This window comes from Nonomuraea sp. NPDC050540, assembly GCF_044457485.1.
Lineage (GTDB): Bacteria > Actinomycetota > Actinomycetes > Streptosporangiales > Streptosporangiaceae > Nonomuraea.
Window position 1 is genome coordinate 136,274 of sequence record NZ_JBITHA010000007.1, and the last position, 220,950, is coordinate 357,223.

Here is a 220,950-nt window from a genome sequence, read left to right on the forward strand (position 1 = left end):
CACTCTCGCTGGAGCCGGTCCAGTTCGGCAGGGTCGAAATCGTCGATGAGCGGGTCGGCCGCTCCGCCCAGTTCCTCGTGCCAGAGATCGGCCAGGCGGCTCACCTCGGCTTCGGTGAGAAGCTCCTGTGCCCAGGTCCACTGCGCGTGCAGCGTGGGGCCTTCACGGAGCACGGCGTTGATCTCCAGGCAGTGCGGGAGCGGGAGCGCGGGGTCGGCGTGGCCGCGTACGACGGCGTCCTGCCCGACGGTCTGCCGGCCCTCCGCCCGGTCGTGGACGCGGCCCCAGTAGTTGAAGCCGATCTGCGCCCGGGGCAGGGCCGCGAGTACCGGTTCTGTGCGGGGGTTGAGGTGGCGCAGCAGGCCGTACCCGACGCCGTGCGCGGGTGACAGGCGCTCGCGCATGGTGGTGACGTCGTCGTGCGGGCCGAGGCGGAGGCTGACCGGGTATTGGCTGGTCAGCCAGCCGACCGTTCGCGAGAGGTCGGCGCCAGACAGCAGTGACTCCTCCCTTCCGTGCCCCTCGACCTCGATCAGGAGCGGCGGCTCGCCGCCGGTGCGCCACCGGGGTACGGCGCGGGCCAGGGCGAGCAGCAACCTCGCCTGGGCGTCGGCGCCCGGGGCGGCGAAGGGCGCGGTGGTGAGCAGGGATCGGGTGCCGCCGACGGTGTCGCGGGCGGGGTCGAGCGGCCGCCCGCCGAGCGGGGCGCCCGCGTCGCGGGCCAGGTCGCGCCAGTGGGCGAGGCCGGTCTCCCCTGCCGCGGCCAGGTCGTGAAGGTGGCGTGCCCAGGCGCGTAGCGTCGTGCCCGGCTCGGGCAGGCTGATCGGCTCGCCGCGTGCACCCTGGTCGCAGGCTGTGGCGAGGTCCTGCAGGAGGATCGGCCAGGAGACCGCGTCCACGGCCAGGTGGTGGATGGCGATCAGCAACCTGCGGGCGTCCAGCCGCGCGAAGGCGGCCAGTTCGCCTGCCAGCGGGTCCGGGGTCGCCGAGACGCGTTCTTCGTCGGTTTCGGAGACCAGGACGTCCGCCGCCCGGACCGCGCCGGGTTCCCTGATCACGTGCCGCCAGCCGCCGGTGCCGCCGGGGGGCAGCAGGCGGGAGCGCAGGGCGTCATGGGTGTCGAGCACGGACTGGACGGCCGCGGTGAGGATGTCCGGGGTGATGCCGGCGGGCAGGTTCACGACTCGGGCCTGTGTGTAGCCGGTCAACGGGCCGCCCCTGGCGAGCAGTTCGGCCAGGATCGGGGTGATCGGCACCTCGCCGGAGCCCGGTTCGCGGGGCGGGGGCTCGCTCCCGGTGGCCTTCACCAGGGCGCGGGCGCTCTGGTGGACGAAGACGTCCCGGGCCGTGAAGCGCAGGCCCGCCGCCCGTGCGCGGCCGACGAGGCGAATGGCCGCGATGCTGTCGCCGCCGAGCGCGAAGAAGCCGTCGTCAGGGCCCACCCGCTCGAGGTCGAGGACCTCGCGGAACAGGCGGCACAACCGCTGTTCCGCCGCGGTCCCGTGGCTCGCCGCCGGGGCTCGCGGTGCCGGTGCGGGAAGGGCGGCGCGGTCGAGCTTGCCGGCGCGGGTGAGCGGGAGGGCGTCCAGCACCACGACGGCCGCGGGCACCATGGCCTGGGGCAGGATCCGGGCGGCGTGGGCGCGTACCTCCTCGGGGTCCAGGACGGCCGAGCGGGAGACCACGTAGGCGATGAGGCGTTCGCGGGCGCCGGGGGCGGCGCGGTGGGCGGCCACCGCGGCCTGGGCGACGTCCTCGTGGGTGGTGAGCGCGGCTTCCACCTCGCCCGGCTCGATGCGGTTGCCGAGGATCTTGAGCTGGTCGTCGGCCCTGCCGAGGTACTCCAGCAGGCCGTCGCCGCGGCGGCGGGCCAGGTCGCCGGATCGGTAGAGGCGCTCGCCGTGGGCGAAGGGGCTGGCGACGAAGCGGGTCGCGGTCAGGCCGGGGTGGCCGAGGTAGCCGCGGGCGAGCTGCTCGCCGCCGAGGTACAGCTCTCCCGGCACGCCCGGAGGCACCGGCCGCAGCGCGTCGTCCAGCACGTACGCGGCGCAGCCGGGGGCCGGGGCGCCGATGGGGACCGTCCCGGCCGGAAGCTCGCCGGCGTCGGTGAGCTCGTGGACGACGCAGCCCACGGTGGCCTCGGTGGGGCCGTACTCGTTCACGACGGCCCGGACGCCGGGCTCCCGGCGGCCCGCGTGCCATTCCCGCAGGTGGGCTCCGGTCAGTGCCTCGCCGCCGACCACGAGCGTGTGCGCGCCGCCCAGGGCGTCGCCACGGGCGCCGTCCAGCAGGGCGAGGTGGCTGGGGGTGCACTTGGCGAAGGTCAGCCCCTCGACCTGTTCGCCGAACTCACCGGCGACCACCCGCCCGCCCGCCGTCAGCGGCCCGAGGGCGCTGGTGATGTTGAGGTCGGAGGTGAGCGGGCCCGACAGCAGCGCCGTCCCGGCCAGCCCCGGGTAGCGCTCACCCGCCCACGACAGGTACGCGGCCAGCGCGGCCCGGCCGACCACGACCCCCTTGGGGCGGCCGGTCGAACCGGAGGTGTAGATCACGTAGGCGGCCTGGCCGGGGTGGGGCAGCGCTCGTGCGGGCCCACCGGGCGCGTCGGGTCCTGGGTGGGGCGGCGCTTGCGCGGGCCCGCCCGACACGTCGTCTTCGAGATGGTCCGCTCTCACGGCTTCGACGCCCGCGGGCAGGGGCGGTGATCCGGCGGCCGTCACCGCGAGGCGGGCCCCGGCGTCGGCGATGACGGCGGCGTTCCTGGCGGGCGGATGGCCGGGGTGGAGCGGCAGGAAGGCGGCACCGGCCTTCAGCGTGGCCAGGACGCCGACCAGGCTCCACTCCCCCGCCGGAAGCGGAAGCGCCACGACGCTCTCGGGTCCGGCGCCGCGTTCGGCCAGCCTGGCGGCCAGGACGCCGGACAGGCGGTCGAGCTCGCCGTAGGTCAGGTGCCCCACGGCGATCCGCTCCGGATGGGCGGCGGCGCGCTCGGCGAAGCGGCGGGTCACCCAGGTCTCCGGCTCGGCGACCCGGTGCGGCGGGCCTTGGGCGAGGGCGAGCTGGTCGCGGTGTTCGGCCGGAGAAAGGAGGTCGACGCGGTGGAGGGGGAGGTCGGGGTCGGCGACGGCGGCCTCGACGAGGCGGACGAGCCGGTCGGCGAGGGTCCGGGCGGCGGCGGGGCTGAAGCGGGCGGCGGCGACGTTCAGCACACCCTCCAGCGACCCGTCTCCGGCGTGGTCGACGAAGGCGAAGGTGAGGTCGAACTTGGCGGTCCGCGCGGGGATGGGGATGACCTGGCCGAGGAGGTCGTCCAGCGGTAACCGGCGCCCGTCGGCCTTCTCGTACACGGTCATGACCTGGAACAGCGGGTTGTGGCCGGGCGAGCGGGCCGGGTTGAGGCCGTCCACGAGGCGGTCGAAGGGGAGGACGTGGTGGCCGTAGGCGCGCAGCCCGCGTTCGCGCACGCGGGCGAGGAGCTCGCGCAGCGTGGGCCGGCCGGACAGGTCGGCGCGCAGGACCGTGGAGTTGACGAGCAGGCCGATGAGGTCGTCCCAGCGCGGCTCGTCCCGGCCGGAGACGGCGACGCCCAGCGGGATGTCGTCGCCCGCGCCGAGCCGGTGCAGCAGCGCGGCGACTGCGGCCTGCAGCACCATGAACGGGCTGGCCCTGCTCTGCCTGGCCAGGGTCCTCAGCGCCGCGGCGGTGGCGGGCGGAAGGACGAATCCCACGTCCATCCCCTCGTCGCCGCTGCCGGAACGGTCGGCGGGCAGGGGGAGGTGTTCGGGCAGACCGTCCAGGGCCTGCCGCCAGTGCGCGATCTCCCGGGCCGTCAACGACCCGGCGTCCTGCTTGTCGCCCAGCCGCTCGTGCTGCCACCGCGCGTACTCGCCGTACTGCGAGGCCCGCGCCGCCCACCACGGCGCTCTCCCGGCCCGGCGCGCGCGGTAGGCCACGTGCAGGTCCCTGGCCAGCACCTGGAACGACCACTGGTCGGCCAGCACGTGGTGCAGCACGAACAGCAGCACCGGAGCCCCGCCGTCCACCCGGAACAGCCACACCCCCCAGGGCGGCTCCTTCTCCAGGTCGTACGGACGTGCCACGGCCGCGCGCACCCGCTCCTCGACCTCCGGCTCCGCGAGGTCCACGACCGCGAGATCGCCCCGCCATCCCGCCTCCACGCGCTGGCACGGCTCGTCGTCGGCGGAGGCGATCACCGTGCGCAGGATGTCGTGCCTGGCCACCACGTCGGCCAGCGCCCGGCGGAGCGCGAGCTCGTCGGGCATGCCGTTCAGGCGCAGTGCGAAGGGCATGTTGTAGGTCGCCGAAGGGCCGTTCCAGCGGTGGAGGAACCAAAGGGCTCGCTGGGCGTAGGACGCCGGTGTGGAATCTGCTGCCATCGCGGGTGGTCCGCCTCCTGAAAGGTCCCCTGACCGTCCCGGACGGGACGAAGCAAACTTAGGTTAGGCTAACCTAAGTTCTCTGACAAGAGCCTCCAAGGAGAACATCCGCCTCCCGGACCGGCGCGTGATCATAGGTGGTTCTGTCCACATTTCAAGCCTTGAAGAGTCTTGTTTATTAGGTTTGCCTAACCTAACTTCATGGCTCGGATCTCTACCCTTTTCCCGGGAGCCGCCCGATGTCGGACCAACCCTCGATCTCCCGGCGCAGCCTGCTCGCCGGCGCCACCACCCTCGGCGTGGCCGGCGGATACGGCCTGCACGCCGTACTCAGTCCGAGCTCCGCGGCCGCGCCCCCGCGCGCCCACACCACGCACGCTCCCGCCTTCGAGGCCGTGACCCGCGAACCGGGCGCCGCGACGGTGTTCGTCCAGACGGCCGCCGCCCCCGGCGACGTGCTGCAGTTACGCCCCTACCGCGACCGCCTGCGCGTCCCGCCCCGCGCCAGAGTGCGGCGCGAACGCGGCCTGTCCACGCTGACCGTCACCATGCGCCCCGTGACCGCCCGCCTGCACGCGGACCTGCCGCCCACCACGCTGTGGGCCTACGACGGCCACTTCCCCGGCCCGACCATCGAGGTCCGCCGCGGCGAACGGCTCCGCGTCACCTGGGCCAACGCCCTGAGCGGCGCCTACCCGGTCACCGCCGTCCAGCTCCGCGCGGCGCCGGGCCCGGTGCCCGTCTGGGACCTGCCGGGCAGGAGCGGCGCGACGCCCAGGGCCGACGTGGCCGCCCTGCCGCCCTGGGCCGTGGTGCACCTGCACGGCGCGCACACCGGCGGCGGCAACGACGGCTGGGCCGAGAACGCGGTCCCGCCCGGCGCCGCGCAGCTCGCCGAGTACGCCAACGAGCAGCGCTCGGCCACCCTCTGGTATCACGACCACGCCATGCACATCACCCGGTTCAACACCATGACCGGGCTGACCGCCGGCCTCTATCTGATCCGCGACGACGAGGAACACGACCTCGGCCTGCCCTCCGGCCCTTACGAGATCCCGCTCGTGCTGTGCGACCGCAACTTCGACACCGACGCCGACGGCAAGGTGAACGGCCGCCTGCTGCACAAGATCACGGAGTACCCGCAGCAGACCGAGACCGTCGTACGCTCCTTCACCGGCCCCTACACGCTGGTCAACGGCACCGTCTGGCCCTACGCGGAGGTCAAGCCGGCGTGGTACCGCTTCAGGATCGTCAACGCCTCCAGCATCCGCCCCTACCTGCTGCGCCTGGTAGACCAGAACGGCCAGCCGGTGCCGGGCAGGGTGTTCCAGATCGGCAGCGACGCCGGGCTGCTGCCCGCGCCCGTGCCGATCGAGGACTGGGTGCTGGTCACACCGGCCGAGCGGGCCGACGTCCTGGTCGACTTCACAGGGCTGGAGGGCCGGTCGCTGCGGTGGGTGGACGCCTCGTTCATCGCCTCGCCGGTGCCCGAGGTGATCAACTTCCGGGTGAGCGGGGACCGGCGCCCGCCGACGTTCACGCTGCCCCCCAAGATCAGCGCGAGCTTCGAGCAGGTCGACCCCGCGGCCCTGCCCCAGCACAAGGAACGGCTCGTTCTCATCACCCCGGCCTTTCCCATCAACGCGGAGATGTGGGAGATGGAACGCGTCGACGCGCCGCCGGGACCGCTGCCCGCCGACGGGATCGTCCAGTTCGAGGACGCGAAGGGGCAGGTCACCACCTATCGCAGGCTGTCCAGGGACTATCCGGACCCGGTCGCCTTCCACGTGGCCGACGGCGACTGGGAGACCTGGCGGTTCGTGTCGCTGGAGGGCAGCGGGGTGCCGCATCCCATGCACGCCCATGGTTTCTCCTTCCAGGCGCAGGAGCGGCTGCGGCTGGACGCGTCCGGGTTCAAGTACTTCACGACCAGCGGTTCCACCCGCCTCGGCGGCGGCACGGAGAAGCCGATCAAGATCCTCGAAGCCGAGCCGCTGCGACCGGAGGAGCGCGGCTGGAAGGACGTGATCGCGGTCGGCTTCCGCGAGATGATCACGACGGTGGGCCGGTTCACGGGCTCGGTCGGGCGCTTCATGCACCACTGCCACATCTACGAGCACGAGGACCACAAGATGATGCGGCCGTTCGTGGTGCTGCCGAAGCAGGTGGCGGCCATGGACCCGCACGGGACGGGCGGTGGCCACTGAAGACTCGGACAGTCTTGACAGATGCTCAGCAAACGTACAAATTAGGTTAGCCTTACCTAACTTCATTCTGACCTACGAGGGGCTTCAGGATTGGATGGCATCGGGGACTCCGTTGCTCTGGTCACCGGCGCGGGCAGGGGCATCGGCGCCGCCGTCGCCGCCACACTCACCCAGGCGGGCGCCAAGGTGGCCGCCGCCGACCTCGACGGCACGCCGTACCGGCTGGACGTACGGGACTCGCGCGCGGTGGACACCCTGGTCGACCGGGTGGAGCGCGAGCTCGGCCCCATCGACATCCTGGTCAACGTCGCCGGAGTGCTCCATCCCGCTCGCGCGCAGGACACCGACGACGAGCGCTGGCGGCAGACGTTCGCGGTCAACGCCGACGGCGTCTTCCACACCTGCCGGGCCGTCGCCCGGCGCATGATCCCCCGGCGGCGGGGATCGATCGTCACCGTGGGCTCCAACGCCGCGACCATCCCCCGCGTCGGCATGGCCGCCTACGCCGCGTCCAAAGCGGCCGCGCGGGCTTTCACCCAATGCCTGGGACTGGAGCTGGCCGGGCACGGGATCCGCTGCAACATTGTCTCGCCCGGCTCCACCGACACGGCCATGCTGCGCGCGCTCCAAGGGGGCGATCCCGTCGCGGGGGACCTGGCCACCTTCCGCACCGGCATCCCCCTCGGCCGCGTGGCGGAACCGCGTGACGTCGCCGAGGCCGTGCTCTTCCTGGTCTCCGCGCGTTCACGGCACATCACCCTGCACGACCTTCTCGTCGACGGCGGCGCCACCCTGCGCGCCTGAGTGATTGGAACTCGATGGAAAGTCTGACCACCGCCGCGGACCCGCTTGCGGGATACGAGCGCACCCGGTCGGTGCTGTTCGCCTCCCCGCGGGGGACGCTGCTCACGCGGGGCAGATCCACGATCGCCGGCGGCGAGCTGGCCACCCTCGCCGACCGGCTGCCCGCGTTACTGGGCCGGTCCGGCGGGCTGGCCGCCGGGGCGATCTCCTTCGACGGGACCGCGCACCTGCTCGTCCCCTCCGAGTCGGCCTGGTCGGCGCCGCTGCCGGCCGCCGCCCCGCCGGTGCCCAGCGGGCGCTGGTGGAGAAGGCAGACCCCGGCGCCGGCCGCGTACATGCGGGCGGTACGGCTGGCCCTGGCCGAGCTGGAGGCGGGCAACCTCGACAAGGTCGTCCTGGCCCGCACCCTGGAACTGCGCTCCGACGAGCCGATCAGCCTGCGGCAGCTGCTGCGTCCCCTGCTCGGCCACGGCTACTCCTTCGCCACACCGCTGCCCGGCGGGAGCACCCTCGCCGGAGCCAGCCCCGAACTGCTCGTCGCCCGCCACGGCAGGCAGGTCATCAGCAACCCGCTGGCGGGCTCGGCCGAGCGCAGCGCCGACCCCGTGGAGGACTCCCGCCGGGCCGCCGCGCTGCTGGAGTCGGCGAAGGACCTGCACGAGCACCGCCTGGTCGTCGAGGCCGTCGCCGAACGGCTGAGCCGATACTGCGACAGCCTGGAGGTGCCGAAGACCCCGCGGCTCACCTCCACCGCGACGATGTGGCACCTGTCCACCAAGATCACCGGCACCCTGCGCGACCCGGCGACGTCGGTGCTGACGCTGGCCGCCGCGCTGCACCCGACCCCGGCCGTGTGCGGCACCCCGCAGGCCGCGGCCCGGCGGGTGATCGGCGAGCTGGAGGCGGTCGAGCGCGGCTTCTACAGCGGCCTGGCCGGATGGTGCGACGCCGCGGGCGACGGCGAGTGGGCGGTCGCCATCCGCTGCTGCGAGGTGCACGAGCACACGGTGCGGCTGTTCGCGGGAGCCGGCATCGTCGCCGGATCCGTCCCGGAACGGGAGCTGGCCGAGACCACGAGCAAGTTCCGCACGGTCCTGGACGCGCTGGGGGCGGGCAACGATGCACTGGACTGACGAGGAGGCGGCCCGCTACCGGGCCGCGGGCTACTGGAGCGGCATCAGCTTCGGCGACCTGCTGCGCGAGCTGGCCGGGCGCCACGGGGAGCGGACGGCGCTGGTCTCGCCGTCGGCCCGGTGGAGCTTTCGCGAGCTGGACGAGCGCGCCGACCGCCTGGCCGCCGGGCTGCGCGCGCGGGGCGTCGGGCCGGGCGACCGGGTCGTGGTGCAGCTGCCGAACGTGCCGCAGTTCCACCAGGTCTGCTTCGCCCTCTACCGGCTCGGGGCGTGGCCGGTCTTCGCGCTGCCCGGCCACCGGTCGGCGGAGATCTCCCATTTCTGCGGCTTCACCGAAGCCGTGGCCTACATCTGCCCGGACGAGGCGCACCGCGCGTACGCCCCGGGCACGCCGTCGATCACTCTGGACGAGCTTCCCGAGGCCGAGCCGGTGGAGCTTCCCGGCCGCGATCCGGGCGAGGTGGCGTTCCTGCAGTTGTCGGGCGGCAGCACGGGACTGCCCAAGCTGATCCCGCGCACCCACGACGACTACATCTACAGCTTCCGCGCCAGCGCGCGCCTCTGCGGGCTGAGCGGGGACAGCGTCTACCTGTGCGCGCTGCCCGCCGCGCACAACTTCCCGATGAGCTCGCCGGGCGTGTTCGGGGCGCTGAGCGCCGGCGCCGCGTCCGTCCTGGCGCCCGACCCCAGCCCGAGCACCTGCTTCCCGCTGATCGAACGCGAACGGGTCACGATCGCGGCGCTGGTGCCGCCGCTGGCGTTGCTGTGGCTGCGCGCCGCCGCCGGCGCCGCGTACGACCTGTCCAGCCTGGACGTCCTGCAAGTGGGCGGCGCCAAGTTCAGCGAGGAGGTGGCAAGGCGGGTGCGCCCGGAGCTCGGCTGCACCCTCCAGCAGGTCTTCGGCATGGCCGAGGGGCTGGTCAGTTACACGCGGCTCGACGACCCCGAGGACGTCATCGTCTCCACGCAGGGCCGCCCCCTGTCCCCCGCCGACGAGGTCGTGGTGGAGGACGACGGGCAACTGCTCACCCGCGGGCCGTACACGATTCGCGGCTATTGGCGCGCCGAGGAGCACAACAAGCACGCCTTCACCGCCGACGGCTTCTACCGCACGGGCGATCTGGTACGGCTCACGCCCACCGGCCACCTCGTGATCGAGGGCCGCGCCAAGGACCAGATCAACCGCGGCGGGGAGAAGATCGCCGCCGAGGAGGTGGAGAACCACCTGCTGGCCCATCCGTCGGTCCACGACGTGAGCGTGGTGGGCCTGCCCGACCCCTACCTCGGCGAACGCGCCTGCGCCTACGTCATCTGCGCCGGCCCGCCCCCGCCCAAGGCCGAGCTGCGCACGTTCCTGCGCGAGCGCGGCATCGCCACCTTCAAGATCCCCGACGTGTTCGAATACGTCGACGCCTTCCCCAGCACGGCCGTCGGCAAGGTGAGCAAGCGACATCTCCGCGAGAGGACCTGACGATCATGGCCATTCCCGAGATCGCCCCCTATCCGATGCCCAGTCAGGTACCCGCCAATCGCGTCGCCTGGCGCCCCGACCCGCGCAGGGCCGTCCTGCTCATCCACGACATGCAGAACTACTTCCTCGACGCCTTCACCCCCGGTCAGTCCCCGTTGATCGAACTGATGGCCAACGTCCTGGCACTGCGCGCCCGGTGCGCGGACCTGGGCGTGCCGATCATCTACTCGGCCCAGCCGGGGGCGCAGAGCACCGAGGACCGCGGCCTGCTGCGCGACTTCTGGGGTGAGGGCGTCGGCGCCGACCCCCGTGAGGCCGAGATCGTGGCCGGGCTCGCGCCGCGCGGCGACGGCCTGGTGATCACCAAGTGGAGGTACAGCGCCTACCAGCGCACCGACCTGGCCGGGCTGACGAAGGACAAGGGGCGCGACCAACTGATCATTTGCGGCGTCTACGCCCACATCGGCGTGCTCATGACGGCGTGCGAGGCGTTCATGCGGGATGTGCAGCCCTTCGTCGTGGCCGACGCGGTGGCCGACTTCTCCTTGGAACACCACGAGATGGCGCTGCGCTACGCCGCCGAGCGCTGCGCGGTCACCGCGACCACCGCGCAGATCAGCCGGGCCCTCAGCAGGGAGGTGGCCGGTGTCTGAGACGGCCCGGCGGCTGCGCGCGCAGGTCGCCGAACTGCTCTACGTCGAGCCGGAGGAGATCGGCCCCGACGACGACCTCCTCGCGGCGGGCATGGACTCCATCCGGCTGATGACCCTGGCCGAGCGGTGGCGGGCAGAGGGCGCGGAGGTGTCCTTCCCCGACCTGGTCGAGCGCCCGACGCTGACGGCCTGGGCGGAGCTGCTGGCATGACCATGCCCCTGACCGGGGCTCAGGCGGGTATCTGGTTCGCCCAGCGCCTGGACCCCGGCAACCCCCTCTACAACGCCGCCGACCGGCTCGACATCCACGGCCCGCTGGACGCCGCCCGCTTCGAGCGGGCACTGCGCCGGTGCCTGGCCGAGGCCGAGCCGCTGCGGCTGCGCTTCACCGAGGAACCGGCCCAGTACGTGCCCGACTGGGACTCCGTCAGCGGCCGCCTGGTCCTGCTCGACCTGCGCGGCGAGCCCGACCCGGAGGCGGCGGCCGAGGAGTGGATGCGCGCCGGCACCCGCTCCCCCGTCGACGTGGTCACCGGGACCCTGCACCACCACGCCCTGCTGCGCCTGTCCGACGAGCACACGGTCTGGTACCTGCGAGCCCACCACATCCTCATCGACGCCTACGCGCTCTCGCTCCTGGTCGGCCGGGTCGCGGAGATCTACTCGGCGCTCACCGACGCGCTCGCGCCGGGGCCCAGCCCGTTCGGCACCCTCGCGCCCGTGCTGGCCCAGGAACGGGACTACCGCCGGTCCCCGCAGTTCGCGGCCGACCGGGCCTACTGGCTGGGACGGCTCGCCGGCCGCCCGGACCCGGTGGGCCTCACCCGCGAGCCGCCGACCCCGGCCCACGAGGTCGTCCGCTGCCGCGCGTCCCTGCCGCCCGCGCGGCACTGGGACGCCCTGGCCCGGCAGGCCCGCGCGACCTGGGCAGACGTGGCCGCCGCCGGGGTCGCCTGCTACGTCGGCAGGGTCACCGGAACCACCGACGTGGTGATCGGGCTGCCGCTGATGAACCGCTCCGGCGCCGGGCTGCGGGTGCCCTGCCTGGCGGTCAACGTGCTGCCGCTGCGGCTGGACGTACGGCAGGGCCGTACCCTGGGCTCGCTCGTGGAGCAGGCGGCGCGGCGCATCGCCGAGGCGCGCGCTCACTGCCGCTACCGCAGCGAGGACCTGCGCCGGGACCTCGGGCTGGCCGGGACCCGGCACCCGCTGTCCGGCCCGATGCTCAACATCAAGCCGTTCCCCACCGAGGTGAAGTTCGCCGGATCCTCCGGCACCGTCACCAACCTCGCCGCCGGACCGGTGGACGACGTCGCCATCACGCTGAGCTTCGACGGCGACCAGCTGATCCTGGACCTCGACGGCAACGCCGCCCGCTACACCCCCGAGTCCCTGGCCGCGCACACCCGCCGCCTCGCCCGCTTCCTCGGCGCGCTCGCCGACGTGCCCGCCGGCACGCCCCTGGGCCGCCTGGACCTGCTGACCGACGAGGACCGCGCCGCCCTGCCCGCGCCGCGCCGCCCGCCCGTCGCGCCGCCGTCCGTCGTCGCCGCCTTCCAGGAGCGGGTACGGCTGGCGCCGGACGACCTCGCCCTCGTCAGCGGCGAGGAGAAGCTGACCTTCGCCGACCTCGGCGCCAGGGTGGACCACATGGCCGGCCAGCTCGTGCTCGAAGGGGCCGGACCCGGCCAGATCGTCGCGCTGGCCCTCCCCCGCTCGGCCGAACTGGTCGTGGCGCTGCTGGCCGTGCTGCGTTGCGGGGCCGCGTTCCTGCCGGTCGACCCCGCCTACCCCGCCGGACGGCGGCGCCTCATGCTCACCGACGCCGCCCCCTCGATCGTGATCACCCCCGGCTGGGCGCAGGCGGGCGAGGTCCCGCGCACCCGCATGGCGGAACCGCACCCCGATGACGCCGCCTACGTCATCTACACCTCCGGCTCCACGGGCAAGCCCAAAGGCGTCGTCGCCACCCACGGCGGCCTGGCCGCGCTCCTGGCCGGCCACCGCGAGCGCCTGGTCCCCCGCGGGGAACGGCTGCGCGTCGCGCACACCGCGTCGTTCTCCTTCGACGCCGCACTCGACCCGCTGCTGTGGATGGTGCTGGGTCACGAGCTCCACCTGATCGGCGAGGACGTCCAGGGCGACGGCGCCGCGCTGACCGCGTACGTGCGCGAGAACGCCATCGGCTGCCTCGACGTCACGCCGTCGCAGCTGAAGGAGCTGCCCGAACTGCTGGCCGGCCCGCCGCGCGTCACCGTGGTCGGCGGCGAGGCCGTGCCGGAGCCGATGTGGCGCGCCCTCCGCGAGCGCACGCGGGCGGTCAACCACTACGGGCCGACCGAGGCGACCGTCGACGCCTACACCTGGTTCGGCGACGGCGGGGAGGGGCCCACCGCGGGAACCGGCGTCCACATCCTCGACGGCGCCCTGCGGCCCGCGCCGCCCGGAGTCGTCGGCGAGCTGTACCTGTCCGGCGCCGGTCTGGCCCGCGGCTACCTCAACCGGCCGGCGCTCACCGCCGGACGGTTCGTGGCCGCGCCGGGAGGGGAACGCCTCTACCGCACCGGCGACCTGGCCCGCTGGGACGCCGAAGGCCGTCTGGAACTGCTCGGCCGCGGCGACGAGCAGATCAAGCTGCGCGGGCTGCGCATCGAGCCGGGCGAGATCGAGGCCGTGCTGGAAAGCCATCCGGACGTCGGCGCCGCCGCGGTGGCCGTGCACGGCGACCGGCTGATCGGCTACGTGACGTCCGCCGCCGACCCGCTGCTCGTGCGCGAGCACGCCGCGGAACACCTGCCCGCCGCGCTCACGCCCGCGGCGATCGTGCCGCTGGCCACGCTGCCCCGCACACCCGGAGGCAAGCTGGAGCGCGCCGCCCTCCCCCCACCCGTCGTCGTCGGCGGGCGTGACCCCGACGCCCGCACGGCCGCGGAACGCGCCCTGTGCGAGCTGTTCACCGAGGTGCTGGGCGTCGCGGCCGGGCCGCGCGACAGCTTCTTCGACCTGGGCGGCCACTCGCTGCTGGCGGGGCGGCTGGCCGGGCGCATCCGGGAGAGCTTCGGCGTGCGGCTGCCGGTCAGGGAGGTCTTCTCCGGCCCCACGCCCGCCGAACTGGCCGCCCGGCTGCCGGCCGACCGGGCCGCGCGGCCCCCGTTGCGGCGCAGGCCCAGGCCGCGGCCGATGCCGCTGTCCTCCGCGCAGTCCCGGCTCTGGTTCCTGCACCGCGCCGACGGGGGCGGGCCCGCCCACAACCTCCCCATCGCGGTACGGCTCAGCGGGCCGATGGACCGCGAGGCCCTGTCCACGGCGCTGGCCGACGTGGTGGCCAGGCACGAGATCCTGCGCACGGTCTTCCCCGACCGGGACGGCGTGCCGTACCAGGAGATCCGGCTGCCGGCGCCGGTGGCGCTGCCCATGTGGCAGCCGGACATGCCGGAGACGGCGATGCGCACCATCGCCCGCCGCGCCTTCGACCTGACCCGCGAGCCGCCCTTCCGCGCGCACCTGCTGCGGCTGGGCGCCCGCGAGCACATCCTCATGCTGGTCCTGCACCACATCGCGGGTGACGGCTGGTCGGTGGGCCCGCTGGTGCGCGACGTCCAGACCGCCTACGCCGCGCGCGCCGCCGGGCACAGTCCCGGGTTCGAGCCCCTGCCGGTGCAGTACGCCGACTACACGCTGTGGCAGCTCGACCTCGGCGAGCCGGGCCGCGAGCACTGGACCAAGGCACTGGCGGGCCTGCCCGAGCGGCTCGACCTGCCCACCGACCGGCCGCGGCCCGCCGTCCCCACCGGCGCGGGCGACACCGTGCCGGTGGCGATCGCGCCCGAGATCTGGACCGGCGCCCTGGACCTGGCCCGCCGCAGCCACGCCACTCCGTTCATGGTGCTGCACGCCGCGCTCGCCGCCCTGCTGACCAGGCTGGGGGCAGGCACCGACATCCCGACCGGCACACCGGTCGCCGGACGCCACGACAGCGCGCTGAGCGGGGCGGTCGGCTCGTTCGCCAACCTGCTCGTGCTGCGCGCGGACACCTCGGGCGACCCCACCTTCGCCGAACTGCTCCATCGGGTGCGCGAGGCCGACCTGGCCGCCTTCGACCACCCGGAGCTGCCCTTCGACCGGCTGGTCGAGGCGCTGAACCCGGTCCGCGCCCGCGACCGGCACCCGCTGTTCCAGGTGATGCTGGTGCTGCGGGAGGCCGCGGAGTCCCGCCTGGTGCACACCGGCACGGCCGCGTTCGACCTGACGCTGCGGCTGGACACCGACGGCAACGGCTTCCTGGAGTACAGCACCGACCTGTTCGACCGCGACGGCGCCCTGTCGCTGGCCGCCCGCTTCACCGGCCTGCTGGGTCAGGCGGTGACCGAGCCGGACCTGCCGATCGGCCGCCTCGACCTGCTCGACGCCGCCGAACGCGCCTGGCTGACCGGCGGCGCCGACCCGGACCCCGTCCTCGTCTGCGCCGCCGGGGACACGGTTCCCGACCGGTTCGAGGCGCTGGCGCGGCGTACCCCGCAGGCGAAGGCCGTCGGCGCGCTCACCTACCGCAGGCTCAACACCCGCGCCAACCAGCTCGCGCACAAGCTGATCGCGCACGGCGCGCGGCCCGAGGCGGTCGTCGCCGTGGACCTGCCGCGCGGGCCCGACCTGGTGGTGGCGATCCTCGCGGTGCTGAAGGCGGGGGCGGCGTGCCTGCCGCTCGACCCGTCCGACTCCCGCGAGCGCGTCGACGCCGTGCTCGCCGACGCCGGCCCGGTCTGCGTGGTGGACGAGAGCTGGCTGGAGGACCTGGGCGAATGGCTCGGCCACAACCCGGAACGTGCGCTGCGGCCCGAGCATCCCGCGTACGTGACGTACTCCTCCGGCCTGACCGGGCTGCTCGTCACCCACCGCAACGTGCTGCGGCTGCTGTCGGAGACCGGGGCCTCGCTCGGGTTCACCCGCCGCGACGTGTGGGCGTCCTTCGACCTTTCGCCCCGGGAGCTGTGGGGCGCGCTGCTGTCCGGAGGCCGCCTCGTCGTGGTGCCGCACCCGGTCGGCCGCTCTCCGCTCCAGTTGCTCGCCCTGCTGCGGCGGGAGAAGGTGACGGTGCTCAACCTGGCCCCTGCCGCCTTCGACCGGCTCATGGCCGACGACGACGGCCGCGAGCTGCCGCTCCGCTACGTGATCTTGAACGGTGCGGTCCTGGACGCCGCGCGTGTGCGCGACTGGCGACCGGACGGACCCCGGACGCTCACCGTGCGCGGCCTCACCGAGACGAGCGCGCACGTCACCGGCCGCCTACACACCACCGGAGGGCCGCACACCACCGGAGGGCCGCGCGACGACGGCCGCGACCCGCGCGTCTACGTGCTCGACGAGCGGCTGCAGCCGGTCCCGCCCGGGGTGACGGGCGAGGTGTACGCGGCGGGCCCCGCCCTGGCCCGCGGCTACCTGGGCAGGCCCGGCCTGACCGCCGAGCGGTTCGTCGCCGACCCGTTCGGCCCGCCCGGCTCGCGCATGTACCGCACCGGCGGCCTGGCCGTCTGGCGGCGCGACGGCACCCTCGCCCACACCGGGCGCCGGGAACCCGGCCGGGCCGGAACGACGGCGCGCGCACCACACGGCCCTGGCACGCCGATCGCGCTGACACGCGCGGCGTTCGATCCCGGCGCGGAGGCCGCGCCGGCGCGGGCGCCCCACGGGCCTCGGGCGGCGATGCTGTGTGAGCTGTTCGCCGAGGTGCTGGGGCTGCCGCGGGCCGGCGTCGACGACGGCTTCTTCGAGCTGGGCGGGCACTCGCTGGCCGCGGTGCGGCTGATCGACCGCATCGGCCAGGTGCTCGGGGCCACGCTCCCGGTCGGCGCGTTGTTCGCGGCGCAGACCCCGGCCGCCCTGCTGAGCCTGATCGACGGCGGCACCCGCGCGGACCCGCTCGGCGTGCTGCTGCCCCTACGCCAGGCGGGCTCACGGCCGCCGCTGTTCGCTGTTCACCCGGCCGGTGGGCTCGGCTGGTGTTACGGCGGGCTGATCAAGCACCTGCCCGGCCGCCCGATCTACGCCCTCCAGGCCCGCCGCCACCCGCTGCCCGCCTCGCTGACGGAGCTGGCCGCCGACTACGCCGCCCAGATCCGGTCGGTACAGCCCGACGGCCCCTACCATCTGCTCGGCTGGTCCACCGGGGGCGTCATCGCGCAGGAACTGGCCGTGCTGCTCGCCGACGTACGGCTGCTGGCGATCCTCGACGCCCGGCCCGCCGAGGCGCTGCGCGAGCTGCCGCCCCCCGACGAGGCGGAGGCGCTGGAGGCGCTGCTGGCCATGGACGGCCACGCCCCCGACGCCGCGCTCACGCTGGAGCGGGTCGCGGAGATCCTGCGCAGGGAGGGCAGTCCGCTGGCCGGACTGCCCGCGGGCGCCCTGGCCGAGCTCAGGGACGTCCACCTCAACACCGACCGGCTGGTACGCGGCCACGGCACGAGGGTGTACCAGGGCGACGCCCTGTACTTCCGGGCCACCGCCGGCACCCTTCACGACCGCCGGCCGGCCGGGGCGTGGCGCCCGCACATCACCGGCGTGATCGACGCGCACGACGTGGCCTGCGACCCCAAGGACCTGACCCGGCCGGGACCGCTCGCCGAGATCGGCGCGGTCCTCTCCGCGCGGCTCCACGACCGCGAGGGCGAACCCCTCGGGTGACCCGCTTGACGACCGCCCTAAGTTAGAGTGCGTAACTTTGACCGATCGGGGAGGCCGTGAACCACATCCAGGGCACGACGGAGTGGGTGCCGACCCGCGACGGCCGCCGCCTGCACGCCATGGTGCTGCCCGGCCCAGAGCCGGCAGCGGCACCCGTTCCAGAGGCGATGACGACGCCCGGCCCAGAGCCGACGACGGCGGCGGGGCCCATGCCGACGGTGGTGTTCGAGGCCGGGGCCGCGGTCGGCCGGTCGTCGTGGGCGCTCGTGCAGCCCGCCGTGGGCGCGTTCGCGCGCGCGATCGTCTATGACCGCGCCGGGCTCGGCCGCTCCCCCGCCGACCCCGTCTCGCGGACGCTGCGCCGGATGGCCGGCGATCTGGGCGATCTGCTTGACCACTTCGGCGCCGGGCCGTACGTGCTGGTGGGGCACAGCGCCGGCGGCCCGATCGTCAGGCTCGCCGCGGCGGCGCGCCCGGAGCGGGTCGCCGGGCTGGTGCTCGTCGACCCGGCCGACGAGGCCGCCGACGTGCTGTTCAGCCCGGCCTTCCGGCGGGTGGAGCGGGTGGTGGTCCGGGTCAACCTCCTGCTGGCCCACCTCGGCCTGCTCGGGTTCGCCTACCGGTCCACGATGCTGACGTTGCCTCGGGACGCGCGGCGGGACATGCGCCGGGAGGCGTTCACCGCGGCCGCCGTGCGCACCCATCGCGCCCAGGTACGCACGTTCCTCGACGAGCTCGCCACCTGGCGGATCGGCCCGCCCCACCTCGGCGGCCTGCCGGTCACGGTGGTCTCCGGCGGCCGGGCGGGGAACGGCATGCCCGCCTCCACCAGAGCCGCGGCCAACGCCGCCCACGCCCACCGGGCGTCCCGGTCACCGGCCGGACGCCATGTGATCGCTCCCCGCTCCGGCCACTACGTCCCGCTCACCGACCCCGAGGTCGTCGTGACCGAGGTCGCCCGCCTCCTCCGGCCCTGACGTCACCGGCACGCGCGCTCCTTCGACCCTGATGTCAGTGGCAGGCGCAGGCGGGCACCGCCGCCGCGCTGCCCTGCTCCTTGGCCGCCGCCTCCACCTCGGCCAGGATGTGGGCGCGTTCCCTCGGCCCGATGAGGCGGCCCCGGGTCATCACCGCGTGGATGCGGCGCGTGTTGCGGATGTCGGCCAGCGGGTCGGCGTCCAGGACCACCAGGTCGGCGGCCTTGCCGGGAGCGAGCGTCCCCATGGTGTCCTCCTGGCCGAGGAAGCGGGCCGCGTCGCGGGTCATGGCCCGCAGCGCGGCCATCGGCGCGAGCCCTGCGCGTACCAGCAGCGACAGCTCGTCGTGGGCGCTGAAGCCGGGGAAGACGTAGGGGTTGTAGCAGTCGGTGCCGCCGAGCACGCCGACGCCGGCCCGGTGCAGGCGTCCGACCAGGCTCAGGAGCCGGTTGAAGAAGTGGCGCTGCTGGGCGATCTGCTCGGGCGTGACCGGAGCGACGATCTTCAGGCTCTCGGCCCAGACGGCGCGGACGGCGGCCGGCATGTACTTCAGTCGCGGATCGTCGGCGTAGGTCTCGGCGGGCTGGGTGACGACGTTGAGCACCGACAGCGTGGGCGAGTGGCGGCTGCCGTCGCGGATGAGCAGCTTGTACAGTTCCCTGGCCTTGGCCGGGTCGTAGGTCTCGGCCGCCAGCCGTTCCATCTCGCGCACCATGGTGTACCAGGCGCGCGGGTCGGCCGGGTCGATCGGCGTGTCCTCCATCCGGCGGCGGAACTGGCGTTCGCGGCTGGAGGTGGCCAGGGTGAGGCCGAGCAGATGCTCGAAGCACCGCTGCCCGGCCCGGCTGGCCTCGGCCATGGGCACCAGGTAGGGGACGTGCCCGTCGACGCGCAGTCCCGCCGCGCGGGCCTCGTCCGCCAGGGCGTGGAAGGCGTCGCGGCCGAGGTAGGAGTAGATCTTGAGGAAGTCGGCCCCGGCGGCCTGTTCCGCGCGTACGGCCCGCCTGGCCTCGGCCGCGTTCGCGACCTTGGTGGGCAGGGGCCCCAGCAGCGAGACGGGGCCGTCGATGATGTTGCTGGCCACGACCATGCGCGGGCCGAGCAGGTCACCGCGTTCGATCCGGTCGCGCAGCGCGTGCAGCGGCGGGGAGCCCCACATCTCCCGGACGCCGAGGACTCCGTTGGCGATGTACAGCGGCGGGGCGATCTTCTCGTCGAGAGTCCCGTGGGTGTGCATGTCCCACAGCCCGGGGATGACGTACCGTCCGCGCAGATCGACCACGTTGGCCGACCGGTGTCCGGGTGCGCCGTGATCGTCGCCGATCCAGGCGATCCGGCCGCCGGTGACCACGATGGTGACGCCTCGCCGTACCGGCGCTCCCGTGCCGTCGATCAGGCTGGCCCGCCGCAGGACCGTGAGGTCCGGTGCGTGCGCGCGGGCGGGTGCCGGCGGCGAACCCGTCGCCAGTACGGCTCCCGCGCCGGCCAGCGAGAGGCCGCGTAAGACGTCGCGGCGGCCGGCGGGCTCACTCGGGATGCTGGGCATGAGTGCTTCCTTCCCCGTATGCAGTGATCCTTCCAGTGTGATCGACAGGCCTGGTCGCCGAAAGGACCGCTATCTCCCCCGCCGCCACCCCCACGCGTCACCGCCGGGGCCCAAGGGCGAGACGGTCTCGTTCGTCGCGCCGATGATCGGGGCGAGGGTCTCCAGCGACGGCGGGTGCTCGGCCACCATCACCGGCCCGTCGGCGAACTCCGCCGCCTTCTGGGGCCTGACCTGCGGGGCGGGCGGCACGACCGTCGTCAACAAGATGAGCCTGGAGGTCGTCGGCGTCACCGGGAAGACCGCGGTCATCCGCATCCGTCCGGCGTGAGGCCGGGCCGACCGGCGCACCACGTGTTGACCAGCGCGGCGAGCTCGTGCGGGCGGCTGAAGAAGGCGCTGTGGCCGCAGTCCAGGTACAGCCGATCGGCCGCCGGGTGGAGCCGGGCCGCGTAGAGCTCCTGGGCGCGGCGGGAGACGGCCCGGTCCCGGGTGGTGTGCACGTAGGCGAGGCGGACGCCGTCGGGGAGGCGGTGCCGTACCGGCGTGTTCAGGACGGAGACCGGCTCGGGCGTGAGGTTGCCCACCAGCGTGCGGGCGTCGTCCGGCGGCAGGTCGTGGCACAGCAGCAGGCGGGCCAGGGCCGCGGGCATCACGATGTCGCCGCGCCTGCCGACGCCGAGCAGCTCACGCAGGCGGTTCAGGGGCGCGGGGAGCGTGCCGAAGTAGGACTGACCGTCGCGCGGGACGACGGCGGCGACGAACATGGCCCCGTGGATCCGGTCCCCGGCGCGGGCCAGCGCTTCGAGCGCCACGATGCCCGCCAGCGAGTGGGCGACGACGACGGCCGCCCGCATGCCGGACGCGGCGCCGGCGACGGTGTCCGCCCACCCGTCCAGGCCGGCGTCGCGGGGCAGGTCGACGGCCACGGCGGGTAACTCCAGCCGGGGCAGCACCCGCGACCAGCACCACGACCCGTGCATGCCGCCGTGCACGAGGACCACGCCGTCCGCCGTCACCGATCCTCCGGTGACGCGTCCATGACCCACATCCGGTGGTCCCACCCGATGTCGCGGGCCGTCCGCACGCGCAGTCCCGCCCGCTCGGCGAGCTCCCCGATACGGCCGGCCGTACGCAGGCCGGAGCCGAAGGCGCACCGCAGCCGCAGGTCGTGCAGCACCACGTCGGGGTCGTCGGGACCCTCCGGCCTGAACTCCTCCACCATGACCAGCGTCCCGCCCGCGGGCAGCCTCTTCGCGGTCTCGGCGAGCACCAGTTCGGCGTCCTCGTCGGACAGCCAGGTCAGCGCGTGCGCCAGCAGGACGGTGTCGTCGCCGCCGGGCGGCACCAGCTCCGCGGCGGGGACCAGCTCCACCCGCGCCAGCACGTCGGCGTCGAGGATCCGCTCACGCAGCACGCCGAGCGCCGACGGCATCGCCGCGATCCGCACGCGCAGTCCCGGGTCGGCCTTGAGCAGGGCGTTGACGATGGTCGCCGCGCCGTTGCCGCCCGCCGTGAGCGACTTCACCGCGGCCCAGTCGTAGGCGCCGAGGACGCCGGGCGCGACCCAGCGGGCGCTCTCCTCGACGGCTTCGCGCGCCGAGCCGCCCAGGCGCGCGTCGGACGGCATCGCGGCCGCCAGCGGCTCGCCCGTCTCGGTCCGGTACCCGGCCCCGCCGGTGCGCAGCGTCCGCACCAGCCCGGACAGCGACAGGTCGAGCGCGGCCCGCGCGCCGCCGAGGTGGTACTCCTCGGCCGAGTGGTCGTCCTCGACGAGTTCCTCGCTGACGGGCGTGAGCCGGTACCGGCCGTCGGGCCCGGCGGCGAACACCTCGATCGAGACCAGGTAGTCCATCAGCGCGGTGAGCCCGGCGGGGTCCGTCGAGGTGCGCTCGGCCAGGGCGGCCAGCTCGCCCACGCCGGAGTGGACCAGGTCGACCAGGCCGAGCGTGACCGCCGCCCTGATGGCGAAGCCCGGCGCCAGGTCGGTGAGCTCGTGCAGCCGTTCGTGCGCGCCGTCGTCCTCCTCCGGTACGGCGTGCGGAGCCTCGCTCAGGCGCCAGTAGCCGGTGATGTGGGTCTGCTCGCGCGGCACCCGGCGCTCGGCGGCGAGGTGGCGGCGCAGTCCCTTGAGGGAGATCGCCTCGCCCGCCGCCCAGGCGAAGACGGTGCCCGGCAGCCAGTCCATCTGCCTGACCGCCCGCTCCAGCAGGTCCGTCGTGCCCGCCGGGGCGCCCTGGCGCGAGAGCCACGTGATGTCGGCGGCGGCCCGGGTCGGCAGGTCCTGGCGGTGCGTGTCGTCGCCGATCTCGATGAAGACCTTGGCCTTGACGCCTTCCGGCATCTCGGCCAGCCACCTGCCGATCGCGGGCAGCGCGGTCTCGTCTCCGGCGATCAGGATCCAGTCGGCGCCCTCGGGGTGGTGGTGGGACATCTTCGGCCCGGCGATCCAGGCGGTCTGTCCTGGCGTGGCCTGTTCGGCCCAGGATGCCGCGGGCCCGTCGCCGTGCCGGACGAAGTCGAAGTCGATCTCCCCGGCGTCGGGGTCGTAGCGGCGCGGGGTGTAGTCCTTGGCGATCGGGCGTTCGCCGGCCGGCCAGTCGAGGCTGCTGATGTTCTGGCGGGGCAGGACGGGACGGTCCCCGCCGTCGGCGGCGAAGAAGAACTTGACGTGGTCGTCGAAGCCCTCCGAGCGCAGCGGCGGCAGGTCGAACCCGTCACGGTGGAAGGCGCGCAGCTGCGCGCCGCCGAGCGTGACGCGCCGCATCCCCGGGGTGACATCCGTGACGCGCAGGACGGTCAGCTCCCTCAGCACGATGGGGAACGTGACGACCGTACGGGGGTTGCGGGTGGGCATCCGCACTGCTCCTTCCTCGGGGCGACCCCGCCAGGCTAGGGCGGGCGGCGGGGGCGCGATCCAACCAGGCGTCCAGCCCGTGCCACTGCCGCGCACGATCGGGCGGCGACTTCGACGGCGTGCGCTCTGCCTTGGAGCCGCGGGCGGGTGCGGTACCTACGGTTTCGGCCGTGACGAATCGGCGAGGACGGCGGCTGCTGCGGCAGTGCCTGGTGCGGGTGCGAGCGGACCTGCTGCGCGCGGTCGCGGCGGCGGTGGTCAGGCAGCTCGCGTTCCTGGCCCTGCCGTGGCTGCTCGGGCGGGCGGTCGATCTGGGGGTGCGGGCCGGTTCGGTGCCCGCCGCGGCCGGCTACGCCGGCGCCTTCGTCGTGGTGGCCGCCGCCGAGTACGCGGGCATGCGGGGCTGGCAGAAGTGGGCCACGCTGGCCGACGTCCGGGCGGGCGCGTGGCTGCGTACCCGGCTGCTGCGGGCGATCCTGGCGGTCGACACCGAGACGATGCGGCGCGACGCGGCCGGGTTCGGCGACCTGAGCACCCGGGCCACGCGTGACGTCGGCGCCGTCCAGGTCTGGGTGCACGGGCTCACCACGTGGGTGGTGATCGGCGCCACCGGGCTGGTGCTGGTCCCGGCGTTGGCGGGTCTCGACCCGCTGCTGCTCCTGATCGCAGCGCTGACCGTGCCGCTGCTGCTGGCGGTCAACCGGGTCTTCCCGCCGCTGTTCGACCGGCGCGCGGAAGAGCTGGCCGTGGCGCACAGCGGGCGCGGGACGGTGGCGGAGCACCTGCTGACGGCCTTGCTCCCCCTGCGCGGCGTGGGCGCCGACCGGCTCATGGTCGAGCGCCATCAGGGCCACAGCGCCGAGGTGAGCCGCCACACGATGCGCCTGGCCTCGGTCGGCTCCGCCTGGGAGGCGGCGGTCTTCGTGGTGCCCCGGCTGGCGGTCGTGGCCGGGCTGTTCGCGGGCGGGTACGCGGCGCTGGAGGGGCGCCTCACCGTGGGCGAACTGACCACGTTCGTGTTGTGGATGGGCACGGTGTCGCTGGCGGTCACCGTCATGACCGCCAGGCTCGGGGACCGGGCCGAGGCGCGTGTCGCGGCCGGGCGGATCGAGGAGATCCTGGCGTTGCCCGGCGTGCCGGAGGGCGGGAGCGCCCTGCCGCGCGCCGGGCTGCTGCGGGTCAGCGGGCTGAGCGTCGAACGGGAGGGCGGGCTCGTGCTCGGCCCGCTGGAGCTGAGCGCCGCGCCCGGCGAGTGGGTCGTGCTCACCGGTGCGACCGGGTCGGGCAAGAGCACGCTGCTGCGGGCCATCGCCCAGCTGGTGCCCTCGACGGGCGAGGCTTCGTTCGGCGGGGTCCCGCTGCGGGGCAGCGACCCCGGCGACCTCTACCGCACGCTCGGGTTCGTCCCGCAGGGGCCGCTGCTGCTGCACGGCACGATCGCGGAGAACCTGCGGCTGAGCGGCGACCACCCCGATCACGAGATCGAGCGGGCCGCGTTCGCGGCCGGGCTCGACCTCGTGCTGAGCGGGCTCGGCGACGGCTGGGACACGCAGGCGGGCGAACGCGGCGGCGCGTTGTCCGGCGGGCAGCGCCAGCTGATCGTGCTGGCCAGGGCGCTGCTGCGCGACTGTCCCGTGCTGCTGCTCGACGACGTCACCTCGGCCCTGGACGCCGGCACCGAGGCCCGCGTGCTGGACCGGCTGCGCCGCGCGACGGCGGGCAAGGCGGTCGTCTTCGCCGGCCACTCACCGGCCGTCCTCGCCCGCGCCGACCGGCGGGTCGCGCTCGCGGGCGGCACACTCACGCAGGAGCCCACCCGTGCCTGACCAGCCCGTCCTCGCCGACCTGCCGGACCAGCGGGCGGTCTTCCGCCGTGCGGCGGTGTTCCTGCGCGGGCACCGGCTCGCGCTCGCGGCCGTCGTGGCGCTCAACCTGACCGGCGCCGCCCTGGCGGTCGGCGTGACCGCCGCGATCGGCCGGGTGATCGACGCGGCCGGCGGCGGGCGGGCGGGCGCGCTGGCCCTGTGGTCGGGGGCGCTGCTCGTCCTGGTCGCGGCCGGGGGCGCGCTCGCGTGGTCGTCGCGGTACTGGCTGGTCAGGGTGGGTGAGCACGCGCTCGCCGGGCTGCGCGAGCGGGCCGTGTCCGCGCTCGGCACGGCACCGCTGCGCTTCGTCGAGGCCAACCGCAGGGGCGAACTGCTGCGCCGGGTGACCGGCGAGATCAACGGGCTGGGCTCGTTCGCCGGGGCCACGCTGCCCGACCTCGTCACCGGCGCCGCGGTCCTGGTGTTCACCGTGGTGATGCTGGCGGCGTACTCGTGGTTGCTGACCGTGGTGATGCTGGTGGCGTTCGTGCCGCCGGCCGTGCTGATCGTGCGCCGGTTCAAGGCTCGGGCCGGCGTGGCGTACGGCGCGGTCGCCGCCGCGGAGGCCACGGTCGCGGCGCGCTTCGCCGAGTCCCTTCCCGCCCAGGAACAGTTGCGCGTCAACGGCGCCGTGCCGCGCTGGCTGGCGCGCTTCGGCGCCGACAACGACCGGCTGCTCGACACGCAGGCGGCGCAGGTGCGCGCCGAGCTGGAGCTCAACCGGCTCGCGCTGCTCCAGGCGGCCTGCGTGGCGGTGGTGCTGGCCCTCAGCGCGTGGCTGGTCGGCCGGGACCTGCTCAGCGTCGGCGTGGCCGTCGTGTTCGTCCTGGCCACCCGGGACATCTTCCACCGCTTCGAGGATCTGGCCGCCTCGATCGGCGAGGCGCGGGAGGCTCACGTACGGCTGGCGCGCGTACTCGACCTGATCGAGGCGAGCGCGCCCACCGGCGGCGCGGACGACGGCGGCGACCTGCCCGCGCGGGGGGAGCTCACGCTGTCCGGCGTCGGCTTCTCCTACGGCGGCGCGCGCCCGGCCGTCGACGGCCTGTCGCTGACCGTCGCCGCCGGTGACCGCCTGGTGATCGCGGGACGGACCGGCTCGGGCAAGTCCACCGTGGGCAAGCTCATGGCCGGGCTGTACACGCCGGGCACCGGTGCCGTCCGCTTCGCCGGGCACGATCTGGCCGCCGTGGACCCCGCCCGGGTGCGGGCGCGCGTCGTGCTGGTCCCGCAGGACGTCCTGCTGGTGGACGGCACGCTCGCGGAGAACCTGGCCATGCTGCCCGTCCCCCCGGACCGCCGCCGCGTCGAGGCGGCGCTGCGCGAGCTCGGGCTGGCCGGATGGGTCGCGGCGCTGCCGGACGGCCTGGACACGAGGGTGGGCACGCACGGCTCCCGCCTGTCGGCCGGGGAGCGGCAGCTGGTGGCGATCGTCAGGGCGGCCCTCGCCGATCCCGCGGTGCTGATCCTGGACGAGGCGACCGCCGAGGTCGACCACGAGACGGCCGCCATGATCGAGGGGGCGCTGTCGGCCGCGGCCGGCGACCGGACGCTGATCGTGATCGCCCACCGGGCGGGCACGATCGCGCGCGGCCGCCGTCTGCTGTCCATGCCCGCGGGCCTGGTGACGGTCCCCGGGGAGGGCGTCAGCCTCCGGCGACCGCCTTGGCCAGGATCGGAGTGAGCTGCTCGACCACCCAGGAGGAACTGAGCGCGTCGGGGTAGGCGATCGCCGAGGAGAGCGTGTTCTCGGCGGGCACCACCGCGACGTGCTTGTTCTTGACCGCCTCAAGCGACTGGAAGAGCTTGTTGCCCGCCAGCTCCGACGCGCTGAGCAGGCCCTCGTCGCCGAACGGGTAGGTGACCAGGACGACGTCGGCGTCAAGCTGGTCGAGGTTCTCCAGGCTGACCCCGTTGTCCTTGGCGGTGTAGCCGGCGGCTTTGTCGGTCTTGCGCAGGCCGAGGTCCTCGAAGATGCCCGGGTCCTGGTCGGCGTAGGACATGAACGTGATCTGCTCGGGGTGGACGACGACGTAGGTGTAGGTCTTGCCGCGGAAGGCGGGGTTGGCGGCGGCGGCGTCCGCGATGGCCTTGCGGTTGGCGCCGATCACCGCCTCCGCCTCGGCGCTCTTGCCCAGCGCCTGGGCCGCGACCTTCAGCCGCTCCTGCCACGGCAGGGTGTCGGCGTCCTTCTTCTGGGCGTAGGTCACCACCGGCGCGATCGGCGCGAGCTTGGCGTAGTCGGTGTCCATCCCCCAGGTGTTGACGCCGAGGATGACGTCCGGCGCCTCGGCGGCGATGGCCTCGTAGTCGGTGCCGTCGGTGTCGTCGTAGGTCTTGAGGCTGGTGACGCCGAGCTTGTCCATGGCCCGCTTCTTGTACTCGGGGATCGCCCCGCCGTCCTCGGTGTCGGGAGTGATCACCGGCACCAGGCCGAGGGCCAGGGCGATGCTGGTGTCGCCGTCGGAGACGGTCGCCACGCGAAGCGGCTTCTTGTCGATGGTGTCCCCGCCCCAGGCGTTGGTGAGCGTCACGGGGTACACGCCCCCCGCCGTGCCTGGGGCGGCGGCCTTCTGCGCGGGCCGGTCCTGTGCCGAGCAGGCGGTGACCAGGGCCAGGCAGGCCGCGGCGGCCGCGACGAGCTTCTTCATCGGTTCCTCCTTGACAGTGGGAAGATCTGTGGCGTCCCGTCGACGGGGTGGGGCACGACCGCGCAGGTCAGGCCGAACACCTCCGCGACGGTCTCCTCGGTGAGCACGTGCTCGGGCGGGCCCTGGCGCACGATCCGGCCCGCGCGCATGGCGACGATGGTCGAGGCGTACAGGGCGGCCTGGTTGAGGTCGTGGGAGACGAGCACGATGGTCTTGCCGGTGCGCTCGTTGAGCTCGGCCAGCAGGTCCATCACCTCGATCTGGTGGGCGATGTCCAGGTAGGTGGTCGGTTCGTCCAGCAACAGCGTCGGCGTGTCCTGGGCCAGGGCGAGCGCGATCCAGACGCGCTGCCGCTGGCCGCCGGAGAGCTGGTCGACCGGCCTGTCGATCAGCTCGGCGGTGCCGGTGGCCAGCAGGGCGTCGGCGATGACCGCCTCGTCCGCGGCGGTACGGCGCCGCCCGAAGCGGCGGTGGGGGTGGCGGCCCCTCCAGACGAGGTCGCCGACGGTGATGCTCTCCGGCGCGACGGGCGACTGCGGCAGGACGCCGAGCCTGCGGGCCACCTCCTTGGTCGGGGTGGCGTGGATGTCGGCGCCGTCGAGCAGGACCGCGCCGGCGGCGAGCGGCAGCAGCCGGGCGATGGACTTGAGCAGAGTCGACTTGCCGCACGCGTTCGGTCCGACCAGGGCGGTGATGCGGCCGGCGGCGATGCCGGCGGACAGCTCCTTGATGATCAGCGACGTGCCGTAGCCGCTGCTGATCGCGCGAGCTTCGAGCTGGTAGGTCATGAGGTGGCTCCGGTTCCGCGGCGAAGGATCAGCCAGAAGAAGTAGGGCGCGCCGAGCAGCGCGGTGAGCACGCCGGTGGGCACGGGGCTGATGACGGGCGCGTGCTGGGCCGCCAGGTCGGCGCCGAGCACGATGACCGCGCCGACGAGCGGCGCCAGGACGAGCGTGTGCCGTCCGCCGGTCAGCCTGACCGCGATCGGGCCGCTGATCAGCGCCACGAAGCCGATCGGCCCGACCACGCCGGTGGCCAGCGCGGCGGCGCCCGCGCCCAGCAGGAGGGTGGCGACGCGGGTTCTGGGCACGGTCGTGCCGAGGCCGGTGGCCAGGTCGTCGCCCAGGACCATGCCGCTCAGCGGTCGGTCCAGCGCCGTGGCGCCCAGCGCGCACAGGACGAGCGCCACCGCCAGGGTGACGACGCCCTCCCAGCTCACGCCGTTGACGCTGCCGACCAGCCAGCGCATCGCGATGGCGATGCTGTGCTGGTCGGCAGCGGTGAGCAGGTAGTTGGTGTACGCGACGCAGACGGCGCTGAGCCCGATGCCGACCAGGACCAGCCGGTAGGTGTCCACGCCCTGGCGCCAGCTGATGGCGTGGATCGCGGCCACCAGCAGGAACGATCCGCACAGCGCCGCCAGCGGGATGCCGAGGGGCAGGGAGGGCGCCAGGACCAGGGCGGTGGTGGCGCCGGCGCCGCCGCCCGCCGAGATGCCCACGATGTCGGGTGTGGCCAGCGGGTTGCGGATGAGCCGCTGGTAGAGGGCGCCCGACAGGCCGAAGAGCGCGCCGGACAGCGAAGCGGCCAGCGCTCTCGGCAGCCGGTTCTGGAAGACCACGTAGTCGGCCAGGCCGGTGCGCAGGCCGAAGGCGGCGGGCAGGATGTCGGCGGGATCGACCCGGCGGGCTCCGCCGAGGAAGATCGCCGCGGTCAGCAGGGCCGCGAGCAGCGCGCAGCACAGGAGGACGAGAGCCGCCAGCCGCCTGACCTGGCCCCGCCGCGTACGCCTGATCGTGGCCAGCACGGCGGCACGGCCGGAAGCGCCCGCGCCCACGCGGGTGTCGAGCGGGTTCATCAGACGCGCACCAGGTTCCCGCGGCGGGCCAGCCACACGAAGAACGGCGTGCCGACGACCGCGGTCATCACCGCGACCTGGATCTCACCGTTGCGCAGGACGAGCCGTCCGGCGATGTCGGCGCCGAGCAGCACCACGGCCCCGCAGGCCATGGACAGCGGGAGCGACCAGCGGTGGTCGGCGCCGACGAGCATCCTGGCGCAGTGCGCGCCGACCAGGCCGACGAAGGCCACGGGGCCGACCGCCGCGGTGGCCGCGGCGCAGAGCAGCACCGCCACGGCCGCGCCGCCCAGCCGCGCCCTGCCGACCTTGACGCCGAGCGCGGCGGCCGCGTCGTCGCCCATGCTGAGCATGTTGAGGGTACGGCCCAGCGGCAACGCCAGCACGAGCCCGGCGAGGACGAACGGCGCGATCTCGTCGAGGATCTCGGCCCGGCCGGTGAGCTGGCCCACCGACCAGAACCGCAGGTGGGCGTAGACGGCTTCGTCGCGGACGACGAGCAGGGTGATGAGCGAGCTCATGACGGCGGCCACCGCGACCCCGGCCAGGACGAGCCCGATCGTGGTGCTGCCGGCGGCGCTGCGGGTTCCGACGGCGTACACGAGCGCGGCGGCCAGCCCCGCCCCGGCCAGCGCCGCCCAGAAGGAGCCGCCCACCCCGGTGATGTCGAAGAACAGGATGCCCAGCACCACGAACATGGCCGCGCCCTGCTCGACGCCGAGGATGCCGGGGTCGGCCAGCGGGTTGGCGGTGAGCGCCTGCATGATCAGGCCGGAGGCGCCGAGCGCGGCGCCGACCGCGAGTCCGAGCAGGGTGCGCGGGATGCGCTCGGTCCACAGGACGTGGCCGTTGTAGCTGTCGCCTCCCGGGTCGGCCAGGACGCGGACGACCTCCAGCGGCGAGATGTCGCGGGCGCCGAGCGCGATGCCCGCGACGGTCACGACGGCCAGGCAGAGGACGGCGAGCAGGGCGACCGCCACGCCACGGGTGAGCACCGGTCTCGGCTGCTGCGGGGTGTCAGTCATCGGTCATCCTGGGCTCCTAACCTGGCGAACGGCAGATTAGGTTACCCTTACCTTACTTGGGCGGGTCCAACGCGGCGGGCGGCCGCTCACACTCAGGGGCCACCCATCCACGAGGAGGTTGTGCGACCGTGACGGAGACAATGGCCGCGCCGGAGGTCCTGGCCGACGACGAGTTCATCGCGGACTGGGGCCATCCGACGCACGCGCACGACTTCCACCAGTTCCTGTACGTTCCGCTCGGGCGGATCACCGTCACCGCGCACGGGTGCGAGCATCGGTTGTCGCCGTCGGTCGGCGTGTGGATCCCGGCGGGGGTGCCGCACAGCGCCAGGTTCGGCCCCGACTCGCTGATCGTCGTGGAGACGTTCGAGACGGACCTGTACCGGCTGCCGCACACCGAGGTCACGACCGTGAACGTCACCGACCAGCAGCGCAGGCTGCTGCTCAGCCGGATGCGCAGATCGGCCCCCGCCGACGACGCGGACGTGTTCGCCGCCCTGTCGGCCGGCCATCGGGCCAGCCTGCCTCTCCCCCGGCCCAGCAGCCGCGTGGCCTCGGCCGTGGCCGAGCAGCTCAGCCGTACGCCCAGCGACCCGCGCACGGCCGCCGAGTGGGCGCGCAGCCTGCACAGCAGCTCGACGAGCCTGCGCAGGGCCTTCAGGGCCGAGACGGGCCTGGCCTTCTCCGAGTGGCGCACGCGGCTGCGTCTCAACCAGTCCCTGGAGTTGCTGGATCGCGGGCACCTGGTCAGCGCGGTGGCCGCCAGAGTCGGCTTCACCAGCGCGAACGGCTACATCCTGGCCTTCCGCCGGCACTTCGGCCAGACGCCGGGGGCGTACGTGAGAATGTCGGTGGCCCGCTCCGCCTGACCGCGCCTCCAGGGTCCAGGAGAAGGCGATGGAGAATCGGCAGAGTGTTTCACCTCGATTCCGGGGACATGGCGGCGTGCTGGTGGTCGGAGAGGTCGCGCAGGCGGCGTACGCGCGAGAAGAGCAGGATCAGCGGCACCGCGGCGGCCACCACCGCGAAGAGCAGCAGGGTGGCCCGGCCGCCGAGGACGCCGGCGACGCCTCCGGCGAGCAGTCCCCCGATCGGGATCGCGCCCCAGGAGACGAAGCGGACCGTCGCCATGACCCGCGGCAGCAGCTCGGGCGGGCTGGCGAGCTGCCGGTAGGTGCGGGTCACCACGCTGAGCACCACCACACCGGCCGCGAAGACGGCGCTGCCGGCGGCGAAGGCGACGAATCCCGGCACGCCCGCGCCCAGGGGCAGGACGAGCGCCCCGGCCACCGAGACGAACCCGGCGGCGATCAGGGCGCGGGCGCTGCCGAACCGGGCGGTGATCCGGGTGGTCAGCGCGGCGCCGATCAGCGTGCCGGCCCCGTCGGCGGCCAGCAGGATCCCGAGGAGGGCGGGTGAGGCGTGCAGCTCGCGCACCAGGTACAGGGCGAAGAGCGCGTGCTGGGCCCCGCAGACCGCGTTCGCCGCGGTGGCGGCCCACATGCAGGGGCCCATCACCGGGTGGTGCGCGACGAAGCGCCAGCCTTCGGCGATCATCGCGCGCATCGGCGGCCACTCGGCGGGGGCTTCGGCCCGCCGTTCCGGCAGTGTGCGCAGCAGCAGCGCGGAGACGAGATAGCTGACCGCGTCGACCAGCAGGGTCGGGACCGCTCCCAGCATCTGGACGACGAGGCCGCCCACGGACGGCCCGCCGAGCTGTGTGACGGCATGGGTGCCCGAGGTCAGGCTGTTGCGCGACTGCAGCTGCTCCTTGCTCACGATGGACGGCAGGAAGGTCGAGTTGGCGACGTCGAAGACGACGTTCGCGAAACTGATCACGAGCGCCACGGCCACCAACTGGGCGACCGTGAGGGCCTGCCACCACCAGGCCAGCGGGATGGAGACGACCGCCGCGGCGCGGGCCAGGTCGGCGGCGATCTGCACGCCGCGCATGGGCAGCCGCTGCACCAGCACCCCGGCGGGAAGGCCGATCACGATCCAGGCGACGTAGCCGGCGGCCACGATCAGGCCCATCTCGAACGCGGAGGCGTCGAGCACCGTCAGGGCGGTCAGCGGCAGCGCCACCCCGCCCACCGCCGAGCCGATCGCGCTGGTGGTGCCGGCGCTCCACCACCGCCAGAAGACGCTCGTCATCCCGGCTTCCTCCTCAGTAAGTTCCATTTTGAAACGCACTATAGTGGGAGCGTGAAGCGCGCTGATCTCCAGGACGCCGACTGCGGCATCGCCCAAGCTCTCGGCGTGATCGGCGACTGGTGGACGTTCCTGGTGGTGCGGGACGTCGCCGGTGGCACGACCCGCTTCGACGACCTGCAGCGCGAGCTCGGCGTCAGCCGGCGCGCGCTGGCCGAGCGCCTGGCAGGGCTCGTCGCGCACGGGGTGCTGGAGAAGCGGCCCTACTCCGAGCGCCCGCCGCGCCACGACTACGTGCTGACCCCGAAGGGCGAGGGCCTGCTGCCTGCGCTGATCGCGTTGCAGGACTGGGGCACCAGGCACGTGATGGGCGACGGCGCGCTGACCGCCGCCGGCGAGCACGGGTCGGCGGAGTCGCGCCGCGTGCACGATCTGGTCGGCCGCAAGCTGCCGGACGTCGTGCTGGAACGCCACGACGGCCGGCCCTTCGCGGTCGGCGCGCCAGGCGATGCCTGGAGCGTGTTCTACCTCTTCCCCGGCGCCTTCGCCCCCGGCGCCCACGCCTATCCGCCCGGCTGGGGCGACATACCGGGCGCGGCCGGTTGCACGCTGGAATCTCTCACGTACGCCGCGCGGCGGGCCGATTTCGCCGCGGCCGGAGCCGGGATCCGGGGCGTCAGCACCCAGCGGCCCGACCAGCTGGCCGCCTTCGCCGAGCACACCGAGCTGCCGTATCCCCTCCTGTCAGACCAGGACAGCAAGCTGGCGGCCGGGCTGCTGCTGCCGACGTTCCGCGCGGCCGGCGTCGACCGTTTCAAGCGGCTCAGCCTGCTCGCCGATCCCGGCGCGGTCATCCGGGCGGTCCAGTTCCCGATCACCGATCCGGCCGGTTCGGTGGCGGAGATGCTCACTCTCATCCATAACGTTCGCAAATAGGCCGATCGTATCGGCTACGATAGTTGCATGAGAGTTAGAACATGGATCGTGCTCTGCGTGCTCGTCCTGGTCGCGGGGACCGGTGTGTGGATCGTCGTGCAGAACGACTTCGCCGTGCGCGAGGTGGAGGTGAGCATCCCGGGACCGAAGCAGCCGTTGACGGCGGTGCTCGCGCTGCCGGAGGAGGGGAAGGGGCCGCACGGGCTGATCGTCTTCGCGCATGGGGACGGCGAGGCGGACGCGAGCCGGGACGGCTTCTACCGCCCGCTCTGGGAGGCGTTCGCGCGCGCCGGGTACGCGTCACTGTCCTGGAACAAGCCGGGCGTCGGCGGCGCGCCGGGCAACTGGCTCGACCAGAGCATGGACGATCGCAGCGCCGAGGTCGAGGCCGCGCTGGACTGGGCGAAGAAGCGGCCGGAGATCGACCCGGGGCGGCTCGGGCTCTGGGGCATCAGCCAGGGCGGCTGGGTGCTGCCCAAGGTCGCCGGTGACCGTGGCGACGTGCGCTTCATGATCCTCGTGGGTGCGGCGGTGAACTGGCTGCGGCAGGGCGAGTACAACCTGCGGGCCGAACTGCGCGGCCAGAGCACGCTCGACGCCGAGCTCAAGCGGCGCGCCGCCCAGATCCGCCTGCTGGAGGCGGGCGTGGGTTACGACCGCTACCTCGCCTCGGGGCTGGACGACCCGCCGATGAGCAAGGACCGCTGGCGGTTCGTGCTCCGCAACTTCCGCGCCGACGTGACCGATCAGCTACCCGGCATACGCGTCCCGACGTATCTCCTGCTCGGCGACCACGACCGCAACGTCGACGTCAAGGAGACCGAGGCCGCCTACCGCGCGGGCGTCCCCCGCGACCTGCTCACCGTCGAGGTCCTGCGCGGCGGCTCCCACAGCGCGGCCAAGCACGAACTGGACCATCCCGACAGCATCTGGGGTGCGGTCACGGCCGTCGCGGCGCCGCGGTCCCTGTACGTCCCCGGCTATCTCGACGCGCTCACGGCGTTCGTGAACAAGCATGGTCACTGACCACCGACACACGGAGGGACCACCATGATCTTCAGGACACTCGTGCCGGCGTTAGGCCTTCTCGTGGGCGGGCTGACCGTGCCCGCCTCGGCCCAGGCGCCGCTCACGACCGCGCTGGACAAGGCGTTCGCCAAGGCGGCGGCGAGCACCGGCGATCCCGGCGCCCAGGCGGTCGCGATGCGCGACGGGAAGGTGATCTGGTCGGCGAAGTCCGGCCGGGCGATCAACGAGCCGTCCGCTCCGGTCACCGGCTCGACGATGTTCAGCCTGGGCAGTTTCGGCAAGACGGTCCTGGCCGCGTACGCCCTGCGCCTGACCGAGAAGAAGGTCCTGGCGCTGGACACCCCGATCTCCGCCTATGTCGGGAAGAAGGTGGCGGGCTCGAACGTCGTCACGCTCCGGATGCTGCTCACGCACACCGCCGGCTATCCGGACATGTACGCCGATCCCGCGACCGCTCCCCTGTTCGCGGGCGGCAAGAAGTACGACCCGGACCGGCCCTACACCTTCGCCATGCTCGCGCCTGGCATCCGCAAACCGGTCAACCCCGGCAAACGGCACGCGTACTCCAACACCGGGTTCATCGTCCTGGCCCACGTGCTGAGCAAGGCCTCCGGCGGCGGCGCGGCCCTCGAACGCGACCTGCGCCGTTTCCTGCGCGGGGCGGGCACGGGCGGCGGCTCCCTCACCGCCGAGCGCTCGGGGCGGGCCCTCTCCCGCTTCGCCCACGGCTACATCGCCGGCGACGGCGGCGCGCTGACCGACTTCTTCACCGCCTACGGCGCCAAGGGCATCCCCACCGACCTGTACGGCCTGCCGTTCGGCGACGGGATGTTCGCCGGCACCGCGACCGGCGGCGCCCGCTTCCTCGACGCCCTGTTCGCCGGCGACCGGCTGCTGCGCCCGGCCACGGTCAAGACGATGACCACGCCGTCACCCCAGTCGCAGGCCGCCGACGGCACGTACGGCATGGCCACGGAACGTACGAAGGTCGGCAGGCGCACCTGGCAGGGGCACGCGGGCGCGTACGGCGGATTCACCTCGATGGGCGCCACCGACCGCACCCGCGGCGTGACGCTGATGGTGGTGACCAACCGGATGGCCGCCTCGGACGTGGCCGGCACGATCTGGACGAAGCTCGCCCAGGCCTACGCCTCCGCCACCCCCTGACGCCACCGGCTGTGGCGCCTGGCAGCATCGGCGGGGTGACGTCCGGGGACGGAGCGGCGCCGTACTTCGCCGTCCACGAGGGGTACGCGCTGTACCGGGGCCCGGTGTCCGACAGCGTCGCGCATCGCCACGCCGCCTTCCAGATCGCCATCGCCGTGGAGGGCGAGGTGTGCATGCTGGACGCCGGCCGGACCCGGCACGGCGCCGCGGCGCTGGTCGTGCCGCCGATGGTGGGGCACCGGATCCTCGCGGTGGAGAAGCTGCTCACGTTCTTCGTCGAACCGCACTGCGCGTTCGCCGACCGGCTGCGGGCGCGCTGCGGCGCCGGGATCACCGCCGCCGCCGACCTGCGCGGCCTGCGCGAGCAGGACGTACGCGGCGGCGGCGCGCACCCGTCCGGCGAGCTCGACCCCCGCCTGGTGGCGGCGATGCGCGCCCTGGCCGGCCGGGATGCGACCTCCGCTCCGGGCGCGGTACTCGCCGCGGCCGGCCGGGACGGATGGCCGCGGGTCGTCGGTTCCATGCCCACGCTGGCCGCCGAGGTCGGGCTGTCGCCGCAGCGGCTGCGGGCGCTCGCGCGGCGGCAGCTGGGCATGCCGCTGTCACGCTGGCGGATCTGGGTGCGCCTGCGCAGGGCGGCCGAGGCGATGCGGGCCGGGCAGTCGCCGGCCGGCGCGGCGATCTCGGGCGGCTTCGCCGACCAGGCGCACTTCACCCGGCGGCTGCGCGAGATGATGGGGCTCACCCCTGCCGTCGTGGCGCCCCTGCTGCGCCGCTCAGCCGCGGCGGGCGACGTACACCGAGATGGAGCCCGTGATCGTTGAGACCACCTCGGCCTCGCGCACATCGCCGAACCCGGCATCGGCCATGAGCGCGGGCAGGATGCCGTCGGCGTTGGGCTGGGTGTCGGCTCTGCCGTCGGCGAGCTGGACGACACGGAAGGCCGTGCGCATCAGGGCCGAGCGCTGCAGCCCGTAGTCGGCGAGCACCAGCCGCCCGCCCGGCCTCAGCACCGCGAACATCGACGCGAGTACGGCCCGCTTCATCGCGACCGGGCACTGGTGCAGCACGAGGCTGGAGACGGCCGTGCTCGCCGAGCCCGCCTCGACGATCTCGGTGAGCGCGTCGCCCATGCCGGCGCGCCACTCCAGCTCGGCGCCCGCGGCGGCGGCCTTGCGGCGGGCCAGCGCCAGCACGTCCGGGTCGGGGTCGACGCCGATGAGGCGGGCGCGCGGCTCGACCCGGTGCAGCAGCAGCGCCAGTGAGCCGGTGCCGCAGCCCACGTCGACGATCACGTCGCCGGGCCGCGGCGCGGCGTGCATCGCGAGCAGGCCGCGCCACAGGCGTTCCCGTGTCAGCGCGGCCACGGCGTCGTACAGGCGGGTGGGGGCGAAGCGGCCCAGGGCGGGAGTGAAGGCTCGTCCGGTCATGCCGGGCAGTCTTCATCCCGCGTCAGGCCCCGGTCTTGAACGAACCGCTCACCTGCCGGCGAAGGCCAGCAGCGCCTGGTTGACCTCGTCGGCGTGCGTCCACAGCAGGCCGTGCGGGGCGCCCTCGACCTCGACGTACTCCGCCTCGGGGAACGCCTGGTGGAAGGGGCGTCCGGTGGCGTCGATCGGCAGGATGTTGTCCTTGGTCCCGTGCAGGATCAGCGACGGCTTGCCGGCCGCGCGTACCGCCTCGACGTCCTCGCGGAAGTCCTCGATCCACGCCGGGACCACCGCGTAGGCGGCGACCGGGGCGGAGGTGGTGGCGGTGTTCCAGTTCGCGGTGACGACCTCCTGGCTGATCCTCGTGCCGAGGTTCTCGTCGAGGTTGTAGAAGTCCTTGTAGAACTGGGTGAACCAGGCGTAGCGGTCGGCTCGGGCCGCGGCGGCGATGCCGTCGAAGACCTTCTGGGGCACGCCGGTGGGGTTGTCGTCGGCCGCCACGAGGAACGGCTCCAGCGAGGCCAGGAACGCGAGCTTGGCGACGCGCTCGTGGCCGTGGTTCTTGACGTAGCGGGCGAGTTCGCCGGTGCCCATGGAGAAGCCGACGAGGATGACCTCGCGCAGGTCGAGGGTCTCCAGCAGCGTGTTGAGGTCGGCGGCGAAGGTGTCGTAGTCGTAGCCGCCGCCCACCTTGCTGGACTGGCCGAAGCCGCGGCGGTCGTAGGTGATGACCCGGTAGCCGGCGGCGAGGAGTTCGCGGGTCTGGAGCTCCCAGCTGTGGCCGTCGAGCGGGTAGCCGTGGATGAGCACGACCGGCCGGCCCGCTCCCTGGTCCTCGTAGTAGAGCTCGACGGCGGTGCTGTTTTCCGTTCCGACCTTGATGTGGCCCATGAGATCTTTCCTCTCTTTTGCCGGAGAACGATCGTTCTCCGCCTATGTGGTCTACAGTAGAGAACGTACGTTCTCCGCGCAACCCGGGAGCTCTCATGAACAACGAGGAAGCGGCGCGCGCCCGCGTCGTGTCCACCGCCGACCGGCTGTTCTACGCCCAGGGAGTCCAGGCCGTCGGCATGGACGCGGTCCGCACCGCGTCGGGCGTGTCGCTGAAGCGCATCTACGCGCTGTACCCCTCCAAGGACGACCTGGTCCTGGCCGTGCTCCGGCACCGGACGGAGCAGTGGAACACCGGCATCGCCAAGGCCGTCGCCGCGGCCGCGACGCCGCGCGACAAGGTGCTGGCCGTCTTCGACTTCCTGGCCGAGTGGTTTCGCGAGGACGACTTCCGCGGCTGCGCCTTCATCAACTTCTTCGGCGAACTGGGCGGCGGCAACACCAAGGTCGCCGCGGCCGTACGCGAGCAGAAGACGTCCTTCCAGCGCCACGTCGCCGGCCTGGTCCGCGACGCGGGCGGCCCCGACCACCTCGCCCCGCAGCTGGCCCTGCTCGCCGAGGGCGCCCAGGCCACGGCCGCGATCACCCGCGACCCCGGCACGGCGGCGCACGCCCGCGCCGCGGCCGAGACCCTCATCCGGTGCGCCCTCGGGTAGGGACTACGCCGCCCGGAACGCCGGGAGCAACGCCTCCGCCACCGACTCCACCGGCGGCAGCAGGCCGGCGGCCAGATCGCCCAGCAGGTAACGGTGCAACGCCCGCTGATGCCCGGCCCCGATCAGCAGCAGCGCGCCGGCCGCCGGGTCCAGTGACGCCCGCATCCGCCCGGCCCGCTGTTCGGACCGCAGCAGCTCGGCCACCGGTTTCAGCGCCAGATGCGGGCCCACCTCGGCCTCGCGTTCGACCAGCAGCTCGCGGAGCCGGCGGTCGGACTGCAGGGCGCCGAGAATCGGCATGATCCGCAGGTAGAACCGCTCCAGGCCGCCGATGACCGCGGCCAGATCCACCTTCAGGTCGCCGCCGCGGCCGGGGCGGCCGAGCACCACCGTGGCGTCGGCGAAGACCGGCAGGTGCAGGTTGATGACGGCCTGCAGCAGGCCGAGGCGGTTGCCGAAGTGGTAGAAGATGCTCGACTCCACGACACCCGCCCGGCGGGCGATCTCCTTGGTCGACAGCGCCAGGCCCGCCTCGCCGAGGACCTGCTCGGTCGCCTTCAGCACCGCCTCGCGCACGCCGGTGGACGGGCGGCCGCGCCTGGGTTCCGTCATCGCTCCACTCCCGATTTATTGAGTAATCGCTCAGGAAAGAGTAGCTTTATTGAGTAATCACTCAGAAATTCCGACAGGAGACCTCGTGAGCATCGAAGCGCGCAAGGACACCGTCAGGCGTCTCTACAAGGCCCTTGAGCTCGGCGACGTCGACATCGCCGACGAACTGTTCACCTCCGACTTCATCACCACCGAAGGCGAGCACCAGCACATCGTCGGGCCCCAGGGCTTCAAGGAGGCCATCCGCGAGGTGCACGCCACGCACGCCGCGCCCAGATTCGAGATCCTCGACATCCTCGGCGAGGGCGACCAGGTCGCCGTGCGCTGGCGCATGACCGCGACCCACAGCGGCGAACTGCTCGGCGTCCCCCCGACCGGCCGGGAGGTGTCCATGGAGGCGTTCGCGCTGTTCCGCTTCGCCGGCGAGCGCATCAGCGAACGCCACGCCGTCATCGACCGGCTCGGGCTGCTCAACCAGTTGCGCGCCGCCTGAGACCGAACCTGTCCGGCGGGAGCCGCGTATCCGGTCATGAGTGCTCCTGAAGGGATCGACCATGACAGGCTCCTGCAAAGCGCGAACCGCGATCGTCGCCCTGTGCCTGGCCGTCCTGGCCTGCGGCTGCGGCCGGGCAGCCGGGGCGCCCATCGCCTCCGGCGCCGGATACAACACCGCCGACCTGGCCTTCTCCCAGCAGATGATCCCCCACCACCTGCAGACCATCCAGGTGGCTCAGCTGGCCGAGAAGAAGTCCGGCGACGCCGGCGTCCGGCGCGTCGCACGTGAGCTGATCAAGAAGGAGCGCGCCGACATCGAGCTCATGTCCTCCTGGCTGCGCTCCTGGGGTACGGCGGTGCCCTCCACCCCGCCGGCCGCCGGTCACGCCATGCCCGGCATGCTCTCCCCCGTCCAGATCACCGAGCTGAAGCGCCGCAGCGGCGCCGAGTTCGACACGTTGTGGGCGTCGTTGCTGGCCACGCACCTGGGCAGCGGGGTGCGGATGGCCGAGACCGTCACCGCGCGGGGCGAGCACGTGCCCACGACCGCGCTGGCCCGCTCCCTGATCCCCGACCAGCGCGCCCTGATCGCCGAACTCGGGGAGCGCGCCGGCAGGGGCTGATCAGCTCCCCGGCGGTGCGCCCGGGGCGGCAGCCGCGCGCCCCGGCGTCATCCCGGTGTGGCAGTGCCCGGGGCGGCCGTCTCTGCCGCCGGGTGTAGCCTCGCGCGCATCGTGCGGCCGATGCGCCGCCTCACGCCGCCGGGGACAGTGGTCGTATGACTCTTGACGTGGCGCTCCTGGGTCCGATGGAGGTACGGCTGGGCCCCGCGCCGATCCGGCTGACCACCGGCCGGCTGCGGACGCTGCTGGCCACGCTGGCGGTGTCGGCCGGTGACACGGTCACCTTCGAACGCCTGGCCCTGGCGTTGTGGGGTGAGGAACTGCCGGCCAACGCGCGGCGCAGCGTGCAGACCTACGTCGCCAGGCTGCGCCGCGTCGTCGGCCGGGCGGCGATCCGCACGATGCCCGACGGCTACCGGCTGGTGGCCGATCCCGAGCGGGTCGACGTGCTGCGCTTTCGCCGGCTGCTGTCCGAGGCGGCACGTGCGCGTGGCACGGCGGCCGAGCCGGCGCTGGTGGAGGAGGCGAACCGGCTGTGGCGGGGCCCGCCGTTCGAGGGCATCGACTCCGACTGGCTGGGCGCGAGCCTGACCCCGTACCTGCAGGAGCTGTATCTGAGCGCGGTGGAGCGGCGGATCGACCTGCGCCTGGCCGGGGGGCGGCACGGCGAGCTGGTCGCGGAGCTGCTCGACCTGGCCTCGCGGCATCCGCTGCGGGAGTCTCTGTGGGAGCGGCTGCTGGTCGTGCTCGACCGGTGCGGACGGCAGGCGGAGGCGCTGGCCCAGTACGAACGGCTGAGGCGGCGGCTGGCCGAGGAACTGGGCACCGATCCGGGCGCCGAGCTGCGCCGCCTCCACGCCCGCCTGCTGCGCGACGACCCGCCCGGGCCCGCGCGCGGACCGCGGGCGCTGGGGGTGTTCGCCGGCCGTACCACGACCCTGGACAGGACCGGCCGGCTGGTGGAGGACGAGGACGGGCAGGTGGCGGGGGTTTTAGTCCTGTCGGGGGCGGACGGCGGGGGCCGGACGTTCCTGGCTCTGGTCTGGTCGCCCGCCTGAGGGCGCGGCCAGCAGGCGCAGCGCCGTCGCGAACAGCTCCGGCGGGCAGTGCCCGGGGGCCAGGAGCGTGAGCAGCCGCATCCCGATGTCGAGAGATTTCAGGACGGCGTCCGCCTGCTCGTACGGCAGGTCGCCCAGCGCGCCGCCCTCGGGCGCCAGCGGATGGCGGCCCTGACCGCCGGGCGGGAACAGCAGGGCGACGAGCTCCTCGCGCACCTCCGGATGACGCGTGGCGTGGATCATGAGCTCGACGGTCACCTGCGCGAACGTGTCCTGCTCGCCCCCGCGCGCCCGCTCGGCCCAGTACCGGCCGTACTCCTCCCCCAGCTCGCCGGCGTCGCGCCCGGAGTGGAGCAGGTGGTCGGCCTGCGCCCGCGCCTCCTGTCCCAGGCGGTGGCGCATGACCGCGAGCAGCAGGTCCTCCTTGCCGTCGAAGTTGGAGTAGACGGCGCCCTTGGTCAGGCCGGCCGCGGCGGCGACCTCGTCGAGGGAACCGCCCTGGATGCCGCGTTCCGCGAACACCTTCTCCGCGGCCTCCAGCAGCCTGAGCCGGTTGCGCTCGCGCTGCTCCTGCCGGGTGAGCCGATCTGCCACCGCACCGATCCCTTCCCCGCTGTTGACATTCTCCAGAGTATACGAATACTGATCGGTATCCAGATACTCATCGGTATTTTAAGGATCGGTCATGACCACTCGCCGTACCCTCCTGAAGTCCGCCGTCGTCGCCGGCCTGGCGGCGGCCACGTCACCGAAAACCCTCGACAGGGCGGACGAGCTGTTCGCCTCCGGCGAGTTCGCCGCCGCCGGCGCGCTCTACCGCAAGGTCCTCGGCGGCGATCCCGACCACGTGCACGCGCTCGCCCGGCACGCCTGCATCACGCTCATGACCGGCCGCCTGCCACTGGCGAAACGCCTGCTCAAGCAGGTGCTGCGCCTCGACCCGGGAAACACGCGCGCGCTGGGCAACCTGGCCGACGCGCTGTGGCGCGCCGACCAGTTCGCGGAGCTGGCCGCGCTGCTGCCCTCGGTGAAGAAGGACGGCCCCACCGCCACGGCGGCGCAGCTGCGGAGCTTCGCCGGGCTACGGCCGTACACGATCTCCGGTCCCGCGACGGCCAGGGTGCCGTTCGCGGCGGCCGACCCGCTGCCCATGATCGAGGCGTCGCTGAACGGCGCCCCGCCCGAACTGTTCTTCCTCGACACCGGCGCCCTGTTCGCCCTCAACCAGGACTACGCCGACCGGCTCGCCATCCCCACCTACGGCCACACCACCGGCCGGACCATGTACGGCGAGCACCAGGCCCACCAGGGCCGCGTCGACACCCTCGGCCTGCCCGGCGGCCTCACCATCGGCAACGTCCCCGTGCACACGATCCCCGACGCCATCCGCCTGACCGCGCCCGACGGCCGGATCACCCAGGGCGCGATCGGCACGAGCGTCCTGGCGCGGTTCCTGCCCACCCTCGACTACCCGGGCCGGGCGCTCGTCCTGCGCCGGGACCGCCGCGCGGCCGTGCGCGCCCGGCACAGCGCGCCCCTGTGGTGGGTGGGCGACCACTACCTGCTCTCCCGCGGCACCGTGAACGACCTGGACCCGATGGTGTTCTTCGTCGACACCGGCGGCGGCGACATCGGGTTCACCGCGCCCCCCTCCACCTTCACCGCCGCCGGGATCGAGATCCCTCCCGGCGCGGGATTCCATCCGGTGACCGTGCGCGAGGTGACGCTCGGCTCGGCCGCGGGCCGCGACGTGTCCGGCCTGACCGGCGCGTTCCCCCCGTGGTTCGAGCACGGCTTCGGCTTCCGCATCGGCGGGCTGCCCACGCACCGGTTCTTCAAGCCGTACGCGATCACCTTCGACTTCCCGCGCGGGCGCATTCTCATGGAACCGGCTGTCCCCCCGGCGCCGGGCCGTTCGTCGTCAGAGGTACGGTGAACCGATCTGGAGGTCGCGATGCAATACGCCCTGGTGATCTATGCCGAGCCCGGCCTGGAGGAGACGGTGTCGGAGGCCGAGCGCGAGGCCATGTACGCCGAGTACTTCGCGCTGGGCGATGATCCGCGCTGCGTCGGCGGCGCCCAGCTGCAGCCGGTCGAGACGGCCACGACCGTACGCGTGTCGGAGGGCAGGACCCTGATGACCGACGGCCCGTTCGCCGACACCAAGGAGGTGCTCGGCGGCTTCTGCCTCGTCGAGGCGGCCAACCTGGACGAGGCGGTCGAGATGGCGGCGCGGATTCCGGCCGCCAGGCTCGGCGGTGTGGTCGAGGTCAGGCCGGTGGTGCGGCGCTGACCGCGCTGGAGGACGTCTTCCGTGACGAGTGGGGCCGGGTGCTGGCCTCGCTGGTCGGCTACCTCGGTGACTTCGACCGGGCCGAGGACGCCGCCCAGGAGGCGTTCGCGATCGCCGCGCGGCGCTGGCCCACGTCGGGCGTACCGGCGAATCCGGGTGCGTGGCTGGTGACGACGGCGCGCAACCGGGCGATCGACCGGATCCGCAGGGACCGCACGCTGGCCGGGAAGATCCACATGCTGCCGGTGCCGGAGGTCGTCATCGACGAGCTTGACGAAACGGTGATCAAGGACGAACGCCTGGAGCTGATCTTCACCTGCTGCCACCCGGCGCTGCCGCCGGAAGCTCAGGTGGCGCTCACGCTGCGCACGCTCGGCGGACTGCGGACGGGCGAGATCGCGCGCGCCTTCCTCGTGCCCGAGGAGACCATGAAGCGGCGGCTGTCGCGCGCCAAGGCCAAGATCAAGGCGACCGGCATCCCGTTCGCCGTGCCCGGCGCGGACCTGCTGGGCGAGCGGCTCGGCGCGGTGCTGGCCGTCCTCTACCTGATCTTCAACGAGGGCTACAGCGGCCGCGTCGACCTGGGCGCCGAGGCGATCCGGCTGGGGCGGGTGCTGGCCGTACTCATGCCGGAGGAGCCGGAGGCGCACGGCCTGCTGGCGCTGATGATGATCCACCACGCGCGGCGGCGCGCCCGCTTCTCCGGCGAGGACCTCGTACTGCTCGACGACCAGGACCGCTCGCTGTGGGACACGGGCCAGATCGCGGCCGGGCGCACGGTACTCGACCGGGCGCTCATGCTGGGCGGGCGCGGACCGTACGTGGTCCAGGCCGTGATCGCCTCGCTGCAGACGCACCGGCGCATCGACTGGGCGCAGGTCGCCGGCCTGTACGGGCGGCTGGCCGAGCTCACCGGCTCGCCGGTCGTCGAGCTCAACCGCGCCGTGGCGCTCGCCCAGGCCGGCGACCCCGCCGAGGCGCTGCACGCCGTCGAGCGCCTGAACCTGGACGACTACCTCTACTTCCACTCCACCCGCGGCGAGCTGCTGCGGCGTCTCGGCCGAGACGCCGAGGCCAGGCAGGCGTACGGCCGCGCCCTCGGCCTGGCCACCTCGACCGCCGAGCGGCGCTTCCTGACGGGGCGGCTCGAACAGCTCTGAGCCGGTGCGTCCCCCCGGCACCGGCCCGTTCGTCGCCCGGGTGTGAACGACCACAACCCGAGGAGAAACCACATGGCCGACACCGCCATCTTCGAGCGCATGTACGACGCCGTCCACAGCCGCGACGTGGAGGTCATCGCCAGGACCGCCGGCGAGGTCGTCCATCCGCAGGCGCGCTTCCACACGCCCGTCCCGACCGACGCGAACGCGGTCCAGGTGATCACGAACGCGTGGACGATGCTGCTGCGCGCGTTCCCCGACATCCGGGTCACCGTCGAGGACGTGGTCGCCGACGGCGACAAGGTCGTCTACCGGAACACGGTCACCGGGACCCACCTGGGCGAGTACCGGGGCATCGCGCCCACCGGCAACGCGATCACCTACGAGGAGATCTTCATCATCCGCTTCGCCGACGGCCTGATCGCCGAGATCTGGGGGGTCGCCGACGTCCACGCGCAGTTGCGGCAGCTCGGCGCCATCCCCGCCATCCCCGGCTGAGCCGCGACACCCGCCGCCGCGGGCCGGCCCGGCCGCCTGGGCAGGAGCCCGGTCGGCGCAGTGCGGAGGGCGGCCCTGCTCACTCCCTGTGCGCGGGCTCCTGGGTGGCCGGTCCGGCGGCCTTCGCGACGACGGCGAGGGTGATCGCGCCGAAGGCGATGAACATGATCGACATCACCTGGCTCCTGGCGTCGAACAGCAGCTCGAAGTCGGACCGCAGGCCGAGGTCAGGCCTCGCGGCGCGCATCGCCCGGCGCGCGGCGGCCTCGCCGTCGAAGGGGATCGGCAGGAAGGATCCCAGCAGGTGCACGGCCCCGGTGGTGATCGCGGACCATGCCCCCACGGCTGTGGCGCGGGACGGGACGCGGCCGGGCGCGGTGTTCATCCGGTGCTCCCGGAGAGATCGGCGCTCCTCGCCGGGCGCCATCCGCGCGCGATGGAGCGGATCATCAGCGGGTAGACCACCTGGTGGCGGATCGGGGCGATGCCCGCCATGTACGCCCGTCCGAGCAGGCCGTGGGGTTTGACCAGGGTGGCCCACCGGCCCCGGTAGGCGCCGGAGCCGTCGGCAACCCAGCCCAGGTGGGCGATCGCGTCCACGCCGCTGGTGGTGGCGTGGGCGGCCCATTCGGTGTCGGTGCGGTACAGGCAGGCGAACGGGCCGAAGTCCGGCCCCGGCCGGCCGCGCAGGTCGCCGGGGATCGGCTCGCCGCGCCAGGGCGCCCGGGCGCCGGCGGCGGGCGGGTTGAGGCCGAGCGGCGCGCCGAGGCGCAGGCGGATCGCCAGCAGGGCGCGCACGATCGGGTTGCCGGGGCCGGCGGTGAACTGTTCCACCAGCCGGGGGAAGTCGTCCGCGCCGCCGGGGGTCGGCAGCGACCACACGTCCTCCACCCGGTAGTCCGGCGCGATCGTGTGGATGCGCCACGGGCGCGAGGTGTGCTCGATGACGGGGAGCCTGCTGGACATGGCCCTGTCTCCTCCGAGTAGGTTATACAGTTGTGTATAAGTCGAAGCTAGACCGGTTATACAGTCCTGCACAACCGATGCGGGCGGTGAGGTGGGCCATATGATGGGCACGTTGCGCACGCCCCGGGAGAAATGGGTCGAGCAGGGCCTGCGGGCGCTGGCCTCAGGCGGCGTGGACGCCGTGCGGGTGGACGTCCTGGCCAAAGAGCTGGGAGTGACCAGAGGCGGGTTCTACGGGTACTTCGCCGGCCGCGGCGCCCTGCTGACGGAGATGCTGGACGCCTGGGAGCGGGAGGCCACCGACGACGTCCTCGACCGGATCGAACAGGAGGGCGGCGACGTCGCGGACAAGGCCCGGCTGGCCGGGCGGCTCACCTTCTCCGACCGCCTGCTCCCCATCGACCTGGCCGTGCGCGACTGGGCCCGCCGCGACGACGATGTCGCCCAGCGCCTGCGCCGCGTGGACAACAAACGCATGCAACTCCTGCGCGAGGCCATCGGCACCGTCTGCGCCGACCCCCACGAAGTCGAGGCTCGCGCCCTGCTGGCCTTCTGCGGAGCCATCGGCAGCCACTTCCTGGCCGCCGACCATCCCGGCCAGACACGCGCCGAGGTCATCGCCCGCGCCGGCGACATCATCCTCAACCGCCCACCGGCCTGAAACCGCTCCAGGAGCTCACCCCGTGATCACGGACGGCGCATCGCGGGCCCCTACGACTTCACGCTGCCGGCGACCGCCGCCACGATCGCCGTCAGGGCGCAGAATATGGTCGCCAGCCCTGCGGCGATGCCGTTGACCTTGTCGAAACCGAACAGGAACGCGAACTGAGCACCGAACGGCGTGCCATGCAGAAGCGGCGCCAGCACGAGGTTCGCCACGACGTAAAGCCCGCACAGCCCGCACAGCGTCCACACGCCGGGAATCCTGCGGGCGAACGTGAACGCCGCCGCGACCACCAGCGCCCCGGCGCCGATGACGCCGGCGATCACGTTCTGCAACACCAGGCTGGACCAGTCATCATGCCTGATGGCGTAGAGGGCGTCGTTGAGCGCGAACCAGACGAGCATCGCGGTGGCGACCAGCGCCAGGATGCCGGCGATCACCGCCGCCGCGGCATTCGCCCTCGGCCTGGGCGGCGCCGCCCACGGGCTCGGCCCGCCACCCCACGGCGCGGGCCCGCCCTGACCATACTGAGAAAACCCTGGCTGCGATGGATCCGGCTGCATCCGCACTCCTCGCGCGTTCCGGCGACACGAACCTGCCGCCCATCATGGTCCGCGATCATCGTAGCGAAGGGCGGGCCGCACCCCGGCGGCCCACAAGTCAGATCCAGCCCGCCCCGCGCAGGACGTCCTCGGCGATGTCGGCCACGGAGCGGTCGTCAGTCGCGACCACGAAGTCGGCGGCGTCGCTCCTGGCCAGGGTCTCGGCGAGTTCGACCGCCCGGCGCGACAACGCCTCCCGCGCGGCCCCGGCCTCCCGCCGCGCCACCCTGCCGCGCAACGTCGGCGCGCCGGCCGCCAGCCGGCACACCACGATCTCGGCATCCGGTACGGCGGCGCGGTAGCCCTCCAGTTCGGCGCGCGACTCCACCACCCGGGCCACGACCAGTCGCTCGACCCCGGCCGCCGCGTAGTTCCGCCAGACAGAGGCCAGGTTGCGCAGGGCCATCCGGTCGTTGAACGGGTCGCCATCGCCGAACGGCCAGCACAAACCGAGGTTGTCCAGGTCGACGACCGCGTGCGAGACGTCCCGGGCGAGCAGCTGATCGAAGATCTCCCCCGCCACCGACGTCTTGCCCACACCCACCGGGCCACTGATGATCAACATGGGAACGGTCATCCAACGATCATGCCGCGCGAAGCCGCGTCCCGGCGACCAGGCGGACAGCGCCGCCTCACGCCAGCAGGTCGCGACGGGCGAACCCGGCCCCGCCCGCGACCACGAGCACCACCGCGGCCAGGGCGAACGCGGCCGGCGCCACGAATCCGGACGAGACGGACGGGTGGACGTAGCCGAACGGGGTGAGCAGGAACGCCGTGTCCCCGATCGTCCCCGCCTCCCACAACGCCACACCACCACCCGACACCACCACCGCCGCCCAGCCGACGGGGACGGCGGCGCGCGGGCGCAACCCGTAGGCGGCGATCGTGACACCCGCGATCGCCCAGGCGGCGGGCACGAAGAGCAGGGCGGCGCCCACCTGGGCCAGGACCGGCGCGAAGCCGCCCGTGCCCAGCGCGTTGCCGGCGCCCGTGCCGAGGCCCACGGCCAGCAGCATGGCGACCGGCGCGGCCAGGGACAGCGCCGTGTGCCCGCCCAGCCAGCGCGTCCGGGTGGTCGGCGTGGCCAGCAGCGGCGCGGCACGGCCCCGGATCTCCTCCGTGTACGGCCGAAGCGTCCCGGCCACCGTCAGGCACGCCACCACCATGCAGAAGACATACGTGAAGATCGCCAGCAGGGTGTGCCCGGTCAACGTGGCCAGCTCGAACGAGGCCGACACCCAGCCCACGCCGGCGCCGGCCGTACCCAGAGCGAACGTCCAGCCGGCCACCTGCCCGCCACGCAGCCGCCACACCAGCGCGAGCGGGCTGCCCAGCCGCCCCCGCGCGGGACCGTCGCCGCCCGCGCGATCGGGAAGCACCCCGGCGCCCAGATCCCGGCGGGCCGACAGCCCGTAGGCGGCCAGAGTGAACACGGCCGCGAACGCCAGCGGCACCAGCGGCACCCACCACCGCTCCGCGCCGTACGCGCGGGCCAGGCGCGGCCACCCCGCCGGGAAGATCCCGATCCAGCTCTCCGGCACCACCACACCCGGCACGAGCCCCGCCACCAGCGCACCCACGGCAGCGCCGCGCGCGGCCGGCGCGCTGCGGCAGACCTGCGCCGCGAGCAGCCCGCAGGCGGCGAACGCCATGCCGCCCGTCCCCACCGTCAGCGCGAACAGCAGCGTGCCACCGGGCGGATAGCCGAACCCGAGCATCAGCGCGACGGCCAGCAGCGCCGCGACGACGAGGTTGACGACGGCGACCAGGACCGTGACGGCGGTGACGACGGCGTGCCTGCCCACCGGACGGGCGGCCACCAGCTCCCCGCGACCCGAATCCTCCTCGGCCCGCGTGTGCCGGACCGCGAACAGCAGCCCGCCCAGCCCGGTGATGAGCAGGCTCTGCACACCCGACCGCCAGGCGACCAGAGACTCGATGGAGGTGCCGTGAACGGGCCCCAGCAAAGCCCTGGTGATCGGATTACCGGCGCTCATCCCGGCGAAGGCCCACCTGGTCTCCTCGGTGGGCAGCAGCGCAGCCAGCGAGTAGGCGTTGAACAGCGGCAGCGCGACGGCCACCCCGATCCACAACGCGATCAGGCCACGGTCGCGCCGGGCGGCGAACCGCACCAGAACCCAGGCCCCGGCCCTCACCGCGCCGCCGCCTCGGGCAGTTGCCGGTAGTGCCGCAGGAACAGCTCCTCCAGCGTCGCGGGCCGCGCCGTCACGTCCACCAGCCCGAACGCGGCCAGGCGCACCAGCACCTCGCCCGCCTGCCCGCCGTCCACGCGGAAGCGCACCAGCGTGCCCCCGTCGATCTCCAGGTCGTGGACACCTTCCAGCCGCTCCAGGGGCCGCTCCAGCCGGGCGGTGACCGACGTCCACGTGAAGTGGCGCAACTCGGCCAGGGTGCCCGACTCGACCAGGCGTCCCCGCCTGACGATGCTCACCCGGTCGCACAGCGCCTCGACCTCGGCCAGGACGTGGCTGGACAGCAAGATCGTGGTGCCCTCCTCGCGCCGCCGCTCCAGGCACCGGCGGAACTCGGCCTCCATCAGCGGGTCGAGCCCTGAGGTGGGCTCATCCAGCACGAGCAGCTCGACGCGCGCCGCCAGCGCGGCGATCAGCGCGACCTTCTGCCGGTTGCCCTTGGAGTAGCCGCGGACCTTCTTGCCCGGATCCAGCGCGAACCGCTCGACCAGCTCGGCCCGGCGGCCCTCGTCGAGGCGGCCGTGCAGCCGTCCCAGCAGGTCGATCGTCTCGCCGCCGGTCAGCTCCTCCCACAGGACGACGTCGCCGGGCACGTACGCCAGGCGCCGGTGCAGGCGTACGGCGTCGCGCCACGGATGCCCGTCCAGCAGCCTGACCTGTCCGGCGTCGGCCCGCAGCATGCCCAGAAGCACCCGCAGCGTGGTCGTCTTCCCCGCCCCGTTGGGACCGAGGAAGCCGTGGATCTCCCCCGCCTCCACCCGCAGGTCGAGCCCGTCCAGCGCCCTGACCCGCCCGTACGACTTGACGAGCCCCGAGACCGAGATCGCAGCGTCCATGCCCGGCACGCTACGGCAAAACTTGCAGACCTGTAAATATGCAGTCGATGTAATATCCTGTCGCCATGGCCTCCTTGCGCGAACGAAAGAAGCTGCAGACCCGGCAGGCCCTCATGGACGCCGCCGCCCGGTTGTTCGACGAGCGCGGATACGAGGCCACGACCGTCGACCAGATCGCCGCGGCCGCCGGGGTCTCCACCCGCACGTTCTTCTCCTACTTCCGGCACAAGGCCGACGTCCTGTACGCCAACAGCGCCGACTGCCTGGAGGCCGGCGTGATCGCGCTCGGCACCCGGCGGCCCGGCGAGCCGCCGGCCGACCTGCTCGCCCGAGCCTTCGACGCGATGCTCGCCGAGAGCTGGGAGATGGGCCTGGTCGCCGGGCTCGTCGGCGAGGCGGTCAAACTGCCCGTCTTCTCCCCGCAGGCCGCCATCGACCGCTCGAACAACCGCGTGGAACGCCTAGCCACCGCACTCGCCGCCGCCTGCGGGCTCGACCGCGTGACCGCGTACGCGATGGTGGGCGCCGCACTCGGCGCCGTCAGCACGACGGCCGCGGCCGCCATGTCCGAAGGCAGAACCGACGACGAAACCATGATCGAGACGGCCCGCGCCTGCCGCCGGGCGCTTGTCGGCTTCGTCCGGGAGTAGTGAAGCCCGCCCGGCGCCTTTACAAAGTAGATTTCTAGGTTTTCGACAAATGTCGTATCGTGGGCGTCCGCCGCCATAGGTTCGTCAGTGGATCCAGCCGGGTCCTGCGGGCAGGCTGACGGCATGAACGCGGACGTGGTGGTCATCGGCGCCGGTGTGATCGGGGCGTCGATCGCGCACGAGCTGGCGGGCTCCGGCCTGAACGTGCTGGTCATCGACAAGGGCGGCGGCGCGGGCCAGGGCTCGACCGGGGCCTCCAGCGCGGTGGTCAGGTTCACCTTCTCCACCTGGGAAGGCGTCGCGCTGGCCTGGGAGGCCAAGCACTGCTGGGAGTCCTGGCGCGACCACCTCGGCGCGCCGCCGGACGAGCCCCTCTCCCGCTACCACCGCACGGGCCTGGTCATGCTGGACGTGCGGGCCGCTCCCCGCGCGCGGATCCTGCCGTTGTTCGACCGGGCCGGCGTGCCGTACGAGGAGTGGGATCCCGACACGCTCGCCGCCCGCGTCCCCGGCATCGACACCGGCCGGCACTGGCCGCCCGCGCGGCTCGACGACGAGCGCTTCTGGAGCGAGCCCGACGGCCGGCTCGGCGCGGTGTTCACCCCGGACGCGGGCTACGTCGACGACCCGCAGCTCGCCGCCGCCGGCCTGGCCGCCGCCGCGAGCCGCCGCGGCGCCTCCTTCCGCTACCGGCAGCAGGTGGTGGAGGTCACCCGCTCACGCGGGCGGGTCTCCGGTGTACGGCTGGCCGACGGAACCCTGCTCGCCGCCCCGATCGTGGTCAACGCGGCCGGTCCCTGGTCGGCGGCGCTCAACCGGCTGGCCGGTGTGACATCCGTGCGGACGCGTCCCCTGCGCCAGGAGGTCCACCACGTGGCCGCCGCTCCCCCGGGCTTCGGGCCCATAGTCGCCGACCTGGACCTCGGCGTCTATCTGCGCGGCGAGCCGGGCGGCGGGCTGCTCGTCGGCGGCACCGAACCGGCCTGCGACCCGCTCGACTGGCTGGACGACCCGGATCAGGCGGCCATGGCGCCGACGGCGTCGTCGTTCGAGACGCAGGTCACCAGGGCCGCGCGCCGCTTTCCCGCACTCACCGTGCCCGCCCGGGCCAAGGGAGTGGTCGGCGTCTACGACGTGACCGACGACTGGACGCCCGTCTACGACAGGACCGAGCTGCCCGGGTTCTACGTGGCGATGGGCACCAGCGGCAACCAGTTCAAGAACGCCCCGGTCGTCGGCCGGATCATGACCGCCCTGATCGAGGCGGTCGAAGGCGGCAGGGACCACGACCGCGAGCCCCTGGACTATCTCGCCCCGCACACCGGGCACCGCATCGCCCTGGCGGCCTTCTCCAGGAAACGGCCCGTCAACACCGTCGGCACCGGCACCGTCATGGGCTAGCCCGGTTCACGCACCACCGACAGACAGGAGTTCTTCGTGACACCCATCGACGTGCGCGGCAGCGCCACCTGGAACCTGGTCGAGGAGCACTTCCGCAGGCTGAACGACCCGGTGCTGGGACGGCCGCACCAGGTGCTGGAGCCGTCCTGCTCCGCCGACGGGTCGCGGATCGCCGTGACCGGCCTGGTGTACGACGAGCTGGCGGGCCTCCCCCGGCAGGCCTGCTACCTGGTCGACGGTACGGAACTGCGGCCGCTGACCGGTTCGTCCGGCTCCTCCAGGCAGCCGTGCTTCTCCCCCGGCGGCGCGACGGTGGCGTTCCTGTCGGACCGCGCGGAGGCGGGCAGGTTCCAGCTGTACCTGTTGCGCGAGGGCCACCTGGGTGAGGCGGAGGCGACCCCGGCCGTGCCCGGGACGGTCGAGTACTGCTCCTGGTCGCCCGACGGCACCCGGGTGCTGCTCGGGGTGGCCGGGCTCGGCGCCGATCTGGCCGGCGGCCAGGGGAGCGGCACGACGTACAAGCCGAAGGAGGAGCTGCCGGACTGGCACCCGCACGTCGAGGTCGGCGCGACGGAGGAGGCGTGGCGCTCGCTGTGGGTCCACGACCTCGCGGCGGGCACGACCACCCGGCTGTCGCCGGACGGCGTCAACGTCTGGGAGGCGGTCTGGTCAGGACCGGACGCCGTCCTCGCGGTCACCAGCGCCGCTCCGGACGAGAGCGCCTGGTACACGGCCGTGCTCTCCCGCCTGGGCCTGGACGGCACGGTCACCGAACGTGCCCGCTCCGGCGTGCAGTTCGGCTGGCCCGCCGCCTCGCCCTCCGGGGAACGGCTGGCGGTGGTCGAGGCGGTGTGCAGCGACCGCTGGGTCGTCGCGGGCGACCTGCTGGTGGGCTCAGGTGACGCGGCCCTGGAGCGGGTCGACGCCGGCGGGGTGGGCGTCACCGCGACCCAGTGGTTCGACGCCGATCGTCTGGGATTCGTGGGGGTACGCGGCCTGGAGACCGTGGCCGCCATGTACGACGCGGTGGCCGGGAAGACGACCGAGCTGTGGTCGAGCACGGACACCAGCTGCGGCACGCGCTACCCGGAGGCGGCCTGGACCGCCGACGGCCGCGCGGTGATCGTCGAGGAGGGCTACGCGCTTCCGCAACGCGTCGTGGTGCTGGGCGAGGACCGGGCCGAGCCGGCCGCGATCTCGCACTCCGGCACCGACCACCAGCTGTCGATCGCGGGCAGGGCCGAGACGGTCACCTGGTCGGCGCCGGACGGTCTCACGCTGGAGGGGATCCTGTGCGTCCCCGGCGGCGAGGGGCCCTTCCCGCTGGTGGTGAACATCCACGGCGGCCCGGTGTGGGGCTTCCGCAACCTGTGGTCGATGCTCTACCCCTGGACTCCGCTGCTGGTATCCCAGGGGTACGCCGTCCTCAATCCCAACCCGCGGGGCAGCTCGGGCCGTGGCCAGGACTTCGCCCGGCTGGTGTTCGGGGAGATGGGCGGCGACGACACGGCGGACTTCACCTCGGCGGTCGACGCGCTGGTCGAGCGCGGGATCGCCGACCCGGCCAGAGTCGGCGTCATCGGCGGCTCGTACGGCGGCTACATGTCCTCCTGGCTGGTCACCCAGGACCGGCGCTGGGCCGCCGCCGTGCCGTTCGCACCCGTGACGAACTGGTACAGCCAGCACTTCACCAGCAACATCCCCTTCTTCGACGCGCTGTTCCTCGACGGGAATCCGGAGGTGCCCGGGGACAAGTTCCACACCAGGAGCCCGGTCGCGCATGCCAGCAAGGTGCGCACCCCCTGCCTGAACGTGGCCGGCGCCCTGGACCGGTGCACTCCCCCGACGCAGGCCAGGGAGTTTCACCAGGCGTTGCTGGAGCACGGGGTCGAGTCGCAGCTCGCGATCTACCCGGGCGAGGGGCACGGTGTCCGCGCCTTCCCCGCGGTGATCGACTTCTGCACGCGGGTCGTGGACTGGTTCCAGAGGCACATGCCGGCCACCCGCGGCTGATCAGGGCGCGGCGTGCGGGTTCGGGCTGACCAGCGCGTCCGGCACCCGCTCGCGGGCCACGGCGGCGTGCACGCGGCAGGCCAGCTCGGACCCTCCCATGCCGGGCAGCTCGACCAGCATCTGGTGCAGGCCGCCGGGGTCGCAGGGCCGGCCGGCGTCGAGCTCGTCGGCCCACTTCTCGGTGGCGCCGCCCCGCAGCAGCTCGCACACCGTGCTGAAGCGGGTGGCGTGGTCGGCGGAGGACCGGGCGTCGCGCAGCGCGTCGCCCAGGCTGTCCAGGTGCCGGCGGGCGGCCGGGTGGAGCAGGCGGTCCTTGTCGGCCGCCAGGTCGGCGACCTCGCGCCGCAGCTCCGCCACCGCCTCCAGCAGCTCCATCAGGTACAGGCCCGCCTCGCCCTCGCGCTCGATGAGCTCGTAGGCGTCCGCGCGGCGCTGGCAAGGATCGGCCGCGCGGGCGACGGGCCCGATCTCGCCTGGGGTGGCGAGCTTGCGCGACTGCAGCATCAGCACCGGCGTGAACAGCAGCGGCTCCTGCCCCTCGGCGTCCGGTTCGCCGGTGGCGATGCGGTCGCCGGGGCCCGCGAGCTCGCCCGCCTCGTTGAGCGGCAGGTGGTCGATCCTGGCCACCACGGCCCAGTCGCGGGGTTCGCGCGGGTCGTGACCGGGCTCGATCTCGTCCACGTCGAGCATGACCGGCGTGCCGTCCGAGCAACCGTCGGCGATGGCGGCCAGTTCGCCGGTGGTGGCGATGATGCGGCGCCGGCCGTACTCCATGCGGACTCTCCTCTTTCCCGGCGAGGCGGGCTGGTCGGACGACGGCCAGCGTAGCGTGGGAAGGCCCCTCACCAGGTGTCTGTCACGCTCAACGGCGCAGGTGCCGGAACGCGGCCCTGAGTTCGGAGACCAGGAGGCCGGGCTGTTCCAGGCCGGGGAAGTGGCCGCCGCGGTCCAGTTCGTTCCAGGACCGCAGGTCGTGGTAGCGGCGCTCGGCCCAGCGGCGGGCGGTCGGCCACGGCTCGGCCGGGAACAGTGAGCAGGCGGTGGGCACCGTCACCGGCTGGGCGTTCTCCGCCTCGGCGCTGCGGGGCACCCATCGCATCGTCTCCCAGTACCAGCGGGAGCTGGAGGCGCCGGTCCCGGTCAGCCAGTACAGGGCGATGGTGTCCGCCTGCTGCGACAGGCTGACGCCGCCGCCGTGCTCCGGGCGGGGGTCGGAGTAGGCGGCGAACTTCTCGCCGAGCCACGCGGCCAGGCCGGCGGGCGAGTCCAGCAGGGAGTAGCCGAGGGTCTGGGGGCGGCTGGCCATGATCATCGCGAAGCCGTAGCCGTCGGCCAGATGCGTGTCGCGGCGTTCCAGCATGCGCCGCTCTGCCGGGTCCGGGGCGATCCGGTCCTCCGGCAGGGGCGAGGCGAGGGGCATGGTCAGGTGCAGGCCGGTGACGCGTTCGGGGGCCAGGCGCGCGAGTTCGGTGCTGACGAACGCGCCCCAGTCTCCGCCGTGCGCGCCGAACCGCTGGTAGCCGAGCGCGCTCATCAGGTCGGCCCACGCCCGCGCGGTACGCCCGGGGTGCCAGCCGGGTTCGCGGGGGCGGTCGCTGAACCCGAACCCCGGCAGCGCCGGGACGACCACGTGGAAGGCGTCGCTCGCCGAGCCGCCGTGGGCGACGGGGTCGCTGAGCGGGCCCAGGACGTTCTCGAACTCCAGGGCCGAGCCCGGCCAGCCGTGGGTCAGCAGCAGGGGGACCGCGCCGGGCTCGGGTGAACGCACGTGCCAGAACGCGATGCGCAGGCCGTCGAGGCGTACGCGGTAGTGCGGGATCGCGTTCCACCGGTCCTCCACCGCCCGCCAGTCGTGCCGGCGCCAGGTGCCGAGCAGCGTTCTCAGCCGGTCGAGCTCAAGGCCCTGCGTGGCGTCCGGCACGGTTTCCGGCTCGGGCAGCCGTACCTCGTCGAGGCGGGTGCGCAGGCTCGCCAGGTCGCGGTCGGGGACGCGGATGGGGTAGGGCTCGATGTCAGGCATGAACGAAACCCTAGGAACGGCCCACCCCGGGTGACCATGCCGGAGATTGCCGGAAAAACCATCAGGAATTGCGATACGCGGACGGCCGCGTGCCCGTATGCCGCAGGAAGGCCGCCGACAGGGCGCCGGGGCCGGAGAAACCGCACAACGGCGCGATCTCGGCGACCGTGAGACCGCTCTCCCGCAGCAGGTGCCGCGCCTTCTCGATCCGCAGGCGGGCGAGGTAGCGGTGCGGCGTCTCCCCCGTCGCCGCGCGGAACACGCGGACCAGGTGGAAGACGCTGAGGTACACCTCGTCCGCGATGTCGGCCAGCGTGAGGGGCTCGGCCAGCCGGTCGCGCATGAGGGCGATCGCCGCGCGGACGCGGGTGTCCTCCCGGGCCGGGGACCTCTCGGGCGCCCGGGAGTGGCGGGTGAGCAGGTGGACGGCGAGGAAGGCGGCCGCGGACTCGGCGTACAGGTCGCCGATCTCGCCGGCGGCGCCGACGGCGCGTACGGCCTCCTCGATCAGCGGATCCCCCGCGGCCACGGAGGCCGCCATGCTCGGGTAGTCCGGCGGGCGGCCGCCCAGCTGCTCGGCGGTGCGTTCGACGGTGCCGCGCGGGATGTGGACCTGCACGCTGCGCAGCGGCCCGTCCCCTCGGTAGCGGCGGCGGAGGGGCTGGTCCGGTACGCCCAGCTCGAGCCGCCCAGGCGTCCAGGTGCGGCGGCTCCAGCGCCCGCCGGTCCGCGTCTCCATGGCGGCCCGGCCGCCCACGGGCAGGATCAGGTGCAGGTCGGCGGCGGCCGGCAACTCCATGTCCTCGACCACGGGGACGTGCTCGAACCTCTGCACGAGCAGCGAGCGCCAGCCGGCGTTCTCCCAGCTGCAATGGGTCCGCCGAACATAGTGATCCATCTCGAATCCGGCATAGGGCTGGAGGTCGAAGTGATCGGAGTTGAACACCATACGGCCGAGGCTAGCCGGGCTTGCGCATCCATCGCCCGCATGCGTACAGTGTTCGCATCAAGGAACGCGGTACGCACCTGCGGAGGATGAACCATGGATCTCGCACATTGGCAGACCCGGCTCGACGAGCTGCGCGCCCGCCACCACGTGCCTGGCGCGAGCCTGGCCGTGGTGACCGGCGGGGAGGTTCACGAGCTGGCCTCGGGGGTGCTGCACCGGGGCACCGGGGTCGAGGTCACGACCGACTCGGTGTTCCAGCTGGGATCGGTCGCCAAGATCTACACGGCCACGCTGGTGATGCACCTGGTCGACTCCGGCGAGCTCGGCCTCGACGCCCGGGTCGCCGACGTGCTGCCCGGATTCGCCGTCGCCGACGCGGAGGCCACCAAGACGATCACCGTCAGGCAGCTGCTCACCCACACCAGCGGGCTCAGTGGCGACTTCCACCTCGACACCGGCCGCGGCGACGACTGCGTCGCCCGCTACGTCGAGGCCTGCAAGGACCTGAGCCTGGACTGCCCCACCGGCACCGCGCTGTCCTACAGCGGCAGCGGCTACATCATCCTGGGCCGCATCGTCGAGGTGATCACCGGCCAGACCTGGGACCAGGCGCTGAAGGACCGCGTCCTGACCCCGCTCGGCCTCGATCAGACGATGACGCTGCCCGAGGAGGCGCTGCGCTTCCGCGTGGCCATGAGCCACCTCGGCGGCGCCGGCGCCTACCCCGAGCCCGCCCCTGTGTGGGACTTCCAGTCCCGCGCCGCCGCCCCGGCCGCCCGCGTTCTGGCCACCGCGGGCGATCTCGCCCGGTTCGCCCAGGCGCACCTGAACGGCGGCGCCGGCGTCATCTCCCCCGAGACGGCGGCGGCGATGCGGCGCCGCGAGGCCGGCAGCCCGGACAAGTGGACGCTCAGCGCCGACGCCTGGGGCCTCGGCTGGACGCTGTACGACTGGAACGGCGTCCCCGGCTACGGCCACGACGGCTCGGCCGTGGGCCAGTTCGCCTACCTGCGCATTGTGCCGGGAGCGGGCGTGGCGATCGCGCTGCTGACCAACGGCGGCGCCACCCGCCAGTTGTACGCCGACCTGTTCGGCGAACTGCTGTCCGAGCTGGCCGGTGTGCGCATGCCCGAGCCGTTCGGCCCGGCCGCCGAGCCGCCCGCGGTCGACTGGGCCTCGCTGACCGGCACCTACCGCCGCGAGGGCGCGGCCCTGACCGTGACCGAGGGACGGCTGCTGTATGAGTTCGTCGACGGCATGGAGGGCATCTCCCCGCCCCTGGACGTCGAGCTCGCACCCGTCACCCCGACCGTGTTCGCGGGCGCCGGCGCCGGTCCCTCGTTCAACGACGCCTACATGCCCGTCGTGTTCTCCACGCTGACCGACGGCACCCCCTGCGTGTTCGTCGGGATGCGCGCCACCCCCAAGATCGCCTGATCAGGGCCGCTCGTAGACGACGCGTCCCCCGGTCATGGTCAGCGCGACCGGGGACTCGGCCAGTTCGTCCGCGGGCGCGGTGACCGGGTCGAGCGCGAGCGCGGTGAGGTCGGCCAGGAACCCGGGGGCGATCCGGCCGGAGACCGACTCGGTCGAGGAGGCCAGCGCCGCGTGCGAGGTGCAGCCCTCCAGCGCCATCAGGCCGCTCAGCCCATGGCCGGTGGCCGCGCCGCGCGGCTCCAGCGCGGCGGCCAGGATCTGGCGGGCGTCGTAGGGGGCGATCGGCCAGTCGGAGCCCAGCGCGAGGGTGGCGCCGGCCTCGCGCAGGTCGCGGCAGCGCCAGGCGCGCGCGGCCCGCTCGTCACCCAGGCGCTTGGACCACTCGTCGGTGTGGTCGGCGCGCGTGTAGGCGGTGTGCGGGGGCTGCATCGAGGCCGCCACGCCCAGCCTGGCGAACCGGCCGACCTGGTCGTCGGCCAGCGTCTCGATGTGCTCGACGCGGTGGCGCGGGCCGCCCGCCCCCAGCCCTTCGATCGTGTCGAGGACATGGCGCACGGCCGCGTCGCCGATCGCGTGCGTCGCGGTGGGCACACCCACCTGATGCAGCGTCCGTACGGCATGCCGGTAGTCGGCCGGATCGAGCCAGAACGCCTCGGTGCCCTCACCGTGGCAGTCGGCGTGTTCGAGCCAGGCGGTGCCACCCTCGACGGTGCCGTCCATGAACAGCTTCACCCCGCCGACCCGCCAGGTGCGGCCGTGCTTCTGCTGCACGCCGATCAGGCCGGCGAACTCGTCGGGGCCGTCGCCGGGCATGCACCACGGGGCCAGGCGGAGCCGTACCGGGAGGTCGTGTCTGTCCTCGACGGCGGCGAGCAGGTCGAGGTCGTCGGCGCCCACGTCCATGACGTGGGCGCCGGTCAGGCCGGTCGCGGCCATGCCGGACAGGAGTTCGAGCAGGCGTTCCGCCCGTACGGCCGGCGGCGTGGCGGGCAGCAGCGGCTTCATCAGATCCATCGCGGCGTGTTCCACGAGGTGGCCGGTCGGGCGGCCGCCGGAGTCGCAGACGACGGCGGCGCGCTGGGCGAACGCGCGCGGCCCTTCGATGCCCGCCAGCTCCAGCGCGGCCCTGCTGGCCAGGACGGAGTGCGCGTCGTAGAGCCGCAGGTGCGCGGGCGCGCCGGACACCGCCTCCTCGATCAGGTCGTGGTGGAGCGCCCGGCCGCCGAACACGTTGTGGTCGAGCCCGTAGGCGAGCACCCACCCGTCCACCCGCGGCGCGGCGCGGAGGGCGGCGCGCAGGCCGCCGAGGTCGGTGACCGCGGACAGGTCGGTGCCGGTGGCCAGGTCCAGGCCCCACAGCGGGTGGGCGTGCGCGTCGGTCAGGCCGGGCACGAGGGTCGCTCCCGCCAGGTCCACGACGCGGGTGCCGTTCCCCTGCCAGTCACGCGCGTCGGTGTCGTCGCCGACGGCGGCGATCAGGCCGCCCTTGACGGCGAGCGCGGTGGCGCGCGGCCTGGCCGGGTCGAGGGTACGGACGCGGGCGCCGATCAGGACGAGGTCGGCTGTGGGCACGGTTCACTCCCGAAGTTCTGGTAGACCTCCGCGCGGTGCCTTCTGAGCCAGAGCGCCAGCCCTGTTCCGATGGCGAAGACCGCGGGGATGAGGGTGAGGATGACCGTGTTCACCGCGACGGCGCCGCCGGTGAACAGGGAGATCTTGGTGACGATCAGGCCGAGCGCCCCTGCGAGCAGCACCGCGGCGGCGACGGGCGCGACGAGCGTGCGCACGACACCCTCCCCCCGCCGGTCCCTGCCGAAGTAGAACGGCACGGCGATGGCCGCCAGCAGCATCAACGCCACCAGGCTCATCATGCCGAGCGTGTTCACCCAGAGCAGCAGATGCGTGTACGGGTCGGCGCCGGCCAGCCAGAAGGCGAGCACGACGACCAGGCCGAGCGCGGTCTGCGCGATGCCCGCGACGTACGGGGACTGGTGGCGGGGGTGGATCCGGCCGAGCGAGGACGGGAGCACCCGCTCCTCGGCCAGCGACAGCGTGTAGCGATTGATCGCGTTGTGGAAGGCCAGCAGCGAGGCGAAGATGCTGGTCACGATCAGGATGTGCATGAGGTCGGCGGCCCAGCCGCCCACGTACGCGGTGATCGCGCCGAAGAAGAGCCCGGCGGGGTCGTCCGCGGCGGCCTTCACGATGGCGGCGCCGCCGAAGGCCTGGATCACGATCCAGACGATGAACGCGTAGAAGACGCCGAGGAAGGCCAGCGCGACATAGGTGGCGCGCGGGATGGTGCGGCCGGGGTGGCGGGCCTCGCGCCGGTAGATCACGGTCGACTCGAACCCGGTGAACGCGCCGAACGCGAACGCCAGGACGGCGATCATGCCCGGCGCCGTCACGTTGACCGGGGCGAAGGAGTCCAGGCTCAGCGTGCCCTTCAGCAGCACCCCGCCGGCCAGGAGCAGCAGGATCGCGGTCTCGGCGACGAGCAGGACGCCCAGGACCTTGGCGCCGAAGGTGATCGAGCGGTAGCCGCCGTAGTAGGTGATCAGCAGCCCGGCCACGGCGATGACGACCCAGGGCACGTCGATGCCCAGCAGGCTCTTCAGCGTGCCGGCGGTGGCACTGCCGAGCAGGCCGTACACGCCGATCTCCATGGCGTTGTAGCCGACCATGGCCACCAGCGCGCCGCCGGCTCCGGCCGGGCGGCCCAGGCCGCGGGTGATGAACGCGTAGAAGGCGCCGCCGCCGCGTACGTGCCTGCTCATCGTGGTGAAGCCGATCGCGAAGATCGCCAGGACGAGACCCGCGACCAGGTAGCCGGCGGGGGCCCCGACGCCGCCGAGCATGATCGCGATGGGCGAGACGCCCGCCATCACGGTGAGCGGCGCGGCGGCGGAGATGACGAAGAAGGAGATGTCGACGCTGCCGAGCGAGTCGGATCTGAGAGGCATGGCGGTTACGCCCTTCCAGGCACCAGAAACCTAAAGCCTTTTGATTTTGGCAATGTAGCCTCTGAGGGCACGCTTGAGAAGACGTCACCGGGAGAACGACACATGGGCCGGCCTCGGACGCCACTCCTTGACCGCGAACGCATCACCACCGCCGCGCTGTCCCTGGTCGACGAGCAGGGCGAGGTCAGCCTGCCGCAGATCGCCCGGCGGCTCGGCGTGCAGACCGGCTCGCTCTACCACCACGTCGACGGGCGCGAGGGCGTCATCGAGCTGATTCGCGAGCACGTCTCCTACCGGATCGACTCCTCCATGCTCGACGTCCCGCCCTGGGACGAGGCGCTGGCCGGCTGGGCCCGCTCCTACCGCGCCGCCTTCGCCGCGCACCCGCGCGCCATCCCGCTGCTGCTGGCGACGCCGGTGCGCACGCCCCGGGTGCTGGGGCAGTACGAGCAGGCCGTACGGATGCTGAACGAGGCCGGGTTCGCCCTCCGGGACGTGCTGACCATGATCACCGCAGTGGAGAACCTGATCTTCGGCTCGGCCCTCGACCTGGCCGCGCCGGACCCGATCTGGGACCTGTCCGACCAGAGCGGCACCCCGGCCCTGTCCCAGGCGATGGCCGCCGCCCCGCCGTCGCGCGCCGACGACGCCTTCGAACTGGCCCTGGCCGCCTGCCTGACCCACTTCAGGACCCTGGTGATCCGCTGACATCTCCTTCGACCGACCCCACGCCCTCCGGCCCGCCCTCACGCCCTTCGGCCCGCCCTCACGCCCTTCGGCCCGCCCCCACGCCGAGGAGGTCCTCGATCCCATGGACGCCGAGACCGCTCAGTACGGTCCCGCCGCCCCACACGGCCCTGCCACTCCGCGCGGTCCTGCCGGGGCGGCCGCGGAGTGCGTGGGGCCGGAAGCCGGGGTCATGCCCTCACGGGTGCGGCAGGAAGTCCCGGTGGGGCGTTCCGGGTGCGAGTGAGCGTGCCGCCAGCCAGGCCGCGGCGTCCTCGCCCCGCCCGGCGACCACCGGCGCGCAGTCCGGCAGCAGGTCTCGTACGGCCCGCCGTACCGGGCCCTCGCTGGTCAGCACGCTGCCGGCCAGCACCGCGGGCGTGCCGGGCGCGTGCACCTCCCGGAAGGTCCGCGCCAGCAACCCGGCCGCACGCTCGACGATCTGCACCGCCGCCGGATCGCCCTCGCCGGCCGCCCGGCTGACCAGGGGCGCCAGCTCGGCCAGCGCCAGCGGCGCGGCCGCCTGTACGGCCACCGCCACCCTCTCCGGCTCGCGGACGCCCAGTCGCTTGAGCACATACGCGGTGAGCGTGCCGGGTGTCCCGCGCACGGCCGAACGGGCCGCCTGCCGCCCGATCCAGAACCCGGAGCCTTCGTCCCCGAGCTGCCAGCCGTGCCCGTCGGCCGCCACCGCGATCTCGTGGTCAATAATTTTCGCCGCGATCGCTCCCGTTCCGGAGATCAGCACGGTTCCGGAGGCCGCCGGGGTGCCCGCGGCGAAGGCCACGACCACGTCCCCGACCACCCGGGGCGGTACCGGGAAGTGCGCGGTGAGCCCCTCGGACAGTCCCTCGACGCCCGCGAGCCCGATCACCGCCGCCCTGACATCGCCCGGCCCGGACGCCGTCAACGCCTCTGCAATGGCCTTGCCCACCTGGTGAAAGGCCTCTCTTGGCGGGCAGGCGGCCGGGTTGCCGCACCCGGCCCGCCCTCGCCCCAGCACCTGTCCGCCGAGGGTGGCGACGACCGCGCGCGACGACGTCCCTCCGGCGTCCACGCCGAGAACTAGCATCATGTCAGGAATTATCGGCTCAAACCCTTGACGACGCCAGATGGTGAGCATAATTTTCACCATTAAGAAGGAGGACGACGTGGAACTACTGCCCCGGATCCGGGCCGAGCAGGGCGAGATGCCCGAAGCGCTGCGCAAGGTCGCGGAGGTGATCCTGGACGACCCGGCGGAGACGGCCAGGATGACCATCGTCGACCTGGCCGAGCGCAGCGGCACGTCCACGGCCACGATCACCCGGTTCTGCCGGGCGCTGGGCTTCAGCGGCTACGCCGAACTCCGGGTCACGATCGCCAGCCAGACCGGCCGGGCCGCCCAGCAGCACTGGGACACCGACATAGGGCAGGAGATCCTGCCCGCCGACGGCCTGGACAAGGTGCTGGGCGTGGTCTCCAACAGCGACATCCGGCTGATCCAGGAGACCGCCGCCCAGCTCGACCTGGCCACGGTGGAGAAGGTGGCGAACGTCATCAAGAACGCCGGCCGGGTGCTGCTGTTCGGCGTGGCCAGCAGCGCGGCGGTCGCCGGTGAGATGGAGTACCGCCTCCAGCGCATCCGCGTCCCCACCTGGAGCAGGTCGGACGCGCACAGCGCGCTGACCGACGCCGCGCTGCTGACCGGCGGCGACGTGGCGATCGGCATCTCGCACAGCGGCAGGACCAGGGAGGTCATCGAGGTGCTCGCCGAGGCGGCGAGCCACGGTGCGATCACCGTGGCGGTGACCTCGCATCCGAGCTCGCCGCTGGCCGAGGTGGCCGAACTGGTCCTGACGACCGCGGCGCGGGAGACGACCTTCCGCAGCGACGGATTCGCCGCGATCCACTCCCAGCTGCTCGTCCTCGACGTGGTCTACGTCGCGGTCGCGCAGCGCACCTACGAACGCACCAAGGAGGCGTTCGACCTGACGGTACGCGCCGTCACCGGACACCGCCTGGACGGAGGGCGATGAATCCCGACACCTACGCGACACACGTGGCCGATCTGGTCAGGACCATTCCACGGACCCACGCCGGCGAGATCGGGCAGGCCGCCCGGCTCATCGGCACATGTCTCGACAACGGGGGCGTGATCCAGGCCTTCGGCTCCGGCCACTCAGAAGCGGTCGCCATGGAGATCGCCGGCCGCGCCGGCGGCCTCGTGCCCACCAACCGGCTCGCCCTGCGCGACATCGTCCTGTACGGCGGAGCCGACCGGGCCGAACTCACCCGCTACGACCTCGAACGCGACCCCACGGTCGCCCACCGCATCTTGGCCGCCGCCCCGATCGGCGAGCCGGACCTGTTCGTGATCATCTCCAACTCCGGCGTCAACGGTGTCGTGGTGGAGCTGGCCCAGGCGGTCAAGGAACGCGGTCACGACCTGATCGCCATCACCTCCCTGGCCCACAGCACCGCCGTCGCCTCCCGCCACCCCTCGGGCGCCAGGTTGTGCGACCTGGCCGACGTGGTGCTCGACAACATGGCGCCGTACGGCGACGCCGTACTCCCCCTTCCGGACGGCGGCGCGGTCGGCGCGGTCTCCACGATCACCTCGGCCCTGCTCGCCCAGCTCGTCGTCACGCGGGTCGTCCGTGACCAGGTGGCGGCGGGCAAGGTCCCGCCGATCTACCTGTCGGCCAACGTGCCGGAGGGCGACGAGCACAACCTGCGCCTCGAAGCGCTCTACGCGGGCCGGATCCGCCGCGGCTCCTGAACTCCCTCGTCGCCCGGGTACGAGGGCCCGACCTCACCGAATCCTTTCGCCAGGTGTTCTTAGCCGAAAGCTGTCTTCGTCATGCCTGAAAACACCCCCACCCGCCGGGGATTCCTCGGCCTGCTCGCCCTCACCCCGGTCGTCGCCGCCTGCGCCACCGGCGGCGGCGCGCCCGTGGCCTCCGCCCCGGCCGCCGCCGGGCCCACCAGCGCCGCCAACCCACTCGGCGTGGCCGCCAAGGACCCGCTGGACGTCGTCATCTTCAAGGGCGGCTTCGGCGACGACTGGGCGAGGTTCGCCGAGTCGCTCTACGCCGAGCGCCATCCCGGAGCGAAGATCACGCACGCCGGCATCCAGGGCGTCGGCCAGGCCATGCAGCCGCGCATGGTGGCCGGCGACCCGCCCGACGTGATCGACAACTCCGGCGCCGGCGCGCTGGACGTCGCCTCGCTCGTCGCCGACAAGCAGCTGCTGTCGCTGGAGAAGTTACTCGACGCGCCCTCGGCCGACGATCCGGCCGTCAAGGTGCGCGACACCCTGGTTCCCGGCATCGTCGAGGCGGGCAGCTTCGGCGGCGTGCCGTACGTGCTCAATTACGCCTACACCGTCTGGGGCCTGTGGTACAGCTCCTCGCTGTTCGCCAAGCACGGCTGGACCTACCCGGCGACCTGGGCCGAGATGCTGGCGCTCGGCGACGAGATCAAGAAGGCGGGCCTGGCCCCCTGGACCTACCAGGGCAAATACCCCGAGTACATGAACGACCCGCTGCTCACCATGGTCGCCAAGGCCGGCGGCATGGAGCAGGTCGCCGCCATCGACAACCTGCAGCCCGGCGCGTGGCGGGCCGGCAGCGTCAAGGACGTCGCCGAGGCCTTCGCCGAACTGGCCGGGCGCGGGCACATCATGAAGGGCTCCGAGGCGCTCTCCCACACCGAGGCGCAGACCGCCTGGTGCCAGGGCAAGGCCGTCTTCATCCCCTGCGGTTCCTGGCTGGAGGCCGAACAGGCCAAGGTCACCCCCGCCGGCTTCGACATGGCCGTCGGGCCCACGCCCCGGCTCTCGGACGGCGACAGGCTGCCCGGCACCGCCATCCAGGCCGCGGGCAGCGAGCCGTTCATCGTCCCGGCGCAGGGCAGGAACACCGCGGGCGGGCTGGAGTTCCTGCGCCTCATGCTGGCGAAGGAGAGCGCGGCCAACTTCGCCACGACCGCCAGCGCCATGCCGGTGCGCAAGGACGCGCTGGAGGGGCTCCAGCTGTCCAGCGGGCTGAGGTCGGCGGGCCAACTGGTCGCGGCGGCGGGCAAGGACGCGCTGTCCTACCGCTTTCCCGGCTGGTACGCGCCGCTGGCGAAAGCCGTACACGACTCGACGGGAGAGCTGCTCAACGGCCGGGTGAGCGCCGCGCAGTGGACGGAGCGCGTGCAGAAGGCCGCCGACCAGGTGGCCGCGGACGCCTCGATCACCAAGTACAAGCGATGAGGCACCGCCGGCTGCCGTTCATCGCGGGGTTCCTCGTCCTGCCGCTGACGCTGTACGCGGTGCTCGTGCTCTCGCCCTACGCGCAGGCCTTCTACCTGGCGCTGACCGACTGGCGCGGGGTCTCGGCGCGGGCGGAGTTCGTCGGGGCCGAAAACTTCGCCCGGCTGCTGGACGATCCGCAGGTGCTGGCGGCGCTGAAGAACAACGCGCTCATGCTGCTGGTGGTGCCGATCGCCACCGTGGTGCTCGCGCTGTTCCTGGCCGCGGCGCTCAGCCTCGGCCGCCGGCGGGGCGCGGGGGTCTACCGCGTCGTCTACTTCTTCCCGCAACTGCTGTCGGTCGCCGTGGTCGGAGTCCTGTTCCAGTTCGTCTACACGCCGAACTCCGGGCTGCTCAACGGGGTCCTGAACCTGCTGGGCATCGAGGGACGCTCCTGGCTCGGCGACCCGTCGCTCGCGCTGTGGGCGGTCATGGCGGTGGTCGTGTGGAGCGCGGCCGGCTTCTACGTGGTGCTGTTCTGCGCCGCGATGGAGTCGATCCCCCGGGAGATCCTGGAGGCCGCCGCCATCGACGGCGCCTCCGCGCTCACCCGCCTGACCCGCGTCGTACTGCCGCTGGTCTGGGAGAACGTGCAGGTCGCCTTCATCTACCTGGGCATGGCCGCCCTCGACGGCGTCGCCATCGTGCAGATCATGACCGTCGGTCCCGGCGGCCCCGACAACGCCACCGAGGTGCTCGGCCTCACCCTCTACCGCAACGCCTTCACCTACGGGAAGTTCGGCTACGCCTCCGCGCTCGGGGTGACGCTGTTCTTCCTCACGCTGGCGCTCGCCGTGCTCGTGCTGCGGGGTTCGCGCCGCGAACGGGTGGAGATGGCATGACCCTCTCTCATCGGGTACGGCGGCCGCGTCCTTGGAGCTCGTTGCTGCACCTGGCGCTCGTCGGCTGGGGCGTCATCGTCACGCTGCCGCTGGTGTGGGCGGTGATGAGCTCGTTCAAGGCCGACCGGGACATCCTGACCAGCCCGTGGAGCCTCCCGGACCGGCTGCATGGGGAGAACTGGGCCCGAGCATGGACAGAAGCCTCCATTGGCCGATATTTCCTGAACTCAGCGGTTGTGGTGGGGAGCGCGGTGGTTCTCACCATGTTGTTCGGGGCGATGGTGGCCTATGTCCTGGCACGTTACCGCTTCCCCGGTTCGCGGCTCCTCTACTACCTGTTCATCGCCGGGATGGCCTTCCCCCTCTTCCTCGCCCTCGTCCCGCTCTTCTTCGTCGTGCGCTCCCTGGGCCTGCTCGGCACCCCGCTCGGGCTGATCCTCGTCTACACCGCGTACGCGCTGCCGTTCACCGTCTTCTTCCTGACCTCCTTCTTCCGCACGCTGCCCACCTCCGTCGCCGAAGCCGCCTTCCTCGACGGCTGCTCCCATTCCGGCGTGTTCTTCCGGGTCATGCTGCCCATGGCCAAGCCCGGCCTCATCAGCGTCGGCATCTTCAACTTCCTCGGCCTCTGGAACCAGTACCTGCTGCCGCTCGCGCTCAATCCGGAGGAATCCGAGTTCGTCCTGGCGCAGGGGCTGGCGGTGCTGGCCGTACGGCAGGGCTATGCCGGCGACTGGAGCGGGCTGTTCGCCGGGCTCACGATCTCGATGCTGCCGGTCCTGGCCGCGTACGTGGTCTTCCAGCGCCGTATCACCTCCGGCCTCACCGCCGGAGCCGTCCGCTAGCACCAACAGGTGAGGAGAACCCCCCATGATGAAGCACTTACTCGTGGCCATGGCCGTGCTGGGCGCGCCGGCCGTGCCCGCACACGCCACGGCCGCTCCGGCGGTGCGCCTGCAGTACTACACGACCGCGCCGCAGCCCACCGCGCCCCAGGCGGAGCCGCTGTTCAACCTCGTCAACACCGGCACGACGCCGCTCCGGCTGCGCGAACTGAAGATCCGCTACTACTTCACCGGCTCGGGACCCCACGTCTTCGCCTGCTCGTGGGCGCGGGTGGGATGCTCGCAGGTCACCGGGACGTTCGGCGACGGCTACCTGGAGCTAGGCTTCCGCGGCGGGACGCTGGGCGCGGGCGCCCAGACCCAGCTGGAGGTGCGCTTCCACCGGGCCGACTGGCAGTCGTTCGGCCAGAGCGACGACTACTCCTTCGGCGCCGTGTCCACGTACACCGACTGGCCGAAGGCCACCGTCCACCAGGCCGGCGCGCTGCTGTGGGGTAACCCGCCGCCCACGTCCGGGCCCGCGGGCGTGCTGTTCGACGACTTCGTGTACACCAGCGCCGACGACCCGCTCATCGCCGCGCGCGACTGGACGGTCCGCACCAACCCCGGCGGGCCGGGCGTGCCGGGAGCCACCTGGCCGAAGGGGAACGTGACCTTCCCGACGGCCGACGGCGCCAAGGTGATGCAGCTGAAGGCGACCAACGACGGCGTGAACGTCACCCAGTCGGAGATGCTGCACCAGCGCAAGTTCTTCGAGGGCACCTACGCCGCCCGGGTGAAGTTCAGCGACGCCCCCACCACGGGCGCCGACGGGGACGAGACGGTGCAGACGTTCTTCACCATCACGCCGCTGGACGCGCCGATGGATCCGGACTACGGCGAACTGGACTTCGAGTACCTGCCCAACGGCGGGTGGGGCCTGACCGGCCCGCTGATGTACATGACGAGCTGGGAGACCTACCAGCCCGACCCGTGGCTGGCCGACAACACCTCGACGTTCGTCAACTCCAGCCACGCCGGCTGGCACGACCTGGTCGTCCAGGTCGCCGGCGGCACGATCCGCTACTACGTCGACGGCCGGCTCGCCGCCGAGCACGGCGGCAAGTACTACCCCGAGACCCCGATGTCGATCAACTTCAACCAGTGGTTCATCACGGCCGGCCAGACCGGGCCGATGCGCACCTGGATCCAGCAGGTCGACTGGGTCTACCACGCCAAGAACGAGGTCGTCTCCCCCGCCGAGGTGAGCGGCCGGGTCGCCGGCTACCGCGCGGGCGACGTCACCTGGCAGGACACCATCTGACCTGAACCGGCTCGGCCTCCCGGGGCCGAGCCGGCCTTGCCGGTGCCCGTTCCGGTGGAAGATCGTAGTGTGAGGCCCCTTCCGCCCACACCAAGGAACTCCCCCATGACGATGACATTGACCGAGGCGGGACTGACCCTCGCCGACCCCTCGGCGTACGCCGACGAGGCCCGGCTGCACCGCGCGCTCAGCCTGCTGCGCCGCGAGGACCCGGTGCACTGGGTGGAGGCGGAGGGATACCACCCGTTCTGGGCCGTGACCCGCCACGCCGACATCATGGAGATCGAACGCAACCATCCCGTCTTCCGCAACGCGCCCCGGCCCGTGCTGGCCAAGGCCGAGACGGACGCGCGGATGGCGCGGAGCCGGGCCGAGGGCACCGCCCTGCGGACGCTGATCCACATGGACGACCCGCAGCACCGGGTGACCCGCGCGATCGGCGCCGACTGGTTCAAGCCCAGGGCCATGCGCGCGATGGAGCAGCGGGTGCGGGAGCTGGCCAGGCAGTACGTGGACCGGATGAGCGAGTACGGCGGCGCCTGCGACTTCGCCACCCAGGTCGCCACGCACTACCCGTTGTACGTGATCCTCTCGCTGCTCGGCCTGCCGGAGTCGGACTTCTCCCGGATGCTCACGCTCACCCAGCAGTTGTTCGGCGGCACCGACAAGGAGTTCCAGCGGGGCGCCACCACCGAGGACATCATGGCGACCCTGCTCGACTTCTTCACCTATTTCCACGGCCTGACCGCCGCGCGCAGGGACGCCCCCACCGACGACCTCGCCTCGGCCATCGCCAACGCCCGCGTCGACGGCGAGCTCCTGTCCGACTACGACGCCGCCTCCTACTACGTCATCATCGCCACCGCAGGTCACGACACCACCAGCTCCACGATCAGCGGCGGCCTGCACGCGCTCATCGAGCACCCCGCCGAACTGGCCCGGCTGCGCGACGATCCCGCCCTGCTGCCGACCGCGGTCGAGGAGATGATCCGCTGGGTCACGCCGGTCAAGGAGTTCATGCGCACGGCCGCCGCCGACACCCAGGTGAACGGCGTGGCCGTCAAGGCGGGCGAGTCGGTGCTCCTGTCCTACCCCTCGGCCAACCGCGACGAGGACGTCTTCACCGACCCGTTCCGCTTCGACGCGGGCCGCGACCCCAACAAGCACCTCGCCTTCGGGTTCGGCGTCCACTACTGCCTCGGCGCGGCTTTGGCCCGCATGGAGACCCGGGCCCTGTTCGCCGAGCTCCTCCCCCGCCTCGACTCGATCGAACTCGCCGGAACGCCCGAGTGGATGTCGACCACCTTCGTGGGCGGCCTGAAGCACCTGCCGATCCGCTACCGCCTGAAAGGCTGATCGCTGCGGCGCAGGGCCTGAACGGCTTCCTCCGGCACCTCGATCACAATGGAGTGGTAGCTCTCGATCCGCGAGATGATCTCCTCCCGGGGACCCTTCAGCCAGGCGTCACTGCCGTAGAACTCCTCCTCCTGCTCGCGATGCGCCTCAAGCGAGGCGAAGGCCCGGATGAGGTAGGCCTCCTCATGGCCGTCCTCATCCACCAGCGACGCCCCGCTGTCCACGACGTCGATGCCGTACTGGCGCAGCAGCGGTACGGCCAGCGTCGCCATCGCGTGGACGAAGTCGGCACGGGTGCCGGGCTTGAGGCGGTAGGTCCGGAATTCGAGAACCAACATGATGCTCCTTGTCACGGTACGACCTAGGAACATCATGTCGCGCCCGGATCACACCGGTGCAGTAATCAAATTTGTCTAGTAGAGTGCTCCGCATGACCGGTGAGAAGACCGTGCCGCTGCTGCCCTGCCGTTCCATCGACGAGATCACCGAGTTCTACGAGATGCTGGGCTTCACCAGGACCTACCGTCAGACCCGCCCGAACCCGTACGTGTCGCTGAAGCGCGACGACCTCGAACTCGGATTCTTCGGCATGCCGGGCTTCAACCCGGAAGACTCCTACGGGAGCTGCGTCGTAGTGGTGCCCGACACCGGGGAACTGTTCGGCGCGTTCGCCGAGGGGATGCGGGCGGCGTACGGCAAGCTGCTGGTCTCCGGCATCCCCAGGATGACCCGCCCGCGCAAACGGAAGAACGCCGACGACCACTCCGGATTCACGGTGATCGACCCCGGCGGCAACTGGATCAGATTCATGGCCGCCAAAGCCGACGCCGCGGACACGGAACCGCCGCTGACCAAGCTGGCCTCGTCCCTGCGCAACGCCGTGGTCATGGGCGACTCCCACGGCAGTCACGACCAGGCCGCCCGCATCCTGGACACCGCCCTGCGCCGGGACCAGGACACCGCGGCCCCGAAGGACCTCCTGGAAGCCCTGGCCTACCGCGCGGAGCTGGCCGCCCGGGCCGACGACCACCCCGCCGCCCGCCGGTTCCTCACGAAGGCCCGGCAGATCCCCCTCACCGAGGCCGACCAGGACGCACTGGCCGAAACCTTGACCAGCCTCAACGACCTCGCCGCCGTCCTGCGAACCTGACGGTCCATCTACCGGAAGCCGAGGCCTGAAGGAGCGACCCGGCCGGGGAGCCGTGGCCATGGCCCGCATGCAACGCCATGATCCGGATACCACCGTCATACCCGGATGTAACGCCATGCCCGGATATTTCGCGCTACCCGCCGAGGGGGACGCGTCGCGCGATCACCTTCCTGTGACTGATCCGCCAGCCCCGGCCCAGCCGCAGGATGGTGTCCTCGTAGGTGACGCTCCCGCTGGTGCCGTCGGCGTTGACCCCGATGCCCTTGGAACGAGCGCGCACCCGCCCATCGGACTCCTCGTTCAGGACGACGTTCGGCGAGTAGCAGGCACCTGCGTGTGGCTGGCTTCGCGAGCACCCCGGGGCGTGGCGGTCACCGGGTCAGGCGCTCCCGGGCGGGCGGCCAGTGCGGCATGTCGGTCGTCTCCTCCGCGTCCTCCTCGTACCAGCCCGCCTCCGCCAGCCACGTCTCCAGCCAGCCGGTCAGGTCGTCGGCATCGACGTACCAGGCCAGATGCCCGTCATCGTCGCTGCTCAGCCCGTTCGGTTCGTACAGCAGCACGGTGGCGCGCGCGTGCTCGCAGTCGATCGCCGCGTACATCCCGCACCCCCAGTCCAGCACCGGCAGAACGCCCGCGGGCCATCGCTCCTCCTCACGGGCCGCGACCGCCTCGCACAGGGAGAGCAGCTGGTAGTCGGGCCCGAACCCGCCGTCGGCCACCTCCAGGTAGAGCCGCCGCAGGAGAGGTGGCAGCGGGAAGCCCAGCTCACGCTCGGCCTGCCCGAGCTCGTCGGCGGTCGCCGTGGGCGGAAGGGCTTCCTCGGACGCCTTGGCGATCACCCGCCGGAGCAGCTCGTCGGTCATGCCGGTCATCCTGGCACCCGCCACCGACGGTTTCGGCCGCCGAGCCACCGAGCCACCGAGCCGCCGAGCCATCGAGCCGTCGGCCGTCGCCGCGCGCGAGCTCGCCACATCGAAGCGGGCTTCGGGACGGCTCGGCGAGGAGCGCGGGGTTCCCCGCGCAGCGAGGTCCCGGATGGCCCTGACCCTGCTCGCCGGCACCCGGAGGAGACGGCACCGCGGACTCACCCTCCGAAGCCACGGCATAGGGTCGACTCCATGCGCAGTACGATCACGATCCGCGAGGCGGGGCCCAGCGACGGTGATGTCCTCGGTGAGATTCACGCCGTCTCCTGGGGCGTCTCGCACGGCCCGTTGTGCACGCCGAAGGTCGCCGCCGCCGGGATCGAGGAGCGGCGCGCCAAGTGGCACGACATCGTCACCGAGGACGGGGATCCGATCCTGCTGGCGCTCCTGGACGAGCGGGCGGGAGCCTTTTCCCGCTTCGGGGCCTCCTCCAGCCCCGGGCTGGCGGAGATCCACACCTTCTTCGCCCACCCGGACGTCTGGGGCAGCGGCCTGGCGGCGGCCCTGCTGACCGCCACCCTGGAACGGCTGCGGGAGGCCGGCTACGACCGCGTGCATCTGTGGACGCTCCGGGATTCAGCTCAGGCGCGCCGCTTCTACGGCAAGCACGGCTTCGCCGAGACCGGCAGGCGGCACGACCACGACTTCGGCGAGGGCCCGCCGGTCGCCCTGATGGAGTTCGATCGAACCGTCCCCGCCCTCTGACGAGCCGGTCACGGGGTGCGGTGCAGGGCGGGACGGCGGGCCCAGGTGGCCCATCGCCAGAGCCATTCGAGCGGCCCCTGCCGGAAGCGGCGCAGCCACCACGTGGACACCAGCCACTGGGGCACGAGTACGCCCGCCGCGATCAGCACGACCATCCCCGATGACCACCCATCCGGCGACCCCCCGAGCACGAGGGTGGCCAGCAGCACGAGCACGGTGGCGGTCAGGTAGTTGGTCAGTGCCATCCGGCCCAGCGGCGCGAACCCCTTCCGCAGCACCGGCCCCAGCGGCGTACGGAGCAGGAGCAGCAGGCCGCTCACGTAGGCGCCCGCGGTCAGCAGCCCGGCCAGGGAGAACCAGAGGTTGGAGCCGGTCCCGACCTGCAGCCACACGGCGGGCATCGCCCCCACCGCGAAGAGCACGAACAGAACGGCCGGACCGCGCACGGCGTGCTCCATCCGGTCGACCACGCCGTAGCGCGTCAGCGCCGAGCCCAGCAGGAACAGCCCGGGAACCAGCGGCACGCCGTTGCCGCCGAGGATCAGCGGCGTCGCGATGAGGACGGCCGCCAGCCCGGCGACGGCCCAGCGCGGCAGCCACGTCGAGGGCAGCAGCACCACGAGGCCGACGACGGCGTAGATGGTCAGGATGTCGCCGCGCCACAGCAGGAACATGTGCGCCAGGCCCATGGCGACCAGGACCAGGAGCCGCCGCAGCAGCAGCACGCGCGGGTGTGGGACCTGCCGGCGCGCCGACTCCAGCAGCAGCGAGAACCCGACGCCGAACAGCAGCGAGAAGATCGGGAAGAAGCGCTGGTCGACGAGCAGCCCCAGCAGTGAGGGCCCACCGTCCGGGGCGGCCGGCGCGGTGCCGCCCATGTGGGCGATCGGCTTGACGTTGGCGAGCAGGATGCCGCACAGGGCGAACCCGCGCAGCACGTCGAGCGCGGCGACCCTCGGCCGGTGGAAGGAGGTCGCGACAGGTGTTTCTTGTGACATGAGGCTTCATCCTGCGAGCCGCGACCGGCCCCCACATCGGCGGAAAGCAGGGAAGGGGACAGTACCTTTGGCCGGTACAGGCCGGCGGGGTTCCTCTTCTAGCCTGGGTGCCGTGCATGTTCTCGAACACCTGAAGGCGGCCGGGCTCGGCGCCGGGCTCGCCGCGGCCGTGGCCTTCCAGGCGTACCAGGTCGCCGGCAGCTGGGGCGCCGGTCACGGGGTGTTCGGGGCGGCGGTGGCGGTCGTGGTGTGCGTGCTCGCTCTCGTGCGCGGGCTCAGCCCGCTGTGGACGGCGCTCGGGGGCCTGGCCGTCGCCGCGCTCGCCGTTCTCGCCACCCGCTTCGTTCCCCTGCCCGCCGAGCCCAGCCCGGCCACCTCGCTCGCGCTGGCGGTGCTCGTCGCCGCCGCGGTCAGGACGCTGCCCGTCCGCGTGGCCGGCGCCGTGGCCGCCGCCGGGCTGGCCGTGGTGGCGGGCGGCTTCCTCGCCGCCCCCGGCTCGGCGGTGCCGCCGCTGAGCGCGCTGGCCTGGCTGGCCGCCGTCCTGCTCGGGCTCGCCCCCCGGCTGCTCGCCGCCCGCCGCCACACCGCGGCCGAGCGGGTACGGCAGGCCGAACGCCTGGAGCTGGCCAGAGAGCTGCACGACGTCGTCGCCCACCACATCACCAGCATCGTGCTCCAGGCCCAGGCCGCCCAGCTCGTCACCGCCAAGCATCCGGACAGGACTCCCGGTTCCCTGGCCGGCATCGAGTCGGCGGGCACGGCGGCGCTGGCCGCCACCCGGCGCGTGGTCGGCCTTCTGCGCGAGGCCGCCCCGGCCGGCGAGGGGCATGAACGGCTCGGCGAGCTGATCGAGGGCTTCGGGGCCCAGGGCCGCCGGGCGTACCTGCGGATGGACGCGGAACCGTCCGGCTGGCCGCCGGAGGTGAGCAGCACCGTGTACCGGATCGTGCGGGAGGCGCTGACGAACGTCGCCCGGCACGCGCCGCACGCGCGCGCGGTCACCGTCGGCATCAGCGAGGACGAGCGGGCGGTGACCGTCGCGGTCGAGGACGACGCGCCGCAGACGCCCGCCCGCCGCTACCGGCGTCCCGGGTACGGGCTCATCGGGATGCGTGAACGCCTCGAAGCGCTCGGCGGCACGCTGGCGGCCGGGCCCCGGCCCGGCTCCGGCTGGTCCGTCCACGCGGTCATCCCGACCGGCGGGCACCGATGACGCCGCCCATCCGGGTGCTGCTGGCCGACGACCAGGAGATGATCAGGGCCAGCCTGCGGATCATCCTGGAGGACCAGCCCGACATCACCGTGGTCGCCGAGGCCGCCGACGGCGTGGAGGCGATCGAGCAGGCGCACCGGACGCGGCCGGACGTGTGCCTGGTGGACATCCAGATGCCCCGCCTGGACGGGATCGGGGTGGCCCGCGCCCTGGCCGGCGGGCAGGCGCGGGTGGTCATGGTGACCACGTTCGACCTGGACGAGTACGTCTACGGGGCGTTGCGGCTGGGGGCCGCCGGGTTCGTGCTGAAGGACGCGGGTCCCAAGCTGCTCGTGGAGGCGGTGCGGGCGGCGTACACGGGGGACGCGCTCATCTCGCCGTCGATCACGCTGCGGTTGCTGCGCCATCTGGCCGAACGCGGGACGCGGGCCGGGGCGCGGGTGCCGGCGCAGCCGCTGACCGTGCGGGAGGCCGAGATCGTCCGGGCGATCGCCAAGGGGCGTACCAACCAGGAGATCGCCGATGAGCTGTTCCTGTCGCTCAGCACGGTCAAGGGGTATGTGTCGGGCATCCTCGACAAGCTCGGAGTCCGGGGGCGGGTCGAGATCGTCGCCTGGGCCTGGGAGAGCCGCCTCATGGACGGCTCCTAGTCGGTGGGCTCGGCGTCGGGCTCCACGTCCTGGCCGTCCTGTTCGGCGGCCTCGCGCCGCTCCTCGCGCACCTTCCGCTCGGGATCGGGCGGAGGGTCGATCGGCTCGGCCGGTATCGGGCGCCGCGTCTCGCGGACCTCGACGCCGGCGCGCTCGGCGCGGATGTCGCTCTCGCCGTTGACCCGCCCGACGGCTTCGGGAAGGTCTTCGGGCTCTCGTTCGTCCATGCCGTCCATCTGCCCGGACGGCTTGTGCCAAACCTCCGGCCGGCAGGGGCGGGTGCGGCCGCCCCCCGGCCGGCGGTCAGGTGCCGCAGCTGTCCTGGGCGCCGGTGTTATGGCTGCGGATCTGCCACGAGTTCCCGACCCCGGTATAGGTCTGGTTGTTGAACTTGACGGCCTTGCGCGGCGCGCCCCGGTTCCCCCAATCCGCGGTCGACCCGTAGGAGGCCGCCTGCTCGTAGTGCAGGTGGTACACGCCGTTGGCGGTCGGCCCGCTGCGGCCGACCTCACCGATCTTCTTGCCCATCGGCACTGTCTGTCCCTTCTTCACGTCGCGCTTCTTCAGATGAAGGTAGGTCGTGAACCAGTCCTTTCCGGTCTTGAACGTATGCCTGATCTGTACGACGTGCCCCGCCTGGTTGTCCTCGTAGGAAAGGACGACCTTGCCCGAGGCGGACGCGCGTACCCACTGCCCCTTGGTCGAGGGCTTGTTGGTGTTGTGGTCGCCCATCCAGAAGTCGAGCGCCGGGTTGTGATCGCTGGTCGACGCCTCCGCATACCATTTCTGGTTGCAGGTGAAAGGCATCTGGAACTTGGGCCGCTTGACCGTCTTGCGCAGGTCGGCCGACTGCTCGGCCACCTGCGGGGCAGCGGTCTCGGTCCGCTGCTCAGAGGCCTGCGCGGGGGCCGCCACTGCCAGGACGGCCGCCACGCCGACGGCGAATTTCAGAAACATGGAAGCTCCTTCGAAACCGGGGAAATCCAGCTGATTTCCCGTTGGTGAAGGACACTATGAATAAGCGCTTTGGATTCCCTGTCGATGCGTTATATCCGGGGACCCTGAAAGCTTCCGGGTTTACAGAATATTCGCGGAAGGTCAGAGGTGGGACAGGACGGCGCGCAGGGCGGGGTCGAAGCCGCCGGGGTCGTCGGCGAAGCCGGTGTGGTCGCCGGGGAACACGACCGGCTCGATCCCCAGGGCGGCCCCCAGGGCGCGGGAGGCACGGTCGCACAGCTGCCCGGCCGACTCCTCGCCGATGCCGATCACGAGGCGCGGGACCGCGCGCAGCCGGTCCAGGTCGGGCACCCAGTGGGTGGTGCCGTGCAGTTCGTGGGCGAACCAGCGGCGCTCGTCGATCACGTGCTGCGGGTCGCGCTCGCCGCCGAACATCATCTCCAGCGCGCCGTCCGGCACTGCGATGTTGGCCTGCGCCATGAACTTCGCCCACGCGCCGACCGTGTCGCCGCCGAGGTAGGTGGCGATGAGCTCGTCGGTCTGGGTGTGGAGCTTGTCGCGGTCGTCAAGGAGTTCGACGAGCGGGGGCTCGTGGGCGATGACCGCGCGCAGCTGCTCCGGGTGGGTCTGGGCGAGGGCGAGGGCGGTCATCGCGCCGCCGCTGGACCCGAAGACCACGGCGGGACCGGCGTCCACGCGCGCCAGCAGGCGCGACAGGTCGGCGGCGCGCAGCTCCGGCGTGGAGTCCTGGGCGGGGTCGTCGAGCAGGCTGCGCTTGATGCCGCGCGGGTCGGTGGTGAGCACGGTGTGGTCGGTGGCCAGCAGGTCGGCCAGCGGGGCGAAGGAGTCGGCGTCCATGGGCGCGCCGACGAGGGCGATGAGCGGGCCCTGGCCGCGTACCTCGAAGTGCAGGCGGGCGCCCGGGATGTCGAGGGTGGCGACGGTCATGATGTCCTCCTGGATGCGGTGGCCCCGACGGGCCGGTGGTGGGTCGCTGACACGGAGACCGCGTTCAGCAGGTGAGGTGCGGCGGTGGCCACGAGCAGCGCGAGCGCCGCCGGGATCACCAGGGCGAGGGGCAGCGTCGCCGTCGTGGCGACATAGCCGATGAGGGCGGGTCCGACGAGGCCCCCGCCGTAGCTGATGGTGGTGACCGCCGACAGGCGGCGGGCCGCCCCGTCGGCGGCGCCGAGCAGGCTGGCCACGATCGGCCAGACCACGGCCATGCCGGCCCCGGCCAGCGCCCAGCCGGCCAGGGCGCAGCCCACCCGTGCCGCCGTGCCGAAGGGCAGGACGCCGGCGAGCAGGACGAGGCCGTAACCGGCGGTGGCGGTCACGCCGCACAGCCGGATCGTGGTGCGGACGCCGAGCCGGGTCCGCACCGCGTCACCGGCGAAGCGGACGAGCGTCATCGCGACGAAGAAGACGGTGTACACGAGCGAGCCGGTGGCGGGGTCGGCGCCCAGGACGCGGGTGGCGTGCACCCCGGCCCAGTCGGTGGCGGCGCCCTCGGTGATGAAGGCCGCCGCGCCGACCACGCCCAGCATCACCATGACCCCGGGCCGCGGCGGAGCCGGCCGCGCCTGCCCGGCGGGCCGGGGGACGAGACGCACGGGAGGCTCCGGGATGCCTTTGACCCCCAGCAGCGCCACGGCCAGGATGATCGCGCCCGTGCCCATCAGCACCCGCACGTCCACCCCGGCCCGCAGGGCCGCGGTGACGACCGCGCCGCCCGCCACGGCCCCGAGCGTCCAGGTCCCGTGCACCGTGCTCATGACCGGCCGGGCGAGGGAACGCTCCACGGCCGCCGCCTGCAGGCTCAGGGCCACGTTGAGCAGCCCGAACAACATGCCGAGCACGACCGCCGAGATCATCAGCGTCTCAGCGGTCGCGGCCAGCGCCGGGCCGGCCAGCCCGAGCGCCGCCGCGGGTGCGCAGATCCGGAGCAGGCGCCGCCCGGTCCACCGCTCGGCCAGCCGTCCGGCCACCGGCATGGCCACGAGGGCGCCGACGGCCAGCGCCATGAGCAGCCCGCCGAGCCGTCCCGGCCCGAGTTCCAGGCGGGCGTCGGTGGCCGGGAGCGTGGCGCCCCACAGCGCGTTCATCACACCGGTCAGCCCATAGGCCATCATGATCGTTCCTCGTCCCGCCATGCCTCGATCCTGGCGGCGGCTCTCGCCTGGGGTCCAACACCTGTTCGAAGGTGATTCACGCGCCAGATGCGTTAATCGGGTAGGAAGGAGGGGTGCCTGACGACGTGGAGATCCGGCTGTTGCGCCACTACGTGGCCGTGGCCGAGGAGTTGCACTTCAGCCGAGCCGCCCAGCGTTTGTTCGTGGCGCAGCAGGCGCTCAGCCGCGACGTCAGGCGGCTGGAGGACCGGGTGGGACGCCGGCTGCTGGAGCGCACGACCCGCAAGGTCACGCTCACGGCGGAGGGCCGGCTGCTGCTGACGCGGGCGCGGGAGATCCTGGGGCTGTTCGACGCGACCATGATCGAACTGCGCGGCCAGCCCCGGTCGCTGACCGTCGACGTGGTCGGCTCCGGCCTCACCCCCGCGCTGGTGCTGGCCGCCGCGCGCGGGCGGGCGCCGGGAGTGGAGTTCTTCGCCCGCTTCCACAGCGGCGCGGAGGCCGCGGTGCCGCTGCTGCTGGACGGGCGGCTGGACGTCACGTTCGGCCGCAGTCCCGGCCTGCTGGACGGGGTACGGCAGCGCCCGGTCCGCCATGAGCGCATCGCGGTGCTGGTGCCCGAGCGGCATCCGCTGGCCGAGCTGCCGGCCGTACCCCTGGAGTCGTTGCGCGGCACCAACCCGTGCATCCGCGCGGGCGACCACGCGACGCCCGGGTGGGAGCACGCGCTCCTGCAGTTGCTGGCGCCCTTCGGCGTGGACCCCGCGCTCGCCCACCCGCACGTGCGGGGCGGCGACGAGCTCGCGCAGCACATCCGCGACCGCGACGCGCCCATCCTCACGCTGACCACGCAACCTGACATTCCGGGCGCGGTCCTGCGGCCGCTCGTGGATCCGGTCGCGGTGTTCCCCTGGATGATGATCTGGCGTTCCGACGGCGACCATCCCGGCCTGCGCGCCCTGCGCGAGGCCGTGGACGAGCTGGCCACGGCCCATGAGTGGCTGGCCCCGCCCGGCGCCGCCTGGCTGCCGGAACCGGAGGCGAGCCTGCCCGCCCAACCCTCGCGCGACCCGCTCTGAGTACGGGGTTACTCATGTTTCCGGACGTGACGCCCCCGACAGTCGCAGAGAGGACATTCCCCTGTGAATCTCTCTGGAGCGGTACATCATGGCACTCTTACCACGCGGCAGATCCGTCGCCCTGATCGGCGTCCTGGTCGCGGCCCTGATGGTGGCGCTGACCGGCAGCGCGTCGGCGGCCACCCAGGTCACGGTCACCGTCAGGATCGACTACCTCAAACAGATCGACAACCCCGACGACGCCTCCGGCGACGGCGACTACTACCCGGTGGCCACGATCGACGGCGAGCGCTTCCCCCGCGGCCCGCGCATCGAGGACGACGAGTTCGAGCCCCTGGGCCTGCCCGAGGCTCCCAACGGATGGGTGTTCAGCAAGGTGGTGAACCTGCCGGGCAACGACACGACGGTGGGCCTGGCCATCGAGATCTGGGACTACGACGACGGCACCAACTTCGGCGACGACCAGATGGACCTCAGCAAGAACGAGCGCGACCTCACGCTCGACCTCGAGTTCGACATCGTCAACGCCACCTTCTCCGGCGACAACCTCGCGGTCGGCACCCCCTGCCTGCGTGACGGCGTGCCGAAAGGCCACACCTGCGCCGAGGGCAACGGCGACTTCGACTATCCCGAGGAGAACGACGGCGCCAAGACGAGGATCGGCTTCACGATCTCCTCGACCGTCGGCTCCAGCACCGACAGCGACGGCGACGGCCTGACCGACCTGGCCGAGATCCACGGCATCCGCAACCCCGACGGCTCGATGGCGCTGGACCTGAAGCGGTTCGGCGCGAACCCGCTGCGCAAGGACGTCTTCCTGGAGCTCGACTACACCGCCGGGGAGGCGCCCACCCGCGTCGACATCCAGGCGATGAAGAACGCCATGAAGTCCGCGCCGATCCCCAATCCGGACGGCTCACGCGGCATCAACCTGTGGGTGGACACCGGCAACCTGGTCGACCTGACGGTACGCCGCCAGCAACAGCCCGGCACGTGCTTCGACGACCAGGACAACGGCCTGGACGGGCAGCGCGACGGCGCCGACCCCGACTGCCTGTTCATCGACGCCAGCGCCGAGGACCCCTCCCCCGGCGGCCGGTGCACCAACGCCGACGTGGCCAACCCGGCCTGCCTGGTCGGCGACGACCTCGGCGGCGGCGGCATGGTCGGCGCGCTGAACAACTGCGGCATCGACGCCGCCTTCAACGCCGCCGCCGGCAACACCGGCAACTTCGCGGCGGTACGGCGCGGCGTCTTCCGTTACGCGATCAGCACCGCCGAGGCGGCCACCTGCACGAGCGGCGGCCAGGCCAGCACGAACAACCGGTTCTTCGTCGACTACAACCACGACGGCGGCACGCTGCTGCACGAGCTCGGCCACACTCTGGGGCTGGAGCACGGCGGCGACGTCGACGTCAACTGCAAGCCGAACTACGTCAGCGCCATGAACTACGACCTGCAGTTCGGCATCCCGCGCGTGGGCGGCGGCCGGATCGTGGACTTCTCGCCGCCCCGCCTGGCGCTGGACGGCACCTCGCGCGGCAAGGTGCTGCGCCCGCTGACCGAGAACTCGCTCGACGAGCTGCTCCTGGACGCCGACGACAACGAGAACAGGTTCATCTTCGTCAACGGCCGCGACCAGCGCCCGGGAATCCCCGGCGTCCAGGGCGCGAAGGTCACCGAGGATGTCAACGTCGACCCGGACTGGAATGACGACGGCGACGAGGACGACAACCCGGTCAACCCCGCCGTCAACATCAACACCGCCGGCCCGCCGGACCCGGTCACCGGCGCCAGGGATCCGGCCGACTGCGCCACCAACACCAGCAGCACCGACACGCTGACCGGCTTCGACGACTGGGCCAGGGTGGCGACCTCGATCGCGTTCCCCGGCTTCGCGGGCGGACTGCGCCGTGGAGCCGACCTGCCCGTCGTGGCCGAACCGGTCCCGGAGCAACTGCCCACCCTCGAGCAGCTGAAGGACAACTGGGAGGCGGTCAACACGACCGACGTCGGCGTCACCATCACCGGCGCCCCCGACCCGGTACGCGGCGGCGAGACCCTGACCTGGACGGTGAAGGCCACCAACGAGGGCCCCAACCCGGCCAGCTCGGTCGTGGTCACCACCACGCTGCCCGCCGAGGTCGCCTTCCTCGACAGCACCGGCCCGTGCGTGCGTGACGCCGCCAAGGTCACCTGCCATCTCGGCGAGCTGACCAGAGGCGCCTCGCGGCAGATCACGATCCGCGCGAAGGTTCAGGACGACGTCGTGCACAGCGGCGAGGAGTGCACGATCACCGCGACCGCGGTGATCGACAACCTCGCCGGTCCCGACCCGAACGCGGCCAACGACACCGCCAAGGCCGAGACCCACGTGCTGGTCAAGACGGGCCTGAAGGTGAACGGCCCGGCCAACGTCGCCAACGACGCCCCGGCCACGCTGAAGGCCACGCTCACCGACGCCGCGGACCGTCCGGTCGGGGACCGGCTCGTGACGCTGACCCTCGGCACGGGCCCGTCGGCGCAGTCGTGCCAGGCGCGCACGGACGCCGCGGGCGTGGCGAGCTGCGTGATCGCCGGCGTCGCCCAGCCGGCCGCCGCGACGAGCGTCGCGATCAGGGCGAGCTTCACCGGCGACGCGTGCTACCTGCCGTCGGACGCCTCGGGCACGGCCAAGCTGCTGTACTACACCGGCCGTTCCCACGCGCTGTCGGTCAAGCCGGTCCTGCTGCCGCAGACCGTCGTGGCCGACACGGGCGAGGTGTCCACCTCGGCCAGGTCCACGACCGAGAAGACGACCGCCGCGATCTCGCTCGCGCTGGTCAACGCCAAGGCGCTCAAGGCCGGGGTGGTCACCGGCCTGGGCGGCTCCACCGGGCAGGCGACGGCCGACGAGGTGTCCATCGGGCTGCCCGGCCTGCCCGTGATCAAGGTCGCCGGGGTGCGGGCCACCTCGACGAGCACGTGCGCGCTCGGGACGTACACCGCGAGCGCGAGCGGCACGACGACGCTCGGCTCGCTGACCATCGGCGGGGTGTCGTACCCGGCCGGCTCGATCGCGCCCAACACGGTCATCCGGGCGGGCGTGGCGACGATCACGCTGAACGAGCAGCGGCCGGTGGCGGGCACGTCCGCCGGGATGCTGGTCAACGCCGTCCATGTGAGCGCTCCGGCGCTGGCTGACGTGGTGGTCTCCTCCGCCAGGAGCGGCGTGCACAACTGTCCGTGACCCTCTGACCGAGGCCGCTCACGCCTGGCGCGGGCGGCCTCCTCCCGTCCCGAGGCGGTTCAGCACCTCGGCGGTGAACTCCTTGGTCGTGGCGCCGCCGCCCAGGTCGGGGGTGCGTACCGGGGTCTCGGCGAGGACCGCGCGGAAGGCGGCGCGCACCTCGTCACCGGCCTCGGCGTGGCCCAGGTGGTCGAGCATCATGGCCGCCGACCAGAGGGCGCCGACGGGGTTCGCGACGCCGGTCCCCGCGATGTCGGGGGCCGAGCCGTGCACCGGCTCGAACATCGACGGGAAGTCGCGCTCCGGGTTGAGGTTGGCGGCCGGGGCCAGGCCGATGCCGCCGGCGACGGCCGCGGCCAGGTCGCTCAGGATGTCGCCGAACAGGTTGGAGGCCACGATCACGTCGAACTCCCCCGGCCTCAGGACGATCTTCGCGGCGAGCGCGTCGATGTGCTCCTGGTTCCAGGACACCTCGGGCCGCGCGCGTTCCCTGACGAGCTCGTCCCAGAAGGGCATGGTGTGGATGATGCCGTTGGACTTGGTGGCGGAGGTCAGGACGCCGCGGCGGTGGGCGGCCAGGTCGAAGGCGTAGTCCACCACCCGGATGACGCCCGCCCTGGTGAACACGGACTCCTGGACCGCCATCTCCTCGGGGAAGCCGCGGTTGAGCCGGCCGCCGATCTCGGAGTACTCACCTTCGACGTTCTCGCGCACCACGACGAGGTCCACGTCCTCCGCGGCGCGCAGCGGTCCCGCCACGCCGTCCAGGGTCGTGATGGGCCGCAGGTTGACGTACTGGCGGAAGGCCCGGCGGATCGGGATCAGCAGTCCCCACAAGGACACGTGGTCCGGCACGCCCGGCCGCCCGACGGCGCCGAGCAGGATGGCGTCGTGGTGGCGGATGCGGTCCAGGCCGTCGGCCGGCATCATCGCGCCCTCGCGCTCGTGGCGTTCGCACGACCAGTCGAAGGTGTCGTAGCCCAGCGTGAAGCCGTGCCTGCGGCCGACGGCATCGAGGACGGCGGTCGCGGCGGGCAGCACCTCGATGCCGATCCCGTCGCCGGGAATGAGGGCGATGCGGTGGGAGGTCATGGCGCCATTGAGCCGGAACCGGCGGGCCGGGGTCCAAGACGAGGATCGTGGCCGTCGTATAGGCGTTCGCTATATCGCCCCTTATGTCGCCCCCTACATCGCCCGCTGTATCGCCGCGACGAAGGCGCGGGCCAGGGCGCTGACCGGCTCGGTGCGGTGCACCAGCGAGACGTGCAGCACCTCCTCCAGCGCCAGGTCGCGCACGACCAGCCCCATCGGCTCGGCCAGCCGCCGCCACGAGGCCGCGACCACGGCGATGCCGACCCCGGCCAGGACGAGCGGCAGCAGCGCCTCGCGATGCTCCATCTCGACGGCGATCGCGGCCCCTGGCGCGGCGGCCAGGATCTGGTCGGCGGCCCTGCGCATCCCGGTTCCGGGCTGGCCGACGATGAGCCGGGCGCCGCTCAGCAGCGCGGGCGCGACGGGCTCGTCGCCCTCGGGCAGGTCGGCTGCGTCCTGCGCGACCAGGACGAACGGCTGCTCGTCCACCGGGTGCACGACCAGCTCGGGATCGGGGCCGGGGCGTCCGAGCGTGGCGATGAGGCCGAGTTCCGCGGTTCCGGTCCGCAGGGCGGCGGCGACGTCGGCCGGGCGGTCGGCGGCCCGTACGGAGACCTGCACGCCCGGGTGCAGGCGGCGGAAGGCGGCGACCAGTTCGGTCAGCGGGCTGACCGCCTGGCTGGGCATGGCGGCGATGGTCAGCTTGCCGGCCAGCAGGCGTTCCACCGCGGCCACGCTCTCGTCCGCCGCCGCCAGCCAGCGGGTGACCTGGCGGGCCGGGGTGACCAGGGCCTCGCCCGCGGGGGTGAGCACGAGGCGCCGGCCGTACCGGCGAAACAGCGGGGTGCCCAGGCCGCGCTCCAGTTTCTTGATCGCCTGGGAGACCGAGGGCTGGGCCACCCACAGCTCCTCGGCCGCGCGCTGCACGCCGCCGTGGTCGACGACGGCGAGGAAATAGGCCAGTTGGCGAGCGTCCACGTCCGTCTCCGCACCCCGGTTCCATAGGCGCTGCCTATGGAAGAACGACAAAGTTCATCGTGGACAGTATGCCGGGTGGCCTGCCTGACTGGGGATTGCCCCGTCACCCCCCGAGGAGGGCCACTGTGAGCAACGCTCTGCTCCTGACGATGACCGGCGTCGCCATCCTGGGCGTCATCGTCACCATCACCGCCTGGAAGATCCCGCCCGTCATCGCGCTGCTCCTGGGCACGATCTTCCTCGGGCTGACCACCGGCGTCGGGGCCGAAGGCACCACCAAGGCGATCACCGCCGGGTTCGGGGAGGTGATGGCCGACATCGGGCTGCTGGTCACATTCGGCGTGCTGATGGGCTCGCTGCTGACGCTGACCGACGCGCTGCGCCGGCTGATCGAGCTGATGCTGCGGATCTTCGGCGAACGGAGCATCCCGTACGTGTTCGCGGTGTCGCTCAGCTCGCTGTTCACCTCGATCTACTCCGACGTGCTGCTCGTGCTGACCGCGCCGCTGGCCCGCCGCCTCGGCCCGCGCCTGGGACGCGACGGCAAGGCGTTGATGGGCGGGGCGCTGACCGCCGGGATCGAGGTCGGGCTGGTGTTCGTAGTGCCGGGCGTGGCGGCGCTGGCCGTGGCCGGGCTGCTGGACGTGCCGCTCGGCCAGATGTTCTGGTACGGGCTGATCGTCGGCCTGCCGACCGCGGTGCTCACCATGCTGGTCTTCGCCCTGCTCACCCCGCGCGCCCTGCGCTGGGACCCGGCCCTGGACGAGATCCCCGACGAGGAGCCGGCCGGTGACGGCGGCTCGGCCGCCGGATCCGTGCTGGTCAGGCAGGAGACCAAGGCTGGGCTGGGAGTGTCGCTGCTGCCCGTCGTCGCCACCCTGACGCTCATCGCGCTCGGCGCGCTGGCCGGCAACCTCGGCTGGACCTCGCCGGTGCTCGGCTTCGTGACCGATCCGGTGGTCGCCATGTTCGCCGGGGCGACCGCGTCGTACCTGCTGACGCTCCGCACGCACTCCCGCGCGGAGATCCACGCCGCCATGGGACAGGGGTTGTCCTCGTGCGGGCCGATCCTCGTGCTGTCGGGCATCAGCGGCTCGCTCGGGGCGGTCATCGAGGGTTCCGGGCTGGCCAAGGTGCTCGGCGGCGCGTTCGGCTCGAACTTCCTGCCGCCGCTGATCCTGGTCTGGCTGGTGGCCGCGGTGCTGCACATCGCGCTCGGCTCGATCTCGGTCGCCGCGATCACCGCGGCCGGGATCCTGGCGCCGCTGGCCGGTTCGCTGGACACGCCGCTGGTGTTCGTGGCGCTGGCCGCCGGTTCCGGCGCGTTGTTCCTGCCGCACGTGAGCAGCAACTTCTTCTGGATGTTCCAGACCATGCTGGGGCTGTCGACGCGCGGCACGTTCAAGACCCACTCGCTGGCGATGTCGCTGTCGTCGGTCATCTCGCTGCCGCTCATCCTGCTGCTGGCGGCCCTGTGATCACGAAGGGCTTCGGGAGTACGCTCGGGGCTTGATCTCGCGAGAAGGGCACCCGGCCATGACAGCGTGGGAAGAGGCGTGGGCGGTGCTGGCGCCGGTGACGGACCTGGTCACCCCGATGGCGGTGCGGGTCGCGGCCACACTGCGGCTGAGCGACCTGATGGGCGACGAGCCGGTGTCCGTGCACGAGCTGGCCCGCCGTTCGGGCGCCGACCCCGATGCTCTGGTACGCCTGCTGCGTCACCTGGTCGGCAGGGGTGTCTTCGCCGAGCCGGAGCCGGGCAGGTTCGCCGTCAACGGGCCCGCCGCGCTGCTGGCCTCCGGCCATCCGTCCGGGATGCGGGCACGGCTCGACCTGGACGGGTTCGGCGGGCAGATGGACGTGGCGTTCACCGGCCTGCTGCACACGGTCCGCACCGGGCTGCCGGCGTGGGAGACGGTCTTCGGCGCGGACATCTGGTCCTATCTGGCGGCTCATCCGCGGATGAGCGCGACGTTCGACGCGATGATGGCGGACGGGGCCGAGTACCTCGCCGACGCGGCCGGGGGCTACGACTGGTCCGGCGCGCGGCATGTGGTCGATGTCGGCGGCGGGAGCGGGATGTTGCTGGCCGAGGTGCTGGGCGCCTTCCCGGATCTGCGGGGCACGCTCGTGGACCTGCCCGACACCGTGGAACGCGGCCGGCGGCACCTCGCCGGACTGGGCCTGGAGTCGCGGTGCTCGTTCGCGGGCCAGAGCTTCTTCGACCCGCTGCCGGCCGACGGCGACGCGTACGTGCTCAGGCGGGTCATCCACGACTGGAGCGACGACGACGCCCGGCGGATCCTGCGGCGGTGCGCCGACGCGGCCGGGCCGGACGGACGGGTGGTCGTCATCGAGCAGCGCGCCGATCCGGCCATGTTCGCCGAGATGGACCTGCGCATGCTCGTTCTCAGCGGCGGGCGCGAGCGGACCGTCGAGGACTACACCACCCTCGCCGCGGGGGCCGGGCTCCAGATCGCCGGCCTCCACGACACCCCGCTCGGCCACCTCGTCCTGGTGCTCTACCGTTGAGCGGCCCGCCCACCGCCCCGACGTGCGCACCGAGATCCGCCCGCGGCTCGACAGGATCACCGTGGACATGCTGAAGGCGATCAAGGCCGCGGAACGGGCTCGCGCGCGTCCCTCGTGCGAACGGAGGCTGGCCTGGGCCGCGTTCCGGATCTCCGCACGGCGCGACCTGCACCGGCCGCACCGCGCCGGACTCCACCGCGCGCTCGGCTCCTTCTGCGGCACTCAGGTTCAGTTGGTGTCGTGGTAGACCATGGGGCCGGCCGCCTCCAGCGCCGCCTTCGACGCGTCGGTGAGCCACGGCTTGGTGCTGCTGCCGTCGGCGAGGTTCTCGTACAGGGCCAGGGTCGCGATGACGTAGCGGTGGTTGTGCTGAGTCCAGCCCCAGATGTACGCCGAGGACCAGCTACCGCGGCCGTTCGCGCACAGGCCGGACCCCGGGCCCTTCAGCGGGCACATGAAGCCCCAGTCCCGGGAACCGGCCGGTAGCTTGTTGAACGTGCGCTTGGCGGTGCTCGAGTCCTTGAACGGGATGACCCGGATCACGACCATGATCCGGTTGTTCTTCGTCGAGTTCGCGCTGGCGTAGACGCCCGAGATCATCTCCTTGCAGCGCGCGCTGCGCAGCAAGGTCCGCACCCGCCCTTCCTGGAACCAGGCGGGACAGTCGTCCGACCGGGTCCCCTTGAGGTTGTAGCGCACGCCCTTGCGGGTGGTGAAGGTGTCGGCGAGCAGCGCGCCGGTCGTGATCGGGGTCTGGTCGGTGTCCTCGTCGTCGAGCGAGCCCGCGTCGAACGGCTCCTCGGTCGGGGTCGGCTCGGTCGTCGGCGTGTACGTCTCCGAGGGCTGCGGAGTGGCCGAGGCCGTGTCGGACGGCGTGGGCGTGGGCGTCTCCTGCGCGGCGGTGATCCCCTCGCGGACACCCGTCTTGACCAGGCGTTTGACAACGACGATCCCGCCGGCCACCAGGGCGATGACCAGGAAGCTCACGACCCCGCCGACCACCCAGCCCAGCCGGGAACCCGAGGCGGGGGCCCCTCCCTTGAGCTCCTCGACGAGTGTGAACAGGACCAGGAAGTTCGGGAGGTCGCGGACATGGGTGGTGGTGAGGGGCCGCCACTGCTGCCGTACCTTGATCGAGGCGACGCCGTTCTCGACGCCGATCTCGCTGATCTCCGCCCACGGCACCACGCCGGTCGGGGTGAGCAACGCCTGCTGGGTCGCCGCGATCTCCCCGAAGGCCACGGTGTTGCCCGCCTGCAGCGCCGCCCGCGCCTGCGGCATGTGCGCCCGCAGGACCGCCCCGTGAATGGCGGGCCCCCACTGCTCCGGCCGTTCGAACCCGTCGATCACCACGGGCGCCGAGCCGCCGTCGGTCAGCGAGTACACACTCCGGAACGGATCGATGACGTCCTTCAGCACCGTCACCGACTCCCACCGGAGCCCCTGAACCCGCCCGTCCGGCAACCGGACGACCAGCCCGTGCTCGAAGAGGTGCAACTCCCAATCCCAGGGAGTTCCCCCATCCGCGGGCCCATAGACCGCCTCAGGCCTACCAAGTCCATTTCGGGCGGCTATGTCCCTGATCTGATCATTCACGAGTCTATGATCTAACATTTCCAGTCAAATCGGGCCACAGACCAGAACTCCCCCTGTGATCTCCCTCCCGCCCCGGCCCAGGCGGCGCACCCGGCCGGGTGTGATGTACGTCTCGTGTGCCTGGCGGGTGAAGTGGTATTTGTGCGCTGACCGCGATGTGGCCCCGGCTGTGTACTGGTGCCGCCTTGAGCCGATCGGTCTCAAGGGACATCACCAGGGGGTTCCTTTCTCATGTCCGCATCACACAACCTGCGCCGCTCCGTCGCGCTGACGCTCACCGCGGTGAGCCTGTCGGGGATCGGCGCGCTCGTCGCCTCTCCGGCGCACGCCGAGGTGTTCAAGGAGCTGGAGTATCGGGGGGACAACGCCAGGACGGTGCTCACGGCCTCCGCCAGTTTCAACGGGGCGGACGTCGTGCTGAGGAGCGACACGAACAGCGGCTTCGGCCAGTGGGCGCAGACGGCCACCGTCTCGTCCGGGGGCGGGCAGAGTGCGTTCATCTACACCCTGCGGGCCAGCATCGGCAGCGGCGCTCCGCTGTGCCTGACCGCCAAGGACGCGGTGAACGTCACCGTGGCGACCTGTGACAACAGCGACCGCCAGAAGTGGTTCCACCCGACCGCCGTGGTCGGCCCGGGTGGCACGCTGCCGACGAAGAACGTCCAGACGCTCCGGCACCTCGGCCAGAGCCAGTCGTCCAGTGCCGTTCCGGTGTCGCAGTTCGCGCAGATCGGGGGCCACTTCTGGGCCAAGCGCACCGTCTGATCAACGATCGATCAGGGTGGCGAAGCCGTCGAGGTGGCGGGCCAGGCCGTACTCGAACAGGCCGTCGGCGTCCGCCACCTCGTCGTCGGCCAGCGTGGCCAGCAGCGGGAACCGTCCGGAACGCAGGAGGTCGTCGGCCCTTTTGCGCTGGGTGAGCCACCACCGGTCGAGGGTCACGCCGGTCTCCTGCTCGGCCTCGATCTCCTCGGCCATGGACAGCGCGACGGTGAGGACCAGCGTGTGCAGCGTCAGGGCCTCGCGAATCCGGATCGTCATGGGCAGTCCGAGCCCGTCCAGCGCGCGCAGGGTCCATTCGGTGTACGCCATCACGTTGGGCACCAGCAAGGGACGGGTGAAGGAGACGGCCCGGGGCAGCCAGAGGTGTCGCCGGCACAGTTCCCACTGCAGGCGGGAGATCAGTTCGAGCTTGGCCCGCCAGCCGTCCGGCCCCGGGTCGGGGAGCTCCTGTTCGCCGAAGACCTCGTCGGTCATCTGCGTCACCAGTTCGTCCTTGCTCGACACGTGCCGGTAGAGCGACATCGGGCCGACGCCGAGTTCGGCCGCGAGCCGTCGCATGGACACGGCGTCGAGACCCTCCGCGTCGGCGATCGCGATGGCGGCGCGGAGGGTCCGCTTGCCGTCCAGCGCCTGCCGTGGTCCCGGCTGCCGCGTCAGGCCCGTGCGGCCGCTGACCACCGTGCCGGCGCCGACCTTCGTCTCGACCAGCCCTTCGTCGCGCAGGGTGGCCATCACCCTGGTCGCGGTGGCGACCGCGACGCCCCATCGCCGGGCGATCTCCCGGATCGACGGCACCCGTTCGCCGGGCCGCAGGCGGCCGTCGACGATCCGGGCGCGGATCTCCGCCGCGATGTGCCGGTAGGGCGGTTCCGGCCGCTGGGTCGACATGACGCTGGAGTGTACTAGTTCAATCGCCCCTGACGCTAGTGCACTTTCACCCGCCACATTCTGGAAATATGCGCACGTTGACGGCGGGCGAATACGCTTCAGTCATGACAATTGATACACCGTACGCAGCCGTGCGGCGGGCACAGGAGGCGGACCGGCAGGCGGTGCTGGACGTCCTCACCGAGGCGTTCACGGACGACCCCCTCGTCCGCTGGCTCGGCCCGCCTGGGCCCGTCCAGGCGCACTACTACCGCCACCTGCTCACCCGCCCCACCGCCGAGGCGTACCTGGCCGGTGGCGGCGCGGGCGCCGCGATCTGGCTGACCCTGCCCGCCGGCCACACACCCGGGGAGGAGCCTGGCGGCGGCGAGCGGCTTCGGGCCCTCGGCCAAGCGCTGGCCCCACGCCACCCCAAAGGCCGGCGGCACCTCTACCTCCCCTGCATGGGAGTGGTCACCGGGTGGCAGGGCGCCGGGCTCGGCTCGGCGATGCTCCGGCACCGGCTCGAACGAGCGGACGCCGACGCGCTGCCCGCCTACCTGGAGGCGAGTTCGGCCCGCAGCCGCGCCCTCTACCGGCGCCACGGCTTCGAGGATCTCGGCGAGCCGGTTCACGTGGCCGGCAGCCCGCCGCTGTGGCCGATGTGGCGCGAACCCAACCCCAGCCAAGGGAGAGAACGACCATGACCACCCTCGTGTTCATCCACGGCACCAACTCCTCCTCCGCCTGGGCCACGGGCCTGACCACCGAGCTCACCCTGCGCGGGCACCGGTGCGTGGCCGTCGACCTGCCGGGACACGGCCAGGAGGCCTTCTACCCCCGCTCCTACCAGGCCCCACAGGACCTGCGGGCGCTGGCCACCGAACCGTCCCCCCTCGCCGAGATCACCATCGACGACTACGTCGAGCGCGTCGCGGACGTCGTACGCCGCGCCCGCCGCCACGGGCCGGTGATCCTGGCCGGCATGAGCCAGGGCGGCGTCACCGTCAGCCGGGTCGGCAACGCCATCCCCGACCTGCTCGACCGGGTCGTCTACGTCGCCGCCTACTGCTGCGTGGACCTGCCGAACCTGGCCGCCTACCTCGACACGCCGGAGAACAGGGACAGCCTGGTCCACCTGCTGAGCGCCGCCGTGGTCGCCGACCCCGCGGTCCTCGGGGTGACCAGGATCAACTGGCGCTCGGCCGACCCGGCGCTGTTCCAGGCCGTCAAGCAGGCCCTGGCAGCGGACTTCACCGACGAAGGCGTGAGCCGGCTGCTCAACGCCCTCGAACCGGACGAGAGCGCGAGCATTCCGCCGGCCGAGGCGCGAGGTGAAGCGCACACCTGGGGCCGCATCCCCCGGACCTACGTACGCCTCACCCTCGACCGGCTGATTCCGCTCGCGCTGCAGGACCGGTTCATCGCCGAGGCCGACCGCCTCACCCCGGGCAACCCGACCGACGTGCGCAGTGTCGCGGCGCCGCATGTCGGCCCGTTCGACCGGCCGGAGCTGGTGGAGATCTTCTCCGAGCTCGCCGGCCGCTGAGTTCAGAGGTCGCGGCGGCGGAAGGAGAGGGCGGCCAGGCCCAGGACGAGGACGACCCAGACGGCGGTCCACGCCAGGTACGCCGGAGTCAGCGGGGCGTTGCTCAGGAACGGGAAACCGCCCTCCAGAGCCGGTCCGCCGAAGCGGGCCAGCACGATCGGGTCCTGGAAGGCGTTCATGGCTCCGCGCCACAGCCCGTCCGTCGGCAGCAGGATCTGGGAGACGACGCCGATCCTGGCCACCCCCTCGTTGCCGAGGGCCAGCCCGACGCCGCCGACCACGCCCGCGATCCAGGTGGCGCCGAACAGGCCGACGGCCACGATGCCCGAGGCCATCGGCGAGACGGCCGTGGACAGCAGCAGGCCGAGGGTGAGCAGCACCGTCGTCTGGGCCGCGAGCAGCGCGAGGCCGGTCACCGGCTGCGGCGGCCAGTAGCCCACGATGAACCGGACGATGAGGAACTGGGCCAGCCCCGCCACGACCACGAAGCCGCTGCCGAACACGACCAGGCCCAGCCACTTGCCCAGCAGCACCGCCCAGCGGTGCACCGGGCGGGCCAGCACCGCCAGCGCGATGCCCGACTCGATCTCGCCGGCCAGAGTGGGGCCGGCGAGGAAGGCGGTGCCCAGCGCGGCGATCAGGCTGATGCCGAACATCACCAGGTTGAGCATCTGGGAGGCCACCAGCTTGGCCTCCCCGGTGGTCATCACGCCGCCGTCGAACTCGACCGTGATCATCAGGGAGAATCCCCACGCGCTGAGCCCCAGCAGCACGACGGTCAGCAGGGCCAGCGCGCGCAGCACCTTGCGGCGGGACGACTCCTTGATGGTGAGGGCGGCGAGGGTGAGCACGATCGTGGTGTTCATCGGCTTTCCTCCGCCTGGTCGGCGCGGACGATGTCGAGGAGGCGTTCTTCGAGGGTGACCCGGCCGGGTTCGACCGCGTGCACGCGCACCCCGAGGGCGACCAGGTCGGCGACGAGGTCCGGCACGGTGGCGGGGTCCTGTTCCGCGGGCAGCTCGACGGTGTACGCCTCCCCGGCGCGGTGCACGCGGCCGGCGGCGGCCAGCCGTACCTCCGCTTCCTGACTCACCCCGCCGAGACGCAGCCGCAGCTCGCGGCCGCCGAGCAGCTCGGTGAGGGTGCCCGAGGCGGCGACCCGGCCCTTGTCGAGGATGACGGCCCGGTCGCACACGCGCTCGACCTCGCCGATGAGGTGGGAGTTGAGCAGGACGGCGACCTGGCGGGCCTTCAGGGACAGCAGGAGATCGCGGACGTCGGCGCGGCCGATGGGGTCGAGTGCGCTGGTCGGCTCGTCGAGCACGATGAGCTCGGGGCGGGCCACCAGCGCGACGGCCAGGCCGAGGCGCTGCTGCATGCCCTTGGAGAAGCCGCCCACCCGATCCGCGGCGCGGTCGGCGAGCCCGACGGCCGCCAGGCACTCACGCCGATCCCGGTCGGGGACGATGACGCCGGCCAGCCGCACATGCAGGTCCAGCACCTCGGCGGCGGTGAGCCATGGCTGGTAGCGGAACAGCTCCGGCAGGTAGCCGACGCGGGTGCGGGCCCGCGGGTCGTGGGCCGGCCGGCCGAGCAGGAGCACCTCTCCCGCGTCCGGCCGGACCAGGCCGAGCAGCATCTTGATCACGGTGGTCTTGCCCGCTCCGTTCGGGCCGAGCAGGCCCACCACCTCGCCGCGGCCGACGCTGAGGGAGACGCCGTCGACGGCTGTCCGGCGCCGGTAGCGCTTGCGCAGGCCGGAACCCCACGCGGCGGCGGCGGGCGGCAGCTCGGTGAGCAGCCGGGCAGCGGTGTCGTCGATCATCGTTCCACCTTCAGCTCGCGGGCCACCGACAACACCTCGCCGGCGCTCAGGGAGCCGGCCACCACGGTGAGGACGCCGCGGTCCATCCAGATGACGGCCGCCATCGTGCCGTCGCGCGGGACGAGCAGGGTCGCCGGTACGCCGCCGACGTCGGTGGCCGAGCTCGTCGTCTTCTCGATGATCGTGAACAGGGGCAGCGTCGTGCCGTCGCCGGAGAAGGCGCGCAGTTGCGCGGCCACGTTCTCCGGCAGGACGCCCAGCGACAGCAGGTAGTCGCGGGCCGTCCGGAACGGCACGCCGGAGGACTCCGCCGTGGGCGGCACCGCGCGCGCCACGACCAGGGCGGGCATCGGCCGGCCCGCCGACCAGGCCGCGGCCACGGCGGGCCCGGCGGACAGGCGGAACCGGCTGCCGTCCAGGCCGGGAAGCGTGGGCGGCAGCGTACGGCCGCCCGAGGCCACGGTGCGGGCCGTCTTCTCGGCCGAGAACGTGAGCGTCGCGCCCACCCGGCCGACGACGTGGAAGGTGGGTTGCCCGGTGACGCCGCGCGGCAGCGTGGTCACCCGCGGGACGGACAGGCCGGTGGCCGTCTTCGCGGCGGCGGCGTCGGCGACCTGCCGGATGTCGATCCTCTCGGTGATCTCCATGTCGCCGAGGTCGGACAGGTCGGGCATCCGCACCAGGTCGGCGCGCGGGGCGACGACCGGGGTGATCTGCTCGGCGCGGAAGATCGGCAGCCACTCCGCGGCGGCCGCGGCGGTGACCCCGCTCACCAGGACGGCGGCGCCGGCGACGGCGGCCACCGGGCTGCGCAGCGCCTTCCACCTCCGCCGGTGCGGCGGAGCCGGGGCCGTGACCTGCCCGGCCCCGGCGGCGAGAGCGCCGGACAGGCGGCGCCAGGCCGCGTCCACGTCCACGCCGGGCGCGGCGCCCGGCGCCATGTCCACGCCGGGCGTGCTGCCCAGGGCCGCGCCCGCGTCAGGCGTGGCGCTCAGCGCCGCGCCCACGAGCGCCGCGTCCCGCTGGACGACGGCCAGTCCTGACCGGCAGATCGGGCAGCCGGCGACGTGCTCGCGGTCGGCGTCGGCGACCGCGGCGGGCTCGTCGAGGAGCCGGCGCAGCGTGCCGTCACTCGGATGGCGCATGACGGTTCAACTCCTTGCGCAGAGCGGACTCGGCGCGGCGCACCGTGGTGCCCACGCTGCCCGGGGACAGGTCGAGAACGGCGGCGACCTCGGCGTAGCTGAGGCCGCTGTGGCGCAGGACGAGCGCGACGGCCTGCCTGCGGGGCAGCCGCGCCAGCGCCTCGCGCACGCGGCGGCGCTCCTCGCGGGTGACGACCGCGTCGGCGACGTCCGGGCTCACGACCTCACCGGCGGCCTCTTCGCGCGAACCGGCCGCACGGGAGGCGGCCTCCTCGCGCGAGACGCGGCGGCGGCCGGTCCGCAGGTGGTTCAGCGCGGTGTGCGCCGCTGCCACCGACAACCAGCCCAGCGCCTCCCCCGCGGGCACCGTGGAGCGCCCGAACGTCAGGAACACCTCCTGGGCCACGTCCTCCGCCTCGTCCCGGGAGCCGAGCACCCTGGCGGCGACCGCGACGACGCGCGGATAGGCCGTGCGGAACACCTGCTCGAGGTCGGCCCGGACGCCCGGGGGACTCGACACCACCGCGCCGCCCTTCCACTCGGCCCGCCTGGCCACCGCGGCCGATGCGCTCCTACGATGCCTCACAACGTTCACATCTGTAGAGCACCGCCGGGGCCTCGCGTGTGACACCGGGCGTTGCCGCGATCGTTGGAGTGGGTAGGGGCGCTACGTGGCCAACGTGTGGGATGTGCTCGTCGTCGGTGGCGGACCCGCGGGCGCGGCGGCCGCGTTGCGCGCCAAACAGCTACGGCCCGAGGCGAGCGTCCTGCTCGTGGACCGCGACGACTTCCCGCGCGACAAGGCCTGCGGCGACGGCATCGCCGCGCACGGCCGCGACGAACTGGACCTGCTCGGACTGCCCGGCCTGCTCGACGACTACCGCCCGACCCGGCGCCTGTCCGTGGTCTCCCCCGGCGGCGTACGCGTCTCGGCGACGGTCGCCCGGCCCAACCACGTCGTGCCGCGCATGGTGTTCGACGCGCGCCTGGTCGAGGCGGCCCGCGAGCGCGGCGTCGAGGTGCGGCGCCACCGGGTGCGCGCGCTGAGCGCCTCGGACGGCCTGCTGACCGTGGACGACACGCTGACCGCCCGCGCCGTCGTCGCGGCCGACGGCGCCTACTCCGCGGTACGCCGCCTGCTGGGCGCCAGGCAGACGCCCGAGCGGCACATCGCGATCGCCGTACGCGGTTACGCCGACCTCCCGGACGACGACGACGCCCAGCTCATCGCCATGCAGCGGGCCGGGTGGCCCGCCTACGCCTGGGCGTTCCCCATCGGCGACGGCACCGCGAACGTCGGCTTCGGCATGCTGCTCCCCCACCTGCGCGCCACCGGCCTGCCCGGCCGCCAGGTCCTGCACGGCAGGCTCGCCGAACTGCTGCCCCACCTGCCCGCCCGCGACCTGCGCGCCCATCACCTGCCGCTGTCGCCCGGCCGCCCGCGCGCGGGCGCCGGCCGCGTGCTGTTCGCCGGCGACGCCGCCAGCCTCATCAACCCGCTCACCGGCGAGGGCATCTACTACGCTCTGCTGTCGGGCCGCCTGGCCGGCGAGGCCGCCGTCACCGCGAGCGCCGACCCGCTGCCCGTCTACCGGCGCGGGCTGCGCGCCGCGCTCGGGCGGCACCTGCGCACGACCGACGTGCTGGCGCGCGCGGCGCAGTCACCCGGCTTCATCGACGCGGCCATCGCCACCGCCGCCCGCCGGCCGGAGGTCTTCGACCTCCTCGTGGAGGTCGGCCTCGGCGCCGGTACGGTCCCCGTCCCGCTGGCCGCCGCCGTGGTGAGCCGCTGGGCCAGGACCGGGCTGGGCGCGGCGTTCAGCCGGTGAGCCTGAAGCCGGGGACCGGGCCGAGCATGGCGCTCAGCCGGTGAGCCGGGAGCCGTTGATCACCAGCAGCACCACGTCGATCCCCGCCACCACGATCGCCGCGAGGAAGGGGGCCCTGCCGCCGCGCCACAGCCCGGCCACGGTCACCGACGCCGCCACCGCGAGGGCCGGCCAGGAGGCGGCGCCGTACACGCCGAAGGAGATCAGCGCGGTCGCGGCCAGCAGGGGCAGCGGGACGAGCGCGGCGACGCGGGCGGGGCCGAGCCGCTGCGGCCAGCCGCGTACGCCGGTGGCCAGGTCGTCCTTGATGTCGGGCAGGACATTGGCCAGGTGCGCGCCCAGCCCGAGCAGTGCGGCGCCGAGGACGGCCCACCACGCCGGCCACGGCCGGCCGGGCAGGCCGAGCGTGACGAACGCGGGCAGCACACCGAAACCGATCATGTACGGCAGCCACGACAGCATGGTCGCCTTCAGCCCGAGGTCGTAGGCCCACGCGGCGCCGACGCCGAGCAGGTGTGCGAGGCCCGCCTGCGGGCCGGAGGCCAGAGACAGCGGCACGCAGAGCGCCAGGGCGGCGAACGCGGCCGCGCGTACGGTGCCCGCGGCCACCATGCCCGCCACGATCGGCTTGCCGGCGCGCGCGGAGGCGGCGTCGCGGGCGGCGTCGGCGGCGTCGTTGCACCACCCGATGGACAGTTGCCCGGTCAGGATCGCGGCCGCGACCAGGACGGTTCCGGCGAGGTCGCGTCCGCTGGCCGCGGTCACCGCGGTGACGAAGACGGTGACGGCGAGCGTGGGCCCGGGATGACATGCGCGCGCCAGCCCTGCCACCGTTCGCACGAGCACCTCGATCCATGACGCTTTATGGGCATAGTAACCATGCGTGCGGGGCAATCTCCGGCTATGACCTGGATCGCAGCCGTGCACGGCGCGGTACCCCCGTATCGGTACGCGCAGCCCGAAATCACCGAACTGGCGGCGCGGTCCTTCCTGCCGGAGGGCGCCGACCGGCGTCTGCTGCACCGGCTGCACGACAGCGCCCGGGTCGATCATCGCAACCTGGTCCTTCCGCTGGAGGAGTACGGCAAGCTCGACGGGTTCGGCGCGGCCAACGACGTGTTCGTCGAGGCCGCCGTCGATCTGGGCGCCGAGGCGGTGTCCGGCGCGCTGGAGCAGGCCGGGCTCACCCCCGCCGACGTCGACCTGATCATGTTCACCACGGTCACGGGCATCGCGGCGCCCTCGATCGAGGCCAGGGTGGGCCTGCGGCTGGGCATGCGCCCGGACGTCAAGCGCGTCCCGATCTTCGGCCTGGGCTGCGTGGCGGGGGCGGCGGGCATCGCCCGCCTGCACGACTACCTGCGCGGCTGGCCGGACCACGTGGCCGTGCTGCTGTCGGTCGAGTTGTGCTCGCTCACCCTGCAGCGCGGCGACGGCTCGGTCGCGAGCCTGGTGGCCAGCGCGTTGTTCGGCGACGGCGCCGCGGCCGTCGTGGTCCGCGGCTCCGGCACACCTGCTGGATCCGAGGGCACTCCTGCTGGACCCGAGGGCGGTCCGGCGGGGCCCGAGGTGGTGGCCACCCGCAGCCACCTGTACCCGGACACCGAGCACGTCATGGGCTGGGAGGTGCGCGACAGCGGCTTCGGCGTCATCCTCGACGCCGGCGTGCCCGGAGTCGTCCGCGCGCACCTGGCCGGCGACGTCGACGCCCTGCTGGCCGAACATGGCCTGACCAGGAACGACGTGACCACCTGGGTGTGCCATCCGGGCGGGCCGAAGGTGCTCGAAGCCGTCGCGGAGACGCTCGGCCTGCCGCGCGAGGCGCTGGAGCTGACCTGGCGCTCGCTGGCCGATAACGGCAACCTGTCGTCGGCGTCGGTGCTGCATGTCCTTCGTGACACTTTGCGTAGCCGTACCCCACCGCCGGGAAGCTATGGTCTGATGATGGCCATGGGCCCTGGATTCTGCTCCGAACTCGTCCTGCTGCGCTGGTAGCCGCCGATGTTCTGGTACCCCCTCCTCATCGTGCTCGTCGGCCTGGAACGCCTGGCCGAACTCGTCGTCGCCCGCCGCAACGCCCGCTGGAGCATGGAACGCGGCGGGATCGTCAGCGGGCAGGGCCACTATCCCTGGATGGTGCTGCTGCACACCGGCCTGCTGGCCGGGTGCCTGGCCGAGGTGTTCCTGGCCGGGCGGCCGTTCGTCCCGGCGCTCGGCTGGACGATGCTCGCGCTCGTCGTCGCCGCGCAGGGGTTGCGCTGGTGGTGCATCACCGCGCTGGGACCGCGCTGGAACACGCAGGTGATCGTGGTTCCCGGGCTGCCGCTGGTGCGTAGCGGGCCGTACCGGTTCGGGTGGCTGCGCCACCCCAACTACGTGGCGGTCGCCGTCGAGGGTCTCGCGCTCCCGCTCGTGCACACCGCCTGGGTGACCGCGCTGACCTTCACCGTGCTCAACGCCGTGCTCATGGTGGTCCGCATCCGCTGCGAGAACCGGGCGCTGGCCCAGCTGGACGAGGTCGCGTGATCGACGTCGTCGTGGCCGGCGGCGGTCCCGCCGGGCTGGCCACGGCGATCCACGCCACGCTCGCGGGACTGCGCGCCGTGGTCGTGGAGCCGCGCAGCTCGCCCGTCGACAAGGCGTGCGGCGAGGGCCTGATGCCCGGCGGCGTGACGGCGCTGCGGGCGATGGGCGTGGAACTGTCCGGCCACCCGCTGCTCGGCATCGACTACCTCGACGCCGGAACGCACGCGCGCGCCGACTTCGGCGACACGCCCGGTCTGGGGGTACGGCGGACCGTGCTGCACGCGGCGCTGTCCGCGCGGGCCGCCGAACTCGGCGTGGAGATCGTGACCGGCAAGGTCGTGCGGCCCCGCCACGACCGGGACGGCGTCGAGGCCGCGGGGCTGCGGGCCCGCTGGCTGGTCGCCGCCGACGGCCTGCACTCGCCGCTGCGCTCCTGGCTGCGCCTCGGGCTGCCCGACCGCGCGCCCGCCCGGTACGGCCTGCGCCGCCACTACCGGGTCGCCCCGTGGTCGGACCACGTCGAGGTGCACTGGTCGGCGGCCGGGGAGGCGTACGTGACGCCGGTGGCCGACGACCTGGTGGGCGTGGCGATCCTCAGCCGGGAGCGGGGCGGCTTCGACGAGCGCCTGCCGTCCTTCCCCGGCCTGCTCGCCCGGCTGGACGGCCCCGCGGCCACCCCGGTGCGCGGGGCGGGGCCGTTGCGCCAGCGCGTACGCGGCCGGGTGGCCGGGCGCGTCCTGCTGGTGGGGGACGCGGCGGGCTACACCGACGCCCTCACCGGCGAGGGACTGTGCCTGGCGGTCCTGACGGCGCGGGCCCTGGTCCGCTGCCTGGTCGAGGAGCGGCCGCAGGACTACGAGCGGGCCTGGCGGCTGCTGACGCGCAAACACCGGGTGCTCACCGCCGCGCTCCTGGCCGCGGCGCGGCGGCGGGCGTCGGCGAGGCTGATCGTCCCGGCGGCGGCCCGGCTGCCGTCGGTCTTCACCGGGGTGGTCCGCGCCCTTTCCGGCTGAGAGTTTCCTGTACGCGCCGCCGCGGTCGCGGGCCGGGCCTTCGCCGGTTCTCAGAGTTCTCCCAGAAGCTCTCAGAGCCCGCCCAGCCAGGCCCGCCAGGATCTCCCGCATGACCACGATCGACGTAAGAGGACTGACCAAGAAATACGGGCCCGAGACCGTGGTGGACGACCTGTCGTTCTCCGTCGAGCCCGGCCAGGTGACCGGGTTTCTCGGGCCGAACGGCGCCGGCAAGTCCACCACCATGAGAATGATCATGGGGTTGGCCGCTCCGACCCGGGGCTCGGCGACCATCGGCGGCCGCCGCTACGCCGACCTGCCCGTGCCGCTGACCGAGGTGGGCGCGCTGCTGGATGCCGGGGCGGTGCACGGCGCCCGCAGGGCGTACGACCATCTGCTGGCGCTGGCGGTGAGCAACGGCCTGCCCCGGCGGCGGGTCTGCGAGGTGCTGGCCACGACCGGTCTGGAGGGCGTGGCGGGCAGGCGGGCGGGAGGTTTCTCGCTCGGCATGCGCCAGCGGCTCGGCATCGCGGCGGCGCTGCTCGGCGACCCGCGCGTGCTGATCTTCGACGAGCCGGTGAACGGCCTCGACCCCGAGGGCATCCGCTGGATCAGGGACTTCATGCGCTCGCTCGCCCGGGAGGGACGGGCGGTGCTGGTCTCCAGCCACCTCATGAGCGAGATGGCGCAGACCGCCGACCACCTGGTCGTGGTCGGCCGGGGGCGGCTCATCGCCGACACCGGCATCAGCGAGCTGATGCGGGCGAACGGCGCGGGCACCGTGCTGGTGCGCACCTCCGACCCAGGATCGCTGGCGCGGCGGCTCACCGCCGCCGGAGCGACCGTGCGCGACGGCCTGGAGTCCTCGCTGGTCGTCTCGGGCATGACGGGCGAGGAGATCGGCAAGCTCGCCGCCTACCACGGCGTCGCGCTCAGCGAGCTCACCCCGCAGCTGGCCTCTCTGGAGGACGCCTTCATGGAGCTGACCAGGGACAGCGTCGAGTACCAGGGGGCGGCGTGACCTTCACCCGGACACTGCACGCGGAATGGATCAAGTTCCGCAGCCTGCGCTCCACCTGGTACACGCTGGCCACCCTGCTCGTGGTCGGCCTCGGCATCACCGCCCTGTCGATGGGCGCGGCCGGGGCGGACCAGGCCGAGGCTCCGCAGGACTGGGATCCGACCGGCCGCAGCCTGACGACGTACATCGTGGCCCAGCTGATCATCGGCGTGCTGGGCATCCTGGTCGTCACCTCCGAGTACGCGACCGGGCTGATGTCGGCGACGCTCAGCGCCACGCCGCGCCGGCGTCGGCTGCTGGCGGCCAAGGTCGTGGTGGCCACGGCGGTCGCCCTGGTGGCCGGTCAGGTGCTGATGTTCGCCGCGTTCTTCCTCGGGCAGGCCGTGCTCATCACGCAGGAGGTGCCGAACGCGCAGCTCGGCGACCCCGGTGTGCTGTCGGCCGTGACGGGCGGCGGGATCTACCTGTCGGCGATCGCGCTGCTCGCGGTCGGGCTCGGCACGATCATGCGGGCCACGGCGGGAGCCCTGGCGACGCTGGTGGGGATCGTGTTCCTGGTTCCGGCCCTCCAGGGCCTGTTCCCTCCGTGGATGCAGGGGTTGTTCGCCTTCTGGCCCACCAAGGGGGCGGCCGCGATCTTCGCCACGGTCCCGGACCCGGCCTATCCGGAGCCCTGGCTGAACCTGGGCGGGATGTGCCTCGGGGTCGCCGTCGTGCTGGCCGCCGCGTTCGCGGTCTTCCAGCGCCGCGACGTGTGAACCGGGCCTCCGTATCCTGGCCCTCGTGCGAGGATCAGGACAGGCCATGACACCGGCGGAGGGCGGCGAGCGGCTGCTGGTGGTGGACGACGAGGCCACCGTCCGCGAACTGCTGGCCGCCACGCTGCGGTTCGCCGGGTTCCGGGTGAGCTCGGCGGCGACCGGCGCCGAGGCGGTCGCCGCCGCCAGGGCGGAGCCGCCCGACCTGGTGCTGCTCGACGTCATGCTGCCGGACATGGACGGCTTCGAGGTGGTGGGGCGGCTGCGTGAGCTGCGTCCGGAGGGAGGCGGCGGACCGGTGCCGGTCCTGTTCCTGACGGCCCGCGACCGCCAGGCCGACAAGGTCACCGGGCTCTCGCTCGGCGCCGACGACTACGTGACCAAGCCGTTCGACCTGCAGGAGCTGATCGCCCGCATCCGCGCGATCCTGCGCCGCACCACGGGCCACCAGCCCGGCGTGCTGAACGTGGGCCCGCTCACGCTCGACCCCGAGGGACACCTGGTGACGCGGGCGGGCCGGCCCGTCCGCGTCTCCCCCACCGAGTTCCGGCTGCTGCACTACCTGATGGAGAACGCCGGGCGCGTCGTGTCCAAGACGCAGATCCTCGACCGGGTCTGGCGCTACGACTTCGGCGGCGACGCCAGCATCGTCGACACCTACATCTCCTACCTGCGGCGTAAGGTCGACACCGGCGAGCCCAAGCTCATCCACACCGTGCACGGCACCGGCTACGTGCTCCGCGAGCCCCGGCCGTGAACCGCTTCTCGCTGCGGGCCAGGCTGCTGCTGCTCACCACGGGCCTGCTGCTGGCCGGACTGACCCTCATCAGCGCCGTCGTCACCGACCGCCTGGAGCGCTACCAGCTCAACCGGCTGGACCACCAGCTCAGCACGCTCACCTCGATCATCTCCCGGGTCTCCGGGGACGGCCCGCCCGACCTCGCGCAGGCCGGGGCCCGCCCGGACCTTCTCGCCCCGGCCCTCGACCTGTTCGGCACGCCGTACCTGGTGTATCTGGACGCGAACGGCGCGGTGTCGGGCCGCGTGCACTCCCCCGGGCTGAGGGAGGCCGGCCTGCCCGCCCGCGAGAAACTGCGGGCGATCCCGGCCGACGGCAGGGCCGTGGACCTGCCGTCCGCCGACGGCTCGGGACGCTGGCGGGCCGTCGCCCGGCCGACCGTCGGCTGGGGCGGGACGGTCATCGCGGTCGCGCCGCTCACCGAGGCCGACGCCACCATCGCCCAGCTGCGGGCCAGCAGCCTGGTCAGCGGCGTGGTGCTGCTCGTGCTGCTGACGGGGGTGGGCTGGTTCGCCCTCGGGCGGGGGCTGCGGCCGCTGCGCCGGATCGAGCACACGGCCGCCGCGATCGCCGGCGGCGACCTCACCCACCGCGTGCCGGGCCTCGCGCCGCCCGGCACGGAGATCGGGCATCTCGGGGCCTCGCTCAACACCATGCTCGGCCAGCTCGAACGGGCCTTCGCCGACCGGGCCGCCTCCGAGAACCGGATGCGGACGTTCGTCTCGGATGTCAGCCACGAGCTGCGCACGCCGTTGTTCGTCATCAAGGGCTCGACCGAGCTCTACCGGATGGGCGCGCTGCCCGGACCGGACGAGGTGGACGCCGCGATGGCCCGCATCGACCGCGAGGCCACCCGGCTGACGGCCCTCACCGAGGACCTGATGCTGCTCGCCCAGCTCGACGACGCGCCCGAGAGCCAGCTCGAACCGGCCCCGATGGACCTGCGCACCCTCGCCAACGACGCCCGCCACGACCTGCGCGCCCTCGACCCGTCGCGCCGGGTCGAGCTCACCGGCCCCGGCGGCGGCGGGCCGCCGGGCCCGGCCCCGGTCCGCGCCGACGAGGACCGGCTGCGGCAGGTCGTGGCCAACCTCGTGGGCAACGCCGCCGCGCACACCCCGCCGGGCACGCCCGTGCGGATCGGCGTCGGCACGGCGGGCGGGCGGGCCGTCCTCGAGGTGGCGGACACCGGGCCGGGGATGACGGCCGAGCAGGCGGGCCGCGTCTTCGACCGCTTCTACCGCACCGACCGCTCGCGCAACCGCTCGGCCGGGACCAGCGCGGGCCTGGGCCTGGCGATCGCGCGCTCCCTGGCCCGCGCGCACGGCGGCGACGTCGAGCTGGAGACCGCCCTCGGCGAGGGCGCGCGCTTCCGGCTGACCCTGCCGCTACTGGACTGAGGGGCTCACAGGTCCTCCGACAGCAGGGTCACCAGCTCCACCAGCTCTTCGCGGCTGAGGTTGCGGCGCAGCGCCTTGGCCGCGTTCTCCGGGCGCGAGACCGGCACGCTGATCGTGCGGGGGCGGAAGCCCGCCTGCACCATGGCCGCGTTCGTGCTCAGCTCGCCCGCCACGACCTTGCTGTGCAGCGCGGGCGCGTCCTCCCGCAGCCGCCGCAGCGCGGGCGTCTCCGGCGCCGGGACGTGGGCCGCCTCGGGCGTTTCCCCCTCCTCGGACTGGGGCGGCGGCGCGGGGGTGGCCGCGAGCAACGCCTGGTCCAGTTGCGCGGCCACGTCGAGGTCGTCGGCCACCAGCGCCCGCACCAGCCCCGGCGTCACGCCGAGCCCGCGGGGCGGATCGGCCGTGATGAACTCCACGAGGTCGCCGTGCTCCACGAGCTCGCCGCCCGGCCCGGTGAACTCCCGCCACGCCTCGGCGTCCAGCAGGGCGCGTACTCCGGTGGCCGCGCGCGCCAGTGTGGGACGCGCCTCCCCGATGACCGCCGACACCTCGGCCACGATCCGCCCGTGCTCCGTCACGACTTCCCCCGCCCCCTGATCGACCGGGCACCAGGGTACCGAGCCACCAGGGCTAACGCCGCACGCTCCTGGGTGCTAGCCGAAGGTGTTCCGCAGGTGCGCGGTGACGGCCCCGAGATCCATCGGCCGGGCGCGGAAGCCCACGTACCCGTCCGGGCGGATGAGGTACGCGGCGCTCGGCCCGGCCGCGTACCGGTCGCGGAAGGCGCCCGTGGCGTCCCGGAACACCTGCACCCCCGGCTCAGGCGGCGGCCCGCCGGGAGCCAGCACGACATAGACGCGGAGCAGACCGGCCGGGGTCTCGGCGTCGTCCAGCCCGGTCGCCGCGTCCGCGTAAAGGATCAGGGTGTGGCCTGGCCCCTGGAGCAGGTCGAACAGGCGTACCGGGAAGCCGAGCCCCTCCTGCGTCAGCCCCTGAACGTCCGGCGCCCGCTCACCCGGCCGGGGACCGCCGCCGGGCGGGTCCTGCGCCTCGCCGGACAGCGGGCTGCCGGGGTAGGCGACCAGGAGCTGGCCCTCGCGGGCGAGGTGGGTCGCGTCGGCGTCGCCGAGTGACTGGGTGCGGGCGTAGCGGACCGTCCGGCCCACCACCTCCTCCCCCACCGGTCGCCGTTCGGTGTCGTACGTGCTCAGCAGCCCGGGAGCGGCCACGCCCCGCAGGGCCAGAGCCAGCTTCCAGGCCAGGTTGTACGCGTCCTGCATGCCGGTGTTCGCGCCCTGGGCGCCGGTCGGCGGATGGATGTGGGCGGCGTCGCCGCAGACGAAGACCCGGCCCGCGCCGTAGCGGTCGGCGAGGCGGTGGCTGATGCCGAACAGCGACGACCAGCGCAGATGGCCCACCGCCGGTTTCCCGGGTACGAGCCGGTCGACGACCTCCTGGATCCGGGCGAGGCCGGGGCCGGGGCGGTCGGTGACGATCCCGTGCCCGGGACCGTCGTCCCGGCGCAGGTCCGCCGGTGCGCGCATCGACAGCCGGTAGCGGTTGTGGCCGGGCAGCGGGACGCAGACCAGCAGGTCCCGCCCGCCGTCCGGTGCGTCGGCGAGGAAGCGCAGCGCGTAGCCGGCGGGCATGGACCAGTCCACTTCGACGTCGCCGAGCATGTACTCCTCGGGGAAGCGGTCGCCCTCGAAGCTCAGGTCCAGGCCGTGCCGTACCGTGCTGTGGGCGCCGTCGCAGCCGACCAGGTAGCCGGCGCGGACGGTCCGCGCCGACCCGTCGGGCAGCGCGAGGGTGGCGCTCACTCCGCCGGCGTCCTGGGTGAAGCTCCGCAGTTCGACGCCCCGCTCGACCTCGGTGCCCAGGCGGGCCAGGTGCTCGGTCAGGATGCGCTCGACCTCGTACTGCGGCAGGGCCAGGAAGCCGTAGGTGCCGTCGGGCACCCGGAGCTCGTAGGGATCCCCGGCCACGCCGTCGGTGAACTGCAGCTGCCCGCGCAGCCACACCCCCGCCGCGATCGCCTCGCGGACGACGCCCATCTGTTCCCAGATCTCAAGCGTACGCGGCTGGATCCCGACGGCCTTCGCCCAGCCCGTGGGCCGGGGCAGGCTGTCGATGACGCGGCAGGCCGCGCCGTGGCGGCGCAGCTCGGCCGCCAGGGTCAGCCCCACCGGGCCCGCGCCCACCACCAGGGCGCACGTCGTCGTTTCCATGTCGTCCCCCCTCTCCATTGAACGCCCCGCCGCCGGCCGGGCCGGGGAGGGACCCCCGGGCGGCCGGTCAGCCGGACTCGGCGAGCAGGTGCACGATCCCGGCCGGGTTCTTGATCCAGTGGGTCCTCGTGTCAAGGTTCTCCAGCGGTTCCACCTCGTCGCACGGGTGGACGCCGGCCTCGGCCAGTTCGGCCGTCGCGGCGTCCAGGTCGTCGGTGTGGAGCTGCAGCCACAGGTCGGGCCGGCTGTAGTTGTCGACGCGGTCCAGCCACAGCGTGTTGGGGCCGAACTTCACCGAATGGGTCGCGGCGACGGTCGGGGCGTAGCCGACGTCCTCCTCCTTGACCTCGAAGCCCAGGGTGTCGCGGTAGAAGGCCACGGTGGCCTCGTACTGCGCCTTGGGGATCTTCATCGCGATGTTCAGTCCAGCGGTGTACACGGTCATGATTCCTCCATGTCGAGTGCGTCTTCCAGTGCGGACAGCCGGTCGTCCCACCGGTGGGCGAGCGTGGCCAGCCACACCTGGGCGGCGCGGATCGGTGCGGGTTCCAGGCGGTAGGGGTGGCGGCGGCCGGTGGGTTCCGCGGCGCTGATCAGGCCCGCCTCGGCGAGCAGGCCGAGGTGCTTGGCCACGGCCTGGCGGCTGATCGGCAGCCGCCGGGCCAGATCGGTGACGGTCGCCGGACCCGCGCGGGCCAGTTCCTCCAGAAGCGCCCGCCGCGTCGGATCGGTCAGCGCCGCGAACACCGCCACGGCCTGGGCCTCGGCCTCAGGCGGCGGCATCGAGGTAACTTTCCAGGTCGGCCAGTTCGGCGTCCCAGCCCTGGCTGTTGGCCTGGTGGGCGGAGCGGGCCACGCCGGCGGCGGCCCGCGCGAACCCGCTCTCCACCAGCCGCAGCCGGGTGCCGCCCGGCACCTCCTCCAGGGTGAACTCCACCGTGGTCACCAGCGCGTCCACCCCCTCGATCGCCCAGGTGAAGGCGAACCGGTGCGGCGCTTCGACGACCGTGACCGTGGCGGGCGACTCCTGGCCGAGGTCGTCCCAGCGGAAGTACGCGCGACCACCGGGCCGCAGGTCGATCTCGGCCACCGAGCCGAACCACCGGGACAGGCCTTCCGCGGTGGTCAGCGCGGCCCAGACCCGGTCGACGGGGTGCCGCAGCACCACCTCACGTTCGATCGTGTTCGTCACCATGCATGGCAACCTACAGGTTGCGATAGCCTTGCACAAGGCGGTGAATAGGTGAAAACCACCGACGCGACGACATACGCCGCACTGCGACCGTGAGGTCATGCACGGCACCGGACACCCGCGAACCGCCACCTGGGCGCCCCTGGCCGCACTGGCCACCGCCCAGTTCCTCGTGGTTCTCAGCACCTCGATCGTGAACGTCGCCCTCCCGCAGATCCGCACCGGCCTCAGCATGTCGCCGGCCGGCCTGACCTGGGTGATCAACGCGTACGTGCTGGTCTTCGGCGCGATCCTGCTGCCAGGCGGCCGGCTCGGCGACGTGTACGGGCTGCGCCGCGTCTTCCTCACCGGCGCCACCCTGTTCGCCCTGGCCGGCCTGGCCGCCGCCCTGGCCGCGGGACCCGCGATGCTGATCGCCGCCCGGGTCGTGCAGGGCCTCGGCGCCGCGCTCCTGGCGCCGGCCGCGCTCGCCCTGGTGCTGCGCCTGTTCCCGGACGGGAAGGGCCGCGGGACGGCGCTCGGGGTGTGGGGCGCGGTCTCCGGCGCGGGCGGCGCGGCGGGCGTGCTGCTGAGCGGCCTGCTCACCGATCTGTACGGCTGGCGCGCCGTCTTCGCCGTCCTGGTCCCCTTCGCCCTGGCGGTCATCGCGGCCACCTGGCGGCTGGTACCCGCCGACACCCCGCGAGGCGGCACCCTCGACCTGCCGGGCACGACGACGCTCGCCGCCGCCCTGATCCTGCTCACCTACGGCCTGAGCGGCCCGTGGCCCGCGGCGCCGGCCGGTCTGGCGCTGCTGGTGGTGTTCGTGGTGATCCAGCGCCGCTCGCCCCACCCGCTGCTGCCCGCGCGGATGGCCGTGGTCGCCCGGCCCAACCTGCTGATGGCGCTGCTCGGCGCGGTCTGGCTGGGCCTGTTCTATTTCCTGCCCCTCTACCAGCAGCGGGACCTGGGCTACACGCCGCTGGAGGCCGGGCTCTCCCAGCTCCCCCTGGCCCTGATGATCACCATCGCGTCCTGGGCAGCCGGGCGGATCCGCGGCCGCGCGGTCCTGCCGATCGGCCTGCTGCTGCTCGCCGCAGGCCTGGCGTGGCTCGGGCTCACCGGCGCGCTGATCGCGCCGTCGCTGCTCATCGGCACCGGGCTCGGCGTGGCCTTCGTCCGCCTGACCGCGCTGTCCTCGGCCGGGGTCCCGGCCGAGGACAGCGGCCTGGCCGGCGGGCTGGTCAACGCCACCCGCCAGGTCGGCGGAGCCGTCGGCCTGTCCGCGCTGACCCTCCTTCCCTCCTACGGCGGGGCCTTCCTCGCCTGCGCCGCCCTGACCCTGCTCATCACGATCGTCTCGATTGGAAAGGCACCCCGATGAACGACCTCGCCAAGCCGTACCTGAGCGGGCACTACACGCCGGTCGCCGACGAGATCACCGCCCACGAGCTGACCGTGCGCGGCACGCTGCCGCCCGAGCTCAGCGGCCGCTACTTCCGCAACGGCCACAACCCGAAGCCCGGGGTGACGCCTACCCACTGGTTCAAGGGCGCGGGAATGATCCACGGCATCCGGCTGGCCGGCGGCAGGGCCGAGTGGTACCGCAACCGGTGGGTGCGCACGCCGTACCTGGAAGGAGTGCCCTTCCACGGCACGGAGCTGGAGGTCTCCGCGGCGGCCACCAGCATCATCTTCCACGGCGGGCGCTACCTGGCCCTGCAGGAGGCCAACCTGCCCTGGGAGGTGACCGCCGAGCTCGACACCGTCGGCGTGTACGACTTCGGCGGGAAGCTCACCAGCGCCATGACCGCCCACCCGAAGGAGGACCCCGTCACCGGGGAGCTGCACTTCTTCAGCTACAGCCCCTTCCCGCCGTACCTGACCTACCATGTCGCCGACGCCTCGGGGCAGATCGTGCGGTCCCAGGTGATCGAGGGAGCCGGGCCGTCGCTGATGCACGACTTCGCGATCACCGCGCGGCACGCGGTGTTCCTGTGCTCGCCGGTCGTCTTCGACCCCGCCGAGGGGTCGGGCATCCCCTATCGCTGGCACGACGACGTGCCGTTCCGGGTCGGCGTCATGCCGCGCGAGTCGGACCGGGTGACCTGGTTCGAGGTCGAGCAGAGCACGCTGCTGCACGTCGGCAACTCCTACGTGGACGCCCACGGGCGCGTGGTGCTCGAAGGGCCGCGCTTCGACCGCGCCGGGTGGGAGTCGTCGTGGAAGTGGTGGGTGGGCGCGCCCGCCTACGGCCCCAGCCCGCTGTCCGGTGCGACCCTGCACCGCTGGATCCTCGACCCGGCCACCGGCAAGGCCACCGAGGAGCCCCTGGACAGCCTGAACGTCGAGTTCCCCGCCATCAACGACGCCCACACCGGCATCGCCAACCGCTACAGCTACGCCATCGCCTTCCCCGGCGCGGGCCTGTCCGGCTACCACACCGTCAAGTTCGACACCGCGACCGGCCGGCGGCGGTTGTTCTCCCACGGCGAGCACCGCATGCCCGGCGAGGCCGTCTTCGTGCCCGCCGCCGGCAGCAACAACGAGGACGACGGCTACCTGCTCACCGTCGTCAGCGACCTCAAGGCCGACGCGTCCGAGCTGCTCGTGCTGGACGCCGCCGAGCTGACGACGGTCGCCACCGTAGAGCTCCCCCGCCGGGTGCCCTCGGGCATCCACGGACACTGGATCGAGGACACCAAGTGATCACCTCCATCGACTCCGATGCCGCCGTCGTCGTCCGCCTCGGCACCGTGATCGAGGCCCCGCTGGAGCGTGTCTGGCTCCTGCACACCGACGTGAACGGCTGGCCCGCCTGGCAGAGCGACATCACCAGCGCCTCCGCCCTCAGCCCGCTGGTGCCCGGCGCGGTCTTCCACTGGAGCACATTCGGCCTCGACATCACCTCCACCGTGCACCAGGCGGAGCCGCGGGCCCGCATCCTGTGGGGCGGGCCCGCCCACGGCATCGACGGCCTGCACCTGTGGACCTTCCGTGAGGAGGGCGGGGCCGTACACGTGCGCACCGAGGAGTCGTGGGACGGCGCGGCGATCCGCGCCGACGTGGAGGGCATGCGGGCCGCGCTCGAAGGGTCGCTGACCGCCTGGCTGCGCCACCTGAAGGAGGCGGCGGAAAAGGCCCCCTAAAGTGTCTGCCCATGGACATGTTGCTCGGCCGCCACGCCGAGATGGCGCGGCTCACCGCTCTGCTCGATGCCGCACGGCAGGGGCGGGGCTGTGCCCTCGTCGTCAAGGGGGAGCCGGGCATCGGCAAGAGCGTGCTGCTGCGGCAGGCCGAGCAGGCCGCGGACGGCTTCCTGGTCATCCGGGCCACGGGCGCGCAGTTCGAGATGGAGCTGCCGTTCGCCGTGCTGCATCAGCTGTGCGCGCCGCTCCTGGACCGCCTCGGCGACCTGGCCCCGCCGCAGCGCACGGCCCTTGAGGGGGCGTTCGGGCTGGACTCCGGCACGCCGGAGCCCCTGATGGTCGGCCTGGCCGCCCTGGGACTGCTGCTGGCGGCGCTGCGCGAGCGGCCGGTGCTGTGCGTCGTGGACGACGCCCAGTGGCTCGACCACGCCTCCGCCCACACGCTGGCCTTCCTGGCCCGCCGGATCGGGACCGAACGCGTCGCCATGGTCTTCGGCGCCCGCGAGCCGGGACCGGCCGCGCTGGCGGACCTGCCCGAGCTGGGGCTGCGCGGCCTGAGCGAGGCCGAGGCGCGCGCCCTGCTGGCGCAGGCCGTCCACGCGCCGCTGGACGAGCGGGTCCGCGACCGCATTCTGTCCGAATCCCGGGGCAACCCGCTCGCGCTGCTCGAACTGCCGAGGACCGCGGGGCTGGCCGGCATGGCGGGCGGCTTCGACGTCCCGGCCGTGATCGAACAGAGCTACCTGACCCGCCTGCGGGCCCTGCCGGAACCGGCCAGAACCCTGCTCACCGTGGCGGCGGCCGAGCCGGTGGGCGACGCGGGACTGCTGTGGCGGGCCGCCGGGCGGCTGGGCATCGCCGCCGACACCGCCGCGCGGACCGGCGGGCTGGCCGAGTTCGGCACCCGGATCCGCTTCAGCCACCCGCTGGCCCGCTCCGCCGTCTACGGCGCCGCCACCGCCGGGGAACGCCGCCGGGCGCACGCGGCCCTGGCAGAAGCCACCGACCCGGCGGCCGAACCCGACCGGCGCGCCTGGCACCGCGCCCAGGCCGCCCTCGGCCCGGATGAGGAGATCGCCGCCGAACTCGACGCCTCCGCCGCCCGCGCCCAGGCCCGTGGCGGCATCGCCGCGGCGGCGGCCTTCCTGGAACGCTCGGCCGCGCTGACCACCGACCCCGCGGCGCGCGCCGAACGTGTGCTGGCCGCCGCCCGCGCCAAGCTCGCGGTCGGCGCGTTCGAGGTCGCCGCCGACCTGCTCAGCAGCGTGGAGAGCGACGACCCGCGCTTCGACGTGCTGCGCGGCCGCCTGTCCTTCGCCCGTTACCGAGGCGGCGGCGACCCGGCCGCCTACCTCCTGCGGGCCGCCCGCGCCCTGGCGGAGGCCGACCCGGCCCGCTCGCGGGCCTGCTACCTGGACGCGATGGAGATGGGTGTGTTCACCGGCGAGCTGGCCGCCATCGTGGACGCCGCCGGGTCCGCGCCGCCGGGCACCGGGACCGGCACCGACATCGTGCTCGACGGCCTGGTCACGCTGGTCACCCGGGGCCACGCCGCGGCCGCCGGGCCGCTGCGGCCGATCGTGCGGCGGCTCGACGACGAGGTCTGGGCGAGCCGTCCCTCCCTCGGCTACATGGTCGCCGCCGAGCTGTGGGACATCGAGGTGATGCGCGGTACGGCCGAGCGGGTCGTGGCCGCGGGACGCGAGTCCGGCGCCTTCCACCTCGTGCCGATCGGCCTGGCGATGCTGGCCACCGTCCGGGCGCACGAGGGCGCGTTCGGCCCCGCCGCCGAGATGATCTCCGAGGAGGAGGCCATCGCCTCGGCGACCGGGGCCGCTCCCCTGGTCTACCCGCGCCTGCACCTGGCCGCCCTGCGCGGACGCCGCGAGGAGGCCATGGCGCTGTTCGCGGACGTGCCGCCGAGGATGAGCCTCAGCGCGCAGTGGGCCGCGGCCGTCCTGCACAACGGCCTGGCCGACTACCCCGCCGCGCTGGAAGCCGCCCAGGCCGCCACCGCGAGCGGCCACCTCGGCGTGTCCGCTCTGGCCCTGCCGGAGCTGATCGAGGCCGCGGTGCGCTCCGGCCGCCCCGAGCCGGCCGCCGGCGCCCTGCGCGAGCTGACCGTCCGCGCCCGCGCCGCCGGTTCCGCCTGGGCCTTGGGCGTCGAAGCGTACTGCCGCGCCCTGGTCACCGGGGAAGAGGACGGCTACCGGGAGGCCGTCGAACGCCTCCGGATCAGCCCGATGGCCGTCCACCGGGGGCGCGCCCACCTGCTCTACGGGGAGTGGCTACGCCGGGAGGGGCGGCGCCGCGACGCGCGGGCACAGCTCAGGCAGGCCCATGAGCAGCTGTCCGGGCTGGGCGCGGAGGCCTTCGCCAGGCGGGCGGCCGGCGAGCTGCGCGGCACCGGCGAGCAGGCGCGCAGCCGCAGCGCGGCGGAGGGCGAGCAGCTCACCCTGCAGGAGGTGCACATCGCGCGGCTCGTGGCCGAGGGCGCGACCTCCAAGGACGTCGCCGCCACGCTCTTCCTCAGCCCGCGCACCATCGACGCCCACCTGCGCAACATCTTCCGCAAGCTCGGGCTCACCTCGCGCAGGCAGCTGCGGGATCTGCCCGAGATCCGCTAGCCGCTCCGGGCGATGGACGCGTACGGCGGTGCGTGCCTAACGTCGGTGGCATGGTTCCCGAATCAGCCCGCCACCTCATCCGCTACAGCGGCCAGGCCGCGTTCACCCCGGAGCTCATCGCCCGCGCGCACGGCACGTCGGTGTTCACCGAGAGCGGCCACGAGCTGCTCGACTTCACCTCCGGCCAGATGAGCGCGATCCTCGGGCACTCCCACCCGGCGATCGTCGCGACGGTGCGCGAGCAGATCGGCCGGCTCGACCACCTGCACAGCGGCATGCTCAGCCGTCCCGTCGTCGATCTCGCCCGCCGGCTCGCGGAGTCCCTGCCCGATCCGCTGGAGAAGGCGCTGCTGCTGACCACCGGGGCCGAGGCCAACGAGGCCGCGGTGCGGATGGCGAAGCTCGTCACGGGCCGGCATGAGATCGTGTCGTTCGCCCGGTCCTGGCACGGGATGACGATGGCCGCCGCGAACGCCACCTACAGCGCCGGGCGCAGGGGTTACGGGCCCGCCGCGCCGGGCAACTTCGCGCTGCCCGTTCCCGACCGCTTCCGTCCCGGCGTCGTCGACGCCGGCGGCGCGCTCGACTGGCGCCGCCAGCTCGACCTGGGCTTCGACCTGATCGACGCCCAGTCGGTCGGCAGCCTGGCCGCGTGCCTGGTCGAGCCGATCCTCAGCTCGGGCGGCGTCATCGAGCCGCCGCCCGGCTACCTCGCCGCGCTGGCGGACAAGTGCCGGGAACGCGGCATGCTGCTGATCCTGGACGAGGCGCAGACGGGGCTGTGCCGTACCGGGGACTGGTATGCCTTTCAGCACGACGGCGTGGTGCCCGACATCCTCACGCTGTCCAAGACGCTCGGCGCAGGGCTGCCGCTGGCGGCCGTGCTGACCAGCGCGGAGATCGAGCGGCGGGCGCACGAGCGGGGGTATCTGTTCTTCACCACCCACGTCAGCGACCCGCTGCCCGCCGCGGTCGGCAACACCGTCCTGGACGTCCTGGAGCGCGACCACCTCGACAAGCGGGCGGGTGAGCTCGGCGCGCTGCTGCGCGGCCGGCTCGACGAGATCGCCGCCCGTCACGACGTGGTCGGGGACGTGCGCGGGCGCGGGTTGCTCCTGGGCGTGGAGCTTGCCGGTGACGAGGTCCTGGGCGCCGGCGGCGCCGACCGGCTGGGCGCGGCCGTCACCCGGCGCTGCTTCGAGCTCGGGCTGCACATGAACATCGTGCAGTTGCCCGGAATGGGCGGCATCTTCAGGATCGCGCCGCCGCTGACCGCGAGCGACGAGGAGATCACCCGCGGCGCCGCCATCCTCGACCAGGCCCTCGCCGACGCCCGCCTATGACGGGCGGCTGACGGACATGCGCATGCGACCGTAGTCGAAGGTGACGGCGTACGGCTTGAAGAACTCGTGGGTGAAGTTCGCGATCATGTCGAAGCCGAACTGCGCCGACTGGCCGGGGCCGGGCAGGCCGGGGAAGACCTTCTCGGCGGCGTTGCCGCGCACGTCGCGCCTGACCGCGCCGCCCAGGCCGGCCCGCTCCGCGGTGACCGGGTAGGTCTTGATGCCGAACCGCTCCCTCGGGTTGTCGTAGTCCACGGTGAGGCCGTACTGCTCCGCGATCGCCACCGTGGTGTCCAGGGCGCTGCCGATGCCGCCGGTGTCGATGCTGACCATCCTGGGCGGGTGATCGCCGAGGCTGCCCAGCGAGCACGGGAAGTGGTCCCCCGCCAGCCACAGCGGCAGGCGGGCGATCTCGTCGCGCGGGGCGCCGGGCGTGCGCCGCAGCACCAGGGCCTTGCCCGCGTAGTCCATGGTGGTCAGGAAGTGGTAGAAGATCGTGGTGCCGAACGCGCCCGCCGCCTGTGAGCCGTCGGGCAGGGGCGGCCGTTGCGCGTCGTTCCACTGCACGGGGATATTGCGGATCTCGATGTCCCCGACCCTGAAGGAGTCGAGGACGCCGAAGTGGAGCACGACGGGATGGTTGTCCACGACCCCGCCCTCGACGGTGGCCAGCGCGCGCAGCCCGGCACGCTCCGCCTCCTCCATCGACAGGTCCAGCGTCGCGTAGGTGTCGAGGTAGAACTTCCGCGGCTCGCCGCCGTTGACGCTCGCCTCGACCGAGGGGACGGGATCGAGGGTGTGGAAGGGCACGCGGGTGCTCCGGGCGCCCGAGATCGTCCAGGGCGTGCCCTTGATGGCGGAGTAGACCGTGGCGGACGCCGCGTCACGCGGGCGGCCGGTACGGCGCAGCAGCGGGATCGCGCGGGCCAGGTGGTCCTGGCGGACGAAGCACTCGGCCAGGCGCTGGGTGGAGGCGATGTCGCCCGGAGCCAGCGCGATGGCCTTGCCCAGGTGCGCCTGCGCGGTGCCGAACCGGTTGGACAGCAGCGCGATGTAGCCGATCCGGGCGTGGGCGTGCGCGGCGCGCGGGTCCTCGCGCAACTGGCGGCGGTAGCCGCGTTCGGCGTCGGCGAACCTGCCCTGCTTGAACAGCTGGTCGGGATCCTCGGTTCCGGCCTCGGCCGCGAAGGGCAGCGCCGTACTCGCTCCGGCGGCGGCCAGGGCCTTCAGGAAGGTGCGCCGGCCGGCATGGTGGAGGGTCATGTGTCCTGCCTCGTGTCGTGTGCGGATCGATCAAGGCCACACAACAGAGGCGGCGGTTAAACACGGATAAGCGCGTCCCACCAGGCGAGCACCCGCGTACCGGACAGCGTCAGCCACTTCGACGGCTCCCCCACCGGCGCGTCCACCTCGAACCACACCCGCCCCGGATACCGCCACGCCTGCCGCCAGGTGCCGTCCGGGCGCCGGGCGGCCCGGATGAGCTCGATCGCCTCCGCCATCCGCGGGTCCGGCTTCGTGCCGTCGAACAGCGCGGCCTCGCGGAAGTACTCGGCCGCGTTGAGCACGGTGTACTGCCACCGGACGGGGTACGCGAACCGCCCCGCCCACGGCCCGACCGGCTCGCCGGTGGACAGGCGGCGGAAGAGGCCGCGCCGCAGCAGGTACTCCTCGCCGGAGCGCCGGGCGGCGCGGGTCTCGTCCGTGCCGCCGGTCGCCACGTCGTAGGCGAGCAGCCCCTTGAGCGAGTTGAGCGTCGAGTGGAACGACGAGCGCGTCGAGCCGTTGGCCCACTCGCAGTTCCAGCCGCCGTCGGGCAGCCGGTGCTCAAGGAACCACTCGACGATGCCGGTGACGTCGGCGCCGAGCCACACGCCGTTCCCAGCCGTCCAGGCGTTGATGCAGCAGTCCACCTCGCCGCCCCAGTAGGGCAGGCCGTCGTACTCCCACCGGCAGTTCTCGGCGAGCAGTTCGGCGGTACGGCGTTCGCGCAGGACGGCCGGATCCATCCCCCATTCCCGCAACGCGGTGAGCGTCCAGGTCGTCGCCGTCCAGGGCTGCCCGTCTCCCTCCTCGGGTTCCTTCGGGAAGAACGCGCCGCCCGCCCACTGGCCGTCCGGGTCCTGGAGGGCGAGGAGCCGGGCGCCGAAGCCCTCGGCCGCGATCCTCGCCCGCGTCGCCTCCCACACCCGCGGCGGCTCGCCGTCCAGGTCGCGCTCGACCTGCCAGCGCAGCGCCGGATCGGAGTCACGCAGCCATGCGGTCAGATCCATGGAGCCGACCCTATCCGGGCGCGCGCCCAGGTCAGAGGGTGGTGCTGAGGAACATGGGGAACTGGAAGCAGTTCGGCCCGATGAGCCGCTGGACCGAGGAGATCGTGTCGCCGAACTGCCACCACCGGTGGTGCAGGTCGCTGATGCTCTGGCCGGGCAGCACGCAGTAGGCGCGGCCGCCGTTGTTGTCGTGCTGGTAGACGACCCAGGCCGAGTTGCCGGTGACCCGCAGGGAGCTGGCCCGGTCGTCGCTGCCGGTCGGCGAGAGGTTGCCGTTGGTCTCGCTGAAGGTCCAGTTCAGCCCGCCCAGGGACTGGTTCTGGCCGAGGATGAGGGTCCCGACCGATGCCTGCGCGGGCACGGAGCCCGTCAGCGCGGCCACGGTCACCACGGCCGCCAGGATCGCCAGCAGGTGCTTGCGCATGAGATGCCTCCTCTGAGAGTGAATGTCATCAGAGGGGCGTGACATCCCGTTCCACCGTGGAACACCGCCGTCAGTCCCCGTCCTCCGGATACTGGAAGACGTCGTCGAGCGTGACGCCCAGCGCGCGGGCGATCTTGAAGGCCATCTCCAGTGAGGGCGAGTAGCGGCCCTGCTCGATGGCGATCACGGTCTGCCTGGTCACGCCGACGCGCTCGGCCAGGTCAGCCTGCGTCATCTCCCCTTTGGCGAAGCGCAGCGCGCGGATCGAGTTCGTCACCCTGGTGGGTTTGACCATGTTCAGAAACCCCTGCGGTAGGCGATGATCCGGGCGCTCGCCGAGGCGAGGGCCGACAGCACGAACGCCAGGTAGAGGGCGTTGGCGATCCAGAAGTGCGCGGCGCCGGCCAGGGTCAGCGCGAACACGCCGACGACGCCGACGGCCAGCACGTGGTACTCGGCACGCTGGCCGTACCGGCGGATGGAGGCGTCGCGCTCGTCCTTCAGGCCCGCCTCCCTCGGCGCGGCGATCGCGGTGGCGATCGACGCCACGATGTTCGCGAGTACGGCGACGCCGATGGCGGTGAGCAGGGCCGGGACGTAGGTGATCCGGGTGACGTCCGCGCCGGGCAGCTGCCGGAGGACGACGGTGAAGTAGACGACGGGGATCGCGAGCGCGACCGCCGCGTACACCCACACCCGTTTTTCCTCGGTGGACACGACACTCCTCCATGTAAAGAAAAGCCGACATCGCCAAGGTAAAGCACCTTGGACATGGTGTCAAAGATTCTTAACATGGATCAGCTGGGCCACCCGCGTTCGGTGAAGATCTCGATGAGGTGGCGGACCGCGATGCCGGACTCGGTGGGGTAGCGGAAGTGCCGGTCGGGGTTGAGCGTGTAGATGTTGCGGCGGCCGACTCGTTCGCGGGCGAGGTACCCGGCGTCGTGCAGGTCGTTGACGATGCCCTGGACGGTGCGCTCGGTGATGCCGATGGTGGCGGCGATGTCGCGCAGCCGGGCCTCGGGATCGCGGGCGATCTCCAGCAGGACCCGGGCGTGGTGGGTGAGGAAGGTCCAGCCGGGCGGGCTTTCGCCTGGAAGTTCGGGCACGGCGTTCACTCTCTCGTCCCCCGCGTGACGACTGTTATAGGAACATCGTATACTGAAATGTCTTTCCTGTATTGTCATTCACTCATAGAGTAGAGTAACGCCGTTCGAGTGGGCCTTCTGTCCGGGAGATCGCCGAGGTCGTGATGACGCCGCTGTCCTTGATGACCGTCAGCATGCTGCGTGGCACGCTGATCACCGTCACCGGTGAGCTGGACGCCAGCAACGTCGCACAGCTGGCGGACCACGTCGCCGAACGCCACACCGAGCCGGGGCTGCCGCTGGTCCTCGACCTGAGCGGGCTGAGTTTCATGGACAGCACCGGCCTGAGCCTGCTCCTGCATCTGAGAGCCGGCGCCGGCGAGCACGGCGGCAGTCTCCACCTGGCCACCGTACAGCCCCGGCCCGCCCGCATCCTGGAGGTCACCGGCGCCTACCGCCAGTTCAACATCCACCCCACCCTCGAAACCGCGCTCCAGGCCTCCGGCCTGACCTCCGCCGACCCCTCATCGGCCGACATCGCCTGACACGCGGCACGCGCCGGTAGCCGCGGACCACCATCGGCCGGCATTCAGGGACCTCACGCGCTCGTTCGCCCGTGAGGAACCGCGCGTTGCCGGCCCCGCGCGAAATCCTGACGTGCGGCCGCTGGAGCCCCGTCATCCGCGCCCCTGGAAGCGCGGGCCCCGTCATCGGCCGGCATCGGGGGACGTGTGCCTTTTGAGCAGCGGCTCGCCGCGGTCCCACGGCTCAAGCCGTCCCCGCCGCTCCGCGCGCTGTCTGGCCAGGCCGGACAGCGCCTCCAGCACGACGCGGCTGCCGAGCATCGCCGTCACGTCGGCGTGATCGTGGGCGGGGGCGACCTCGACCACCTCGACGCCGACGATCGGCAGCTCGTAGGACAGGCGCCGCACCGCGTCCAGCAGTTCGCGGGAGGTCAGGCCGCCCGGCTCCGGCGTGCCCGTTCCCGGCGCCATGCCCGGATCGACGACGTCGATGTCCACCGACAGGTACACCCCGTCGCACTCGTCCAGCGCGATCTCGGCCGCCTCGCTCAGGCACTCGGCCAGGCCGCGCTCGACGATCTCCGTCATCTCGTACGAGCGCATCCCCTGCTCGGCCATCCAGCGCAACGTCTCCGGTCCCGGCCAGTAGCCGCGCAGCCCGATCTGCAGGAACCGGTCGCCCCTGGCCGCGCCCGACTCGATCAGCCGGCGCATCGGCTGGCCGTGCCCGATGAGCGTGCCGTACGAGCTGTCGCCGGTGTCGGCGTGCGCGTCGAAGTGCAGGACCGACACCCTGCCCCACCCGGCCGCGCGGGCGACGCCGGTGATGTTGGGCAGCGCGATCGAATGGTCGCCGCCGAGCACGAGCGGGACCTTGCCGGCCGCCGCTACCGTGTGCACCGCCCGCTCCAGGGCGGCGTGCGCGGCGTAGGCGTCACCACTGAGCATCATGACGTCGCCGGCGTCCTTCACCCGCAGGTCCAGCAGGCCGTCCACGCCGAGGGCGAGCGACGGGCGGGCACCGTCGTGTTCGAGGTAGCAGGCCTGCCGGATGGCGCCGGGGCCGAAGCGGGCGCCCGCGCGGTAGGAGGTGCCTCCGTCGTACGGCGCGCCCAGGATGACCACCTCGGCCTCGTTCCAGGAGGCCGGATCGTCCAGGTCGCAGGCGGGGACGCCGAGGAAGGTGAGATCGGGACCGTACATAGCGCCGAATCGGGTCATGGCCGCATCCTCACAGCGACCGTTCATGATCCGGAACGCCCCGCTTTTCTGCACCACCTCCATACGCTCTATGCAGCTCGGTCCAGACCCGGTCCACGACGGCGGGGCGTGGCCCGGCGGGGATCACGAACTGGATCCCGCGTGCGCCCACGTCCTGGAGCACCGGGCGAGCGACCACGTCGTACCCCTGCTCGAAGGCGAGTTCGGGCACCAGCGCCACCGCGCCCCCGGCGCCGACGAAGCCGTGGATCACGCTGTAGTTGTCGGCACGCAGCGCGATGCGGGGACGGAAGCCGAGGGACTGGCAGGTCGCGTACAGGGTCTGGTCGCTCGGGTCGTAGGAGCCGCTGGAGATGATCCACCCCTCGCCGGCCAGCAGCCCGAGATCGACGGGCCCTTCGCCTGCGGCCAGGGCATGGCTTCCGGGCAGGAGCAGCCGGTAGGGGTCGTCCATCAACGTCCGCACCCGCAGATCCGCCCCATAACGCCCCCGCACCCCCGCCCCGGCCTTCGCCCCCGAGCCACCACCCGACCTCACCTCCGAACCGAGCCCAGGCTCCACCCCCGAGCCATGACCGGGATCCGCCCCCGAGCCGAGGCCGGGCTTTTCGGCCGCGACGCGGACGGACTTGGTCGCCGCGACGTCGTAGATCAGGGCGCAGTGCAGTGACCTGGCCCGTAGCCGGGTGAGGAGGTCGAGAGGCTCGGCCTCGGTGAGTTCGATCCGGACGTCGCTGCCCTCGGTGGCGCGCCGCAGCGGGCCGGGCAGCAGCTTGGTCGCCGCCGTCGTGAACGCGCCGACCCGCAGCGTGGACACACCGTGGGCCAGGCGCGCCGCCACGTCCGACTCCACGGTCTCGATCCGCTCCAGCACGACCGCCGCGTGCTCCAGCACCATCGCCCCGATGTCGGTCAGGACGGCGCCCGTGGGACCGCGTTCGACCAGCCGGGCGCCGAGGTGGGCCTCCAATGCGTCGAGGTGGTAGCTGATCGTGGGCTGGCCGTAGTGGAGCCGGCGGGCCGCCCCTGCCAGCGAGCCGCTGACCGCGATCGCCCTCAGCACGTGGAACTGGCGTAGATCCATCATCCATACATGCTATGGAGGGAAGATGGTCAGCTCGCCGTACGCGGACAGGGTCTTGACCAGATCGCCCCCCTTGCCGCGCAGCGTGGCGTCCAGGAACGCGGTGGTGACCGCCGAAGTGAGCCGCGGGCCGGCGGCGCGCCCGGCGGAGCCGATCAGCGAGGGCAGCGGCGGCAGGTACAAGGGCGCGTCGGTGAAGGTCAGGTGGGCCGAGCCGGGGACGGTGAGCCGATAGCTCACCGCCTTGCTGAGGTCGAGCACCCGGGTGAGGCGGGAGAGGTAGTCCCGCTCCTCCCCCGGCGCGATGTCGTGCGTCAGCGCGAGCACGGGCTGACGGAACGGCCGGGCGACAGGGTCGCGCGGATAGCCGTCCAGCACGATGACCGCGGCGAACCGCGCGTCCTGCCGGGCGGCCTGCAACGCGGCGGCCCCGCCGAGGGAGTGACCGGTCGCCGCGGCCCGTTCCAGGTCGAGGCGCCCGGCCAGCGGACCCTGGATCTCGCCGCTGTGCATCCGGCCGAGCTGCGTGAGCACGAAGCTGAGGTCGCCCGCGCGGACCGCCGTCCATCCGGCCGCCCGCCGCTCGTCCTCCGCGTCGTCACCGGTCGCCACCAGCCGCGTACGTACGGCCCTGCCGTCGTCGAGCACGACCACGGCCGAGTCGTAGGGATGGTCGATCCCCGCCACCACGTACCCGCGGCTGGCCAGGTCTTCGGCCCAGGCCGTGTTCTGGGTGCGCACCCCGCCCAGCCCGGGTGAGAAGAGCACCACGGGGAACCGCTCGCTCCCGCCGGCCACCGGAGCCTCCGGCGCCGAACGCGCGTGGGCACGCGCCACCTCGTCGAGCATGAACCCGGGCACCCCGAGATAGTCCGCGGAGCCCCCGGCCACGATCCTCGCCTCCTCAGCGGTACGCCCGAGGTAGCGGCTCCGCCGGGCGCCCGTGGCGTCACCGGAGGGGTACCAGAGCTGGACCACGACCGTCCGCTCGTCGCCCGCCTTGGCGGTGGCGGCTTCCTCCCGGTCGGCGTCCGTCCACTGCACCACGGTGGTCCCGACCGCGTACGCCCCCGGCGGCTGGGGAAACACCGGCAGCGGCAGCGCCCACGACGCCCCCGTGCCCGCCACGACCAGGCCGAGCCCGGCCACCGCCCCTGGCAGCGCCGCCCACCATCGCGCCCTGCGCACCGGCCGCCCCGTCCGCCCTCTCATCAGCACGAACACCGCGAAGGCCAGCGCCACTCCCCCGGCGGCGAGCACCGGGATGAGCTGCCAGCGCACGCCGGACACGGCCAGCACCACCGCGCACACCGCGAAGACGGCCCCGGCCGCCATCGCGACCGGCCGCCGCGCGGGAGGCGGGAGCCAGCGGGCCAGCACCAGCGCCAGGGTGGCCGGTACGGCAAGGATCTCCAGGGGAGACAGCCCGAGAATCGTCACCCGCCCATTCTTCGGATCCCCGCCGCGCCCGGCATCAGCTCTACGTCCAGACCTGCTTGCTCCCCTGGTATGACCTCGCACGCCGATGTCCCACCAAGGTCTGATGCCAACTAGTTGGAAAAGTGGGTACTATACGACTAGTTGGCATAGGAGGGGCGTATGGCCGGAAAGATGATCGAAGGGCCGGACGGCCGGTACATCGTGGGCACGGTGAAGATCGGGGAGAAGGGGCAGATCGTCATCCCGAAAGACGCGCGGGACCTGCTCGACCTCCAGCCGGGCGACACCCTGCTCGTGCTCGTGGACCGCAAGCAGGGCATCGCGCTGGTCGACAACGAGAGATTCCGCAACTTCGCCGGCGGAGTCCTCGCCGCACAGGAAGCCGCGCAGGAAGAGGAGCCGACGTGATGACCGGCTACCGCAACCCCTTCGAAGGGTGGCGCGAGCCGTTGCCGCCCGAGCTGGCGCGGGCCGGGTTCCGGCAGGAGTTCGCCACGTTCGACGGCACGGTCCTCAGCTATGTCCGCGGGCCGGAGGCCGGTGTGCCGCTTCTGCTCGTGCCCGGCCAGATGAGCCTGTGGAGCAGCTACCGCCGCGTCATGCCGGAGCTCGCGCGGCGGTTCACGGTCTTCGCCGTCGATGTCCGGGGCCATGGGAACTCCTCCTGGACACCCGGCGACTACTCCTGGGACTCCGCCGGCGGCGACCTTGCCCGCCTGCTGCGCGAGGTCATCGGCCGGCCGGCGGTCGTCAGCGGGAACTCCTCCGGCGGCGTCCTGGCTCTGTGGTGCGCGAGCCGTACCCCGGAGGAGGTCGCCGCGATCGTGCTGGAGGACCCGCCGATCTTCTCGGCCGAGATGCCGCGCTTCCGTGACCGCGACCGGTGGGTCTACGGCAGCCTCGCGCACGCCGTCAGCGTGCTCGGCGACCTCGACCCGCGGCGGGTCGCCGGCATCTACCGCCAGGAGATCCCCGTCTCGGAGACCAGGTCCGTCCGGATGCCGGAGCGGCTCGTCGGCCTGTTCGACCGGCTGGTGGCCCGGCACGGGCGGAGGCACCCCGGACGCCCGGCGAGCCTGGGCGTCCGGTGGCTGCCACGGTCGCTGGAGGAGATGGTCCGGGCGGCGTCGATGTTCGATCCCGACTTCGCCCAGGCCTTCCTCGACGGCCGCTTCTACGGCGACTTCTCCCACGAGGCCGCTCTCCGCGCGACGACCTGCCCCGTCCTGCTGCTGCACGCCAACTGGAACCGCTACGAGAACCACGGGCTGGTCGGCGCGATGGACGACGACGACGCGCGGAGGGTACGCGAGCTCGCGCCGCAGACCGTCTACCGGCGGATCGACGCCAGGCACGTGATCCACGGCGACAAGCCGCACGCGTTCACCGCCGCGCTGACCGATTTCGCGGCGAGGCTTCCCAGCAGAAGCGGCTAAACGCCCCGGGCGATCACGGCGGCGGCGACGAGACCCGCGATCGCCAGCACGCTGCTCGTGACGAACGGGTCGGCGAGGGCGGGAGCGGCCGCGAGGCCGACGTACACCGTGACGCCGGCCGAGCACGTCGCCGAGGCGGCCGCCGAACATCAGCAGGCCGCCGCCGGTGATCGTGTATCCGACGACCACCCACGTCAGCCGGCGGGCGTCCGCCTGGAACTCGGCGCCGATGGACGGCAGCGCGATGTTGACCACGGTCACGTCGACCGCGATGAGGAACTGCAGCATGGACAGGCAGCCGAGAACCAGCCACGGCCGCACGGAAGAACGAAGAGGGAATGACACAAGAACGCTCCGGTGCGCGAGAGAGACTCGGGCGACACGAAGCGACGGATCGTTCAGCGGAAAATGAAGGAGGAACGCCCCGCCGCTGGCGGAGCGTCCTGGTCACGGCGGCGGAAGCGCCAGACATGCCGTGCACGCTACCGGGGGTCCCCCGGTACGGCCCGCCCCGCGAGCCCATGCGAAGCTCAGGAGAGCCGTCCCCACGGAGAGGAACTCGCGCATGGACATGCCACTGGCCACCGACCGCCTGCTCATCAGGGACTGGTCGGCCGACGACGCCGAGGCGGCGCTGGCGATCTACGGCTCCGTCGACGTCACCCGGTGGCTCACCCCGGCCATGCACCGCGTCGAGGACGTGGCGGGCATGCGTTCCGTCCTGCAGGCCTGGCAGGAGGCGCAGCCCAACCTGCTCAAGCCGCGCGGCCGGTGGGCGGTCCAGCTCCGTGAGGGGGGCGAGGTCGTGGGCGGGCTGAGCATCCGGCTGCTCCCGCCGTACGAGGAGGACCTGGAGGTGAGCTGGCAGCTGGACCGCAAGGCGTGGGGCCACGGCTACGCCACCGAGGCCGCCCGCGCCCTCATCGCGTGGGCGTTCACCCAGGACGTGGACGAGTTGTTCGCCGTCGCCCGCCCGGCCAACCGGCGCGCCATCGCCACCGCCGAACGCCTGGGCATGCAGTGGGTCGGCGAGACGTCCAAGTACTACGACCTCACCCTGCAGGCCTACCGGATCCGCCAGGGCGACCTGCCCGTGGGCTAGAGCCCGGTCATGGACCTGATGTTGAGGTGGTAGATCCGGTCGCGGGCCTGCGGTGAGAGGCCGAGCGAGCCGATCGCCTTGATCGTCTCCCTGATGTACATGGGCCCGCCTTCCGGGTCGAACGGGCAGTCGGTGGCGAACAGGACGTGCTCGGGACCGAAGAACTCGAGGCCGCACCGCATGCCGATCGCGGAACCGGACAACGCCGTGTCGGCGTAGAAGCGGCGGAAGTACTCCAGCAGCCCCTTGGGCAACGTCTCGTCCAGCATCTCTCCCTCGGTGCGGCTGCCGAGCTGGTCGCTCCACCCCAGTCCGATCCTGCCCTCCAGGTAGGGGATCATCGCGCCCATGTGATGCGTGATGATCTTGAGGTCCGGATGGCGTTCGAACAGGCCGGAGAAGACCAGCCGGGACATGGCGACACTCGTCTCGTACGGCCAGCCCAGCGCCCACCAGATCTCATAGCGGGAGGCGTCCTCGGTGGCGTAGTCGGCGAAGGCGGCCCCGCGGGCCGGGTGCATCCAGATGGGCAGGTCACGCCGGGCCATCTCGTCGAAGACGGGGCGGAACGCCGGATCGTCCAGCGGCCGGCCGCTCACGTTGGTGAACACCTGCACGCCCCGGGCGCCGAGGTCGTCGATGGCGTACGCGAGTTCGGCCATGGCCGCGTCCGGGTTGTTCATCGGCAGGGAGGCGACGAAGGCGGGGAAGCGCTCCGGGTACGCGCGGCACAACTCCAGCATCGACTCGTTGGCCAGCCTGGCCAGCTCGGGCGAGTCGTCCGGCCCGGCGAGCAGTTCGATCGGCGGCGAGGACAGCGTGAGGATCTGCTGGTAGTCGTCGCCGAACTCCTCCATCATCCGCAGCCGCGCCTCGACGTCGTGCAGCGCGGTCAGTTCCAGCCAGCGCTTGAGCGCGCCGGGGTCGACGGCGAGTTCGCGCATGCGCTCGAAGTAGGGCGCGGGCAGGATGTGGCTGTAGGCGTCGATCTTCATTGACTTCCTCTCGAGGTTTGCGGAACCCAGCCGGTCAGCCTGCGGTCCACGGCCTGGACCAGCCAGACCGCGCCCAGGGCGACGGCGATGATGACCAGCAGCACGGCCAGCACGCTCGCGCTGTCGAAACGCCCTCCGGCCTCGGTGACGATGTGGCCGAGGCCGACCACGGCGATGAACATCTCTCCGTTGATCATGCCGGTCACGGCTCTGCCGACGCCGAGCCGTACCCCTGCCATGATCATTGGCGTCGCGGCGGGGAGCAGGACCCGCAGCAGGATCTGGCGTTCGCTCGCGCCGTAGGAGCGAGCCATCTCCACCAGGTCGGCGGGCACCGTCTGGATGGCCGACGCGGTGTTGATGATGATGACGAACAACGCGTACATGACCACCACGGCGATGATCGAGGCGCGCCCGTCTCCCAGCAGGGAGAAGAAGATCGGCGCGAAGACCAGCGCGGGGGCGGTGAGCAGGGCGTAGACGTAGACGCCGAGGGCGGCCTCCACCTTGCGGTAACGGCCCATCGCGACGCCCACGAGCAGTCCGGCGACCAGCGAGATCGCGAAGCCGATCAGCAGGTTGACCAGGCTGTCGGCGACGCTCTGGAAGATCTCGCCGTCCACGGCCATCTCCGCCAGGCGGGCCGCCACGGTGCTCAGCGGCGGGAAGAACGGCACGCCCGACAGCCGGCCGATCAGTTCCCAGGCGACGGCCCCGGCCGCCAGGCTGACGAGGGCGGCGGGAACGCGTGTTCTCATCGTGCCACCCGGTGCTCTTCGTGCATGTCGCGCAGCCGGTCCCAGAGGTAGGCGGTGATCTCGACGTACTCGCCGGAGCGTTCGAGCGCGCCGACGTCACTGGAACGCGGTCGCCGCAGCGGCACCGGCACGATCTCGGCGATCTGTCCCGGGCGGGCGCTCATCAGCACCACCCGGTCGCCGAGCAGCACCGCCTCCTCCATGCTGTGGGTGATGAACACGACGGTCAGCCGGCTCTCCTCCCAGATCGACAGGAGCTCCTCCTGCAGCAGCCGCCTGGTCTGCTCGTCGACGGCGCCGAACGGCTCGTCCATCAACAGCACCCTCGGCTGTACGGCCAGCGCCCGCGCGATGCCCACCCGCTGCTGCATGCCCCCGGACAGCTCGGCCGGACGCTTGGTCTCGAAGCCGGCCAGCCCCACCATGGCGATCAGCGCACGGGCACGCTCCTCGCGCTCGGCCTTGCCGACGCCGCGCAACTCCAGGCCGAAGGCGACGTTGTCCAGCACGGTCGCCCATGGCAGGAGGGCGAAGTTCTGGAAGACCATGCTGCGATCGGGGCCGGGACCCCGCACCGGCGCGCCGTCGACGCGGATCTCGCCGGAGTCCGCGGGGACGAGCCCCGCGACCGCCTTCAGCAGCGTCGTCTTCCCGCAGCCGCTGGGGCCCAGCACGGTCAGGAACTCGTTCTCCGCCACGTCGAGATCGACGTCGCTCAACGCCTGTACCCTGCCGCCGTCCTGGCCGACGAAGCTCTTGCTCAGTCCACGGATCTCTATCATCAGACGCTCCTTCCGGTGAGCTTGCGTTCACCCCAGCGGGCCACGGAGATCAGCAGGAGCGCCTCCGCCAGGATGATCACGATGGTCGCGTAGAGCTGTGGCGCCTTGAGCAGGCCGCGGTACTCGAGCATCAGCCCGCCGAGTGCCGTGGAGACCATGAGCAGCTCGACGAGCACCATCCCGGTGACCGCGCGGCCGATGCCGAGCCGGATGCCGGTCATGATCGCCGGCAGCGCGCCGGGCAGGAGCACGCGGGTCCAGATCTGCCGCTCGCTCGCGCCGAAGCTGCGCGCCATCTCGATCAGCGACGGGTCGACCTGCCTGACGCCCGCGCGGCTGTTCACCACCACCATCACGATCGCGAAGATCGCGACGAGGATGACCCGTGCGGCCAGGCCGTACCCCACCGACATCCCGAGCAGGGGGATGATCGCGGCCATCGGCGTGACCAGCAGGATGTTGAGGTAGACGTCGGCGAACCGTTCGAGCGACCGGAAGCGGCCGAGCACGATGCCCAGCGGCACGCCGATGCCGACAGCGACGGCGAAGCCGAGCACGAGCGCCTGGTTGCTGGCGTACAGCGCCTGCCACAGCTCGGCGCCGCCCAGCAGCTTCACGCTCGCCCCGACGGTTTCCGTGAAGGTGGGGATGAGCAGGCCGCCGCGCACCCGGGCGTAGATCTCCCAGCTCACCGCGAAGATCACGAACGTCAGCAGCTGGTACGGCAGCAGCCCCCGCCTGGTCACGCCGCCGCCTTGATGAAGGACAGATCGGCGGCGTCCTTCGCCTTCATCCCCGGCTCGATCACGCCGGCGCGGACGAAGAAGTCGATGGTGACCTGCATGTTGCGCTCCGTCAGGCCGGCCGCGTCGAACAGGCCCGCCTTGACCGAACGCTCGGCGATCTCGGCCACGTCGTCGATCTCCTCCTCCGGCAGGTAGGTCCGCACGAGGTTCACCAGGTGCCGCGGATCGGCGTTGATCTTGGCGTGCTCGCGCACCAGCGCCGAGACGAACAGCTGCGCCACGTCCCTGTGCTCGGCGAGGAACGCGGTGTTGGCGTAGACCGTCTGCGGACGCAGGTCGGGCAGGGTCCTGCCGAAGTCGACGACCTGGGTGAAGGCCGAGTCGCCGGAGCGCTCCAGGGCCACCACGTCGGCCAGTTCCAGCGCCGTGGCGTCGATCTCGCCCGCGACCAGGGCCTGGGCGCGCACGTCCGATCCGCCGATGGTCAGGTACTCCGGCTTGCGGTCCCCGGTGCACTGCGTGCGTACCCACTCCTCGGTCATCGCGGTGGCGACCGCGCCCCGGCTGAAGATCCCGAACGGCTTTCCGTCCAGGTCGTCGCAGGTGACCCGGGACTTTCCGTAGATCGCCCACTGGTTGCCGATCGCGTCGGCGATGATCCGGATGGGCGCCTCCTGCTCGATGGCGCTCAGCGCGGGGCTGGTCGCCTCGGCGGAGATCGCGTACGCGCCCTCGGCCAGGCCGCCGATGGCCAGTTCCGGCTCCGCGAGCTCCACCACCTCGACCTTGTGGCCGGCCTGCCTGACCACGTCGACGGCGGCGAGAATCGGCACGGTGGTGATGTCCGGCTCCGTGACGGCGATCGAGAACGAGAGGGTCCCGTCCGGGTTGGTCTCGGTCCCCCGAACGCCGCACGCGGCCAGTGCGGACATCACCGCCAGCGCCGCGAGCCTCTTCAGATGCATAATGCTCCTTGTCAACGGCTAGGCAAACGTATGCCTAACGGCAGCATAGAGAGAAGGATCGGGCCGCCGTCAAGGGCGTTCTTCGCGGAAGATGTCAGATCTGCCCGCTGACCTCGAATGACACAGGCAAACGTTTTCCTCGCTATGCTGAGTGCCGTGAGCTCATTGGTGGAAGTCGCACGAGCGGCCGGCGTCTCCGTGTCGACAGCGTCACGGGTGCTGACCGGCTCCAGTCACCCGATCTCGGCCAAGACCCGTGCCAAGGTCATCGCGACCGCGGAGAAGCTCGGCTACTCGCCCAGCGCTCTCGCGCGGGCGCTGGTGTCGCGCAGCAGCAGGCTCATCGGCGTCCTCGTCAGCGACATCGTCAACCCCTACTTCTCCGTCATCGCCCGCGGAATCGACGACGTCGCCAGCCGCGCCGGCTACGTCACCATGTTGTCCAACGTCGACCGGCGTACCAGCACGGAGATCAGCAGGCTGCGGACGATGCGCGACTACCGCGCCGCCGGGGTGATCATCGCCGGTAGCGGCTTCGAGGCCGACCCGCTCGCACCGGACCTGGCCGAGGCCGTACGGCAGGCCAAGGAGCAGGGCATCCAGGCCGTGTCCCTGACCGCCCGCGACCTCGGCTGCCCGGTCATCACCGCCGACAACGAGGGCGCCGCCCGCGACGTCACCGACCACCTCGTCTCGCTCGGCCACCGCCGGATCGCCTTCATCGACGGCCCCCCGGGCATGACCACCAGCAAGCAGCGCCGCGACGGCTTCCTGGCCTGCATGAACGACGCGAACCTGGGCGACGTGGCACGGTGCGTGCCCGGCGGGTTCGACTTCGAGGCCGGCCACCTGGCCGCCATGCGGCTCATCGCCCGCCCGCCGCTGCCCGACGCCATCCTCGCGGCCAACGACGAGGCCGCCGTCGGCGCGCTCAACGCGCTGCGGCAGGCCGGCATCGACGTGCCGGGCGAGATCTCCGTCGCCGGTATCAACGACCTGAGGGTCGCCCGGTTCGTCGGCCTCACCACGGTGAGCCTGCCGCTGTACGAGATGGGCGCCATGGCCGCCCAGCACCTGATCGACGCCCAGCCCGGCGACGCGACGACCACCCTCCTGAGCCACCGCGTCATCCCCCGGCAGACCACCGCCCGGCGGCCGACCGGCTAGGCGTCGGCGTTCCTGCCGGAGGGTCGAGTATCTTGTGCTCGCGCTCGCAGTTCACGGGAGGAACACGGATGTCGTCTGAAGGACGCCGGGTCCGGCTTCAGGATGTCGCCGACCACGCCGGCGTCTCCCTGGCCACCGCCTCGCGCATGCTGAGCGACTCCGACTACAAGGGCAGGGCCGCCCTGCGCGACAAGGTCGTCGCCTCCGCCGCCGAGCTCGGCTACCGGCCGAACCTGCACGCGCGCGCCCTGGCCAGCTCGACCTCGACCAGTGTCGGGCTGGTCGTGCACGACGTGCGGGACGCGTACTTCGCCATGATCGCCGGAGGGGTGATCAAGGCGGCCGAGGCGCACCGGCTGCTGGTGACCATGGTGTGCACGTACCGGGATCCGCAGCAGGAGCTCAACTACGTCAGCCTGCTGAGCACGCAGCGCCCCCGCGCGATCATCCTGGCGGGCAGTTCCTTCGCCGACCGGGCCCACACGGCCGCGATGACCGCGCAGCTGTCGGCGTACCAGGCCGACGGCGGCGCGGTCGTCTCGGTGACCCGTGGGCGCAGGATCGGTCATCTCGTCGAGGTGGGCAACGTCGAGGCCACCCGCCGGCTCGCGCACCTGCTCGCCGACCTGGGCCACACCTCCTTCGGTGTGATCTCCGGCCCCGCCAAGCTCATCGCGGTGCGCGACCGCATGCACGGTTTCCGGCTCGGCCTGCAGGACCGGGGTATCGAGCTGGCGCCCGACGCGATCGTGCACGCCGACATGTCCCGTGACGGCGGCGCGCGGGCCGCCCGCCGCCTGCTCGACCGCCCCGACCGGCCGACCTGCCTGTGGGGGGTGGCCGACGTGGTGGCGGTGGGCGCGATGGCCTGGGCCAGGAGCAACGGGCTGCGCATCCCCGAGGACGTCTCCGTCGCGGGCTTCGGCGGCACCCCCCTGGCCTCCGACGCCGTGCCGGCCCTGACCACCGTGGAACTCCCGCTCGAGCGCATCGGCAGGACCGCGCTGGACCTCGCGCTGCTGCCCCTGGACGAGCCGCGGCACACCGTGGAGATCGGCGGGACCGTGCTCATGCGCGACAGCACCGCGCCCGCCGTCAGGGCCTCATGACGCCGGTGCCGTGAGCTCCGGGACGTCGATCCAGCGGCGCTCGCGCCACGAGCGCAGCGCGAGCTCGGCGAGCTGGACGCCCTTGGCCCCTTCCAGCAGGTCCCAGGGGAACGCGGCGTCCTCGGCGACGTGGCGCAGGAACATCTCCCACTGCGCGCGGAAGGCGTTGCCGTACTCCTCGTTGTCGGGGACCGGGGACCAGCCGCCGCGGAAGTCGATCGGGTTGGGGATGTCCGGGTTCCACACGGGCATCGGGGTGGTGGCGCGCGACTGGATCCGGCACTCGCGCAGCCCGGCGACGGCGCTGCCCAGCGTGCCGTCGAGCTGCCACTCGCCGATCTCATCACGGTACGGGCGGGTCGCCCACGACGTGGTGAACTGCGCCAGGACGCCCTGGTCGAACTGGAACAGGCCGTAGGCGGCGTCCTCGGCCGTCGCCACGTACGCGTCGCCGTCCTCGTCCCAGCGGTTCGGGATGTGGATCTCGCCGTGGCACAGCACCGACCTGACCGGGCCGACGATGTCGTCGAGGACGTAGCGCCAGTGCGGGTACATGTCCAGGATGAGGCCGCCGCCGTCCTGCCTGCGGTAGTTCCATGAGGGCCTGTTGATCGGCTGCCAGTCGCCTTCGAACACCCAGTAGCCGAAGTTGAGGCGGAAGCTGAGCAGGTCGCCGAAGAATCCGCCGTCGACCAGCCGCTTCAGCTTGCGGATTCCCGGCAGGAACAGCTTGTCCTGCACGACGCCGTGCTTGACACCCGCCGCGTCGGCGAGCCTCACGAGGTCGAGGGCGTCGGCCAGGTCGCCGGCGGTCGGCTTCTCGCAGTAGATGTGCTTGCCCGCCGCGATCGCCTTCCTGACCGCCTCGGCGCGCAGGTTGGTGACCTGGGCGTCGAAGTAGATCGTGTCGTCCGGGTCGCCGAGGGCCGCGTCGAGGTCGGTGGTCCAGCGGTCGATCCCGTACCGGCGGGCGAGCGCCTCGACCTTGGCGGCGTTGCGGCCGACGAGGATCGGGTCGACCGTGAGCGTCCGCCCGTCGGCGAGGGTCAGCCCGCCCTGGTCCCTGATCGCGATGATCGACCGGTCGAGGTGTTGCCGGGTTCCCATGCGCCCGGTGACGCCGTTCATGATGATGCCGACTCGGACCTGATCCATGAGCACTCCTTAGAGTTGAATTGCAAGCGCTTTCTATCTATCGATGCAGCTAGTGTCAAGGCCAGCCTCACTCTTGCGTCTGTTCAATTTTCATGAGAACGTGCAGAAAATTGAAAGCGCTTCCCGATGAAAGGTGCTGGTCTGATGCCATCGACACCCCTCCTCGACCGGGTCGTCCTGGTCACGGGAGCCGGCCGGGGAATAGGAAGATCCATCGCCCTGGCCGCCGCCCGCGACGGCGCGCACGTCGCCGTCGCCTACCACTCGAGCCGGGACGGAGCCCACGAGGTCGCCGAGAAGGTCCGGGCGATGGGCCGCGACGCCGACGTCCGGCCGTGCGACGTGGCGGTGCGCGAGGACGTGTTCGCGCTGGCCGCCTGGGCCGAGGAGCGCTTCGGGCGCGTCGACGGCCTGGTCAACAACGCCGGGATCCTCATGGAGTCCGACTTCCTCGACATCACTCCCGAGCAGTGGGATCTGGTCCTCAGGACAGATCTGTCCGGCATGTTCCACGCGAGCCAGGCCGTACTCCCCGGCATGCTCGAACGCGGCTCCGGCTCCATCGTCAACATCGCCTCCCGGCTCGGCCAGATGGGCTGGGCCGGAGCCGCCCACTACGCCAGCGCGAAGGCGGGGGCGATCGCGCTGGCCAAGTCGATCTCGCGGGAGTTCGGATCGCGCGGCATCAGGGCCAACGCCGTGTCGCCCGGCGTCACCAACACCGCGATGGGACGCACCGTGATGGAGGGAGAAGTCGGGCGCAAGCGCATGGCAGAGCTTCCGCTCGGCCGCTTCGCCGAGCCGGAGGAAGTGGCCGAATGCGTGACCTTCCTGCTGTCCGACGGCGCCCGCCTCATGCTCGGCCAGACGCTCAGCCCCAACAGCGGCGGGCTGATGCCATGAGCGCCAAACTCCTCACCGTCGCGCGGGCCGTGGCCCTGGTGCCGGACGGCGCCGCCCTGTGGATCGGCGGGTCCGGCGCCGGTCACGGCGTGCCGCAGGCGTTCATCGACGAACTCGCCGCGACCTTCACCCGCACCGCCGCCCCCCGCGACCTGACCACGGTCCGCGTCGTCGGCATCGGCGACTTCGCGCAGCACGGCCTGTCCCAGCTCGCGCTGCCCGGACTGACCCGGCGCACCATCGGCAGCAACATCGGCAACGAACCCGGCCTCGGCGCGATGGTCGCCGAGGGCGCGATCGAGGCGTACTCCTTCCCCCAGGGCGTGCTGTCGGCCCTGTGCCGCGACATCGCCGCCGGCCGTCCCGGTCATCTCACCCATGTGGGCCTGGGCACGTACGTGGACCCGCGCCAGACCGGCGGACGGCAGAACGCGCGCACCACCGAGGACCTGGTCCAGATCGTCGAGCTGGCCGGGCGGGAATGGCTCTTCTACCCCGCGCTGCCCGTCGACGTCGCGGTGATCCGCGCGAGCACCGCCGACGAGGACGGCAACCTCACCTTCGAGCACGAGCCGATCCTCGGCGACTCCCTCGCGCTGGCGATGGCCGCGCACAACAGCGGCGGCGTCGTCATCGCCCAGGTCGCGCACCTGACGACGCGCGGCTCGCTCCCGCCGAACCAGGTGCGCATCCCCGGCGCGCTGGTCGACCACGTCTACGTCGACGCCGAACAGCGGCAGACCTACCGCACCGGCTACTCGCCGTACTTCTCGGGTGAGCTGCGCAGGCCGTACGGCACCGCCGCCCCCACCCCCCTGGACGTGCGCAAGGTGATCGCGCGCCGCGCCCTGCTCGAGTTCCGCCGGGGCGACATCTGCAACCTGGGCTTCGGCATCTCCCAGCAGATCGGCGCGGTGGCCGCCGAGGAAGGCGTGGCGGAACGGCTGACACTCACCGTCGAGCAGGGCATCTTCGGCGGCGTACCCGCGCACGGCCCGGACGGCGGCGCCGGGGTGAACTACCAGGCGCGCCTGGAACAGCCCTCCATGTTCGACTTCTACGACGGCGGCGGCCTCGATGTGGCGAGCCTCTCCTTCGCCCAGGTCGACCGGCACGGCAACGTCAACGTGCACGCCTTCGACGACCGGATGCGCGGCCCCGGCGGCTTCGTCAACATCAGCGCGCGGACCGGGCGGCTCTGCTTCGTCGGCACGTTCACGACGGGCGGCCTGCGCGTCGAGCTGTCCGGCGGCCTGCCCCGCGTCGAACGTGAAGGCGCCCGGCGCAAGTTCGTCGACGACGTCGGGGAGATCAGCTTCAACGGCCCCATGGCGCTGGGCAAAGGGCAGAGCGTCCGCTACATCACCGAACGCGCCGTCTTCGCCCTGACCGCCGATGGCCTGGAGCTGATCGAGGTCGCCGACGGGATGGACGTGGCGACGGACGTGTTCGCCCACATGGACTTCCGCCCGAAGGTCAGCGAGCGCCTGCGCCCCATGGACGCCCGCCTGTTCCGCGCCGCCCGCATGGGGCTCACCTTCGGAGAAGAGGACTGACATGGCGACGCTGGTCAACGTGACGCGCGGAACCTGCGCGGAGATCGAGCTGGACAACCCGCCGATGAACGTGGTCTCCCGCGAGCTGACCGGGCAGCTCCGGGCGGCGCTGCGCGCGGTCGGCGACGACGAGGACACCCGGGTCGTGATCCTGCACGGCGCGGGGACGCGGGCCTTCTGCGCGGGCTCGGACATCGCCGAGTTCGACGAGCTGCACGAGCACGTCGCCGAGCGCAAACTGCTGCTGGAGAAGCTCGTCTACCGGCAGCTCGCCAGGCTCCGGGTGCCGTCCATCGCGGCCGTCGAGGGGTACGCGCTCGGCGGCGGCCTCGAACTCGCGCTCTGCTGCGACCTGCGGATCGCGGGCGACCAGGCCAGGCTCGGCCTGCCGGAGCTCAAGCTGGGCGTCCTGCCGGGCAGCGGCGGCACCCAGCGGCTGCCGCGCATCGTCGGGCCGGCCCGCGCCAAGGAGATCATCCTCCTGGGCGAGCCGCTCGACGCCGCCACCGCGCTCTCGATCGGCCTGGTCAACCGCGTGGTCCGGGCGGGCACGGCGCTGGCCGCCGCCCGGGAGATGGCCGCGACGATCGCCGCGCGCGGGCCGCTGGCCGTACAGGCCGCGAAATCATTGATCGACCAGGCCGCGGAGCGGCCGCTGGACGACGGGCTCGCGCTGGAGCTCGACGCGTCGGAACACATCTTCTCCACCCAGGACGCACGCGAAGGCGCCCGCGCCTTCCTGGCCAAGCGTCCGCCGGCCTTCAGGAGGTCGTGATGCGCACAGTCGCCCTGTTCGGCAACCCGCTGCGGCGTACCCACTCGGCCGTCATGCACAACGCCGCCTTCGCGGCGTTCGGCATCGACGCCCGCTACGAGCTGCGGGAGGTGCGCGAGTCCGACCTGGCCGAGCAGGTACGGCAGGCCAGGGACGAGCGCTGGCTCGGCTTCCAGATCACCGCGCCGCACAAACAGGCGATCATGCCGTTCCTCGACGAGATCGAGCCCGACGCCCTGCGGATCGGCGCGGTCAACAGCGTGGAAGCCGCCGCCGACGGGCGCCTGGTCGGCTTCAACACCGACGTGAGCGGCTTCACGACCGCGCTGCGCGAGCACGTGGGCACGGACCTGAGCGGCGCCGAGGTCGTCGTGGCGGGCTCGGGCGGCGTCAGCCACGCCGTGTCGTACGGCCTGGCCAAGGACGGAGCCGGCCACCTCACCGTCCTCGACCTCGACGCCGCGGACGCGCGCCGGCTCGCGGCCAGGTTCGGCGATCTGGCGGCGATCGAGCCGATGGCCTTCGCCGATCCGCGCGTACGGGATCGCCTGTCCGGGGCGGACCTGTTCGTCAACGCCACGTCGGTCGGCATGCTCACCCCGGGCCCCGTGGTGGACGTCGGCCTGCTCTCGCCGCGCGCGGCCGTGTTCGACGTGGTCTACCTCCCGCGGCTGACCGAACTCGTGCGGCAGGCCCGCGCGCGGGGCATGCGCGCGGCAGGGGGCGCCGGCATGCTGGTGGCCCAGGCTGCCGCGGCCTTCACCCGCTGGACGGGCGCGGGTGACGCCACCGCGGTCATGCGGGCGGCCGTCGAACCACTGCTGCACCGCGACGACCTCACCCCCTGAGCCGCGTTACGGCCGGCGTACCCGGTAGAGCAGGTGGAGCACGCGGTCGCCCTGGATGACGACATGCGGGTCTTCGAGCAGGTGCTGGGCGTCGACCGAGCCGAAGTAGCGTTTGCCCGAGCCGAACACCACCGGCACCACGTCCATCGCCACCTCGTCCACCAGCCCGAGGGCGAGCGCCTGGCCGCCCACGTCGCCGGCCGCGACGGCGACCGTCCGCTCCTCCCCCGCCAGTTCCTTGGCCTTGGCGAGCGCCTCGGCCACGGCGCCGGCGAAATGGTAGGAGGCCTCGGGGTGCCAGCCCTCCGGTTTGGGCCGGTGGGAGACCACGACCACGTGCTCACCGGCCGGCGGCCTGCCCTCCCAGCCGTTGGTCATGTCGAACAGGTGCCGCCCGATCACCATCGACCCGATGCCGTCCCACATCGGCCGCACGTACGCGGCCGAGACCCGCGACGCCTTCAGCCCGCTGCCCTCGGCGAGTTCGGTGTCGCCGTTGGTGTACCAGTCGAACAGCGGCCCGATCTGGTCGTCGGCGTCGGCGATGAAGCCGTCCACCGACACGACGTTGTGCATGACCACTCTGCCCATCGGACCTCCCCGGTACCGCGACCATTGTGGGCGCGCCCGCCCGCGCCCGCAATCACCCGGCGGGCAGCCGGTCGGTCCATTCGGCGTCGATCGTCACCCCGCCCTCGGTCGAGGCGACCCCTCCGAGGAGGGGAACCCAGACCGGCGTGTTGCGCACCCTGGCCGTCTCAGGATCCACGACCACGATCTGGCGGCCGGACGCGAGCGGAATCTCCAGCCTCCGCCCGCCGTCGCCCTCGCCGAGGTCGGTGACGTCCGGCAGCGCGGCCAGCGCCCGGTACGCGGCGGCGCGCACCGGGGACGAGACGGGAGCCTCGCTGATCAGCGAGACCAGCGCCTCGGCGGTGAAGCCGCCCAGCTCGGCGGGGCCCGGCGTGCCCGCGCTCGTGCGGATGCCGGCGCGTCCCACCTCGTCCCGGAGTCGGCCGGTCAGCGCCGTCTCCTCCTCCGGCAGGCCGCGCAGTTGCTCGAAGGTCATGCTCAGCGGCCCGATCCGGAACGGCTGCGGCTCGCCCGGCCATTTGAGGAGCTCGCCCTCCCCCTTCAGTCCCTCGCCCTTGAGCCAGAACTGCCCGTCGCGCCGGTACCAGTACTCCTGTGGCGGCCCGGCGGGCTTCGTGACGGTCACGTGCCAGTACGTCCCGGAGCCCTCGGGCGTGCGCTCGGCGGCGGTGGCCGCCACGAGCAGGACCTCGCGCGCCGAGGACGGCTCGGACGGCACGATCACGAACGCGGCCGCCGCGGCCACGGCGGCGACCGCCGGGAGCAGCACCCAGCGCGCCCGCCGCCCGCGTGGCCCGCGGCGCATGCGGGAGGTCACCTGCAGGCGCCGCCTGGCGACCACCTCCGGGGACGGGCCGGGCTTGGCGAGCACCGTGCGGATCACGTCGAGATCATCCATGGTCGTCCTCCGCCATCGCTTGGTGGATCTTCTTTCTGGCACGGTTGAGCCGGGACCCGACGGTCCCGTAGGAGATGCCGAGGGCGTCGGCCACCTCCTGGTGGGTGAGCTGGGCCAGGTAGATCAGCGTCACCACGTCGCGTTCGCCCTGGTTGAGCGTGGCCAGGGCCCTGGCCACGCGCGGCCCCATGCGCTGCGCCGTGACCGCGTCGACCACGCGGTCCTCGTGGCTGCCCGCCGCAGGCTCCTCGCCGGTGCGGGCCAGGGCCCGGTAGTGGCGCGCCTCCTTGCGGCGGTGGCGGGCGATCAGGTTGGTGGCGATGCCGAACAGCCACGGCCGCAGCCCGCCGCGCGCCGGGTCGAAACGTTTTCGGTCACGAAAGGCCAGGCAGAACGTCTCCGCCGCGAGATCCTCGCCGATCTGTACGTCCAGACGCCCGGCCACATAGAGGTACACCTCGCGGAAGTAGCGGTCGTAGACGGCCGTGAACTCCTCCGCGTCCTGCCGGAAGCGGCCGACGAGTTCGTCGTCGTCCACCCTTCCGGGCGACTCGGTCCTCACACTCTCCCCTTCCCGCCAACGGTTCTTCCTCCTTCCTTCGCCGCAACCGGGCAGAGCTTTCCCGGCTTTCGCCGACGTATCTGGTATAGACCGGATACGGTGGCCCGTGGAATTCGGCGAAGCCCGTAAAGGCCACCGGGAGTGTCTCTATGCGTAGCGTTCTTTCCATCGGGGCGGCGGCGGTTCTCGCCTTCACCCTCGCACCCGCCCAACCGGCGACCGCCGCGGCGTTGCCGGGGGGCAAGTCCACGTATGTCGTGTCGCAAGGTCATCTCAAGGCGTCCTCCCGGGAGAACTGGGTGCGCCTGGGCAGTTACCGCTTCGCCGCGAACGGCACCGTGACCTCGTCGCTGTACCTGTGGTGGCAGCGCCATCCCGAGGCCAGGCAGGGCACCGGCATGACCCCGGACGCGGGCTGCAGCACCAAGGCGGGCGGCAAGGGCACGCGGGTGCGTACCTGCCAGGTGCTCACCGCGGGCGGCTTCACCGGCGCGCCCGACGAGACCCGCACCGGGACGTACACCGTGTCGGGGAACGTCGTGAGCATCCGGTGGAAGATCGCCCAGACGTGGACGGAGCAGTGGTTCGTGCGCCCCTCCCCCGACGGGAAGCTGGCGCGGCTGGACCTCAAGTCCAGTTCGCTCGCCACCCACGGCTACGCCTACGGCAGCAACGCCGCGCTCGGCACCCGGCGCGCGATGAGCTCGGTGAAGGCCCACCCCGGCGCGCTCCGGCAGGATCTGACGAGCTGGGCGGGCGGCAGGCTCGTGCCCTCCAACAACCAGCCGTTCGGCCACAAGGCCTTCCGCGCCTGCACGACCACGACGAGTTGCCTGACCTATCTGCAGCCCTCCTCCAACGGCGCCTGCCAGAAGGCCGGCGGCTGTCCCAAGTACGGCGGCGGCACCCGTGCGAACGTCAGCTCGATCCAGTACTACCTCACGAAGATCTCCAACTCCGACCGCCGCGACTCGATGTGGCACTGGTGCACGTGCCTGGCGATGGAGCGCGGCCAGTTCTGCTACACCGGCAACTCCCACGTCAAACCGCTCATGCAGATCATCGACGACAAGGGCGCCTTCCGCGGATGGGTCGGGGCGGAAGCCTCGTTCTCCACCGGCGCGCGAGGGGCGGACATGCTGGCGGTCTTCCGCATCAGCGACTTCCGCTGATGGCCCGCACGCCGCATGACAGCTTCCACGATCTCGCGCTGCCGCCGGACCTCGACCCCGGCCGCAACAAGGGCGACCAGATCAAGGAGATTCTGGAGCTCATGGTGCGCGCCCTGCCGCCGGGCACGCTGCTGCCCTCGGAACGCTCGATCGCCGAGCGCTACCAGGTGGCCAGGGGAACGGTCCGGCAGAAGATCCAGGAACTCGTCATGCTGGGCGTGATCCGGCGCTCCAGCGGTTCCGGCACCTACGTCGCCGAGCCGAAACTGCAGCAGGGCACCACGATGGCCTCCTTCAGCGAGGAGATGCGGGCCCGGGGCAGGATCCCGGCCGCCCGCATCCTGTCGGCCCGCACCCGCCGGGCCGGCGCCGCCCTCGCCGAACGGCTCGGCGTCGACCCAGGCGAACGCGTCGTCGACCTGCGCAGACTCCGCTCCGCCGACGGCACTCCCATCGCCATCGAGCACACCCATCTGTCCGCGCGCCGCTTCCCCGGCCTGCAGCGCGTCCTGCGCGATGACATGTCCCTGTACGCCACGCTCGGCGAGCGCTGGGACGTGCGGGTGGAGCGGGCCGTGCACCGGGTCTCCGCGATCGCGCTGGGCGAGCAGGAGGCGGCCCTGCTCGGCGCGGCCCCCGCGTCGCCCTCCTTTCTGGTGGAACGGCAGGCCTGGGACCGGCACGGCGCCGTGGTCGAATGGGGACGCTCCACCTACCGCGGCGACTTCTACGACATCGTCTTCGAAGTAGGCACCTGACACGTGCGGTGTCGCGTCAGAGACCGCGTCAGGGCGGCGACGGCCCGGTATCAGAGCGGTCGACGAGAGTGAACGACATGAACGGGGCACCGTTCACCAGAGACTTCACTCCAAGGAGCAGAACATCATGTTCGTCACCCTCACCGACCAGGACAAGCTGACCCTCCGCCTCGCCGCCTGGGGCGCCGTTTCCCTGATGTCCGCCGCCGGAGCCGCCGGTTCCGCCCACAAGGCCGCCACCCACGGCTCCATCGCCCTGACCTCCGCGACCGGCCAGGTCGGGCACGTGATCACCAAAGCGCCCAAGGGTGTGAAGTACGGCAAGACCGTCGCCGAACTCGCCGACCGGGTGCTCCCCGCCTTGACCGCCGCCATGAACCTGCTCAGGCAGCAGGATCCGGCCGAGGCCGACAACTTCCGGCGTACCGTCATCGTCGCCGCAGAAGCGGCCACGCGGGCCCAGAAGGGCCCCAGCCCCACCATGGCCGAGATGACCCGCAAGATCACCGAGGCCCTGGACGCCGCCTGACGGTCCCCGTGACTCAACCGGCGGCGACCCCGCTCATGACCACCCCGGCCAGCCGGACGGCGGCGGCCTCGGAGGGCAGGCCCGCGGCGGCCGACAGCGCGTGGAGGCAGTAGCGAGCGAGTTCGGCGGCGGGCACGTCCGCCCTGAACTCCCCGGTCCCCGCCCCCTCCTCCAGCAGAGCGCGGACGAGGTCGGCGAGATGTCGCTGGGCGTGCGCCGGGTGCCCGTCGCGGTGCAGGAGCGCGCCCAGGTCGGGGCCGTGTTCCCCGCGCCGCCGGAGGATGCTCGCGTACGCGGCCAGCACCGCCTCCAGCCGGCGGCCCGCCTCGCCCGGCCGGCCGGCGATCTCGGTGAGCTGCTGGAGATGGGCGGCGACCTGCCGCTCGTGCCAGGCGGACAGGATCGATTCCACGTCGGCGAAGTACTTGTAGACCGTGGCCCGGCCGATGGCCGCCCGCTCGGCGATCTGCGCCATCGTGACGGACATCAGCCCGCGCTCGACGACCAGCGCCCAGGCCGCGTCCAGAATCGCGTCCCGCACGGCGGCCCGGTGCGCCTCGATGGTCTCGTTCCACAGTTTGGGCACCGCTCAAGCATACGGGACGACAAGGTCGTGACAGATGTCTCCTATAGCGACATACTGTCTCGCAAAAAGGAGAACGACATGTCTTCCCAGACCCCGCCACCGGCGCCGAAGTGGGTGAAGATCTCCGGGATCGTCGCGGCCATCCTGCTCCTGGCGTTCCTCATCGCCCAGGTCCTCGGCGTCGGCGGCGAACACGGCCCCGGCCGCCACGCCTCCCCCGCACACGCGGCGACCCTCGCGGAGCTCCGCCCGTGATGCCGCCCCGCCTGCGCAAACTCATCCTGACCACGCACATCGCCTCCTCCGTCGGATGGCTCGGCGCGGTCCTCGCCTACCTGGCCCTCGACGTCACGGCCGCGTTCGGCACGGACATCCCGGCGGTGCGCGGCGCCTACGCGGGCATGGACGTGCTCGTCAGGTTCGCGATCGTGCCCCTGGCCGGTGCCTCCGTCGTGATCGGGCTGGTCAACGCCCTGGGGACACCGTGGGGGTTGTTGCGCCACTACTGGGTCCTGGTGAAGCTCATCCTCACCGTCGCGGCCACGGTCGTCCTGCTGATCGAAAGCCGGACGGTGCGCGCCCTCACCGCATCGGCGCTGAGCGACGCCGACCCGCGCCTCCTGCCCGCGACGCTGCCCCATTCGATCGGGGGCGCGACGGTGCTGGTCATCGCGACGATCCTGTCCGTCTACAAGCCGCGCGGCCTGACACGGTACGGCTGGCGGCGCCGTACCCACCCCCAACGCCTGCGACCGCGGCCCGGATCCTGAGGGCCGGTCGGAAGTTCAGCACCACACACACCTGAACCGTTTCCGCGACTTGCCTGAGCCGCGCGCCGCGCACCGTTCCGAGGGGTTCCGGTGCGGCAACGCACCGGGGCCACCGGCGAACAGCGCACCCGGGCACCCGACGCACCCGGGCACCCGGCACCCTGCGAGCAGCCCGCCCGGAGCACCCGGCGAGCAGTGCACCGGGGCCACCCGGCGAGCGGCGCAACTCCGTGGTGTGGAGGAGCCGCGCCTGGCCTGGGTGGTTACGGGGCGCTTGCGGCGCGCTGGCGCTGCCTGTCGCGGTAGCGGCGGGCTTTCACGATGCTGCCGCAGCCGCGCATGCTGCACCAGCGGGCCGTGCGGTTGCGCGACTGGTCGTAGAACAGCCATCGGCACTCCGGGTTGTCGCACGACTTCAGCCGCGTCCACGTCTGCGTGAGCACGGCCTCGTGCACGGCGGCCGCGAGCGCCGCGATGACGCCTCCGGCGCCGTCCTCGCGTGGCCGGACGGAGGCGACCATGGAGCCCTGCCACACGTCGAGGCGGACCGAGGCGGCGTGCGGCGCGGTGAGATCGTTGAACGCGTCGACGACCGCGGGAGGCGGCTGCTCGCCCGTGGTGTTGGCCGCGGCCATCTCGCGCAGGGCATCGCGCAGCTTTCGGAGCGCCGACAGGTCGCGTACGGTCATCGGCCGGCCCTTGCCCAGCAAACCCTCGCCGGCCAGCCACGCCGTCGCGGCTTCCACGTCGCCCAGGGCGTCATGGCCGTTGTAGACGTCGTGGGTGTCGACGAACCTGCGCACCACTTCCAGCACGCCGGGCGCCGCGCCACTGGGGTCATTGCTCACGTCGAAGCCTCCTCGGTCGCACACCCGTCATCACCATCGTACGTGACTTGACGGTGACGGCCCTCTTGTTTGTCGTCACCATCGTATGCGACTTGACGGTGACGGCCCCCTTGTTTGTCGTCACCATCGTAGCTATGTTGAAGGTGACGACAGACGGGAATCGGCCGCGGAAGTCTTCGACGAGCCGGAACAGAGGCAACCTGGTGGCCGGCATGCCCACCCGTCACGAACCCGGGTTGCCGGTGATCCGTGCCTCGACGCTCGTGCCGTATCACCGACCCGCATGGGCTTAAGCGTCTTGAGAATCTTCAGCCCTGAAGCCGCGGACGCCGCGGACATCCTGGGCGGCCTGCCGCCGGCGGGCGCTCGAGGAAACGGCACGGTCGCGCGTCGGCGTATGCCTGCGCCTTCCCCTTGATGTGAGTTTCGGAAGCGACGACCGGCAAGGAAGGAGCACCCGCATGACGGATTTCACGACGGCACCGCTCACACCCGCGACGTGGAAGGACTTCGAGCAGGTCATGGGCTCGAACGGGGGCGCGCGCGGATGCTGGTGCATGCACTGGCGGCTCTCGTTCAAGGAATGGGAAGCCGGCGCGGGAGACGGCAACCGGAACGCGCTGCGTGAACGCGCGAAACGACAGCCGCCACCCGGCCTGGTGTGTTACCTGGGCGACGAGCCCGTGGGCTGGGTCGGGATCGGCGAACGCCCGGAGTACCCGCGCCTGCGGCGTTCACCGGTCACCAAAGCCCTCGACGCCACGCCGACATGGGTGATCACCTGCTTGTTCGTCCGGCGCGACCACCGCCACCAGCGGCTTCAGGTGAAGATGATCGCCGCCGCGTGCGACTTCGCCGCCGAGAACGGCCGGCACACCGTCGAGGGCTTCCCCGTCGACCCCGTGCCAGGACAGGTCGCGGGCGCGGACAACGCCATGACCGGCATCGCGTCGGCCTTCCGGGAAGCCGGGTTCACCGAAGTGGCCCGCCGCAAGAAGGACCGCCCGGCGATGCGCCGCACCGTCGACGGCACCTGACAGCCACCGCCCGGGGAACATCTCGGTCACGGAATCGGAGAGGTACGGTCGCAGCCCCAGCCCCCGGCGCACACCTAGCGTCGAGCACCGGAAACGACTCCATGGGAGGACCGGATGCGGGACGCGAAACGGCGCTGGGCGTGGCTGGCAGCGGGAGGATTGCTCTGGCTCCTGGCCGTGCACGGCCGCTACGACATAGCGGTGGCGGCGTGGCTGGCCCCGGTCTTCCTCCTGCGGTTCGTACGGCTGAGCCCGGCTTTCACCGGGCTGCTCCTGGTCTGGGTGGCCTCGGCCGCGGCTGGACTGTTCTGGATGGCCGAGACCGTGGTCCCCATGACCCCGATCACCGTGCTGGGCGTGATCGCGCTGGGCACGCTGACGGTCCTGCCGTACGTCGTGGACCGGCTGCTCGCGCCCGCACCCACGTGGGTGTTCCCGGCGGCCGTGGCGGCCTGCGGGTTCCTGATGACGCTCCTCAGCCCGTTCGGCACCGCCTTCGGGGTGCCCGCCGCCACCCAGCACGGCAATCTGGCCCTGCTTCAGGTCGTCACGCTGACCGGGCCGTACGGGGTGAGCTTCCTGATCGGCTGGTTCGCGAGCGTCGCCAACCAGGTCTGGGAGCGGCCTTCGTGGCGGGCGCCCGCGGTCTACGCGAGCGTGATGCTGGTCATTCTGATGCTCGGCGGGGCCAGGCTCGCGTTCCTGCCGCCCGGCGGGACGACCGTGCGGGTGGCGGGCATCAGCCCGGACACCTCCAGCACGCGGGAACTGCGTGGCGTCATCGGCGAGAACCCCTCCCCGGCCGAGCAGGCCCAGATGGATCCGGCCATGCTGCGGGCCGCGTACTCCAAGATCAACACGAACCTGCTGCGGAGGACGCGGGAGGCCGCGCGCGAGGGGGCGAAGATCGTCGTCTGGTCCGAGCAGGCGGCGAACGTGCTGGCCGGCGACGAACGGGCCTTCCTCGCCGGCGTGGCCGCCACCGCGCGGGAGAACGGGATCTACCTGCAGGCCGCGGTGTCGGTCGGCCGGCCCACGGCCAATCGTGTGTATCTGTTCGACCCCTCGGGCCGGCAGGTCTGGGTGTACGACAAGGCGCATCCCATCCCCGGCCTGGAGAACTACCCGGCGGGTGACGGAGTGGTGCCGGTGACGGCGACGCCGTACGGGCGGCTGGCCACGGTGATCTGCTTCGACGCGGACTTCCCCGAGCTCATGCGGGTGGAGGCGGACATCATGATCGTGCCGGCCCGCGACTGGGCGGAGATCGGCCCGGTCCACAGCCAGAAGGCGCGGCTCCGGGCGATCGAGAACGGTTACTCCATGCTCCGGCAGGCGGAGTTCGGCGTGTCAGGGGCCTTCGACGCGCAGGGGCGGACGCTGGCCGCGCACGACTACGCGGGCGCCGATCGGCACGTGGTGTTCTCCGACGTGCCGACGCGGGGTTCGGCCACGCCGTACCGGGTGATCGGGGATGTCTTCGCCTGGTTGTGCCTGGCCGGTACGGCGCTGCCGATCGTCGTCAGGTTGTGGCGGTACTCGCCGGGCGGGCGCCCGAACCAGCGGGTGAACGCGCGGCGGAACGCGCTGGGCTCGGAGAACCCGAGCCGGTAGGAGAGCGCGTCGATGGTCTCGCCGCCCCGGCGCAGGCTGTCCAGGGCGAGGTCGCGCAGCAGTTCCTCCCGGATCCGGTTGAAGGACGTGCCTTCCTGCCGCAGGAGCCTGCGCATGTGCTGGACGCTGACCGACAGCCGGGCGGCCACGTCCTCGGCGCGGGCCCAGTTGGTCATGTCACCGCGTTCGATGACATTGCGCACCCGGTCGGCGGTCGTGGTGCCGTAGTCGCGGTGCAGGAGCAGGTCGGCCGGGGAACGGCGGATGTAGCTCAGCAGTTCGCGCTCGTCGCGCACGATCGGGGCGCTCAGCCGGCGGGCGTCGAAGCTGAGGGCGGCCGCGGGGGCGTCGAAGTCCGGCGTGCGGCCGAAGATCGGGGTGTACTCGGAGCTGTAGTCCGGTTCGGGGAAGGGCAGTTCCAGGCCGGTGAGCGCGATGCGATGCGCGATGAGCCAGGCGGGGAAGCGGTGCACGAGGCTGAGCATGATCTCGGCGGCCAGTGGCGGGGTCCGGGTCTCGGCGGTGATCTCGATCCGGGCCGTCGAGCCGTCCACGACGAACCTGCTGCGGGTGTAGCCGGTGGTGATCGCCGCGAACTCGACCAGTCGCTCCAGGGCGGCGCGCAGGTCGGGCGCGTGGATCAGGGCGAGGGCGATCATCCGGAACGTGCCGGGCAGCACCGGTCTGGGGCCGAGGCGCAGCAGTTCGTCGCCGGTGACGTGCCAGAGGTTCCGCATCACGTTCACCGCCTGGTCGCAGTCCACGTGCGTGGCGCTCGCCTGCCGCACCTCGACGCCGGCGGCGGCAGCGGCCGTACGCAGAAAGTGGCCCGGAACCCCATATGTCGACATAAGCCCCCCTGAGCTGGACCGTAGCATGCGCGTCGCGGGCGATTACCGCTGCTTGAACCGCTCTCCACGCGGGTGGTCTGCGACGGGTGAGGACAGAACCCTCAGGCTTTGTTCTTCGCAGACCTCCAACGGCGACCTGCCGGGAGAGATCTTTTTCACCGATCATCCGCCTTGGTGATCCAGTCTCATGACGCGAGAGAATCCGGCCTGACGGCATCGCGGCAACTCCCGTCGGCCACAGGCCTTGATCATCGCCGCATTTCCTGGTCATCGCAGAAACCAGCGCGCCGGCAGGATTTTCGCTGATATTCCCTGCGCGATTCAGCGGCTCACCGGATAGACTCCGCCATGAAGGCAACAATCACATTGGCTTCATTCGCCGAGAAAGGCCCTTCCTGGCTCGCCGGGTGGGGTCTTTCTCATGCGCGCCGGCCTTCGGACGCTCATACCGCTAACGCTCAGGCGCCCTCATTCACCGCCGTATACCTTGAGCCGGCCTGATCACGGCGTATGCGCGACGAGAAGGCCCCGCGTCATCGAATTGCCCGGCAGATCTCGCCGAGCGTGTTTCGCAGCACGTGGCAGACATGGTCGACGGCCCTGGAATCGAGCTCTTTCATCACGCACAGGCGCACCGCCCGCTCGCCCGTCGCAAGGGCGTTGGCCGAGACCCGCAAACCGGTCGCGGCGGCGTCGGCCCGGATCCGGTCCAGGTCCAGATCCCGCGCCGCGCGTTCGGTGACGGGGGCAGCTCGATCGCGTCCAGAGCGGCGATGTGGTGGCGGACCAGGACGTCCTCCCCGGCTTCCTCCGGCAACCCAGGGAAGAGGCCCCGGATGAGTACGTTCATCCAGAGCCCCGGACGGCACCCACCTCTTGGCAAGCCCAACTGCCCGGCGCCGACGCGTCGGCGCTCCGGCAGACCTCCTCGAGGCCCTCGGTGAACCCGGCCTTGGTCACGGTCGTTGTCCTGGCCGAGCCGGTCGAACCGCTTCCGGCTGCCGGCTGCCGGCCACGCCGTTTCCTTCCCCGGCCTGTAGCTCTCGTCCACGTGCCGACGAGAAACCGGCCGGCCTGGGGGTGCGTCAGACGCGCTGGGCTTCCTGCTCGCGGGCCGGGTCGAGGCCCTTCGCGATCAACCAGATGGCCAGGACCAGGCTTTGAAGCGCCAGTGGCGCGTTGATGGCCAGGTAGACCGGTGTGACGACGTCGGTCAGGCCTACCAGCACCAGGAAGCTGGCCAGCATGGCCGATCCGGCCCCGAGAAGACCCCAGGCGGACAACCAGCGAGGAACAAGCCTCGATCGATACAGAATCCCGAACAGCAGGAGGTCCCCGAGACCCAGCGAGATGATCAGCGCGACGTGGTTGACGAAGTCACGCGCGGTCCGCAGCAGGTCGCCCATGGTCTCCAGGTGAGCCGCGCCGCCCTGGGCGAATTCCTGGCCGAGCACCAGGAACAGGGGCAGGAGAATCACGCCGATGAAATGGAACGTCGCGGCGATCAGCCTGAATCCGAGGAATCCCAGGCTGAGGGCTTCATTCACCTTTCTCAAGGTGGGGTACAGGTAGAGGGCGAACCCGACATAGGCCGGGATCATGATGAACTGGGAAACGGCGCCGACGATGATCTGGTTCTTGTGCGCCGGGATGAGAGCCAGATAGTTCGATTCCTCGATGACGGGAACGACACTCAGCATTCCCGCGATCATGCCCACGATGACCAGCGCGCCGGCCATGGCGGCCGCGCGCCTGTTTACCTTCATAGCACTCTTCTCGTAGACGTCGAAGCGGACTGAACTCACCCCTCACTTACACCGTAAGGGCAAGTGAGGCCGACCTTACCCTTACAGGGTAAGGTTCGCAAGCCGACGGCCTCAGATCGGGCGGCGGGTGGCGGAGGGCAGCTCGCCGTACTTCTGAAAGTAGTGGGCGGCGAAGCGGCTCAGGTGGGGGAAGCCCCACCGCAGCGCCACGTCCGTGACGCTCGTCGACGCGCCGGTTTCGGCGATCGCCCGCAGGTCGGCGTGCGCCTTGGCCAGGCGGACCTCACGCAGGTACGCCATCGGGGTCGTCTGCATGTGCGCACGGAAACTCGCCTGCAGGGTGCGTACGCTGACCCGGGCCGCGGCGGCGATGTCACGCGGCGACACGAGCTCCCCCGCGTGGTCTTCGCAGTAACGGCGAGCTCGCCGGAGCGCCGCCTGACCGGCGAGCGGGGCGGGTTCGGCCACGACGGCGGCGAAGTTCCCGGCGTGCGAGGCGACCATCGTGTGCAGGAGGAACTGCTCCATGTGGTGGGCGGCCAGCGGCGAGGCCGTGAACGACAGCACGCCCTCGGCCAGTCCGCGCAACGCGCCGCCGAACGGGCCGTCGCGGGCGATCTCCGGCTCGAAGACGGGCACGCGCGGGGACGGGCCGCTGAGGTAGTCCGCCAGCGTCCGCTCGACCTGCGCCTGCGGGACCTGGACGATGAGGATCTCGTGGTTGACGCTCCAGTTCATGACGGGCCGCTGCCCCGGGCCGATGACGGTGATCGGGCTGCAGAGCTCGCGCCGGTCCACGCTCAGCCGCCCGTGGCCACGCAGCGGCACGTGGATGTAGAAGTCCCGCAGGTCGCGCACGCTCACGCTGATCTCCGCCCCGTAGGCGAGCGTCTGCATCGTGAGCGTCCCCCGGTGCAGCGGCCGGTAGCGCGCGCCGTCCGGGCTGAGTTCGCGCACCTTCAGCCGATGCGGCGCGAAATGCCGCGTGACCAGGTCATGCATCTCATCGACCAGCACGTGGCCCCCCTTATGCCGATGGCGCATATCCTGCCGTTTTCGGAACACGGGTGGAAGCCAGTTGTCTATCCGTAATGCGCGATTACGGACGCGGTTGGCGGATACCGTGCCATGTCGCGCTCGGGCATGGTGGTTCAGGCGGGGAAGCGGGGGCTCCCGCGCACCGACCACCACGGAGAAAGCCATGAGCGCGCACATTCAGACCTTCCACCTGGATATCCCGGACGCCGCCGTCGATGACCTGATCGAACGGCTCGGCCGTACCCGATGGCCTGACGCGATGCCGGGACTGGGGCACGGCATCGCCCAGGAGCGGGTCAGGGAACTGGCCGAATACTGGCGCGCCGGCTACGACTGGCGGGCCGCCGAGGCGCGGCTGAACCGGCTGCCGCAGTTCGTCACGGAGATCGACGGGCAGCGCATCCACTACGCGCACGTGCGCTCCAGCCGCGACGACGCGCTGCCACTGTTGATCACCCACGGCTATCCGAGTTCGTTCGCCGAGTTCGAGAAGCTCGTCCCCCTCCTGCTGGAGCGCGGCTTCGACCTGGTCATCCCGTCGTTACCCGGGTTCGGCTTCTCGGCTCCGGTGCGCGAGCCGGGCTGGGCGATGGGCCGCACCGCGCGGGCGTGGGCGTCGCTGATGGCCGCGCTCGGCCATTACCGGTACGGCGTGCACGGTGGTGACGTGGGCGCGGGGATCTCCGGAGCCCTCGGCGCGCTGGACGGCGAGCACGTGGCCGGCATCCATCTCGTCACCGACCCGTACACCGCCGCGGCCACCGCGACGTTCCTGCCGTGGGTCTCCCAGAGGCTGAATCCGGACGACGAGGTCGACAAGCTGGCTCTGAGCCGCATGGAGGAGTTCAGGAAGGAAGACTCCGGCTATCTGGCCATCCAGAACACGCGCCCGCTGACGCTGGGCTTCGGGCTGACCGACTCGCCGGTGCTCCAGCTCGCGTGGATCGCCGAGAGCTTCGACGCCTGGACCGACCTGCCGATCGACATCGATCAGCTGATCACCAACGTCAGCATCTACTGGTTCACCGGCACGGGCCCGTCGGCCGCCCGGTTCCTGTACGAGCAGTACCACGCCTCGGACTGGGGCGCGCCGCCCACCGTGCCCCAGGGATACTCGGTCTTCGGCGCCGACCCGACCGTACGCCGCCTGCTGGAGCCCGCCGAGGACGTGCACTGGGTCGAGCACGAGCGCGGGCGCCACTTCCCGGCCATGGAGGCGCCCGAGCAGCTCGCCGCGGACCTGTCGGGCTTCTTCGACCGGCTCAGATGACGCCCGCCCCCCGGTCCGTGATCGTGACCTCGTGCTCCCATGCCGAGCGCGGCTGGAGATGCAGGCGCCAGTAGTGCTCGGCGATGTCCGCGGGGTCGAACGCGGTCCCGGCGGCGACCACGCCGCCCACCGTGATGCTCGCCACGTGCACGCCCGCCGGGCCGTACTCCTCGTCGAGTGCGGCCACGAGCGTGCGGATCCCGGCCTTGCCCAGTGACAGGCTGAGGTACCCGGCCTTGGGCTCCGGCATCCCGCCGGTGATCAGGAACGTGCCGCCGCCGGACCGTCCCATATCGGGCAGCACGCGCGCGGCCGTGACCAGTGCGCCGCCCACGTTCACCGCCCACCTGCCCAGATGGCCGTCGAGCGACAGCTCCCCAGGCCGGTCGGGCCGGATCACCGCCGCGTTGTAGACCACCACCTCCGGCACGCCCCGCTCGGCCAAGATCGTGTCCAGGGCCGCGCGCAGGCGGTTCTCGTCGCCCGCGTCGGCCGTGGCGGTCAGCACCTCCGCCTCGCCGCCCACCGCCGCGGCGACCGCCCGTACCGTCTGCTCGCCGCGCGCGACCAGCGCCACGGACCGGCCCTCGCGGGCGAACCTGCGCGCCACCGCCTGCCCGATCCCCGGACCTGCGCCGACAATCACCACTCCGGACATAAGACACTCCTCCTTCGCGTTGGCACGGACACTAAGGCGTCACACCCATGTGAAGGTCAACGGAGGAGCCCGTGCGCATCAGCGACCTGTCCGAGCGATCCGGCGTCAGCCGGCGGCTGCTGCGCTACTACGAGGAGCAAGGCCTCCTCCATCCGGTACGGCAGGCCAACGGCTACCGCGACTACGACGAATCCGACGTCGTGGCCGTCCGGCACATCCGCCTGCTCCTGGAGGCCGGGCTGCCGACCGTGGTGATCGGCCGGCTGCTGCGGTGCGTGCACGACGACGGCGGCAAGGCCGTACCGGCGCCGTGCCCCGGCATGGTGAACCAGCTCCGCCGCGAACGCGCCAGGATCGCCGAGACGATCGACAAACTGCGGACCTCCCAGCGGGCCTTGGACGGACTCCTGGCCGACACCCTGGGCGCCTTCGCCCGTCCAGGGATCTAGCGCGAACGAACCGTGGAGCCCTGCCGGAGGTGGCACGGCACGGTGGCCCCTCAGGAACCGGGCAGGTCCAGGGAGGCGAGCCTGGCCGGGTCGGTCACGATCGTGATGGCCGTGATCCGGCCCTCGGCGACGGTGAACGCCATGACCGAGAGCGGGGCGCCGTCCTCCCGCCACGAGACGATGCCGGGCCGGCCGTTGACGAGCACGTCACGTCCCCGCGCCGCCGCGGTGGCCGACAGCCGTGCTCCGGCGGCGACCTTGGTGGCGCCGAGGACGACGACCACGCCGTCGGCGGTGTCGACGGTCAGCTTCACCTCGGGGTCGAGCACGCGCAGCAACCCCTCGAAGTCGCCGTGCCGGGTCGCCGCCAGGAAGGCCCGGACCACCTCCCGCTGTTCGCGTCTGGCTTCGGGCGGCCGACCGGTCGCCTGTACCTTCCTGCGGGCGCGGCTGGCGAGCATCTTGGTGGCGTCGGCGGACTTGCCGAGGATCTGGCCGATCTCCTCGAACGGCACCGCGAACAGGTCGTGCAGCACGAACGCCAGCCGCTCCCCCGGCTTGAGCGAGTCCAGGACGACGAGCAGCGCCAGCCCGACCGAGTCGGCGAGCGCCGCGTCGTCGTCCGGCGCGGGGCCGTCGTCGGCCGTCACGACGAGGTCGGGCAGCCGGTCGTCGTAGGCCGCCTCGGGGCGGGTCTGGCGTGCTCGCAGGACGTCGAGGCTGATCCGGCCGACCACCGTGGTGAGCCAGCCGGCCAGGTTGCCGATGGCCGCCGTGTCCTGGCGGGCGAGCCGTAGCCAGGCCTCCTGAACCGCGTCCTCGGCGTCGGCGTGCGAGCCGAGGACCCGGTAGGCGAGCGCGCGCAGCCGGCCGCGCTGGGCTTCGAACACGTCGGCCACCAGGCTGGAGTCGGTCACCTCGGCACCTTTCCCGGATCAGCGGCGCTGCTGGCGGAGGGAGATCCGGTTGCCGTCCGGGTCCACCGCCTCGATGCGAACGCCGAAAGGGTAGTCCACCGGCTCGGGCGCGTCGAAGCTCACGCCTCGCCGGCGGAAGACCTCGAAGTCCTTCCTCAGGTCGTCCGACTCGAGGATGAGCGGGCCGGGCGCGACTCCCGGCTCGGCCGGTTGTCCCGAGGCGGGCGCGTGCTTCCAAAGAATGATCTTGACGGGGTTTCCGGGGACGCCCACGGTGAGGAAACGTCCGTCAGGGCCCGGATAGTCGGCGTGCTTCTCCAGTCCGAGCCCTTCGGTGTAGAACGTCAGCGCGCGGTCCTGGTCGGTGACGTAGACCGTCACGTACATGATGGTGGTCAGCATCCTGTTCTCAGCTCCCTTGAAGGTCGACGAGTCGTCGGCTGTATGACGGGAGCGGGCGGGAGGAGGTAACAGATCAGCCGCGCCACCACTTCTGGTTCGCGCCGCCGTGGCACTCGTACTGGATCGGCGCCGCCCCACTGCCGCCCCGGTCCTTGACGTCCACGCACTTGCGGTGGACGAGCGCGCCGCCGCCGTAGTCGACGGCGAGCCGTCCTTGGGCGGCGTCGAACCAGGCGCCGGCGAAACGCTCGCCGAGCCGGGGTGGCGGACTCGGCGTGAGAGCGCTCTCTCGCTGTGAGCTTCACAGCCACGTCACTCGAAGTCAATGCGGCGGGACACGCTCAGCGGGCGGCGAGATTGATGTAGACGCCCTTGACCTCCGTGTAGACCTCCAGCGCGTACGCCCCCATCTCCCGGCCGAAACCGCTGCTCTTGAAGCCGCCCCACGGCGCCGCCGGGTCGGGGGTGTGGAGCATGTTGACGAAGACCGTTCCGGCTCGGATGTCGGCCGCCAGCCGGTGGGCCGTGGTCAGGTCGTCGGTCCAGATGGAGGCGGCCAGGCCGTAGGAGCTGTCGTTGGCGCGCTCGGCGAGTTCGGCCGGGTCGTCGTAGGTGAGGACGGACATCACCGGGCCGAAGATCTCCTCCCTGGCGATGCTCATGTCGTCGGCGACCCCGGCGAAGACGGTGGGCCGGTAGAAGTAGCCGGGACCGTCCACCCGGGCGCCGCCGGTCAGCAGGGAGGCGCCCGCGGCCACGCCCTCGCGTACGCGGCGGTCGACCTGGTCCAGGTGTTCCGCACTGATCAGGGGACCGAAGGCGACCTGCCCGGCCAGGTCGGCGGCTCGTTCCGTGAACTCGGCGGCCCGGCGGGCGTCGACGTAGAAGCGCGAGTACGCCGCGCACACCTGGCCGCTGTTGAACATCGCGCCCTGGACGCACCCGGTCACCGCCCGTTCCATGTCGGCGTCGGCCGCGACGATCACCGGGGTCTTGCCGCCGAGTTCGAGGGTGACGCGGGCCAGGTTGCCCGCCGAGGCCCGCAGGATGCTGCGGCCGGTCTCGGTGGAGCCGGTGAACGACACCTTGTCCACGCCGGGGTGGGCGGCCAGGGCCGCGCCGGTATCGGGGCCGCCGGTCAGGAGGTTGACGACTCCGGCGGGGAATCCGGCCTGCTCGCACAGTTCCATCAGCTTCAGCGCGGTCAGCGGCGTCTGCTCGGCCGGTTTGATCACGACCGTGTTGCCGCAGGCGAGCGCCGGTGCGAGCTTCCAGGCGAGGATCATGAGCGGGAAGTTCCAGGGCGTGATGAGCGCGCAGACGCCCACCGGTTCGCGGCGGGTGTAGTGCAGGACGTCGGGCAGCGACACCGGGATCGTCGCGCCCTCGATCTTGGTGGCCCAGCCGGCGAAGTAGCGGAAGTGCTCGGCGGTGCCCCGGACGGAGATCTCCCGCGCGACGCCGGGCGGCTGGCCCTGGTCGTGGCTCTCCAGGCGGGCCAGTTCGTCGTCGTGGGCCTCGATCAGGTCGGCCAGGTGCCACAGCAGGCGGCCGCGCGCCGACGGGGACATGCGCGCCCAGGCGGGGTCGTGCAGCGCCGTCCGGGCCGCGGCCACGGCGTCGCCGACGTCGGCCGCACCGGCGGCGGCGACCGTGCCCAGTTCGGCCCCGGTCGCCGGGTCGAGGGTGGCGAACTCGCGGCCGTCGGCCGCCGGGCGCCACGTGCCGCCGATGAACAGCCGGCCCGGGGTGCGCAGCCGGGGCGGAGAGGAGCCCTCCAGTGTGATCGTCATGACCTGAGCATGAACGCGAGGCGCCGATCGCGCCTTGTCCGGGAGGGTCCATTCGTTGCCTGTTCATGTACGGTTTCCTATATGAGGCTCCGGACGAGCGACGTCCCGGCGCAGGATCGCGAAGAGCTCTGGCGGCACACGGTCGCGCGCTCCTTCGTCCCGCTCGACTTCGCGTTCCGGCGGGGCTGCTCCGGCGAGATCACCGGCCGCAGGATCGGCCACGTCCTCGTCACCGAGGTGAGCGCCGGGCCGCACCGCGCCGAACGCACCGACCGGCACATCAGGAGCTCGGCCGGCCCCGGTTTCTACAAGCTGAGCCTGCCGGTCAGCGGCCGGGTGCGGATCCGGCAGGACGGCCGCGACACTCCCCTGCTGCCCGGCGACCTCACGATCTACGACACGAGCCGGCCGTACCAGGTCGTCTTCGACGGGACGTGCAGGGTGATCGTGGTGATGTTCCCGCACGGCGAGCTGCGCCTGCCGCAGCGGGCGATGCGCGAGGTCACCGCGCGGCGGATCGCGGGCGGGCGAGGGCTGGGCGGCGTGGTCTGCCCGCTGCTGGTGAACCTGGCCGGTCACCTGGACGAGATCGGCGGCGCGCCCGCGGCGCGGCTGGCCGACAACGTCGTCGACCTCGTCGCCACGCTGTACGCGTCCCGCCTGGGCGAACACGCCACCGCTCCGGCGCCGCTGCTGCGCGAGCGGGTCAAGGCGGTCATCGCGGCACGCCTCGGCGACCCCGGGCTCCGGCCGGAGACGATCGCCGCGGCCTGCCACATCTCCCCCGGATACCTGCACAAGCTGTTTCGCGCCGAGGGCGTCACGGTGTCGAGGTACATCCGCGACCTGCGCCTGGAGCGCTGCCGCCGCGACCTGCTCGACCCCGGCTCAGGCGAGGTGGCGGTGCGCGCCATCGGCGCGCGCTGGGGGTTCACGGACGCCGCGCACTTCAGCCGCGTGTTCAAGGCGGGGTACGGGCTGGCGCCCCACGAGTACCGGCTCAGCCGCCACGCGGGCGAATGGTGAAGTCGAAGGCCAGCGTGCCCGGGTCGAGCAGGGTGGTGCCACCGTCGACGGTCAGCACCGCCCCGTTGACGTAGGAGGCAGCGCCGCTCAGCAGCCACACCACGGCGGCGGCCGCCTCCTCAGGAGCGGCGGGCCGGCGCTGGGGCACCAGCCTGGTGATCTCGGCGTAGGCCTCCTCGCGGTCGAGCCCCAGCGGCTGCCCGAACTCGCGCATCTCCTCGTCGGCCATCTCGGTGCGCACCCAGCCGGGACAGACGACGTTCGCCCGCACGCCCTGGGGGCCGAAGTCGGCGGCGATCGTCTGGGTGAGCATCGTGAGCCCGGCCTTGGAGGCGGCGTAGGCCGAAGCGCCCGCGGGCGCCCGCAGCGCCGCGATGGAGCTCACCGCGACGAACGCCCCCGACGCGGCGATGAGGTGCGGCAGCGCCGCCCGCGCCAGCAGGTAGCCGGAGGTGAGGTTCGTGCGCAGGCTGGTCTCCCAGTCCTCGGGCGTCAGCGTGAGCACGGTGCCCGAGCGCATCACCCCGGCGTTGGCCACCACGCCGTCCAGCCGCCCGAAGGTCGCGACCACCTCGGCGACGAGCGCGCCGACGTCCTGCTCGGAGGTGACGTCGGCGACGATCGGCAGCGCGCCGGTCTCCGCCGCGACCCGGTCCAGGGCCGACCTGCGCCGCCCGCAGATCACGACCCGCGTTCCGGCGTCCGCCGCTCTGGCCACGGCCGCGCCGATGCCGCTCCCGCCGCCCGTGACGATCACCACGTGTGACACGGCCCCGAGATTATCGCAAATCCTATACGAGCACTACTTACACGGACTTAACATCCATTAGCCTAAAGTGCTAGGAGACTAGATAAATGGGAGAACCGGTGATCGAGTTCCACCTGGACGGCCGCTCGGGCGTCTCGCCGTACCTGCAGATCGTCCAGCAGGTACGGCAGGCGCTCCGGCTGGGCCTGCTACGCGAAGGCGACCAGCTCCCCACCGTGAAGGACGTGGTCGCGAACCTGGCGATCAACCCCAACACGGTGCTCAAGGCCTACCGGGAGCTTGAGCACGAGGGTCTGGTGGCGGCCCGGCCGGGCGTCGGCACCTTCGTCACCAGGACGCTGACCGACGCCTCGCTGGCCGCCCACGCGCCGCTGCGCAGGGAGCTGCGGATCTGGCTGGCCAAGGCCCGCCTGGCCGGTCTCGACGACGAGAGCATCGAGGCCCTGTTCATGAACACCTTTCGGACCGCCGCTCAGGAGGACATAGCATGACCGCTGTCCTGCAGGCCCAGGAGCTGGGCAGGAGGTACGGCCGGCGATGGGCCCTCAGAGACTGCACCATCGACATCCCGGCCGGGCACGTCGTCGGGCTGGTGGGCCCCAACGGCGCCGGCAAGACGACACTGCTGAAGATGGCCGCGGGCCAGCTGGCACCGACGTCGGGCGGCATCACAGTCCTCGGGGGCCTGCCCGCCGCCGGTCCGGCCCAGCTGGCCAAGGTGGGATTCGTCGCCCAGGACACCCCCGTCTACGCCGGGCTGAGCGTCGCCGACCATCTCCGGCTGGGCGCCCGGCTCAACCCCGGCTGGGACGCCGGACTGGCCCGCGACCGGATCGCCGCGCTCGGCCTCGACCCCGCCCACAAGGCGGGCCGGCTGTCGGGGGGCCAGCGCGCCCAGCTCGCCCTCACGCTGGGCCTGGCCAAGCGCCCCCAGCTGCTGATCCTGGACGAGCCCGTCGCCTCGCTCGACCCGCTGGCCCGCCGCGAGTTTCTGCAGGGCCTGATGGAGGCGGTCGTCGAGCACGAACTCAGTGTTCTGCTCTCCTCCCACCTGGTCGCCGACCTGGAACGTACGTGTGACTACCTGATCGTGCTGGTCGACTCGCGGGTGAGGGTGGCGGGCGAGGCCGAGCGGCTCCTGGCCACCCACCACCGGCTCACCGGCCCCCGCCGCAACCCCGACCGGCTGCCCGCCGACCAGGAGATCGTCAGCGCGAGACATACCGACCGGCAGAGCACCTTCATCGTGCGCACCGAGTCCCCGATCCACGACCCCGCCTGGACGGTCAGCCGGCTCAGCCTGGAGGACCTCGTCCTGGCCTACATGGAGAAGCCCGCCGAGCCCCGGCGCGCGGCACTGGAGGTCCAGCGATGATCTGGCTGACCTGGCGGCAGTTCCGCGGCGCCGCCGCCATGATGGGCGCGGCCCTGCTCGCCCTGGCCGCCGTCCTGGCCGTGACCGGCCCCGGACTGGCCGCGGAGTACTCCGCCGGCATCGCCGCCTGCACCGGCGAGCGCGGCGGCTGCGCCCGCTTCTTCGACCGGTTCTTCGAGGAGTACCAGACCCCCTTCGTCCTGGTCACCGCCGTCGGCGTCGTCCTGCCGGCCCTGGCCGGCCTGTTCTGGGGCGCGCCGCTGATCACCCGCGAACTGGAGGCCGGCACGCACCTGCTGGTGTGGAACCAGAGCATCACCCGCGCCCGCTGGCTGGCCGTCAAGCTCACCGTCATCGGCCTCGCCGCCGTGGCCGCCGCCGGTTTGGGCAGCCTCGCGGTGACGTGGTGGTCCGGCCCGCTGGACAAGTCCGCCGCGCCGGGGTTCGCGCTGATGGACCCGCTGGTGTTCGGCGCGCGCGGCATCGTCCCCATGGGGTACGCCGCTTTCGCCTTCGTCCTCGGCGTGACCGCCGGGATGCTCCTGCGCCGCACCCTCACCGCGATGGCCGTCACCCTGGCCGTCTTCGCCGCGCTCCAGTTCGTCGTGCCGCTGCTGGCCAGGCCCCACCTGCAGCCGCCGGTCACCTCGGCCTTCCCGCTCAGCCAGGAGAACGTGGACGTCTTCGGCCTGCCCCGCGACGGAACGAGTCCCCGGGTCGCCCTCGACAACGCCATCCCCGGCCACACCGGCGCCTGGGTCCTGTCCAGCCGGCTCGTCGACCCCTCCGGCCGCCCGATGATCAGCGACGACGCGGGCACCGTCATTCCGGTCTCCGTGACCTCGGGGCCGTGCGCGCCGCCCTCGATGGCGGCGCCGGGAGAAGGCGGGATGGAGGGCTGCCTGGCCGAGGTCAACCGGCTGGGCTACCGGCAGCAGGCCACCTACCACCCCTTCGCCCGGTTCTGGACCTTCCAGGCCATCGAGACCGGCGCCTACGCCCTGCTCACGCTGGGCCTGGCGGGCTTCTGCTTCTGGTGGATCAGGAGGCGCCTGTCATGAGCGCGAAGACCGTGGCCGCAGGGCTCGTCCTGCTGCTGACGGCGGCCTGCGCGGGCCAGACGCCGCCGCGCGCCGTGCCCGGCGTGGTGAGCGCCACCGGCTCGCCGGCGTGCGCCGAGCCGCCACGCGGCGCACCGCCCGCCGCCGAGACGCCCACCACCGTCGACGTCATCGAGCAGGCCTACCTCTGCATCCTGTCCACCTACTACAGCGGCGCCACGCTGGACCACCGCACGCTGCTGAACGCCGGATTCGTCGCCTTCACCCAGGAACTCAACCGCGACGGGCACGACCTGGCGGAGGCCACCCTGCCGGCGATGAGCGGTGACCGGACGGCCGACTGGGCGGCGTTCGAGAAGCTGTTCCGGCGCCTCACCGACCTGCTGCCGCAGGACGCGAAGCTGCGCGAGCGGCTGGCCGCCGCCACCCTGGAGGCCATCGTCGCCGCCCTGGACGACAACCACGCCCGCTGGGCGCACGGCACGCGGCGCGCGCCCAGCTCCTACGACGACGAGCAGTACGGCCTGGGGTTCAGGCCGAACCTCGGCCCTCAGACAGCCGGCAACCCCGGCATCGCCCTGCCCCCGCTGTTCGTCGCGTCCGTGCTGGGCGGCGCCGCCAGGAGCGCCGGGCTGCGGCCCGGCGACATCATCGAGTCGGTGAACGGCTCCGCCCCCTTCGTCGGCACGGACGTCACCCCCGCCGCGATCACCGCCCTGTACCCGCGCTATCCGCAGGCCGGCCCGGTCCGGCTGCGGGTGCTGCGCCAGGACACCGGCCGCCGCCGGGAGGTGACGCTGAAGCCCGGCCTGTTCCGGCCCGACCCCGCCGCCCTGCAGACCGTCACCGCCGAACGGCTCGGCGGCGACATCGCCCACGTACGGCTGCGCGGCTTCGGCCCCGACTCCGCCGACCGGGTGCTCAAGGCGATCTCCAGGCTGAACACCGGCCGCGGGCTCGCCGGTCTGGTCCTGGACCTGCGCGGCAACGGCGGCGGCAGCCCCGACGAGGTGAACCGGCTGCTGGGCGCGTTCGCGCACGGCAAGGTCACCGCCTACCAGTGCGCGCCCGACGGCGCCTGCGAGACCATGCGCACCGATGACGGCGTCGCTCTGCTCGGCCTGCCGTTCGTGGTGCTCACCGACCGCGCCTGCGCCTCGGCGTGCGAGCACTTCAGCGCCGCGGTCAAGGACCTCGGGCTCGGCAAGCTGGTCGGGACGCGGAGCGCGGGCGCGGTGTCGGGGCCGGCGCAGGGGTACCTGCTGAGCAACAACACGATGTTGTCGTTGCCGTCGAAGCACCACCTGGCGCCCAACCGCGAGGTGATCGACCGGGTGGGCGTCGCGCCCGACCACCATGTGCCGCAGACTCCGGAGGACGTCGCGGCGGGGCGCGACGCCGCCCTGGCCAAAGCCCTGACCCTGCTGCCGGGAGGACGTGCGTGATGAGCCTGAAGCCGCTGCTGCGAGGTGGGCTCGCCGCCGGGCTCGTGGTGCTGGCCGTCTCGGCCTGCTCGGCGCCGGCCGCGCCCCGGTCGGCCGGGGCCGGTCCGCCGAAGGCGAGCGGGCCCGCCGCGCTGCCCGCGCCCACGGGCGCGTATCCGGTGGGAGCCACGATGCTGCATCTGACCGACGATTCGCGGCCCGATCCGTGGGTTCCCGAGAGGAAGGCCAGGGAGCTCATGGTCACCGTGTGGTATCCGGCCCGGGAGCGTTCCGGGCGGCCGGTGCCGTACATGAGCGCGAAGGAGTCGGAGCTGACCCTGAAGGGAAAGCGGGTGACCGGCTCGCCGTACGACGTGCTGAGCAGGACGCGCACCCACGCCTTCGCGGACGCGACGCCGGCCGGGCGGGACGGGAGCCTGCCGCTGGTGGTGCTCTCCCCCGGGTTCACGATGCCCAGGAGCACGCTCACGGCTCTGGCCGAGGACCTGGCCAGCCACGGGTACGTGGTGGCGGGGGTCGACCACACCTACGAGAACTACGCGACGACCTTTCCCGGCGGGCGCGTCGCCGACTGCGTGGCCTGCGACGCCGACACCGATTTCGGCTTCGGGACGAAGGTCACCGGGATCCGGGCGGCCGACGTCTCCTTCGTGCTCGACCGGCTGACCGGCGACGGGCCCGCGTGGAAGGGCTCCTCGCTGATCGACCCGTCCAAGATCGCGATGGCCGGCCAGTCGATGGGCGGGGCCGGGGCCGTGGCGGCCATGGTGAAGGACTCCCGGGTACGCGCCGGGATCGACATGGACGGCACCACCTACGCCCGCATCCCCAAGGGCGGGCTGGCGCGGCCGATGTTGTTCCTGGGCTCGGCGGGCCACAAGCCGGGTGGCCGCGACATCTCCTGGGATCGCGACTGGAAGCTGCTGACCGGCTGGAAGCGCTGGCTCGTCCTGCCCGCCGGCGACCACCAGTCGTTCACCGACGTGCCGCTCCTGGCGGGCGCGCTCGGCGTGGAACCGCCCGGCACGCTGACGGCGGCCCGCTCCGCGGAGCTCACCCGCACCTATGTGCGCGCCTTCCTCGACCTGCACCTGCGCGCCAAGCCCCAGCCCCTCCTGGAACGGCCCTCGCCACGCCACCCCGAGGTCACCCACTGCGCCCCGGCCGCGAAGACCTGCGCCTAGCCTCAGCCGAGGACCAGCCGGTGGCCGTCCCTGCGCAGCGCCGCCAGCGCGTCCTCGGCGTGGTCGGGGCCGCGGGTCTCCAGCTGCAACTGCACCTCGACCTCGTCCACGTCGAGACCGGAGCCCACGCGCTCGTGCACGATGTCCAGCACGTTCACGCGCAGCGCCGCCAGATCGGTCAGCAAGGCGGCCAGGGCGCCCGGCCGGTCGCGCAGGCGCACGCGCACCGCCAGGTAGCGTCCGGCCGCCGCCAGGCCGCGCCGCAGCACGCGGGCCAGCAGCATCGGGTCGATGTTGCCGCCGGACAGCAGCACGACCACCGGCGGCTCGAACGCCCCAGGATGGGCCATCAGCGCGGCCACGCCGACCGCCCCGGCCGGTTCGACGACCTGCTTGGCCCGCTCCAGGCACAGCACCAGCGCCTTGGAGATCTCCTCCTCGGTCACGGTGACGACCTTGTCCACCAGGTAGTGGATCAGCTCGAACGGCAGGTCGCCGGGCCGCCCGACGGCGATCCCGTCGGCGATCGTCGGGTACGGCTCCAGCAGCACCGGACGCCCCGCTGCCAGCGACGGCGGGTAGGCGGCGGCCCGCTCGGCCTGCACGCCGACCACCGTGATGCCGGGCCGCAGCGACTTGGCGGCCAGCGCGAGCCCGGCGGCCAGCCCGCCGCCGCCGATCGGGACGACGATGGTGGCGGTGTCGGGCAGCTGGTCGAGGATCTCGATGCCGATCGTGCCCTGACCGGCGATGACGTCGGGGTGGTCGAAGGGGTGGATGACGACGGCGCCGGTCTCGGCCGCGTGCTCGTGCGCCCTGGCCAGCGCCTCTTCGACGGAGCGGCCGCCCAGCCGTACCTCGGCGCCGTAGCCGAGCGTGGCCTCGACCTTGGGCAGCGCGGCGCCCTCCGGCATGTACACGGTGGACTTGGCGCCGACGAGACCGGCGGCGAGGGCGACGCCTTGGGCGTGGTTTCCGGCGCTGGCCGCGACGACGCCGCGGGCGCGTTCCGGCTCGGTGAGCCCGGCGATGCGGACGTACGCCCCACGCGCCTTGAACGAGCCCGATCGCTGCAGGTTCTCGCACTTGAGGTGGACGGGGCCCGCGGCCAGGTCGGACAGCACCCGCGAGGGCAGCACGGGGGTGCGCACGGTCACCGCGGCGAGCAGTTCCTGCGCTGCGAGGACGTCGTCGAAGGACACCTGCGGACCGGTCATGCGGGCAAGTCTCCCACCGTGCGGCACCGGCCGGTCACAGTGACTGCGCGAAAGCGAACAATCCGCCGGGGTCGTAGGCTGCCTTCACCTCTCTCAGGCGTTCCAGGCTCGCGCCGTGGTAGGCGGCGGGCCAGCCGGGCAGGTCGGCGTCGGGGTAGTTGGGGTAGACGCCACGTGTCCAGGGTGACAGCCGTGCCCAGGACGCGCACAGCCAGGCGTGGGCCTCGTGCCTGCGGGCGTCGGTGGCGCGGAAGCCCACCTGGACGGACTGCTTCAGCAGGAAGCGCGGGGTGCGGTGGGCGAAGGCGCCGCCGCTCGCGCGGGCGATGGCGCCGCCCCAGGGGACGAACTCCAGGTCGCGGATCTCGCCGTAGACGCGGTCGGCGGCCAGCCGTTCCAGCAGGTCGTCGATGGCGGCCCGGGGCAGCCTGCCGGGGAAGAAGCCCGACTTGTTCAGGCGCAGGCCGGGGCGCTCGCCCGGCGGCAGATCGGTGACGGCGCCCGCGCCGCCGTCGGCGTAGGCGTGGTGGCGGGCGGCGGCCGGGCCGTCCAGGGGTGTGAGGGTGACCTGTTCCAGGGGCGGGAGGTCGGCGAGGATCTTGCGGGCCTGTTCCCTCGTCCCGGCGACGGCGCCGAAGAGCACGGCGTAGGGCTCCTCCTCCGGTTCGTCGCCGCAGATGACCGCGATCTCCAGGTTCACCTCGTCGGGCGCCTCCGGCAGGTGGTGCTGCCAGGCCTCGACGAGGTCGGCGGCGCGGGCGTACGGGCAGATGGCCTGGACGACGGTGATCGGCACGATGGGGCGGGTGCGCAGCGTGACCTCGGTGACGACGGCGAAGTTGCCGCCGCCCGCGCCGCGCAGCGCCCACAGCAGGTCCTCCGGCGCGTCGGTGATCCGTCCGTCGGCCAGCACCACGCGCGCGGCGAGCAGGTGGTCGGCGCCCAGGCCGTACAGGCGGCTGAGCACGCCGTAGCCGCCGCCGAGCACCGCGCCGACCACGCCGACGTCCTGGCACCAGCCGCACGGGACCAGCCGGCCGTGCCCGGCGAGGGTCCCGGCGAGCTCGCCGACGCGTACGCCCGCGCCGGCCTTGACCACGTCCGCGCCGGTCTGGATGGTCTTGAGACCGGACAGGTCGATGAGCAGGCCGGTGGTGGAGGAGTGGTCGGCGAAGCTGTGGCCGCCGCCGCGCAGCGCGAACGGCATCCCGCGTGAGCGCGCCAGGTCCAGGGCGGCCACGACGTCGGTTTCCGTGGCGCAGCAGGCGATGAGGGCGGGCAGCCGCTCGGTGGGCGTGCCGAGGAACGCCTTGCGCCTGGCCTGGTAGCCGGGCTCGCCCGGCTGGATCAGCCTCATCGGCGTGCCGCCCTGCCGGTCTGCAGGGCGTACAGCTCGGCGTAGCGGCCGTTCAGGGCGAGCAGTTCGTCGTGGGTGCCCTGCTCGGCCACGCGGCCCCGGTGCAGCAGGACGATCCGGTCGGCGTGCCTGACGCTGGTCAGGCGGTGGGTGATGAGCACCACGGTCCGCTCCCCCGCGATCTTGCGGAGCGTCTCGTACACGGCGTACTCGGCCTTGGCGTCCAGGGGTGCGGTCGGCTCGTCCCAGATGAGCAGGGGGCCGTCGCGGAACAGGCCGCGGGCCACCGCCAGGCGCTGCCACTGCCCCGCCGACAGCTCGTGGCCGCCCCTGAACTGCTTCGACAGCAGCGTCCGCCAGCCGTCCGGCAGCTCGGCGACCACGTCGTCGGCCGCGGCCAGCGCGGCGGCCTCGCGCAGGGCGTGGTCATGCGGGTCGGCACGGTCGTGGCGGCCCATGCGGACGTTGGTCCTGGCGTCGTGCGGCCAGCGCAGCGGGTGCTGCGGCACCAGCACGACCCGGTCGGCGAGCGAGGCGGGGTCCAGGCCGGCGGTGTCGAGGCCGTCCCAGCGCAGGGCGCCGGTGCTGGGACGGTAGAGGCCGGCCAGGAGCCTGGCCAGCGTGGTCTTGCCGGAGCCGTTCTCGCCGACCAGCGCGATCGTCTGGCCCGCGTGGATGGTCAGGTCGATGTCGCGCAGCGCCGGGTTCGAGCTGCCCGGGTAGGTGAAACCGACGCCGTGCAGCGTGAGGCGTTCCGGTGAGCGGGGCGCCGCCGTACCGCCGGAAGGGGCGCGGCGGGCATGGGCGTCGGCGAGGAAGTCGTGGTAGTCGGCCACGTACATGAACTGCTCGAACAGCTGGTTGGCTGCCTGGGCGAGCTGCTTGAGCGCGGTCGCGGCCACCCGCACGGCGATCACGGCCGTCCCGGCCGCGGCCAGCGCGATCCACCCGGAGTGCAGCATCAGCCCGAGTACGGCCAGCACCCCGGCCATGGCCAGCCCGCCCGCCGCGCGCCCCGCCGCCCTGACCCGGGCCATGGACAGGCCCACCCGGGTCTCGGTCCTCTGCAGAAGGTTCGCCACCTGCCGGTACTCGTCCAGCACGTACGGCTGCGCCTGGCAGGCCCGCACCTCGGCCGCCGGTTCGCGTTCCGTCGCCAGGTCGGCCAGCATGTCGACCCGCCGGTTGAGCGTGACCATCTCGCGCATGCCGCCGTACCCGTGCCGGGCCGCCCTGAGCACCGCCCATCCCTCGGGGATCACGCTGAGCACGAGCAGCGGCACCAGCACTGGATGCAGGACGGCCAGCCCGGCGGCGGCCGCGGTCACCCCGCAGGCCGCGCCGAGCAGGTCGATGGTGTTGGCCACGGCGCGGTCCAGGTGGAACAGGCCGCGGTCGCGGGCCCGGTGCAGGCCGTCGTAGAAGTCGACGTCGTCGAAGTCGGCCAGTTGCACGCCGAGCGCGGCGGCGAACAGCCGTTCCTCGGCGGCCCGCCGCAGCGCGGGTTCCAGCCGCGCCCTGGCCAGCTCGACCGCGGCCTCCGCCGCCGCGCGCAGCGCCACGATCGCGGCGACGAGCGCCAGGCCGGGCACGGCGGCCGCCAGCCGTTCCGGCGCGGCGCCCTCGGCCAGCAGGTCGTCGAGCACCGAGGCGGTGGCCAGCAGCCCGCTGGCCGTCGCGGCGCCCGCGGCGAGCTGCAGGGCGAGGATGACCAGCGCCGGGCGGCGCCCGCTGTGCCAGATGAGGCGCAGCACGGGCGCGGTCAGCGCGGGCAGGCGGCGCAACGTGCGCCGCGAGGCCGGGTCGGGACGGTCCAGGTGCCAGTAGGGGGCGACGAGGTCATCCTCCACGCGATCTCACTCCAGGTCCGGGAGCAGGACGGACGGCAGCGCGCTGCCCGGGTGCGTACGCAGCAGCTGGTAGGCCACCCCGCCGAGGCCGGGCAGCAGACCGGGCGCGAAGGCGTCCCTGGCCAGGCCGCTGATCGGGCCGTTGGTCTCCAGGCTGCCCAGGATGTGGGCGAGCAGGGCCTCGCGCCCGACCGGCGCGACCCCGGCGGCCCGCGCGTGCTCGATCACCTCCCAGGATCCGAGGTCGCCGTGGCAGAGCGTGTGGTTCCAGCCGGTGCCGTCGGCCCAGCAGGAGGCGGCGGCTCTGGCCAGGCGCTCGCGCCACAGGTCGCCGCCCTGGCGGGCGAGCTGGTCGGCGGCGACGATGCCGACCCCGCCGGCGCCGTGGCACCAGGCGGCGGCGGTGTGGCCGTCGCCGCGCAGGTCGAGCCAGCCGCGCTGGCCGTGGTCGTAGAGCGTGTCCTCGTAGGCGAAGGCGGCGTCGGCCAGTTCGCGCCTTCCCGGCAGGCGCGACAGCGCCCAGCCGATGCCGGTGGCGCCGTGCGCGAGGCCGCCGAGCCCCTGGGGGAAGCGGGGGCTGGGCCAGCAGACGCCGCCCTCCCGGTGCTCGGCGAGGCCGGCCAGGCGGGCGCCGATCGATGCCGCCAGTTCGCTCCAGCGGACCTCCGCGGTCCGCGCGGCCAGGCTGAGCAGGGGGACGATGGCGCCGGCCATCCCGGCCAGCAGGTCGTAGGCGTCGTCGGCCTCGATCGCCGGGGGCAGCAGGGCCGCCTGCGCGCGGGCGCGCTCCAGCGCCTCGTCTCCCACCGCGCCGAGCGAGCGCAGGAGCAGCCAGCCCCACACCTGCGAGGCGATGCCCAGGTAGGCTCCGGGCGGCTCGGGCCGCAACGGAATGCCCTCCTGCCGCTTCTCGGCGTCGCGGTCCTCGGCCAGGCGGATGGTGCGCAGCAGTGCCGCCCGCAGGCCGTCCAGGTCGTCGACGGGGTCGGCCCTGCCCGCCGCGCTCTCCGTCAGGTAGGCGCTCACCAGGATCGCGACGCCGTGGGCCCCGCCGTACAGGTCGGCGGCCAGGGGTTGCACGGCCCAGCCCGTGGGGGTGAGCAGGGGCGTGATCCAGGTGACGGTGCCGTCGCCGCCGCGCACGGCGCTGTCGAGCACGCCGCGCATGATGCCGGCCGCGGCGGTCCTGCGGCGCGACTCCAGCCGGTCGGTACGGATCACGCCGGGCGACAGCCCCTGGTCCTCCGGCATCCAGCCTTCGTTGAGGTAGGCGCTGACCAGGGCCGCCTGCGCCACCCCGCGGTCCAGGGCGTGGTCGCGGGCCCGCCAGCGGGCCACCGCGTCGGCGACCAGGTCCAGCTCGGGCCCGCACCGGGTGCCGGCAGGGCCGCGCAGCATGCCGGCACGCGGCGTGGTGTCGAACATCGGGATGTCGCCGTGGCACAGCTCGTCCACCTCGGCGGCGATGATGGCGGCGTCTCCCGGCGCGCCGGGGACGTTCTCCGACATCTTGGCCAGCAGGGCGGCGGCCTTGGCGCGGGCGCCCGCCTCGTCGTGCAGCGCGACCGGGTGCCACAGCATGCGGCCCAGCTCGGCGTAGGACTCGGTGGAGCGCAGCACCGCGCGGACCGGGCAGTCGGCGAAGCCCGCCAGCAGCGGCTCCAGCTTGCCCGAGCGGTCCAGGTCGGCCAGACGGGCGTCGAGCTCGTCGAACCCCGCGATGATCGCGTCCCAGTAGTGGCCGAGCACCAGCTCGGGGCTGGGGTGGTTGGCCGCCGGGGGCAGGTCGACCAGTTCCGTCCCCATGCGGGGGGCGTCGGTGCCGGCGCCGAGCACGACGGGCAGCTCGACCCGCGGCTGCTGGCCGGGCAGCGCTCCGGCGGCCGACATGTCCACGCCGCGCCAGCCCAGGGCCACGCCGCGTCCCGGCAGCAGGCCGGTCCGCATCACCGAGGCGTCCACCAGCTCCACGGCCAGGTCGACGGCCTGGCCGTAGCCGGAGGGGCGGGCCTTGGCGTGCGGGGCGAACAGGCTCTCGCAGTCGACGACGACGGGCTGGGGGCCGGCCGCGATGAGGTTCTCGGCGTGCAGGTCGCTGCCGCCGAGCAGGCGCATGAGGGCCAGCCAGTGGCCCATCCCGGTGTAGAAGGCGCGCAGTTCGCCGTCTCCGGCGCAGTGGCGGTGCCCGATGTGCTCGGCCCAGCCGTACTCCTGCCTGGTCACGACCGCGGGCACGCGCATGGCCGACACGCCGAGGTGCGTGAGCAGCTCGGCCAGCGCCGCGTCCACGGCCAGCGAGCGCGGCTTGTAGATCACGCGGCCGTCCGCGCCGCGCAGCAGGATGACGCTCTGCCCGCCGCGGTGGCTGTCGCCCGCGCCGAACTCGACGTGCTCCAGCTCTCCTTCCGGCGCGCCGGGCAGGGTGGAAAGCGCCGCGCGGTCGGCGGCGAAGCGCTCGGCGAAACGATGCGCGGCCGCGCAGCGGTTGCGGATCACCGTCATGAGCCGCGCCATCATGCCGGGGTACGGCCCCGCCAGCGCCTGCCAGAACGCCGGTCGCGCCACGGCGTCCTTCCACTCCAGCCAGCGTTCCTCGGAGTTCGCGGCGCTCAGCCGCCCGGACAGGCGCGCGGCGTTCAGCTCCAGCACCAGCACTCTGGTGATCTTGCGGCGGACGTCCTCCTCGACGCACTGCGCGGAGCCGGCCAGGATGGCGGCGCGCTCGGCCGCGGCGAGGCCGGTGAGCGACCCCAGCCGGGCCTCCAGACCGGCCAGCGGCGCCGCGATCAGCGGGTCCAGCGGGGGATCGAACTCACCGGCCATATGCTCCCGTCCCCGCTCAGCAGCAGTAACGGGTACGCGAGCCCGAGCAGGCGGTCCCGCACTTTCCTGAGTGGCCGGGGCCGGTCATGGTGATCTCGGATTCGACGTACATGCCGGGCAGCAGGGGGCCGACGGGGCTGTCGGGCTCTTCGCCCGTCCTCCAGGCGAGGATGATCTCTTCGGCCCTCTCGAGCGTGACGGTCATGCTTGCTCCCTTCTCGGACTTGGCGCCATGTTCTGCCGCCGGGTCCGTCACCGATAGGCGTCATAACTGCGCACTTGACACGACATTCCGGATATGGGAAAGACAGGAGTGATCACCCTTTCTGTGATTGACGATGACCGCATGCTCATCGACGGACTGGCGGCATGGCTGGAAGGCGTACCCGACGTCCGGCTGACCGCGTGCGCCGCGACCGTCCCCGAGCTTCTGCGCGCCGAACCCGCCCCCGCCGACGTGGTCCTGCTGGACCTGCTGCTCGCCGACGGCTCCGACCCCGTCCAGAACGTGCGCACGCTGGCGGGCCTGCATCGGCGGGTGCTCGTGGTCAGCGTGGTGACCTCGGGCGACATGGCCGTGCAGATGATCGACGCCGGGGCCTGCGGCTACCTCACCAAGGACCACGACCTGGCCGCCCTGCTGGCGAAGGTCAGGGAGGTGGCGGAGGACGGGGTGGCCCTGTCGCCCGAACTGGCGCTGGGCTGGCTGGCGGCGCGCGACGGCGAACGGCCCGTGCTGTCCCCGCAGGAACGCGCCGTCCTGCTCGCCTACGCCTCCGGCATGACGCTGGCCGCCGCCGCCAGAAGCGCCGGGGTGCAGCCGGGCACCGCCAAGAACTACCTGGAGCGCGTCAAGGACAAGTACCGCAAGGCCGGCCGTCCCGCCTACACCAAGCTGGAGCTGGCCACCCGGGTCAGAGAGGACGGCCTGGCCACCGGAGCTCCACGCACACCCCTTCACCGGGGGCCGTGATGACCTCCGCGCTGCCGCCCGCCTCCGCCATCCGCCCGGCGACCGAGGAGCGCAGCCCGTAGCCCGGCTCGGTCAGGTCCGGGGCGAAGCCGCGGCCGCGGTCGACCACGCGTACGGTGACCACCCCGTCCACCTCGACCGCGGTGAGCCAGGCCTCCCGCTCGCCGGAGTGCCTGGCCACGTTGTTGAGCGCCTCCTCGGCCGCCTCCGCCATGGCCACCGACACCGCCGTGGGCAGGTCCTCCGGCAGCGACTCGGCGGCGTAGCGCACGCACAGTCCCAGGCCCGCCGCCCTGGCCACCGCCCGCGCCAGGCCGTTGCTCAGCCCGTTGGCGGGTCCCGCGGCCTCCTGTCTGATCAGGGCCCGGACATAGGAGGCGTCGGAGGCGCACCGGCGGCGTACCTCCTCGGTGTGGTGGTCGAGGCCGCCGCGGGCGATCGCGGTCAGCGTGGCCAGCACGGTGTCGTGCAGCTGCCGGAAGTGGGCGAGCCTGGCGTGCTCGGCCACCCGTTCCGCCACCCGTGCCGCCTCCGTGGCCAGCCGCTGCTCGGCCAGGCCGTCGAGCCGCGTGGCCTGGGCGGCCAGGTAGCGGCGGATGAAGAAGACGATGATCGCGAACCAGACATAGCTGTTGACCCGGACGGCCAGCTCCAGCAGGAACGGGTAACGCTGGCCGAGGTCGGCGGCGTGCGCGAACGCGTACACGATGATCGGGGGCACCAGTGCGGCGAAGTGGATCGCGCGGCGGCTGACCGCGCCGATCAGCGCGCCCGTCGCCAGCAGGGCGTGCGAGGACCAGTTGGACACGCACGCGGCGGAACCCGGCAGGCACGCGCCCGTCACCGCCACCATGAACGCGCAGGTGGCCGCCACGTCGATGACCACCGCCGGCGGCGCGAACCAGCCGCGGCGGGCGACCCAGCGGAACAACGTCACGTTCCACGCCAGCGCCAGGGCCAGCAGGGCGGCGTTGCGGCCGCGGTCGGCGAACAGGGCTTCGGCGGCCAGCAGGCTCGCGCCGGCCGGCAGCAGGTAGCTGGCCCGCTGCAACAGCAGGAGCATCGCCACGAACCTGCACACCCGCTCCCGGCTGGGCCGCGAGGCCAGGAACAGCGGGTCGCGCCAGCCCAGGGAGCCCCGCCCACCCGCCTGGGCCTGGCCGGCGGGCTCGGCCGCCGCGGGTGGAGAGTGCATGCAGGGCCGTCCTTCCGCCGATCCGCCTGAAGGATCTCCGCGCGGCGAACGGGCGTCAAGCGGGCACCGGATCAGTCGAGGACCGCGACCGCCTCAAGCTCGACCAGGTGCTCCGGTACGTCCAGCGCCGCCACGCCGATCAACGTCCCGGGCGGCACCGGCGTGCCGCCCAGCTTCGCGGCCGCCCGCGCCACCCCCTCCAGGAACAGGGGCATCTTGTCCGGGGTCCAGTCGACGACGTAGACGGTGAGTTTCGCCACGTCGTCGAAGGTGCCGCCGGCTCCGGCCAGGGCGGTGGCGACGTTCAGATAACACTGCTCGACCTGGGCGGCGAGGTCGCCGCCGTCCCAGGCCACCTGGCCGGCGACGAAGACCATCTTCGTCCCGGTCGCGATCGACACCTGCCGGTAGGCGTCGATCTCCGGCAGTCCGCTGGGGTTGACCAAGGTGATGGGCATGCCCGCCTCCGTACTCTCTCGTGGTTACTCGGACACCGTAAGAGAGTGGCGGCTGACATGGAAGAACGCACTTTTCGGAGACTGGGGAACCCTTTGGTTACCCAGGTTGTCACGCCCACGCCACCTATGCTAGCTATAACATCCTGTGCTGATCGACATAGGAGTGGAATCCATGACGAGTGACGACCTTCTCCACCGCCTGCAGACCCTGGAGGACCGCGAGGCGATCCGCGAGGTGCTCCACCGCTACGCCCGCGGCGCCGACCGGTGCGACCTGGAGCTGTTCAAGTCCTGCTACTGGCCTGACGCCGTCGACTGCCACTGGTTCTTCAACGGCAACGCCCACGCCTTCGCCGACTACGTGATCTCCCTGCTCGCCGAGCTGCGCACCTCCCAGCACTCCATCACCAACCCGATCATCGAGCTGGACGGGGACCGGGCGTTCGCCGAGTGCCAGTGGTACGTGCTGCACCGCATGGAACTGGGCGACGGCTCGGGCCGCCTGCTCGACCAGCAGCTGGAAGGCCGCTACGTCGACGTGTTCGAACGCCGGGACGGCGAGTGGAGGATCCTGCGCCGCCAGACGGTGACGGAGGCGGGGCGCGAGTTCGTGGTCGAGGACCTGAACGCGGGGATCCCCGACGACCTGCCCATCGCGGGCCGCCGCGCACCCCGCGACATCGTGTACGCCGGGATGGACATCCTCGGCATGGAGGTCATCGCGATCGACGGCATGGACCTGTGGGAGATGGCCCGCGCCCGCCACCGCTGACGACGCGGGCCCTCAGGATCGATAGGACTCCAGGCCCGCCAGGACGAAGTCCATGCCCCGCGTGAAGTGGGCGTCCCAGCCGGCGTCGGCGCCCGGCGGGTGCGCGGCGAGCACCGGATAGAGGGCGGCTCGCCGCTGGATGTGCTCGCCGAGCGCGCGGCGGGAGCCACCCTGGTCCTCCTGCCGCCAGGCCGCCTCGACCGAGGCCGTGCCGATGACGTAGTTGCTGACGGCCGCGGCCGCCGCCGACAGGTTGAGCCCGGAGAACCCGGCCGAGACCAGGGCCGCGTGCACGAACTCGGCCCGCGCCAGAGCATGAGGCCCCATCAGCGGACGGCTGCTGGCCAGCGGCCCCGCCCACGGATGCCGCAGCAGCGCGGCCCGCAGCCCGTCCATGAACGCGGCGAGATCCTCCCGCCAGGACACGTGATCGGGCAGCGCGACCTCGCCGAACACCTCGTCCAGCGCCAGGTCGAACAGCTCGTCCCGGGTCGCCACGTACCAGTAGAGGCTCGTGGCGTGCACGTCCAGCGCCTCGGCCAGGCGCCGCATGCTCAGCCCCGCCATGCCGTCGCGATCCAGCGTCCCGACCGTGGCGGCCACGATCCGCTCGCGGGTCAGCGACGGCGAGCGCTGCGGGGCGGGCGGCTCGCGCAGCCAGACGCCGCCGGGCATCGTACCGGCGCCCTGCGGACGCTTGGGGCTCATGCGCCCATGCTAGTAGCCCTACACTGTTGGATTAACCCAACACTGTAGGAGGAAGCATGGAAGGCCATCCGCGACGCTGGGCGATCCTGATCGCCATCTGCGCGGCGCTGCTGGTGATCGTGATGGACAACACCGTCCTGCACGTCGCCCTGCCCGCGATCACCGCCGCGTTCGGCGCCACCGCCGCGCAGCAACAGGCGATCGTCGACGCCTACGTGATCGTCTTCGCCGGGCTGCTCATCGCCGCGGGAGCCGCCTCCGACCGCTACGGCCGCCGGCGCGCCATGGTCATCGGGCTGACCGTGCTCGGCCTGGCCTCCGCCGCCGCCATCGCCGCGCCCTCGACGTGGTGGCTGATCGGCGCCCGCGCGCTCATGGGCGTCGGCGCCGCCCTGGTCATGCCGGCCACGCTGGCCGTCCTCGTCCAGGTCTTCCCCGCGCGCGAACGGCCCAAGGCCTTCGCCGTGTGGGCGGCGGCCGCCTCCGTCGCGATGGCGGCGGGGCCGGTGCTCGGCGGCTACCTGGTGGACGCCTGGAGCTGGGCGGGCGTCTTCCTGATCAACGTGCCGCTCGCCGGCGTGGCCGTACCGGCGATCCTGTGGCTCGTCCCCGAGTCGCGCGACCCGCGCGCCCGCCCCGTCGACCCCCTCGCCGCCGCACTGGTCACCGCCGGCATGGTCGCCCTGACCACCGCCATCATCGCGCTCGGCGAGCACGGCCGCCCTTCGCCGCTCGTCCTCGCCTGCGCCGGGGCCGCCGTCCTCGCCCTCGCCGCCTTCGTCCTGCGCCAGCGGCGGGCGAGCACGCCGGTCGTCGAGTTCTCGCTCTATCGCGACCGGCGCTTCGCCGGAGGCAGCGCCGCGGCCGCCCTGCTCACCGTCGGCACCGGCAGCGCGCTGTTCGTCCTCACCCAGTACCTGCAGCTCGTCCTCGGCTACGACGCCCTGCGGGCCGGGCTCGCGGTGATGCCACTGGCCGCGGGCACCGTCCTCGGCTCGGCGGCCGGCGCCCGCGTGCCCTCCCGCATCGGCCCCCGCGCCACGATCGTCATCGGATTCGCGATCACCGCCGCCGGCTTCGCGCTCCTCGCCGCCCTCACCCCCGGCAGCTCCTACCCTCTCGTCGCCGCCGGACTCCTTCTGGCGGGCGCCGGCACCGGGCTGGCGGGACCGTCCACGACGACCACGGTGCTCGGCGCCGTCCCGCCGGAGCGCGCGGGCATGGGCTCGGCGCTCAACGACACCCACCAGCAACTCGGCATCGCGCTCGGCGTCGCCGTCCTCGGCAGCCTGCTCGCCGCCACCTACCGCACGGGCCTGCCCGCCGCCGTCCCCGACGCCGCGCGCGCCTCTCTGGCCGCGACCCTCACCCACGACACGGTACGTCTCGACGCCGCCCTCGCCACGGCCGCCAGGGAGGCCTTCACCGGCGCCCAGACCCTCACGATGCTGACCGCCGCCGGCTGCGCCCTCGCCGGGGCGGCCATCGCCGCGACCGTCCTGCGCCGGGATTGACCTCCACCTGGCTTGAGGTCGCAGGCTGGGCCCAGCGTCCATTGATCAAGGGAGAACACCGTGCTCAAGCTTGGCGTCACGCTGCCGCCGTCCGGCGTGGACGAGAGCGCCGGCGTGCGCGAGCATGCCCGGCACGCCGAAGACCTCGGCCTGGAGTCCATCCGGATCGGCGACCACCTGATCCCGGTGCGCCCGTATCCCGACAGCACCATCGTCCTGGCCACCGCCGCTGACGCTCAGAGCGACCCGACCACGGCGTTGACCGCCGCGAGCAGCGCACCCCCCACCAGCGCGACCACCAGAACCACACAGACAATTCTCGCCCAGGACTGCACCCCGCCATCCTGCCGCCGAAACGCCCAGGTCACAACCGGGGCTTCCGGCGGGTCCACTTGTCCAGGACCTTGAGCACGGGGTCGCCCGGCCTCACCACGAAGGCGTCGCCGTCCGTACGCCCGGCGTCGCACCAGGCCCAGACCACGAACCCGACCACGCCCGCCGCGAACTGCGCCGACATCTTGACCGCGTAGGCCCTGGCCCGGCCGCGCAGCCCGCCGGTCTCCTTCGGGTCGATCCCCGCCTCGCCCACGAACAACGGCTTGTCCAGCGCCCTGCACTGCGCCAGCCGGATGGCCAGCCCGTCGAACCGGTTGCCCGGGATGGCCTGGTCCGGCTCGTGGTAGTCGTGGTACTCGCACACGTCCAGCGCGGGTGAGGCGTAGACCTCCTGGTAGTTCTGCGCGGCGGTGCCGCACTGGCCGCCGCCCATCGTGCCGAGCGTGAGCAGGTGCGCGGGCGAGGCGGCCTTGGCCACGGCGCCCACGTCGTCGGCGAAGTCGCGCAGCGCCTCGGTCGCGCCCGGCCCGCACTCGGCGGAGTCGGCCGGCTTGGCCTCCGCCTCGTTCACCAGCGTCCACATCGCGATCGCCGGGTCGTGGCGGTAGCGCCGTACGGCCTCGGCCACCCAGTCGCGGTAGGAGACGGTACCGCCGGGGTCGATCTCGCGGTAGCCGCTGCGGTACCAGCTCTCGGTCTTGTAGCCGCTCCACTCGCATTTGCCCCATTGGTCGGTCAGCACGGGCAGCACCTTCACCCCGTGCCTGCGCGCTGTGGCCAGCATGCGGTCGAGCGCGCGCCAGTCGCGCCTGCCGTCCTTGGTGGCCAGCCGCTGGAAGAACCAGACGCGGATGACGTTGCCCCGCATCTGGCGCAGCGACCTGCCCAGCGACATGGGATACCAGCAGTTTCCCTCGCTGGCGGCGTTGTAGACGTTCAGCCCGGCCATGACGTACGGCCGGCCGTCAAGCGTCAGCCGGGTCCCCTCGGCGCGCACGAACCCGGGCTCGGGACCCGGCACCACCGGCAGGAGCGCCATCAGCATCCCCACCATCCACAAGCCCATCGCCATCCCCCTCACATTGTCGGCGCGTCCCCGTCCAACCTGCGGAAACGCCGTATACCCTGCCCGTTGATCCACTCTGCCTGACATGAACCGTCAGGTCGAGTAAGTCCGAGCCTGCGTCTGGAGATGCTGGTGAGCTTGGCCGTGGTGATGCCCGCCTATTGCGAAGAGGGCAGCCTGGAATCGACGGTTGTGGACTTCCTGACCGTCCTGGACGGAACCGATCACCAGGTGATCGTGGTGAACGACGGCTCGTCGGACGCGACGGGCGAGGTGGCCGAACGACTGGCCGAGCGCTTTCCCGGCCGGGTGCTCGTGATCCATCACCCCGCCAATCAGGGGTACGGCGCGGCCGTACGGACCGGCATCCAGGCCGCGCTCAACTCGACGGACGCCGAGCTGATCTTCCTGACCGACTCCGACGGCCAGTTCCGCGCCAGGCAGCTGCCCTGGTTCGTGGAGCTGGCCGGCGCCGAACGGGCCGACGCCGTCATCGGCTACCGCTCGCGCCGCGCCGACCCGCCCGCGCGCCGGATGTTCGGCTGGCTGTGGACGCGCCTGTGCCGGGCCCTGCTGCGCATCCGCGTGCGTGACATGGACTGCGCGTACAAGCTGCTCGACCGGCGGCTGCTGGAGAACGTCTCCTTGCGCGGCGACGCCGCCACGATCTCGCCCGAGCTGCTCGTCAAGATCCAGGCCAGGGGCGCCCGCGTGGTGCAGCGGCCGGTGGACCACTTCCCCCGCGAGCACGGCCACCAGACCGGCCTGCGCCCGGCGGTCGTGCTGCGCTCGCTGCTCGGCCTGGGGCGGCTGTGGGCGAGCATGTTCCGCCACAGCCCGGCCGGGCGGGCCGCGCACCGGTTGTTCCGCCCGCATGACTCGGCGCTGGCCTGGCTGACCGTGGTCGCGGTCGCGCTGTCGGTGGCCGGGAGCGTGTACTTCGCCGACGTGCCGCTGTCCTACCCGGACGCCGTCTCGCACCTGCTGATCTCACGCCGGGTCCTGGAGTCGCCGACGCCGGGGTTCGCGCAGCTGGGCGGCGTCTGGCTGCCGTTCCCGCACCTGGTGGCGTTGCCGCTGGTCTGGGTGGACTCCTGGTATCTGTCCGGCCTGGCGGGCTCGCTCATCTCGATGGCGGCCTACGTCCTGACGACCCGCTACCTGTACCGGACCGCGCGCCTGCTCACGCACAGCCGGGCCGCGGGCCTGACGGCGGGCGGGGTGTTCATGCTCTGCCCGAGCGCCCTGTACCTGCAGAGCACGCCCATGACCGAACTGCCGCTGCTGGCGTGCCTGGCCGCGGCCACCTACCACCTCACCCGCTGGTGCCGCACCTGGGCGCCGCGGCACCTGGCCGCGGCGGGCGTGGCGTCGCTGCTGGCCACGCTCACCCGGTACGAGGCGTGGTTCTTCGTCCCGACGGCGGCGGCCGTCGTGATCGCGATCACCTGGACCCGTTCGCCGCGCGGCAGCAGGCTGCGCAGGGCCGAGGCGCACGTGATCTTCTACGGGCTGCTCGCCTGCGCGGGCATCGCGGGCTGGCTGGCCTGGAACACGATGATCTTCGGGGATCCGTTCTTCTTCCACCGCGGCGAGTTCTCCAGGCCCTCGCTGTGGGTGTCGGGCACCGAGGTCACGACCGGCGACTGGATGGTGTCGGCACTCACCTACGCCTACGCGGTCGTGGGCAACATGGGGCCGGTGCTGCCGGTGCTCGGGGTGGCCGGGCTGGCCGTACACCTGATGCGGCGGCGCTCGCCGGTGCCGCTGGCACTGCTGGTGTTCGCGCCGTTCTTCGTGTACGCGCTGTACGGCGGCCAGCGCCCGCTGCACGTGGAAGAGGTCACCGGCAGCCTGTACAACGTCCGCTTCGGCCTGGTCATGCTGCTGCCCGTGGCGCTGTTCTGCGGTGGCCTGGCCGCGGAGGTCAGGACGCTCGTCACCGCCCTGCGGCTCAGGATGGCCCGCGTGCCCGCCGCCCGGCTGCGCACACTGGGCCACGTCTTCGCCGGCGCGGTGGTGGTCTCCTGCGCGGTGAGCGCCGCCGCCTCCGGCATCGACACCAGGCGCGAGGCCGAGGCCTTCCGCGCGACCGGCGTCGAGCGCGCCAACAGCACGGCCGCGCAATGGCTGCGCACGCACTACGACGGCGGCCGCGTGCTCATGGCCTCCTTCGGCAACGAGACGATGACGTTCGACTCCCACCTGCCGCTGTCCTCGATCCTGTACGAGGGCAGCTTCCGCCGGTGGGAACCGGCGCTGCGCGACCCGGCGGCCAGCGATGTGCGCTGGATCCACCTGCGGCGCACACCGGGCCATCAGGATCCGGTCTGGCGGGCGCTGGGCGAGTCGCCCGAGCTGAACCGCTACACGCTGGTCTACGAGGATCCGTACCGGCGCATCTATCGCTTCTCCGGCATCGGGAGTTCGGCATGACGCAGCGGACCCTGCCCACGACCTCCGTACCGGAGAACGGCAGCGCCCGCCGGCTCCTGAGCCGCGGCCAGGCGCTGGCCGCGGCCGCCACGGCGCTGCTGGCGGGGGCGGCCGCGATGGCCGACCCCGCCCTGACCGGCCTGGTGCTGACCGCGGCGGCGAGCGTGCTCTACGTCGCCGTCATCGCGTTCAAGGTGCTGCTGACCTACGGGCACGACCGCTCGCACGTGATGCGGTTCGGCCCGGGGGAACTGCCGCCGGACGACGAGCTGCCCGCGTACACCGTGCTGGTGCCGCTCTACCGTGAGGGCAACATCCTGCGCGACCTGCTCGAACGGCTGGCCGCTCTCGACTATCCGCACGATCGGCGGCAGATCCTGCTGCTGGTCGAAGAGGACGACGAGGAGACCAGGGACGCCCTGCCGGGCGCGTTGCCGCCGGGTTTCGAGGTCGTGGTGATCCCGGCCGGGCACCCGCGTACCAAGCCCAAGGCCTGCAACGTCGGGCTGCGGCACGCGCGCGGCGAGTTCTGCGTCATCTTCGACGCGGAGGACCAGCCCGAGCCCCTCCAGCTGCGCAAGGCGGTGGCGGCCTTCCGCAGCTCGCCGCGGTGGATGGTGTGCGTGCAGGCCGAACTGCAGTACTGGAACCCGTGGACGAACTGGCTGACCCGCTGCTTCGCCGCCGAGTATGCCCACAACTTCGGGCTGTTCCTGCACGGCCTCGACCGTTTCCGGCTGCCGATCCCGCTCGGCGGCACCTCCAACCACTTCCGCACCAGCGCCCTGCGCGACCTCGGCGCCTGGGATCCGTACAACGTCACCGAGGACGCCGACCTCGGCATCCGGATCGCCAGGCGCGGCTGGAGCGTGCGCATGATGGAGTCGGTGACGCTGGAGGAGGCCAACTGCCGGCTGGGCAACTGGCTGCGCCAGCGCAGCCGGTGGATCAAGGGCTACTGCCAGACCTGGCTGGTCCACATGCGCGCCCCGGTGCGGTTGTGGCGTGAGCTGGGCCCGCGCGGCTTCGCCGCCTTCCAGCTCGCCATCGGCTTCTCCACGCTCACCACGCTGCTCAACCCGATCTTCTGGGCGATGACCGCGCTCTACCTGGTCGCGGGCTCGGGCCCGATCGCCGGGTTGTTCCCCGGCCCGGTCCTGTACACGGCCGTGGCCTCGATGCTGGCGGGCAACCTGCTGCTCATGCACGGCTACATGGCGGGCTGCCTGGAGCGCGGGCTGCACGCGGCGGTGCGGACGATGGTGTTCGTACCGGTCTACTGGGCGCTGATGAGCGTCGCCGCCTACCGCGCCCTCTGGCAGCTGCTGCGGCCCAGCCGCCGCCACTACTGGGAACTGACCGAGCACGGCCTCATCGACGCCTGACGCTTCACCCACAACCCGGCGAACCAGGCGAGCAGCCCGACCCCGAGCTGCTCCCACCCGAACCCGCTGCCGGGCCCGACCGGCAACCCCCTCCCGTGTACGGCCAGCGTCGTCGTGACCACGATCGCGGCGACCACCGCCCACGCCGTGGTCATCACCGCGACGGCCCAGCGCTCCCCCCGCCGGAACGCGGTCAGGGCGATCCACCCGAGCAGGACGAGCAGCCCGGCGGCCATGGCCGCGCTGTCCAGGACGTGCGCCCTGGCCAGTTCGGTGACCAGCGTGGCCATGCCGTCCCGGTCGGCGCCGGGTCCCGCCACCGACCAGAAGAGCGTGAGCAACGGCTCCTCCAGCGCGAGCATGACCAGGCCGAGCACGACGAGCCAGGCGGCCGCCCGGTCCCGTCCGATGCGGCCGGAGAGCGCGGCGAGAACGAGCGTGGCGGCGAGACCGACCAGGGCCCAGGCCAGGGCGATCTGGGCGGTCATGGCAGGTTCACCGCGCCGTGCCGGGTCATCAGGTAGGCGGCGTGGCCGGGTATGAGGCGCCGCCGTCCGGTCGCGGTCGTCCGGGTGAGGCGCTCGATGGCGAAGTGGCCGCCGAAGCGCTCGCGCACCTCGCCGGGCTCCATGGGCCGCAGCCTCTCCCAGCGGCGCGGCTGCCACTCGAAGCACCAGAGCAGGAACCGCGCGCCCGGACGCGCCAGCGGCACCACGTTGTCCACGTAGCGGTCGCGGCGGGGCGGCGACAGGTCGTCGAGCGTCCCGTAGTCGACCAGGACGTCGAAGTCGCCATGATCCTGGCGGAGCCGGGTGAGATCGTCCTCGACGAAGCGCACGCCGGTTCCCGCCCTGGCCGCGTTCCTGCGCGCCTTGGCCAGGGCGGCGGAGGCGAAGTCGAGGCCGGTGACCTCGAAGCCGTGCCGGGCCAGGAAGATCGCGTTCGCTCCGGTCCCGCAGCCCAGGTCCACGGCCCTGCCCGGCGTCAGCCGTCCGGAACGCACCAGCTCGACCAGCTCCGCACGCGGCCCGATCTCCCAGGGCATCCGGGCCAGCCGGTAGCCGAGGTTGTAAAGGTGGCGAGAGTCCATCACGGTGCTAGCATTTACTCAAACCATCTAATAGTCAATTGATTTGAGTATCAAATTGTCGAAGGATCCGAAGGACGAGCTGGCCCGCGAGCTGACGGGCGAGCTGTTCGAACTGAGCATGGCGCTCGACCTCATCGGGAACGCGTCCGCCGGGCAGATCGGGATCAACCAGACCGACCTCATGTGCCTGAACCTGCTCGTCCGCCACGGCCCCATGAGTCCCGGCCAGATCGCCGCCGCCCTGGGCCTGACCACGGCGGCGATCAGCGCGATGGCCTCCCGGCTGGAGGCGGGCGGCTACGCCGCCAGGGAGATCGACCCGAAGGACCGGCGCCGCGTCCTCATGCACGCCTCGCCCCTGGGCGCGGAACGGGCGTTCGGCCTGTTCGACGACTTCTTCCGGGCCGCCACGGAGTTGTTCGGCACCACCTCGGAGGAGGACCTCAGGCGGCTGGCCGGCCTCCTGCGGAGCTTCCGCCACCTGCTGACCGAACACGCCCAGGCCATCCGCGACCGGCCCGCGTAGCTCGGGCAGGTTGTGGACGATCGCGTTGTGCACGAGGTTCGTCGTCATCCGCGGCAGGAGCTCGGGGTGACCCCGTGGTGCGGGCCGTGGCGGGTGGCATCCGTGATGCGGGTCAGCGGGGCGAGCATGCGTCCGGCGAGAACCCACCCTCCGGCGAGGCCGGACACCAGCGGGAACGCCAGCACCAGGAATGCCCGCGGGAGGAAGTCGCGCAGCAGGCCGACCCGGTCCGGAAGCAGGCCGTCGCGGATGGCCCGCGCCATGAAGGGTTCGTCATCGAGTTCCGTCGCCGGCGTCGTCCTCACCCAGGGGACGGACATGCCGGAGGACCACAAGGCACAGCACGGTCGCCACGACGATGGCGACGCCCCCTGCGGCCGAGGCGATGTTCACCCCGGTGGTGAACGCTTCCCGAGCCGCCCGCACGACCTCGGCGGGCACCTGGCCGGCGACCGAGAGCGCCCCGGAAAGGCTGCCGGTGAGGTGAGCGGCGACCTCGGGCGAGGTGCCATCGGGAGCGGTCATGCCGGCGGTGTACAGGGCGGTGCCGAGGCTGCCGAGCAGGGCGACGCCGACGGCGAGGCCGAGTTCCTGGACGGTCTCGGACATCGCGGCGGCCGATCCGGACTTCGAGACCGGCGCGGCGCCGACGACCATGTCGGTGCCCAGGGCGGCGATCGCGCCCAGCCCCAGGTAGATGAAGGCGAACCCGGCCACCACAGCCGCGGCGTCGCCGGTGCCGGCCGTCGCCAGCAGGGCGTACCCGATCACCGACAGGCCCAGCGTGGCGGCCATGACCAGCCCCGGGCGGACCCGCCGGGCGACCAGGGGCGCTCCGATGGCGGCGGCGAACATCGCCAGGGCCGGTGGCCCCATCCACAACCCCGCGGTGAAGGGGGTGAGGCCCTCGACGAGCTGGAGGTACTGGGTGACCAGGTACATGGTGCCGCCGACGCCGACGAGCCCGATCAGCAGCACGGTCAGCGCGGCGGAGAAGGCCCGGTCGGTGAACAGGGTGACATCCAGCAGGGGTGAGGCCAGACGGCGCTGGCGGCGCACGAACACCACACCCGCGAGCACACCGGCGGCGAGCAGGAGCACCGTGCTCGCGTCCGCGCCGTCGGCGGCGGCGTGCTTGACGGCGTAGATGACCGGCAGGATCGCCGCCAGGGACAGGGCGACACTCGCCGGGTCCAGCCGTCCGGCCCGCGGGTCGGCGTACTCGGGCAGGAGGGCCTTCGCGCCGGCCAGGACGACGACCGCGACGGGGACCGCGATCAGGAACGCCGCACCCCACCAGAACGCGTCGATCAGCGCGCCGCCGACCACGGGCCCCGCCGCCATGCCCAGGGCGAACATCGTGGCCCAGACCCCGATCGCGATCGCCCGCTGCCGCGGGTCGCCGAACATGTTGGAGATCAACGACAGCGTCGAGGGCATCAGCGTCGCCCCCGCTACTCCCAGCAGGGCGCGGGCCAGGATCAGCAGTTCGGCGCTGGGGGCGAAGGCCGCGAACACCGACACGACCGCGAAGGCCGCCATCCCGATCAGCAGGAGGCGACGCCGGCCGATCCGGTCGCCCAGGGTCCCCATCGTGATGAGCAGCCCGGCGATGAGGAACCCGTAGGCGTCCATGATCCACAGCGTTTGCGTCGCCGATGGATCAAGGGCTCCGGCCAGGCTCGGCAGCACCAGGTACAGCACGGTGACATCCAGGCCCAGCAGCACCGTCGGCAGCGCCAGCAACCCCAGGCCTGCCCACTCGCGCGCTCCGGCACGCCGCGTCGCGACCTCTGACATGCGTCCTCCTCCGTTAGATATTTGAACGATAGTACAAGTAGAACTATCGTTCAAATACCTATGAATCGGTATCACCGTACCGGATTTTGGTACAGTACGGCGATGATGATGGGAGAACGAGGAAGAGGCCGGGCCAGTGGGCGGCGGCAGGAAGTGCTGGGGCACGTGGTCGCGGTGATGATCGAGCGCGGGTTCCACCAGACGCGGTTCAAGGACGTGGCGGCGGCGAGTGGCGTGGCGATCAGCACGTTGCAGGTGTACTTCAGCACGCGCGAGGACATGCTGGCCGAGGCGCTGCGCACGTCCACCCGAGCGGAGGTGGACTCGATGCGGGCGCGCGTCGGCGAGCTGAGCGACCCGTGGGATCAGCTGGTCGGGCTGATCGATCGGGGCTTCGCGACGCCGGTGCCGGTGTGGCGGATGCTGATGGAGTTCTGGACGGCGGCCGCCTACGACGAAGAGCTCCGCGCCCACAGTCACCAGCTGCAGGCGAGCTACCGCGCTCCCTTCGAGGCCGTGCTGAACGCGGGGATCGACGGCGAGGCGTTCCGGACCCGTCACGAGGTCGCGGTGATCACCGATCTGATCGTCACCACGCTCGACGGCCTCCTCTACCCCAGGGTCCTGGCTCAGCCTCGGCCCGCCGGACCCGACCTGCGGGACCTTCTGCTGGATCAGCTGCGCGCGACGCTCGGGGTGACGCGATGAGAACGATCATGGCCGTCCTCCTGCTCGCCGCACTGCTCACGGCGCCGGTACGGCCCGCCGCGGCCACCGGCGGCATCCTGCTGGAAAGCCGCCCGTTGGCCGTGCCGGCCGAACTGGCCGCCGCCGGTGCGACAGGTTTCCGGATCCGGTACGTGTCCACCTCTCCGAAAGGCCGCCGGATCGAGGTGACGGGCGCGGTGTTCCTGCCCTCGGGAACGGCTCCGCCGGGCGGCCGGCGGGTCGTCTCCTGGGCTCACGGCACCACAGGTGTGAGCGATCGCTGCAGCCCGTCCCGTGACCGCGAGCTCGGCGGCTATGGCTATTCCGGCTACCTCGCCGGGTTCGTGCGCAGGGGTTACGCGGTCGCCGCGACCGACTACGAGGGGCTGGGAACCCCGGGCGTACACCCGTATCTGATCGCCGAAAGCCAGGCCCGCTCGGTCGTGGACGCGGTCCGGGCCGCCCGGGAGCTGAGCCCTGACATGTCCCGGGCCTGGCTGACGGTGGGACACTCCCAGGGCGGGCACGCGGCCATGGCGGCCGGCGAGATCGCCGCCGGGTACGGCAAGGGCCTGGACTTCCGGGGAACGGTCGCGCTCGCCCCGGTCACCGACAACCGGCCGTACGTCGACCAGCTCTCCCGGCTGCGGCCCGTCGACCACGGCTACTACATGGCGATCCTGGCCGGGCTGTCCACGCAGCATCCCGGCCTGCGCCTCGCGGACTATCTCGGACCCCGGGCCCGCCGCGAGTACCCGCGCATCCACACCACCTGCATGACGGACCTGACGAACCGGCTCACGAAGCTGAACCTGCCGGGCACCGAGTTCACTCCCGCCACCGGTGCCGCGACCGCGAAACTGCGCGGGTGGCTCGGCGACAACGCGGTCCCCCGCGCCCGTTCCGCCGCGCCCATGCTGGTCGCGCAAGGACTCAACGACGTGCTGGTCTCACCGGCGCAGACCGCGAAAGCCGCCGAGCACGCCCAGGCACTCGGCACGGCCACCAAGCTGATCACCTACCCCGGCACCGACCACTTCCAGATCCTCACCTCGTCGGCCCCGGACGTCCTGCGCTGGATCGACGCCCGCTTGCGCCGTTGACCGCACAAGCTCTTCGCCGTGGTGGATGCCGGGGCCGTGAGGTCAGGAAGGCACGATGTTCTCAGCCTGGAGGCCCCGCTGCCCCTGGACGATGTCGAAGGAGACCTTCTGGCCCTCCTGCAGTTCCCGGTAGCCCTGGGCGGCGATGTTGGAGAAGTGCGCGAAGACGTCGTCGCCGCCGCCGTCCTGCTCGATGAAACCGAAGCCCTTCTCTGCGTTGAACCACTTCACGGTGCCTGTTGCCATGCCAGCTCCTAAGACTTGCGGGTGGATCGGGATCGCGCGGTCGCGGAAGCCGACGATCACCCTGGCCCGACGTGGGATGAACGATGAACACCAGCGGGCCACTACTAGTTCGTCGACACAAAGATACCTCAGAGTAGTGGATCAACCACACAACGCGACGACAGCCGGCCCCACCGGCTCCCGAGGCCTCATTCCTGGCCGTTCAGCGCCCGGATGATGTGATCGATGATCGCCTGGATGCGCTCAGGGGTGGTGGCCGGTTCCAGCCGCAGGAGCGGCCGGTAGTAGAGCGGGGCATACAGCAGGTCGATGGCGAGCTCGAGGTCGGCGCCCTCGGGTAGCTGTCCTTGCGCCTGCGCGTCGCGCAGCCGTTCGACGGCGGCGGCTCTGCGCGGCCGGAGCAGGTCGTGGGTCAGCGCCCGGGAGAGCGCGTCGTCGTGCTGGGCTTCGGCGATCACCCCGAGATAGGCCGTCCCGTGCACGAGGGCGAGCACGGCCGTCATCTGGGCGCGCAGGTCGGCGACCAGATCGCCGGTGTCGGGGAAGGCGGTGCTCTTCGGCACCTCATCGATGATCGCCTCCAGCACGACCGCGCCCTTGGACGACCACCAGCGATAGATCGTCTTCTTGCTCACGCCGGCGCGGGCCGCGATCGCCTCCACGGTCACGCGGCCGTATCCCAGCTCGGCGCACAGATCCATGGCGGCGTCCAGGATCGCCCGCCGGCTCTTCTCACTGCGCCGGCTCTCGTTCGGTGTCACTGACCCAGCCTACAGGAAACGACACGTGGCGTGTTGACAAGACTCTTCGGCCGCGCCCACAATGCCGAACATAACGACACGCGCCGTGTCGTGTCGCGTCATAAGGAAAGGAAGCTTGTGAAATCCCCTTCTCGCCGGCTCGCCCTCATCGTGCTCTGCGCGATGCAGCTCATGATCATCCTGGACGGGACCATCGTCACGGTCGCCCTGCCCACCATCCAGGACCAGCTCGGTTTCACCCAGCCCGGCCTGGCGTGGGTGATGAACGCCTACCTCATCGCCTTCGCCGGCCTGCTGCTCCTGGCCGGACGACTCGGCGACCTGCTGGGCGTCAAGCGGGTGTTCATCGCGGGAGTCGCCGTGTTCACCCTGGCCTCGCTGCTGTGCGGGCTGGCCGAATCGAGCGCGCTGCTGATCGCCGGCCGTACGCTGCAGGGAGTCGGCGCCGCGCTGGCCTCGGCCGTGATCCTCGGCATGATCGTCAAGCTGTTCCCCGCCCCCGCCGAACAGGCCAAGGCCATGGCCATCTACAGCTTCACCGCGGCGGGCGGCGGCGCGATCGGCCTGCTCGCCGGCGGCGTCATCACCCAGACCATCGGCTGGCACTGGGCCTTCCTGGTCAACGTACCGATCGGCGCGCTCGCGCTGGTGCTCGCCACACGCCTGTTCGCCGCCGACCGCGGCCCCGGTCTCGGCCGCGGCGCCGACATTCTCGGCGCGGCACTGGTCACCGCGGGCCTGTCCCTCGGCATCGCCGCCATCGTCACCACCACCATCCTGTACGGCCTGGCCGCGGCGGCACTGCTGGTCGCGTTCGTGATCCGCCAGGCCAGGGCCGCCCAGCCGCTGGTCCCGTTGCGCGTCTTCGGCAACAGGACGTTGTCCGGCGCCAACCTCGCCACGATCCTGCTGTTCGCCGCCGGGTTCGGCTTCCAGTTCCTGACCGCCCTGTACCTGCAGCGCGTCCTCGGCTTCGACTCCCTGCAGACCGGGCTGGCCTTCCTGCCGGGCCCGCTGGTGATCGGCGTGATCTCGCTGTTCGCCGCGGCGCCGCTCACCGCGCGGTTCGGCGTGCGTACCGTCCTGCTGACCGGCCTGTCGGCGATCGCGGTCGCGCTGATCCTCCTGAGCCGCGCACCCGTCGACGGTGACTACCTGGTCGAGATCATGCCGGTCCTGGCCCTGATGGGCCTCGGTATGGGACTGGCGATCCCCGCCCTCATCATGCGAGCCATGTCGGGGGCGCGACCCGCGGACGCGGGACTGGCCTCCGGCCTGACCAACACCGCCCAGCAGGTCGGCGCCGCGCTCGGCACCGCCGTGATCGCCACCATGGCCACCCTGCGCACCGACACGCTGATCGGCCAGGGCGTCGCCACCGTCACCGCCGAACGCGACGGCTACAGCCTCGCCTTCCTGATCGCCGCGGGCTTCGTCGTGGCCGCCATCGCGGTCGCCGCCTTCTACGACAAGGCGACCAACCCCACCCCCATCCGCGAAGAAGCCGAGCGAGAAAGGACCAACGCCCCGAACCCGGCCTAGCCGGGTCCGTCCTCGCGCAGTTCGCTCAGCCGTTCCTGGGCGAACGAGCGGATCTCCTCCTCCTCGGCTCTGACAGCGTGCTCCAGGAGGCTCCAATCCTCCACGTCGGACAGGCTCGCGGCGGCCGCGGCGGCGAACAGCCTGGTCACCGGGTCACCTGCCTCCAGGCGGATGACGATGCATCCGGGCGATGCCGTCCTTGACGGACCGGGGCCCGGACGGGTTGCGCAGCCCGGACGAGCGCAGGGGGACCCCGCCGCGCGGGCCGGCCGCGGCCAGGCGTGGTCCGGGACCTCCCGGGCGGCGCAGGTCGTCCAGGATGCGGCGCATCGGGTCGGTGACGCGGCGGCGCACGATGGGAGCGATCACCTTGCCGGTGCCCTCGCTGCCCTCACGCAGAATCTTCCTGACCGCCTGCCGCGAGGCCAGCACCCGAGCCGTCGCGACCGTCGCCGCCACCGCCCCGCCGAAGATCAGTGCCTTGGCCACGCCGACCGCGGTGAACACCGCCTGCGTGCCCGCCGCCACCTTCACCGCCGACACCACGGAAGCGGTGCCCTCCAGGGCCACCGGCATCACCTTTATGGCCGCGTTCGCCTGGGCGGTGTGGCCACCCTGCGCGTCGGTCCTGCTCCAGTGGTTGCCCATGCTGGTGGCGGACTCGCCCCGGTAGACCTGCTGGGTGGCGCGGACCGCCGAGTCGGCGGCGTGCCCCGAGGGGGCCGCACCGGACTGGGCGACCCGCGCGGCGTTGCCCTCGGCTCTGACGTCGTCCTCGTTCATGTTCGGCCAAGGACCGAGCATCTGCATCATCCCCGCCGCCTCGGGGGGAAGCGTCACAGCCACGTGCGGCCGAGGTTCTGGGCGGCGAACGAGCGGTTCCGGCGCCTGCTGACCGACTGGAGCTGATCCGCCGGCCGTACCGTGGCGCAGCGAGTGATCTTGACGGGGGCTACGATCGGGCTTGACCCCCCGGGAGGTGCGCCCATGGACGCCGCGACGGTCGCGATCGACGTCAGTGAGGCGGACGGCGCCGCCGTACCCGCGAAACCTCGCGGAACTTGAACGAGCCCACCGGCCCGCGGTCCGCCGCGCTGGGCGGCGCCAACTCCGGCATCATCATCACCGGAGACGGCGCCCAGCTCGGCGCCTCCGCCCTGCCGCTCCCCCGCCCCGGCGACGTGCCGGCGCCGCGCGGGCTGAGCAACCTCACCAAGCCGCCGGCCCTCGACTTCGTCGGCCGCGCCGACGCGCTCGCCGCCCTCGGCACCGCGCTGAACGGCGCGGCCTCCGTCGTCGTCTCCCAGGTCGTCTACGGACTGGGCGGCGTCGGCAAGAGCGAGCTGGCCCTGCAACACGCCACGGCCAACCGCGAGCACTACCGCGTCATCTGGTGGATCACCGCCGAGTCGCCCGAGCAGATCGAGGCCGGCCTGGCCCAGCTCACCCGCTTCCTCGTGCCCGAGCACCCGGTGGAGGTGCCCACCCGCCAGGCCGCCGTCTGGGCCAAGACCTGGCTGCTGGAGCACGACGGCTGGCTGCTGGTCCTGGACAACGTGCACAACCCCGCCCAGGTACGCGACCTCCTGGCCCAGATGCGCGGCCACATCATCGTCACCACGCGGCGCGACCTGGGCGCGCGGGCCTGGCGGGTACGCGAGCTCATCGCCCTGGACGTGCTGTCCCTGGAGTCGGCCACCGACCTGCTCATGCTCAGCGCGGCCGACGGCAAGGACCGCGAACCCGCCGCCCGCCTGGCCGCCGCGCTCGGCTGCCTGCCTCTCGCCATCGAACAGGCCGGCGCCTACATCGAGGAAACCCACGGCGACATCACCGCGTACCTCACCAAACTCGACGAGACCTTCGACCTCTACGCGCCCGTGGCCCATCGCGGCGACCCCGAGCAGACCATCTCGAAGATCTGGCGGATCAGCATGCGGGAGGTCGGGCAGACCAGCCCCACCGCTCTGGCGCTCCTGCGCGCGTTGTCGTGCTTCGCCCCCGACGACATCCCGCTCACGCTGTTCGACGAGGCGGCGCTGGGCGACCTGGCCCTGCTGGCGTCCTACAGCCTGGTCAAGCGCAGCGCGGGCGGCGTCGCCATCCACCGGCTGGTCCAGAGCGCGGTCCGCGCGGAGGCCAGGGACGCCCACCTCCTCGACGCGGCGGCCAGGGACGCGCTGTCCATGCTGCTCACGCGGCTGCCCGAGCGCCGCGCCTTCGCCCTCGACGAGTGGCCGGAGGGGCTGTCGCTGCACCCGCACGCCGTCGCCGTGGCCTCGCTGATGCCGGTCCACAAGCCCTCGATTTCGCTGGGCAGGCTCCTGCGCGACACCAGCCGCCTGCTCAACCTGCACGCCCGGTTCAAGGAGGCCTTCCCGCTGGCCGAACGCGCGCTGACGCTCGCCGAGGACCGGTTCGGCCCCGACCATCCCGCGCTGATCGGCTTCCTGACCAACCTCGCGGCCACGCTCAGCGGCCTGCGCAGGGACGACGCCCTGCGGCACGCCGCGCGCGCCGTCGCGATCGCCGAGGCCTCCCTCGGCCCCGGCCACCGGGACCTGGCCCCCCGGGTCGGCAACCTGGCCGCCGTCTACATCGACCTCGACCGTGCCCACGACGCGTTGCCGATGGCCCGCCGCGCCCTGTCCATCGCGACCGCGACGCTGCCGCCCGGCCACCCCGACCTCGGCCGCCACCTGGGCAACCTGGCCGCCGCGCTGGCGGGCGTGGGCGATCACGAGCAGGCGCTCGCCCTGGAACTCCAGGCGCTGGACCTCACCGAGCGCGCCCTGCCCGCCGACCACCCCGAGCTGGTGGTACGGCTCGGCAACCTCGCCCTGGCCCACCACGCGACTGGCGACACACAGCAGGCCATCGGCTGTGCCGCCCACGCCGTGACCCTCGCCGTCCGCATCCTCGGCCCCCGCCACCCCACGACCGGCTGGGCCCAGCACCTGTCCCGCCACCTCGTCAGCCACCACCCGTGAGCGCTCAGCCGTTTCTCAGGGTCCCTCAGGCCCTTCACAGCCGTACGGGCCCATGCTTTGAACATGTTCAAGAGATGGCCGGAAGCCGCCGGATACGCGGCCGCGACATGGTCGGCCGGTTACGCCCTGCTGGGCGTCACCTGGCTGCTGGGCTGGAACACCTTTCCCTGGGGCAGGGCCGCGGAGGATCCGCTGGATCCGGGCGACGACCGCGATTTCCTCGTCCTCTTACAAGCGGCCGACGCGGCGCCCGCGGCCATCGCACTCGGCGCGGCGGGCGCGGTCGTGGGACTCGCCATGGCCAGGGGGTTCACGCACGCCCGGTGGCCGCTCGCCGGATTCGGCGCGGCGGCCGCGGTGCTGCTGGCCGTGATCGCCCCGGACGGGCGGGCGCTCATGGTTCTCGGCTACCTGCCGATGCTCATCGGCGGGCTGCCGTTCGGCTGGCCGCCGGTCGATCTGGGCGAGGTGTTCACGTGGTCGCTGTGTCACCAGTTCGTCCTCCTGGCCGGCGGGCTGCTGTGGGGCCTGACCACGCTCGCCCACGTCCGGCGCGGCCGTGGCGCGTGCGCCCACTGTGGCGGCGCGGCGCGCTGGTCGCGTGCCCAGTTGCTGCGGTGGGGCCGGATCGCCGCCTACACGGGCGCGGCGATCCCGCTGCTGTATGCCGTGACGCGGTGGGCGTGGGGGCTGGGCCTCGCCGTGGGCATCGGGGCCACCGAGCTGGCCGCGATGCACGAGAGCGGGCTGGTCTGGGCGGGGGTCGGGCTGGCCACGTTCGGCGCGGTGGGCGCGGCGCTCACGCTCGGGCTCGCGCATCGATGGGGCGAGGTGTTCCCGCGCTGGATCCCGGTGCTCGGGGGCAGGACGGTCCCGGTGTGGCCGGCCGTGGCGCCGGCCGCGCTCGTGACCATGGTGCTGGTCAACGCCGGCTGGCGCATTCTCGTGGGCGCGTTCGTGACCGTCGACCTGTCCAATCCCATGGCGTTGTGGCCGCTGTGGGGACTGGCCGTGGGGGTGGCGACCGTTGCGTACTGGTTGCGGTGCCGGAGGGAATGCCTCCAGTGCGCGCGGCCGGCTCTCGTCTGAGCCGGTGGCGGGCGATCAGGTGACGGGGCGGGCGGTGACGTCCTGGCCGGCCCAGTTCAGCGCGACCTCGCCGGTCGCCAGGAAGTCCAGCTCGACCTCACCTTTCATCCTGGCGTAGAAGCGCGTTTCTGACATGGGCCGCAGTTCTGTCCTGACCAGCCCCTGCACCTCCACCATCAGCTGGTCGCCGTCGCGCGTGACGTCCATGGTGGAGGTACGGCCCATGTACCGCATCGTGTAACGGCCGGTGTACCGGTCGAGGACGACCGGATCGACGGTGACGAAGACCCTGCGGCCGGGCAGCTCGTACGGCTCGCCGCGGGCGACAGCCGCCAGACCGGCCTCGATCTCGGCGAAGGCGGCGTTCTCGATGTTGGACAGCACCGTCACGAAGAGGTCGTCACGACGGTAGTGCGCCGAGACACTGACGAAGCCGATGGCACCGCCCGCGCTTTCGACCCGGTCACCGCGTACCGCACAGCCGTAGCCGGTCCCGTCGGCTGCCGTGTGCGGCTTGACCAGCTCCGCGAGCGATTCGGGGCGCAGCAGGCGGGGCAGGCCGCGGTTCCATCGGAGCAGGTCCTTGGCTGTCGAGTGCAGGGCGCCTGCGGCGTCCTGGCTGGAGGAGTGCACGCGCGGGGTGCGGGTGAGGCGGCCGTCGCTCGCCATGTAGCCGAGGGCGTGTCCTGCCGCGGGATCGCCGGTCAGGCCGCTGCGCTCCATGGCCAGTGGCTCGAAGACCTGCCTGCGCAGGTACGCACCGTAGGTCAGGCCGGACGACCGCTCGATCACCTCGCCGAGCAGGACCCAGCCCGAGTTGCTGTAGCTCATCCGCGCGCCGGGCTCGAACAGCAAAGGCCGGTCCTTGAAGCCGGCGATGAGCGCCGCTCTCGTGCGCGGCGTCCCCATGGCGCGGGTGAAGCCGTCGGTGGTGACGTAGTCGGGGATGCCCGAGGTGTTGGTCAGCAGGTGGTGCAGCGTGATCGCGTCGCCGTGCGGGTAGCCGGGCAGGTGGTGGCCGATCGGGTCGGTGAGTCGGAGCCTGCCCTTTTCCCGCAGGCGCAGGATCGCGATCGCGGTGAAGGTCTTGGTCTGGGAGCCGATCCTGAACGCCGTGCGCGGCGTGTTGGGCACGGCGTGTTCGTGGTCGGCGTGGCCGTACCCCCTGGCGAACAGACGGCGGCCCCCGCGGGCGACCAGCACCGCGCCGCTGAACCTGCCGAGCCGCGTGTACGCGCGGACGAGCGCGTCCATGCGCCGGGAGAGGAAGAACATGCGCATAACTCCATTTTGAATATTCAAGTTTGATTATCAGAGCATGGGGCGGCTGATATGGTCAACCTTGACTATCGCGTGGAGGTGTTCGAGTGTCGTCGACCCGGTTGCTCGTGCTGGGGGTGCTCCATGAGGGGCCGCGTCACGGATACGAGATCAATCAGCTCGTCACGGCCGGGTCGCTGGAGCAGTGGACCGACGTGAAGGCGGGATCGGTCTATCACGCCCTGGCCAAGCTGGAGAGCGAGGGGCTGGCCGAGACACATGCGGAGGAGCGCACCGGCGACCGGCTGCGCCGTATCTACGGGATTACGCCAGAGGGCCGGCACGCGCTGCGCGACCTGCTGCGTAAGGCGCTGTCCGCTCCCCCGCACTCCACCACGTCCGGCTTCGCGCTGGCGCTGCGCTGGCACACGTTGCTGGACCCGGGCGAGGCGCGGGAACTGGTGGAGGCCTCCTCCCTGGCGCTGGAGAGCCGGCGGGCGGAGATCGCCGCGGGGCGGAGGGCCAAGGAGGGGCTGCCGCCGCTGGCCGACGTGCTGTTCGACAACGCCGAGGCGCATCTGGCCGCCGACGCGAAACTCCTGGCGGACATCCGGCGCCTGCTCGCCCGATGACAGCGGTCCTACCCGGCCGCCGCCGGCACAGCCAGGAGGGGCCCCCACGCGGAGGACCGCGTCATGGAGTCGCGCCCCGTCCCGAGCGCTGTCGGTGAGCGCCAGGCCCGGGGCCTTTGGTCGTCGGTGCGGGCGTGGCGGGCCCGCCGGATCGTTTCCCCGTTCGGGCGCGGCATGGCCGGCCCGCGTTCCAGGAACGTCGTGGCCGCGTCGCTCCCCTGGCGCGGTGGCTGATCCCGGCGAACAATGCGCTGGAGGGGGTGACCGATGGCCGACAAGGTACGGGTCTGGCTCAACAGGGGCGGCATCATCAACACCGGCGACGGCGCCCTCAACATCGTCAACAACATCGTCCAGGCTCCACCTCCGGTCCCGGCCGCCACGGTGCAGGCCCGGCCCCGCCTCGTGCGGCTGCGCTCGACCCGCGCGGCCGCCCGCCTGTTCGTCGGGCGGGAGAAGGAGCACGCGGCACTGGCCAAGGCCCTGAGACGGCGTTCCGGCGGGAACGCCCAGGTCCTGACCGGGCTGGGCGGGATCGGGAAGTCCACGCTCGCCCTGCGGTACGCGCTGGCCCAGGTCGGCCGGCACAACCCCCTCTGGTGGATCGACGCCGAGGATCCGGCCCAGATCGACTTCGGCCTGGAAGCGCTCGCCAGGCAGCTGCACCCGGAGGGCTCGCCGGAGCGGCCCGTCGAGTGGGCCAGGCAGTGGCTCGCCAGTCACACCGGCTGGATGCTGATCCTCGACAACGTGACCCGCCCGCCGGAGGTCGCGGAGCTGATCGGCTCGCTTCCCGGCGGGCGGTTCCTGGTGACCAGCCGCCAGGGCGTCGGCTGGGAGGACATCGCCACCCCCATCCGGCTGGGCGTGCTGTCCGCAGGCGATGCCGTAAAGATGCTGGACAGGCGGGTGGCGGATCGCGGCCTGCTCGACGGCGGCGAGGAGCTGTGCGCGGCGCTCGGCGGGCTGCCGCTCGCGATCGAGATGGCCGGGCACTACATGGCCCAGAACCACGTCTCCGCGCGGACGTATCTGCGGCGGCTTTCCGGCGACGGCGCGGTGCTGGACTGGACGCACACGGGCGGAGATCTCGACCGGACCGTCGCGCGGACCTGGCGGGTCACCCTGGACCGGATCGCCGCCCGGCACGGGCCGCTCCCGGGGCGGGTCCTGGGCGCCCTGGCCTGGCTCGGCCCCGACGACATCCCCATCAGCCTGCTCCCAGACGACTCCCAGGCCGCCGCCGGGCACCTCGCCGCCTACGGGCTGGTCACCCGGTCCGGCGACGCGCTCTCGGTCCACCGGCTCGTCCAGGCCGTCAGCCGGGATCCCGGGGCCCGCCATGGGGCGGGCCGGACGTTGCGGACCGCCTGGACCGACGGGCCGGAGCCGGCGGCCCGGCTGGCTCCGCACTTCGCCGCCTTCATCGCGGCAGGCGGCCTCGCCGAGCTCGACGACACCTCGGCCGATCTCGCGGTCGCCTACGCCATCCACCTGGCGCGTACCGTGTCGAGGCAGGAAGGCATAGCCTTCCTGGACAGGACCATCACCGCGCACGAGGGATCCGGCCACCCGGCCCTGCTGTCCATGCGGACGACCCTGGCCGTTCTGCGCACGCCGCTCGATCCTCTCGAGGTCTCGATCGGCGCGTTCGAACGGCTCGTCGCGGACAAGCAGCGGATAATCGGCCCCGGAGCCCTCGACACCCTGGAGACCCGGCTCGAACTCGCCGGCCTGTATGCCCGGCGCGGCGAGGACCACCGCACCTTCGCCCACTACCGGCGGCTCGCCACCGACGCCGAACGGGTCCTGGGCAAGAACCACTCCCTCACCCTGCAGACCAAGTGGGACCTGGCCGAGGCCTACCTGAACGCCGACCGGACGTGGCGGGCCGGCCACACGATCGTGGTGCTCGTGCTCTGGTTCTCGGTCCTCACCGGCCTCGAGGAGACGCGCGGCCGGGACGACGAGGTGACCCGCCAGATCGGCGTGACGATCGCCAGGTATGTGAGCACGCTCGCGCTCCACGAAGATCCGGGAACCAGGAGGGTCCTCCGTCTGGTCGGCGCCGCCGAACGCATCCGCCGCCGGCTGAAGGGCGCGTGACGACTCCGCCGTCCGGCGGGCGGTGATCCACCGATCGGTGGACCGGCAAACCCCGCCCCCTGGCCGATGCCGGAAAAGCGCTGGTCATAGCAGGCTGAGGCGCATGCCACCAGTCATCGAGGTACGTAACCTCCACAAGCGCTACGCGGACAAGGTCGCCGTCGACGACGTCTCGCTCACCATCCAGGAGGGCGAGATCTTCGGCATCCTCGGCCCGAACGGCGCCGGCAAGACGACGACCGTGGAGTGCGTCGAGGGCCTGCGCACGCCGGATCGCGGTGAGATCAGGGTGCTCGGGCTCGACCCCCTCCGGGACCGCGCCGAGCTGACCCGGCGGCTCGGCGTCCAGTTGCAGGCCGGCCACCTCCCCGAGCGGCTCCATGTCGCCGAGGCCCTGGAGCTCTACAGCTCCTTCTACCCTCAGCCCGCCGACTGGCGCGCGCTGCTGGACGACCTGGGCCTGGCGGACAAGGCGAAGACCAGGTACGGCAAGCTGTCCGGCGGCCAGAAACAACGGCTCTCCATCGCGCTGGCGCTCATCGGCGGCCCCCGGGTGGCGATCCTCGACGAGCTCACCACCGGTCTCGACCCGCAGGCCCGGCGCGACACCTGGGACCTGATCGAGGGCGTACGCGCCCACGGGGTGACGATCGTGCTGGTCACCCACTTCATGGAAGAGGCGGAACGGCTCTGCGACCGGCTCGCGCTGATCGACGCCGGCCGCGTCGTCATGGTGGACACCCCGGCCGGTCTGACCGAGCGGGCGCGCATCGGGCAGCGGATCCGGTTCCGCCCGTCCAGGCCGATGGACGACCGCCTGCTGACCGGCCTGCCCGACGTCTCCGGCGTCACCCGCCAGGGCGAGCTGGTGATCGTCAGCGGATCCGACAACGCGCTCAACGCCGTCACCACCGTGCTGGCCCGCAACCAGATCGTGGCCGAACGGCTCCGCGTCGAGCAGGCGAGCCTGGAGGACGCTTTCGTCCAGCTGACCGGCAGGCGCCTCGAATCCGGCCCCCGCTAACCGATCACCGAGAGGACTTCACACCCATGTCAACCCTGCGTACCGCCGAGCCGGCTTCCGCCACGTGGCGGCTCGTCAAGGCCGAGAGCACCTTGTGCGTCCGGGACAAGGTCGCGCCCCTCTGGGGCATCGGCTTCCCGCTGATCCTGCTGATCATCCTGGGCAGCGTCCCCGATCTGCGGGAACCCGTGGCGGCCGGCGGCGGCCTGACGTACTTCGACCTCTACGTTCCTGTTCTGATCCTGTTCAATCTGGCCATCCTGGCCACGGCCTCCCTGCCGACGACGCTCGCCGGCTACCGGGAGAACGGCGTGCTGCGGCGCATGCGGACCACGCCGGTCGGGCCGGCCCGCGTGCTCGCCGCCCAGCTCGTGGCCAACTTCGCCATCGCGGTCATCGCGATGGTCCTGTTCCTCGCGACGGCCTGGGTCGGCTTCGGCGTCGACCCGCCGAAGCACCCTGTCGGTTTCGCGCTCGCCTGGCTGCTCGCGGCGGCCGCGCTGCTCTCGATCGGCCTGCTGATCACCGCGCTCGCGCCGGGCCGTGCTCCGGCGACGGCGATCGGCACGGTGCTGTTCTTCCCGTTGATGTTCTTCGCCGGGCTCTGGATGCCGATCTCGCAGATGCCGCCGCTGCTGCGCGACATCGCCCACTACACCCCGCTCGGGGCGGGCATGCGGGCGTTCCAGGACGCCTACCTGGGTGACTTTCCGTCGGTCGTGCCGCTGCTGACGCTGGCGGCCTATGCGGTGGTGTGCACGTTCGCCGCGGTCCGCTGGTTCCGCTGGGAATAGAATCTCGCGGGGAGAGGGAGTTGTGAGCAGGAAGATCTCGATTTCGCGGGAGCCGCCGTTCCTGCTGGTCAACGTGGTGCCGTACGCGCTGCTGGTGCTCCTTGTCGCGATTCTGCTGATCGTGGAGGACTGGGCGGGCGGCTCCCTGCTCGTCGACCTCGGCCTGTGCGGGCTGGCGGCCGCGTGGATGCTCGGCATGTTCACCCTGCGTCCCGGCTGGCGGAACCGGCCGCGAATCATGGGAGTGTTCGTCGCGGGGGTGCTCGTGATCACCGCGGTCCTGGTGGCCCGCCACCCCGCTTTCGGGCTCTTCACCCCCGCCGCGTACATCTACTCCTTCACCGTCCTGCGCTGGCCGTGGCGGCTGCTGGGCGTCGCCGCCGCGGCCGTCCTCGCCGGTACGGCGCAGGCCTCCGGCATCCCCAAGACGGACGCGCTCGGCCTGGCGATGCACGTGACCATCATCGCGTTCAACATCGCCCTGATGTGCGGCTGCGCCTGGGTCCTGCGGCTCGCCGAGAAGGAAGAGGAGCGGCGCGAGCAGACGCTCGAAGAGCTGAGCAGGACGAACCGGCTGCTGGAGGCGTCGCTCGCCGAGAACGCCGGTCTGCACGCCCAGTTGCTCGCCCAGGCCAGGGAGGCGGGCGTACTCGATGAACGCCAGCGGATGGCCCGCGAGATCCACGACACCCTGGCGCAGGGGCTCACCGGCATCATCGCGCAGCTCCAGGCGGCCGAGCAGATGCACGAGGTCCCGGCGCCGTGGCTGCGGCCGTTCGAGGCCGTGAAGAACCTGGCGCGGGAGAGCCTGGCCGAGGCGCGGCGCTCGGTCGACGCGCTGCGGCCCGAGCCGCTGCGGACCGCGCGCCTGAGCGACGCGCTCGTCGCCGTCGCCGGCCGGTGGTCGAAGCTGCACGGCCTGCCCGTCCAGGTCACGACGACCGGGACGGCGCGGCCGATGGCGCCCGAGGCCGAGTTCGCGCTGCTGCGCACGGCGCAGGAGGCGCTGGCCAACGTGGCCAAGCACGCGGGCGCCAGCAGGGTCGGCGTGACGCTGTCCTATCTGGAGCAGGAGGTGGCACTGGACGTGCGCGACGACGGCAAGGGCTTCGACCCGGCGATCCTTGAGGACGGCGGGTTCGGCCTGACGATCATGCGGCAGCGGGTGGAAGGGCTGTCCGGCAGCCTGCGGATCGAGTCCGAGCCCGGCGCCGGCGCCGGCATCTCGGCCTGCGTCCCCTGTCCCGCCGGGAGCGGCGTGTGATCCGGCTGCTGATCGCCGACGACCATCCTGTCGTCAGGGACGGGCTGAGCAGCATGTTCGCCTCCGCGCCCGGATTCGAGGTGCTGGGCGCGGCCGCGGACGGCGCCGCCGCCGTACGGCTCGCCCAGGAGCTGCGGCCCGACGTGATCCTGATGGACCTGCGCATGCCCGGCATGGACGGGCTGAGCGCGATCGTCGAGCTCGCCCGGCTCGGTGTCACCGCGCACGTGCTGGTGCTGACGACCTACGACTCCGACACCGACGTGCTGCCGGCGATCGAGGCGGGCGCCACCGGCTACCTCCTCAAGGACTCCCCCCGCGAGGAACTGCTGCGCGGCGCGCAGGCCGCGGCCAGGGGCGAGAGCGTGCTGTCCCCGACCGTGGCTGCCCGGCTCATGAACCGGATGCGGGCGCCCGCGCCGCAGCTGCTCAGCCCCCGCGAGCTGGAGGTCCTCGAACTGGTGGCGGCGGGCAACACCAACCGCGAGGCGGCCGCCCGCCTGTTCATCACGGAGGCGACCGTCAAGTCCCACCTGCTCAACGTCTACACCAAGCTCGGGGTGAACGACCGCGCCGCCGCCGTCACCGAGGCGTTCCACCGCGGCCTGCTCGTTCCGCGCACGGACTCCTGACCGCGAGGTCAGGGCCGCGGGGGTTGCGGGCTGCCGGTTCGCCGGTTGGCGCTCAGGCTGGTGATCGTCACGAGGGCCAGGACCGCGATGATCACGCCGAGTGACATCAGGGTGGGGATCTCGGGGATGACGGGCCAGATGCCGTGTGCCCAGTGCAGCACCAGCTTGACGCCGATGAACGCCAGGATGACGGCCAGACCGTGGTTGAGGTGGCGCAGTCTGGCCAGGGCGCCCTGGAGGACGAAGTAGAGCGCCCGCAGGCCGAGCAGGGCGAAGGCGTTGGTGGCGAAGACGAGGAAGGGGTCCTCCGTGACGCCGTACACGGCCGGCACGGAATCGACGGCGAAGACGATGTCGGTGACGAAGACGGCCACCATGGCCAGCGCGAGCGGCGTCAGCGCCCGGCGCCCGCCCTCCCGCACCACCAGATGTGAGCCGCGGTAGTCGTCGGTGACCGGCATGAGGCGGCGCAGCAGCCGTACCGACCGCATGCGGGAGATGTCGACCTGCTGCTCGTGCCCGGCCAGCGCGTCCTTCATCACCTTGCCCGCCGTGACGATGAGGATCGCGCCGAACAGCAGGAACGCCCACGTCCCGCTCTGCAGGACGGCCGCGCCCAGCGCGATGAAGATCGCGCGCAGCACGAGCGCGCCGATGATGCCGTACAACAGCACCCGCTGGGCGTACACGGCCGGGACGGCGAAAGCCGACAGCAGCAGCATGAAGACGAACAGGTTGTCCACCGACAGCGACTTCTCCACCACATACCCCGTGAAGAACTCCACCGCGATCCCGGACCCGAACGCCTGCCACAGATACACGCCGAAGCCCACCGGCAGCGCGAGGTAGAACAGCGACCACCCCACGGCCTCACGCATGCGCACCTCGTGCGGGCGCCGCGTCAGGACGAAATCCACGCTCAGCAGTACGGCCAGCGCGGCCACGGTGATCGCCCACAACGACGGTGTGCCGATCGTCGGCAGGTCGGCGGAAAGAGCGGTTGCCACAACAGGCACGGAGAGCCTCCTCGAACGTACGCGGCCGTTCGAGGTCTCCTTCACCCGCGTGGACGCGGGCGGCCGTCCGGGGACGTCCCATCACGTCCGTACTGACCGGGGCGGCTCTTACGAAGTACTCCCCTCGCGCTGCCAGCCTAGTTCAGGGTCCAGGGTGACAAAGACCCTGGCCACGGACACGGCGCCTGAGCGCGAGAGCCCACGCCCTCGGCACGATGTTCACGGCTGACGGCCTCCCCATACGCGCAGGGATGTGTTGTGATCGTCTGGTGAGACTGACTGTGCCCAGACGCGCGGTCGCTGTGCCGAACTCCGCAACATCATCCGTAGGCGACGATGGGATGGACGCGATGCCTGGTGAGGGCGAGTACGAGCCGAGTCCGCGGCAGTGGGTGCGCGAACAGGTCGAGCTGTACGAGAGCTCGGGCGGCACCGAGGGGACGACGCTCTGGGACACGGGACTGCCCGTGATCATCGTCACGATGCGTGGCGCGAAGAGCGGCAAGATCCGCAAGATCCCGCTGATGCGCGTGGAGCACGAGGGACGGTACGCGGCCGTGGGCTCGAAGGGCGGCTTCCCGACCCACCCGGTCTGGTACTTCAACCTCAAGGCCGACCCGCACGTGGAACTCCAGGACGGGCCCGGCCTCCAGACCATGACGGCCAGGGAGATCACCGGCGACGAGAGGGCCGAGTGGTGGGAGCGGGCGGTCGCCGCGTTTCCGCCGTACGCCGAATACCAGGAGAAGACCGACCGGTTGATCCCCGTCTTCGTGCTGGAGGCGGCGACCGGGAGCTGACCAGTTAACGGGCGCCGAGGGAGCGGATACTGGCGAAGCGGTCGAGGGCTTGTTCGAAGGCGGCCGGCGAGATCGTCACGCCGCCGCTGAACGGGAAGTCGAGCTGGTAGACCAGGAACAGCACCATGCCCACGAGCCCTCCGACCACGGCCGCCATAGTGATGTGCACCTTGCGGACGGGGCCGCCGCAGACGACCGCCGGCACCACGGCGGTGAGCCCGCGGCCGGCCAGGGCGATCCACAGCAGGGGCGGCACGCCGGTGTCGGCCACCTGTGCCCTGGTCCCGCGGGCGTCGAGGACGGCCTGCATGCGGCTCATGGCCTGCCCGTAACGGGTGGAGGCGGCGGCGGTGCCCGGCTCGATGGTCTGGAAGAAGGCGCGCATCTGCTCGACCGAGCGCCAGGCCGCCGGTGACAGCGTCCGCTGCTCGGCCATGAGCGGCCATTCCTGGCGGATCACCGTGGTGGTGTACTCGCCGGCCAGGCTCCGCAGCTTCTCGCGCTGCGGCTCGGGCAGGCTGCGGGAGTACCAGGAGACGTCGACCAGGTTGCCGGCCTCGGTGGAGCTGGTCTGCGTGGCCGAGTTGACCTGATTCCAGGCGGCGACGCCCACCAGGGCAACGAACATGAGCTCTCCCCTTCTGTAACGAATTACATATAGAGAGTATTGGCTGATCCGGTGGAGCTGCGGTTCCACCGGATCAGCCCGGGGCTCAGCGCACCCGGAACGCGCGCTCGACGGTCTGGGTGACCGTGGCGCCCGCGCTGTCGCGTGCCGAAAGCCGCAGGGAGACCGTGTCGCCCGAACGCGGCAGGTTCAGCAGCAGCGCGTGCCAGCTGTCACGGCCCGTCGGCACGACCGCGACCCGGTGCCAGGACGTCCCATTGGTGGAGACCTCCGCGGTGACCTTGGTGATCGGCTTGGTCGCGCCCTCCATGCGCTGCAGCCGTAGCGGCAGGGTCATCAGGCCGGGGCGGGTGGCGTTGTTCAGGTCGAGCTTGGGCTCGGCCCGCAGGACGAACACCGGCACCGGGCCCGCGCCCGCCGAGGTGAACGACCACTCGGTCGTGAGCTTGGACGACAGCTCGGTCGCCCTGGGGTCGGCCGTGCCCTCGACGCGGAGCTGGAAGCGCCCCGAGCCGGGCGTGACGGGCAGGCTCACGGTGTAGTTGGGCAACTGGGCGGCCGTCGCGACGACCTTGCCGTCGCGCAGCAGCGTGGTGGTGCCGTCGCCGTAGTCGCTGCCGCCGGTGACGCGGTCGCGCCCGGCCGCGTGCCACAGGGGCAGGTTGCCCACCTCGAACTCGGTGTCGGTCCTGGTGATCAGGGTCCGCTCACGCAGGGCCGTACCCACGACCCCCGAGTTCCAGCGCTCGTGCTCCTCGCGTCCGGCGCGGAAGGTACGCGCGTCGGCGTGCTCGATCGTCTGGTGAAGCCGTCCGTTCGGCATCGTCTCGAAGGCGCGCTCCCAGGGGAGGCCGGGAGTGAAGTACCAGGCTTGGGTCACGGGCAGCGCGGTGACCACCTGGCTCCAGCCCGTGAAGCCTTCGCCGAGAGGTCCGCCCGCCGTGGGGCCCGCGCCCGGCGCGCCGGTGGCACCGGCCCGCAGGGTGGCGAGGTCGGCGCGTACCTTGCCGAGCTCGCGGTCACGCGTGCGCAGCTCCCCGGGAACGAGGCCGTCCTTGCGCAGCACGAGGTTGTACACGTACGGGCTGCCGGTGAACGTGCCGTCCGAGCGCAGGGCGGCGAGCTGGGTGAACTTCTCGAAGCGGAACCCGGACGTCTTGTTCGTGGTGGGCGCGACGCGGAAGCGCAGCGGGTCGGGCGGGACGTTGCGCGGCAGGGAGAAGCGGTCGATGGAGAAGCTCGCCGCCCACTCCTGGCCGTCCTGCCGCTTCTGGAAGAAGACGAACTCCTCGCCCGCCGTCCTGGCGTCGGGCCGGTCGGTCTTGACCTCCATCATCTTGGCGGTCCTGGCGTCGAAGACGACCTCGCGGTCGGCCTTCACGTCCAGGCCGGTGATCGGCACGACGCTGAGTTCCGCGTGCCCGTCGTCGAACTGGGTCCGCATGACGGTGTAGGCCAGGTAGCGGCCGGCCGGCACGCGGATCGGGCCCTCGCTGTCGCCGTGGTTGATGCCCATCTGGATGAGCGGCCCGCCGTTCTCGGGCATCAAGGTCATCGGCATGAAGTCCTCGGAGTCGTCGGGGACGGTGCCGAGCTGGTCGATGAGCTTGACGTGCAGGTCGTAGCTCTCCGGTTCCTTGCCGAAGCTGACCAGAGTCGACAGGGTCACGCCCTCGGAGGAGGCGGTGATCCGCCCGCCGTACGCGGTGGTGGAGGCGGCCTTGGGCGCGGCGGTCACGGTGACCGGGGCGGTGCCGCCGGCCGGGACGGTGACCTGCGCGGCGCTCAGCGTGAACACGCCCTGCGGCGCGGCCTTGCCCTCAAGGTCGGTGGCCTCCAGCGCGAGGTTCAGGGTGACGGGCGCGGTGCCGGCGTTGCGGTAGGTGAGGGTGCGCTCGATGGCCTTGTCCTCGTACGGCCAGCGCAGGTGACCGAAGGCGACCGTGCCCGCGTCGGCCGTGACGCTCTGCCGTACCGCGCCGGCCACGTCGAGACGGCCGGTGCCGTACTCCCAGACGCTGCCGCCGGTCTTGGCCGAGGCGACCAGGGCGGACTTGAGCTCGCGCGAGGTCCAGCCGGGGTGCTGCTGGGCGAGGATGGCCGCGGCGCCCGCGACGTGCGGGGTGGCCATCGAGGTGCCGGACATGCGCACGTGCTCGGCGCCGCCCGCCTTGGCCGCGGCGATGGCCACGCCGGGAGCGGTCAGGTCGGGCTTGAGCGCGAAGTCGCCCGCCCGGGGACCACGGCTGGAGAAGCTCGCGAGCTTGTCGTCGAAGTCCACGGCGCCGACGGTGAGCGCCGCGTCGGTGCTGCCGGGGCTGCCCAGGCTGCCCGGACGGGGGCCTTCGTTGCCCGCCGCGATGACGAAGAGGATGTCGCGCTCGGCGGAGTAACGCTCGACCGCCTGCTCCAGCGGGTCCAGGCCCGCCTGGTCGGGGGCGCCGAGGCTCATATTGATGATCTTCGCGCCCTGCTGGGCGGCCCAGTCGATGCCCTCGATGATGTCGGAGGTGTAGCCGCTGCCCCCGTCGTCGAGCACCTTGCCGTTGAGCAGCCGGACGCCCGGCGCGACGCCCTTGCGCGCGGGCGTGCCCGTCGCGCCCTGACCGGCGATGGTGGAGGCCACGTGGGTGCCGTGACCGGCACGGTCCATGGCGTCGGCGCTCTCGCTGAAGTTGGCCGACGCGTCCACGCGCCCGGCCAGGTCGGGGTGGCGGTCGTCGACGCCGGTGTCCAGGACGGCCACCTTCACGCCCTCACCGGTGAAACCGGCCTTCCACGCCTCCGGCGCGCCGACCTGGGGCACGCTGCGGTCGAGGGTGGCCTTGACGGGCGCGTCCAGCCACACCTTCTGCACCGACCGGTCCTGGCTGAGGTGAGCCCAGGTGGCGCCGGCCGTGGCGACGGCGTTGATGGAGGCCAGCGGGCGGGCGCCCGACAGCGCTGTCATCGGTGCCGCGCCCTGGCGGTACTGCACGATCAGCGGCAGCTGCTTCTCGCCGAGACCGTCCTTGATCAGCTGCGGGACCCGGAAGAGGTTGCGGTCGAGCACTCCCCTGGCCACGTCGCCCGCGACGTCGAGCGGGATGAGCGTCCAGTCGTCCTTGGTGCCCTCGGTGATGTAGCGGACGTTCGTCCGGCCGGGGCCGGCCGTGAAGGTGATCCGGCCGCGGTCGACGCTCACCCGGTCGCCGGTGACCAGCGTGACGCTCTTCGCGGCGGCAGTGTCGGGTGGGGGTGATTCCGCGCTTGCCGACGGGGTCGCGGCCAGGGCCGCCGCGAGGACGGCCGCCGCGACTAAGGTTCTGCCTACCATGATGGTCTTCCTCTCTTCCTGACGAAGAGAGTCGATCAAGGGTGAGATCCCCCGACAAGTAGTCACGGTGGCGGTTTCGGTCATGTCATAACTCCGCCACCGGGCACTCATGGGCTCGGGGACGCCGACCTGCGCGTTCGCGTACCCGGTCGAAGGCGGCCTGGGCCACCCTGCGGGGTCAGGCGTCCTGCCGTGTCGGCTGCCCGAGCAGGCCGCCCTCCACCGCGGCGACCGCCGCCTGCACCCGGTCGCGCACGCCGAGCTTGGTGATGATCGCGGCCACGTAACCCTTCACGGTCGACGGGCTCAGCCCGAGGCGGGCGCCGATCTCACTGTTGCTCAGCCCTCGGGCCACCTGGACCAGCACGTCCTTCTCCCGGGGGGTGAGCATGCCGAGCTGGTCGCCGTGCGCCGGGCGGGGATCCGTGGTGAGCAGGTGGGTGATCATGCTTCCGGTCACCGACGGGTCGAGCAGCGCGCCACCGGCGGCCACCACCCGTACGGCGTCGATGATGCGCTCCGGCGTGCTGTCCTTGAGCAGGAATCCGGCCGCCCCCGCGCGCAGGGCCCCGAAGACGTGCTCGTCCATGCCGAACGAGGTGAGCACGACCACCCGCGTACCCGGCGCCTCGGCCAGGATCCGCTTGGTCGCCGCCAGCCCGTCCATGCGCGGCATCCTGATGTCGACGAGCGCCACGTCGGGACGGAGTGACACGGCCAGGTCCACCGCGTGCTGCCCGTCCGCGGCCTGCCCGGCCACGCGCAGGTACGGCTCCGCCGCCAGCACCGCGACGATCGCGGCACGGACCATGGCCTCGTCCTCGGCGACCAGCACCGACGTCGGGTTCACGCCGGCGACCAGACGCGCACCGTGCCGCCCGAGTCCGCCGGCCCGAAACCCCCATCCATGGGACACACCCTACGAAGAGGGTCTTATGGTTTCTGTGAGCCCGGTCTTCCGCGGGCTACAAGTCGTTCTCGTGCTTCAGGGCCTCGTCGACCCGGTCGAGCACGTCGGTCAGCTCGGCCTCACCGTGGGCGGCCGAGACATACCAGATGCCGCGACCGGCCACCCAGACGCCGTGCGCGGCCAGGGTACGGGCGAATCGGGCGTACCTGGCCAGGTCGAGCGCGTGGAGTCCGGTCAGGTCGTGGACCGGCCGCGGTGGCCCGAAGCTCACGTGGAAGGCCACCGGCAACCCCTGTATCCGCAGCGGCACACCGTGCCGCCGTCCCAGCTCGGCCAGCCCCGCCATCAGCCGGCGCCCGTGGTCCTCGACGCGCGCGTACGGCGGAGCCGAGGTCAGCGTGTCGAGCGTGGCGACGACGGCGGCCGCGGCCATCGTCGAGGCGTTGAACGTGCCGGAGTGATTGACCTCCCCCGTGCCGAACCTGGCCATCAGGTCGCCCCGCCCCGCCAGCGCGCTGACGGGCCAGCCTCCCGCCAGCGCCTTGCCGTACACGGCGAGGTCGGGTGTCACGCCGAAGTGCCCCGCGGCGCCGCCGAGCGCCAGGCGGAACCCCGTGATGACCTCATCGAAGACGAGTACGGCGCCGGCGCGTTCCGACAGTTCGCGCACCAGGCCGAGGAAGCCGTCCCTGGGCGGGATGGCGCCCGCGTTGCACATCATCGGCTCGCAGATGACGGCGGCGATCTCGGCGCCGTGCCGGTCGAACAGGGCCGTGAGGGCCTCGGCGTCGTTGAAGGGGACCACCAGCCAGTCCGCGAGCGCGCCGGCCGGCTGCCCGGCGGACGCGGGCCCGTGGCCGCCGTTCGCGAAGTCCATCAGGACGTTGTCGAGCCAGCCGTGGTAGTGGCCGGCGAATCTGACGATCCGCCGCCTGCCGGTCGCGGCGCGCGCCAGCCTCAGCGCGGCCTGGACGGACTCGGTGCCGGAGACGCCGAATCGGACGGTGTCGGGCCAGCCGGTCGCCGCGATGAACCGCTCGGCCGCCTCGACCTCCAGTGGATGCTGGGCGCCGAAGACCATTCCCGACCGGGCCGCTTCCGCGACCGCGGCCGACACCCTCGGGTGGGCGTGGCCGAGGAACGCGGGGCCTTGGCCGAGCAGGTGGTCGACGTACTCCCTGCCGTCCAGGTCCCACAGGCGCGCGCCCTCGCCCCGCCGGAAGAACACGCGTGGCGCGCCGAGCCGGACGTTGGAGCTGACCCCACCGGGGATCACCCGCTCCGCCCTGGCCGGCAGACCTTCGGCGAGCATGCTCACGGGGCGCCTTCCAGCAGCAGGATCGCGTCGACCTCGAGGGCGAATCGCGGCAGCACGGCGGGGACCGTGGTCCGCGCGGGGTAGGGCTTGGACAGGCGCTGTTCGCAAACCTCGTTCCACTGCGCGAAATCGGCGAGGTCGTTCAGGAAGGCGCCGAGCCTGACGACCCTGCCGAGGTCGGCGCCCGCGGCCCTGGCCAGCGCCTCCAGGTTGTCGAACACCACGTGCGCCTGCTCCGCGAAGGTCCCTCCGGCCAGGTTGCCCGACCCGTCGAACGGGCCCTGCCCCGAGATGAAGAGGAACCCGCCTGCGCGGATCGCCGGGGAGTAGGGGCCGGCGGGCGGTCCGCAGTCGGGACTGATGACAGCTTCGAACACTGCAGTCACGTTCCATTCACTGAAACTAGAATTCCGATAGGTAGACCAAATCGCACCGGATCGTGGAAGTCAAGACCGAGGATTTCTGTCACCTGGAATCGCGCTTTTATCTGTTGGAGCGAAACTTGCTATCGTCTTGCTGGTATCTCGACCGTTTCGACCATCGTTCGACCATCGGAGGAAGCGTGCAGGTGGTGAAGCGGGAGGCGACGTACCCGATCAGGGCCGTCGACCGCGTCTGTGACGTGCTCGACCTGCTCCAGGAGTCGCCTGAGGGGGTGTCGCTGACGCTGGTCGCCGAGCGCACCGGGCTGCCCAAGAGCTCGGCCATGCGCTACCTCATGGCGCTGGAGGCCCGCCGGTACGCCGAGCGCGACCCCGCCGACGGGACCTACCGCCTGGGCATCGCCTTCAGGTTCGACCGCACGCGCTACCTGGAGCTGGTGCGCAACGCGGCCGAGCCGTACCTGGTCAAGCTGCGTGACCGCTTCCACGAGACGGTCAACCTGGGCATGCTCTACGGGGCCGAGATCGTCTACGTGGCCGTGGTGGAGAGCGAGCGGTCGGTCAGGCTGTCGGTGGACGTGGGCGCCAGGGCGCCGATCCACTCCACGGCGATCGGCAAGGCGATCGCGACCCAGCTCGACGAGCACCGGCTGCGCGAGATCCTGGGCCAGGCCGGCATGCCGGCCATGACCGACGACACGATCACCGACCCCGACGCCTACGTGGCCGAGGCCGCGAAGGTCGCGGCCGAGGGCTACGCCGTCGACGACTGCGAGGACCAGCCCGACGGGCGGTGCGTGGCCGTCCTGCTGCCCGAGGTGCCCGTGCCCTCCGCGCTGAGCGTGAGCGCCCCCGCCTCCAGGTTCGCCGTGGAGGACGCGGCCCGCATCGCGCACCACCTGCGCAAGGCGGCGCAGGAACTGGCCGAGACGATCCGCGCGCTCCCCGCTTGACGCGGCCCGGGGAGCGCAGGCTAGTTTGAACCAGCGAAACAGCGGTTCCGTCTGACGAAATGGCGCTCCCCATGACCCGGCACCGAGTCGGCATCGCCGGCCTCTGGCACGAAACCAACACCTACGGCCCCCACCCGGCCGACCTCGCCGCCTTCGAGGCGTTCGAGCTCCTCACGGGGACGGCGATCGTCGAGCACCACGCCGCCACCCGGTCGGTGATCGGCGGCTTCCTCGGCCACACGGACTTCGACCTCGTGCCGGCCTTCTCCGCGGGCGCCTGGCCCTCGGGACCTGCGCCGGCCGCCACGCTGGCCGTCCTGCTCGACGGGCTCACCGGCGCCCTGGCCGCGGCGGGCCCGCTGGACGGGCTCCTGCTCAACCTGCACGGCGCGATGGTCGCCGAGGGCTGCCCGGACGTGGAGGCCGAGGCGCTGCGCAGGATCCGCGCCCTGGTGGGCGACATCCCCATCGCGGCCGTGCTCGACCTGCACGCCAACCCGTCCCCCGAGTTCGCCGGCCTGTGCGACATCGCGCTCAGCTACGACACCTACCCGCACGTGGACATGTGGGAGCGCGGCAAGGAGGCGGCGGAACTGCTGGCGCTGGCGCTGGACGGCCGCCCGCTGGTGACCGTGGTGGCGAAGGCGCCGCTCCTGACCTGCCCGCTGGCGCAGGCCACGGACGCCGAGCCGATGCGCGGGCTGCAGGCGCGGGCCACCGCCAGGGCGCGCGCCGCGGGGCTGCTCAGGGCCGGGGTCACGGCCGGATTCGCCTACAGCGACGTGGCCAGGGCCGGGATGAGCGTCCTGGTGGTCGCCGACGCCGGCCTGGCCGCCGCGGCGCGCGCGGTGGCCGGTCGGTGCGTCGAGGACATCGAGGCGCACGCGGACGCCTTCACGGTGGAACGTCCCGGCGCCGGGAACGCGGTGGCCCTGGCGATCGAGGCGGCCCGCGCCCCTGACCGGCGGCCGGTCGTGCTGGCGGACCTGGCCGACAACATCGGCGGAGGCAGTGCGGGCGACGGGACCGCGCTGCTGGCGGAACTGCTCGCCCAAGGCGCGGAGAACGCCGTCGTGGTCATCGCGGACGCCGAAGCCGTCGCGGCGGCGGCCCAGGCGGGTCCCGGCGGCCGGGTACGGCGGGCCGTCGGCGGCAGGTCCGACCGCCTGCACGGCGAGCCCGTCCCCGTGGACGCGACCGTGGTGTCGGTCTCCGACGGCCGCTACACCACCCAGGGGACGTGGATGACCGGTCAGAGCTTCGACATGGGGCCCAGCGCCGTGCTCGCCGTGGACGGGGTACGCCTCGTGGTGACCACCAGGCCCACCCCGCCCTTCCACCGCGAGCAGGTGACCTCGCAGGGCATCGACCCCGCCGAGGCCGGCATCATCGTGGCCAAGGGCGCGGTCGCCTGGCGGGCCGCCTACCCGGACGCCAGGACGGTCATCGAGGTGGCCACCCCGGGCGCCTGCGCGGTCGACCTCACCCTCCTGCCCCGTACGGCCACGCCGCTCAGGGTGGTGTGAGGGGCCGCGCCCGGGGTTCCCAGCCGAGGGCGTCCCTGGTCGGATGCCAGTCCAGGTACTCGCGCTCCCGGTCCCCCGTGACCGGGTAGGCCCCGAAGGGCCCGCGGTGTTCGAGCGCGGCGAGGAAGGCGCGCGCGACGTCGCCCGCCGCGGTGCCGACCACCCGCTCCGGCATGGAGGCGCAGCTCAGCCACTCCTCGTCCGGCATCGGGGCGGCCAGCCGCAGTGCGACGACGTGCATCGCGTGCTCGCGCGCCGCGGCCTCGCACACCTGCTCGCCGAGCCGCTTGGTCAGCCCGTAGGCGTCGACCTCGTCGGCGGCGGGATCGGCCGCGTAGTCCCGGTGCAGGTAGCCGGCGAACACCGACATGCTGCTGGCGTACACCACATGCCCGGCCCCGGCCTTCGCCGCGGCGGAGAGGGTCAGGTACAGGCCTTTCACGGACACGTCGAAGTGGCTGATCGCCCAGCCGGGGCCGTCCCGCCAGCCCGCCTTGCGTCCCATCGCCAGGTACACCACGGCGTCCTGGCCCTCCACCGCCGCCGCGACCGCCTCCGGGTCGGTGACGCTGCCCGCCAGCCAGTCGCCCTCACGCGGGTCGGGAACGCGCGGGTCGAACAGGCGCAACTCGTGCCTGTCCGACAGGGCGGGGGTGATCATCCGTCCCACCTCTCCCGCGGCGCCGACCACCAGAACCCGCATCACCGCACCCCCGCGTCCCAGACCGGGGCCACGGCCGCCCTGCCGTACAGGCCGTCGAAGGTGGCGCTGCCGTCGTCACCGGTCACCACCAGCCGCGCGCCGCGCGGCTGAACCGGCATGGTCCCGATGTAACGGCACTCGTCGAACAACTGCGTGATCGTCGCGTAGTGCCTGGCCCTGCCGTCGCCGAGGTCGAAGGTGAGCAACCGCCGCGGATACTCCACCGTGTACGGCGCGGCCATCCGGTACCTCTCCAGCGCCGCCTCGTCGACGGTGACGCCGAGCCCCGGCCCGCCCGGGATCCTGGCGTAGCCGCCCCGGATCTCGATCGGGTCCTCGATCAGGTCGTCGGAGTAGACGTTGAGGCAGGTCACGGCGGGCCATCTGGCATGTGTCAGCACCCCGCCCAGGTGCAGCGTGAACGCCGTCGTCAGCCCGGCGCCGACCACCTGGAGCCAGCAGTTCTTCTGGAACGCGGCGGCGTGCTGGCCCTGCGCGAGCAGCCCGGAGACCCCGGCCAGGCACAGCACGAACCCGTCGAGCGCGTCCTGCCTGATCCATTCGGGCAGGAGCGTCTTGGTGTAGTGCTCGGCCAGCGGCCGGTCCACGCGGGCGCGCAGCGACCTGAAGCCCGCCACGTCGTCCTGCTTGATCGGCGACTCGTAGATGCCCACGCGTTCCTCGCGGTCGAGCTCGCGCAGCACCTCGACGGCCTGCCCGGGGGTGAGCAGCATGCCGTTCCAGTCGATGTCGAGGGCGAAGTCCGGGGGCGTGACCCCGGCGATCGCGGCGACCTGCTCCCTGATGTCGAACCAGGGCCTGGCCTTCAGCTTGTGTGAGCGGTAGCCCTCGGTCAGCGCCTCGGCGGCCTCCTGCGCCAGCACCTCGGCGGGCATCTTGGTGCTCCACCACGAGATCGGGCACCAGTCACGCACCAGCGGCAGGTTCAGCAGCCGGTGCATCGGCACGCCCAGCGCCTTGCCGACGATGTCGAACAGCGCCATCTGCAGCCCGGCGCCGAGGCTGTCGTCGGCGAGGAACTCCGCCGGGTTGCCGCCGGTCACCCTGGCCGCCGCGGTCTCGGAGACCGTCTGCCACGTGTAGTGCGGGAGCGTCTCGCCGTACCCGACGATGTCGGGGTCGTCGGTGCGCACCCTCAGCACCTCGATCACCCCGAACTGGCCGACCAGCAGTTCGTTCCACGGCCGCGCGCGTTCCCTGAAGGGCACGCGCACCACCACGCGCTCGACGTCCACGATGCGGAGCTTCATCGGCGCACCCGCCCCGCGGCGAAGCGGCGGGCGAACCCGATCGCGCGCCCATAGGCGGCCTCGACGATCTTCTGCCCCATCTCGGCGCCGGCCAGCCGGGCGTCGCCGAGCGCCCCGCTGTCCGTCCAGGTCTCGAAGGCGACCGGCAGGTCGACCCGGCCGGACGGGGGGTCGGTGTCCCGGTCCGGCGGCGCGCCGGGCGCGGGTGGACCGATCAGGTCCGGGCGGACCAGGTGCGGCGCGATCGCCATCGCCACCGACGTCTCGCTCTGGCAGGCGTGCCCGTAGCGGCCCTCGGGGATCAGCTCGGCGATCGTGTCGGCGGCCAGCAGGGCCCACATCAGGTGGGCCATCTCGACGCCGTGATCCCTGCGCAGTTCCCTGGCCGCGAGCCTGATCGGGTCGGTGTTGCCGCCGTGGCCGTTGACGACCAGGATCCTGCGCAGCCCGTGGTGGGCCAGCGACTCGGCCAGGTCCGCGAGCAGCGCCAGGTACGTGGCCGGCCTGAGGGTGAGCGTGCCGGGGAAGGCCAGGTGGTGCTCCGACAGCCCGTACGGCACGGGCGGGCACAGCACGGCCGCCGCGCCCAGGTCGGCGGCGAGCCTGCGGGCGAAGGCGTCGGCGATGCCCATGTCGGTGTCCAGGCTCAGGTGCGGCCCGTGCTGCTCGCACGCGCCGACCGGCAGGATGGCCACGCCGGCCGCGGCCAGCGCCCGCCCGGCCTCCTTCGTGGTCATCCTGGCCAGCTCGTTGGTCATGCGGTACTCCAGGTGGCGAGGGCCCGCAGCGCGGGCAGGACGGCGGTGATCGGCAGCGGGACCGGGCGGCCTTCCGCGACGGCGGCCACGAACGCGGCGTCCTGGGCGGCCAGGCCGGCGCGTTCCATGGCGTCGTCGCCGCCGCAGCCGGCCAGGACGCCCGAGGGGCCGAGCAGCGAGCCGCCGGTCAGGGTCAGCGTGGTGTCCTCGGCGATCAGCAGCAGGTCCCTGACCGCCGAGCGCGAGTGGTAGGACAGGGACAGGGTGGCCAGGCCGCCGCCAGGCGTGGTCAGGACGGCGCCGGCGTCCATCGGCCTGCCGCTCCCCCGCCAGGCGGGGCCGCGCGCGCCCGCCACCTCGGCGTCCGCGTCGAGCAGCCACAGGGCGGCGTCGACCAGGTGGGCGCCGTGGTGCCACAGCACGTCGTCGGTCCAGCCGCGGGTGTCGGCCTGGCGCAGCATCAGCGTGCGGCCGACGGCGTGGCGTACCCGCAGCCCCGATTCCACCAGGTCGCGAGCTCTGCGGTACGGCGGGCAGAACCGCAGCGTGTGGGCCGCCATCACCTGCCTGCCCGAGTCGTCGGCGACGCGGACCACCTCCAGCGCGTCGGTGAGGCTCATGGCGACGGGGACCTCGCACAACACATGACACCCCGCGCGCAGCGCGGCGAGCGTCTGCGGCACGTGGAACACGTTCGGCGAGCAGATCACCACCGCGTCGAGCCCGGGGGCCGACAGCAGCGCGTCGAGGTCGGGATGCGCGGCGGCGCAGCCGTACCGCTCGGCGAAGCGCGCGGTCGCGGCCGGGTCGGGCCCGCACACGCCGGCCAGCCGGGCGCCCGCCGCCCGCAGCGCCACCGCGTGCCGGGCCGCGATCGCCCCGGGCCCGGCGATCCCCACGGTGATGGTCATACGGTCGTCATCCGGCCCGTCCGGCAGGATCGCGCGGCGGCCAGGCAGAGCCGGGCGCTGAGCAGCCCCGCCGACAGCGGCGAGCGGCTGTCCGGCGCGCCGTGGCAGGCGGCCACGAACTCCCTGGCCAGTTCCAGATCGCCGCCGAAGTGCTCGTCGCCGGTCTCCGCGCGGCCGCCGTGCTCGGTGACCGTGCCGCTCATGTGGTCGATGAGGGTGACGCGGCCGGTGTACCAGTCGAAGCTGATCGTGCCCTTGTGCCCGATCAGCGTGGCTCCCCGGGCGGCCGCCCGCCCGCGGGAGTAGAAGTTCTGCGAGTAGGACACGTGCAGGCCGGACTCGTAGCGCACGAGCGCGCTGCCGGAGTCGTGATTGCCCACGTCCTCGCCGTAGACGCACCTCCAGTCCGCCGTCGCCTCCCGGCCGCCCGGCCCTTCCGGGCAGGTGTGCCGCAGGTCGCAGTCCGAGCAGCGCAGCCCGGCGGGCATCGTGCCGCCGAAGACCGTCCGCGACTCCATCGCCACGACCTCCAGCGGACGCCGGCCGATCAGGTAGGTGAGGTAGTCGAAGTCGTGCGTCGCCTTCTGCAGCCAGAGCCCGCCGGTCAGCGCCGTGTCACGCATCCATCCGTGGAAATAGGACGCCACCGCGTACGCGGGCACGTTGTTGACCGCCTGGACGTGCGCGACCTGCCCGATCACGCCCTCGTCCAGCAGCCCGCGCACCGTGCGGGCCAGGCTGGACAGGCGCAGCGGGAACGACACCACGACCGGGCTCGTCGCGCCCTCGGCGGCGGCGGCCAGCGTGTCGTACTGCGCCCGGTCGATCGCCACCGGCTTCTCCAGGAACAGGGGCAGTCCGGTGGCCAGGACCCGCAGCGCCATCGGGGTGTGCAGGTCGCACCGGGTGCCGATGAGCACGCCGTCCAGGTCGGCCGAGTCGAGCATCGTGGCGGCGTCGTCGTAGCGGTCGGCGCCCTCGGGCGCTCCCGCCGCCGGGTCGGCGATCGCCACCACCCTGGCCCCGGGGTCCACCCGCCCGACGGCCGACAGCACCGCTTTGATGCGCCGGCCGTAGCCGATCACGCCCAGCCTGGTCATTCGCGTCTCACCTCAGGTGGTTCTGGTAGGGGGCGCCGAGTTCGCTGAGCACCGGCGCGGCGACCCGCAGCGTGCCGGCCGACAGCTTCCTGACGCCGAACTTGACGACGCCCGTCGCGGGTAACCGGTCGACGTAGGAGACCAGGCGCCAGGCCGTGTCGTGGGTCACGGCGCCCGCGTGCAGCACGTTGTCCCAGAGCTGCCCGCCGGTGCCCGCCGCGTCGACCCGCAGGTAGCAGGCGAAGTAGACGTACTTGCCGGCGAGTTCCGGGTTGGCGGCCAGGTCGAGGGGGAAGCCGAAGTAGTCCGTGTCGCCGGCGCCGTTCAGGGTGAAGACGGCCTGCCTGCGGTGGGTCGTGGCCGCCGCCGCCCAGGTGCCGCCGCCCGCCGACCCGACCATGACGAACCCGGACAGCGGCGGCGCGTAGTTGACCGGCGCCACGCCGTCGATGAGCGCCGTGTGGAACGTGGTGGTGGAGGCCGATCCCAGCTCGTCGATCTCGATGGGGTCGAGGACGGCGTGGGCCGCGTGCGGGCTCCAGATCGCGTTCCCGCGCTGGAGCACGCCGTTGACCTTCGCGCCGCCCGAACCGCCCGTCCGGTTCGTGCCGGTCTTGAGGAGCACGTACCGGGCGACGCCCGTCGTCTGGTAGCGCAGCACCGTGGTGCCGGAGATCTCCAGGGCCGCGTCGGCCGAGTAGCAGACCACGATGTGCTCGGCGGTCGTGGGCGCGACCACGTTGTCGGCGAAGCGGATCGTGCCCACCGGGTAGGCGGTGTTGACCACGCCCGCGGTGCCGGACCCGTTGACGATCACGCTGGCCTTCACCGTCCTGGCGGGGTCGGTGAAGGTGTAGCCGGTGGTGCCGTTGTTCTCGAAGTAGTTGCCGACGATCTGCAGCGGGCTGACGTAGAAGCGCACGAAGATCCCGGCGACCAGGTTGTCCTCGATCGTGCAGCCGTTGATCCTGACGCCGAGACAACTGTGGTCGAGGTTGATGCCGATCTTGGCGTTGTCGAAGATCTTGGTGTTGGTCACGTTGAACGCGTTGGTGCTCGCCGCGCCGACCCGGATGCCGTCGCCGGAGTTGCTGGAGAACTCGCAGGTCTCGACGTCGTTGCACCAGCCGTTGCCGATGTACAGGCCCGCGGTGGCCGTCCGCTTCACCAGGATCCGGCGGAACAGCGTGTGCGCGACGGACAACGCCTTGATCCCGTACGGCACCCTGCCGCCGCCGTCGACGGTCAGGTCGGAGAACTCGTACCTGTTGCCCACGACGTTCTCGGTCAGGGTGAAGGCGAAGACGGCCTCCATACCCGCCGGAGGCGTCGCCGGGGCGGTCACCAGCGTGTACTTCGCCTGCGTCAGCGCGCCGTCCGAGCCGAATCCGTCGCCGACGATCCGGATGGGCGCCTTCGCGGAGTCGATGACGATCGTCTTGCCGACCAGATACTTGCCGGTGGGCAGGTACACCACTGCCCCCGCGAGGCTCTGCGCGGCGGTCACCGCCGCCTGGATCGCGTCGCTGTCGTCCTTGACGTTGTCGCCCACCGCGCCGAACCAGCGCACGTTCAGCGGCCCGTCGAAGATCCGCAGGAAGCGCTGCCCTCCGTTCGACACCAGGACGGTCGCGCCGTTGTCGTCCACGGCCGTCGAGCTCCCCCGGTAGGAGAAGACGCCTTCCTTGCCGGGGTCGGTGACGTAGAAGTGGGTGGCGGCGGGGGCCGCCGTCACGAGCTTGAGCTGGTCCAGGGTGGTGGCCGGCAGGCCTTCCGGTACGGCGGCGGCGTGCGCCGTACCCGGCAGGAGAGCGGCGGCCACCCCCGGCACGGCGATCGCGGCCAGCGCGCCGCGCCTGCTGAGGGGGGCGGGGTGCTCGGTCATGGCATGCTCCTTCAGACTCGTCGGGCCAGGTGGTCGGCGGGCCAGGCCAGGGCCATCCCGCGACCCTCACGCAGAAGCGCCTGGAAGTCCGCCAGGAGCCCGGGTTCTCCGGCGACCGCCTGGGGCTCGGTGCCGCGCCGTACGCAGAAGGCGGCGAGCGCTCCGGCGGCCTCCCCGATGCTCCACTCGACGGGGTGGACGCGGTAACAGCCGTTGGTGATGTGGGTGGTGCCGATGTTCTTGGCCGCCGGCAGCAGGTTCCGCATCCGTACCGGCAGCAGGGCGCCCAGCGGGATCTGGAACGGGTAGGTCGAGACGTCCACGTAGTTGCGGCCCGACGCGGTGGGGTGCAGGTCGATCCGGTAGGCGCCGACGCCGACGGAGTCGGCGAACCGCTCCGCGCCCGCCAGCCCCGCCCGCGCCTCCACCCCGACGTCGAGTTCGGTGATCCGGCGGCGGCTGACGATCCGCCGCCCCTCCCGCACGTACGGCGCGCGGGCCAGGCCGTCGCGCGTGCCCATCACCGAGCCGCACGGCCGCAGCCCCCGCCGGCCGAGTTCGGTCTGCAGCCAGTAGACCAGCGACAACGTCAGCTCTCTCGCCTCGGCCAGCCGGGTCTGCCTGGCCGGCGTGTCCACGCCGGTGACGACGCCGCCCAGGTAGTCGTTCTGCGGCCAGTTGACCAGGGTCACGTCGGTGCGCGCGGGCTCGTAGTGCGCCCCGTAGCGGATCCGGCGAAATCGCCAGAGGTCGGGCAGCTCCCACCGGCGCGGTTCGAGTGTCCACGGGTGCGGCACCGTCAGGCTGAGCAGCCTGTCCGGCCAGCCGGGCGGCGCGAAGGCGCGCCAGCGGTCGTACCCGGCGGGGCGCTCGATGGTGTGGTCCTCCCCCTCCCGGTTCTCCAGCGCCACGCACCAGGTGATGGCCTGCTGGGTGCCCTCGTCGGCCGGTCCCTCCAGGGCGTGCGGCTCGCCGGTGTCGTCCTGCGACTCCGCGCCGAGCACGTGCTCCGTACCGGTGAGCGGCAGGAGGTCGCCCTCCTCGGTGGCGTCGAGGACGTAGCCGGCGCCGATCGTCACCAGCGTGCCGTCCGGCCGGGCGAACGTGACCGCCTCGACCCGGTCCCCGGTGACGTCGGCGTGGACGGGACGCGGGCCGCGCAGCACCTCAAGGCCCGCGGCCAGATCATCCAGGACCTCGGCGATGACCACGGGCTCGGCGCAGATCGGGCTGACCGCCCCCTGGCCCGGGTTGAGCAGCGGGTCGGCCCGCGCGGCGGGCGTCAGCTGCCTGTGGGTGCGATACCAGTCGCGCAGCGCCGCGCGAAAGCGCCGGTACGTCGGGGTGACGCCCAGCCGCTCCGTCCACCCGTGCTCGTCGGAGGGCACGCCCTGGGAGGTGAGCTGGCCGCCGAGCCACTCCTGCTCCGAGACCAGCAGCACCGACGCGCCGCCCTGCGCGGCCGCGAGCGCCGCGGCCAGCCCGCCGGTCCCGCCGCCGACGACGAGGACGTCGTAGCGGTCCCTCATACCGTCACCACCGATCCCGCGCGGCGGGCGCGTTCGGCGGCGAAGACCGCGAGGTGGGTCTCCAGCGACTCCAGCGCCCCCGACCGGATGCGGGTCGCGTCACCGGTCGC

At 72.5% G+C, this 220,950-nt stretch carries 214 protein-coding genes and 1 pseudogene (2 of these 215 only partly in view); 108 read left to right on the forward strand and 107 right to left on the reverse strand.

Going from position 1 to position 220,950, the window contains the following annotated elements; translation table 11 throughout:
• A protein-coding gene (locus ACIBI5_RS24890; RefSeq protein ID WP_397250552.1) for an amino acid adenylation domain-containing protein crosses the window boundary here: on the reverse strand, positions 1-4,397 show its 5' portion. 13 nt of this gene lie to the left of the window's left edge; only the first 4,397 of its 4,410 coding nucleotides appear in the window; it begins with the start codon at positions 4,395-4,397; the stop codon falls past the left edge of the window.
• Positions 4,398-4,636: 239 nt separating this feature from the next.
• Between ACIBI5_RS24890 and ACIBI5_RS24895 the strand changes: the two genes are divergently transcribed.
• From ACIBI5_RS24895 to ACIBI5_RS24930, 8 genes are all read left to right on the forward strand, one after another.
• Positions 4,637-6,604 carry a multicopper oxidase family protein gene (locus tag ACIBI5_RS24895; protein ID WP_397250554.1) on the forward strand — a complete coding sequence of 656 codons (1,968 nt, stop codon included), beginning with the start codon at positions 4,637-4,639 and terminating at the stop codon, positions 6,602-6,604.
• A gap of 90 nt (positions 6,605-6,694) precedes the next feature.
• On the forward strand, positions 6,695-7,408 hold the full coding sequence (locus ACIBI5_RS24900; RefSeq protein ID WP_397250556.1) for an SDR family oxidoreductase: 714 nt from the start codon (positions 6,695-6,697) through the stop codon (positions 7,406-7,408).
• A gap of 14 nt (positions 7,409-7,422) precedes the next feature.
• Positions 7,423-8,541 (forward strand): isochorismate synthase, encoded by a 1,119-nt coding sequence (locus ACIBI5_RS24905; RefSeq protein WP_397250558.1) that lies wholly within the window; start codon positions 7,423-7,425, stop codon positions 8,539-8,541.
• Positions 8,528-10,012, forward strand: coding sequence for a (2,3-dihydroxybenzoyl)adenylate synthase (locus ACIBI5_RS24910; RefSeq protein WP_397250560.1), 1,485 nt, complete (start codon positions 8,528-8,530; stop codon positions 10,010-10,012). Before ACIBI5_RS24905 ends, ACIBI5_RS24910 begins: the two co-directional genes overlap by 14 nt.
• Before the next feature lie 5 nt (positions 10,013-10,017).
• Entirely contained in the window at positions 10,018-10,665 is a 648-nt protein-coding gene (locus ACIBI5_RS24915; protein WP_397250562.1) for an isochorismatase family protein, read from the forward strand.
• Complete coding sequence (locus tag ACIBI5_RS24920; RefSeq protein ID WP_379621142.1) at positions 10,658-10,876, forward strand: phosphopantetheine-binding protein; 219 nt, start codon at positions 10,658-10,660, stop codon at positions 10,874-10,876. The genes ACIBI5_RS24915 and ACIBI5_RS24920 overlap by 8 nt, the downstream gene beginning before the upstream one ends.
• A complete protein-coding gene (locus ACIBI5_RS24925; protein ID WP_397250564.1) occupies positions 10,873-17,343 on the forward strand; it encodes an amino acid adenylation domain-containing protein in 6,471 nt (2,156 codons plus the stop codon). The genes ACIBI5_RS24920 and ACIBI5_RS24925 overlap by 4 nt, the downstream gene beginning before the upstream one ends.
• A gap of 56 nt (positions 17,344-17,399) precedes the next feature.
• Positions 17,400-18,320, forward strand: a complete 921-nt coding sequence (locus ACIBI5_RS24930) for an alpha/beta fold hydrolase (protein WP_397250566.1) — start codon at positions 17,400-17,402, stop codon at positions 18,318-18,320.
• A gap of 34 nt (positions 18,321-18,354) precedes the next feature.
• Here ACIBI5_RS24930 and ACIBI5_RS24935 read toward each other — a convergent pair whose 3' ends face one another.
• The gene (locus ACIBI5_RS24935; protein WP_397250568.1) at positions 18,355-19,866 is read right to left on the reverse strand and encodes an amidohydrolase family protein; all 1,512 of its coding nucleotides are present in this window, start codon (positions 19,864-19,866) and stop codon (positions 18,355-18,357) included.
• A 37-nt stretch (positions 19,867-19,903) separates the two neighbouring features.
• Here ACIBI5_RS24935 and ACIBI5_RS24940 point away from each other — a divergent pair, with 37 nt between their 5' ends.
• Positions 19,904-20,194 carry a hypothetical protein gene (locus tag ACIBI5_RS24940; RefSeq protein WP_397250570.1) on the forward strand — a complete coding sequence of 97 codons (291 nt, stop codon included), beginning with the start codon at positions 19,904-19,906 and terminating at the stop codon, positions 20,192-20,194.
• Here ACIBI5_RS24940 and ACIBI5_RS24945 read toward each other — a convergent pair.
• Both ACIBI5_RS24945 and ACIBI5_RS24950 read right to left on the reverse strand, forming a co-directional pair.
• Complete coding sequence (locus tag ACIBI5_RS24945) at positions 20,172-20,882, reverse strand: alpha/beta fold hydrolase (protein WP_397250572.1); 711 nt, start codon at positions 20,880-20,882, stop codon at positions 20,172-20,174. The two genes, ACIBI5_RS24940 and ACIBI5_RS24945, sit on opposite strands and share 23 nt — an antisense overlap.
• Positions 20,879-22,720: an SIP domain-containing protein gene (locus ACIBI5_RS24950; protein ID WP_397250574.1), complete on the reverse strand. Its 1,842-nt coding sequence runs from the start codon at positions 22,718-22,720 to the stop codon at positions 20,879-20,881. Before ACIBI5_RS24950 ends, ACIBI5_RS24945 begins: the two co-directional genes overlap by 4 nt.
• A gap of 170 nt (positions 22,721-22,890) precedes the next feature.
• Between ACIBI5_RS24950 and ACIBI5_RS24955 the strand changes: the two genes are divergently transcribed.
• Both ACIBI5_RS24955 and ACIBI5_RS24960 read left to right on the forward strand, forming a co-directional pair.
• Positions 22,891-24,546, forward strand: coding sequence for an ABC transporter ATP-binding protein (locus tag ACIBI5_RS24955; RefSeq protein ID WP_397250576.1), 1,656 nt, complete (start codon positions 22,891-22,893; stop codon positions 24,544-24,546).
• A complete protein-coding gene (locus ACIBI5_RS24960; protein WP_397250578.1) occupies positions 24,539-26,269 on the forward strand; it encodes an ABC transporter ATP-binding protein in 1,731 nt (576 codons plus the stop codon). Before ACIBI5_RS24955 ends, ACIBI5_RS24960 begins: the two co-directional genes overlap by 8 nt.
• On the opposite strand, the gene ACIBI5_RS24965 is transcribed toward ACIBI5_RS24960, so the two are convergent.
• From ACIBI5_RS24965 to ACIBI5_RS24980, 4 genes are read right to left on the reverse strand one after another with little or no spacing between them, the layout of a single operon-like run.
• Positions 26,232-27,236, reverse strand: a complete 1,005-nt coding sequence (locus ACIBI5_RS24965; RefSeq protein ID WP_397250580.1) for an ABC transporter substrate-binding protein — start codon at positions 27,234-27,236, stop codon at positions 26,232-26,234. The genes ACIBI5_RS24960 and ACIBI5_RS24965 overlap by 38 nt on opposite strands.
• Positions 27,233-28,024, reverse strand: a complete 792-nt coding sequence (locus tag ACIBI5_RS24970) for an ABC transporter ATP-binding protein (protein ID WP_397250582.1) — start codon at positions 28,022-28,024, stop codon at positions 27,233-27,235. Before ACIBI5_RS24970 ends, ACIBI5_RS24965 begins: the two co-directional genes overlap by 4 nt.
• Positions 28,021-29,094: a FecCD family ABC transporter permease gene (locus tag ACIBI5_RS24975; protein WP_397250584.1), complete on the reverse strand. Its 1,074-nt coding sequence runs from the start codon at positions 29,092-29,094 to the stop codon at positions 28,021-28,023. Before ACIBI5_RS24975 ends, ACIBI5_RS24970 begins: the two co-directional genes overlap by 4 nt.
• Positions 29,094-30,119 carry a FecCD family ABC transporter permease gene (locus ACIBI5_RS24980; RefSeq protein WP_397250586.1) on the reverse strand — a complete coding sequence of 342 codons (1,026 nt, stop codon included), beginning with the start codon at positions 30,117-30,119 and terminating at the stop codon, positions 29,094-29,096. The genes ACIBI5_RS24975 and ACIBI5_RS24980 overlap by 1 nt, the downstream gene beginning before the upstream one ends.
• A gap of 128 nt (positions 30,120-30,247) precedes the next feature.
• On the opposite strand from ACIBI5_RS24980, the gene ACIBI5_RS24985 reads away from it, so the two are divergent.
• Positions 30,248-30,988, forward strand: a complete 741-nt coding sequence (locus tag ACIBI5_RS24985; RefSeq protein ID WP_397250588.1) for a helix-turn-helix domain-containing protein — start codon at positions 30,248-30,250, stop codon at positions 30,986-30,988.
• 49 nt (positions 30,989-31,037) lie between these two features.
• On the opposite strand, the gene ACIBI5_RS24990 is transcribed toward ACIBI5_RS24985, so the two are convergent.
• A complete protein-coding gene (locus tag ACIBI5_RS24990; protein ID WP_397250590.1) occupies positions 31,038-32,300 on the reverse strand; it encodes an MFS transporter in 1,263 nt (420 codons plus the stop codon).
• A gap of 24 nt (positions 32,301-32,324) precedes the next feature.
• Here ACIBI5_RS24990 and ACIBI5_RS24995 point away from each other — a divergent pair, with 24 nt between their 5' ends.
• Genes ACIBI5_RS24995 through ACIBI5_RS25010 form a run of 4 tightly spaced genes read left to right on the forward strand, consistent with a single transcriptional unit; the run spans position 32,325 to position 36,226 of the window.
• Positions 32,325-33,206: a winged helix-turn-helix transcriptional regulator gene (locus ACIBI5_RS24995; RefSeq protein ID WP_397250592.1), complete on the forward strand. Its 882-nt coding sequence runs from the start codon at positions 32,325-32,327 to the stop codon at positions 33,204-33,206.
• A 27-nt stretch (positions 33,207-33,233) separates the two neighbouring features.
• A complete protein-coding gene (locus tag ACIBI5_RS25000; protein ID WP_397250594.1) occupies positions 33,234-34,232 on the forward strand; it encodes an alpha/beta hydrolase family protein in 999 nt (332 codons plus the stop codon).
• Between the two features lie 24 nt (positions 34,233-34,256).
• Positions 34,257-35,402 carry a serine hydrolase domain-containing protein gene (locus ACIBI5_RS25005; RefSeq protein WP_397250596.1) on the forward strand — a complete coding sequence of 382 codons (1,146 nt, stop codon included), beginning with the start codon at positions 34,257-34,259 and terminating at the stop codon, positions 35,400-35,402.
• A gap of 35 nt (positions 35,403-35,437) precedes the next feature.
• Positions 35,438-36,226 carry a helix-turn-helix domain-containing protein gene (locus tag ACIBI5_RS25010; RefSeq protein WP_397250598.1) on the forward strand — a complete coding sequence of 263 codons (789 nt, stop codon included), beginning with the start codon at positions 35,438-35,440 and terminating at the stop codon, positions 36,224-36,226.
• Here ACIBI5_RS25010 and ACIBI5_RS25015 read toward each other — a convergent pair.
• Both ACIBI5_RS25015 and ACIBI5_RS25020 read right to left on the reverse strand, forming a co-directional pair.
• Positions 36,179-36,832 (reverse strand): class I SAM-dependent methyltransferase, encoded by a 654-nt coding sequence (locus tag ACIBI5_RS25015; protein ID WP_397250600.1) that lies wholly within the window; start codon positions 36,830-36,832, stop codon positions 36,179-36,181. The genes ACIBI5_RS25010 and ACIBI5_RS25015 overlap by 48 nt on opposite strands.
• Before the next feature lie 48 nt (positions 36,833-36,880).
• The gene (locus tag ACIBI5_RS25020; protein ID WP_397250602.1) at positions 36,881-37,723 is read right to left on the reverse strand and encodes an alpha/beta fold hydrolase; all 843 of its coding nucleotides are present in this window, start codon (positions 37,721-37,723) and stop codon (positions 36,881-36,883) included.
• A 95-nt stretch (positions 37,724-37,818) separates the two neighbouring features.
• Between ACIBI5_RS25020 and ACIBI5_RS25025 the strand changes: the two genes are divergently transcribed.
• A complete protein-coding gene (locus tag ACIBI5_RS25025; protein ID WP_397250604.1) occupies positions 37,819-38,379 on the forward strand; it encodes a TetR/AcrR family transcriptional regulator in 561 nt (186 codons plus the stop codon).
• A 3-nt stretch (positions 38,380-38,382) separates the two neighbouring features.
• Here the strand turns inward: ACIBI5_RS25025 and ACIBI5_RS25030 are convergent, their stop codons facing one another.
• On the reverse strand, positions 38,383-38,991 hold the full coding sequence (locus tag ACIBI5_RS25030; protein WP_397250606.1) for a TetR/AcrR family transcriptional regulator: 609 nt from the start codon (positions 38,989-38,991) through the stop codon (positions 38,383-38,385).
• An 85-nt stretch (positions 38,992-39,076) separates the two neighbouring features.
• Between ACIBI5_RS25030 and ACIBI5_RS25035 the strand changes: the two genes are divergently transcribed.
• From ACIBI5_RS25035 to ACIBI5_RS25045, 3 genes are all read left to right on the forward strand, one after another.
• Positions 39,077-39,484, forward strand: coding sequence for an ester cyclase (locus tag ACIBI5_RS25035; protein WP_397250608.1), 408 nt, complete (start codon positions 39,077-39,079; stop codon positions 39,482-39,484).
• Positions 39,485-39,545: 61 nt separating this feature from the next.
• A complete protein-coding gene (locus ACIBI5_RS25040) occupies positions 39,546-40,109 on the forward strand; it encodes a DUF305 domain-containing protein (protein WP_397250610.1) in 564 nt (187 codons plus the stop codon).
• 155 nt (positions 40,110-40,264) lie between these two features.
• Positions 40,265-41,167, forward strand: a complete 903-nt coding sequence (locus ACIBI5_RS25045) for a BTAD domain-containing putative transcriptional regulator (RefSeq protein ID WP_397250612.1) — start codon at positions 40,265-40,267, stop codon at positions 41,165-41,167.
• Here ACIBI5_RS25045 and ACIBI5_RS25050 read toward each other — a convergent pair.
• Positions 41,102-41,761 carry a TetR/AcrR family transcriptional regulator gene (locus tag ACIBI5_RS25050; RefSeq protein ID WP_397250614.1) on the reverse strand — a complete coding sequence of 220 codons (660 nt, stop codon included), beginning with the start codon at positions 41,759-41,761 and terminating at the stop codon, positions 41,102-41,104. The genes ACIBI5_RS25045 and ACIBI5_RS25050 overlap by 66 nt on opposite strands.
• Positions 41,762-41,852: 91 nt before the next feature.
• Here ACIBI5_RS25050 and ACIBI5_RS25055 point away from each other — a divergent pair, with 91 nt between their 5' ends.
• The 4 genes from ACIBI5_RS25055 (at position 41,853) to ACIBI5_RS25070 (ending at position 45,118) form a co-directional block, all read left to right on the forward strand.
• Positions 41,853-43,103 carry a tetratricopeptide repeat protein gene (locus ACIBI5_RS25055; protein WP_397250616.1) on the forward strand — a complete coding sequence of 417 codons (1,251 nt, stop codon included), beginning with the start codon at positions 41,853-41,855 and terminating at the stop codon, positions 43,101-43,103.
• A gap of 18 nt (positions 43,104-43,121) precedes the next feature.
• On the forward strand, positions 43,122-43,460 hold the full coding sequence (locus ACIBI5_RS25060; RefSeq protein WP_397250618.1) for a YciI family protein: 339 nt from the start codon (positions 43,122-43,124) through the stop codon (positions 43,458-43,460).
• A gap of 38 nt (positions 43,461-43,498) precedes the next feature.
• Positions 43,499-44,620, forward strand: coding sequence for an RNA polymerase sigma factor (locus ACIBI5_RS25065; protein WP_397250620.1), 1,122 nt, complete (start codon positions 43,499-43,501; stop codon positions 44,618-44,620).
• Between the two features lie 72 nt (positions 44,621-44,692).
• Positions 44,693-45,118 carry an ester cyclase gene (locus ACIBI5_RS25070; protein WP_397250622.1) on the forward strand — a complete coding sequence of 142 codons (426 nt, stop codon included), beginning with the start codon at positions 44,693-44,695 and terminating at the stop codon, positions 45,116-45,118.
• A gap of 79 nt (positions 45,119-45,197) precedes the next feature.
• Here ACIBI5_RS25070 and ACIBI5_RS25075 read toward each other — a convergent pair whose 3' ends face one another.
• Positions 45,198-45,503 (reverse strand): hypothetical protein, encoded by a 306-nt coding sequence (locus tag ACIBI5_RS25075; RefSeq protein ID WP_397250624.1) that lies wholly within the window; start codon positions 45,501-45,503, stop codon positions 45,198-45,200.
• A complete protein-coding gene (locus tag ACIBI5_RS25080; RefSeq protein WP_397250626.1) occupies positions 45,500-46,084 on the reverse strand; it encodes a DUF2867 domain-containing protein in 585 nt (194 codons plus the stop codon). Before ACIBI5_RS25080 ends, ACIBI5_RS25075 begins: the two co-directional genes overlap by 4 nt.
• A 100-nt stretch (positions 46,085-46,184) precedes the next feature.
• Here ACIBI5_RS25080 and ACIBI5_RS25085 point away from each other — a divergent pair, with 100 nt between their 5' ends.
• Positions 46,185-46,745 carry a TetR/AcrR family transcriptional regulator gene (locus ACIBI5_RS25085; protein WP_397250628.1) on the forward strand — a complete coding sequence of 187 codons (561 nt, stop codon included), beginning with the start codon at positions 46,185-46,187 and terminating at the stop codon, positions 46,743-46,745.
• A gap of 50 nt (positions 46,746-46,795) precedes the next feature.
• Here ACIBI5_RS25085 and ACIBI5_RS25090 read toward each other — a convergent pair whose 3' ends face one another.
• From ACIBI5_RS25090 to ACIBI5_RS25105, 4 genes are all read right to left on the reverse strand, one after another.
• On the reverse strand, positions 46,796-47,188 hold the full coding sequence (locus tag ACIBI5_RS25090; RefSeq protein WP_397250630.1) for a hypothetical protein: 393 nt from the start codon (positions 47,186-47,188) through the stop codon (positions 46,796-46,798).
• A 220-nt stretch (positions 47,189-47,408) separates the two neighbouring features.
• Entirely contained in the window at positions 47,409-47,927 is a 519-nt protein-coding gene (locus ACIBI5_RS25095) for a hypothetical protein (RefSeq protein WP_397250632.1), read from the reverse strand.
• A 55-nt stretch (positions 47,928-47,982) separates the two neighbouring features.
• Positions 47,983-49,506, reverse strand: a complete 1,524-nt coding sequence (locus ACIBI5_RS25100; protein WP_397250634.1) for a hypothetical protein — start codon at positions 49,504-49,506, stop codon at positions 47,983-47,985.
• On the reverse strand, positions 49,503-50,399 hold the full coding sequence (locus ACIBI5_RS25105) for an ABC transporter ATP-binding protein (protein ID WP_397250636.1): 897 nt from the start codon (positions 50,397-50,399) through the stop codon (positions 49,503-49,505). The genes ACIBI5_RS25100 and ACIBI5_RS25105 overlap by 4 nt, the downstream gene beginning before the upstream one ends.
• Positions 50,400-50,464: 65 nt before the next feature.
• Here ACIBI5_RS25105 and ACIBI5_RS25110 point away from each other — a divergent pair, with 65 nt between their 5' ends.
• From ACIBI5_RS25110 to ACIBI5_RS25120, 3 genes are all read left to right on the forward strand, one after another.
• On the forward strand, positions 50,465-51,049 hold the full coding sequence (locus tag ACIBI5_RS25110; protein ID WP_397250638.1) for a TetR/AcrR family transcriptional regulator: 585 nt from the start codon (positions 50,465-50,467) through the stop codon (positions 51,047-51,049).
• A 123-nt stretch (positions 51,050-51,172) separates the two neighbouring features.
• Entirely contained in the window at positions 51,173-52,450 is a 1,278-nt protein-coding gene (locus tag ACIBI5_RS25115) for an NAD(P)/FAD-dependent oxidoreductase (protein ID WP_397250640.1), read from the forward strand.
• Between the two features lie 36 nt (positions 52,451-52,486).
• Positions 52,487-54,463: a prolyl oligopeptidase family serine peptidase gene (locus ACIBI5_RS25120; protein ID WP_397250642.1), complete on the forward strand. Its 1,977-nt coding sequence runs from the start codon at positions 52,487-52,489 to the stop codon at positions 54,461-54,463.
• Here the strand turns inward: ACIBI5_RS25120 and ACIBI5_RS25125 are convergent, their stop codons facing one another.
• The 3 genes from ACIBI5_RS25125 to ACIBI5_RS25135 form a co-directional block, all read right to left on the reverse strand.
• Positions 54,464-55,237, reverse strand: a complete 774-nt coding sequence (locus tag ACIBI5_RS25125) for a hypothetical protein (protein ID WP_397250644.1) — start codon at positions 55,235-55,237, stop codon at positions 54,464-54,466. It lies immediately after the preceding gene.
• An 88-nt stretch (positions 55,238-55,325) separates the two neighbouring features.
• On the reverse strand, positions 55,326-56,483 hold the full coding sequence (locus tag ACIBI5_RS25130) for an epoxide hydrolase family protein (RefSeq protein WP_397250646.1): 1,158 nt from the start codon (positions 56,481-56,483) through the stop codon (positions 55,326-55,328).
• 61 nt (positions 56,484-56,544) lie between these two features.
• On the reverse strand, positions 56,545-57,432 hold the full coding sequence (locus tag ACIBI5_RS25135; protein WP_397250648.1) for a helix-turn-helix domain-containing protein: 888 nt from the start codon (positions 57,430-57,432) through the stop codon (positions 56,545-56,547).
• A 93-nt stretch (positions 57,433-57,525) separates the two neighbouring features.
• On the opposite strand from ACIBI5_RS25135, the gene ACIBI5_RS25140 reads away from it, so the two are divergent.
• The gene (locus ACIBI5_RS25140) at positions 57,526-58,869 is read left to right on the forward strand and encodes a serine hydrolase domain-containing protein (protein ID WP_397250651.1); all 1,344 of its coding nucleotides are present in this window, start codon (positions 57,526-57,528) and stop codon (positions 58,867-58,869) included.
• On the opposite strand, the gene ACIBI5_RS25145 is transcribed toward ACIBI5_RS25140, so the two are convergent.
• Both ACIBI5_RS25145 and ACIBI5_RS25150 read right to left on the reverse strand, forming a co-directional pair.
• Entirely contained in the window at positions 58,870-60,441 is a 1,572-nt protein-coding gene (locus tag ACIBI5_RS25145; RefSeq protein WP_397250653.1) for an amidohydrolase, read from the reverse strand.
• Positions 60,417-61,832: an APC family permease gene (locus tag ACIBI5_RS25150; protein ID WP_397250655.1), complete on the reverse strand. Its 1,416-nt coding sequence runs from the start codon at positions 61,830-61,832 to the stop codon at positions 60,417-60,419. Before ACIBI5_RS25150 ends, ACIBI5_RS25145 begins: the two co-directional genes overlap by 25 nt.
• 102 nt (positions 61,833-61,934) lie before the next feature.
• On the opposite strand from ACIBI5_RS25150, the gene ACIBI5_RS25155 reads away from it, so the two are divergent.
• On the forward strand, positions 61,935-62,540 hold the full coding sequence (locus tag ACIBI5_RS25155) for a TetR/AcrR family transcriptional regulator (protein ID WP_397250657.1): 606 nt from the start codon (positions 61,935-61,937) through the stop codon (positions 62,538-62,540).
• Between the two features lie 217 nt (positions 62,541-62,757).
• Here ACIBI5_RS25155 and ACIBI5_RS25160 read toward each other — a convergent pair whose 3' ends face one another.
• Positions 62,758-63,633, reverse strand: a complete 876-nt coding sequence (locus ACIBI5_RS25160; protein ID WP_397250659.1) for an N-acetylglucosamine kinase — start codon at positions 63,631-63,633, stop codon at positions 62,758-62,760.
• 76 nt (positions 63,634-63,709) lie between these two features.
• Here ACIBI5_RS25160 and ACIBI5_RS25165 point away from each other — a divergent pair, with 76 nt between their 5' ends.
• From ACIBI5_RS25165 to ACIBI5_RS25195, 7 genes are all read left to right on the forward strand, one after another.
• Positions 63,710-64,576, forward strand: a complete 867-nt coding sequence (locus ACIBI5_RS25165) for a MurR/RpiR family transcriptional regulator (RefSeq protein ID WP_397250660.1) — start codon at positions 63,710-63,712, stop codon at positions 64,574-64,576.
• Positions 64,573-65,319 (forward strand): sugar isomerase domain-containing protein, encoded by a 747-nt coding sequence (locus ACIBI5_RS25170; RefSeq protein ID WP_397250662.1) that lies wholly within the window; start codon positions 64,573-64,575, stop codon positions 65,317-65,319. Before ACIBI5_RS25165 ends, ACIBI5_RS25170 begins: the two co-directional genes overlap by 4 nt.
• 81 nt (positions 65,320-65,400) lie before the next feature.
• The gene (gene ngcE, locus ACIBI5_RS25175; RefSeq protein ID WP_397250664.1) at positions 65,401-66,798 is read left to right on the forward strand and encodes an N-acetylglucosamine/diacetylchitobiose ABC transporter substrate-binding protein; all 1,398 of its coding nucleotides are present in this window, start codon (positions 65,401-65,403) and stop codon (positions 66,796-66,798) included.
• Positions 66,795-67,679 (forward strand): carbohydrate ABC transporter permease, encoded by an 885-nt coding sequence (locus ACIBI5_RS25180; protein WP_397250666.1) that lies wholly within the window; start codon positions 66,795-66,797, stop codon positions 67,677-67,679. Before ngcE ends, ACIBI5_RS25180 begins: the two co-directional genes overlap by 4 nt.
• Entirely contained in the window at positions 67,676-68,524 is an 849-nt protein-coding gene (locus ACIBI5_RS25185; RefSeq protein ID WP_397250668.1) for a carbohydrate ABC transporter permease, read from the forward strand. The genes ACIBI5_RS25180 and ACIBI5_RS25185 overlap by 4 nt, the downstream gene beginning before the upstream one ends.
• 25 nt (positions 68,525-68,549) lie before the next feature.
• Complete coding sequence (locus ACIBI5_RS25190) at positions 68,550-69,827, forward strand: cellulose binding domain-containing protein (protein ID WP_397250670.1); 1,278 nt, start codon at positions 68,550-68,552, stop codon at positions 69,825-69,827.
• 105 nt (positions 69,828-69,932) lie between these two features.
• Positions 69,933-71,183 carry a cytochrome P450 gene (locus tag ACIBI5_RS25195; RefSeq protein WP_397250672.1) on the forward strand — a complete coding sequence of 417 codons (1,251 nt, stop codon included), beginning with the start codon at positions 69,933-69,935 and terminating at the stop codon, positions 71,181-71,183.
• On the opposite strand, the gene ACIBI5_RS25200 is transcribed toward ACIBI5_RS25195, so the two are convergent.
• Entirely contained in the window at positions 71,165-71,521 is a 357-nt protein-coding gene (locus ACIBI5_RS25200) for an NIPSNAP family protein (protein WP_397250674.1), read from the reverse strand. The two genes, ACIBI5_RS25195 and ACIBI5_RS25200, sit on opposite strands and share 19 nt — an antisense overlap.
• 92 nt (positions 71,522-71,613) lie before the next feature.
• Between ACIBI5_RS25200 and ACIBI5_RS25205 the strand changes: the two genes are divergently transcribed.
• Positions 71,614-72,333 carry a VOC family protein gene (locus ACIBI5_RS25205; protein ID WP_397250676.1) on the forward strand — a complete coding sequence of 240 codons (720 nt, stop codon included), beginning with the start codon at positions 71,614-71,616 and terminating at the stop codon, positions 72,331-72,333.
• 133 nt (positions 72,334-72,466) lie between these two features.
• Here the strand turns inward: ACIBI5_RS25205 and ACIBI5_RS25210 are convergent, their stop codons facing one another.
• Together ACIBI5_RS25210 and ACIBI5_RS25215 are read right to left on the reverse strand one after the other, a co-directional pair.
• Positions 72,467-72,613: a hypothetical protein gene (locus ACIBI5_RS25210; protein WP_397250677.1), complete on the reverse strand. Its 147-nt coding sequence runs from the start codon at positions 72,611-72,613 to the stop codon at positions 72,467-72,469.
• 91 nt (positions 72,614-72,704) lie between these two features.
• Positions 72,705-73,196 (reverse strand): SMI1/KNR4 family protein, encoded by a 492-nt coding sequence (locus tag ACIBI5_RS25215; RefSeq protein WP_397250679.1) that lies wholly within the window; start codon positions 73,194-73,196, stop codon positions 72,705-72,707.
• A gap of 255 nt (positions 73,197-73,451) precedes the next feature.
• Here ACIBI5_RS25215 and ACIBI5_RS25220 point away from each other — a divergent pair, with 255 nt between their 5' ends.
• Entirely contained in the window at positions 73,452-73,964 is a 513-nt protein-coding gene (locus ACIBI5_RS25220; protein WP_397250681.1) for a GNAT family N-acetyltransferase, read from the forward strand.
• Positions 73,965-73,972: 8 nt separating this feature from the next.
• On the opposite strand, the gene ACIBI5_RS25225 is transcribed toward ACIBI5_RS25220, so the two are convergent.
• Positions 73,973-74,962 carry a DUF418 domain-containing protein gene (locus tag ACIBI5_RS25225; RefSeq protein ID WP_397250683.1) on the reverse strand — a complete coding sequence of 330 codons (990 nt, stop codon included), beginning with the start codon at positions 74,960-74,962 and terminating at the stop codon, positions 73,973-73,975.
• A gap of 112 nt (positions 74,963-75,074) precedes the next feature.
• Here ACIBI5_RS25225 and ACIBI5_RS25230 point away from each other — a divergent pair, with 112 nt between their 5' ends.
• Positions 75,075-76,175, forward strand: coding sequence for a sensor histidine kinase (locus ACIBI5_RS25230; RefSeq protein ID WP_397250685.1), 1,101 nt, complete (start codon positions 75,075-75,077; stop codon positions 76,173-76,175).
• Entirely contained in the window at positions 76,172-76,825 is a 654-nt protein-coding gene (locus ACIBI5_RS25235; RefSeq protein WP_397250686.1) for a response regulator, read from the forward strand. Before ACIBI5_RS25230 ends, ACIBI5_RS25235 begins: the two co-directional genes overlap by 4 nt.
• Here the strand turns inward: ACIBI5_RS25235 and ACIBI5_RS25240 are convergent.
• The 4 genes from ACIBI5_RS25240 to ACIBI5_RS25255 all read right to left on the reverse strand — a co-directional run bounded on the left by ACIBI5_RS25240 (position 76,822) and on the right by ACIBI5_RS25255 (position 79,935).
• The gene (locus ACIBI5_RS25240; RefSeq protein ID WP_397100174.1) at positions 76,822-77,052 is read right to left on the reverse strand and encodes a hypothetical protein; all 231 of its coding nucleotides are present in this window, start codon (positions 77,050-77,052) and stop codon (positions 76,822-76,824) included. The genes ACIBI5_RS25235 and ACIBI5_RS25240 overlap by 4 nt on opposite strands.
• Before the next feature lie 76 nt (positions 77,053-77,128).
• Positions 77,129-77,782 (reverse strand): M23 family metallopeptidase, encoded by a 654-nt coding sequence (locus ACIBI5_RS25245; RefSeq protein ID WP_397250688.1) that lies wholly within the window; start codon positions 77,780-77,782, stop codon positions 77,129-77,131.
• Between the two features lie 141 nt (positions 77,783-77,923).
• Positions 77,924-78,730, reverse strand: coding sequence for an alpha/beta fold hydrolase (locus ACIBI5_RS25250; protein ID WP_397250690.1), 807 nt, complete (start codon positions 78,728-78,730; stop codon positions 77,924-77,926).
• A complete protein-coding gene (locus ACIBI5_RS25255; RefSeq protein WP_397250692.1) occupies positions 78,727-79,935 on the reverse strand; it encodes an MFS transporter in 1,209 nt (402 codons plus the stop codon). The genes ACIBI5_RS25250 and ACIBI5_RS25255 overlap by 4 nt, the downstream gene beginning before the upstream one ends.
• 92 nt (positions 79,936-80,027) lie before the next feature.
• Between ACIBI5_RS25255 and ACIBI5_RS25260 the strand changes: the two genes are divergently transcribed.
• Together ACIBI5_RS25260 and ACIBI5_RS25265 are read left to right on the forward strand one after the other, a co-directional pair.
• Positions 80,028-80,993, forward strand: a complete 966-nt coding sequence (locus ACIBI5_RS25260; protein ID WP_397250694.1) for a LysR family transcriptional regulator — start codon at positions 80,028-80,030, stop codon at positions 80,991-80,993.
• 88 nt (positions 80,994-81,081) lie between these two features.
• Complete coding sequence (locus ACIBI5_RS25265) at positions 81,082-84,222, forward strand: choice-of-anchor P family protein (protein WP_397250696.1); 3,141 nt, start codon at positions 81,082-81,084, stop codon at positions 84,220-84,222.
• 18 nt (positions 84,223-84,240) lie between these two features.
• On the opposite strand, the gene ACIBI5_RS25270 is transcribed toward ACIBI5_RS25265, so the two are convergent.
• Positions 84,241-85,314, reverse strand: a complete 1,074-nt coding sequence (locus ACIBI5_RS25270) for a tartrate dehydrogenase (protein ID WP_397250698.1) — start codon at positions 85,312-85,314, stop codon at positions 84,241-84,243.
• 93 nt (positions 85,315-85,407) lie between these two features.
• On the reverse strand, positions 85,408-86,292 hold the full coding sequence (locus tag ACIBI5_RS25275) for a LysR family transcriptional regulator (protein WP_397250700.1): 885 nt from the start codon (positions 86,290-86,292) through the stop codon (positions 85,408-85,410).
• A 125-nt stretch (positions 86,293-86,417) separates the two neighbouring features.
• On the opposite strand from ACIBI5_RS25275, the gene ACIBI5_RS25280 reads away from it, so the two are divergent.
• Genes ACIBI5_RS25280 through ACIBI5_RS25290 form a run of 3 tightly spaced genes read left to right on the forward strand, consistent with a single transcriptional unit; the run spans position 86,418 to position 89,071 of the window.
• A complete protein-coding gene (locus tag ACIBI5_RS25280; RefSeq protein ID WP_397250702.1) occupies positions 86,418-87,770 on the forward strand; it encodes a GntP family permease in 1,353 nt (450 codons plus the stop codon).
• A gap of 58 nt (positions 87,771-87,828) precedes the next feature.
• The gene (locus tag ACIBI5_RS25285; RefSeq protein ID WP_397250703.1) at positions 87,829-88,824 is read left to right on the forward strand and encodes a methyltransferase; all 996 of its coding nucleotides are present in this window, start codon (positions 87,829-87,831) and stop codon (positions 88,822-88,824) included.
• Between the two features lie 22 nt (positions 88,825-88,846).
• On the forward strand, positions 88,847-89,071 hold the full coding sequence (locus tag ACIBI5_RS25290) for a hypothetical protein (RefSeq protein ID WP_397250705.1): 225 nt from the start codon (positions 88,847-88,849) through the stop codon (positions 89,069-89,071).
• Here ACIBI5_RS25290 and ACIBI5_RS25295 read toward each other — a convergent pair.
• Positions 89,053-90,321: a DUF6585 family protein gene (locus tag ACIBI5_RS25295; RefSeq protein WP_397250707.1), complete on the reverse strand. Its 1,269-nt coding sequence runs from the start codon at positions 90,319-90,321 to the stop codon at positions 89,053-89,055. The genes ACIBI5_RS25290 and ACIBI5_RS25295 overlap by 19 nt on opposite strands.
• A 330-nt stretch (positions 90,322-90,651) precedes the next feature.
• Here ACIBI5_RS25295 and ACIBI5_RS25300 point away from each other — a divergent pair, with 330 nt between their 5' ends.
• A complete protein-coding gene (locus ACIBI5_RS25300; RefSeq protein ID WP_397250709.1) occupies positions 90,652-91,185 on the forward strand; it encodes a hypothetical protein in 534 nt (177 codons plus the stop codon).
• On the opposite strand, the gene ACIBI5_RS25305 is transcribed toward ACIBI5_RS25300, so the two are convergent.
• Positions 91,186-92,091 carry a GntR family transcriptional regulator gene (locus tag ACIBI5_RS25305; RefSeq protein WP_397250711.1) on the reverse strand — a complete coding sequence of 302 codons (906 nt, stop codon included), beginning with the start codon at positions 92,089-92,091 and terminating at the stop codon, positions 91,186-91,188.
• 104 nt (positions 92,092-92,195) lie between these two features.
• Between ACIBI5_RS25305 and ACIBI5_RS25310 the strand changes: the two genes are divergently transcribed.
• Complete coding sequence (locus ACIBI5_RS25310; RefSeq protein ID WP_397250713.1) at positions 92,196-92,777, forward strand: GNAT family N-acetyltransferase; 582 nt, start codon at positions 92,196-92,198, stop codon at positions 92,775-92,777.
• Positions 92,774-93,619 (forward strand): alpha/beta fold hydrolase, encoded by an 846-nt coding sequence (locus ACIBI5_RS25315; protein WP_397250714.1) that lies wholly within the window; start codon positions 92,774-92,776, stop codon positions 93,617-93,619. The genes ACIBI5_RS25310 and ACIBI5_RS25315 overlap by 4 nt, the downstream gene beginning before the upstream one ends.
• 2 nt (positions 93,620-93,621) lie before the next feature.
• On the opposite strand, the gene ACIBI5_RS25320 is transcribed toward ACIBI5_RS25315, so the two are convergent.
• The 4 genes from ACIBI5_RS25320 to ACIBI5_RS25335 are packed head-to-tail and all read right to left on the reverse strand — an operon-like array spanning position 93,622 to position 97,175.
• A complete protein-coding gene (locus ACIBI5_RS25320; RefSeq protein ID WP_397250716.1) occupies positions 93,622-94,485 on the reverse strand; it encodes an ABC transporter permease subunit in 864 nt (287 codons plus the stop codon).
• On the reverse strand, positions 94,482-95,444 hold the full coding sequence (locus ACIBI5_RS25325; protein WP_397250718.1) for an ABC transporter ATP-binding protein: 963 nt from the start codon (positions 95,442-95,444) through the stop codon (positions 94,482-94,484). Before ACIBI5_RS25325 ends, ACIBI5_RS25320 begins: the two co-directional genes overlap by 4 nt.
• Entirely contained in the window at positions 95,441-96,589 is a 1,149-nt protein-coding gene (locus ACIBI5_RS25330) for a hypothetical protein (RefSeq protein WP_397250719.1), read from the reverse strand. The genes ACIBI5_RS25325 and ACIBI5_RS25330 overlap by 4 nt, the downstream gene beginning before the upstream one ends.
• A complete protein-coding gene (locus ACIBI5_RS25335; RefSeq protein ID WP_397250721.1) occupies positions 96,573-97,175 on the reverse strand; it encodes a sigma-70 family RNA polymerase sigma factor in 603 nt (200 codons plus the stop codon). Before ACIBI5_RS25335 ends, ACIBI5_RS25330 begins: the two co-directional genes overlap by 17 nt.
• An 85-nt stretch (positions 97,176-97,260) precedes the next feature.
• Here ACIBI5_RS25335 and ACIBI5_RS25340 point away from each other — a divergent pair, with 85 nt between their 5' ends.
• Positions 97,261-98,418: an NAD(P)/FAD-dependent oxidoreductase gene (locus ACIBI5_RS25340; protein WP_397250723.1), complete on the forward strand. Its 1,158-nt coding sequence runs from the start codon at positions 97,261-97,263 to the stop codon at positions 98,416-98,418.
• 33 nt (positions 98,419-98,451) lie between these two features.
• On the opposite strand, the gene ACIBI5_RS25345 is transcribed toward ACIBI5_RS25340, so the two are convergent.
• The gene (locus ACIBI5_RS25345; RefSeq protein ID WP_397250725.1) at positions 98,452-99,264 is read right to left on the reverse strand and encodes a UbiA family prenyltransferase; all 813 of its coding nucleotides are present in this window, start codon (positions 99,262-99,264) and stop codon (positions 98,452-98,454) included.
• A gap of 57 nt (positions 99,265-99,321) precedes the next feature.
• On the opposite strand from ACIBI5_RS25345, the gene ACIBI5_RS25350 reads away from it, so the two are divergent.
• The 7 genes from ACIBI5_RS25350 to ACIBI5_RS25380 all read left to right on the forward strand — a co-directional run bounded on the left by ACIBI5_RS25350 (position 99,322) and on the right by ACIBI5_RS25380 (position 105,935).
• On the forward strand, positions 99,322-100,413 hold the full coding sequence (locus tag ACIBI5_RS25350) for a type III polyketide synthase (RefSeq protein WP_397250726.1): 1,092 nt from the start codon (positions 99,322-99,324) through the stop codon (positions 100,411-100,413).
• A gap of 6 nt (positions 100,414-100,419) precedes the next feature.
• Positions 100,420-100,944, forward strand: a complete 525-nt coding sequence (locus tag ACIBI5_RS25355) for an isoprenylcysteine carboxyl methyltransferase family protein (RefSeq protein ID WP_397250728.1) — start codon at positions 100,420-100,422, stop codon at positions 100,942-100,944.
• Entirely contained in the window at positions 100,941-101,957 is a 1,017-nt protein-coding gene (locus tag ACIBI5_RS25360; RefSeq protein WP_397250730.1) for an NAD(P)/FAD-dependent oxidoreductase, read from the forward strand. Before ACIBI5_RS25355 ends, ACIBI5_RS25360 begins: the two co-directional genes overlap by 4 nt.
• A gap of 109 nt (positions 101,958-102,066) precedes the next feature.
• The gene (locus ACIBI5_RS25365; protein WP_397250732.1) at positions 102,067-102,978 is read left to right on the forward strand and encodes an ABC transporter ATP-binding protein; all 912 of its coding nucleotides are present in this window, start codon (positions 102,067-102,069) and stop codon (positions 102,976-102,978) included.
• A complete protein-coding gene (locus tag ACIBI5_RS25370; RefSeq protein WP_397250734.1) occupies positions 102,975-103,736 on the forward strand; it encodes an ABC transporter permease subunit in 762 nt (253 codons plus the stop codon). Before ACIBI5_RS25365 ends, ACIBI5_RS25370 begins: the two co-directional genes overlap by 4 nt.
• Before the next feature lie 46 nt (positions 103,737-103,782).
• Positions 103,783-104,493: a response regulator transcription factor gene (locus tag ACIBI5_RS25375; protein WP_397251316.1), complete on the forward strand. Its 711-nt coding sequence runs from the start codon at positions 103,783-103,785 to the stop codon at positions 104,491-104,493.
• Positions 104,490-105,935 carry an ATP-binding protein gene (locus ACIBI5_RS25380; protein ID WP_397250736.1) on the forward strand — a complete coding sequence of 482 codons (1,446 nt, stop codon included), beginning with the start codon at positions 104,490-104,492 and terminating at the stop codon, positions 105,933-105,935. The genes ACIBI5_RS25375 and ACIBI5_RS25380 overlap by 4 nt, the downstream gene beginning before the upstream one ends.
• A gap of 5 nt (positions 105,936-105,940) precedes the next feature.
• Here the strand turns inward: ACIBI5_RS25380 and ACIBI5_RS25385 are convergent, their stop codons facing one another.
• The 5 genes from ACIBI5_RS25385 to ACIBI5_RS25405 all read right to left on the reverse strand — a co-directional run bounded on the left by ACIBI5_RS25385 (position 105,941) and on the right by ACIBI5_RS25405 (position 109,358).
• Positions 105,941-106,513, reverse strand: a complete 573-nt coding sequence (locus ACIBI5_RS25385; RefSeq protein WP_397250738.1) for a hypothetical protein — start codon at positions 106,511-106,513, stop codon at positions 105,941-105,943.
• Positions 106,514-106,588: 75 nt separating this feature from the next.
• On the reverse strand, positions 106,589-108,163 hold the full coding sequence (locus tag ACIBI5_RS25390) for an FAD-dependent monooxygenase (protein ID WP_397250740.1): 1,575 nt from the start codon (positions 108,161-108,163) through the stop codon (positions 106,589-106,591).
• Between the two features lie 67 nt (positions 108,164-108,230).
• Entirely contained in the window at positions 108,231-108,608 is a 378-nt protein-coding gene (locus tag ACIBI5_RS25395) for a VOC family protein (protein WP_397250742.1), read from the reverse strand.
• Positions 108,605-108,946 carry an ArsR/SmtB family transcription factor gene (locus tag ACIBI5_RS25400; protein ID WP_397250744.1) on the reverse strand — a complete coding sequence of 114 codons (342 nt, stop codon included), beginning with the start codon at positions 108,944-108,946 and terminating at the stop codon, positions 108,605-108,607. Before ACIBI5_RS25400 ends, ACIBI5_RS25395 begins: the two co-directional genes overlap by 4 nt.
• Entirely contained in the window at positions 108,933-109,358 is a 426-nt protein-coding gene (locus ACIBI5_RS25405) for an SRPBCC domain-containing protein (protein ID WP_397250746.1), read from the reverse strand. The genes ACIBI5_RS25400 and ACIBI5_RS25405 overlap by 14 nt, the downstream gene beginning before the upstream one ends.
• A 97-nt stretch (positions 109,359-109,455) precedes the next feature.
• On the opposite strand from ACIBI5_RS25405, the gene ACIBI5_RS25410 reads away from it, so the two are divergent.
• Genes ACIBI5_RS25410 through ACIBI5_RS25430 form a run of 5 tightly spaced genes read left to right on the forward strand, consistent with a single transcriptional unit; the run spans position 109,456 to position 116,453 of the window.
• Positions 109,456-110,718, forward strand: a complete 1,263-nt coding sequence (locus tag ACIBI5_RS25410) for an MFS transporter (protein ID WP_397250748.1) — start codon at positions 109,456-109,458, stop codon at positions 110,716-110,718.
• Positions 110,715-112,043, forward strand: coding sequence for a carotenoid oxygenase family protein (locus tag ACIBI5_RS25415; RefSeq protein ID WP_397250750.1), 1,329 nt, complete (start codon positions 110,715-110,717; stop codon positions 112,041-112,043). Before ACIBI5_RS25410 ends, ACIBI5_RS25415 begins: the two co-directional genes overlap by 4 nt.
• The gene (locus tag ACIBI5_RS25420) at positions 112,040-112,483 is read left to right on the forward strand and encodes an SRPBCC family protein (RefSeq protein ID WP_397250752.1); all 444 of its coding nucleotides are present in this window, start codon (positions 112,040-112,042) and stop codon (positions 112,481-112,483) included. The genes ACIBI5_RS25415 and ACIBI5_RS25420 overlap by 4 nt, the downstream gene beginning before the upstream one ends.
• Positions 112,484-112,494: 11 nt before the next feature.
• On the forward strand, positions 112,495-115,110 hold the full coding sequence (locus ACIBI5_RS25425) for an ATP-binding protein (protein WP_397250754.1): 2,616 nt from the start codon (positions 112,495-112,497) through the stop codon (positions 115,108-115,110).
• A gap of 50 nt (positions 115,111-115,160) precedes the next feature.
• The gene (locus ACIBI5_RS25430) at positions 115,161-116,453 is read left to right on the forward strand and encodes an aspartate aminotransferase family protein (protein ID WP_397250756.1); all 1,293 of its coding nucleotides are present in this window, start codon (positions 115,161-115,163) and stop codon (positions 116,451-116,453) included.
• On the opposite strand, the gene ACIBI5_RS25435 is transcribed toward ACIBI5_RS25430, so the two are convergent.
• The 6 genes from ACIBI5_RS25435 to ACIBI5_RS25460 form a co-directional block, all read right to left on the reverse strand.
• On the reverse strand, positions 116,448-117,716 hold the full coding sequence (locus ACIBI5_RS25435) for an aspartyl protease family protein (protein WP_397250758.1): 1,269 nt from the start codon (positions 117,714-117,716) through the stop codon (positions 116,448-116,450). The two genes, ACIBI5_RS25430 and ACIBI5_RS25435, sit on opposite strands and share 6 nt — an antisense overlap.
• A gap of 56 nt (positions 117,717-117,772) precedes the next feature.
• A complete protein-coding gene (locus tag ACIBI5_RS25440) occupies positions 117,773-118,726 on the reverse strand; it encodes a squalene cyclase (RefSeq protein WP_397250760.1) in 954 nt (317 codons plus the stop codon).
• Positions 118,727-118,757: 31 nt separating this feature from the next.
• A complete protein-coding gene (locus ACIBI5_RS25445; RefSeq protein ID WP_397250762.1) occupies positions 118,758-119,150 on the reverse strand; it encodes a beta/gamma crystallin-related protein in 393 nt (130 codons plus the stop codon).
• 70 nt (positions 119,151-119,220) lie between these two features.
• Positions 119,221-119,445 carry a helix-turn-helix transcriptional regulator gene (locus ACIBI5_RS25450; RefSeq protein ID WP_397250764.1) on the reverse strand — a complete coding sequence of 75 codons (225 nt, stop codon included), beginning with the start codon at positions 119,443-119,445 and terminating at the stop codon, positions 119,221-119,223.
• A gap of 2 nt (positions 119,446-119,447) precedes the next feature.
• On the reverse strand, positions 119,448-119,867 hold the full coding sequence (locus ACIBI5_RS25455; protein WP_397250766.1) for a hypothetical protein: 420 nt from the start codon (positions 119,865-119,867) through the stop codon (positions 119,448-119,450).
• A gap of 80 nt (positions 119,868-119,947) precedes the next feature.
• Positions 119,948-120,259, reverse strand: a complete 312-nt coding sequence (locus ACIBI5_RS25460; RefSeq protein ID WP_397250768.1) for a helix-turn-helix transcriptional regulator — start codon at positions 120,257-120,259, stop codon at positions 119,948-119,950.
• Positions 120,260-120,420: 161 nt separating this feature from the next.
• Between ACIBI5_RS25460 and ACIBI5_RS25465 the strand changes: the two genes are divergently transcribed.
• On the forward strand, positions 120,421-120,783 hold the full coding sequence (locus ACIBI5_RS25465) for an STAS domain-containing protein (RefSeq protein WP_397250770.1): 363 nt from the start codon (positions 120,421-120,423) through the stop codon (positions 120,781-120,783).
• 162 nt (positions 120,784-120,945) lie between these two features.
• Here the strand turns inward: ACIBI5_RS25465 and speB are convergent, their stop codons facing one another.
• The 3 genes from speB to ACIBI5_RS25480 are packed head-to-tail and all read right to left on the reverse strand — an operon-like array spanning position 120,946 to position 124,507.
• Positions 120,946-121,983: an agmatinase gene (speB, locus tag ACIBI5_RS25470; protein ID WP_397250772.1), complete on the reverse strand. Its 1,038-nt coding sequence runs from the start codon at positions 121,981-121,983 to the stop codon at positions 120,946-120,948.
• A gap of 10 nt (positions 121,984-121,993) precedes the next feature.
• On the reverse strand, positions 121,994-123,070 hold the full coding sequence (locus ACIBI5_RS25475) for a LysR family transcriptional regulator (protein WP_397250774.1): 1,077 nt from the start codon (positions 123,068-123,070) through the stop codon (positions 121,994-121,996).
• A 9-nt stretch (positions 123,071-123,079) separates the two neighbouring features.
• On the reverse strand, positions 123,080-124,507 hold the full coding sequence (locus tag ACIBI5_RS25480; protein ID WP_397250776.1) for a hypothetical protein: 1,428 nt from the start codon (positions 124,505-124,507) through the stop codon (positions 123,080-123,082).
• Positions 124,508-124,666: 159 nt separating this feature from the next.
• On the opposite strand from ACIBI5_RS25480, the gene ACIBI5_RS25485 reads away from it, so the two are divergent.
• From ACIBI5_RS25485 to ACIBI5_RS25495, 3 genes are all read left to right on the forward strand, one after another.
• The gene (locus ACIBI5_RS25485) at positions 124,667-124,915 is read left to right on the forward strand and encodes an AbrB/MazE/SpoVT family DNA-binding domain-containing protein (protein WP_397250778.1); all 249 of its coding nucleotides are present in this window, start codon (positions 124,667-124,669) and stop codon (positions 124,913-124,915) included.
• Positions 124,915-125,943, forward strand: coding sequence for an alpha/beta fold hydrolase (locus ACIBI5_RS25490; RefSeq protein WP_397251318.1), 1,029 nt, complete (start codon positions 124,915-124,917; stop codon positions 125,941-125,943). Before ACIBI5_RS25485 ends, ACIBI5_RS25490 begins: the two co-directional genes overlap by 1 nt.
• Before the next feature lie 565 nt (positions 125,944-126,508).
• Positions 126,509-127,045, forward strand: a complete 537-nt coding sequence (locus tag ACIBI5_RS25495; RefSeq protein ID WP_397250780.1) for a GNAT family N-acetyltransferase — start codon at positions 126,509-126,511, stop codon at positions 127,043-127,045.
• Here the strand turns inward: ACIBI5_RS25495 and ACIBI5_RS25500 are convergent.
• Genes ACIBI5_RS25500 through ACIBI5_RS25520 form a run of 5 tightly spaced genes read right to left on the reverse strand, consistent with a single transcriptional unit; the run spans position 127,042 to position 131,291 of the window.
• On the reverse strand, positions 127,042-128,040 hold the full coding sequence (locus ACIBI5_RS25500; protein WP_397250782.1) for an amidohydrolase family protein: 999 nt from the start codon (positions 128,038-128,040) through the stop codon (positions 127,042-127,044). The two genes, ACIBI5_RS25495 and ACIBI5_RS25500, sit on opposite strands and share 4 nt — an antisense overlap.
• Positions 128,037-128,798, reverse strand: coding sequence for an ABC transporter permease (locus tag ACIBI5_RS25505; RefSeq protein ID WP_397250784.1), 762 nt, complete (start codon positions 128,796-128,798; stop codon positions 128,037-128,039). Before ACIBI5_RS25505 ends, ACIBI5_RS25500 begins: the two co-directional genes overlap by 4 nt.
• Entirely contained in the window at positions 128,795-129,580 is a 786-nt protein-coding gene (locus tag ACIBI5_RS25510; RefSeq protein ID WP_397250786.1) for an ABC transporter ATP-binding protein, read from the reverse strand. Before ACIBI5_RS25510 ends, ACIBI5_RS25505 begins: the two co-directional genes overlap by 4 nt.
• Entirely contained in the window at positions 129,580-130,326 is a 747-nt protein-coding gene (locus ACIBI5_RS25515) for an ABC transporter permease (protein WP_397250788.1), read from the reverse strand. Before ACIBI5_RS25515 ends, ACIBI5_RS25510 begins: the two co-directional genes overlap by 1 nt.
• Positions 130,323-131,291, reverse strand: a complete 969-nt coding sequence (locus ACIBI5_RS25520) for an ABC transporter substrate-binding protein (protein ID WP_397250790.1) — start codon at positions 131,289-131,291, stop codon at positions 130,323-130,325. The genes ACIBI5_RS25515 and ACIBI5_RS25520 overlap by 4 nt, the downstream gene beginning before the upstream one ends.
• Before the next feature lie 156 nt (positions 131,292-131,447).
• On the opposite strand from ACIBI5_RS25520, the gene ACIBI5_RS25525 reads away from it, so the two are divergent.
• Together ACIBI5_RS25525 and ACIBI5_RS25530 are read left to right on the forward strand one after the other, a co-directional pair.
• Positions 131,448-132,458, forward strand: a complete 1,011-nt coding sequence (locus ACIBI5_RS25525; RefSeq protein ID WP_397250792.1) for a LacI family DNA-binding transcriptional regulator — start codon at positions 131,448-131,450, stop codon at positions 132,456-132,458.
• A 68-nt stretch (positions 132,459-132,526) separates the two neighbouring features.
• Positions 132,527-133,567 (forward strand): LacI family DNA-binding transcriptional regulator, encoded by a 1,041-nt coding sequence (locus tag ACIBI5_RS25530; RefSeq protein ID WP_397250794.1) that lies wholly within the window; start codon positions 132,527-132,529, stop codon positions 133,565-133,567.
• Here ACIBI5_RS25530 and ACIBI5_RS25535 read toward each other — a convergent pair.
• Entirely contained in the window at positions 133,562-134,722 is a 1,161-nt protein-coding gene (locus ACIBI5_RS25535) for a Gfo/Idh/MocA family protein (protein ID WP_397250796.1), read from the reverse strand. The genes ACIBI5_RS25530 and ACIBI5_RS25535 overlap by 6 nt on opposite strands.
• 144 nt (positions 134,723-134,866) lie before the next feature.
• On the opposite strand from ACIBI5_RS25535, the gene ACIBI5_RS25540 reads away from it, so the two are divergent.
• The 4 genes from ACIBI5_RS25540 to ACIBI5_RS25555 are packed head-to-tail and all read left to right on the forward strand — an operon-like array spanning position 134,867 to position 138,804.
• Entirely contained in the window at positions 134,867-135,625 is a 759-nt protein-coding gene (locus ACIBI5_RS25540) for an SDR family NAD(P)-dependent oxidoreductase (RefSeq protein ID WP_397250798.1), read from the forward strand.
• A complete protein-coding gene (locus tag ACIBI5_RS25545; protein WP_397250800.1) occupies positions 135,622-137,181 on the forward strand; it encodes an acyl CoA:acetate/3-ketoacid CoA transferase in 1,560 nt (519 codons plus the stop codon). Before ACIBI5_RS25540 ends, ACIBI5_RS25545 begins: the two co-directional genes overlap by 4 nt.
• 1 nt (position 137,182) lies before the next feature.
• Positions 137,183-137,956 carry an enoyl-CoA hydratase/isomerase family protein gene (locus ACIBI5_RS25550; RefSeq protein ID WP_397250802.1) on the forward strand — a complete coding sequence of 258 codons (774 nt, stop codon included), beginning with the start codon at positions 137,183-137,185 and terminating at the stop codon, positions 137,954-137,956.
• Positions 137,956-138,804 carry a shikimate dehydrogenase family protein gene (locus ACIBI5_RS25555; protein WP_397250804.1) on the forward strand — a complete coding sequence of 283 codons (849 nt, stop codon included), beginning with the start codon at positions 137,956-137,958 and terminating at the stop codon, positions 138,802-138,804. The genes ACIBI5_RS25550 and ACIBI5_RS25555 overlap by 1 nt, the downstream gene beginning before the upstream one ends.
• Before the next feature lie 6 nt (positions 138,805-138,810).
• Here the strand turns inward: ACIBI5_RS25555 and ACIBI5_RS25560 are convergent, their stop codons facing one another.
• The 3 genes from ACIBI5_RS25560 to ACIBI5_RS25570 are packed head-to-tail and all read right to left on the reverse strand — an operon-like array spanning position 138,811 to position 140,858.
• Positions 138,811-139,395: a dihydrofolate reductase family protein gene (locus ACIBI5_RS25560; RefSeq protein ID WP_397250806.1), complete on the reverse strand. Its 585-nt coding sequence runs from the start codon at positions 139,393-139,395 to the stop codon at positions 138,811-138,813.
• Between the two features lie 52 nt (positions 139,396-139,447).
• Complete coding sequence (locus tag ACIBI5_RS25565; protein WP_397250808.1) at positions 139,448-140,296, reverse strand: hypothetical protein; 849 nt, start codon at positions 140,294-140,296, stop codon at positions 139,448-139,450.
• Positions 140,289-140,858 (reverse strand): RNA polymerase sigma factor, encoded by a 570-nt coding sequence (locus tag ACIBI5_RS25570; RefSeq protein ID WP_397250810.1) that lies wholly within the window; start codon positions 140,856-140,858, stop codon positions 140,289-140,291. Before ACIBI5_RS25570 ends, ACIBI5_RS25565 begins: the two co-directional genes overlap by 8 nt.
• A 149-nt stretch (positions 140,859-141,007) precedes the next feature.
• Here ACIBI5_RS25570 and ACIBI5_RS25575 point away from each other — a divergent pair, with 149 nt between their 5' ends.
• From ACIBI5_RS25575 to ACIBI5_RS25585, 3 genes are all read left to right on the forward strand, one after another.
• Entirely contained in the window at positions 141,008-142,030 is a 1,023-nt protein-coding gene (locus tag ACIBI5_RS25575; protein ID WP_397250812.1) for a hypothetical protein, read from the forward strand.
• On the forward strand, positions 142,030-142,788 hold the full coding sequence (locus ACIBI5_RS25580; RefSeq protein ID WP_397250814.1) for a GntR family transcriptional regulator: 759 nt from the start codon (positions 142,030-142,032) through the stop codon (positions 142,786-142,788). The genes ACIBI5_RS25575 and ACIBI5_RS25580 overlap by 1 nt, the downstream gene beginning before the upstream one ends.
• 127 nt (positions 142,789-142,915) lie before the next feature.
• Entirely contained in the window at positions 142,916-143,317 is a 402-nt protein-coding gene (locus ACIBI5_RS25585; RefSeq protein ID WP_397250816.1) for a hypothetical protein, read from the forward strand.
• A gap of 13 nt (positions 143,318-143,330) precedes the next feature.
• Here the strand turns inward: ACIBI5_RS25585 and ACIBI5_RS25590 are convergent, their stop codons facing one another.
• The gene (locus ACIBI5_RS25590) at positions 143,331-143,903 is read right to left on the reverse strand and encodes a TetR/AcrR family transcriptional regulator (RefSeq protein ID WP_397250818.1); all 573 of its coding nucleotides are present in this window, start codon (positions 143,901-143,903) and stop codon (positions 143,331-143,333) included.
• Between the two features lie 78 nt (positions 143,904-143,981).
• Here ACIBI5_RS25590 and ACIBI5_RS25595 point away from each other — a divergent pair, with 78 nt between their 5' ends.
• Together ACIBI5_RS25595 and ACIBI5_RS25600 are read left to right on the forward strand one after the other, a co-directional pair.
• Positions 143,982-144,158 carry a hypothetical protein gene (locus ACIBI5_RS25595; protein ID WP_397250820.1) on the forward strand — a complete coding sequence of 59 codons (177 nt, stop codon included), beginning with the start codon at positions 143,982-143,984 and terminating at the stop codon, positions 144,156-144,158.
• Positions 144,155-144,673 carry a hypothetical protein gene (locus ACIBI5_RS25600; RefSeq protein ID WP_397250822.1) on the forward strand — a complete coding sequence of 173 codons (519 nt, stop codon included), beginning with the start codon at positions 144,155-144,157 and terminating at the stop codon, positions 144,671-144,673. Before ACIBI5_RS25595 ends, ACIBI5_RS25600 begins: the two co-directional genes overlap by 4 nt.
• A gap of 263 nt (positions 144,674-144,936) precedes the next feature.
• On the opposite strand, the gene ACIBI5_RS25605 is transcribed toward ACIBI5_RS25600, so the two are convergent.
• Positions 144,937-145,521: a CGNR zinc finger domain-containing protein gene (locus ACIBI5_RS25605; RefSeq protein ID WP_397250824.1), complete on the reverse strand. Its 585-nt coding sequence runs from the start codon at positions 145,519-145,521 to the stop codon at positions 144,937-144,939.
• 461 nt (positions 145,522-145,982) lie between these two features.
• On the opposite strand from ACIBI5_RS25605, the gene ACIBI5_RS25610 reads away from it, so the two are divergent.
• Both ACIBI5_RS25610 and ACIBI5_RS25615 read left to right on the forward strand, forming a co-directional pair.
• The gene (locus tag ACIBI5_RS25610) at positions 145,983-146,558 is read left to right on the forward strand and encodes a GNAT family N-acetyltransferase (RefSeq protein WP_397250826.1); all 576 of its coding nucleotides are present in this window, start codon (positions 145,983-145,985) and stop codon (positions 146,556-146,558) included.
• 114 nt (positions 146,559-146,672) lie between these two features.
• Positions 146,673-147,935 (forward strand): annotated as a pseudogene (locus ACIBI5_RS25615) (nitrilase-related carbon-nitrogen hydrolase); the annotation flags it as partial.
• 17 nt (positions 147,936-147,952) lie between these two features.
• Here the strand turns inward: ACIBI5_RS25615 and ACIBI5_RS25620 are convergent.
• From ACIBI5_RS25620 to ACIBI5_RS25630, 3 genes are all read right to left on the reverse strand, one after another.
• Complete coding sequence (locus ACIBI5_RS25620) at positions 147,953-149,023, reverse strand: AraC family transcriptional regulator ligand-binding domain-containing protein (RefSeq protein ID WP_397250828.1); 1,071 nt, start codon at positions 149,021-149,023, stop codon at positions 147,953-147,955.
• A 1,085-nt stretch (positions 149,024-150,108) separates the two neighbouring features.
• Positions 150,109-150,828, reverse strand: coding sequence for a DUF4386 domain-containing protein (locus ACIBI5_RS25625; protein ID WP_397250830.1), 720 nt, complete (start codon positions 150,826-150,828; stop codon positions 150,109-150,111).
• Positions 150,829-150,900: 72 nt separating this feature from the next.
• Positions 150,901-151,806, reverse strand: coding sequence for an AraC family transcriptional regulator (locus tag ACIBI5_RS25630; protein WP_397250832.1), 906 nt, complete (start codon positions 151,804-151,806; stop codon positions 150,901-150,903).
• A 184-nt stretch (positions 151,807-151,990) separates the two neighbouring features.
• On the opposite strand from ACIBI5_RS25630, the gene ACIBI5_RS25635 reads away from it, so the two are divergent.
• Positions 151,991-153,097 (forward strand): epoxide hydrolase family protein, encoded by a 1,107-nt coding sequence (locus ACIBI5_RS25635; RefSeq protein ID WP_397250834.1) that lies wholly within the window; start codon positions 151,991-151,993, stop codon positions 153,095-153,097.
• Here ACIBI5_RS25635 and ACIBI5_RS25640 read toward each other — a convergent pair.
• The gene (locus ACIBI5_RS25640; protein ID WP_397250837.1) at positions 153,090-153,755 is read right to left on the reverse strand and encodes an SDR family NAD(P)-dependent oxidoreductase; all 666 of its coding nucleotides are present in this window, start codon (positions 153,753-153,755) and stop codon (positions 153,090-153,092) included. The two genes, ACIBI5_RS25635 and ACIBI5_RS25640, sit on opposite strands and share 8 nt — an antisense overlap.
• 71 nt (positions 153,756-153,826) lie before the next feature.
• On the opposite strand from ACIBI5_RS25640, the gene ACIBI5_RS25645 reads away from it, so the two are divergent.
• On the forward strand, positions 153,827-154,204 hold the full coding sequence (locus tag ACIBI5_RS25645) for a MerR family transcriptional regulator (RefSeq protein WP_397250840.1): 378 nt from the start codon (positions 153,827-153,829) through the stop codon (positions 154,202-154,204).
• A gap of 50 nt (positions 154,205-154,254) precedes the next feature.
• Here ACIBI5_RS25645 and ACIBI5_RS25650 read toward each other — a convergent pair whose 3' ends face one another.
• From ACIBI5_RS25650 to ACIBI5_RS25660, 3 genes are all read right to left on the reverse strand, one after another.
• A complete protein-coding gene (locus tag ACIBI5_RS25650) occupies positions 154,255-155,121 on the reverse strand; it encodes a sigma-70 family RNA polymerase sigma factor (RefSeq protein ID WP_397250842.1) in 867 nt (288 codons plus the stop codon).
• An 18-nt stretch (positions 155,122-155,139) separates the two neighbouring features.
• Complete coding sequence (locus ACIBI5_RS25655; protein WP_397250844.1) at positions 155,140-155,523, reverse strand: VOC family protein; 384 nt, start codon at positions 155,521-155,523, stop codon at positions 155,140-155,142.
• Positions 155,524-155,864: 341 nt separating this feature from the next.
• Positions 155,865-157,316 carry an aldehyde dehydrogenase family protein gene (locus ACIBI5_RS25660; protein WP_397250846.1) on the reverse strand — a complete coding sequence of 484 codons (1,452 nt, stop codon included), beginning with the start codon at positions 157,314-157,316 and terminating at the stop codon, positions 155,865-155,867.
• An 81-nt stretch (positions 157,317-157,397) separates the two neighbouring features.
• Between ACIBI5_RS25660 and ACIBI5_RS25665 the strand changes: the two genes are divergently transcribed.
• Positions 157,398-158,342 (forward strand): helix-turn-helix domain-containing protein, encoded by a 945-nt coding sequence (locus ACIBI5_RS25665; protein ID WP_397250848.1) that lies wholly within the window; start codon positions 157,398-157,400, stop codon positions 158,340-158,342.
• Here the strand turns inward: ACIBI5_RS25665 and ACIBI5_RS25670 are convergent.
• Positions 158,317-159,111: an SDR family NAD(P)-dependent oxidoreductase gene (locus tag ACIBI5_RS25670; RefSeq protein ID WP_397250850.1), complete on the reverse strand. Its 795-nt coding sequence runs from the start codon at positions 159,109-159,111 to the stop codon at positions 158,317-158,319. The genes ACIBI5_RS25665 and ACIBI5_RS25670 overlap by 26 nt on opposite strands.
• Positions 159,112-159,197: 86 nt before the next feature.
• Between ACIBI5_RS25670 and ACIBI5_RS25675 the strand changes: the two genes are divergently transcribed.
• Genes ACIBI5_RS25675 through ACIBI5_RS25695 form a run of 5 tightly spaced genes read left to right on the forward strand, consistent with a single transcriptional unit; the run spans position 159,198 to position 164,176 of the window.
• On the forward strand, positions 159,198-159,602 hold the full coding sequence (locus ACIBI5_RS25675; protein WP_397250852.1) for a GntR family transcriptional regulator: 405 nt from the start codon (positions 159,198-159,200) through the stop codon (positions 159,600-159,602).
• Positions 159,599-160,486 (forward strand): ABC transporter ATP-binding protein, encoded by an 888-nt coding sequence (locus ACIBI5_RS25680; protein WP_397250854.1) that lies wholly within the window; start codon positions 159,599-159,601, stop codon positions 160,484-160,486. Before ACIBI5_RS25675 ends, ACIBI5_RS25680 begins: the two co-directional genes overlap by 4 nt.
• Entirely contained in the window at positions 160,483-161,547 is a 1,065-nt protein-coding gene (locus ACIBI5_RS25685) for an ABC transporter permease (RefSeq protein ID WP_397250856.1), read from the forward strand. The genes ACIBI5_RS25680 and ACIBI5_RS25685 overlap by 4 nt, the downstream gene beginning before the upstream one ends.
• A complete protein-coding gene (locus tag ACIBI5_RS25690) occupies positions 161,544-162,992 on the forward strand; it encodes a S41 family peptidase (RefSeq protein WP_397250858.1) in 1,449 nt (482 codons plus the stop codon). Before ACIBI5_RS25685 ends, ACIBI5_RS25690 begins: the two co-directional genes overlap by 4 nt.
• Positions 162,992-164,176: an alpha/beta hydrolase family protein gene (locus ACIBI5_RS25695; protein ID WP_397250860.1), complete on the forward strand. Its 1,185-nt coding sequence runs from the start codon at positions 162,992-162,994 to the stop codon at positions 164,174-164,176. Before ACIBI5_RS25690 ends, ACIBI5_RS25695 begins: the two co-directional genes overlap by 1 nt.
• A gap of 2 nt (positions 164,177-164,178) precedes the next feature.
• Here the strand turns inward: ACIBI5_RS25695 and ilvA are convergent, their stop codons facing one another.
• From ilvA to ACIBI5_RS25720, 5 genes are read right to left on the reverse strand one after another with little or no spacing between them, the layout of a single operon-like run.
• Positions 164,179-165,393 carry a threonine ammonia-lyase gene (gene ilvA, locus ACIBI5_RS25700; RefSeq protein WP_397250862.1) on the reverse strand — a complete coding sequence of 405 codons (1,215 nt, stop codon included), beginning with the start codon at positions 165,391-165,393 and terminating at the stop codon, positions 164,179-164,181.
• Between the two features lie 34 nt (positions 165,394-165,427).
• On the reverse strand, positions 165,428-166,750 hold the full coding sequence (locus ACIBI5_RS25705; RefSeq protein WP_397250864.1) for an FAD-binding oxidoreductase: 1,323 nt from the start codon (positions 166,748-166,750) through the stop codon (positions 165,428-165,430).
• Entirely contained in the window at positions 166,747-168,600 is a 1,854-nt protein-coding gene (locus tag ACIBI5_RS25710; RefSeq protein WP_397250866.1) for an ABC transporter ATP-binding protein, read from the reverse strand. The genes ACIBI5_RS25705 and ACIBI5_RS25710 overlap by 4 nt, the downstream gene beginning before the upstream one ends.
• A gap of 6 nt (positions 168,601-168,606) precedes the next feature.
• Positions 168,607-171,423, reverse strand: coding sequence for a type 2 lanthipeptide synthetase LanM family protein (locus ACIBI5_RS25715; RefSeq protein ID WP_397250868.1), 2,817 nt, complete (start codon positions 171,421-171,423; stop codon positions 168,607-168,609).
• Between the two features lie 16 nt (positions 171,424-171,439).
• On the reverse strand, positions 171,440-171,628 hold the full coding sequence (locus ACIBI5_RS25720; RefSeq protein ID WP_184964695.1) for a DUF6229 family protein: 189 nt from the start codon (positions 171,626-171,628) through the stop codon (positions 171,440-171,442).
• A gap of 93 nt (positions 171,629-171,721) precedes the next feature.
• Between ACIBI5_RS25720 and ACIBI5_RS25725 the strand changes: the two genes are divergently transcribed.
• Positions 171,722-172,396, forward strand: a complete 675-nt coding sequence (locus tag ACIBI5_RS25725; protein WP_397250870.1) for a response regulator — start codon at positions 171,722-171,724, stop codon at positions 172,394-172,396.
• Here ACIBI5_RS25725 and ACIBI5_RS25730 read toward each other — a convergent pair.
• The gene (locus ACIBI5_RS25730; protein WP_397250872.1) at positions 172,338-173,591 is read right to left on the reverse strand and encodes a sensor histidine kinase; all 1,254 of its coding nucleotides are present in this window, start codon (positions 173,589-173,591) and stop codon (positions 172,338-172,340) included. The two genes, ACIBI5_RS25725 and ACIBI5_RS25730, sit on opposite strands and share 59 nt — an antisense overlap.
• Positions 173,592-173,662: 71 nt before the next feature.
• The gene (locus tag ACIBI5_RS25735; protein ID WP_397250874.1) at positions 173,663-174,049 is read right to left on the reverse strand and encodes a RidA family protein; all 387 of its coding nucleotides are present in this window, start codon (positions 174,047-174,049) and stop codon (positions 173,663-173,665) included.
• Positions 174,050-174,221: 172 nt separating this feature from the next.
• On the opposite strand from ACIBI5_RS25735, the gene ACIBI5_RS25740 reads away from it, so the two are divergent.
• Positions 174,222-174,821 carry a nuclear transport factor 2 family protein gene (locus ACIBI5_RS25740; RefSeq protein ID WP_397250876.1) on the forward strand — a complete coding sequence of 200 codons (600 nt, stop codon included), beginning with the start codon at positions 174,222-174,224 and terminating at the stop codon, positions 174,819-174,821.
• Between the two features lie 12 nt (positions 174,822-174,833).
• Here the strand turns inward: ACIBI5_RS25740 and ACIBI5_RS25745 are convergent, their stop codons facing one another.
• On the reverse strand, positions 174,834-175,529 hold the full coding sequence (locus ACIBI5_RS25745) for a TetR/AcrR family transcriptional regulator (RefSeq protein WP_397250878.1): 696 nt from the start codon (positions 175,527-175,529) through the stop codon (positions 174,834-174,836).
• Between the two features lie 56 nt (positions 175,530-175,585).
• Between ACIBI5_RS25745 and ACIBI5_RS25750 the strand changes: the two genes are divergently transcribed.
• Positions 175,586-177,043 carry an MFS transporter gene (locus ACIBI5_RS25750; RefSeq protein WP_397250880.1) on the forward strand — a complete coding sequence of 486 codons (1,458 nt, stop codon included), beginning with the start codon at positions 175,586-175,588 and terminating at the stop codon, positions 177,041-177,043.
• Positions 177,044-177,103: 60 nt separating this feature from the next.
• Positions 177,104-177,451, forward strand: a complete 348-nt coding sequence (locus tag ACIBI5_RS25755) for a hypothetical protein (protein WP_397250882.1) — start codon at positions 177,104-177,106, stop codon at positions 177,449-177,451.
• On the opposite strand, the gene ACIBI5_RS25760 is transcribed toward ACIBI5_RS25755, so the two are convergent.
• Positions 177,408-178,451 (reverse strand): hypothetical protein, encoded by a 1,044-nt coding sequence (locus tag ACIBI5_RS25760; RefSeq protein ID WP_397250884.1) that lies wholly within the window; start codon positions 178,449-178,451, stop codon positions 177,408-177,410. The genes ACIBI5_RS25755 and ACIBI5_RS25760 overlap by 44 nt on opposite strands.
• A 126-nt stretch (positions 178,452-178,577) precedes the next feature.
• On the opposite strand from ACIBI5_RS25760, the gene ACIBI5_RS25765 reads away from it, so the two are divergent.
• A complete protein-coding gene (locus ACIBI5_RS25765; RefSeq protein ID WP_397250886.1) occupies positions 178,578-180,881 on the forward strand; it encodes a glycosyltransferase in 2,304 nt (767 codons plus the stop codon).
• Positions 180,878-182,266 (forward strand): glycosyltransferase, encoded by a 1,389-nt coding sequence (locus tag ACIBI5_RS25770; protein ID WP_397250888.1) that lies wholly within the window; start codon positions 180,878-180,880, stop codon positions 182,264-182,266. Before ACIBI5_RS25765 ends, ACIBI5_RS25770 begins: the two co-directional genes overlap by 4 nt.
• On the opposite strand, the gene ACIBI5_RS25775 is transcribed toward ACIBI5_RS25770, so the two are convergent.
• Positions 182,227-182,754, reverse strand: coding sequence for a hypothetical protein (locus ACIBI5_RS25775; RefSeq protein ID WP_397250890.1), 528 nt, complete (start codon positions 182,752-182,754; stop codon positions 182,227-182,229). The two genes, ACIBI5_RS25770 and ACIBI5_RS25775, sit on opposite strands and share 40 nt — an antisense overlap.
• Positions 182,751-183,356 (reverse strand): class I SAM-dependent methyltransferase, encoded by a 606-nt coding sequence (locus ACIBI5_RS25780; RefSeq protein ID WP_397251319.1) that lies wholly within the window; start codon positions 183,354-183,356, stop codon positions 182,751-182,753. The genes ACIBI5_RS25775 and ACIBI5_RS25780 overlap by 4 nt, the downstream gene beginning before the upstream one ends.
• 55 nt (positions 183,357-183,411) lie before the next feature.
• Between ACIBI5_RS25780 and ACIBI5_RS25785 the strand changes: the two genes are divergently transcribed.
• A complete protein-coding gene (locus ACIBI5_RS25785; protein WP_397250892.1) occupies positions 183,412-183,882 on the forward strand; it encodes a MarR family winged helix-turn-helix transcriptional regulator in 471 nt (156 codons plus the stop codon).
• Positions 183,883-183,926: 44 nt separating this feature from the next.
• Here the strand turns inward: ACIBI5_RS25785 and ACIBI5_RS25790 are convergent, their stop codons facing one another.
• Together ACIBI5_RS25790 and ACIBI5_RS25795 are read right to left on the reverse strand one after the other, a co-directional pair.
• Positions 183,927-184,145, reverse strand: coding sequence for a hypothetical protein (locus tag ACIBI5_RS25790; protein WP_397250894.1), 219 nt, complete (start codon positions 184,143-184,145; stop codon positions 183,927-183,929).
• A 10-nt stretch (positions 184,146-184,155) separates the two neighbouring features.
• On the reverse strand, positions 184,156-185,682 hold the full coding sequence (locus ACIBI5_RS25795) for an MFS transporter (protein ID WP_397250896.1): 1,527 nt from the start codon (positions 185,680-185,682) through the stop codon (positions 184,156-184,158).
• A 102-nt stretch (positions 185,683-185,784) separates the two neighbouring features.
• Between ACIBI5_RS25795 and ACIBI5_RS25800 the strand changes: the two genes are divergently transcribed.
• Both ACIBI5_RS25800 and ACIBI5_RS25805 read left to right on the forward strand, forming a co-directional pair.
• Complete coding sequence (locus ACIBI5_RS25800) at positions 185,785-186,390, forward strand: TetR/AcrR family transcriptional regulator (RefSeq protein ID WP_397250898.1); 606 nt, start codon at positions 185,785-185,787, stop codon at positions 186,388-186,390.
• Complete coding sequence (locus tag ACIBI5_RS25805) at positions 186,387-187,493, forward strand: alpha/beta hydrolase family protein (protein ID WP_397250900.1); 1,107 nt, start codon at positions 186,387-186,389, stop codon at positions 187,491-187,493. Before ACIBI5_RS25800 ends, ACIBI5_RS25805 begins: the two co-directional genes overlap by 4 nt.
• Before the next feature lie 42 nt (positions 187,494-187,535).
• Here the strand turns inward: ACIBI5_RS25805 and ACIBI5_RS25810 are convergent, their stop codons facing one another.
• Together ACIBI5_RS25810 and ACIBI5_RS25815 are read right to left on the reverse strand one after the other, a co-directional pair.
• Positions 187,536-187,739, reverse strand: coding sequence for a cold-shock protein (locus ACIBI5_RS25810; protein ID WP_184964720.1), 204 nt, complete (start codon positions 187,737-187,739; stop codon positions 187,536-187,538).
• A gap of 188 nt (positions 187,740-187,927) precedes the next feature.
• The gene (locus ACIBI5_RS25815; protein WP_397250902.1) at positions 187,928-188,500 is read right to left on the reverse strand and encodes a TetR/AcrR family transcriptional regulator; all 573 of its coding nucleotides are present in this window, start codon (positions 188,498-188,500) and stop codon (positions 187,928-187,930) included.
• Positions 188,501-188,617: 117 nt separating this feature from the next.
• Here ACIBI5_RS25815 and ACIBI5_RS25820 point away from each other — a divergent pair, with 117 nt between their 5' ends.
• Positions 188,618-190,042, forward strand: a complete 1,425-nt coding sequence (locus tag ACIBI5_RS25820) for an MFS transporter (RefSeq protein WP_397250904.1) — start codon at positions 188,618-188,620, stop codon at positions 190,040-190,042.
• Here ACIBI5_RS25820 and ACIBI5_RS25825 read toward each other — a convergent pair.
• On the reverse strand, positions 190,039-190,191 hold the full coding sequence (locus ACIBI5_RS25825; RefSeq protein WP_397250906.1) for a hypothetical protein: 153 nt from the start codon (positions 190,189-190,191) through the stop codon (positions 190,039-190,041). The genes ACIBI5_RS25820 and ACIBI5_RS25825 overlap by 4 nt on opposite strands.
• 4 nt (positions 190,192-190,195) lie before the next feature.
• Positions 190,196-190,888, reverse strand: coding sequence for a hypothetical protein (locus ACIBI5_RS25830; protein ID WP_397250908.1), 693 nt, complete (start codon positions 190,886-190,888; stop codon positions 190,196-190,198).
• Between the two features lie 215 nt (positions 190,889-191,103).
• Here ACIBI5_RS25830 and ACIBI5_RS25835 point away from each other — a divergent pair, with 215 nt between their 5' ends.
• Complete coding sequence (locus ACIBI5_RS25835) at positions 191,104-193,032, forward strand: tetratricopeptide repeat protein (RefSeq protein WP_397250910.1); 1,929 nt, start codon at positions 191,104-191,106, stop codon at positions 193,030-193,032.
• A gap of 63 nt (positions 193,033-193,095) precedes the next feature.
• Positions 193,096-194,121, forward strand: a complete 1,026-nt coding sequence (locus ACIBI5_RS25840; RefSeq protein WP_397250912.1) for a hypothetical protein — start codon at positions 193,096-193,098, stop codon at positions 194,119-194,121.
• A gap of 15 nt (positions 194,122-194,136) precedes the next feature.
• Here ACIBI5_RS25840 and ACIBI5_RS25845 read toward each other — a convergent pair whose 3' ends face one another.
• Positions 194,137-195,402: a serine hydrolase gene (locus ACIBI5_RS25845; RefSeq protein WP_397250914.1), complete on the reverse strand. Its 1,266-nt coding sequence runs from the start codon at positions 195,400-195,402 to the stop codon at positions 194,137-194,139.
• Between the two features lie 86 nt (positions 195,403-195,488).
• On the opposite strand from ACIBI5_RS25845, the gene ACIBI5_RS25850 reads away from it, so the two are divergent.
• The 6 genes from ACIBI5_RS25850 (at position 195,489) to ACIBI5_RS25875 (ending at position 201,833) form a co-directional block, all read left to right on the forward strand.
• Positions 195,489-196,013, forward strand: coding sequence for a helix-turn-helix transcriptional regulator (locus tag ACIBI5_RS25850; protein ID WP_397250916.1), 525 nt, complete (start codon positions 195,489-195,491; stop codon positions 196,011-196,013).
• A 267-nt stretch (positions 196,014-196,280) separates the two neighbouring features.
• Positions 196,281-198,119, forward strand: coding sequence for a hypothetical protein (locus ACIBI5_RS25855; protein ID WP_397250918.1), 1,839 nt, complete (start codon positions 196,281-196,283; stop codon positions 198,117-198,119).
• A gap of 103 nt (positions 198,120-198,222) precedes the next feature.
• Complete coding sequence (locus ACIBI5_RS25860; RefSeq protein ID WP_397250920.1) at positions 198,223-199,143, forward strand: ABC transporter ATP-binding protein; 921 nt, start codon at positions 198,223-198,225, stop codon at positions 199,141-199,143.
• Between the two features lie 26 nt (positions 199,144-199,169).
• On the forward strand, positions 199,170-199,937 hold the full coding sequence (locus tag ACIBI5_RS25865) for an ABC transporter permease (protein ID WP_397250922.1): 768 nt from the start codon (positions 199,170-199,172) through the stop codon (positions 199,935-199,937).
• Between the two features lie 22 nt (positions 199,938-199,959).
• The gene (locus ACIBI5_RS25870; RefSeq protein WP_397250924.1) at positions 199,960-201,201 is read left to right on the forward strand and encodes a sensor histidine kinase; all 1,242 of its coding nucleotides are present in this window, start codon (positions 199,960-199,962) and stop codon (positions 201,199-201,201) included.
• Positions 201,198-201,833: a response regulator gene (locus ACIBI5_RS25875; protein ID WP_397250926.1), complete on the forward strand. Its 636-nt coding sequence runs from the start codon at positions 201,198-201,200 to the stop codon at positions 201,831-201,833. The genes ACIBI5_RS25870 and ACIBI5_RS25875 overlap by 4 nt, the downstream gene beginning before the upstream one ends.
• An 8-nt stretch (positions 201,834-201,841) precedes the next feature.
• On the opposite strand, the gene ACIBI5_RS25880 is transcribed toward ACIBI5_RS25875, so the two are convergent.
• On the reverse strand, positions 201,842-202,849 hold the full coding sequence (locus ACIBI5_RS25880) for a TerC family protein (protein WP_397250928.1): 1,008 nt from the start codon (positions 202,847-202,849) through the stop codon (positions 201,842-201,844).
• Between the two features lie 350 nt (positions 202,850-203,199).
• Here ACIBI5_RS25880 and ACIBI5_RS25885 point away from each other — a divergent pair, with 350 nt between their 5' ends.
• Positions 203,200-203,649, forward strand: coding sequence for a nitroreductase family deazaflavin-dependent oxidoreductase (locus tag ACIBI5_RS25885; protein WP_397251320.1), 450 nt, complete (start codon positions 203,200-203,202; stop codon positions 203,647-203,649).
• Positions 203,650-203,653: 4 nt separating this feature from the next.
• On the opposite strand, the gene ACIBI5_RS25890 is transcribed toward ACIBI5_RS25885, so the two are convergent.
• From ACIBI5_RS25890 to ACIBI5_RS25910, 5 genes are all read right to left on the reverse strand, one after another.
• Positions 203,654-204,277 carry a hypothetical protein gene (locus ACIBI5_RS25890; protein WP_397250930.1) on the reverse strand — a complete coding sequence of 208 codons (624 nt, stop codon included), beginning with the start codon at positions 204,275-204,277 and terminating at the stop codon, positions 203,654-203,656.
• 85 nt (positions 204,278-204,362) lie between these two features.
• Entirely contained in the window at positions 204,363-207,593 is a 3,231-nt protein-coding gene (locus tag ACIBI5_RS25895; RefSeq protein ID WP_397250932.1) for a S8 family peptidase, read from the reverse strand.
• 178 nt (positions 207,594-207,771) lie between these two features.
• Positions 207,772-208,443, reverse strand: coding sequence for a response regulator (locus ACIBI5_RS25900; protein WP_397250934.1), 672 nt, complete (start codon positions 208,441-208,443; stop codon positions 207,772-207,774).
• A 115-nt stretch (positions 208,444-208,558) separates the two neighbouring features.
• The gene (locus ACIBI5_RS25905; RefSeq protein WP_397251322.1) at positions 208,559-209,815 is read right to left on the reverse strand and encodes an aspartate aminotransferase family protein; all 1,257 of its coding nucleotides are present in this window, start codon (positions 209,813-209,815) and stop codon (positions 208,559-208,561) included.
• A gap of 2 nt (positions 209,816-209,817) precedes the next feature.
• The gene (locus ACIBI5_RS25910; RefSeq protein ID WP_397250936.1) at positions 209,818-210,198 is read right to left on the reverse strand and encodes a RidA family protein; all 381 of its coding nucleotides are present in this window, start codon (positions 210,196-210,198) and stop codon (positions 209,818-209,820) included.
• Between the two features lie 185 nt (positions 210,199-210,383).
• Between ACIBI5_RS25910 and ACIBI5_RS25915 the strand changes: the two genes are divergently transcribed.
• The gene (locus tag ACIBI5_RS25915; RefSeq protein ID WP_397250938.1) at positions 210,384-211,157 is read left to right on the forward strand and encodes an IclR family transcriptional regulator; all 774 of its coding nucleotides are present in this window, start codon (positions 210,384-210,386) and stop codon (positions 211,155-211,157) included.
• Between the two features lie 71 nt (positions 211,158-211,228).
• Positions 211,229-212,683: a M81 family metallopeptidase gene (locus ACIBI5_RS25920; protein WP_397250940.1), complete on the forward strand. Its 1,455-nt coding sequence runs from the start codon at positions 211,229-211,231 to the stop codon at positions 212,681-212,683.
• Here the strand turns inward: ACIBI5_RS25920 and ACIBI5_RS25925 are convergent.
• The 8 genes in view from ACIBI5_RS25925 to ACIBI5_RS25960 are tightly spaced (at most 11 nt apart) and all read right to left on the reverse strand, a layout consistent with a single transcriptional unit that may run on beyond the window.
• Positions 212,670-213,386 (reverse strand): NAD-dependent epimerase/dehydratase family protein, encoded by a 717-nt coding sequence (locus tag ACIBI5_RS25925; RefSeq protein ID WP_397250942.1) that lies wholly within the window; start codon positions 213,384-213,386, stop codon positions 212,670-212,672. The two genes, ACIBI5_RS25920 and ACIBI5_RS25925, sit on opposite strands and share 14 nt — an antisense overlap.
• Entirely contained in the window at positions 213,386-214,657 is a 1,272-nt protein-coding gene (locus ACIBI5_RS25930) for a mandelate racemase/muconate lactonizing enzyme family protein (protein ID WP_397250944.1), read from the reverse strand. Before ACIBI5_RS25930 ends, ACIBI5_RS25925 begins: the two co-directional genes overlap by 1 nt.
• The gene (locus ACIBI5_RS25935; protein ID WP_397250946.1) at positions 214,654-215,415 is read right to left on the reverse strand and encodes a creatininase family protein; all 762 of its coding nucleotides are present in this window, start codon (positions 215,413-215,415) and stop codon (positions 214,654-214,656) included. The genes ACIBI5_RS25930 and ACIBI5_RS25935 overlap by 4 nt, the downstream gene beginning before the upstream one ends.
• Positions 215,412-216,326: a Gfo/Idh/MocA family protein gene (locus ACIBI5_RS25940; RefSeq protein WP_397250948.1), complete on the reverse strand. Its 915-nt coding sequence runs from the start codon at positions 216,324-216,326 to the stop codon at positions 215,412-215,414. Before ACIBI5_RS25940 ends, ACIBI5_RS25935 begins: the two co-directional genes overlap by 4 nt.
• A complete protein-coding gene (locus ACIBI5_RS25945; protein ID WP_397250950.1) occupies positions 216,323-217,426 on the reverse strand; it encodes a Gfo/Idh/MocA family protein in 1,104 nt (367 codons plus the stop codon). Before ACIBI5_RS25945 ends, ACIBI5_RS25940 begins: the two co-directional genes overlap by 4 nt.
• A 7-nt stretch (positions 217,427-217,433) precedes the next feature.
• A complete protein-coding gene (locus ACIBI5_RS25950) occupies positions 217,434-219,311 on the reverse strand; it encodes a glycosyl hydrolase family 28-related protein (RefSeq protein ID WP_397250952.1) in 1,878 nt (625 codons plus the stop codon).
• Between the two features lie 11 nt (positions 219,312-219,322).
• Positions 219,323-220,840 (reverse strand): FAD-dependent oxidoreductase, encoded by a 1,518-nt coding sequence (locus ACIBI5_RS25955; protein WP_397250954.1) that lies wholly within the window; start codon positions 220,838-220,840, stop codon positions 219,323-219,325.
• A protein-coding gene (locus ACIBI5_RS25960; protein ID WP_397250956.1) for a Gfo/Idh/MocA family protein crosses the window boundary here: on the reverse strand, positions 220,837-220,950 show its 3' end. Its footprint extends 1,116 nt past the window's final position; the window shows 114 of its 1,230 coding nt (coding positions 1,117-1,230); its start codon lies beyond the right edge, outside the window — the gene reads right to left on this strand; the stop codon is at positions 220,837-220,839. Before ACIBI5_RS25960 ends, ACIBI5_RS25955 begins: the two co-directional genes overlap by 4 nt.

Excerpts from the sequence above, each read along its gene's own strand:
- ACIBI5_RS24895 (WP_397250554.1), top strand. The coding sequence starts at position 4,637 with ATGTCGGACCAACCCTCGATCTCCCGGCGCAGCCTGCTCGCCGGCGCC.
- ACIBI5_RS24905 (WP_397250558.1), top strand. The coding sequence starts at position 7,423 with ATGGAAAGTCTGACCACCGCCGCGGACCCGCTTGCGGGATACGAGCGC.
- ACIBI5_RS24910 (WP_397250560.1), top strand. The coding sequence starts at position 8,528 with ATGCACTGGACTGACGAGGAGGCGGCCCGCTACCGGGCCGCGGGCTAC.
- ACIBI5_RS24915 (WP_397250562.1), top strand. The coding sequence starts at position 10,018 with ATGGCCATTCCCGAGATCGCCCCCTATCCGATGCCCAGTCAGGTACCC.
- ACIBI5_RS24925 (WP_397250564.1), top strand. The coding sequence starts at position 10,873 with ATGACCATGCCCCTGACCGGGGCTCAGGCGGGTATCTGGTTCGCCCAG.
- ACIBI5_RS24935 (WP_397250568.1), bottom strand. The coding sequence starts at position 19,866 with ATGCCCAGCATCCCGAGTGAGCCCGCCGGCCGCCGCGACGTCTTACGC.
- ACIBI5_RS24950 (WP_397250574.1), bottom strand. The coding sequence starts at position 22,720 with ATGCCCACCCGCAACCCCCGTACGGTCGTCACGTTCCCCATCGTGCTG.
- ACIBI5_RS24965 (WP_397250580.1), bottom strand. The coding sequence starts at position 27,236 with ATGAAGAAGCTCGTCGCGGCCGCCGCGGCCTGCCTGGCCCTGGTCACC.
- ACIBI5_RS24970 (WP_397250582.1), bottom strand. The coding sequence starts at position 28,024 with ATGACCTACCAGCTCGAAGCTCGCGCGATCAGCAGCGGCTACGGCACG.
- ACIBI5_RS24975 (WP_397250584.1), bottom strand. The coding sequence starts at position 29,094 with ATGAACCCGCTCGACACCCGCGTGGGCGCGGGCGCTTCCGGCCGTGCC.
- ACIBI5_RS24980 (WP_397250586.1), bottom strand. The coding sequence starts at position 30,119 with ATGACTGACACCCCGCAGCAGCCGAGACCGGTGCTCACCCGTGGCGTG.
- ACIBI5_RS24990 (WP_397250590.1), bottom strand. The coding sequence starts at position 32,300 with ATGGAACTTACTGAGGAGGAAGCCGGGATGACGAGCGTCTTCTGGCGG.
- ACIBI5_RS25000 (WP_397250594.1), top strand. The coding sequence starts at position 33,234 with ATGAGAGTTAGAACATGGATCGTGCTCTGCGTGCTCGTCCTGGTCGCG.
- ACIBI5_RS25005 (WP_397250596.1), top strand. The coding sequence starts at position 34,257 with ATGATCTTCAGGACACTCGTGCCGGCGTTAGGCCTTCTCGTGGGCGGG.
- ACIBI5_RS25015 (WP_397250600.1), bottom strand. The coding sequence starts at position 36,832 with ATGACCGGACGAGCCTTCACTCCCGCCCTGGGCCGCTTCGCCCCCACC.
- ACIBI5_RS25020 (WP_397250602.1), bottom strand. The coding sequence starts at position 37,723 with ATGGGCCACATCAAGGTCGGAACGGAAAACAGCACCGCCGTCGAGCTC.
- ACIBI5_RS25025 (WP_397250604.1), top strand. The coding sequence starts at position 37,819 with ATGAACAACGAGGAAGCGGCGCGCGCCCGCGTCGTGTCCACCGCCGAC.
- ACIBI5_RS25030 (WP_397250606.1), bottom strand. The coding sequence starts at position 38,991 with ATGACGGAACCCAGGCGCGGCCGCCCGTCCACCGGCGTGCGCGAGGCG.
- ACIBI5_RS25040 (WP_397250610.1), top strand. The coding sequence starts at position 39,546 with ATGACAGGCTCCTGCAAAGCGCGAACCGCGATCGTCGCCCTGTGCCTG.
- ACIBI5_RS25045 (WP_397250612.1), top strand. The coding sequence starts at position 40,265 with ATGACTCTTGACGTGGCGCTCCTGGGTCCGATGGAGGTACGGCTGGGC.
- ACIBI5_RS25055 (WP_397250616.1), top strand. The coding sequence starts at position 41,853 with ATGACCACTCGCCGTACCCTCCTGAAGTCCGCCGTCGTCGCCGGCCTG.
- ACIBI5_RS25060 (WP_397250618.1), top strand. The coding sequence starts at position 43,122 with ATGCAATACGCCCTGGTGATCTATGCCGAGCCCGGCCTGGAGGAGACG.
- ACIBI5_RS25070 (WP_397250622.1), top strand. The coding sequence starts at position 44,693 with ATGGCCGACACCGCCATCTTCGAGCGCATGTACGACGCCGTCCACAGC.
- ACIBI5_RS25075 (WP_397250624.1), bottom strand. The coding sequence starts at position 45,503 with ATGAACACCGCGCCCGGCCGCGTCCCGTCCCGCGCCACAGCCGTGGGG.
- ACIBI5_RS25080 (WP_397250626.1), bottom strand. The coding sequence starts at position 46,084 with ATGTCCAGCAGGCTCCCCGTCATCGAGCACACCTCGCGCCCGTGGCGC.
- ACIBI5_RS25085 (WP_397250628.1), top strand. The coding sequence starts at position 46,185 with ATGATGGGCACGTTGCGCACGCCCCGGGAGAAATGGGTCGAGCAGGGC.
- ACIBI5_RS25095 (WP_397250632.1), bottom strand. The coding sequence starts at position 47,927 with ATGACCGTTCCCATGTTGATCATCAGTGGCCCGGTGGGTGTGGGCAAG.
- ACIBI5_RS25105 (WP_397250636.1), bottom strand. The coding sequence starts at position 50,399 with ATGGACGCTGCGATCTCGGTCTCGGGGCTCGTCAAGTCGTACGGGCGG.
- ACIBI5_RS25110 (WP_397250638.1), top strand. The coding sequence starts at position 50,465 with ATGGCCTCCTTGCGCGAACGAAAGAAGCTGCAGACCCGGCAGGCCCTC.
- ACIBI5_RS25115 (WP_397250640.1), top strand. The coding sequence starts at position 51,173 with ATGAACGCGGACGTGGTGGTCATCGGCGCCGGTGTGATCGGGGCGTCG.
- ACIBI5_RS25125 (WP_397250644.1), bottom strand. The coding sequence starts at position 55,237 with ATGGAGTACGGCCGGCGCCGCATCATCGCCACCACCGGCGAACTGGCC.
- ACIBI5_RS25130 (WP_397250646.1), bottom strand. The coding sequence starts at position 56,483 with ATGCCTGACATCGAGCCCTACCCCATCCGCGTCCCCGACCGCGACCTG.
- ACIBI5_RS25135 (WP_397250648.1), bottom strand. The coding sequence starts at position 57,432 with ATGGTGTTCAACTCCGATCACTTCGACCTCCAGCCCTATGCCGGATTC.
- ACIBI5_RS25140 (WP_397250651.1), top strand. The coding sequence starts at position 57,526 with ATGGATCTCGCACATTGGCAGACCCGGCTCGACGAGCTGCGCGCCCGC.
- ACIBI5_RS25150 (WP_397250655.1), bottom strand. The coding sequence starts at position 61,832 with ATGCCTCTCAGATCCGACTCGCTCGGCAGCGTCGACATCTCCTTCTTC.
- ACIBI5_RS25155 (WP_397250657.1), top strand. The coding sequence starts at position 61,935 with ATGGGCCGGCCTCGGACGCCACTCCTTGACCGCGAACGCATCACCACC.
- ACIBI5_RS25160 (WP_397250659.1), bottom strand. The coding sequence starts at position 63,633 with ATGATGCTAGTTCTCGGCGTGGACGCCGGAGGGACGTCGTCGCGCGCG.
- ACIBI5_RS25170 (WP_397250662.1), top strand. The coding sequence starts at position 64,573 with ATGAATCCCGACACCTACGCGACACACGTGGCCGATCTGGTCAGGACC.
- ngcE (WP_397250664.1), top strand. The coding sequence starts at position 65,401 with ATGCCTGAAAACACCCCCACCCGCCGGGGATTCCTCGGCCTGCTCGCC.
- ACIBI5_RS25180 (WP_397250666.1), top strand. The coding sequence starts at position 66,795 with ATGAGGCACCGCCGGCTGCCGTTCATCGCGGGGTTCCTCGTCCTGCCG.
- ACIBI5_RS25185 (WP_397250668.1), top strand. The coding sequence starts at position 67,676 with ATGACCCTCTCTCATCGGGTACGGCGGCCGCGTCCTTGGAGCTCGTTG.
- ACIBI5_RS25190 (WP_397250670.1), top strand. The coding sequence starts at position 68,550 with ATGATGAAGCACTTACTCGTGGCCATGGCCGTGCTGGGCGCGCCGGCC.
- ACIBI5_RS25195 (WP_397250672.1), top strand. The coding sequence starts at position 69,933 with ATGACGATGACATTGACCGAGGCGGGACTGACCCTCGCCGACCCCTCG.
- ACIBI5_RS25200 (WP_397250674.1), bottom strand. The coding sequence starts at position 71,521 with ATGTTGGTTCTCGAATTCCGGACCTACCGCCTCAAGCCCGGCACCCGT.
- ACIBI5_RS25205 (WP_397250676.1), top strand. The coding sequence starts at position 71,614 with ATGACCGGTGAGAAGACCGTGCCGCTGCTGCCCTGCCGTTCCATCGAC.
- ACIBI5_RS25215 (WP_397250679.1), bottom strand. The coding sequence starts at position 73,196 with ATGACCGACGAGCTGCTCCGGCGGGTGATCGCCAAGGCGTCCGAGGAA.
- ACIBI5_RS25220 (WP_397250681.1), top strand. The coding sequence starts at position 73,452 with ATGCGCAGTACGATCACGATCCGCGAGGCGGGGCCCAGCGACGGTGAT.
- ACIBI5_RS25225 (WP_397250683.1), bottom strand. The coding sequence starts at position 74,962 with ATGTCACAAGAAACACCTGTCGCGACCTCCTTCCACCGGCCGAGGGTC.
- ACIBI5_RS25235 (WP_397250686.1), top strand. The coding sequence starts at position 76,172 with ATGACGCCGCCCATCCGGGTGCTGCTGGCCGACGACCAGGAGATGATC.
- ACIBI5_RS25240 (WP_397100174.1), bottom strand. The coding sequence starts at position 77,052 with ATGGACGAACGAGAGCCCGAAGACCTTCCCGAAGCCGTCGGGCGGGTC.
- ACIBI5_RS25245 (WP_397250688.1), bottom strand. The coding sequence starts at position 77,782 with ATGTTTCTGAAATTCGCCGTCGGCGTGGCGGCCGTCCTGGCAGTGGCG.
- ACIBI5_RS25250 (WP_397250690.1), bottom strand. The coding sequence starts at position 78,730 with ATGACCGTCGCCACCCTCGACATCCCGGGCGCCCGCCTGCACTTCGAG.
- ACIBI5_RS25255 (WP_397250692.1), bottom strand. The coding sequence starts at position 79,935 with ATGGCGGGACGAGGAACGATCATGATGGCCTATGGGCTGACCGGTGTG.
- ACIBI5_RS25265 (WP_397250696.1), top strand. The coding sequence starts at position 81,082 with ATGGCACTCTTACCACGCGGCAGATCCGTCGCCCTGATCGGCGTCCTG.
- ACIBI5_RS25270 (WP_397250698.1), bottom strand. The coding sequence starts at position 85,314 with ATGACCTCCCACCGCATCGCCCTCATTCCCGGCGACGGGATCGGCATC.
- ACIBI5_RS25285 (WP_397250703.1), top strand. The coding sequence starts at position 87,829 with ATGACAGCGTGGGAAGAGGCGTGGGCGGTGCTGGCGCCGGTGACGGAC.
- ACIBI5_RS25300 (WP_397250709.1), top strand. The coding sequence starts at position 90,652 with ATGTCCGCATCACACAACCTGCGCCGCTCCGTCGCGCTGACGCTCACC.
- ACIBI5_RS25305 (WP_397250711.1), bottom strand. The coding sequence starts at position 92,091 with ATGTCGACCCAGCGGCCGGAACCGCCCTACCGGCACATCGCGGCGGAG.
- ACIBI5_RS25310 (WP_397250713.1), top strand. The coding sequence starts at position 92,196 with ATGACAATTGATACACCGTACGCAGCCGTGCGGCGGGCACAGGAGGCG.
- ACIBI5_RS25315 (WP_397250714.1), top strand. The coding sequence starts at position 92,774 with ATGACCACCCTCGTGTTCATCCACGGCACCAACTCCTCCTCCGCCTGG.
- ACIBI5_RS25320 (WP_397250716.1), bottom strand. The coding sequence starts at position 94,485 with ATGAACACCACGATCGTGCTCACCCTCGCCGCCCTCACCATCAAGGAG.
- ACIBI5_RS25325 (WP_397250718.1), bottom strand. The coding sequence starts at position 95,444 with ATGATCGACGACACCGCTGCCCGGCTGCTCACCGAGCTGCCGCCCGCC.
- ACIBI5_RS25330 (WP_397250719.1), bottom strand. The coding sequence starts at position 96,589 with ATGCGCCATCCGAGTGACGGCACGCTGCGCCGGCTCCTCGACGAGCCC.
- ACIBI5_RS25350 (WP_397250726.1), top strand. The coding sequence starts at position 99,322 with ATGACCTGGATCGCAGCCGTGCACGGCGCGGTACCCCCGTATCGGTAC.
- ACIBI5_RS25355 (WP_397250728.1), top strand. The coding sequence starts at position 100,420 with ATGTTCTGGTACCCCCTCCTCATCGTGCTCGTCGGCCTGGAACGCCTG.
- ACIBI5_RS25365 (WP_397250732.1), top strand. The coding sequence starts at position 102,067 with ATGACCACGATCGACGTAAGAGGACTGACCAAGAAATACGGGCCCGAG.
- ACIBI5_RS25375 (WP_397251316.1), top strand. The coding sequence starts at position 103,783 with ATGACACCGGCGGAGGGCGGCGAGCGGCTGCTGGTGGTGGACGACGAG.
- ACIBI5_RS25390 (WP_397250740.1), bottom strand. The coding sequence starts at position 108,163 with ATGGAAACGACGACGTGCGCCCTGGTGGTGGGCGCGGGCCCGGTGGGG.
- ACIBI5_RS25395 (WP_397250742.1), bottom strand. The coding sequence starts at position 108,608 with ATGACCGTGTACACCGCTGGACTGAACATCGCGATGAAGATCCCCAAG.
- ACIBI5_RS25400 (WP_397250744.1), bottom strand. The coding sequence starts at position 108,946 with ATGCCGCCGCCTGAGGCCGAGGCCCAGGCCGTGGCGGTGTTCGCGGCG.
- ACIBI5_RS25405 (WP_397250746.1), bottom strand. The coding sequence starts at position 109,358 with ATGGTGACGAACACGATCGAACGTGAGGTGGTGCTGCGGCACCCCGTC.
- ACIBI5_RS25410 (WP_397250748.1), top strand. The coding sequence starts at position 109,456 with ATGCACGGCACCGGACACCCGCGAACCGCCACCTGGGCGCCCCTGGCC.
- ACIBI5_RS25415 (WP_397250750.1), top strand. The coding sequence starts at position 110,715 with ATGAACGACCTCGCCAAGCCGTACCTGAGCGGGCACTACACGCCGGTC.
- ACIBI5_RS25425 (WP_397250754.1), top strand. The coding sequence starts at position 112,495 with ATGGACATGTTGCTCGGCCGCCACGCCGAGATGGCGCGGCTCACCGCT.
- ACIBI5_RS25430 (WP_397250756.1), top strand. The coding sequence starts at position 115,161 with ATGGTTCCCGAATCAGCCCGCCACCTCATCCGCTACAGCGGCCAGGCC.
- ACIBI5_RS25435 (WP_397250758.1), bottom strand. The coding sequence starts at position 117,716 with ATGACCCTCCACCATGCCGGCCGGCGCACCTTCCTGAAGGCCCTGGCC.
- ACIBI5_RS25440 (WP_397250760.1), bottom strand. The coding sequence starts at position 118,726 with ATGGATCTGACCGCATGGCTGCGTGACTCCGATCCGGCGCTGCGCTGG.
- ACIBI5_RS25445 (WP_397250762.1), bottom strand. The coding sequence starts at position 119,150 with ATGCGCAAGCACCTGCTGGCGATCCTGGCGGCCGTGGTGACCGTGGCC.
- ACIBI5_RS25450 (WP_397250764.1), bottom strand. The coding sequence starts at position 119,445 with ATGGTCAAACCCACCAGGGTGACGAACTCGATCCGCGCGCTGCGCTTC.
- ACIBI5_RS25465 (WP_397250770.1), top strand. The coding sequence starts at position 120,421 with ATGACCGTCAGCATGCTGCGTGGCACGCTGATCACCGTCACCGGTGAG.
- speB (WP_397250772.1), bottom strand. The coding sequence starts at position 121,983 with ATGACCCGATTCGGCGCTATGTACGGTCCCGATCTCACCTTCCTCGGC.
- ACIBI5_RS25475 (WP_397250774.1), bottom strand. The coding sequence starts at position 123,070 with ATGATGGATCTACGCCAGTTCCACGTGCTGAGGGCGATCGCGGTCAGC.
- ACIBI5_RS25485 (WP_397250778.1), top strand. The coding sequence starts at position 124,667 with ATGGCCGGAAAGATGATCGAAGGGCCGGACGGCCGGTACATCGTGGGC.
- ACIBI5_RS25490 (WP_397251318.1), top strand. The coding sequence starts at position 124,915 with ATGACCGGCTACCGCAACCCCTTCGAAGGGTGGCGCGAGCCGTTGCCG.
- ACIBI5_RS25495 (WP_397250780.1), top strand. The coding sequence starts at position 126,509 with ATGGACATGCCACTGGCCACCGACCGCCTGCTCATCAGGGACTGGTCG.
- ACIBI5_RS25500 (WP_397250782.1), bottom strand. The coding sequence starts at position 128,040 with ATGAAGATCGACGCCTACAGCCACATCCTGCCCGCGCCCTACTTCGAG.
- ACIBI5_RS25505 (WP_397250784.1), bottom strand. The coding sequence starts at position 128,798 with ATGAGAACACGCGTTCCCGCCGCCCTCGTCAGCCTGGCGGCCGGGGCC.
- ACIBI5_RS25510 (WP_397250786.1), bottom strand. The coding sequence starts at position 129,580 with ATGATAGAGATCCGTGGACTGAGCAAGAGCTTCGTCGGCCAGGACGGC.
- ACIBI5_RS25520 (WP_397250790.1), bottom strand. The coding sequence starts at position 131,291 with ATGCATCTGAAGAGGCTCGCGGCGCTGGCGGTGATGTCCGCACTGGCC.
- ACIBI5_RS25530 (WP_397250794.1), top strand. The coding sequence starts at position 132,527 with ATGTCGTCTGAAGGACGCCGGGTCCGGCTTCAGGATGTCGCCGACCAC.
- ACIBI5_RS25535 (WP_397250796.1), bottom strand. The coding sequence starts at position 134,722 with ATGGATCAGGTCCGAGTCGGCATCATCATGAACGGCGTCACCGGGCGC.
- ACIBI5_RS25540 (WP_397250798.1), top strand. The coding sequence starts at position 134,867 with ATGCCATCGACACCCCTCCTCGACCGGGTCGTCCTGGTCACGGGAGCC.
- ACIBI5_RS25545 (WP_397250800.1), top strand. The coding sequence starts at position 135,622 with ATGAGCGCCAAACTCCTCACCGTCGCGCGGGCCGTGGCCCTGGTGCCG.
- ACIBI5_RS25550 (WP_397250802.1), top strand. The coding sequence starts at position 137,183 with ATGGCGACGCTGGTCAACGTGACGCGCGGAACCTGCGCGGAGATCGAG.
- ACIBI5_RS25555 (WP_397250804.1), top strand. The coding sequence starts at position 137,956 with ATGCGCACAGTCGCCCTGTTCGGCAACCCGCTGCGGCGTACCCACTCG.
- ACIBI5_RS25560 (WP_397250806.1), bottom strand. The coding sequence starts at position 139,395 with ATGGGCAGAGTGGTCATGCACAACGTCGTGTCGGTGGACGGCTTCATC.
- ACIBI5_RS25565 (WP_397250808.1), bottom strand. The coding sequence starts at position 140,296 with ATGGATGATCTCGACGTGATCCGCACGGTGCTCGCCAAGCCCGGCCCG.
- ACIBI5_RS25575 (WP_397250812.1), top strand. The coding sequence starts at position 141,008 with ATGCGTAGCGTTCTTTCCATCGGGGCGGCGGCGGTTCTCGCCTTCACC.
- ACIBI5_RS25580 (WP_397250814.1), top strand. The coding sequence starts at position 142,030 with ATGGCCCGCACGCCGCATGACAGCTTCCACGATCTCGCGCTGCCGCCG.
- ACIBI5_RS25585 (WP_397250816.1), top strand. The coding sequence starts at position 142,916 with ATGTTCGTCACCCTCACCGACCAGGACAAGCTGACCCTCCGCCTCGCC.
- ACIBI5_RS25595 (WP_397250820.1), top strand. The coding sequence starts at position 143,982 with ATGTCTTCCCAGACCCCGCCACCGGCGCCGAAGTGGGTGAAGATCTCC.
- ACIBI5_RS25610 (WP_397250826.1), top strand. The coding sequence starts at position 145,983 with ATGACGGATTTCACGACGGCACCGCTCACACCCGCGACGTGGAAGGAC.
- ACIBI5_RS25620 (WP_397250828.1), bottom strand. The coding sequence starts at position 149,023 with ATGTCGACATATGGGGTTCCGGGCCACTTTCTGCGTACGGCCGCTGCC.
- ACIBI5_RS25635 (WP_397250834.1), top strand. The coding sequence starts at position 151,991 with ATGAGCGCGCACATTCAGACCTTCCACCTGGATATCCCGGACGCCGCC.
- ACIBI5_RS25640 (WP_397250837.1), bottom strand. The coding sequence starts at position 153,755 with ATGTCCGGAGTGGTGATTGTCGGCGCAGGTCCGGGGATCGGGCAGGCG.
- ACIBI5_RS25655 (WP_397250844.1), bottom strand. The coding sequence starts at position 155,523 with ATGCTGACCACCATCATGTACGTGACGGTCTACGTCACCGACCAGGAC.
- ACIBI5_RS25660 (WP_397250846.1), bottom strand. The coding sequence starts at position 157,316 with ATGACGATCACACTGGAGGGCTCCTCTCCGCCCCGGCTGCGCACCCCG.
- ACIBI5_RS25665 (WP_397250848.1), top strand. The coding sequence starts at position 157,398 with ATGAGGCTCCGGACGAGCGACGTCCCGGCGCAGGATCGCGAAGAGCTC.
- ACIBI5_RS25675 (WP_397250852.1), top strand. The coding sequence starts at position 159,198 with ATGGGAGAACCGGTGATCGAGTTCCACCTGGACGGCCGCTCGGGCGTC.
- ACIBI5_RS25680 (WP_397250854.1), top strand. The coding sequence starts at position 159,599 with ATGACCGCTGTCCTGCAGGCCCAGGAGCTGGGCAGGAGGTACGGCCGG.
- ACIBI5_RS25685 (WP_397250856.1), top strand. The coding sequence starts at position 160,483 with ATGATCTGGCTGACCTGGCGGCAGTTCCGCGGCGCCGCCGCCATGATG.
- ACIBI5_RS25690 (WP_397250858.1), top strand. The coding sequence starts at position 161,544 with ATGAGCGCGAAGACCGTGGCCGCAGGGCTCGTCCTGCTGCTGACGGCG.
- ACIBI5_RS25695 (WP_397250860.1), top strand. The coding sequence starts at position 162,992 with ATGAGCCTGAAGCCGCTGCTGCGAGGTGGGCTCGCCGCCGGGCTCGTG.
- ilvA (WP_397250862.1), bottom strand. The coding sequence starts at position 165,393 with ATGACCGGTCCGCAGGTGTCCTTCGACGACGTCCTCGCAGCGCAGGAA.
- ACIBI5_RS25705 (WP_397250864.1), bottom strand. The coding sequence starts at position 166,750 with ATGAGGCTGATCCAGCCGGGCGAGCCCGGCTACCAGGCCAGGCGCAAG.
- ACIBI5_RS25715 (WP_397250868.1), bottom strand. The coding sequence starts at position 171,423 with ATGGCCGGTGAGTTCGATCCCCCGCTGGACCCGCTGATCGCGGCGCCG.
- ACIBI5_RS25720 (WP_184964695.1), bottom strand. The coding sequence starts at position 171,628 with ATGACCGTCACGCTCGAGAGGGCCGAAGAGATCATCCTCGCCTGGAGG.
- ACIBI5_RS25725 (WP_397250870.1), top strand. The coding sequence starts at position 171,722 with ATGGGAAAGACAGGAGTGATCACCCTTTCTGTGATTGACGATGACCGC.
- ACIBI5_RS25730 (WP_397250872.1), bottom strand. The coding sequence starts at position 173,591 with ATGCACTCTCCACCCGCGGCGGCCGAGCCCGCCGGCCAGGCCCAGGCG.
- ACIBI5_RS25735 (WP_397250874.1), bottom strand. The coding sequence starts at position 174,049 with ATGCCCATCACCTTGGTCAACCCCAGCGGACTGCCGGAGATCGACGCC.
- ACIBI5_RS25740 (WP_397250876.1), top strand. The coding sequence starts at position 174,222 with ATGACGAGTGACGACCTTCTCCACCGCCTGCAGACCCTGGAGGACCGC.
- ACIBI5_RS25745 (WP_397250878.1), bottom strand. The coding sequence starts at position 175,529 with ATGAGCCCCAAGCGTCCGCAGGGCGCCGGTACGATGCCCGGCGGCGTC.
- ACIBI5_RS25750 (WP_397250880.1), top strand. The coding sequence starts at position 175,586 with ATGGAAGGCCATCCGCGACGCTGGGCGATCCTGATCGCCATCTGCGCG.
- ACIBI5_RS25760 (WP_397250884.1), bottom strand. The coding sequence starts at position 178,451 with ATGGCGATGGGCTTGTGGATGGTGGGGATGCTGATGGCGCTCCTGCCG.
- ACIBI5_RS25770 (WP_397250888.1), top strand. The coding sequence starts at position 180,878 with ATGACGCAGCGGACCCTGCCCACGACCTCCGTACCGGAGAACGGCAGC.
- ACIBI5_RS25775 (WP_397250890.1), bottom strand. The coding sequence starts at position 182,754 with ATGACCGCCCAGATCGCCCTGGCCTGGGCCCTGGTCGGTCTCGCCGCC.
- ACIBI5_RS25780 (WP_397251319.1), bottom strand. The coding sequence starts at position 183,356 with ATGGACTCTCGCCACCTTTACAACCTCGGCTACCGGCTGGCCCGGATG.
- ACIBI5_RS25790 (WP_397250894.1), bottom strand. The coding sequence starts at position 184,145 with ATGGCGCGGGCCATCCGCGACGGCCTGCTTCCGGACCGGGTCGGCCTG.
- ACIBI5_RS25795 (WP_397250896.1), bottom strand. The coding sequence starts at position 185,682 with ATGTCAGAGGTCGCGACGCGGCGTGCCGGAGCGCGCGAGTGGGCAGGC.
- ACIBI5_RS25800 (WP_397250898.1), top strand. The coding sequence starts at position 185,785 with ATGATGATGGGAGAACGAGGAAGAGGCCGGGCCAGTGGGCGGCGGCAG.
- ACIBI5_RS25805 (WP_397250900.1), top strand. The coding sequence starts at position 186,387 with ATGAGAACGATCATGGCCGTCCTCCTGCTCGCCGCACTGCTCACGGCG.
- ACIBI5_RS25810 (WP_184964720.1), bottom strand. The coding sequence starts at position 187,739 with ATGGCAACAGGCACCGTGAAGTGGTTCAACGCAGAGAAGGGCTTCGGT.
- ACIBI5_RS25840 (WP_397250912.1), top strand. The coding sequence starts at position 193,096 with ATGTTCAAGAGATGGCCGGAAGCCGCCGGATACGCGGCCGCGACATGG.
- ACIBI5_RS25845 (WP_397250914.1), bottom strand. The coding sequence starts at position 195,402 with ATGCGCATGTTCTTCCTCTCCCGGCGCATGGACGCGCTCGTCCGCGCG.
- ACIBI5_RS25855 (WP_397250918.1), top strand. The coding sequence starts at position 196,281 with ATGGCCGACAAGGTACGGGTCTGGCTCAACAGGGGCGGCATCATCAAC.
- ACIBI5_RS25860 (WP_397250920.1), top strand. The coding sequence starts at position 198,223 with ATGCCACCAGTCATCGAGGTACGTAACCTCCACAAGCGCTACGCGGAC.
- ACIBI5_RS25865 (WP_397250922.1), top strand. The coding sequence starts at position 199,170 with ATGTCAACCCTGCGTACCGCCGAGCCGGCTTCCGCCACGTGGCGGCTC.
- ACIBI5_RS25885 (WP_397251320.1), top strand. The coding sequence starts at position 203,200 with ATGCCTGGTGAGGGCGAGTACGAGCCGAGTCCGCGGCAGTGGGTGCGC.
- ACIBI5_RS25890 (WP_397250930.1), bottom strand. The coding sequence starts at position 204,277 with ATGTTCGTTGCCCTGGTGGGCGTCGCCGCCTGGAATCAGGTCAACTCG.
- ACIBI5_RS25895 (WP_397250932.1), bottom strand. The coding sequence starts at position 207,593 with ATGGTAGGCAGAACCTTAGTCGCGGCGGCCGTCCTCGCGGCGGCCCTG.
- ACIBI5_RS25905 (WP_397251322.1), bottom strand. The coding sequence starts at position 209,815 with ATGCTCGCCGAAGGTCTGCCGGCCAGGGCGGAGCGGGTGATCCCCGGT.
- ACIBI5_RS25920 (WP_397250940.1), top strand. The coding sequence starts at position 211,229 with ATGACCCGGCACCGAGTCGGCATCGCCGGCCTCTGGCACGAAACCAAC.
- ACIBI5_RS25925 (WP_397250942.1), bottom strand. The coding sequence starts at position 213,386 with ATGCGGGTTCTGGTGGTCGGCGCCGCGGGAGAGGTGGGACGGATGATC.
- ACIBI5_RS25930 (WP_397250944.1), bottom strand. The coding sequence starts at position 214,657 with ATGAAGCTCCGCATCGTGGACGTCGAGCGCGTGGTGGTGCGCGTGCCC.
- ACIBI5_RS25935 (WP_397250946.1), bottom strand. The coding sequence starts at position 215,415 with ATGACCAACGAGCTGGCCAGGATGACCACGAAGGAGGCCGGGCGGGCG.
- ACIBI5_RS25940 (WP_397250948.1), bottom strand. The coding sequence starts at position 216,326 with ATGACCATCACCGTGGGGATCGCCGGGCCCGGGGCGATCGCGGCCCGG.
- ACIBI5_RS25945 (WP_397250950.1), bottom strand. The coding sequence starts at position 217,426 with ATGACCAGGCTGGGCGTGATCGGCTACGGCCGGCGCATCAAAGCGGTG.
- ACIBI5_RS25950 (WP_397250952.1), bottom strand. The coding sequence starts at position 219,311 with ATGACCGAGCACCCCGCCCCCCTCAGCAGGCGCGGCGCGCTGGCCGCG.
- ACIBI5_RS25955 (WP_397250954.1), bottom strand. The coding sequence starts at position 220,840 with ATGAGGGACCGCTACGACGTCCTCGTCGTCGGCGGCGGGACCGGCGGG.